Below are 230,686 nucleotides of genomic sequence, written 5' to 3'. Positions count from 1 at the left end.
GGTACATGACGATCACGACGAGGACGACGGCGAGGGCGCCGACGCTGCCGAACTGGCCGCGGCTCTGGATCATCTGCGGCACGCCGAGCTGCGGCCCCTGCGCCGAGTGCAGCGCCATAAGGAAGCCGCCGCCGAGGTGCCCCACGAGCAGGGCGGCCAGGCTCCAGTAGAAGGAGAGGCCGAAGGCGGTGGGGGCCAGCGCGCCGGTGACGACGGTGAGCGGGCCGAGGTTGGCGCTGAACCAGATGGTGAACAGGTCCCGGGTGCGCCCGTGGCGTTCGTCCACGGGGACGACGTCGATGGTGCGCCGCTCGATGCGCTGATGGTCCATGGCGTCTCCGTGAGGCGGTGGGGCGGATGGGGGCGGATCAGGGTGGACGAGAGAGACCTCGGGGCCCTCGACGCACCGGCTGCGCGGCGCAGAGGAAGAGGGGCCGTGACACCGGGTGCGGGATCCGTTCCGGTGCGGCGAGTTCTTTGAGTCTGGATTCAAACAATGCGCCAAGGACCCGTCAATGGGTTCCGCAGGATCAACTTGCTTTATTTGAACGGCGTAACAGAGAATTAACCGCATGGGTAAACCGGGGAGACCGAAGAACCAGACGGCGCGGCGCGAGGCGCTCGTGGACGCGGCCGGGCGGGCCATCACGGAGCGCGGCCTGGAGGGCCTGCGCATCAAGGACATCGCGGCGGAGGCCGGCATGTCCGCCGGATCGGTCCTCTACTACTACCCGGAGCTGGACGACCTGGTCCTGGAGGTGCACCGGGGCGCGGTCGAGCGGTTCCTCACGGCGCGGCACGCGGTCACCGACGAGGTGGCCGACCCGGTGGCGCGGCTGCGGGCGCTGATCGCCTCCGGGCTGCCGTCGGACCCCGACGACGCGACGCACGGCCTGCTGTACGAACTGCACGGCCGGGCCGACCGCAGCGCCGGGCACGCCGAGCTGATGGCCTCCCTGTTCGCCAGCGAGGTGGGGCTCTACACGACCGTGCTCGAAGTGGGCGCCGCGACCGGGGTGTTCACGCTGACGGGGCCCGTGGCCGATCTGGCCAGGAATCTGGTCGCGCTGGAGGACGGCTACGGGCTGCACATCGTCAGCCGCAACGCGGGCCTGACGCGGACCGAGGCACAGCGCCTGATCCGCGCCCACGCGCGGGCCGTGACGGGCTGCGCCGAGCTATAGCCGGGGGCGTCCGCCCGCGACGTCGCGCAGGACGTCCATGACCGCTCGCGCGCGGGCGGTGTGGTTCATGCCGCCCACGGACGCGATCTTGACCTCCAGCGGCGGGCCGCCGTCGCGCAGCGCGAGTTCGGCGACGTCGCCGCCGCCGTACGTCTGGCTGGTGGCGGGCCGCTGGTTGAGCACGGACCAGCCGAGTCCGCGGGCGACGAGGGAGCGCACGGTCTCGTAGCTCCGCGTGCGGTAGCGGACGTCGGGTGCGGTGCCGGTGGCGGCGACCAGGGAGTGGAAGTAGTCGCGGCTGTGCGGCAGGTCGAGCAGGACGAGGGGTTCGGCGGACAGCTCGGCCAGTGCGACGCTGTCGCGTCCGGCGAGCGGGTGGCCGGCGGCGACGATGACGTAGGCCGGAGCGCGGGCGATGGTCTCGCCGTGCAGGTCGGGCTCGGACGACAGGCCGAGCCCGTAGGTGAGGGCGAAATCGATGCGGCCCGTGGTCAGGGCGCGGACGAGCTGGTCGGTCTCGGCCTCCACCACGTCGATCTCGATGCCGGGGTGGCGCCGGGTGCACTCGCTGAACAGGGGCGGCAGGTAGTACGGCGCCAGCGTCACGAAGCAGCCGACGGTCACCGGCCCGGAGAGCGTCTCGCCGTCACCCCTGGCCTCCTGTTCCACCTCGCGGGCGCGGGCGAGCAGCTCCCGTGCCTGCTGCTGGAGCCGCTCCCCCGCGGGCGTCAGGGTCAGGCCGCGGCCCCGCCGCCGGATGAACAGCTGCACCTGGAGTTCCCGCTCCAGGTTGTGGACGGCGGCGGACACGGCGGACTGCGCGATGTGCAGCTCCGTGGACGCCTCCGTCATCGAGGCGCGTTCGGCGACGACGAGGAAGTAGCGCAGCTGTACGAGGGTGAAACCCAGCGGTGACGTCATGCGAGACCCTTGTGCGCGGTGGACCGTGTGCGCCCCGACCTTATGCGCCCCGCCCCTGTGCGGCACCGTCACCCGGCTGTGGCCCGGTCCACCCCCGTCCAGGCCAGCGCCACCGCCGCGTCCAGCAGCGCACGCTCCGCGGGTCCGCCCACGCAGTGCGCGGCGAACTCGGGCTGGTGGTTGGTGGCGGGCAAGGAGCCGATGCCGATGTAGGGGTGGATGGCCGGCACCACCTGGGAGACGTTGCCCATGTCGGTGGAGGCGCGGTTCATCCGGGCGGCCTGGCCCGGGGGCGCGAACTCCCGTCCCAGGGCGAGCGCGTTGGCCCGGTAGTGGCCGAGGGCGCGCTCGTCGGCGCGGAACTCCGCGTACGGCTGGCTCTCCGGTTCGATCTCCAGCCCGCAGCCGGTGGCGAGGGCGCCCGCCTCGAAGGCCCGCATGACGCGCGGTTCGAGCTCGGCGAGTTCGGCGAGGGTCTCGGCGCGGACGTACCAGCGTCCGGTGGCCCGCCCGGGGATGGCGTTCGGCGCGTCCCCGGCATGCGTGACGATGCCGTGCACGCGTGCGGAGGGCGGCAGTTGCTGGCGCAGCAGCCCGATGGCGACCTGCGCCACGGTGAACGCGTCGGCGGCGTTGGTCCCGGCCTCCGGGTAGGCGGCGGCGTGCGCCGACTTCCCGGTGTACGCGATCCTGGAGTGACTGACCGCGAACGGACGGGCCTCGGCGACGTCGACCGGCGCCGGGTGCGCCATCATCGCGAGGTCGACCCCGGCGAAGGCGCCGCGCTCCAGCATCTCGATCTTGCCGCCGCCCCCCTCCTCGGCCGGAGTGCCGTACACCTCGACCGTGATGCCGGCGTCGTCGGCGACGGCGGCGAGCCCGAGCGCGGCGCCGACGGAGCTCGCGGCGATGAGGTTGTGCCCGCAGGCGTGGCCGAGGCCGGGCAGGGCGTCGTACTCGGCGCACAGCGCGATCCGCACGGGACCGCTGCCGAACCGTGCGTGGAAGGCGGTGTCCAGGCCCAAGTAGGCGCTGGTGACGTCGAATCCGGCCCGGTCGAGCAGCTCGGGCACGGCGGCCGCGGCGCGATGCTCCTCCCAGGCGGTCTCCGGGTCGGCGTGCAACCGCTCGCAGAGCGCGACGAGTTGACCGGCGCGGGCGTCGACGGCCCGGCGGGCGGCGTTCTTCAGGGCGTTCATCGCTGGTCCCCCGGCACGCCGTACGAGGGCGAGGCGGCGGGGTCGAGAGCGCGTTGTACGTAGTCGTCGCGTTGCGGCAGCCAGACGTCGAGCAGGTCGCCGAGCCGGTCGACGGGATCGTCGGCCCAGTCGACGCGCAGGTCGCTCACGCGCCAGCCGACGTCGGCGACGACCGCGAGCCCCGCCGAGCGCACCGGCCCCTCCTCGCCGCCGGCCTCGACGGCGGCCTTCATCGCGGCGAGCAGCCGCTCCTCGACCTCGCCCGTCGCGGCGGCGTACGCGTCGAGGAGGACGCCGGGGATGTGCGGACCGCAGAGCATGTTCCCGGCCGCGACCGCACCGTCCGCGGTGGCCGACGCGTACGTGCCGAGGGTCTGCGGGCCACTGAAGACGGCGCCGGGACCGGTCCGGCCGAGGACGGTCAACTGCCGGTAGGCGAAGGTCCTTTCGTTGCGCGGCGCTCCGGTGACACCGGCGAGGGCGCGCTCCGGGTCGCCGTGCCCGGCCAGCCCGTCGAGGAGGTCCGGGCCGAGCGTGGGGTCGGTGATGTTCTGCGAGGTCGCGGCGCCGACGCCGGGCCGCAGATGGACGACGCGGGCGGCGACGGCCGGGCTCGACGAGGCGGCCGCCACCCCGAACCGCTCACCGTCACGGACCACCAGGGAGAACGTCATGCCCGCTCCTCCTTCGGGATCACCGCGACGGCGTCGATCTCGCAGAGCCACTCCGGGCGGGCGAGCGCCGACACCACCAGGCCCGTGGAGATGGGGTGGACGCCCTTCGTCCAGCGGCCCACGGCCCGGTACACGGCCTCGCGGTAGCGCGGGTCGATCAGATAGATCGTCAGTTTGACGAGGTGTTCCATCCGGCTGCCCGCCTCTTCGAGCAGCATCTTGATGTTGGCCATGGCCTGTTCGGCCTGCGCCGCGGCGTCACCGATGCCGACGGACGCGCTGGTGTCGAGGTCCTGGCCGATCTGTCCGCGTACGTAGACCGTGTCTCCCGCGACGACGGCCTGGCAGAGGTCGTTGTCGAGATTCTGCTCGGGATACGTGTCGCGGGTGTTGAAGGGCCGGATCCGGGTGTGCCCGCCGGCGACGACGGGGGCCTTCGGGGAGGTGGCCGGCTGCTCGGGGGAGTACGAAGACATGGACTGCTCCTCAGCTCGTGCCGTACGCGAGATAGCCGCGCCGGGTCGTGATGTGGTCGGCGACGTACCGGGCGTCGTGCCAGACGCCCCAGATGAAGCTGGAGCCGCGCCGGGACAGCCAGGGCAGGCCCAGGAAGTAGACGCCGGGCTCGCGCGACACACCACGGTGCTGGTCGGGGCGGCCGTCGTCGTCGAACGTGTCGACGTCGAGCCAGGTGTAGTCGGCGGCGAAGCCCGTCGCCCAGACGATCGAGGTGACGCCCTCCCCGGCCAGGTCGAGTGTGCGCCGCGGGTCGGTGACGCATTCCGGGTCCGGGCCGAGGACATGGGCTCCCGGCTCCTCGGGGAGGTCGAGCCCGTTGCGCTCGCAGTACGCGTCGGCCGCCCGCAGCAGGGCGAGGTACTTCTCGTCGCCCGCCGCGATGTTGGTGCCGAGGTCGGACGCGAAGTGCAGGACGCCGTCCTCGTCGCAGGAGGCGGTCATGCCGACGAGTTCGACGCCGGTGGCGGCGAGTTCCCTGAAGTCGACGGTGTGGCCGCCGCGTGCTCCGCTGACCGCGATGGTGACGTGCGCGGCGCCCTGCGGGGGCGTCGCCGCGTCCCAGAGTCCGAGCACGCCGAGCCACCAGCAGAAGTCGCGCCCGCGGTAGCTGCGCGGCGGGCGGTCGTGCGGCCCGACCGAGAGGAGGACGCGGCGCCCGGACCGGCGCAGCTCGTCGGCGATCTGCACCCCGGACGACCCGGCGCCGACCACCAGCACGGCGCCTTCAGGGAGTTGGCCTGGATTTCGGTACGCGCTGGAGTGGATCTGCACGGGGACGGCGCCGTCCGCCACGACCGGCGGGATCACCGGGCGCTGGAACGGTCCGGTGGCGGCCACGACGAACCGCGTGTCGATGACGCCCTCGGAGGTCTCGACGCGGAAGCCCGGCCGCCCCGCGTGCCGGCGCACCGAGGTGACCTCCACACCGCAGCGCACGGGGGCGCCGATCTTCTCCGCGTACGCGACGAAGTAGTCGGCCACCTGCTCCTTCGACGCGAAGGCGTCGGGGCCGACGTCGGTGAACTCCAGGCCGGGGAACCGGTCGTGCCACGCCGGTCCGTTGGCGACCAGCGAGTCCCAGCGCTCCGAGCGCCATCGCTCGGCGATCCGGCTGCGCTCCAGAACGATGTGCGGGACGCCCTGCGCCCCCAGGTGCTCACTCATCGCGATGCCGGCCTGCCCGGCCCCGACCACGACGACTTCGGTCTCTTCCGTGGGCATGTCTGCCTCCCCTCCGGCGGCAGGCACCCCGGTCCCGGGTCGGTGTCGCCCCTGTGGGGGGACCGTGCTGCCGCTGACGCCATCCTGGAGGCCCCGCCATCTCCTGTCGAACAGATGTTTCCGTTCAGGGTGATCTGATTTTCCGATACCTGACCACGACCGTGCGCCCGAAATGACGGAAAGGCGTGGATTGTTCGTTCATGCTCGACCGCATGGACTCCGTCGCCGACCAGCCGTCTTCCCCGTCCGCCGAGGCGGGCGCCCAGGAGCGCCATGCCTCCTGGATCGAACTCTTCTTCGACCTCGTCGTCGTGGCGGGCATCGGGGCGCTGTCCCATCTGCTGCACGACGCGGCGTCCGCCACGGACGTGTATCTGTACGCCGTGCTCTATCTGGCCTTCTGGACGGCCTGGGCGGCGTTCGCCATGTACGGCAACCTCGCCGGGGACAAGGCGCGGACGACGAGCATGCTGGCGGCGATGGCGCTGCTCGCCGTCATGGTCGCGGCCGTACCGGAGATCCGCGGACCGCACGCGGTCGCCTTCGCCCTCGCCTACGCAGGGCTGCGGGTGCTCGCGGACCGGATGTGGGGACGCGAACAGGTCGTGGTGGACTGGCCGTTGATGCAGCTCGGCTTCGGCATCACGCCGTGGGTGGTGTCGGTCTTCGTGGCCGGCTGGTGGCGCTACGGCCTGTGGGGCGTCGGCGTGGCCGTCGATCTCGCGGTCATGTTCACCATGTCCAGCGGCCGCATGGGCCGGGCGGCGCGGCAGCGCGCGGAGCACATCGAGCAGGCCCACCCGGAGGTGGCCGGGACGATCGAGATCTCCGAACTCCACTCGGACACCGCGCACTTGGCCGAGCGACTGGGCCTGTACGTCATCATCGTGCTGGGTGAGGGGCTGATCCAGGTGATCGACACCGCCTCGGAGACGGAGTGGGACCTCGCGCTGGTCGGGGTCGCGACCGGGGCCTTCGTCCTGCTGGTCGCGATCTGGACGCTGGCGGTGCGGTACGGGTACGCGGCGGTCCCGCATCTGTCGCCCACGCGGCTGCCCGTACGCATCGCGATGGCCCTGCACTGTTTCTCGACGGCCGCGCTCGCCGTCGTGGTGACCTCCCTGGGCTCCGCCGTCGCACATCCGCACGGTGAACTCCCGGCACATGTGCGGTGGTTGCTGTGTGCGGGGACGGCGCTCTACTTCGCCGTCGGCGCGCTGACCGGGGCGCTGCTGCGCATGGGGTGGCGCTGGCTGCTCGGCAGCGCGATGCAGTGCACGCTGGCACCGCTCGTCGTCGGCCTGGCCGGCGGTGGTCTCGGCGCCGCGTGGGTGGTGTGGCTGATGACGGCGGTGGCCGCCTGGCAGGTGCTGTGGCTGTTCCGCCCGGCCCTGGCGGCCCGGCGCCGCGAGCACCGGGGCGGGGATGCGTGACGGCGCCCCCGCACCGGTGCCGCCGCACCCCCCCTGTGCCCGATCCGCCTACCGGCGCCGGCGGACGTGCACGTGCCCGTCGCGCGGGTAGGCGGGCGGCCAGGCGGGCAGCAGCTTCTCGAAGGCGTACCCGCTCTTCTCCGCCACCCGGCACGAGGCGGTGTTGTCCTCCTGGTGGACGAGTTCCACACGCCGCAGTCCGTCGGCGCCGAAGGTGTCGAACGCCCAGAGGGTGAGCGCCTCCAGGGCGCGGGGCGCGACGCCGCGCCCGCGGGCGTGCGCGGCGGTCCAGTAGCCCACTTCGGCCGACGGCTTCCCGGACTCCACGCCTTTGAGCACGACGTGCCCGACCAACCCGCCTTCGGGGGCGCCGACTTGTTCCTCCAGGACGGCGAGGCCGAACCGGTCCCCCGCCGCCCACCCCTGTTCCTGGTTCCGCACCCACTGCGCGGCCTGGGCCTCGCTCTCCGGACCTGAACCCGTCCAGTGGCGCATGTCCGGATCCCGGTACGCCTCGACGAGCGCGGCCCCGTCCTGCGTCCGCCAGGGACGCAGGAGCAGGGCGGGAGCGGAGGCCGCGGCGGGCGCGTGCAGCTGGACCATGTCGTTCACCGGGTGATCGTAAGCCTCAGTAGTACTGCACCAAGCAGAATTCATGGCCCTCCGGATCGGCCATCACGACCACCACGCCCTCGTCGTAGTCATGTCGTTCGCCGGTGAACGTGCCGCCGAGTTCCATGACTTGGGCGATCCCCTGGTCGATGTCGTCGACGCCGACGTCGAGATGCAGGCGCACCTTGCCGTGGTGCGCTGCGGTCACGGGCTGGAAATTGAGGCGGGGTTGTGGGCTGTCGGGGCGGCCGAGGTAGACCCAGCCGGGCCTGGCCGGCAGGCGCGGGCAGTCGAGCAGTGCGCCCCAGAAGCCCGCGACCCGTTCCACGTCGACACAGTCGACGGTCAGGCCGATCCAGCGGTTCGTCATGGTGCCACCTCTCCTGAAAGGGACAAGACGCCTTCGCGGACGCGCCGCGCGGCGAGTTCGGCGGCCGCGCGGGCGGGCGTGCTCCCCTGGTCGCGGGCGATCCGGAAGACCTCCCGGAGGGTATCGGCGATGCCGGTGAGGCGCCCGGCGGTCTCCTCCTCCGGTTCGTGGCGCAGCTCGACCCCGGTGGCGTGGATGACTCCTCCCGCGCTGACGACCACGTCCGGTGCCCAGAGGATGCCGCGTGCGGCGAGGAGTTCCGCGGTGGCCGGTGTATCGAGCTGATTGTTGGCCGGGCCTGCGACGGCGGCGCAGCGCAGCCGCGGCACCGTGTGCGCGGTGAGCAGCCCGCCGAGCGCGGCCGGCACCAGGATGTCGACCTCTGCCGCGAGGGCGTCGTCCGGGTCCACCCAGGTCGCGCCCAGTTCGGCGGCGGCGCGGCGGGCGGCCGGGGCGGTGTCGGTCACGATGAGCCGGGCCCCGGCCCGCTCCAGCAGCCGGGCCAGCCGGCCGCCGACGGCGCCGAGGCCGATCACCCCCACGGTCAGCCCGCGCAACTCCGGTGACCCGAACGCCTCTTGAGCGACCGCGCCGAGCGCCGCGAGCGTGCCCCGCGCGGTGTGCAGGGAGGAGTCCCCGCTGCCGCCGTCCTCGACCGGCCGGCAGCACACGTGCGCGGTGCGTTCCCCGATCACGGTCATGTCGGCCGGGCCGCTTCCCACGTCGGGCCCGGTGACGTACCGCCCGCCGAGCGCCTGAATCGTGTCGCCGACGTCATGGAGCAACGCGGTGCGCTCCGCGCCGGACGGCCGCTCCGCCGCGGGCAGGGCGACGACCGTCTTCCCTCCCCCGTGCCGCAGACCGGCGAGCGCGTTCTTCTCAGTCATCGCCGCCGCCAGTCGCAGCGCGTCCGCGACCGCGGCGCCGGGGCCGGGGTAGTGCGCGATGCGGCATCCGCCGGCCGCGGGGCCGAGGGCGGTCGAGTGCAGGGCGACGATGATCGCGATTCCGCTGCGCCTGCCACGGACGACCTGCACCAACTCATGCGACGGAGAGAGTGTGTTGAGCGCCAGGGCTTCCTCGAATGTGACGAGTTCGGCTGTCATGGCAGGAAACTAACCGCGCCGTCGGCGCGCGCGGCCGCCACCCGAATTCAATTCGGCACGGCCCCCATAATCGCCGCATGGACGAACTTGATTCGGCGATCATCCGCCATCTCCAGCGCGATGCGCGGCAGACCAACCGCGACCTCGCCCGCTCCCTCGGCATCGCCCCGTCGACCTGTCTCGAACGCGTCCGCGCCCTGCGCGCCCGCGGCGTCATCACCGGCTACCACGCCGCCGTCGACCCGGTCGCCCTCAACCGCCATGTGCAGGCCCTCGTCCACTTCCAGATACGCCCCCTCAGCCGGGCCGTGATCGAGGCGTTCAAGAGCTACGCGGCCGGACTGCCGGAGGTGAGCACGGTCTACGTCGTCACGGGCGGCGACGACATGATCGTGCACGTGTCCGTGCCCGGCGTGGACTACCTCCACGGCTTCCTCATGGACAAGTTCACCGAACGCCGCGAGGTCGTCGGTTTCCGCACGTCCGTGATCTACCAGCACACGCACAATCAGGTACTCGAACCACTGACCCCGTGACACCCCGGTCCGGTCGGTGCGCGCCGCCCCCGGATCGGCTCGCCCGCCGTTCCGGGCCCTCGGTTCAGCGCCCGAACTTCGCCCGAGCCGCCTCCGTGACAGGCGTGAAGAAGTTGACGAGGTTACCGTCGGGGTCGCGGAAGAGCAGGGACCTGTTGCCCCAGGGCATCGTGGTCGGCCCGCTGACGACCTCGTCGACCACCCCGGACAGGTTCGCGTGCACGCGGTCCACGTCGTCGACGAGGAACTCGGTGATCACCGTGTCGTTGGCCGCCGGGCGGGCGGAGCCCGGCGCGAACAGGGGGACGGTGCGGGTGCCGGCGATCGCGAGGGTCGCGCCGGGCGTCCCGATTTCGGCGAAGTCCTCGGTGGCCCAGGTCGCCCGGGCCCCGGTGGCGCGTTCGTAGAAGGAGACGAGGCGTGCCACGTCGCCGGTGATGATGCGGATCGAGACGAAGTCCATGGGGTCTCCCTGGTCGTGATGACACCGGTTGTTCCTGTTCCGCAGACTAGGAGGAATAGAGGACGGAATCGGTCCGCTATCGATCGGCTTCCGCGTTAAATTGGGAGGATGTCCCGACCCACCGGCCGCGTGCTGACCCTCCTGGAGCTGCTGCAGTCGGGCGGCACCCGCACCGTGGCGGAACTCGCCGGCCGGCTCGGCGTCGAGGGGCGCACCGTGCGGCGGTACGTGGAGCAGCTGATCGAGCTGGACATCCCGGTGGAGTCGGTGCGCGGCCGCTACGGCGGATACCGGCTGGCTCCGGGGTACCGTCTGCCGCCGCTCATGTTCAGTGACGACGAGGCGCTGGCCGTGCTGCTCGGGCTGATCGCGGGCCGGCGGGCGGGGCTGACGGCGGCGGAGCACACGGCGGGCGAGACGGCGGCGGCGAAGATCCGGCGGGTGCTGCCCCGGCACCTGGCCGGTCGTCTCGACGCGCTCCTGGGCGCTCTGGCGTTCACGGACGGGCCCGGTGACTTCGACACCCCGGACGCCGGGGTCCTGCTGACCGTCGCGGACGCGGTGCGCCGGCGGCACCCGGTCCTGATCCGGTACGCCGACCGGGAGGGCCGGCGCAGCGAGCGCACGCTGCACGCGTACGGGATCGTCGCCCACTCGGGCCGGTGGTACGTCACGGGCCGGGACCCCGGGATCGACGAGGACCGCACCTTCCGCCTGGACCGCATCGCGGACGCGCGGCCCCTGCCCGGCTCGTTCGAGGCCCCGGAGGGGCCCGATCCCGCGCAGCGCGTCCTGTCGGCGCTCGCCACGGCCGCGTACCGGCACGAGGTGTCCCTGCGGATCCACGGAACGGCCGAGCAGATCCGTGCCCGCCTTCCGGCCGGCGTCGCGCGCCTGGCGGAGCACGAGCCGGCGCGGACGCGGGACGGAACGGGCGAGCGCTGGTGGCGGGTCGAGCTGAGGGTTGAGCGGCTGGACTGGCTGCCCCGTGAACTCGCCGCGCTCGACCGGCCGTTCGTCATCGAGCGTCCCGAGGCGCTGCGCGACCTCGTCGTCGCCCTCGCCGACCGTCTCGGTTCCCGCGCGCTCGGGGACTGACGCCGTCCCCGGACCCGCGGGCCCGCCCCGGACCCGCGGTCCGGGGCGGCCCCGCGTTTGCGCCGCTACTTCGTGTCGATCACCCGACGGGCCAGCCCGGCCGCCTCGTCGAGGCGGGAGACCGGCCGGAGCCAGTACGTGTACGCATAGTCGCGGTCGGCGAGGAGCTTGTACGCGTCGTGGGTCTGGGCGCCCCAGCTGTTGTCGCCGCCGACGCCCATCTGGCGGTGGTTGACGCGCAGGACGACCTCTTCGTGGAAGTCGAGCTGGTAGTCGTGGCGCCTGCCGACGGAGAGGTCCTCCGGGGTGAGGTGGGAGGCGTTGATCTCCAGAAGCGGGTGGTCGCCGAGCGGGTCGCCGCTGACGAGCAGGCCGCGGCCGCGCCGGTCGCCGAGTACCGCCCAGCGCACGTCCGTCTTGTTGCCGTTCTCCTGGGGACGGATGTACGAGGTCCACTGTTCGGCGACGGATCCGCTCCAACGGCCCACGTCCGTACCGTCGTTGCGGTCCCAGTGGTTCTCCTCGGGGCCGCGCCCGTAGTAGTGGATCCGGTCGAGCGCGGCGGGCAGCCGCAGGATCGTGCCGACCTCGGGGAGGTAGGGCAGGGACGCGGCCCCGGGGTGCAGGGCGTTGTCGACCTTGACGGCGCCGTCGCCGAAGACGGTGTAGGTGGTGGCGTAGGTGGAGACGGTGGAGGTCGGCAGGGTGCCCTTGACGGCGATCTCCACCGCCTTCACCCCGCCGGAAGCGCTGAGTTGACGTACCGTCACATCGGTCACGGTGCGGCGCGCTCCGGCGTCCCGCCAGGTCTGGTTGCGGGTGTGCTGGCCGTTGCCGTGGTCGTTGTCGGTGGGCCCGCGCCAGAAGTTGGGGACGGGTCCGGCCGTGACGAGCGGGGCGCCGTCGGCCTCGTACGACGTGATGACGCCCTTGTCCTTGCCGATGACGACCGTGAAGCCGCGTCCCGTGACGGTGACGGCCGTGTCCGTGTCCGCGCAGGACAGGTCCGGTACGTCGCCGAGGGCGACCGGGGTGATGTCGGGGCTGCCCGCGACGAGGGGCAGTTGGACGCGGGCCACCTCGAAGCCCTCGTCGGCCCACACGGTGTCCTCCTTCAGCCGGAACGAGAGCTGGAGGAAGTACTCGGCGCCGGGTGCGGGGTCGGCGGGCAGGGTCACGGGCACCGTGATCTCCTTGCTGGAGAGCGGTGCCACGTCGAGCTGGCTCCGGGTGAGGGCGCCGTGCCGGATCACCTCGCCGTCGCGCGCGAGTTCCCAACGGCCCTCGTAGGCACGGAGGTTGGTGAACAGGAACTCGTTGGTGAGGGTGACGTCCCCGGCTCCCCCGCCCTTGGTGGGCGCCACGTTGATCGCCTGGTAGATCCGCTTGATCTCGGCGGCCTTGCCGGTGAGCCCGCGGTCCGCGGTGATGATCCCGTCGGCGACGAAGTTGCCGTCGTTGGGGTTGTCGCCCCAGTCACCGCCGTACGCGAAGAAGGTCTTGTCGCGCGGCTTCTTCTCCTCGACCGCGACGGCCTCGGCGTCGAACCAGAAGCGCACGCCGTCGCCGTCCGGGCCGCGCCCGTCGTCGGCGAGTTCGGCTGCGCTCAGCGCACGGCCGTAGACCCGGGCGCGCCGGATCGCGCCGCTGAACTCCCGCGTCATGTTGTCGACGTCGATGCCGAGGGCCAGGGGCGCCGTGTTGCTCGACGGCTTGCGGGTGGTCGACACGGTGGCCTTCACGGCGCCGTCGACGTACAGCGTGAGCGATCCCGCGCTCGCGTCGAAGACCCCGGCGATGTGGTGCTCGGTGCCGGTCCAGCCGTCGGTGGGCGTGGTCCAGCTCGCGGTGATCCACTGCCCGGCGGAGCAGATGAAGAACTCCAGCTTCCTGTCGGACTGCTTGAGTGCGTACTGGGTGTCGCCCTTGGCGATGATCGGCTGGTGGTAGCCGGTCACGTGCGGGGTCGCCCAGGCTTCCAGGGTGAGCGATCCGGTCAGGTCGAGCCGGTCGTCGCGCGCGAAGACGGTGCCGCCGCTCACCCCGGTGTCCCGCCCGAACCTGCCCGCGGGGTCGATGAGTTCGCCGCGCAGAGCGGCCGGACCGCTCTCGGTGAACACCGTCCGCAGCGGAGTCGGCCAGCTCAGCGACTGGTCGACGAAGTCCCAGATCCAGCCGCCCTGCAACACGTCGTAGCGGCGGACCAGGTCCCAGTACTCCTTCACGTTGCCGTTGGAGTTTCCCATCGCGTGGCAGTACTCGATCATCACGTACGGGCGGGTGTCCGCGGTGTCCTTGGCGCGGGCCTCGACGCGGGCCGGCGTCTCGTACATCGCGGAGCGGATGTCGCTGACGCCCGGGCTGTCGTCGCCCTCGTACTGGATGACACGGGTCGGGTCGTACGAGCGGATCCAGTCGTGCATGGCGGTGAAGGTGGAGCCCGCGCCCGCCTCGTTGCCGAGCGACCAGATCACCACGGAGGCGTGGTTCTTGTCGCGGTGGACCATGTTCTGCGCGCGGGCCACACACGCCCTGGTCCAGTCGGCGTGGCTGGTCGGGTACCGGTCGCGGACGCCGTGCGTCTCCAGGTTGGTCTCGTCGACGAGGTACAGGCCGTACTCGTCGGCGAGTTCGAGCCAGATGGGGTTGTTGGGGTAGTGCGAGGTGCGGACCGTGTTCATGTTCATCCGCTTGATGATCGTGATGTCCTTGACCATGTCGGCGCGGGTGAGGGCGGTGCCCCGGTCCGGGTGCATCTCGTGGCGGTTGGTGCCGCGCAGCGAGATCGGCTGCCCGTTGATCCGCATGAGCCCGTCCTTGAGCGCGAACTCCCGCAGTCCGACCCGGTGCGAGAGCGTCTCGACGACCTTGCCCGACGGGTCGCGCAGTTGCAGGACGGCGGTGTAGAGGTAGGGGCTCTCCGCCGACCAGAGCCGGGGCGAGGGAACGGACTTGGCGTCCCGCACCGTCACTTCGGCGTCCGTCAGTGTCACGGACTGCGCGAAGGGCCTGCTCCACACGGTGTGCCCGTCCGCGTCGTACAGCTGCGTCTCGACGGTGTACGTGCCCGAGGGCGTCGCGTCCGTGCCGTAGTGACGGACGGTGGCGGTGACCGACAGCTCGGCGCTGGTGTGTCCGTCGCCGAGCGGGGTGTCGAGTTTGAAGTCGCGCAGGTGCACGGTGGGGGTGGAGTAGAGGTAGACCGAGCGGAAGATGCCGCTCAGCCGGATCATGTCCTGGTCCTCCATCCAGTCGCCGTCGGAGAACCGGTAGACCTCCACGGCGAGCTGGTTGGGCCCGCCGTCGGGGTCCAGATGGTCGGTGATGTCGTACTCGGCGGGGGTGTACGAGTCCTCGTGGTAGCCGACGAGCGTGCCGTTGACCCACACGTAGTGGGCCGACTTCACCCCCTCGAAGTGCAGGAACACCCGCCGTCCCGCCCAGCCGTCCGGCACGGTGAAGGTGCGTCTGTACTGGCCGACGGGGTTGTAGCGGGTCGGCGCGGCGGGCGGCTGGGCCTCTTCGCCGAGGCCGTTGGCGCCCCACCACGGGTAGGTGATGTTGGTGTAGATCGGGAAGTCGTGCCCGTGCAGCTGCCAGACGGACGGCACCGGGATGGTGCCCCACGCCCCGTCGTCGAGATCGGTCCGGTAGAAGTCCTCGTCCCGGTCCGACGGCCGGTCCGCATAGGCGAACTTCCAGGAGCCGTCGAGACTTTGACGGTACGCCGACCGCGTGCGGTCCGCCGCGAGGGCGCGGCGCACGCTCTCGTACGGCATGAGCGTGGTGTGCGGCGGCTCGGTGCCCATCCGGAAGACGTCGATGCGGCCGTTCCACTCGTCGCCGTCGGCGCTCACGCCGGCGCCGGCCGCGTGCGCCGAGGAGGCGGTTCCCACGGACGGCAGGGCGAGCGCCCCGAGAACGGCGGCGCCGCCCTCCAGGAGCCGGCGGCGGCTGAGGTACGGGGAGCGGGGGTGCGGGTGCGACATGGCTGTGCCCTTCTGCGGGTGCGGGCATGTGCAACTGGTGTGACGGAACAGGCCTGTCGAGCCCGACCACCCTAGGAACACAACACAATCCACACAATGCCACCGTCGGAATCTGTGGCTTCCTGAGCACACACGGGGCGGACAGTCCGCGCCGCACGCGCGGCGACTGCGCGACCGATTGCTCGAAGCTGCTCGAAGTCCCGGCCAAACGCGCAACATTGACAGTGCATCGCCAAGGTGGTCTAGTCCGCTAGAGCATGTGCCAACCGTGGAGGCTCGCCTATGTTCCGCACGAAGCACAGATCTCGCAGGACGTCGCGCATCGCTCTCATGGCCGCCGTCGCCGCGGCCGCGCTGACCGCCGCGCCGCTCTCCTTCGGCTCACCCATGACCGGGACCGGATCAGGTTCCGGTTCCGGTTCCGAAGCGAGCGCGCCGACCATCACTCCGACCCCGCGCTCCGAACAGCGGCGCACCGACCGGATCACGGTCACCCCGTCCGCCGTCCTCGTCGTCGGCGAGGACTCCGACCCGGCCGCCGTGAGACTCACCACCGCCGTACTGAAGGCGGCGGGCGCCCGAGACGTCACCCTGACCCGGCACGCCCCCGCCGGCAACGACCGCCTGACGGTCTTCGTCGGCGGCCCGGCCGAGAACCCGGCCTCGGCCGCGGCGCTCGACTCCCTGCACACCGTCGGCCCGTCCGGACTCGCCGCCGAGGGCTACGTCCTCGCGCTGGGCGGACCGGGCGCGGGCCGCATCGTCCTGTCCGGCGTCGACCCGACGGGCACGTACTACGCCGCGCAGTCGCTGCGCCAGGTGCTGCCGCACCGCAGGACCCCCGGCGCCGACGTGCGCGGCCTGACCGTGCGCGACTGGCCGTCGACACCGCTGCGCGGCGTCATCGAGGGCTTCTACGGGACGCCCTGGTCGCACGCGGCACGCCTGGACCAGCTCGACGACTACGGCGAGCACAAGATGAACATCTACGTGTACTCGCCGAAGGACGACCCGTATCTGCGGGCCAAATGGCGCGACGCCTACCCGGCCGAACAGCTCGCCCAGATCAAGGAGTTGGTGGACCGGGCGACCGCGCACCACGTCGAGTTCACCTACGCCCTCTCCCCCGGTCTCAGCGTCTGCTACAGCTCCGACGACGACCTCAAGGCGCTGACGGACAAGTTCCAGACGCTGTGGGACATCGGGGTGCGGCAGTTCGCCGTGCCGCTGGACGACATCAGCTACACCAACTGGAACTGCGACGCCGACAAGGTGAAGTGGGGCACCGGCGGCGGCGCGGCCGGTCAGGCCCAGGCATATCTCCTGAACCGGGTGAACCAGCAGTTCATCAAGACGCACGACGGCGCCCTGCCGTTGCAGATGGTGCCGACGGAGTACTACAACACCACGTCGTCGCCCTACAAGACGGCGCTCTCCGGGCAGCTCGACCCGGACGTCCTGGTCGAGTGGACGGGTGAGGGCGTGGTCGCCCCGACGATGACGGTGGACCAGGCGAAGCGGGCCAAGGACGTCTTCGGGCACCCGATCCTGACCTGGGACAACTACCCGGTCAACGACTACGCGACGGGACGTCTCTTCCTCGGTCCCTTCGTCGGCCGGGAGAAGGGGCTCGCCGAGCAGTTGGCCGGGATCACCGCCAACCCGATGATCCAGCCGTACGCCTCGAAGCTCGCCCTGCACACCGTCGCCGACTACACGTGGAACGACGAGGCGTACGACCCCGACCGGGCCTACGCCGCGGCGGTTCGGGAGGCCGCGGGCGGCAGCGCCCGGGTCGAGCGGGCGCTGCGGGCGTTCACGGACGTCAACCACAGCTCCCCGATCAACTCGGTGGAGGCGCCCGACCTCTCGAAGCTGATCAAGGGCTACTGGGACGGCTCGGTCTCCGCGTCCCGGCTCTCGGCGGCCTTCGCCGCGCTGCGGGACGCGCCGGCGACGATCCGCGACGGCGTCGAGCCGGGCTTCGTCGAGGACGCGGGCCCGTGGCTGGACTCCGCGCAGGCGTGGGGCGTGGCCGGGGTCGCGGCGCTGCGCATGCTGGACGAGCAGAAGGCGGGCCACACGGCCGCGGCCTGGACGCTGCGTCAGCAGCTGCCCGGGCTGATCGCGAAGGCCAAGTCGTTCCGGTACACCGATCTCAACGGCAACAAGGTTCCGGTAATCGTCGGGGAAGGCGTCCTCGACCCGTTCTTCGTGCAGGTCCGCAACGCGTCGAATGCCGCGCTGGGGCTGCCGCCGCAGCCGACCGCCACGACGGGCCTGCCCGTGTACAACGGCAACACGGCGGACCGCATGACCGACGGCGACGACTCCACGTACTTCTGGAGCAGCCGCGCGCCGCGGACCGGTGAGAGCGTCGTGCTCGATCTGGGGGCCGAGCAGCCCCTCGGCCCGGTGACGGTCGCCATGGCCAAGCCCGGCAGCGCCGACGACTATCTGCACCGCGGGGTCCTGGAGTACTCGGCGGACGGCACGACGTGGCACGCGCTCGGCTCCGAGTTCTCCGGCAAGGCGACGTGGACGGCTGACGCGCCGGCCGGCACGACGGCCCGCTACGTGCGCGCCCGCGCGACGGGCGACCAGGACAACTGGCTCGTGGTCAAGGAGTTCACCGTGGCGGGCGCCGACCACGCGACGGTGAGCGGCGGACCGGCCGCCGCGGAGGGCAGCAGTCTCGCCGCGGCCGCGGACGGCAGCCCCGAGAGCGCCTACCGCGCCGCCTCCGCACCGGCGGCGGGCGACGCCCTCACGGTGGCGTCGCCGGCGCCGCGCGCCGTGGCGTCCGTGACGGTGCTGCGCCCCGACACCGCGACGGCCTCCAAGGCGCAGGTCCAGCTCCGCGTCGACGGCGCGTGGCGCTCGCTCGGCGCCCTCGACGGGTCCGTCACGACGCTCGCGGTCCCGGCGGGGACGCGTGCGGACGCGGTACGGCTCGCGTGGGACGCGGGTTCGGACGCGCCCGTGGTGAGCGAGGTGGTCGTGCGCTAGCGCGCTCACCAAAAGCGCGGGCGGGCACGGGAAGCCGGAGTCGGTTTCCCGTGCCCGCCCGCCGTCGGGCTGTGCCGGTCGACGGCGCGGGCCGGGGCCAGGCGTTCGGCGTCGCGGCCCACGGTGACGAGCTGCGCTGAGCGCCATCAGGCGACCGCCGGTCCTTCGTGTCCCTCGCCGGTGCCGAACTCCCGCATGGCGTCGAGGAGCCAGCGGGCCAGGTGGTCGGCGAAGGAGGAGCGCGGCAGCAGTTCGTACGACGGGATGGCGTCGAGCTGCCGGAGGATCACCGCGACGGGTCCGACGGTGGGGGTGACCGCCCGGCGGGGGCCGAAGACGCGCGGGTGTGGGCGAAGGTCCAGCCGGCGGCCGGGGTCGGCTTGAAACCGCCGGTGCCCCAGCCGCAGTTGACGTACAGGTTCTCCACCTCGGTGGCGCTGATGATCGGCGACGCGTCCGGGGCGACGTCGACGATGCCGCCCCAGGCGCGAGTATGTGCGCTCTGTCGGACGGGTCAAGAGGGCATGACGCAGCGTGCGGCCGGACGGCGATGTGCCGTCCGGCCCCACGCACGGGCCGTTGCTCGCCCGCTCCTACGTGCGCATCAGCGCGAAGACTCCCCACCCCAGGTACTCACGCTGGTACCGCACATAGCGGGCGGGTTCGGTGTCGAGCTCCTCGCGCACCTCGGCGGCGAGTTCGTCGTCGGGGTGGGCGTCGAGCCAGCGGCGGAGGTTGAGCCACTGGGCCGCCCGGTACCGGTCCCAGCTGTCCTGGGACGCAAGCACCATCTCCACGACGTCGTACCCGAGCGCGCCGAACCGCTCGACGAGCTCGGGCAGCGGCAGGAAGTCGTCCTTGCCGCTCGCGTGGCAGGCCCGAGCGGTCTCCTCGTCCGGTACGTCACGACGCCAGTACGGCTCGCCGATGAGCATCAGGCCGCCGGGGCGCAGGCTGTCACTCAGCTGCGCGACGGTGCCGGCGAGGCCGCCGCCGATCCAGGTGGCGCCGACGCACGCGGCGAGGTCGACCGGTTCGTCCGCGACGAACCCGGAGGCGTCGCCGTGCACGAAGCCGACCCGGTCGGCGACGCCGAGTTCGACGGCGCGCGCCCGCGCCTTCTCGACGAACGCCGAGCTGATGTCCACTCCGGTCCCGGTGACGCCGTGGTCACGGGCCCAGGTGCAGAGCATCTCGCCGGAGCCGCTGGCGAGGTCGAGCATCCGCGTCCCCGGCGCCAGGCGCAGCGCCTGCCCCAGGACGGCGAGCTTGCCCGGGGTGAACGGGTTGTGGATGCGGTGGCTACGTTCGCGAATGGAGAAAATGCGGGGAAGATCCACGAGAGGTGTCCTTCGGGTTCGATGAGGTCATGGCCTGCGCGGAGGACGGCCGACCGGAGCCGGCCGCCGTTGCTCGAACCGTCATCAACACACCTCTTCACCTGCGTCCCGCTCTGGACGCCCGGATCTTGGACCCGGCAAATATAGAGCTTCCCGGCCGATGTCCCCACCGATTTGTTCGTCCCGGCAGGTGACCGCAGCGGGCCCTACTCGGCCGGAGCGTCCGCTCCGGCCCCGCGGACCGGCGGCGTCTCCCCGTGCCGTACCGAGCACACCAGCGCGTCGTCCCGCACGTCCGCGACGATCGTGTCGCCCTTGTCGGCCTCGCCGCTGAGCATCAACGAGGCGAGACGGTTGTCGAGTTCGGTCTGGATGGTGCGGCGCAGCGGGCGGGCGCCGAACTCCGGCTGGTGGCCGTGGGCGACGAGGAGCTTCTTCGCCGCGTCGGTGACCTCCAGGGTGAGGCCCTGGGCGTGGACGCGGCGCTTGCTGCGGTCGAGGAGGTGGTCGACGATCTCGCCGAGGTCGTCCTGGGTGAGTCCGTGGAACAGGATGATCTCGTCGATGCGGTTGAGGAACTCCGGCAGGAAGCGGCCGCGCAGGTCCTCCATCAGCTCGTCCTTGATCGTGGAGACGTCGCCCTGGTGGGCGAGGATCCGCTGGGCGCCGATGTTCGAGGTCATGATGACGACGCAGTTGCGGAAGTCGACGGTCCGGCCCTGGGAGTCGGTGAGCCGCCCGTCGTCGAGGACCTGGAGCAGCGTGTTGAAGACGTCCGGGTGGGCCTTTTCGACCTCGTCGAAGAGGAGCACGCTGTACGGCTGGCGGCGCACCTTCTCGGTGAGCTGCCCGGCCTCCTCGTGGCCGACGTATCCGGGCGGCGCCCCGACGAGCCGGGAGACGGTGTGCTTCTCCTGGAACTCGCTCATGTCGAAGCGGACCATGCGGTTCTCGTCGCCGAACAGCAACTCGGCGAGCGCCTTGGCCAGTTCGGTCTTGCCGACGCCGGTCGGGCCGAGGAAGAGGAAGGAGCCGACGGGCCGGTTCGGGTCGCCCATGCCCGCGCGGTTGCGGCGCACGGCCTCCGAGACGGCGGTGACCGCCTCCTCCTGGCCGACGACCCGTTCGTGCAGGGCCTCCTCCAGTTTGAGGAGCTTGTCCTTCTCGGTGGCGGTGAGCTGGGAGACGGGGATGCCGGTGCGGCGCGAGACGACGTCGGCGATGTCGGACGCGGTCACCTCGACCACTCCCTCGCGCCGCTCCTCGATCCCGGCGAGTTCGCCCTCCACCTCGCCGATCTGCTTCTTCAGCTCGGACGCCCGCTCGAAGTCCTCGGCGGCGACGGCCTGGTCCTTCTCCCGGCGCAGCTTGGCGATCCGGTCCTCGCGGCCGACGACCTCGGTGGAGCGTCCGGTGCTGCGCAGCCTGACCCGGGCACCGGCCTGGTCCATCACGTCGATGGCCTTGTCCGGCAGGAAGCGGTCACTGATATAGCGGTCCGAGAGTTCCGCCGCCGCCGTCAACGCGCCGTCGCCGAAACGGACTTGGTGGTGCGCCTCGTACGCGTCCCGCAGTCCCTCCAGGATCTGGACGGTCTCCTCGACGCTGGGCTCGGGGATGGTGACGGGCTGGAAGCGGCGTTCGAGCGCCGGGTCCTTCTCCACGTACTTGCGGTACTCGTCGATGGTGGTGGCGCCGACGACGTGCAACTCGCCGCGGGCCAGGGCCGGTTTGAGCATGTTGCCCGCGTCCATGGAGCCCTCGCCGCTCGCTCCCGCGCCGACGACGGTGTGCAGTTCGTCGATGAAGAGGATGACGTCGCCGCCCGCGTTCTGGACGTCCTCGATGACCTTCTTGAGGCGTTCCTCGAACTGGCCGCGGTACTGCGCTCCGGCCACCATCCCGGACAGGTCGAGCGAGACGACCCGCTTGTCCTTGAGGGTGTCGGGCACCTCGCCCGCCACGATGCGCTGGGCGAGACCCTCGACGATGGCGGTCTTGCCGACGCCCGGCTCGCCGATGAGCACCGGGTTGTTCTTGGAGCGCCGGGAGAGGATCTCCACGGTCTGCTCGATCTCCTCGGCCCGGCCGACGACGGGGTCGAGCTTCCCGGCCTTCGCCTCCTCGGTGAGGTCGCGGCCGAACTCGTCGAGCGTGGGGGTGCCGCTGCCCGCGCCGCCGGTGGCACCGGACGTGGCCGGCACCCCGTCCGCGCGGGCCGCCGTGTCCGCGACACCGCGCAGCCGCTCGACGTCCACGCCCTGCGCGCGCAGCAGCCGGGCGGCCCCGGCGTCGGGGTCGTCGAGCAGGGCACCCAGGATGTGCTCGGGTCCGATGTACGAGACTCCGGCCGCCTGGGAGCGGGCGTGCGCGGCGGCCAGGGTGCGCTTGGCGGCCGGGGTGAGGCCGGGCTCCGACGACGGTTCACCGCTCTCCCCCGGCAGGATCCTGGCGAGGGTCGCGGCGAGCGCGTCGGGCTCGGCGCCGGCCTGGGCGAGCAGCGTACGGGCCGGGTCGACCTGGGTCGCCGCCCACAGCAGGTGCTCGGTGTCGAGGTCCGAACTGCCGTCCTCCACCGCCTTGTTGGTGGCCCGGCCGATGAGTTCGCGCGCCGAGTCGGTCAGCAGGCGGCCGATCGGAACCCGCTGCACCTGGGGCGGCGCCGAGCCAGGTGACATGCCGAAGAACCTGTTGAGGAGTTCCCCGAACGGGTCGGGCGAGCCGAAGGGGGATCCGAAGGACATCGACATGGCGGGGTCTCCCGGTGGGACGTCACGGCAACTCCCTCCACTCAAGCAAAGCATTACAAGATAGGCAATGCGGAGTAAATGGGACCAGTGATTCGATAGCCGGATCCGGTCCGCGCCGTCGCGGCGGCGCGGACCGGCGAGCCGCGCGGCTCAGCGGGCCGTCTGTCCCGCGCCGCGCATCGCCGAGCGCCCCACCGCGGAGAGCAGGGATCCGACGGCGACCCCGATGACGAGGTAGACGGCGGCCGTGCCGAACTTCGCCGTCCAGGGCAGGTCCGTGGTGAACGGCATCAGCGTCATGGCCGCCGTCGCGAGGCCGATGATCCACTGGAAGAACCGGCCCGGCTGCGGTACGGCCAGGATCAGCAGGTGCAGGAGCAGGGTGGCGACGAGCGTCGCGACGAACGCCGCGCCCGCGAGCAGCCCGGTCGACGCGTCGCCGAAGGCGCCGTTCCCCTCGGGCGCGAAGACCGGCACGCCGAGGACACCGCGGACCAGCAGGACGCACACCACGGCGGCGAGCGCCGCCACCACCGCGGTCACGGCGCCGCCCGCCCACAGCCGCCCCGCGTCGACGCGGGGTCCCGGCCGCCCGGGGCCGTTGTCCTGGCGGTGGTCGGCCGGTTCCTCGTAGGTGGCGTAGGCGGGGGTTCCGTACGGATTCCGGTAGCCCGGTTCGTTTCCGTACGGATCCGGGGCGGGCGGTGTGCTCATGGGGCGCCTTCCTGACGGCCGGGGTGCGGGACGTGCGGTGATCTCGTCCGATCGGTACCCGGTGCCGTGGGCCCGTCGGCCCGCGTCACCCGACCGGCCCAGCCGCGCGGCCGCGACCGGCCCGCCGGAGGTGTGGCGAGTCCGCGTCATGGCGTGCTCTCGCCAGCCCCAACCGCCCCGCGCGGCGGCCGGGTTGGGGAGTCTGCTGCTGTCCCGCACCCTCAGCGACCTCCCGGAGCACACCTGTGAGAGACCCCCGACCCTGGTGGCGGACGGTGACGGCGGCGACCGCCGTGGCCGTGCTCGCCGCCATGGCACCCGCCGCGCACGCGGCCGGCGGACCGATGTCCGCGACCACCGCCGACCCCGCGAAACCCGTCCGCACGGTCGCCGTCACGCTGATCACCGGCGATGTGGTCGACGCCCGCGTCGACGCCGACGGCACCGTCGTCTCGGCGGCCCCGCGCCCCGTCGACGGCACCGACCACCCGGCCGCGACCTGGCAGGACGGCGGCCGGGTGTACGTCTTCCCGCAGGGCGTGGAGAAGCTGGTCGACGCCGGGCTCGTCGACCCGGCGCTCTTCGACATCGGCCGGCTCGTCGCCGACGGCTACGACGACGCGCACACCGACAGCCTGCCCGTCGTCGTCGAGTACACGGGCGGCCGTGCCGCGCGTTCCGCCGCGCCCGGCACCGAGGTCACGACGACCCTGGAGTCGATCGGCGGCGCGGGCCTCGACGTCGCCAAGAAGTCGGCCGCCGACGCGTGGGCGGACCTCGCACCGGGCGGCGCACGCTCCCGCGCCGCGGGCGGGATCCACAAGATCTGGCTGGACGCCAAGGTGCACGGCACCGCCGCCGCCCCGCTCGGCACCCCGACCGTCCCGCTCACCGGGGCCGGGCAGGCGCACCGCGCCGGGCTCGACGGCTCCGGCGTCAAGGTCGCGGTCCTGGACACGGGCGTGGACGCGGGGCATCCCGACCTCCAGGGCCGGATCGCCGCCACCAAGGTCTTCGTCAGCGGCGCCGACGCCGACGACCGCACCGGCCACGGCACCCACACCGCGTCCACGGTCGCCGGGACCGGCGCCGCGTCCGACGGCCGGTACGCGGGCATGGCGCCGGGGGCGCGACTGCTCGTCGGGAAGGTGCTCGGCGACGACGGCTCCGGCTCGATCAGCGGCATCGTCGCCGGCATGGAGTGGGCGGTCGACCAGGGCGCCCAGGTCGTCTCGATGTCGCTGGGCGCGGACGGCGCCACCAGCTGCTCGGGCCCGGACGTCGACGCCGTCCAACGCCTGGGTGACAAAGCGCTGTTCGTGATCGCGGCGGGCAACGCGTCGCTGCACGGCACCGTCTCCACGCCCGGCTGCGCGCCGAGCGCGCTCACCGTGGGCGCCGTCGACCGCAAGAACGCGACCGCGCCCTTCTCCAGCCGCGGCCCGTCCGTCGACGGTCTCTCCGCCAAGCCCGACATAGCCTCGCAGGGCGTCGACGTCGTGGCCGCGCGCGCCGGCGGCCGGGGCGACCAGGCGTACCAGGAGATGTCCGGCACCTCCATGGCGACCCCGCACGTCGCGGGCGGCGCGGCGCTGCTCCTGCAACAGCATCCCGGTCTCCCGCCGGCCCGGCTCAAGGCGCTGCTGACGTCGTCGGCCGCGGACAGCGACGCGCCCGTCCTCGAACAGGGCGCGGGTCCGCTGGACGTGGCGCGGGCCGTCACCCAGCCGGTGACCGCGCCGCCCGCGCCGCTGCTCGGCGACTTCGCGTACCCACAGTCCGGGCTCGACCCGGTCGACGAGCCGGTGACGCTGACCAACGGCACGGACCACGACGTCACGCTTCAGCTCGCGGTGCGCGATGTCCGTGGTGACGACGGGTCCAGGGTCTCCGGTTTCGCCCGGCCCGTGGACCGCTCGGTCACCGTGCCCGCCCACGGCACGGCGCAGGTGCCGGTCCACCTCGATCCGGCGGCCCGGCTCTCGGACGGCGCGTACGGAACGCTCACCGGACGTCTCGTCGGCACCGGCCCCTCGGGGGTCCGGGTCGTCGTCCCGTTCGGTGTGCACATGGAGGTGCCGTCCGCGGATCTGACGGTCAAGGGGGTCGACCGGCACGGTGATCCGGCAGCGTCGCCGTCGGCGTTCCAGCTCTTCGACGACCACCGCGACACGGCGACCCGCTACACGCTCGGCTACCCCGACGCGGGCAGCACCACGATCCGGGTGCCGCTCGGCACCTACGCGCTCAGCGGTGTGGTCATGACGCGTGACGAGCCGGGCAATGTCGGCAGCGTCGCCTCCGTCTCCCAGCTGTACCGACCGAAGCTGATCGTCTCCGGCGACACGACCGTCACCCTCGACGCCCGTGACGCCGAACGCGTCTCCTGGGACACCGATCGGGCGAGCAGCCCCGCCGGTTTCGCGCTCGGCCTGACGGTGGGACTCGACGACGCACAGCGCCTCAAGGCGGGTTACGTCGCCTCCGTCCCGTCCTACGTGAAGGACGTCTACGCCCAACCCGTGCACGGTGACGACCGGTTGACGTTCCTGGCCGCTGCCCGGCTGACCGCGCCGCGGGCCGCGCTCACCACGTCCGGCGGCCGTACCCTCGACAGCCTCCCGGTGCAGAAGGCCACGGAGTTCGACGGCAAGGGCTCGGCCGAGGTCGTCGCCGTCGGCAAGGGGACGGACGCCAACTTCGCCGCCCACGACCTCAAGGGGCGGATCGCCCTGGTCGACGCGGGCACCGGCGGCGGCAACGCCTACACGTGGGGCACCGCCGCGGCGAAGGCGGGCGCGGTCGGCGTGCTCGCCGCCGTCCCCGACAGCGCGGGCCGCTTCCAGGTCACGGGCCCCGAGGGCGTCGCGCAGGCCACGATCACCTGGGCCGACTCCCTGGCCCTGAAGGCGGAGGCCGAGCAGGGCCGGGCGACGGTGACCTGGTCTGGCACGGCCACCGCGAAGAGCCCGTACGTCTACAACCTGGCGACCTCCGCGCGGGGTGCGATCCGCGCCGGGACCCGGCGGGTCCGCGACCGCGACCTGGCCGCCTCCGACGCCCGCTACCACGTGCAGACCGCCACCGACACGACGTACTGGTCCGACGTCGAGGTCGGCCTGCCCGGGATCGCCTCGGTGTGGGCGGGCGGCACCACGCTGCCGCTGCAGGCACCGCAGACCCGCACGGAGTTCTTCACGCCGAGCGGCAGCGCGGGAGTGACGTGGACGACGCTGATGCGCCGCGATCTCGGCCCGTACGGCGGCACCGCGTACGACGGTCCGCACCTTCAGGAGAAGGGGCACACCACGGCCACCTGGTACAAGACGCCGTACGGTCCGGTGCGCACCACGTACGGCCGGGCCCTGATGACTCGCGACAGCAACCGGCTCAGCTATGTCATGCCGCCGGTCGGCGATGCGGGCGGCCACGACTCCACGCTCGCCCGCACCGACTACGGAACCCGTCAACTTCTGTTGAACGGCGAGCCGTTGGCGTCGACCGCGGGACAGTTCACGCTGCCGCAGGAGTCCGCGGACGTGACGTTCCACCAGGACTGGCGGCGCACCCCTTCGGCCGTCGACCGGACCGGGCTCGCCTACCGCACCACGTGGGACTTCCGTACGTCCGCCGCCGACCAGGGCGCGCAACGCCTCTTGGTCCCGGTCGTCGACGTCCCCTCAGACCTGCGCAACTCCCGGCCTGCCGGGGAGCCGACGACGGTCGGCCTGAGCGCGCTCGTCGACGGTTCGACGGCGCCGGTCGCGCTGGACGCCGTACGCCTGGAGTACGCGTACGGCGCGCAGAGCACCGTCGACGCGGTCACGGAGTGGCGGAAGGCGGAGGTGAAGCCGTCGCACGGCGGCTGGCTGGCGACGCTGCCGGGTGATGCTCCCGCGGGGGCGTTCGTACATCTGCGGGTCGTCCTGGACGACGGGGACGGGGCGCGCGTCGAGCAGACGATGGTCCGCGCCTACGAGGTGCGCTGACGCGGGGTCGGGGGTCGCCCGGGTGGTTCCCGGACGACCCCCACCGCTCAGGCCGGAGCCACGGCCCGGCCGGTCTGCGGGGAGATCATGCCCGCGCACAGGCCGCGGGCGGCGAGCCCCTGCGCGATGCGGGGGATCGCGGCGCGGGTGTTGGCGGGCCAGTCGTGCATCAGGATGATCTGGCCGTTGGTGAGCCGCGCCGCCGCCTGCACGATCGCGTCGGCGCTCGCACCGTTCCAGTCCTGCGAGTCGATGTCCCAGATGATCTGGGTCAGCCCGTACTTGGCGGCGACGGACTGCACCGTCGCGTTCGTCTCGCCGTACGGCGGCCGGAACAGCCGGGGTGTGCCGCCTCCTCCGGCGGCGACGGCCTGCTGGGTCCTGGCGATCTCGGAGTCGATCTGCGCCTGGCTCAGCTGGGTGAGGTGGGGGTGGGTGTAGCTGTGGTTGCCGACCCACATCCCCGCGGCCACCTGGGCACTGACCAGGGACGGGTTGGCGGCCGCGTACTGGCCCTCGTTGAACATGGTGGCGCGCAGGCCGTTCCGCCTGAGCACGTCGAGCAGGGCCGGTGTGCCGGCGGCCGACGGGCCGTCGTCGAAGGTCAGCGCGACATAGCCGCCGCAGGCCGCCGCGGGCCGCGCCGAGGCCGCGGGTCCGGCGGCGAGGGAGCAGGCGCCTACCGCGGTGACCGCGGCGAGGCGGGCGAGCCGGGAACGCGACGAGAGATCTGCTCTGGTTCTCATTCGGGGGGTCCTCCAGCTTGTGGGGGGCAGGGCCGGTTCAGCCGACGGTGATGCTGGAGCTTCCGCTGCTCTGGTAGCCCTCGGTCGCCATGATCATGTAGTAGCTGAAGCTGCCCAGGGGCATCCCGGCGTTCGCCCACGCGTTGAAGTGGTTGCCGGTGGTGATGCTGCCGCCGGTCCGCTTCGACTGCCGGACGCTCCAGTACTGGTTGAAGGTCTTGGTGCCCTCGACGGACGGGGCGTTGTACCGCGTCGTCTGGTAGATGTCGTACGTGCCGCCGTCGCTGGTGACGGTGCCCTTGTACGTGCCGGTGGGCCGGTACGTGCCCCAGTTGTCGACGATGTAGTACTCGACGAGCGGGTTCGAGGTCCAGCCGTACAGCGCCAGGTAGGCGTTGCCGGAGGGGTTGAAGGAACCCGAGTAGTTCACGGTCCTGCGGGAGCCGTTGGCCCAGCCCTTGCCTGCCACGAAGTTCCCGGTGTTCTGCCACGACGTGCGGTAACTGCCGCCGGAGGCCAGGGTCATGGAGACCGTGCCGGGCGCGTCGGTCCAGAACGAGTAGGAGTAGCCGTTGTTGGTGCCGGTCTGGTTCGTCGTGATCGTCGTGTCCGCGTGGGCGATGCCCGGCACGGTCAGGGCCGAGGCGCCCAGCGCCACGGCGCCTGCCGTGCCGAGGAACGCGCGGCGGCTCAGGGGTGGAACCGGGTTCTTGTCGTCCATGTTCATGCTTCCTCCTGGTGGGGCCTGCGAGAGGCTGCACAGCCACTGAGGTGCGTGTCGACGCCGTTAGGTTGGTCCTGGCCCTGTGCACTGTCAACTGTTTCGACACGAGCAACGAAACTTTTGTGACACGCCAAGTCGACCGGACGGCAGAAAACAGCAGCTCAAACACGCATTACGCATCCATGACAGAAGCAGGCCTTCCCCTGGTCCGGCATCAGGCGGGAAGTGGGCGTGCCGCTCGGGCGACATGCTCGAAACTGTTTCGACCGTCAGTCGCCGGCAGGCGGGGCGGTGCTCTGCCGTACGACCAACGACGTGGCGAGTTCGAGCCGGGTGGCCACCGCCTCCCGCGCCCGGAGCCGCAGCAGCATCTGGGCCGCGCCCTCGGCCATCTCCCGCAACGGCTGGTGAACCGTCGTCAGGGCGGGACTCGACCACTGCGCCAGCGGGACGTCGTCGTAGCCGACCACGGAGAGATCGTCGGGGACCCGCAGGTTCCGCAGCCGGGCCGCGTCCAGGACGCCGAGCGCCTGAAGGTCGCTGCCCGCGAAGATCGCGGTGGGCGGGTCCGCCAGTTCGAGCAGTTCGGTGGCCCGCTCACGGCCGCCCTCGACGTGGAAGTCCCCGTACCGGACGAGTTCGGGATCCGCCTCAAGGCCGGCCATGCTGAGCGCCGAGCGGTAGCCGTCGAGGCGGGCCAGCGAGCAGAGCACGTCCGCGGGCCCCGTGATGACACCGATGCGCCGGTGGCCGAGCTGGACGAGGTGCCGGGTGGCGGCCAGCCCGCCGTTCCAGTTCGCCGAGCCGACCGAGGGCACGTCCGGGTCGGGGTCGCCGGCCGGGTCGATGACGACGAACGGGATGGAGCGCGACCGCAACTGCCGCTTGACCTCGGCGGGCAACGTCGAGAAGACCAGGACCACACCGAGCGGCCTGCGCTGCAGCACCCCTTCGATCCACTCGGGCCCCGGCGCCTGCCGCGTGCCGCTCTCCGTGAGCACGACGCTCGCGCCGTTGGCCTTGGCCACCTTCTCCACGCCGCGGATGAGCTCCAACGCCCAGACGCTCTCCAGCTCGTGGAAGACGAGCTCGATCAGCGGCGCCTCGTGGGCGACCCGGGTGGTGCGCCGGTAGGCGTGCTCCTCCAGCAGGCGTTCCACCTTGACGCGGGTCGGCGCCGCCACGTCCTGCCGCCCGTTGAGCACCTTCGAAACTGTCGAAAGGGAGACCCCGGCCTGCTGGGCCACTTGCGCCAGGGTGATCCGGCCCGCATCCTCGTCGTCGCGCATGGGCAGGAGCATAAGGCAGGGCGAAACTTTTTCGCAGGGGGTGCCGCACCGGTCCCCGCGCCGAAGTCGCGACGCGTCGTCATGCGTGTGTCGGACTCTGCTGCGCTCGTGGCCGCGGGCGCGGGAGAATCGTCCGGTGCACAGCCTTCCCCAGCTCCCGCAGCGCTCCGTCGGTCGCGGTGTCGCGGCCCTCATCCCCCAGTCCGGCACCGAGGTGTCGGCCGCGGGCCAGGCGGCCGCGGCGCTCGCGGCCCTGCAGACCGTGCCCGTCCAACTCGCCGTGGTGCAGGCCGCGGTGCTGCTGCTCGACGAGCTCGCGGCGACCACGGCCGGCGAGGACGTACGGGCCACCGCGCAGGAGACGGCCCGTCTGCTGCGTTCCGCGATGGCGGCTCCCGGCTAGTTGGGCTCCGCCCCGGTCATGCGGCCCCGGAGGGCGGTGACCACCAGGACCGCCGCCAGCAGCGCGGCCGATCCGCACACGACGAACCCGATGCCGTAGCCGTGGCCGAGGGCATCGAGGGCGTAGCCGCGGGCGGCTCCGGGCGGGGAGTCGGCGGGGACGGAGTTGAGGGCGAGCGGGCCGCCCTCGGTCAGGACCTCGTGCGCCGCCGCCTTCGACTCCGCGTTCAGCGACGACGCGCCGGACACCGAGGACGTCACCCGGGACGCCGCCTGGCTGAGCGCGACGGCGCCGATGACCGCGGGCCCGAGGGTGAAACCGAAGTCGCGCAGGAGGTTGGTGGCCGCGCTGGCCATGCCCGCGAGCGGGGCCGGGACGGTGTTCACGGCGGTCGCGGTGATGGAGGAGACCGTGAAGGCGAAGCCGACACCGACCAGGCCGAGCGGCAGGATCAGCGAGGCGAGCGCCCGGTCGTCGACGTCGAGCCCCGCGGCCAGGAAGTCGCCCGCGGCGATCAGCACCAGGCCGCCGGTGAGCAGCCATCGCGGGGGCAGCCGGTGCAGCAGCCGGGAGGTCAGCGGCGTCAGGAGCGGAGTGATGCCGTTGAGCAGCAGGAACGCGAAGGCCGTGCGCATCGGGCTCTGGTGCTGGATCGGGCCGAGCCGGATGCTCGCGGAGTAGGCGGTACCCAGGAAGCTGAACATGCCGACGACCGCGACGACCGCCGCGACGGCGAAGGAGCGGTTGCGGAACAGGTCGAGGCGGAGCAGCGGCGAGCGGGCGCGGCTCTCCGCGTACACGAACAGGCCGACGAAGACCACCGCGATCACGAACGCGGCGACCACCGGTGCCGAGCCCCAGCCGTCCTCGGGCCCCTGGATGACGGCGTACAGCAGGGCGAACAGTCCGACGCCGATGGTGACCTGGCCGCCGATGTCCAGCGAACGGCCCTCTGGGGCACTGGAGTTGGTGGCGAGCCAGAGGCTGACGAGCGCACTGACGGCGGCCAGCGCGGCGACCACGACGAACGCCGCGCGCCAGGACCCGTAGGTGCCGGTGACGCCGCCGAGCAGCGGTGCGAGGAAGCCGCCCGCGGAGAGGCTGGACGCCCACAGGGCGATGGCCCGGGCGCGCCGGGCGGCGTCGTGCGTACCGGCCGCGATCATGGCGAGCGAGGTGGGGAAGAGCGCGGCGGCGCCGAGCCCGGCCAGCGCCTGTCCCACCCACAGTTGATGGATGCCGGACGAGCTCGCGGCGACGACCTCGCCGGCGCACAGCAGGACGGCGCCCGAGACGAGCAGCCGTTTGCGCCCGAAGAGGTCGCCGAGCACGCCGAAGGAGAGTTCCAGAACGGCGACGGGGAGCAGGAACGCGTCGGATATCCAGGTCAGTTGGGAGCCGACCGGGTGCAGATGCTCCTGGAACAGACCGTTGAGGGTGGCCGGGATCGCGAGGCCGATCTGGGCGAGGCAGACGGCGAGGCACCCGGCGACGAGCGTACCGATGGGCAGCGTCGTGCGCGGGGACGGTGGCGCTGCCGGGGCGAGGACGGGGGCGGACTTGGATGCGTCGGACATGGCGGGTCCCAACGTCAGGGGTGGGCGGGGTCAGGGACGGGTGGCGGGCGCCGGGCGGTCTCGGCCGACCGTCAGCGGCGCGGGCCGGTAGGTGATGTACGCCGCTGCGTCCAGGCCGAGCGCGGTGGCCGCGCGCTGGAGTGCGGCGGGGGTGGCGGCGTCGTCCCAGTGGCCGGTGCCGACGCGGTGTTCGAGCGCGTGGAGGGCGGCGACCGTCTCGGCGGTGGTGAACGCGCAGTGCCCCTGCCGCTCGACGTACGCCTGGCGCAGCAGTGCGCCGTCGCCGAAGTCGCGCACGCGGGCGGCGAAGCGGTTCTCCTGCTCGACCGGCACCAGGTTGTCCGCGGTGGTGTGGACGTCGAGCAGCGGCACGTCGAGCCCCTGGCCCGCGGACGAGGTCCGCTGTGCGGTGCGGACGGCGGCGGGATCGGCGGTGACGGCGGCGCCCTCGGTCAGCGTGCGCAGGTCGGCCCGCAGATCGAGACCTGCGGCCGTGTAGAGGGCGCGGACCCGGGGAGCGTGGGCGGAGCCGGCGAGCAAGGCGGCGTAATCCACGCCCTTGTTCCAGGAGTTGTTGCCGCCGACGGACTGTTCGACGGCGTACCGGCCGCCCTCGACGAACGCCAGGATGCCCTGGGCGAACCAGTCGTACTGCTGCTGTTCCTGGCCCGCCCAGTCGTCCGCGGCGGGCCGGTCCTTTCCGGGAGACCAGGCGGGCAGGTTGAGGAAGGCGGCGGCCAGCGCGACGCGGGCCCGTCCCCGCGGGGTCGCCTGGGCGGCCGTGACGGCGTCGGTGAGGCGCTGGGCGGTGGCGGCCGCCTCGGCGGAGGAGCCGAAGCGGACGAGCTTCGGCTCCTGCTCCGGCAGCAGCAGCCGGGCGATCGCGTACTCCGCGTCGAGCTGGTAGTTGTCCAGATCGGTGCCGCCCGCGACGAGGCCGCACAGGCCGAGCGCGCCGTCGACGCGTCCGCCGCCGTCGCGGGCGAGCTGCGCGTTGACGAGCCCGCCCATGGACTGGCCGACGGCGAGGGTGCGCCGGGGTTCGCCGATCTTCGCGGTGACGGCGTCGAGCGTGCCGAACTGGTCGCGTTCGGCGCTGTTCAGGGCCCACATCGAGCCATGGGGGTCGTACGAGGACCCGGCCAGGGCGTAGCCCTCGGCGAGCAGTTCGGTGCGTACGGCGTCGGACGGGGCGTCCTGGGCGACCGTCGGCCCGAAGCCGTGGCTGAACAGCAGCAGCGTGCCGTTCCAGTGCGCGGGCACGTCGGCGATCCAGGTGGCGCCGTCGGGCAGCGTGCCGGTGAGGCTGCGGGGGTCGGCTGTGCCCGCCTGGGCGGTCGGCAGCGGGAGCGCGGTGACCGCCGCGGACGTCAGCGCGGCCAGTGCGGCCAGGGCGATGCGCAGACGGGTGCGGCGGGTACGGGGGCGGGTGCTGGCAGGCATGGGAGAGCTCCCTGGGCAGGCGGCTGCGGAGCGGGTGCACCGGCGGATGCTCAGTGCACTGAACGAAGATGCCGAGGAATGTAGGGCTGATTTCTTACGGCAGTCAAGAGAGTGCACAACATGAGGCCGGGGGGCAGGGTGGAACGGCCCAACGGGGCGGTCGGCGGCGGGCGATGGGGCGGGACGGCGGCGGCTACGCCGGGATGGTCTCGATCAGTCGGCGCGCGGCCTCCCGGGCGGGCGCCTCCAGGCGGCCGTGCACGGCACGGAACGTCTCCTCCGCCTCGGCCGCGGGCCACCCGGACGGGAGATGCGCCACGGGCAGCCGGGGATCGGTGCGGATGACCTGGAGCCACTGGGCGGTCAGCCGCAGCCGCAGCGCGAGGCCGTTCTCCGCGCTCGGCTCGGCCCCCTTTGCGGCGTACGGCTGCCAGGACGTCACGAAGTCCCGGTAGCGGGCGGCCAGTTCGGCCAGGTCCCAGGCGTCGTCGATCATCTCGCCGATGTCCATGCCCGCGTCCGCGTGGGCGCGGAACACCTTCACGTGTGCGGCGAGGCCCAGTTCGGCGACGATCCCGGAGACGTCGACGTGGCCCGGCGCGATCCACAGCCCGCCGAAGAGTGCGCCGAAGCCCGCCCAGGTCAGCTGCGAGCGCAGGTCGTGCCGTTTGCGCTGCCACGACTCCGGGAGCGAGAACCCGAGGAGGGTCCAGGTGCCGTCCCAGTCCCGGTTGACGGCGCCGGCTTTCCAGATGCGCCGCTCGCCGTCGCGCAGGATCGCCTCGGAGCGGTCGGTGAGGCCGACGTACACCCGCCGCCCCTCGCGCTGCCGCCGCAGCAGCCCGCGGTCGACCATGCGCGTGAGCGTGGAGCGGGTGGCCTGCTCGCCGACCCCGGCGTGCCGGAACACCTCGATGACACTGCCGGTGTACACGCACTCGCCGCGCCCGAGCACCTCGTCACCGAGGAAGCTCAGCATGAGGGCCTGGGGGCGGGGCGCGGGTTCCGTCACACGGACACCCTAAGCGGCGGCCTCCGCGCCGCTCACGGGCAGGATGCCGTCACGGCACCCGTGCCACCACGCCGTACATCCCGCTCGGTTCGGGCTGCGGCGCGGGCGGCTCGCGGTACCACTCGGGGGCCGTCACGAGTCCGGGCTCGACGGGTTCGAGTCCCTCGACGAAGCGGGCCACCTCCGGTCGGGAGCGCAGGGCGAGGGTCATCCCGCTCCTGGCGTACTGCGCGGTGGCCTCCTCGGCGACCTCGGGGAAGATGTCGTTGGAGGCGTGCGAGAGCACCAGGTGACTGCCGGACGGCAGCGCGGAGACCAGGTGGGCGACGATGCCGTACGGGTCCTGCTCGTCCGCGACGAAGTGCATGAGCGCGATCAGCGAGAGCGCGATCGGCCGCTCGAAGTCCAGGACCGCGCGAGCGCGTTCGAGGATGGACTCCGGTTGCCGCACGTCGGCGTGGAAGTAGTCCGTCACGCCTTCGGGGCTGCTGACCAGCAGCGCCTCCGCGTGGCGCAGCACGATGGGGTCGTTGTCGGTGTAGACGACCTTGGCGGACGGCACGATGGCCTGCACGATCTGGTGAAGATTGGGCGCGGTGGGGATGCCGGTGCCGATGTCGAGGAACTGGTCGACGCCGAGCCGCGCGAGATGTGCCACGGCCCGGCCCATGAACGCGCGGTTCTGGAGGGCACCGACGCGCACCTCGGGCGGCAGCTTCTCCCCCATCGCCTCGTCGACGGGGTAGTTGTCCTTTCCTCCGAGCAGCCAGTCGTAGACCCGTGCGGGGTGTGCCCTGCCGGTGTCTGTCCGGGGTTGGGGGGAGGGTGCCGTCATGGGCGGACTCCATCGTCTCGGAGGTGGACGGGTGGCCGGGCTCCGTGCAGTCTGCCACGCCAACAGGCCCTGATCATCGGTTCGTTGACACTGATCGCCCGCGCACGGGACACCTCACGCGGATCGCCCCCGGCACACCGCGCGCTGCTCCACTAATCTGGCGGGTCGGCTCACCGGCATGACTTGGGAGGTTCCATGTCCGCGCTCTCGCGGCAGATTCCGGAGCGGGTCGACACCGAGCGGCTGACGCTGCGGCCGTTCACATCGGACGACGTCGACGACCGCCATGCGTACCAGTCCCTGCCGGAGGTGGCCCGCTACCTCTACCGCCCGCCGCTCACCCGGGAGAGCTGCGCCGAGTCGATCAGGGCACGGGCGGACGCGACCGGGTGGCAGGCCGACGGCGACTCACTCCTGCTGGCCGTGCGCCGCACCGGCGAGCCGGTGGTGGTCGGCGAGGTCGTGCTCACGCTGAGGAACGCACGGGCCCGGCAGGCCGAGATCGGCTGGGTCTTCCATCCCGCGCACGCCGGGCACGGTTACGCCACCGAAGCCGCTCGCGCCCTCGCCTCCCTGGCCTTCGCGCGGCTGGGCGTCCATCGGCTGTACGCCCGTCTCGACGCCCTCAACACCGGGTCGGTACGCGTCTGCGAGCGGCTGGGCATGCGGCGCGAAGCGCATCTGATCGACAGCGATCTGGACGGGGACCGCTGGGGCAGCGAGTACGTCTATGCGGTGCTCGCCCGCGAGTGGCGCGCGTAGGGGGCCCGGGCGGAACGGGTCCGCCCGGGCCGTCAGCACCTCGATCCGGCGCGTGCGCTCAGCGGTGAATCCTGGCGCACGGCTTTCCGGGGGCGTTGGTGAACTCGGCGCACAGCCAGGTGCCGTTCCTGAAGGACCGGTCGAGGTTCCACTGGGCCATGGAGAAATGCGTCATGCCCGCGTCCACGAACTGGACGTACTTCCACTTGGTGATGGTCTTGCGGTGCCCCTTGTAGGAGGTGAACAGGCGGGCCCGGGTGCCGTTCGCCTGCGTCCCGGTGGCCGCGGCCACGCTGTCGACGTGCAGCCCCTTCCCGTAGACGGACAGATCCACCTTCCCCGCGTGGACCTTCGCGTCGGCGGGCGCGCCCGCGGGGGCCGATGCCGAGACCGCGGGAGCGAGGAGCAGAACGGCGGAGACGGCGGGTACGAGAGCCGCTTTGTAGAGAGTTCGCATGGTGATCCCAACGGCCCTGTCGAACATGCGGGCACGGGGATCCTCCCCATGATCACTCCGCAGGGCGACAGACATGCCCCGGGCGGCCCTGCGGCGCCGCGCGCGGGGCCCTGCGTCAGGTCCGCGCCGCCGCGCCGAAGAGCGCCTGCTCGACGAGGCGCGGGACGATGTCCACGCCGAAGGGGACCCTGAGCACGAGGAGCCGGTGGTAGCAGGCGCCCCACAGCTGGTCCACGATGATCTCCAGGTCGGCGTCCGCGCGCAGTTGCCCCTTCTGCTGGGCCTCGCGCAGCCGTGCGCAGGCCAGTGCGCGCCGGGGGCGGCCGTACTTTTCGGCCCAGGCACGCGCGACGTCCGGGTCCGTCTGCGCGGCGCCTATCAGCTCGGAGACCGGGGTGGCGGCGCCGTCCTCGACGAGCAGCCGGACGAACGCGGTGAGCTGCGTGGTCAGGTCCGCGCGAATGTCTCCGGTGTCGGGGAACTCCAGTGTCGGCATGCTCCGCGCGAAGTACGCCTCCGCCGCCAGGGCGCCCGGGGACGGCCACCATTTGTAGAGGGTCATCTTGCTGCACCCGGCCTCGTCGGCGACCCGCGCGAACGTCACCGCCGCCAGTCCGTCACGCAGCAGGATCCCGCCCGCCGCGGCCAGCACCTCCGCCCTGACCTCGGCCGCGGGCCTGCGCCCGCGCCCGCGCCGGACCGCCGTCGCGTCCCCAGCACCGGCGCCTCCCGTGCTCGTCCGCTCCACAGCAGCCACCACCCCTTCTTCCGCGTCCCTGCTTCGGTCCGACGATACATGTGGACCTCTTGTACATTTAAGTCCACGCAAGTAATGTACTCAACGTCCACATAACTGCTGGAGGCCCTCATGAGCAGCACCACCGACCGAGTCGCGATCGTCACCGGCGGCTCCGGCGGTATCGGCCGGTCCGTCGCCCGGCGCCTGGCCGCCGACGGCGTCGCCGTGCTCGTGCACTACAACGGCAACAAGGACCGCGCCGACGAGACGGTCCGCGCCGTCACCGAGGCGGGCGGCCGCGCCGTCGCCTTCGGCGCGGACATCGCGGAGGAGCCGGAGGCGGCCGCGCTCTTCGACGCGGCCGAGCAGCGGTTCGGCGGCGTCGACGTGCTCGTGCACACCGCCGGCATCATGCCGCTGGCGCCGATCGCGGAGCTGGACCTGGACGTGTTCGACAAGGTCCAGCGGGTGAACGTGCGCGGGACCTTCGTCGTCGACAAGCTCGCCGCGCAGCGCCTGCGGGCCGGCGGGGCGATCATCAACTTCTCCACCTCGATGACCCGCCTCCAGGCCCCCGGCTACGGCGCCTACGCGGCGTCGAAGGGCGCGGTCGAGGCCATCACGCTGATCCTGGCCCGCGAGCTGCGCGGCAAGGACATCACCGTGAACACGGTGGCGCCAGGCCCGACGGCCACGCCGCTGTTCTTCGAGGGCAAGAGCCAGGAACTCGTCGACCAGATCGCCAACGGCAACCCGGCCCAGCGCCTGGGCACCCCCGACGACATCGCCGAGACGGTCGCCTTCCTGGCCGGACCCGCCCGGTGGGTCAACGGGCAGACGCTGTACGTGAACGGTGGCGCCGCCTAGCCGACGCCACCGGCTCCCCCGCCCCCTCAGAGCGTGACGTCCTGCGGCGAACCCGCCGCGAAGGCGAGGACGGTGGGCACCGCCTCACGCAGGCTCGCGAAGTGGCGATGCGCGCCGCCGACGGGGGCCGGGCTGTTGACCGCCCACACCGTCATACCGGCCCGCAGTCCCGACGCGACTCCCGACGGCGCGTCCTCGACGACCAGGCAGTCCCGCGGATCGGCGCCGAGCCGCTCGGCGGCCAACAGGTAGGGAGCCGGCGACGGCTTGCCCTCCGTGACCGCTGCGGCGTCCACGACCAGGCCGGGAACCGGCAGTCCGGTCCGGTCGAACCGTGCGCGCACCCGGTGCTCGTAGTTCGAGGTCACCAGCGCCCAGCGGCCCGAGGGCAGGCCGGACAGCAGCTCGGACGCCCCGTCGAAGGCGTCGTACACCCCGGTTCGGACGTCCTCGTCCTCCAGCGCGTGCAGCTCGGCCAGGCACGCGGCCGGGTCCCGCTCGGGAGCGACCTCCGCGAAGGTCTCCAGGGGGCGGGTCCGCAGCGCGACCCGGTGGACCATGACGGGATCGAGTCCATGGCGCGCCGCCCACGTCTCCCAGACACGGCGCTGGTTGGCGACCGCGTCGATCAACGTTCCGTCGACATCGAAGAGGACATACTTCGCGGAACCGGGCTGCGCGTGTTCGGTGGTCACGCCGAGATCATGTCATCAGCCCGCCGGCGGGACGCACGGCGGCCGACGGCTTCAGCGCAAGGACATCAGGCCCGCCGCCGTCCCCTTGAAGCCGCAGCCGTCGACGTAGAACGCGCGCAGGTGTTCCTCGAAGTCGACGTGCAGCCACGCACAGTGCGCGGCGCGGGCCTCGTGCGCCGCGGCCGCGACGAGGGCGCGGCGTAGTCCACCGTCACACCCCGATCGTACGGCTGTCACGGCCCGCTCAGTCACCTCACCGGTCCGGCATCCGGCTCCAGAAGTGGTCCAGGATGCGCTCCAGGTAGATGCGCCCCTGCTCACCGGACGCAGCCGCGCCGCCGGCCCGGCTGAGGGTCGCCGCCATGAGCCGCTGGTACTCCTGGTGCATCGTGCGCAGCGGCTCCTCCAGTGCGCGGCGCTCGATGCCGATGAGTTTCGCGATGGCGCGGGAGTGCGCCTGCCACCGGGTGGCGACCGCCTCGCCGAGCAGTTCCGCGAGGCGGGCGTCGTGCCCCATGACGGTGAGCCGGTCGCGGGGCGTGAGACCGAGGACGGAGGCGAGCGCGGCGGACTGCCGGGCGTCGCCCGACCACACACCGGTGCGCTCGGCGGTCTCGTACGTGGCGACGTCCATGCCGATCGTCCGGGCGACGTCGGCGGCCGCGTAACCGCGCACGAGGCGGTGTTCGCGCAATCCCCTGGGCGTACCGATGAGTTGAGTGGGCTCGCACCACAACACGGCAGCCAGCGCGGTGAGTTCGGGCGGGCTGGGTGCGGCGAGGCCGCGCTCCCAGGCGGTGACGGTGTCGGGGGTGATGTGCCCCATGCCGTAGGAGGCGCGCAGTCCGTGCGCGACATGGCCGGGGGCCATGCCGAGGGACTCGCGGATCCGGCGCGCGGCGACGGCGTCGAAAGGTGGCGGAGTGGACGCGGGAGAGGGGGGACCAGGCACGGGCCTGGATGATAGAGACAGAAGTTCGATTTGGCTACTGTGCGTTGCCCAAGGCATACGTTTCGTCGAAACCTCCCAGAGCGGACCCAACACCCGTACGTCCCAAATGCGCGGCCCGGATGCGGGATCTCCATAACATCCTTGCAACCATTGCCAGTTGGGTGAGCGGACGGCTCCGCTCCGCGAGGCACGGCCGTAAGATCCGCCGCATCGCATGTGCGTTCGTGCATCGCTCCGCCGACGACGGGGTCGGCAGATCGTCCAACTCCCCTGCCGCTCCGGTTGCGTATGCCCGCACGCCCCCCGTTCCGCCGCGCGCTCCGCGTTCCCCCTACGACGCGCACGATCATGGAGATTCAATGAAGTCCAGCGCGACCGGTGCGATGCACGACGCACCGCACCCCGCTCCCGGCCCGTCCGGCGCCCCCGGCATCCCCGGGGGCCCGCTCGACCGGTTCTTCCGCATCACCGAACGCGGATCGACGTACGGCCGTGAGATACGCGGCGGACTCGCCACGTTCTTCACCATGGCCTACATCCTCGTGCTCAACCCGATCATCCTCGGCAGCGCGAAGGACATGACCGGCGCCCGGCTCGACCCGGCCCAACTGGTCACCGCCACCGCCCTGGTGGCCGCCGTGATGACCATCATCATGGGGGTCGGCGGCAATCTGCCGCTGGCGCTCGCCGCGGGCCTCGGCCTGAACGCGGTCGTCGCCTTCCAGCTCGCGCCCATGATGACGTGGGACGACGCGATGGGTCTGATCGTCCTCGAAGGCGTCATCATCTGCGTGCTCGTGCTGACCGGTCTGCGCGAGGCGGTCATGCACGCGATCCCGCAGCCACTGAAGCAGGCGATCAGTGTCGGCATCGGTCTGTTCATCGCGTTCATCGGCTTCGTCGACGCCGGTTTCGTCACCCGCATCCCGGACGCCGCGAACACCACGGTGCCGGTGCAGCTCGGATCCGGGTCCCTGACCGGATGGCCGATGCTCGTCTTCTGCGTCGGCCTGGTGCTCACGATCGTGCTGCTGGCCCGCAAGGTGAAGGGCGCGATCCTGATCAGCATCGTCAGCATGACGATCGTCGCGGTCATCCTGGACAAGGCAGCCGACATCAAGACCTGGGGCCTGACCACGCCCTCGCTGCCCGACACCCTCGTGGACACCCCGGACTTCGGGCTCCTCGGCCACTTCGACATGTTCGGGGCCTTCGGGCAGGTCAGCGTCGTCACCGTGCTGCTGCTGGTCTTCACCCTGATCCTGTCCGACTTCTTCGACACGATGGGCACCGTCGTCGGTGTCACCGCGGAGGCCGGCCTGCTCGACGAGGACGGCCAGGTGCCGAACCTGGGCCGTGTGCTGCTCATCGACGGCCTGGCGGCGGTGGCGGGCGGCGCGGCCTCCGCGTCCTCCTCGACGACGTACATCGAGTCGGCCGCGGGTGTCGGCGAAGGCGCGCGCACCGGCTTCGCGAACCTGTTCACCGGCGGCCTGTTCGCGCTCGCGCTCTTCCTGGCCCCGGTGCTGACCATCGTGCCGCTGCAGGCCGCGGCGCCCGCGCTCGTCGCGGTCGGCTTCCTGATGATGACGCAGGTCAAGCACATCGACTGGGACCGCTACGACATCGCCATCCCGGCCTTCCTGACCATCGCCGTGATGCCGTTCACGTACTCCATCACCAACGGCATCGGCGCCGGCTTCCTCGCGTACGTCATCATCAAGACGGCGCTCGGCAAGGCCCGCGAGGTGCACTGGCTGCTGTGGGGCACCTCGGCGCTGTTCCTCGTGTACTTCGCGATCGACCCGGTGGAGCAGCTGCTCGGCGTCAAGTGACCGCTCCGGCCGGGGGCGGCACGCCCCCGGCCGGGCGCTGGGCACTCCAGCGCAGCCGCACGTCGAGATGGGTGCCGGCCTTGGCGCTGCTGATGATCGCGCCGACCTGGGTGTCGAGCGTGACACCGAAGGACACCTCGATCACGTCCGAGGCCGACGGGACCGCCACCGGTGCGCGGGGTGGGCGACACGTACCGCTCCCCCAAAGATGGGGGCCCGCGACAGCCGGGCCCGGATGCCGCAGTCCCGTGGCGCCTCCAGTTCCAGCAGCGCGACGTCGCCCCGGCCGGTCGCCCTCGTGTACACATGGGTGCCCGGCACCAGCCGGGCCTCGGCACGTACTTCTGCCCGAACAGCACGCCCGCGCCTCGTCGGCCGCCGGGCGCGCTCGCCCGGCGGCCGACGGGGTGTCAGCCGTCGTTCTCCGTGGACGGCAGGAACGCTCCCGGCACGTCATCGGGTGCGTAGATCTTGCTCTCGCCCGGGTACGGCTTCTTCCAGCCGTGGGTCTCGTACCAGGTGAAGTGGTTCATCTGGGCCGGGTTGGCGTAGTCCGGCACCGCGTGCGGGCCGGTCAGGCGCTGCTTGGACTTCCACCCGTGCCACGCGTCGGCGAGCCCCTGCTTGTCCGTCGGGACCGCGGTGGAAGGGACGGCCGCCGCCTTCGGGTTCTCGGCCGCGGGGGTGTCGGAGCCGCAGGACGGCGGGGTCGCCAGACCGTCCGTCAGCGAGGTGCGGTTGGGCAGCGCGGTGAACGGCGCGTAGTCCGGCCGGTGCGTGAAGGCCGCCGTCATCGGGGTGGCCGCGCTGTCCTTCTGGTTCATCGGGTGGATCCCGAGGATCTGCTCGATGGTGCGGATCATCGTGATCTGCGAGTAGTAGTGGCTGTCGACAGTGCCGTGCTGCGCCCAGGGGCTGATGATCTGGATCGGCGCACGGTGGCCGTCGACGTGGTCGAGGCCCGCCTGGGAGTCGTCCTCGACCACGAAGATCGCGGAGTCCTTCCAGTACTTGCTGTGCGAGATGGTGTCGACGATGCGGCCGGTGGCCAGGTCGTTGTCGGCGACCTGTGCCGGGGAGTTGGCGGGGCCGCCCGTGTGATCGCTGGACAGCCAGAACATGTTGAGGTTCGCCGGGCCGTTCTTCTCGAAGTCCTGCTTCCAGATCTCGGCCCGGTAGATGTCAGGGACGCTGGTGTCGAACTTCGCGAAGCCGGGCACCGACACGGAGTTGAGGGACGGGATCGGCGAGGACGAGACCAGGTTGTAGGCGGTGTTCTGCCCGGTGGCGCGCATGGTCTTCGCGTCGCAGTACAGGTTCTGCCAGCTGGCGCCGGCGGGCTTGGTCAGGAACTGGTGGAACTCGCCGAAGTCGCGCACCGACTTGCCGGCCGCCTGCGCCCCGGTCCACAGGAACCCGGACTTCTGGTGGCCGAGGGCGTCGTCCTCGGTGTCGTAACTGCGCGCGTACTCACCCGCCGACGACTCGGTGTACTCCGGGTTGTCGGCCTGCATCAGCCAGTTGTGGCCCTCGGCCGAGTTCGTGCCGATGTCGTACGTGTTGTCGTAGAGGCCGAACTGGTTCGCCAGGGCGTGCTGGTTCGGCGTGACGTTCTCGCCGAACTCGGCCAGGGCCGGATCGCCGTTGCCCTTGTCGATGTCGCCGTAGACCTGGTCGTAGGTCCGGTTCTCCTTGACGATCAGGAAGACGTGCTTGATCGTCGACGGGTCACCGAGTCGTGCGGGCACCGGAACCGCCCTGGCGCGGCTGTCGCTCGCGGCCTTCTTCACCGCGCCCGCGGTCCAGCCGTTCTGCTGGAAGACCTTGGCCGTCTGCGCTCGGACGGTCCGGTCGCTCGGCAGTGTGAAGTGCGTCAGGCTCGACGTCGTGTCGTGCGTGCCGTGGCCCGCCTTGGTGGTGGGGCGGCGGGCGTCGACGCCGCGGGTGTTGGAGACGACGATCTGGTCGCCGACCGTGGCGATCTCCGCGGGGAAGTAGTCGGTGGGCAGCAGGCCCACGTAACTCACCGGCTCCTGCGGGCTGTTGTAACGGTAGACCGCGACCGCGTCGGCGCGGCCGAGCGTCACCAGGAGGTGGCCGTCGTCGGTGAGTGTCACCGCGTCGGGCTCGTAGCCGACCGACGCCTCGGGCCACGGCTTGGTGGAGATCGTCTGGACGACCTTCTCCTTGTGCGTGTCGATGACGGAGACGTCGTTGGTCGCCGTGTTCGTCACGAACACCGCGCCGCCCTTGGCGTACAGCGCCGTCGGGTGCCGCCCCACGGAGAGGGAGGCGACGTCGGCGGACGGGTGCGCGGTGTCGATGACGCTGACGGTGCCGGTGGTGGTGGCCGCGGTCACCGGGTCGGCCGGGACCGGGGTGTTGTAGGAGTTGATGGTGGTGTCACCAGGGCGTGCGGTGCGTCCGCCCTCGTTGCTGACATACAGCTTGTCGCCGACGGCGACCATGTCCCGCGGGGCGTTGCCGACGGCCCAGCTCCGCTCGATCGCTCCGGTGGCGGCATCGAGGGCGACGACCCGGTTCTGGCCGTTCACGGCGGCGTACACGGTGGAGCCGTCGGGAGAGAACACCGGCTCGCCGACGAGGGCGTGCTTGGCGCCGTCCGCGGGGATCTTGACGGCCGTCGGATCGGCGAGGCTGCCGTCGTCGTGCACGGTGAACCTCGTGTAGCCGTCGGTCTGGCCGAGCCACAGCTGCTTGCCGTCGGGCGAGTACGTCGGCCCCTCCTGACCCACGTCGTTGCCGCTGATCCGCAGGTCGGCGGCGGCGCTGTTGCCGACGCGCTGCTGCACCTTCCAGGTCTTGAGGTCGACGACGGCCAGGGCGAGACCGCCGTCGGTGAGGGAGGCGGCGAGGTGACTGCCGTCCGGGCTCACCGACGACGACATGATCTTGCCGTTGTCGAGGATGAGCCGGTCGCCGTACGGGGCGAGGTACTGGTCGCTGGATATCACCTGGCCGTGCGCGGTGACCTGGCCGACCTGATCCTCGCCGAACTGTCGCGTCGAGGCGGCGGCCGTACCGGCCAGCGTGAACGCCAGCGCGGTGACACCCACCGCGGCGAGCGGTCTGCGACGGCCTATCCGTCGCGCGAAAGTGCCGGGACCGGCGCTCCCCACGCGCCGTCGGCGGCGTGCTACCTGCATGGAGTTTCCCTTCGAGGTTGCTTGGGGGGTGGCGTTCTGGGTGGTGTTCCGGGCGGTGCGCCGGGGGCTCTCCGGGCGGTGTTCCTGGCGGGCTCCAGGTGGCGCTCTAAGAGGCGGAGAGCAGGTCGACGTTTCCGTCGAACTGCCAGAGCGGGTTGGGCACGTCACCGTCCGGGGTGTGCACGAGGAAGTAGCCGTTGACCTCCTTCGGCCCGTCCCCGTCGGCGACGTACCGCCCGTCCGCGGTGACGTCGAGCTGGTAGACGGCCTGGCCCGTGCCGTCCGTGCCGGGGAGGTGCCAGGACACGACACAGCGCCAGTCGTTGCCCGCCCCCTCGGGGCCGTCGGCGACTCCGGCCTTGGTGCAGGCCGCGGTGGCGCGCAGCTGTGCCTCGGTGACGGCCGGGCGGTGCAGTTGCGCGGTCTGGGCGCGGTAGAGGTGGGCGAAGGCCGTGGCGACCGAGCGCTGCACCTTGGCCCGGGTGATGCCGGAGCCGTCGGCCGGGGTGGCCACGGCGAGCACCCCGACGGTCGAGGCGAACAGCGCGAGCAGCGGCAGCGCCCCGGTGACGAGGGCCCCGCGCCCGGCGGTGTCGTCGGTCGGGTTGGTGAAGTCACGCCGTACGAAGAGGAGTTGGGCCAGCACGGTCGCGGCGACGGCCCAGATCAGGCTCACGGCGACCCCGATCAGCAGGGGCGTCGTCTGGGCGGGACTGCTGAACAGGCCGTTCCAGGAGAGGAACGCGTACCCGGGCAGCGCGAGGCGCACGACGACCGGCAGCGGCAGCATCTGTCCGAGCTGCATCGCGAGGGCGACGAACGCGGGCAGCAGCAGCCCCATCGGCGAGCGGCCGAACGCCACGGAGCCGAGCAGCCCGATCGCGGACAGGGCCAGCGTCGGCGCGAGCGCGCAGACCCAGGCGAGCAGTACCTGCGCGGCGGCGTCGGAGGGCGCGAGCGGGTGTCCGTCGAGGCCGATCAGCGGATGGTCGCCGACCGCGAGCAGTCCGCCGACGGTGCTGGAGACGGCGAGCCCCGCCACCAGGACCAGGATGACGAGCAGGCTGGCCAGCGCCTTGGCGGCGAAGATCCGTCGCGGCGAGCGCACCGCCACCAGCAGATGCCGCCATGTGCCGAGCCGGTCCTCGGCGGCGAACACGTCCCCGGCCACCACCGACGTGACCAGCGGCAGCGCCCACGACCCGCCGAATCCGAGGACCACCAGCGGTCCGGCCCACGCGGTGGCGTGCATCCAGCGGCCGAAGAGGGTGTCGGTGGGGAGCGTGCTCTGCTGTGCCACCGCGATCACGAAGAGGGCGGGGGCGAGCCAGCACACCAGGACGAGGATGCGGACGCGCCACTGGGAGACGAGCTTGACCAGCTCGAACCGGAAGGCGCGGCGCACGGCCGGGGCGGTGACGGCAGGCGCGGTGGCGAGGGTGGTGAGGGTGGCGGTCATCGGCCGGCCACCACCAAAGCGCCCTGCCCCTGCCCCCGCTCCTGCTCCCGCCTTTGCCCTTGCCCTTGCTCTTGCTCGGTGAGCGCGAGGAAGGCCGCCTCCAGCGGTGACGCGACGGGCGCCAGCTCCCGCAGGGCGACTCCGGCGCGCACCAGCCGCGTGACGAGGTCGTCGAGGGCGGGCACCAGGGCCCGTACGACGAGAACGCCGTCGGTGGCACCGGGGGCGTCGCCGACGACGTGCACCCCGGGGGTGCCGTCGGCCAGGCCGCGCGCGGTCGAGGGGTCCGACACCCGTAGCCGGTAGTCGAGTTCCCGTTCGTCGGAGGCGAGTCGGTCGAGCGGACCGGAGAAGACGACGCGCCCGGTGGCGAGGATGGTGACCTCGGAGCAGAGGGCCTCGACGTCGTCCATACGGTGGCTGGAGAGCACGACGGCGGTGCCGTTCGCCGCGAGTCGGGTCAGGACGCGGTGCACGTGCCGGGTGCCCGCCGGGTCCAGGCCGTTGGAGGGTTCGTCGAGGACGAGCAGCCGCGGCTCGGTGAGCAGGGCGGCGGCGAGGCCGAGGCGTTGGCGCATCCCGAGGGAGAACCCGCGGACCCGGTCGTCGGCGACGTCGGTGAGCCCGACCTGGGCCAGCGCGTCGTCGATCCGGTCCGCTGCGGTGTCGTGCCCCTGCAGCGCGGCCAGCGCGGCGAGGTTCTGCCGTGCGGTGAGCGTGGGGTAGAGCCCGGGGCCGTCGACGAACCCGGCCACCCCGTCGGGCGCCGTGAGCGCCCGGCGCACCGGCGCGCCGAGGATCTCCAGGCTGCCGCTGTCGGCGACGGCGAGGCCGAGCAGCAGCCCGAGCAGCGTCGTCTTGCCTGCGCCGTTGGGCCCGATGAGCCCGTGGATCTGTCCTTGCGCGACATCGAGGTCGACGCCGTCCAGGGCGACGACGTCACCGAACGTCTTCGTCGTCCCGCGGATCTTTATGGCGAGTGGTCTGTCCATGAGGCCCTTCTTCCGGAACCTCATGGACCATAGAGACCTCACAAGTCCCGTGCAGGACACACGAATTGAACGCACAGGGAACGGAAAGCGACCGGATGCCGACATCCCGTCGGCACGCCCGGCGCGGCCCACCCCGGGTCACTTCAGTTCGATCTCCACGAAGGACAGCGGGGCGTCTCCGCTGTTGACGACCTCGTGCTCGCCGCCGGCCGGGCGGGCGTAGGACTCGCCCGCCCGCAACCGCGAGGGGGTGACCGTGCCGTCCGGAGTGATCACGTCGGTGGTGCCGTCGGTGACGGGCACGACGACGTAGTCGTAGGCGTGCACGTGCCGGCCGGTGCTCTCCTTGGGCTCGAAGTCCCAGCGTGTGACGCGCACCCGCTCGTCCTCGTGCTGCAAGGTGGCGCGGGCGGTGGTCGTCATGGCGGCTCTCCTCATCGTCGGTCGCCGCGTTCTTGCGGCGACATCCCAGGTGGCAGGCTATCTGCCGCCCTGATGCCCCCCGCCGGGCGCGTCGGTCCGGCCGCCGGGGCATGGCCGCACACCGACACGGCTTGCCTGTACGCTGACAACACGAGCGGTTCTCCTCCAGCCCCGGACGCTCCGCCAGAGATGCTCGGACCATCGCGCGCGTCGCCGCCGTGGTCCACCGCCGCGCTGTCCCGAATCACCCGATCCATACGCCCGATCACCCGCTGACCCGCGCTCGGCGGGTCGCGTGCGGCGTCGACCTGCGCGGCGTCGACGAGGACCGCCCCCCGAGCCCATGGCAGAGCTCCTGGACGAGATCGACGCGGTGCGGGCCTCCCTCGGCCTGCGGCGACGCGGAGGGGGTGAACGGTGCGCGTGGGCCTGGCGGGTGCACGCCCACGCGGCGCCTCAGCGGCTCGGTGTATCGCTCCCCCGGCTCTCGCCGCCCGCCCGCGCCCGCGCCCGCTCGATGTCGGGCACATGCCGCTCCGCCCATTCCCGTACGGCGCGCAGCGGGATCAGGAGGGAGCGGCCGAGGTCGGTGAGCGCGTACTCGACGTGTGGGGGACGTGCGGCGATCTCGGTGCGGGAGATCAGGCCGTCGTGCTCCATCGCGCGCAGTGTCTCCGTGAGCGCCTTGGGGGTGATCCCCCGGATGTGCGCCTTGAGTTCGGTGAACCGCATCGGTCCGGTGTCGAGCGCGTTGACGACGAACACCGTCCAGCGCGCGCCGATCCGGTGCAGGACGGTGCGGCTGGGGCAGGTCGCCGCCATGACGTTGTAGGCCTTGCTCATGCGCCACTCCCGGTAGCGTTGTAGATACCGATATAGAAACTATACCGTCCCGGGTGTGAATCCTTCCGAGATCGCGGTCCGTCCCTCCGTCACCCGCCACGGCCGTTTCCTCGCGGCCATCGTGATCGACTCGATCGGCAGCGGCGTCTTCATCCCCGTGTCGATGCTCTACTTCCTGGCCACGACCTCGCTGACGCTGGTGCAGGTGGGCGCGGCGCTGACGACGGCCGGACTGCTGGCGCTCCCCGCGGGGCCGCTCACCGGAGGGCTGGTGGACCGGTACGGCGCCAAGCCGGTGCTGCAGGCGGCCAACCTGGCCCAGGCGGCCGGCTTCGCCGGGTATCTCTTCGTGGGGCAGCCGTGGCAGATCGCTCTGTGCGCGTGGTTGAACAGCGCCGGACGGGCGGTGTTCTTCGGCTGCTACGGCGTGACCGTCACGGCGCTGGCCGAACCCGGCCGGCGCGAGCACTGGTTCGGGCTCCTCGGCTCCGTGCGCAACCTGGGGTACGCGGCCGGCGGCCTGCTCGCCTCCGTCGCCGTCGGGGTCGGAACGCGCGGCATGTACACCGCGATCGTGGCCGTCAACGCCCTGTCCTACGTCGCGGCCTTCGCCCTGATGCGGACCGTGCCGAACGCCCGCCCCGACGCGCACCACGACACCGCCGGAGGCTGGCGGCGCGTACTGCGGGACCGGCGGTTCCTACCCGTCGTCGCCCATCAACTGTGCTTCGCCGTCTCACTGTTCGTCCTGAACGTCGCGATACCCGTCTACGCCGTGGACGTGCTCGGGCTGCCGGGCTGGACGGCCGGGGCGGTCTTCACGCTCAACACCCTCATGGTCGGCTTCGGCCAGGGGTTCGTCGTCGGGCGGCTCGGCGGACGGGTCCGCAGCCGGGTCCTCGTCACGGGGCACGCCTGCTTCGCCGCCGGCTATCTCCTGTTCCTCGCCGCCGGCCATGTCGCCGCGCTCGCCCTCGCGATCGCCGCCCTGCTGTGCGGGGCGGGCCTGTACACGTTCGGGGAGATCCTGGGCGGCCCCCTCACCTCGACGATCGCCGCGGAGAGCGCCCCGGACGCGCTCCGCGGCCGCTACCTCGCCCTCAACCAACTCGCCGTGACGCTCGCGGGAACGGCCGCTCCGCTCGCGCTCTCCGGGTTGCTGTCCGCCGGGCCGGCCGCAATCTGGCTGACCCTGGTCGGCGTCAGCGCCCTCGGCGCGACGCTCGCCCTCACGATCGGCAGAACGGTGCCGGCGGCGCGGGGCCTGATCGGGAAGGCGTAGCGCAGCCCTCCACCGGCCCACGGAAACCCGAGTGCGTCCCCCTGCGCACCTCTGCCACCATGCCCGCATGGTCCACCGTCTCGAACACCTGGTCGTCCGACATGCCCTCCGTCTGCCTGCCCCCGAGGGGCCGGCAGGCGACGGTGGCGTCGCGGCGCGACAGTTCGACGCCACGCTGATGTCCGTGGGCTTCAAGCTGTCCGCGCCGCTCCTGGAACGACTGTCCGGTCTGGCCGAGGCCGCGGTGCTCGACATCGCCGTGCGAACGCTGGCCGTCGTACGGGAACTCGTCGGTGACCATGTGCGGCACAACACGTACTTCATCGACTTTCCGGCGAACGTGCCGGACACCCTGGACTTCTGGATGCGGTGCATCCGGGAGGCGCTCGCCGACGACGCCACCCGCGCGGACACTCTGGAGCAGCTGAGCTCCGGCGTGATGAATCTGCTGACGCTGCCCTCGTACGGCCGGTACCGGCACACGTACACGGAAATGCTCGGCCACCACGACGAGTTGATCGCGGCGGCCGGTGACCGGATGACGGTGCTGCATCTCGGCGGGGACGCGCGGGACGAGATCGGCGAGCTGTACCTGAAGCTCGCGGGCAGCCGCACGCCCCTGAGCGAGGACCACCTCCGTGACCTCGACGCGCTGGCGGCGCACTGTGTGGACGGCCGCCGGCCCGAGGAGATCCCGGTGCGCGAGAACCGTGCGGTGATCAACAGGGCCAGGCTGCGGGCGGATCCGGGTGCGGAGCTGCTGCTCGACACGGTCACCGACGTGCTGCGTCTGGCCTGCGCGCTGGCGGACGGCGACGTGTCGCTGCTCGAACCCACCCGGTTCGGGAAGCTGTCGCGGCCCACGCGCCGGGCGCTGCTCGCGGGGCTCGACGCGGTGGTCGCCGCGGTGCCCGCGAAGCTCGCCGACGTGCCCGCGCACCGGGAGGCGTGGAAGCGGCTCGGTGAGCGGCTGCACCCGCACGAGTACCCCCGGTGGCCGCATGCCGCCCAGGTGTTCGCGGTGGCGCGCGGTGAGCAGCGGGTGCGGTCCTTCGCGAGCCGGACCGAGGAGCTGCTCGGCCGGGGCGACGTGCCGGGTGCGGTGCACCTGCTGGGGTCCGCGCCGGGTGCGCTGATGCGGTCCGTGGACCGGCTGGCGCGCTCCGCCGGCACCGACGAGGAGTACGAGACGGTGCTCACCGGGGTCGAGAAGGCGCTCCCGCGGGTCTCCGGGCGCGTACTGCTCTCGGTGCGCCGGCACCTCCTGAACCGGGGCGACCGGCTCGAACAGCAGGGTGCGCGCCGGGTGTTCGTCAACCGGCGCGGGCGCGCCTGGGTCACCGACGACACCCGCCCCGCGCTGCCCGAGGCCGTCAAGGAGCGGCTGACCGCGCTGCTCGACGCGGAGATCGCCCGCCGCGCGCCGGTCTCGGGGCCGGTCCTCGTCGACCCGGACTTCCTCGATGTCGCGCTGCCGCTCAGCGACAAGGCGGTCTCGTCGGGGCTCGGGGTGCTGCCGCGCGGTTCGGTGTCGCCGGTCGAGGGCGAGCTGCTGCGGTTCTTCGTGTACTGGAAGCAGAAGCGGGAGAGGACGGACTTCGACCTGTCCGCGGTGATCCTGGACGAACACTACGAGCAGGTCAGCTGGCTGTCGTACACCCAGCTGACGGCTGTGGAGGGCCGGCACTCCGGGGACGTCGTGGAAGCGCCGCACGGCGCGTCGGAGTTCATCGAGCTGCGGCTCGGGGCGGTGCGCGGGAGCTTCGTCGTGCCGCAGGTCCTCGTCTTCTCCGGTGAGGGCTTCATGGACGTCGAGGAGTCGTTCTTCGGGTTCATGCTGCGTGAGCACGAGCAGAAGGGGCGGCCGTTCGAACCGCGGACCGTGCGCATGAAGTCGGATCTGCGCGGTCCCGGCCGGGTGGCGCTGCCGCTGGTCTTCCAGCGCGCCGACGACGGCTCGTGGCGGGCGCACTGGCTGCACCTGTGCCTGCGGGGCATGCCGTCGGCGAACCGTGTCGAGGAGACCCGGGTGACGGTGGAGGCGCTGGCGCGCGGCATCGTCGAGCGCGAGCAGCTGACCGTGCGCCGGCTGCTCGGCCTGCTGCCCGACGCGGAGGTGACCCTGTGGGACGGCGAGAGCGTTCCGGAGGGGCCGGTCACCTTCATGGGGATGCGCCGCCCCGAGGGGCTGCATCCCGGGTCGCGGGTGCTCACCCCGGAAAATCTGCGCGACGTGATCCCTGAGTGACTGGTAGCGTTCGGTGCGCGAGGCCATGAAGAGGCTTCCTTCTCACACCTCTCTGAAATAGCCTCTTCGCTTTCCTCGCACCCGACTTCGAGCCCCCGGCATTCCGTGCCGGGGGCTCTGTCGTGCGCGGTGCCGCGTCGCGGTACGCGTGTCAGCCGAGCCGGTGCCGGGCGCGCTCGTGCGTGGTGGTGTCGCGCAGGTCCCGCAGCATCGGTTCGCTGTCCCGGGCGGCGCGCAGTTGCCGCGGGTCGAGGTCGGCGGTGATCAGTTCCTGCCGGTCCGGGCCCGCCTCGGCAAGCGGCCGCCCTTCGGGGCCCCACACGGCACTGGAGCCGCAGGCGTCCCAGCCGCCCGTAGCGCCGATGTGGTTGGCCGGCACCGCGTAGCAGGTGTTGTCCAGGGCCCGCGCCGGGAACCACGTACGCGAGGCAGGCCCAACAGCCGGTCGATCTCGGTGTGACACCGGTCGCGGTCGGTGGCGAAGCGCTCGTCGGCGGCCGCGTACGCCTGGGACAAGTGCCCTCCCCGAAGCCGGACTTCTGGCATGCCCTCTACCATCAGGCGTGTTTCGCCGTGCGGCAGTGCCCGCCCGGCGACGAACAGCCGAGGAGAGGAACGTCATGCGTGTTCGGAACATCGGGGCGGCCGCCGCGACGGCGTTGGCGGTGGTGGCCGCTCGCGACCTCGTGCAGAAGAAGCACGCGTTGCTGAGGAACTTCCCGGTGGTCGGGCACGCCCGGTACCTGCTGGAGGCGATCGGTCCCGAGCTGCGGCAGTACATCGTCACGTCCAACGACGAGGAGCGTCCGTTCAGCCGCGACCAGCGCCGCTGGATCTACGCGTCGGCGAAGGAGGAGAACAGCTACTTCGGCTTCGGCACCGACAACGACGTCGAGCACATGCAGGGCCACGCGTACGTGAAGCAGCGCACGTTCGCCGGGCCGCTGCCCGATCTGCACGACCCGCAGGCCCCGCTGCCGTCGGCGAAGATACTGGGCGGTCCGCGCGGACGGGCCAAGGCGTTCCGTCCCGCGAGCGTCGTGAACATCTCGGCGATGAGTTTCGGTTCGCTGTCCGGTGCCGCCGTCACGGCCCTCAACAAGGGCGCGGCGCTGGCCGGCACGTTGCACAACACCGGTGAGGGCGGCCTCTCGCCCTACCACCGCAACGGCGGTGACCTCGTCCTGCAGATAGGCACCTCGTACTTCGGCTGCCGCAACGAGGACGGCACCTTCAGCCTCGACAAGCTGAAGGCCGTCGTCGCCGGCGCCCCCGTGAAGGCGATAGAGATCAAGCTCTCGCAGGGCGCCAAGCCGGGGCTCGGCGGGATGCTGCCGGGCGCGAAGGTGACGTCCGAGATCGCCGAGATCCGCGGTATCCCCGCGGGCAAGGACTGTGCGTCGCCCTCGCGGCACACCGCGTTCCACGACGTGGACTCGATGCTCGACTTCGTGGAGCTGATCGCCACGGAGACCGGTCTGCCGGTCGGCATCAAGAGCGCTGTCGGCGAGATGAGCTTCTGGGAGGAGCTGGCCACGCTGATGGCGCAGGGCGACCGCGGCGTCGACTTCGTGACCATCGACGGCGGCGAGGGCGGCACCGGCGCAGCGCCCCTGATCTTCAGCGACTCGGTGTCCCTGCCGTTCCGGATGGGGTTCTCGCGCGTCTACCGCGTGTTCGCCGAGCGGGGGCTGACCGACGACCTCACCTTCATCGGCTCCGGCAAGCTGGGGCTGCCCGAGAACGCCGCCGTCGCGTTCGCCCTGGGCGTCGACATGATCAACGTGGCTCGTGAGGCGATGCTCTCCATCGGCTGCATCCAGGCGCAGAAGTGCCACACCGACACCTGCCCCACCGGCATCGCCACCCAGGACTCCTGGCTGGTGCGGGGTGTGGACGCGCCCTCGAAGGCCACCCGGTCCGCCATGTATCTGCGCACGCTGCGCCGGGAGCTGCTGAAGGTGTCGGGAGCGGTCGGCGTCGCCCACCCCTCCCTCATCACGCCCGACGACATCGACATCATGAACGGTGACTACGAGGCCCGTACGCTGGCCGGCGTCTACGGCTACAAGGACGGCTGGGGCGAACTCGGGCCGGAACTGGCCCGGGAGATCACCGAACTGCTCACCGGGCCGTCCGACTGATCCGTCGGCCACCGCTGTTCCGTGGTCACCGCGCGAGCAACTCCTCCTTACGTGCGCGCAGGGTGAAGTCCGCGGTGACCGGAACACCTTGGCGTACGAGGATGCGCCGGGCCTCGGGGTGCCTGCCGGGGGCCGAGGCCACGAGGCTGAGGTGGTCATCGGGCAGCCCTGCCAGGGCGTGGCGGCCCTGCCCGTCGGTGAACGTGGAGATCAGCCGGCGTCCGTGGCCGTCCCGTAGGAGGACGGCCGGGCCACTCGGCTGTTCCTGTCGCGGGTCCGCGATCGTGCCGGTCAGGACGGGCAGCGGTTCGCCGACGTGGTGGTGCGTGGCGGGCAGCGCGGTGGGGACGGGCGTCCCCGCGTGTCGTCGACCGGGCGGCCTCCGTGGCGGCGCGGCGGTGCCGCAGGTGATCGAGGCCGAGCAGGGCGGCGCCGAGCAGCGGGCCCTGCATCCCGGCCCCGTCGAAATACAGCAGGCCGCGCAGTGCCTCGACGGCGTTGGCGAGCGGCATCACGGCGCGCACGTGCTGGTAGAACCTCCGGCAGCAGCGGGGCGGGCACCGCTCCCCCGCTCGTCGGGATCGACATCACGATGAAGAGCGCCCGGTGAGCGGGAAGGCGAGGCCGAGGACCGCGGGGTGGGGGTCGAAGCACCTGTCCCGCCCGGCCCGCCACGACCACCTTCACCTGGTGCGGCTGCGGGGTGTGCGGGGCCGGGGCGAAGCAGCCACGGATACCGGCCGCCCCGACGCGCACGCGCTCTTCGATCCCGTCGAGGACACCGAGGCGCTGCACCGCTCGGCCCGCACGCTGTGGCGGGCGATCACGGTCGGCGATCAGGCGGGGCCGATCCGGATGCTGCTCCAATTGCTCAGCCTGGCGGCCACCGATCCCGAGCAGTACGGCGAACACCCGCGTGAGACCGTCACGTTCATGGCCGATCCGCTCACGGACACCAAGGTCCGCCCCGGCCACCCGAGGCGCGCGGCACGCGAACGGGTCACGCCGCTCGTGTCCGGGCTGCGCGGGCTGTGCCAGGACCGGCTCGTCACCGGGGGCGCGGCCCGCACCGACGCGGCGGTGGAGGCCGGCCGACGGACGGCACGGGCCGCCGCACACCACGGCCGATCCTCAAGTCACCACTCGCTCGCCCGACTTGAGACCCCACTTGAATCCTCACCGTGCGACGCCCGTACATAGGTGCACCCCGGAGCGACCCGAGTACCATCCGGCATCAGCATCCCTGTCTCGGCCGAGACACCATGAAGGGCAGGCCACCATGACGGAGACAACAGCCCAGGAAGACCTCACCTCCCAGTACGCCGACAAGATCAGCAGTGATCTCGCGGAGAACGAACGGGCACGCCGGAGCATCAGCGACGACATCGCCGCCCTCCAGGAGCGACTGGCGGTCCTGGAGGGCAACCAGGCACTGCTCCTGCGGATGCGTGAGTCACTCGGCCCGGCCGGCGCCACCGCGCCGGAGGACACCGTGTCAACCCCCGCCGCCGCGGCCGAGGCACCGTCCGAGACGGCCAAACCCACCCGGGCCCGCCGGACCACCGGTGCCAAAGAGACATCGGCCAAGAAGAAGCCCGCGAGCAGCCGTGGTGACACGCGCCCGCAGGGGCCCTCCCTCGTCGACCTCCTCAAGCAGCAGCTGCGCGGGTACGACGAACCCCGCTCCGCCGCCGAGATCACCGACGACCTCGGCAAGGCACACCCCGAGCGCTCGTTCCAGACCAAGGTGGTGCGCAACACCCTGGAGGCCCTCGTCGCGAAGAGCGGCGCCGAACGCACACGGCAGAAGCGGTCCGTGTACTACTGCGCGCCCAAGGCCGAGCAGCCCGCGGCGTAGCGATCAACTCCCCCACGGCGCGGGCCAGTAAGGTCACAGCCATGAAGCATCGCCCCCTCGGCCGCAGCGGCCTGATGATCAGCGAGATCACCTACGGAAACTGGCTCACGCACGGCGAACTCGTCGGCCGCGAGCGGGCCCTGGAGTGTGTCAGGGCTGCGCTCGACGCCGGTATCACGACGTTCGACACCGCGGACGTGTACGCGCTGGGCGCCGCCGAGGAACTGCTCGGGGAGGCGTTGCAGGACAGCGGTGTGCGCCGGTCGTCCCTGGAGATCGCGACGAAGGTGTGTCTGCCGGTCGGTGACGGGCCCAACGACCGCGGCCTGTCCCGCAAGCACGTCATGGAGTCCTGCGAGGCGTCGCTGCGCCGGCTGCGCACGGACTACGTCGACGTGTACCAGGCGCACCGCTTCGACGACCGTACGCCGTTGGAGGAGACCCTGATCGCCTTCGACGACCTGGTGCGTCAGGGCAAGGTGCTGTACCTGGGTGTCTCCGAGTGGACCGCGCCGCAGATCGAGTCCGCCCTCGCGCTCGCCGACGAGCTCGGGCTGCGCAGCCGCATCGTCTCCAACCAGCCGCAGTACAACATGCTGTGGCGGGTGATCGAGCCCGAGGTGCTGCCGCTGTGCCGGGACCGTGGCATCGGCCAGCTCGCCTTCCAGCCGCTCGCCCAGGGGGTACTGACCGGCAAGTACCGGCCGGGGCAGCAGCCCCCGGAGGGTTCGCGCGCGGTCGCGGGCGGACGCGCCCCCGGCTTCATCGGCCGGGTGCTCGGCACCGAACTCCTCTCTCGCGTACAGGAGTTGCGGCCGCTCGCCGAGGAGTCCGGGCTGTCCATGGCGCAGTTCGCCATCGCCTGGGTGCTGCACCAGGAGGGCGTCTCGTCGACGGTGATCGGGGCGAGCCGCCCGGAGCAGGTCACCGAGAACGCCGCGGCCGCCGGCCGGCAGCTGGACGCCGCGGTCCTCAAGGCCGTCGACGAGATCCTGGCCCCGCTGATCGACCGCGACGCCACGAAGACGGCCAGGATGATGGCGGTGGAGCCCAGCTGGCGCGGCTAGTGACGGAGTCGACCGAGGGGGTCGTGCTCACTCCACGGGGACGTGGCGCAGCAGGTGCAGTTCCTCGGAGTCGAGCCGGCCCTGCAGCCGGCGCAGCACCGTGTCGTCGATGTCTCCCCGGTCGCGCAGCCGGACGACGACCGCACGGCGTTCGGCGAGCAGGGCGAGGCGCAGGGCCGTGGCGTCGTCGGCGAGGCGCTGGGGGTGCACCTCCAGGTCCGCGGGGGCGGCCTGGCAGCGCAGCGCGAGGGCGTCCGCCTCGGCCTGCCAGGCGACCCGGACGGCCTCGGTGATCTGCGGCGCGGTGTCCAGGCGCTCGGCCAGGGCGGGCAGCGCGGTGAGCGCCTCGTTGAGGGCGTCGGACTCGGCGCGCCACTCCTCGCGCGCCACGGCCCGGTCGACGGGGATCCGCGCCCAGCGCACCACCCCGGGGAGGATCACGGCCTGCGCCATCGTGACCACGATGACGAGACCGGTCACGAAGACGATCAACTCCCGGTCGGGGAAAGGCGATCCGCTGTGCAGGGTCGCCGGGACGCCGAGCGCGGCCGCGAGGGAGATCGCGCCGCGGAACCCGGACAGGGCGCTCACGGTCAGCCGGCGTGCCGAGTACGTGGTGCCCGAGGCGCGGGCCGTGCCCCGGCGGACGACGCGGAAGAACGCGGCGACCGCGAAGTAGTACGCGAACCGCACCGCGACCAGGGTCCCCGCCACCGCGAGGGCGGTGCCCAGCGCGCGCGGCAGCTGATCGCCCCTCAGGTGCAGTACGGAGTGGACGAGTTCGATGCCGACCAGGACGAACAGCGAGCCGTTGAGGAGGTAGGTCGCGACGGTCCAGAAGTTCTGGGCCTGCACCCGCACCTCGGCCCGTACGACGCGCGGTCCGCTCTGGCTGAGCATCAGCCCGCACACCACGACCGCGACCACTCCGGACGCATCGGCGTACTCGGCGACCAGGTACGCGCTGAACGGCGTCAGCAACAGCAGCACCTGCCCGCGCAGCGCGTCCCCGTCGGCGGTGCGGGCCCGCAGCCGCTGCACGAGCGCGCCGGCCGCGGCGCCGATCAGCGCGCCGCCGCCGTAGCCGAGGACGAACAGACCGCTCACGTGCACCGCGGTGACCTGCTCGGTGCCGACGGTGACACCGACCGCGATGCCGTACACCACCAGCGCCGTCCCGTCGTTGAGCAGGCTCTCCGCCCGCAGCAGCGTGATGTCGCGGCGCGGCAGCAGCCGGGCGACGACGCCGACGGCCGTCGCGTCGGTCGGCGCCACGGCCGCGCCGAGCACCCACGCGGGTCCCCAGTCGAGCCCCATCGCGTGGGCTACGCAGGCGACCGCGGCGGCCGAGGCGAGCACCAGCAGCGTCGCGGCGAGGCCGACGTCGGTGAGATGCCGGCGGATCTCGCGCAGCGAGGTGTTCATGCTCTCCCAGAACAGCAGCACGGGCAGGAAGAGCAGCAGGACGACCTCGGAGGGCAGTTCCACCGCCCGCAGCGCCGGGACGAGCCCGATCAGCACTCCGAGGGCGAGCAGCACCACCGGCGGCGCGATCCCCAGCCGCTCACCACCCGCCGAGCCGAGGAGCACAGCGATCCCCAGCAGCACCACCAGTACGAGGCCGAGCACGTGTTCCTCCCGTTTACGCCGAAGTCCGCGGTCACCGTACGACGCGCACGGGCGGCGACGGCCGAGCAGGTGGCCCGGAGACCGGGTGCGTCTGACCGGGGATCCCGCGGTCGGCTTCGGCAAGCCCTCGGTCGCGGCCGGCCGGCCGCGCACCTACACGTGCCGGATTCATGTGCCGGACCACGCCGTCCGGTCACCCGCGACCAGCGCGCCGAGTGCCGTCCGCAGGTGCGTGACCGAGCGGCCCGTGCGGGTCGTCGTCGCCATGCCGGCCGATCTGAGCGCCGCGGCGTGCGCCGAGGCCGTCGCGTTGCTGACGCGGAGGGCGCGGGCCAGGGACGTCGTGGTGTGCGGCTCGGCGAGCAGGCGCAGCGCGTCGAGGCGAGTGCGGCCCAGCACGGCGGCCAGGGCCTCGGCGGGGTCGTCCGGAGGCGTCGCGGTCGGCGGGAGGCCGGGACCGGCGGGATACGTCAGGACTGCGGGACGGCCCGGGGTGTCCTGGAGGAGCGGGCCCGCCGGGTGGTGGAACGTGGGCAGCAGCACCAAGCCGCGCCCTTCCAGGTCCAGTTCGCGGGCCGGGGCGACGCCGGGCCATTCCCACACGCCCTCGTGGAGTCGGCTGCCCGGGGCCAGTGCGGTCAGCGCGGCGGCCACGCCGTGTTCGGCGGCGGCGAGCGCGTAACGGGTGAACTCCTCGCGGTGCAGTTCCTGCACGACCGGCCAGACCGGGGCGAGGACCGTCTCATGGGCGACCCGGTGAGCGCGGTGCAGGACGCGCCAGGCCGTCTCGTCACCCGCGTGCAGCCCGCGGATCCAGGGCGGGGCGGGCGCCGTTCCGTAGACCCGTTCCAGTTCGGAGCGGACGATGTCGGGTCCCGTGGCGCGCAGCTGCGCGAAGCCGTCGTCGACGGTGTCACCGAGGACGTCGAGGAAGGCGGGCGCGCGGCCCGCGGGCACCAGGTCGGCGAGCGGCTCGGTGGCCGCGGGAAGGGCGCGCAGGACGCGTCCGCGCCACGGTGCGAACAGCGGCCCGCCGCGCCGGGTCACGGCTGTCGACAGTGCGGCGTGCAGTTCCTGGAGCGGTACGGGCCGGGGTGCGAAGCGCGTGCGGGCGAGGTCCTCGGCGGTGAAACGTATGCGCAGCATCGGCACGACTCCCCGTCCTGGTCGGGCCTTTCGGCCAGGGCCTGAACCCTCGCCGTGCGGCGGCCCCGCCCGAAGGATGTGCGCATGACGTCTCGACGCACTCTTCTCAAAGGCACCCTACTCGGCGGTGCGGCGGCCCTCCTGCCCACGGCTGCGTCCGCCGCCGGCGGCGGTCCTGTACTCCGGCTGCCGGCGCCCTCCGGCCCGCACCCCGTCGGCATGCGGACGGTCCATCTGACAGACCCGGACCGCTCCGACCCGTGGGTGGGCGGCGCACGGGAGGTGATGCTGACGGTTCTGTATCCGGCCCGGTCGGTCCGCGGCCTCGCCCGGGTCGCGCAGCTCACCCGGGCCGAGGCCGAGGTGTTCGCCGGGTTGGCGCCGCGCATCCACCCCGGGCTGCCGGAGCCGGGAACGGTGGACTGGGGCGCGGTCCTCACGCACGGGTACAGGGGTGCGCCGCCGCTGCCCGGCCGGCGTCCGGTGCTGGTGTACTCGCCCGGCGGCGGTGACTCCCGCACGCTCGGCACGACCCTCGCCGAGGACCTGGCGAGCCACGGCCGGGTCGTCGTCCTCGTCGACCACCCCGGTGACGCCTCCCAGGTCGAACTCCCCACCGGGATGCGCACGACCGCCCTGACCGGACCGCCGGACCCGGCGACCTTCGCCACGATGGTGGACACCCGGATCGCGGACCTCCGCCTGGTCCTGGACCGGCTCGGCACGCTGCCGCTCGCACCGGTCATGGACGCCTGCCGGATCGGACTGTACGGGCACTCGGCGGGCGGCACGGCGGTGGTCGGGACGGCTCAGGTCGACCGCCGGGTGGGCGCGGTGGCGAACTTGGAGGGGTATCTGGATCTGGCGCCGCGGCCGGTCGGCTTCGACCGGCCGCTCCTGCTGCTGCGTACCGACGGGTTCGAGGGGGCCGCACGGCTCGACTCGTCCTGGGCGGGCGTACCGAGCCGCCGTGCGATGTTCACCGACGCGAACCATTGGGCGTTCACCGACTACGGCTCGCTGGTGCCGCGGCTCCAGGCCGCCGGGCTCGTGACGGCGGCCACCCGCGCCGCTCTCGTCGGCACCGGTGACCCGGTGGTGACGCTCGCCGAGGTGCGACGCCGGGTGGGGACCTTCTTCGCGCGCAGCTTGGCGACCACCCGCGTCACGTCACCGTGAACACGATCGCCGGGGGTGGGTCGCGTAGCAATCGCACACCCATGCCTGTCGGCTGACGGGGGATCAAGTGGTGGCCGCCGAAGGGGCCCGGGCCATCGGCCGGGGCCCCGTTCGCAACTCCGCGGCCGAACATCCCCGTTGTGCCGCCCCGCTCGTACCGCATGGAGGGTTTGATGGATCGCCTGTCGTGACAGCACGCGCCCTAGGCATAATCCTCCTGTGTGATCTTCGTCTTCCCCCGGCGTGCCGCCTCGACTCCGTCGTCGGCGCGGCGCCCCGGGTCGGAGCCGAGTTCACCGACGAAGCACGCGAGCGCGCCCGAGCCCCAGGAGGGATCTGTGACCGAACGAACTCTGCTCCGGGCTTTATTGGAGGATCAGGGGCACGAGTCGTTCGCCGCGTTCGATGTCGCCTACAGCATGGCGGCGGAGCGGGCCGCCCAGGATCTGAGGCGGCCCAGCCTGGCGACCGTGACCTCGTCGAAGGCGTCCCTGAAGCGCTGGCTCGCGGGTGAGGTGGTGCCCCGCGGTGACAACGCGGTGGTGCTGGAGTACTGGCTGGGAGAGCCGGTCACCTCTCTGATGCAGCCCGCGCCGCACCGGGTGGTACTACCCCGGTTCCCGGCGGACGCGGGACGCGAGAGCGCCCGCGCGCTCAACGAGACGTACGCCGGCGCCACCCTGTGGCCGGCCGGTCCGATCGCGGGCAGCGGCGGTGTGTGGCTCTTCGGTGGCCGGCACCTGTTCGACCGGGCGGCCGTGAGCGTGCAGTTCTACGCCGCCGACCGCCGCCGCGACGCGCTGCTGGTGGGCCGGGACGACCTGCCGCATCTGCGGTCCTTCATCGAGCCCCGGCGGCGCGCCCTGGTGCTGGCCGTGCCCGGCTCCGCCGACGGCGAGGTCTATGTCCTGGACGCGGCGGAGGCACGCCGGCAGCTGGAGGTGACGGTGGACCGGCTTCCGGTCCCGGCCGCCTACCGGCTCGACGCGCTGACGTTCGCGCTGCTGTGGGCGCTGTGCAACCTAGACGGCAGTCTGCAGGACGACGACCACGTGATAGCCGGCGAGCAGGAGACGGTCGACGCGTTCTCGCACCTGGCCAGGTCCGCGCCCGGCCGCAGCGCCGTGCCCGCGCTGAGCCGGGTCGGCGCCGCCTGGATGGGCATGCGCCACTGCGCCCAGCACGTGCTGCGCCACCTGCGGCCTTCGGCCCGCTCGCCGCTGTTCTGGACCCGGGTGCGCGACGCCGAACACGCCGCGGGCTGGCTGTTCTTCGCGTCCTGGCCGGAGTACATCGCCACGCTGGGCGAGCGGTTCCGAGCGGGCTCCGCGGGGGCCCGGCGGGTGGTGGTCCTGCCGGACACGGCGGTGGAGGAGGCGGACACGCACGAGCGGATCCTGATGTTCCTGACGGTCGCCCTCATGGAGGCCCACTCCGTGCCGACGTGGGTCTGCGGCGACGCCGACCACTCCGGCCGGAGCGCCTTCGTCCTCCAGCCCGACGAGCAGGTCGTCGTCGCCGACTGGCAGGGCGAGGACCACCTGTGGCACACCGACGCCCTCCACGCGCGCGGCGATCTCCACGCCTACGCCGACGTCCTGCAGCGGGCCCACGACTCCGCCCTCACCGTGTCCGAATCACCCCGGGAGCGGCTCCTCGCGCTGGCGGACCATCTGGAACTGGACTGGACCTGGCTCACCAGCCGGTGCCGTGAACTGGCGGACTACGGTCTGTCAGGGCTGCTGCGCCCGCGCAGCCACCGGCTCTCGGTGGCCGCCGTTCACCAGGCGCTCGCCTTCGTGGGCACGCTGGTTCAGCAGCCGTCGCAGGCGCGGGAGTCCGTGACGCGCGACGTCCGGGAGCGCAGCCCGGCATAGGTGGCGTCGATGAGGTCCTGGTCGCTCGCCGCGACGGGCAGGTCGAGGCCGGCGTAGTGGAGCGCGATCTGCTCGGGCGAACCGAATCCGGGCAGCACGACGACGTCCGGCGAACGGTCCAGGCAGTGCCGCAGCGCGAGGCCGGGCAGCGCGGCGTCACCGAACCGTTCACGCAGCGGCCGCAGTTCCTCCCGCACGGCGGCCAGGATCTCGGGACGGAACCAGGGGTGGCCGGGGTCCGCGTCCGGCGGGCGCACCGGGCCGCGGGGCGCGGGCGGCGCCGCGAGCAGACCGTGGGCCAGCGGCGAGGTGACCAGAACCGGCAGTCCGCGCTCGGCGGCGTGGTCGAAGACGTCCGTGCCGTCGACGAGGACCGGCCCGGTCAGGGCGTTGTACTCGACCACGAGCACATCGGGGGCCAACGCCCGCTGCGCGTGCCGGAAGGCGCGGCGGGCATCGGCCGTGGCGCCGTCGCCCGGGACGCGCAGGCCCACGGAGCGGATGACGCCGCTGTCCCGCCAGGCCCGCAACGGGCGTACCGCGTCGGCCAGATGACGCTCGCCCGGGCCGAAGTCCGTGTGGTCCAGGACGTAGAGGTCCAGGTAGTCCGTGGCGAGGTTCTCCAGGGTCTGCTTCAACTGGTGGTGCAGGTGCGGGGCGGCGTAGGGGTGCGGGGCCGTGCCGCGGAAGTGACCGGCCGCGCACGCGATCTGCAGGGACTCCCTGGGGACCTCGTGCCACAGGCCGCTCAGCAGCCGCTCGGTGCGGCCCAGGCCGCAGATGTCGGCGAGGGCGATCAGGGTGGTCCCGTGCTTGAGGGCACTGCGCACCCCGTCCAGCCATCTCTCCTCGTCGTCCTCCGGGTGCTCGTGCGCGAGGGAGGCGGGCGGCCAGCAGGACACGCCGACGGGGTACACCCCCCTGCCCTCGTACAAGCGGCGCGCGGACAGCGTGGAGCTCACCCGGGCTCTCCTTCGGTCGGACGGAGCGGCACCGCCCTGGTCGGCGTCGGCCCGTCGGCGTTCGATCCGTCGGCGTTCGATCCGTCGGCGTTCGATCCGTCGGCGTTCGATCCGTCGGCGTTCGATCCGTCGGCGTTCGATCCGTCGGCGTTCGATCCGTCGGCGTTCGATCCGTCGGACGGGACGTATCAGGACCCTCCACACTGCCCCGCCGGCATGCGTGCTGCCCCCCGGAACACGGCTCAGATCCGGCTCATCGCGCCGCTGACCCAGTGCGCCGCCCGGCCCGGGTCGATGCCCTGCCGGCAAGGGCAGGAAGGCCGCCATGCCGCCGCATCGTGAATGAGCCCGAAACGGGCCCTCCACAAGTTGGATGAGCCGCCCGGCACCCAGCAAGGTTGCTGATGTCCCAGTGCACGGCAGGTACGTGTGGGAGCCGTGTGGCTGTACGGACCACGCGCCTTGTCCCCACGATGCCGCCCCGCCTTCGTGTTCGACGTCAGCGAGGACCCTCACCATGCGTGATCACGCTCCCGGCCAGCCCGCGGCGCCTCCGCCGGGCCCCCAACGGCCTCGGCCGAGCGGCGCGGGGGCGCGCGTCGGCCTGGTTCCGGCGGCGACGGCCACCGTGCTCGCGGCCTCCGGCTACGGCGTCGCGCTGGCCGGTTGGTCCCCCGCGGGGGTGCTCGGCGCGGGAATCTGCGCGGCCGTCGGCTGCACCGCGGCGCTCACCGGCGGCTGGGTCGGCGCGCGCCGCGCCCAGGCGCGGGAGCTCCTGGAGCGCAGCCGTGACCGCGAGCAACAGGACGCGGTGATACGGCAGTTGGCGCAGCGCCTCGACTCCGGGATCGGCGAGCTGACCGCTCTGGCCGAGCGGGTCCGCCGCGACGAGCAGGTCACCCAGGCCGCACCGCCGGCCGCCGTGCCGACCGGGCCGGAGCCGCTCGACCAGCTGGGCCGCGCCGTGCAGCAGACTCTGTACGCGGGGCACGCCGCCGTCGTCGCGGCGGGCACCCGGCAGCAGGTCGACGCGTTCGTCAGCATCGCCCGCAAGCTGCAGGCGCTGGTCACCCGCAGCCTGGAACGGCTGGACGGGGTCGAGCGCGAGGTGGAGGACCCCGAACTCCTCGACGCGCTCTTCCAGATCGACCACCTGATCACCCGGGTGCACCGGGCGGTGGAGAACATCGCCATCCTGGGCGGCGCCGTGCCCCGCCACATCAACTCCCCCGTGCCGCTGGCGACGTTGCTGCGCCAGGCGGTGGCCGAGACGGAGCACTTCGCGCGGGTGCGGGTGATCCGGCCGCCCGCCGGATACCTGGTGGTCGGCCATGCCGCGGCCGAGGCCATCCACCTCGTCGCCGAGCTCGCCGAGAACGCGACGCGCTACTCGCCGCCGGACACCCAGGTCTCCATCCGCCCGCAGGCCGTGGCGGCCGGCATCGCCGTCGAGATCGACGACCGCGGTCTCGGGCTGACCGGCGACCAGACCGCCCAGCTCAACCGGCTCCTCGCCGACCCCGAACACATCGATGTGAACCAGCAGTTGCGCGACGGGCGTACCGGCCTGCTCGTCGCCGCCCGGATCGCCCGGCGTCGCGGGCTGACGGTGCGGCTGCAGTCCAACGTGTACGGCGGCACCCAGGCCGTCGTCCTCTTCCCGCACGCGGTGCTCCACCAGGAGCAGCCCGCGCCGGCCGCGGAGCAACCTCGGCACCACCCCGCGCCCGCCCAGGCGGCCGAACCGCCGACGCCCATCGCCGCCCCGGCCGCCTGGGGTGCGGCCCCGGCGCCCTCGCCGGCGTACGCGCCGGAGCCGGGCCCCGTGCCCGTGCCCGTACCCGTGCCGGATCCCGCCCCCGCCCACGTGCCCGTTCCGCGGCCCCGCCAGGAGCTTCCGCAGCGTCCGAGTCGCGTCCGGCAGGTCCCGGCCGCCGCGCCGCTGCCCGCCCCCGCCGCGGACGAGCGTCCCCCGCTCGCCCAACGGGCCGCCCACGGCAGCTATCTGGCCCCCGAGCTGCGCGCCGCCACACCCGGCCAGCCCCTGCCCGCCGAGGACCCGGCCGCGCCCCACGGGCCCGTCACGGATCTGTGGCAGCGCTACAGCCAGGGTTACCGGCAGGCCACCGAACCGGCTGCCGCCACGAGCCGGCACGCGCTTCCGGCCGTCTCCCCCATGACGCCCCCCGCGTCCCCCACCTCCCAGGAGTCCTGATGTCGCACCCCGTTCCCGCTCAGACCCAGGACCTCGACTGGCTGCTGGCCGACTTCGCCGCCCGCGTCCCGGGCACCACCGGAGCGATCCTGGCCACCAGCGACGGCGTACTGCGCCACCGGCACAGCCTGGACGGCGTCCCCGCCGAGCGGCTCAGTGCCATCGTCACCGGCCTGTGCTCCATGGGCAGCGGTGTCTCCGCCAGCGTCCAGGCGGGTGTCGGCGACGTCGAGCAGATCATCGTCCAGTGCGCCGGCGGCCTGTTGTTCGTCGCCAAGGCCGGGGAGAACGGTGTGCTGGGCGTCCTGACCACGAAGAACGCCGACCCCGGCCTCATCGGCTACGAGATCGGGCTGCTGGTGCGCAGCGTGCACGGACACCTCGGCACGCCCGCCCGCACCCCGGGCCTGTGAGCCGCGGTGCGCCCCGATCACTCCGACGCGCAGCCCTGGGTGTCCCAGGAGGCGGCCACCGTGCGGATGTACGCCGTCACCGGTGGCCGCACCCGGGCCTCCCGGCCCCTGGACCTCACCACTCTGCTCCGCACGGCCGCACGGGCGCGGCTGTCCGGGCGGGTGGCGGAGCCCGGCCCGGAGGGCGCCGAAGTGCTCCGGCTGTGCGGCCCGCAGGCGCTGTCGGTGGCCGAACTCGCCGCCCGGCTCCGGCTGCCCGTCCCGGTCACGCAAGTGATCCTCTCCGACCTCATCGACTCCCGTGTCCTGATCCCCGTACCGGCCGCGCAGCCCGGACACGCGAGCAACCCGCGCACTTTGGAGGCCGTCCTTGAAGGACTCCGTGCCCTTTGACCCCGCTCCCGAGCCGGAGCCGCTGAAGATCCTCATCGCGGGCGGCTTCGGAGTCGGCAAGACCACCATGGTCGCCGCCGCCAGCGAGATCGAACCGCTCACCACCGAGGCGGCGCTCACCGAGGCGAGCCGCCCCACCGACCTGCTCACCGGCAGCGAGGACAAGACCACCACCACGGTGGCCATGGACTTCGGCCGGATCACGCTGCCCGGACGGCATCTGCAGCTGCTGCTGTTCGGCACCCCGGGCCAGGACCGGTTCTGGTTCATGTGGGACGACCTCGCCCTCGGCGCGATCGGCGCCGTCGTACTGGCCGACACCCGCCGCCTGGACGCCTGTTTCCCGGCCGTCGAGTACTGCGACGACCGCGGGCTGCCCTATGTGGTCGCGGTCAATCAGTTCGACAGCGCCCACCGCTACTCCGAGGACGAGATCCGGGGCGCCGCCCGGCTGCACCCCGCGATCCCTGTCGTGCAGTTCGACGCCCGCGACACGTCGTCCGCCCGGCGCACCCTGATCACGCTGACCGAGCACGCCCTGCACCTGGCGCTGACCCGGACCTCCGACCCCGAACGGACAGCTCACACCCATGCCTTTTGACATCGCCTCCGGGCTCCACCTGCCCGGCCAGGACCATGAACTCGCCCGCCGGGAAGAGCGGCTGGCGGATCTCGGGCTCGATCCGCACCAGGGCGACGCGCAGTTCGACGAGGCCGCGCGTCGCCTCGCGGAGGCCGCCGGAACCCCGTACGCCATGGTGAACCTGATCACCGACCAGCAGTACTTCGTCGGTCTGCACACGCCCGACGCGCCCAGCGACCCGACTGCGGAGGCCGCCGCGCCGGTCGGCCGGATCATGTCCCGGGAGCACGGTTACTGCCCCGCGGTCCTGGAGCGCCGCAAGCCGCTCGTGCTGCACGACGTGTACTCCGCGCCCCGGTTCTCCTCGAACCCGGTGGTCGACGAGCTCGGCATCCGCGTCTACTACGGAGCCCCGCTCATCGACCACCGTTCCGGGACCGTTCTCGGCACGGTCTGCGCGGTCGGGCCCGAGCCGCGCACCCTGGACACCTCGCGTGACGCCCTGGAGATGATCAAGCAGTTCCGGGACCAGGTCCTGGCCCAGATCTACCGGCGCGCGGGCGAGCCCCTGCCGTAGGAATCGCTACACCGCGACGGCCGCCGCCGTCTGACGCAGCGCGGCGGCCAGTCGCACCGACCACTGCTCGCCGCGCGCCGATCCCACCGCGACCTGCGCGAGCCGGTGCCACTGCACGTCGGAGGTGCCGGCCGGGGCGTAGATGTGGGCGGCGTCGCGGTACATGCGCTCCAGGCCGCGCTCGGCGGACAGGCCGATGGCGGCGTGCACCTCCATCGCGGTGCGCGCCGAGTCCATGGCCGACTCCACGTTGACCACCTTGGCGTTCATCAGCTCCGCGTCGCACGGCAGCCCGAGGTCGAGCAGGTGCACCGCGTGGTAGGCGAGGGTGCGGGCGGTCATCAGCCGGGACTGCATCTGTCCCACCTTCTGCTGCACGACGGGGAGTTCGGCCAGTGGCTTGCCGTAGCGCGTCTGCCCGGAGGCGTACGCGCAGGTCTCCTCGACGATCGCCTGGTGCAGGCCGAGCGACACGGCGGTGAGGTTGGCCCGCCCGTACAACACGCTGGAGGAATAGGCGACTTCGAGCCCCTGCCCCTCTTCGCCGAGGCGGTTCGCGACCGGCACCCGGCACTCGTCGAACCTCAGCTCGCCGAAGGAGAAGCCGTGCAGACCCATGGCCGGGGAGTGCGGCGCGAGCGAGAAGCCGGGCCGGTCGGCCTCGACCAGGAACGCGGACAGTCCCCGGGATCCTTCGCCGGTCCGCACGACGACGCCGTGCAGGTCGCCGACGTGGCTGTTGCCGACGAACACCTTGCGCCCGTTCAGCACGTACGAGTCGCCCTCGCGCCGCGCCGTGGACTCCATGCCGAGCACATGGCCGCCGGACTGGGGCTCGGTCACCGCGATCGTGGGCAGGCAGTCACCGGCGGCGATCGCCGGGAGCCACTGCCGCTGCTGTGCGGCGTTGCCGAAGTGCAGGATCTTCGCCACGCCCAGCTGCGACGCCTGGGCCATGGCGCCCATCGCGCCGCTGACCCGGGACAGTTCCTCCACGATGATCGTCTTCGCCCGGTGTCCCAGACCCATCCCGCCGAACTCGCGTCCGACGGTGACCCCGATCCAGCCCTGCCGGGCGATCTCCCGGGCCAGCTTCTCCTCCACCGTGCGCGCCGCCTCCATCCCGGCGACCTGGGGAGCCACCTCCGCCTCGGCGAACGCACGTACCTCCTGACGCAGTTCTTCGAGCCGGGCGTCGGTGAAATAGCCGTACCCCTCCATGAACCTTCCTCCGCATGACGGCACCCTGGCCCCGTGTCCGAGGGGCCGGGTGCATCCGGATCCAGGCGGCGCTGCCCGGAACAGAGCACAGCCACCCGGACACCACCTGTTCACGCGGCACCCGGGACGTCACCACAGTGGATGATCATCAGCGCGGCCCGCACCCTCGCACCGGGCTCATTTCAGGGTCACTCGCGTCACATTCAACGAGCCCGCAGCGCCGCCAGAGTCGCGTCGAGATCGGCCGGGCGGGGCCGGTTGTGCGGCAGCTTGCCGAGCACGGCCGCCATGCCGCAGGTGTGGGTGAGGGCGGAGAGGACGAGGCCGCCCGCGACGCCGGCCGAGATCAGCTGGAACGCGGGATGCACGAGCAGGCCCAGGGCGAGCCCGACGAGCACCAAGAGGCCCGCCGTGAACCGGACCTGGCGTTCCATGCTCCAGCCGGAGCGGGTGTCGCAGGCGGCCGGGGTCCGCAGCTCGTGCCCGTCGGCGGCCCAGGCGCTCGTGCCGCCGGCGAGGGTCGCCGTGGTGATGCCCTGATCGGCCAGCACCTTGCACGCGTTCTCGGAGCGGGCGCCCGAGGCGCACACGACGAGCACGTCACCCCGCTCGGCGGCGTGCCGGATCTCCGGCAGGGCCCGTCGGACGTGGTCGAGGGGGATGTTCAGGGCTCCGGGCAGGTGGCCCAGGGCGTACTCGGCGGGTGTGCGCACGTCGATGACGGTCAGTTCGTCCAGCCGCGTGCGGGCCTGTGCCGTACCGAGGACGACGGGGAGGGGAGAGGTCATGACTGGTGTGTTCCTTCATGGTCGACGCCGCCCCGAACCGGGACGTACAGTACCCCTAGGGGTATGTCTGGAGGAGTGATCGTGGAGCTGGAGCTAGAAGGTGCGGCCCTGAAGTCCGTGCTGAACCGGCTGCGCCGGGCGCAAGGTCAGATCTCCGGCGTGATCCGGATGATCGAGGAGGGGCGGGACTGCGAGGACGTGGTCACCCAACTCGCCGCCGCCTCGCGTGCGTTGGACCGGGCCGGTTTCGCGATCATCGCGACGGGTCTGCAACAGTGCGTGCTGGACATGGAGTCCGGGCGCGAGAACGGCGAGGATCCCGAGGCGATGCGCGCCAGGCTGGAGAAGCTGTTCCTCTCCCTGGCCTGAGGGCGCCCGCCGCGGCGCTCACCGCAGGGCGTCGATCAGCATGAAGGCCGCCACGGCAAGGAGCAGCACCGCGAAGATGCGCTGAAGCGTGTTCCCCGAGATCTTCTCGGAGAGCCGCTTGCCGTCCCAGGAGCCGAGCACGGCCGCCGCGACGAACGGTCCGACGACCGCCCAGTCCAGGTGCTGGACCGTACCGGCGCGTGTGGCCAGCGCGGCCAGCGAGTTGACGGTGATGACGAGCAGGCTGGTGCCCACGGCGTTGCGCATCCGCAGGCCGAGCACCCCCACAAGGGCCGGTACGGCGAGGAAGCCGCCGCCGACGCCGAGGACGCCGGTGACCGCGCCCAGGCCCGCGCCGACACTCGCCGCCCGCACCGGCCGCACCGCGACCGGGCCTTCCGCGGCCGGCCGCGAGCGCAGCATGCGTACGGCGGCCGCTCCCGCCACGAGCGCGAAGGCCGCCGTCAGTACGCCCGAGGGGATGCGCGCGGCGAGCGCGCCGCCCAGCATCGCGGGGCCGATCCCGGCCGCCGCGAACAGCAGGCCCGTACGCCACCGCACGTTGCCGTCGCGGCCGTGCGCGACGAGTGCGGTGACCGAGGTGAGCGTGACGATGACCAGACTCGCCGTCGTCGCGCCGACCGGGTCGAAGCCGAGCAGGTAGATCAGTGCGGGGACGGCCAGTACGCTGCCGCCACCGCCGAGCGCGCCCAGCGCCAGGCCGATCACGGCACCGGCGGCGAGGGCGAGGACCAGGGCACTCACGCGACGGTGCCGCTCTGTCCGCGCGCGTCCACCACCGGCAGACCCGCGGCGGCCCAGTCCCGCATCCCGCCGACCACGTCGACGGCTTCGCAGCCGCGCGCGGCGAGCAGTTCGGCGGCCTGTCGGGAGCGATGGCCGGAGCGACAGATCACGACCAGGGGCCGCGCCTGCGCGCGAGCGGGCAACGCCGCCCCGGCGGCCAGCGCGGTCAGGGACAGATGCACGGCTTGCGGGGCGTGGCCCGCCTGCCATTCGAAGGGTTCACGGACGTCCAGCAGCACGGCGTCGCCGCCAGCCTCGGCATGGTCGTGCCCGGTGCGTATCGCCGCCTCCTGCACGCTCACCCGGCCCGGACCGCCCCGGGCTCGTCGGAAGATGTTCATCTCGGCTGTTGCCTCCTGATCGGCACGCCGATGACGCGACCGGCGTCGTCGGCGAAGGTGCGGAAAGTTCGGTGGCCGCCGTCTCACGGCGTCCGCAGGGCGAGTCCCGCCGCGTCGGCCGCGGCGAAGGAGTCGTCGACGGCGACGACGTCCCGGCCCGCGGCGTCCAGCAGCGAGGCCGCGATCGCGGCGCGCATGCCGCCGGCGCAGTGCACCCACACCTGGCCGCCGGGCACCTCGTCGAGGCGCTGGTGCAGGGTGTGGACGGGGATGTGGACCGAGCCCTCGACGTATCCGCCGGCCCGCTCCGAGTCCCGGCGCACGTCGAGGACGACGACGTCGTCGCGGTTCCGCGCGGCGAGGTCGGCGAAGGTCGCCCGGGGGAAGGAGACCGGGGCCTCCCCCTCCCGCACCCAGTCGGCGGGGCGGCCCGTGGCCGCGGCGGCGGGCCGGTCGATGCCCACCCGGACCAGTTCGCGCTGGGCGGTGGCGATCTGCTCGGCGGACTCGCCGAGCAGCGTGACGGGCTTGCCCCACGGGATCAGCCAGGCCAGGTACGTGGCGAGCTGTCCCTCCGCCTCGAAGTTGAAGGAGCCCGCGAGGTGCCCTTCGGCGAAGGCGACCCGGTTGCGCAGATCGACCACCCACTCCCCCGCCTGAAGGCGCGCGGCGATCTCGTCGGCGTCCGCGACGGCGGGCGGGGTCAGATCCACGGGGGCGGGGCCCGCGGCGTTGGCCGGGCCCATGTGCGCGTAGTAGGCGGGTACGTCGTCCAGGCCGGCCAGCAGTTCGGCGACGAAGGTGTCGACGTCCCGGGTGAGGGCCTCGTTGGACGCCTTCTCCTTGCCGATGGTCGTGGCGTCGCCGCCGGCCTGGGCCGAGGAACAGAAGCTGCCGAAGCCGTGGGTGGGCAGAACGGCCGTGTCCTCGGGCAGTTCGTCCGCGAGGCGGTGCGCGGAGGCGTGCTGGGCGCGGGCCAGCTGCTCCGTCAGCCGGGGCTCGACCAGGTCGGGCCGGCCGACGGTGCCGATCAGCAGGGAGCCGCCGGTGAACACCACGACCGCCGCGCCCTGCTCCTCCAGCACGTACGACGTGTGGTGCGGGGTGTGTCCCGGGGTGGCCAGCGCGCGCAGCGCCAGGCCCGTGTCCAGGTCCGTGACGTCGCCGTCGCGCACGGGTATCCGCTCGAAGGAGACACGCGCCCCGGCCGGCACGAGGTAGTCCGCGCCCGTGATCCGGGCCAGCTCCAGACCTCCAGTGACGTAGTCGTTGTGCAGGTGCGTCTCGACCACGTGCGAGATCCGCACCCCGCGCCGCGCGGCCGCCGCGACGACCTGGTCGATGTCGCGGGGCGGGTCGACCACCACGGCCGTCCGCTCGCCGCCTGCCAGATACCAGCGGTTGCCGAGCCCCGCCATCTCGATCGTGTCGACGAAGAACACGTCCTGCTCCCTTCGCTGAGAAAATTACCCCCGGGGGTATGTCTTCGACCGTAGCACAGATACCCCGGGGGGTATTTTTCGAGACGAACGAGGGGCTGAATCCGGTGCGCCGCGGGCCTCGCCGACCAGCGACGCCCGCATGCCGAGACGGGCGTGTTCAGTATGTGAAACACCCCTTGGGGTGACCGCATCCTTCTGCCACGATCCCTATCAGTCCGGTAGGAAAACTAGGGATCGAGCGATCGCGGGAGGGGGGGAACCGTGGGTGCACTCAAGTGCGCGGTCCGCGCGTTGCCCGTGCTGACGTCGCGCCGCCACATCGACCTGAGCCGTACCGACAGTTCCCTGTGTCGGCCGGTCTGAGGCTCAGCACGCACTCCGCACCGCCTTGACCACACCTCCTTTTCCCGAGAGGACACCTCCGTGTCTGCCGCACGACCGCTCACCGCCCTGCGCGCCCTTGCCGTCACCGCCACGCTCCCCCTGCTGCTCACCGCCTGCGGCTACGGCTCGAACGCCGACGACAGCTCCAAGGAGAACGTCTCCGCCAAGGGCAAGGCCCTCTCCACCGACACCGTGAAGATCGGCTACTTCGGGAACCTGACCCATGGAACGGCTCTCGTCGGACGCCAACAGGGCATCTTCCAGAAGGAGTTGAAGGGCACCAAGGCGCAGTACGCCACCTTCAACGCCGGGCCCTCGGAGATCGAGGCGCTCAACGCCGGGTCCATAGACATCGGCTGGATCGGCCCGTCGCCCTCGATCAACGGCTACACCAAGTCGAAGGGCACGTCGCTGCGAATCATCGGGGGCAGCGCCTCCGGCGGTGTGAAGCTGGTCGTCGACCCGAAGAAGATCAAGTCCCTGGACGACGTCAAGGGCAAGAAGATCGCCACCCCGCAGCTCGGCAACACCCAGGACGTCGCGTTCCTGAACTGGATCGCGGAGCAGGGCTGGAAGGTCGACGCGAACTCCGGCAAGGGCGATGTCTCCGTCGTCCGCACCGACAACAAGATCACCCCGGACGCCTTCAAGTCCGGCTCGATCGACGGCGCCTGGGTGCCGGAGCCGACCGCGTCCAAGCTGGTGGCCGAGGGCGGCAAGGTGCTGCTCGACGAGTCCACGCTGTGGCCCGACAAGAAGTTCGTGATCACGAACATCATCGTGTCGCAGAAGTTCCTCAAGGCCCACCCGGACGTCGTCGAGGCCGTGCTGCGCGGCTCGGTGAAGACCAACCAGTGGATCGACGCCCACCCCGACGAGGCGAAGGCCGCCGCCAACAAGCAGCTGGAGAAGGACTCCGGCAAGGCGCTCCCGCCGAACGTTCTCGACCCCGCGTGGAAGTCCATCGAGTTCACCGACGACCCGCTCGCCTCGACCCTCGACAGCGAGGCCGCCCACGCGGTGAAGGCGGGCCTCCTCCAGAAGCCGGACCTCGCCGGCATCTACGACCTGAAGCCGCTGAACAAGGTGCTGAAGGCCGCGGGCGAGAGCCCGGTCGACGACGCCGGGCTCGGTGTCAAGTGACCACCCACGCACTCGAGTTCCCGGCCTCCCCGGCCCTCAGGAGGTGACGACCATGGCGACTGCTCTCACCAAGGCGGCCGACACCGGCACCGGCACGCGTGGCCGGGCGGCCCGCATCACGCACGTCTCGAAGTCCTTCGGCACACCCGCGGGCCCCCAGCTCGTCCTGGACGACATCAGTCTCGATGTCGCTCCGGGCGAGTTCGTGACCCTCCTGGGGGCCTCGGGGTGCGGCAAGTCGACGCTGCTCAATCTCGTGGCGGGGCTCGACGCCCCGTCGGCCGGCTCCATCACGACCGAGGGGCGCCCCGCCCTGATGTTCCAGGAGCACGCCCTCTTCCCGTGGCTGTCCGCGGGCAAGAACATCGAACTCGCCCTGAAACTCAGGGGAGTTCCCAAGCAGGACCGGCGCGACCGCGCCGAGGAGCTGCTCGAACTGGTCCGGCTGCAGGGCGCGTACGGCAAGCGCGTGCACGAGCTGTCGGGCGGCATGCGCCAGCGGGTGGCGCTCGCGCGGGCCCTCGCCCAGGACGCGACGCTGCTGCTGATGGACGAGCCGTTCGCCGCGCTCGACGCCATCACCCGCGACGTCCTGCACGGCGAACTGATGCGGATCTGGTCGGAGACGAACGTCTCCGTCCTGTTCGTCACGCACAACGTGCGCGAGGCGGTGCGGCTCGCGCAGCGTGTCGTGCTGCTGTCGTCGCGGCCCGGCCGGATCGCCCGCGAGTGGACCGTGGACCTCCCGCAGCAGCGCCGGATCGAGGACCCGGCCGTGGCGGAACTCTCCGTCGAGATCACCGAACAGCTCCGTGGGGAGATCCGTCGTCATGGCTGACACCGACAAGACCCCACCGTCCCCCGTATCGACCGCGATACCGGCGCCCGCACCGGCCCCGACCGCCGTCCTGGCCGAGCCGCCCGCGAAGGCGGACGACCTGGCCGGTCTCGAAGCCGGACTGGACGCCCTGGAGACGGTGCACCGGGGGCGTGCCCCCTTCTCCCGGACCTTCCGCGAGAAGATCCTGCCGCCGCTGACCGCCGTCCTCGTGGTCCTGGTGCTCTGGCAGGCACTGGTCTCGCTCAAGATCGTCGACGATCCGACCAAGCTGCCCGCCCCCGCCGACGTCTGGCACGAGGTCGAGGACGCCTGGCTCAAGGGCGAGTTGCTCGGCTACATCTGGACGAGCGTCTCGCGCGGCCTGCTCGGCTTCCTCTTCGCGCTAGCCATCGGCACCCCGCTGGGCCTGCTCGTGGCGCGCGTGAAGTTCGTGCGCGCGGCGATCGGCCCGATCCTGTCCGGTCTCCAGTCCCTGCCGTCGGTGGCCTGGGTGCCGCCCGCGGTGCTCTGGCTCGGTCTGGACAATTCGATGATGTACGCGGTGATCCTGCTCGGCGCGGTCCCCTCGATCGCCAACGGCCTGGTCTCCGGCGTCGATCAGGTGCCGCCGCTGTTCCTGCGGGCGGGCCGCACGCTCGGCGCGACCGGGGTGCGGGGCCTGTGGCACGTGGTGCTGCCGGCCGCGCTGCCCGGCTACCTCGCGGGGCTCAAGCAGGGCTGGGCGTTCTCCTGGCGTTCGCTGATGGCCGCGGAGATCATCGCGTCCTCGCCCGACCTCGGCGTGGGCCTGGGCCAACTCCTGGAGAACGGCCGCAACGCCTCGTCGATGCCGATGGTCTTCCTCGCCATCCTGCTGATCCTGATCGTCGGCATCGTCATCGACCTGATCATCTTCAGCCCGTTGGAGCGGCGCGTGCTGCGCGGTCGCGGCCTTCTCGTGAAGAACTGATGCCCTGAGCGCGTACCCGGGCACGCTCACGGGCGTGACCCGGCCTCCCGCACCCGCCGTTCACCCACCCCGCCGTCAGGCGGGAAGGGTGAACGGCGGGTGCGCGCCGTTGAGGTAGTAGTCCCCCACCTCGCGCAGCCTGTGGGCGGCCGGTTCGCGCAGCAGGGTGTGGGTCCGCGCGTTGCGCCAGAAGCGGTCGAAGCCGTGGCGCGCGGACGCCGCGTCGGCGCCGATGATGTCCAGGGCGCGGGCGGTGACCTCCTGGGCGGCCCGGGAGGCGGCGGACTCGGCCGCGCTCGCGAGGACGGCGATCTCCGCGCACTCCTCGTCGTCGAGTCCCTCGCCCCGTACGAGGCCGTGCAGCAGGGCGTCCACCGCCTGCCCGGCGAGGGCGGACGCGGCACGGACGACGACCGAGAGTTCCCCGTACGCGGTCAGCGCGTAGGGATCCTGCGGCGGGCCGTCCGGCCAGGGCTCGGCCGAGAAGGGCTGCCAGGGGGACCTCATGGCCCTGCCGTGCTCGCGCACTTCGGCCAGCAGGCCCTCGGCCGTGCCGAGGCTGAACTGGACGGAGACCAGACGTGCGGTCGGCGCGGCCAGCGCCGCGAAGGGTGACAGGACGCCCTCGTCGGAGGAGAGGGAGCCCAGCACGTCGTCGGCGCCGACCCGTACGGAGTCGAACTCCACGCCGCCGCCGGCCGCGAGCCGCTGGCCGAAGGTTTCCTCGCCGCCGCTCACGACTCCCTGTTGGGCGGGGTCGACGAGGACGGCCAGCGGTTCACCGGTGCCGTACCGGGCGGCTCGTACCACCAGCCGGTCGGCGATCCCGCTGCCCGCGGAGCATCTCTGATGACCGTTCAGCAGATAGCCGCCCGATGCCGGGGTGAGGATGAGCGGCGGCTCGTGCGAGGCGATCCCGCCGCCCCAGCACCAGCGCCCCGCCGCCGCGTCCCGCTCGATGCGGACGGCGCGCGCGGGCCCGGCGAAGAACCGGGCGCTGAAGGACAGGAAGTAGTGGTGGCCCAGGAGTTGGCCGACGGCTCCGTCGGCCGCCGCGACGGTACGGACGACCGCGTAGGCCGTACGCCAGTCGGCCCCGCCTCCGCCGTGCTCGGCGGACGCCAGCAGGGTGAGCAGCCCCGACTCGCGCAGCTGCGTCACCTCGTCGAGGGGAACCTGGCCGGCCTGCTCGCGCGCGACCGCGTCCGTGGCCAGGTCGTCCGCCACCTCACGGGCTATGTGCAGCCAGTCGACCTCGGCTCCGGTACCGGTCGCCGCGTCCGCCAGTACCGTCATGTCCGGTCCGGCTCACGGCGGTTACGGCTACAGCTCGTTGCTGTGGTGGTCATGGCGTCTTCCTTCAGGGGACCGGGGACGACGCGGCACGCGGTACGCAATGACGCGTCGGCTTCCTCATCCTCACCTCCCGCTCCGACCACCGTCAACGCTTTCCTAGTAATTCGATAGGAAAACTAGGGAAAGCGCTTCACGGCGGCCGGATCACGCTCCTGAGCGGCCGGTTCCCGATGCCGTTCCGCGGAAAGCGGCGGACCGTGCCGCCGCCGGGGCTTGCCCCTGACGCGCACGTCAAGAGTTAGCTTCCGGGCCTGCCCAGCCGCTTCGAATCCCGGAGGCTCCCCATGCCCGTATCGCCCGCCGGCCGCGAGATCCGCCTGGCCGTCAACCCCACCGGCCTGCCGGCACCGGAACACTTCACGGTCGCCGAGGCTCCGGTCCCGCACCCCGCGTCCGGCCAACTCCTGCTCCGGAACCGGCACTTCCTGGTCTTCCCCGGTCTGCGCACGCTGATCAGCGCCGAGGCGAAGGACTTCCCGTTCCCCCCGCTCAAGCCCGGCGAGCCCCTGTTCGGCCCGGCGCTGGGCGAGGTGGTCGCGACCGGGCCGGACGGCACGGACGTACCGGCCGGCACCTTGGTCACCCACATGCAGGGGTGGCGCGAGTACGCGGTGGTCGACGCGGACGCCGTACGCGCCGTGCCCGCCGGGCATCCGGACCCGGTGGCGCTGCTGTCCACGGCGTCGGCCGCGTACGGCGCGCTGACCCGGCTGGCCGCGCTGCGGCCCGGCGAGACGGTCCTGGTGACGGGCGCGGCCGGCGGGGTCGGCTCGCTCGCCGGGCAGATCGCGCGGCTGCTCGGCGCCGCGCGGGTCGTCGGCACCACCCGCAGCCCGGGCAAGGCCGCACGGCTGCGGGAGGAACTCGGCTACGACGCCGTGGTGGTGCCCGGCGACGACCTCGTCGGCGCCCTGGCCGGGGCCGCCCCGGACGGCTACGACGTGATCGTCGACAACGTGGGCGGCGCACAGCTCACCGCCGCCGTGGAGCTGACGCGCCCCGGCGCCCGGATCGCCGTGGTCGGCGCCCTGTCGGGGCAGTTCGACCCCGCGCTGCCGGGCGGCACCTCACCGGCCGTGATCGACACGTTCGCCCTGGTGAAGCGCTCGGTGTCGCTGCTCGGCTATCAGACCGTCGACCACCCGGGAGTGGAGGAGGAGTGGCGCGAGCGGTTCGACGGCTGGCTGCGGTCCGGCGAGATCGTCTTCCCGTACACGGTGGTGCGGGGCATGGAACACGCGCCTTCGGCGTTGCAGGAGCTGCAGCAGGGCCGCCACTTCGGGACCTTGGTGGTGGAGGTCTGACCGGCACGACACGACGAGGGAGACCCCGGATGCGGATCGGCGACGCGGCGGCAGCCGCCGGCACCACCCCGCGCGCGCTGCGCTTCTACGAGGAGCAGCGGCTGCTGCCGGCGCCACGGCGTACCGCTTCGGGCCAACGGGAGTACGCGGACCGGGACGTGGCCCGCGTCCGCGTGGTGCGCCGGCTGCTCTCGCTCGGCCTGACCGTGGCCGACGTCCGGGCGTGCTCCGACCGCATCGACCTGCTGCTGGCCCAGCCGGGTCGCCGCTGCTCCGCGACCGCGCCCGGCGCCGCCCAGGGTGTCGTGGACCAGCGGATCGCCGCGCTCGACGCGGAGATCGCCCGGCTCACCGCGCTGCGCGACCGCTTGGCCGCAGAGGTCGCGGCGCCCGCGCCGGCCGCGTGACGCAGCGGGTGCGGGCCGCTCGGACGGCGGCCCGCACGCGGCGGTTCAGCTCAGGGTCTTCAGCGCGGCGGCGTCGTACGGCTTCAGCTCGTCGAAGCGGTCGGCGAGGACCTTGGCCGCCCACTCGGGGTCCTGGAGCAGCGCACGGCCGACGGCGACCATGTCGAACTCCTCTGCCTCCAGCCGGTCGAGGAGGTTGTCGATGCCCTTGACCGGGGAGCCCTCGCCCTGGAAGGCCTTCACGAAGTCGCCGTCGAGGCCGACCGAGCCGACGCTGATGACCTGCTTGCCGGTGATCTTCTTGGTCCAGCCGGCCAGGTTGAGGTCCGAGCCCTCGAACTCGGGCAGCCAGTACCGGCGGGTGGAGGCATGGAAGACGTCGACACCGGCGGCGGCGAGCGGGGTCAGAATCGCCTCCAGCTCCTCGGGGGTCTCGGCGAGCCGCGCCTTGTAGTCCTGCTGCTTCCACTGCGAGTAGCGGAACAGGATCGGGAACTCCGGGGAGACCTTCTCGCGCACGGCCGCGACGATCTCCGCGGCGAACTTCGTCCGGGCGACCGGGTCGCCGCCGTAGGCGTCGGTGCGCCGGTTGGTGCCCTCCCACAGGAACTGGTCGAGCAGGTAGCCGTGGGCGCCGTGCAGCTCCACGCCGTCGAAGCCGACGCGCTCGGCGTCCGCGGCGGCCTGTGCGAACGCGGCGACGACGTCGTCGAGGTCCGCCTGCGTCATGGCCCTGCCGGTGACCTCGGCGCCCGCGGTGGCGACACCGGAGGGGCCGACGGCGGGGGCCTGCGGGTAGGGGGCGTCGCCCTCGTTGCGGACCATGCCGATGTGCCACAGCTGCGGCACGATCGTGCCGCCCGCCGCGTGGACGTCCTCGGCGACCTGCGCCCACCCGGCGAGCTGCTCCTCGCCGTGGAAGCGCGGCACCCGGTCGCTCTGCCCGGCCGAGTCGTGACCGACGTACGTGCCTTCGGTGATGATCAGGCCGACTCCGGCGGCGGCGCGGCGCGCGTAGTACGACCGCACCTCGGCGCCGGGGACACCGCCCGGGGAGAACATCCGGGTCATCGGGGCCATGGCGATCCGGTTGGGGACGGTCAGGCCGTTGAGGTGGATCGGCCGGGACAGTATCCGGGCAGCGCGGGAAGTGGGCGTGGTGCCGGTCACGTGGGGGCTCCTGGAAGTTCGTGAGGTACCGAGCAGTATGTGAGCATGCATTGTTACAGCTCATGAAGTAACCGTGGCAACGCGGGCCCCTATTCCGGGATTCGGCCCCGCGCCCCGCGTGGCACGGGATCTCGGCCGGGAAGCGGCGGAACGGCCTTGCCCTTCGGCCCGACGGCCTGCCGGCCCGAGCGGGTCGGTCCGGTCCTGGCGCCCTGGAGGCTCGATGCGTACAGGTGCCGTGGTCCCCGCCCGTCCCGGCGTGGCGCTCGTCGGCGCCCACGACGACCTCCGCAATCGGATCGCCGCCCTGGAACGGGCGGGCGGCGACGAGCTCCTCATCCAGCCGGTGGCCGACCCGGCCGCCGAGACGGCCCGGCTCTGTGAACTCCTCGTCCGAGAGGCGGCGGATGCATCGACGGCACGCGACGCTCCGGACCGGCCGGGCGGCGGCTCACTACTCGTAGCGGTACTTCAGCGACTCGAATTCCGCCTGCTCGATGTCGGCGATCGTCAGCTCCGGCATCCGCAGCTGGGCCAGGGTCACCTCGGCCGAGGTCGGCTGCGCGTCCGCGGGCAGCCACTGCTCCGGCTTCCAGGCCCCGCCCCGCAGCAGCGACTTGGGGCAGTGCGGATAGACCTCGTCGATCCCGATCACCAGCGCGCTGGCCGGCGGCTTGCCCACGGCGGTCAGCTGCGACAGCAGCTCCGGCCGGGTGGAGACGCAGGCCCGCCCGTTCACCCGGAGCGTCGTGGTGCGCCCCGGGACGAGGAAGAGCAGCCCGGCGCGTCCGGTGGCGATCACGTTCTGGAGCGTGTCGAGCCGCTTGTTCCCGGTCGCGTCCGGTATCGCCACCGTCCGCGCGTCCAGCACGGAGACGAAACCGGCGGGGCCGCCGCGCGGGGACACGTCACAGTTGCCCTCCGCGTCCGCGCTGGCGACCAGGACCAGCGAGGAGCAGCCGATCAACCTCCTTGTCTGATCCGTGAGTTCGGTCATCTGCTTGCGCCGCGCCGCGTCCTTGGGGAACTCGTAGACCTCACGCAGCTCCTCCTCGTCGCGCACGGCGTCGTGACGGAGCGAGTCGAAGGCACTGCCGGCGAGAGATGTCGTCATGCCCCTGACCCTAACGGGGGCCACCCGGACCTCGATCTTGCCCCGTCGAGGTGGCCCCGCACAGAGGTGCGATCCCCCATCGGGGCTACCGCGGCGACGCACGTCACCAACACGAGGGAATTCGTACACGCGACACCCCGAGCACGCCCCGATGCCGCAAGGATCACCCCGCGAGCGATCGAACTCGCGTACGCCATGTCGCTCGCCGCGGTCTCGTGTCGACGCCGTGATCAGCGGCGTTGTCCGATGTGCTGCCTCCACCCCATCGACCAAGGAGTTGCCGTGACTGCCGTGTTGGCCTTTCCCTACCTTCAGCCCGCGTTCGAAAACCCTCCCGCCGAGTCGGCGCCGACGGCCGCGCAGGCCCGTCTCGTCGACGTCCGCCGCGCCTTGTTCGCCGCCGCAGCGCACCCGTCATCGAGGTGGGGCGCATGAGTGTCCTCACCCAGCCGCCCGCGGCTCTGATGGCCTGGGCACGCTCCGAGATCGGCGACTGCGCGACACCGGTCGACGTGTCACATCCCCGGGCCGGTTCCCGGGTCTGGGGCCTGCCCCGCCCCGACGGCACCGTCCGGGCCTATCTGAAGGTCTCCCCCAGGCCCGTGCCGTACGAGCGTGAGGTCTTCGCCCTGCGCCATGCCGTACCCGCGCTCGGCGCGCTCCGCGCCCCGCAGTTGATCGCCTCCCTTCCCCAGGACCTCGCGCTGTTGCTGAGCCCGGTCGACGGACGCCCGCTCAGGCAGCTCACCCTGCGCCGCGCCGAGGAGGCCGCGGCGCACCGTCAGGCGGGACGGCTGCTCGCCCTGCTGCACGCGGCCGGTGAACCGACGGGCCCGCGCCGCCGCGAGGCCGAGGACGCCGTGGCGGTGGTGGCCGACGGCGCGGAGCGGCACATCGCCGCGGCCGGGGAGCGCCTCGGCCCGGCCGAACGGGACCTCGTGCGCACCTGCGCCGCGCGCCTGGCCCACCTCCCGCCGCTGCCCATGGCGTTCCTCCATGGCGACGCCTGGCCGCGCAACCTGTTGTGGAACGGAACCACCGCCGCCTGGATCGACTTCGAGCGCGCCCGCTGCGGCGCGGCCGTCCAGGACTTCGTACTGCTGGCCTGCTCGGTCTGGCCCACCCGCCCCGACCTGCGTACCGCGCTTCTCACCGGTTACGGGCGGCAGCTGACGCCCGACGAGGAGATCGCGCTGATGTGTCTCTCGGCTGTCGACGCGGCAGGCTGTCTGGCCTGGGGCCCCGATCACGACGACCCACAGGTGACGGCACGCGGCCGACGCACCCTGGACCGCATGCTGCGTGAGGGGCACCGGCGCCCGAGGGGGTGAACACCGCGTAGGACACCTGCCGCCACGGTGACCGGATCGCGGGTGACCGGATCGCGGGTGGTAGGTGCCGGGGGGAAGGTGCCGGGTGGCGGGTGCCGGGTATCAGGTGCCGGTGGCAGGTGGCAGGTCGTGGTGACGGCTCTTCGATGCGCTTCGACGGCGGGGGCACCTCGGTCGACAAAGGGCTGCTGCGAGCACGGAGTTCCTCGGTCATTCGCCTCAACATGCGGCATTTCACGTCCTGTTGGCGGGACAGGGCCACGTAGAGATCACCCTGCGCATCGCGCACACGACTCACGCCACAGAAGGCCTCTTTGCGTTCAACCCCTTGTTTCGTGAATAGCGAGTCGTTAACTTCCCACTCCAGGTGAAGCGCTTCGACACTGCGCGCGCGAGAGGCGCACCTCCCCGACGAAAGGCCCCCATGGTGTCCGTCCAACCCGTCGTCCCCGGTTTCCACCCCGACCCGAGCGTCTGTCGCGTGGGCGACGACTACTACCTCGTCTGCTCCAGCTTCGAGTACTTCCCCGGCATCCCGGTCTTCCACAGCCGCGACCTGCTGCACTGGACGCAGATCGGCAACGCTCTCGACCGCCCCGAGCAGTTGCGCCTGCCCGTCGACATGCCGTCCTCCGGCGGCATCTACGCACCGACACTGCGCCACCACGACGGCCGGTTCTGGCTCATCGTCACCAACTGCGCCGAGGGTGGCGGCAACATGCTCTTCACCGCCACCGACCCGGCAGGTCCGTGGTCCGATCCCGTGCGGCTCCCGGACGTCCCAGGCATCGATCCGGACCTCGCCTGGGACGAGGACGGCACCTGCTGGTGCACCGTCGCCGGGGTGAGCCAGGTCGCCATCGACCCGCGCTCCGGGCGCACGACCGGTGAGCGGCGCGCGCTGTGGTCCGGCGGTCCCGGTGCCAAGGCTCCCGAGGCCCCGCACCTCTACCGCATCGGTGACCACTGGTATCTGCTCATCGCGGAGGGCGGCACCGAGCGCGGGCACGCCATCTCCATCGCGCGCGGCCCTGGCCCGACGGGCCCCTTCGAACCGTGTCCGCACAACCCGGTCCTCACTCACCGCGGCACGGACCACCCCGTCCAGAACACCGGCCACGGCGATCTCGTACAGGCCGCGGACGGATCCTGGTGGATCGTCTTCCTGGGCGTGCGACCACAGGGCGGCACCCCCGGCTGGCACGTGCTGGGCCGCGAGACCTTCCTCGCACCGGTCACCTGGACCGAGGACGGCTGGCCCGTGGTGGGCGAGATCGCCTCCCCCGCCGAAGTCGTCGACGGCTCGTTCCGCGACGACTTCGACCTGCCCGCTCTCCACCTGTCCTGGATCTCCGTACGCGACCGCTCAGCCGAGCACTGCACCACCAAGGAACGCCCCGGCTCCCTGACCCTGCGCGCCCGCGGTGCCTCGCTCGACGATCCCGACGTCGTCTTCATCGGGCGCAGGCAGCAGCACCTCACGTGCGAGGCGCGGGCGTTGGTGGACGCGGCCGACGGTGTCGGCGGGCTCGCCGTCCGCCTGGACGAGCAGCACCACTACAGCGTCGAGACCGACGGCACGCAGATACGGGTGATCTCCCGGGTCGGCTCGGTGCGCGCCGTCGTCGCAACGCGGCCCGCGCCCACGGGCCCGGCCGTCCTCGCCGTACGGATCACGCGCCTGCCCCTGCCCCACCGCCCGCGCACCGGCCCCGACGTCGTCTCGCTCGGCGTCGAGCAGCCGGACGGCACCTTCAGCGAGCTCGCGACGCTCGACGGCCGTTACCTCTCGACCGAGGTGGCCGGCGGCTTCACCGGACGGGTCATCGGCCTGTACGCGGCCGAAGGCACCGTCCACGTCGACTGGTTCACCTACGAGCCGCTGGCCGCCTGAAGCACACGGGGCGCCTGAAACACCCTCCACGGAGACGCCGGCCGCTTCTGCGCGCGGCGGTACGCGCACATCGCCGAGCGGGCGACGGCCTCCGGCGACCGTCGCCCGTCCGGAAGACCGGGTGGACTTCCACCCGCGCAGGCCGAAACCCGAGCCGGAGTCCAGGCCATCGGCCTACGTCGCCGTCGACCTACGTCGCCATCGGGCGGTCAGGCAGTCGGGCAGTCGGGCAGTCGGGCCATCAGTCCATCAGGAAGCGGACGTCCTGTTGGACTGTTCCTGCACCACCCTGATCCACTTCCAGCCGTGCTCGACCCACACCGTCAGACCGGGCCGCTCGGGGTCCGAGCCCTTGAAGACCTGAGAGGGCTCTGCCCCCGCGGCCCCGTCCGCCGTCAGTCCGCACACGGTCAGGGAGTTGATCAGGTCGGAGAGGTCGGTCATACGGTCGTAGGGCGTCGTGTACTCCAGGTACACCTGGCGGGCCACCGCCCCACCGGACCCGGTGTAGTTCCAGCTGTCGCCCCGGTGCTCGCCGGGCGACGCCTTCTCCTTCGGCAGGATGTCGGGCCCGCAGGCGGCCGAGCCGAAGCCCACCCAGGCCAGCGGCCAGTCCTCTTCCGCCGCGCCCTTGTCCGTGCGGACCCAGTGCCGGCTGCCGTCCCGCGGAAGGCCCTTGGCGGGGCCGAGCACGATCGTGCCGTTCTTGCGGTACGGAGTCGATGCCGGGAACGTCGCGGCGCTCTCCGAGACCTGCTGCCCCGGCGCGTGCGCGGGGCCGGCCTCCTGGCGCTCCCCGCCGCCCGGCACCGCCCACACCACTCCTGCCAGCACCGCCGCCGCGGCACCGCCCGCCACCAGTACCCGCCGACGGCCCGTGCGGCGGGCACCGCGGGCGCGGAGGGTGGCGGCGTCGGGCAGGGACAGCGTCACGTCATCGAGCAGTTCGTCGACCTCAGGCATGGTGCGCGGCCTCCTTGGCGGCGGTGTTCAAGGGTGCGGCGTTCGCGGGGGCGATGCTCGCGGATGCGGTGTTCACGGACGCCGGGCTCACGGATACCGGGCTCACGGATGACGACGCGATGTCGCCCAGGCGCTCGCCGAGGAGCTTGCGGGCGCGGCTGAGGCGGGTGCGCACGGCACCGTTGGAGGCGCCCGTCTCGCGGGCCACCTGTTCCACCGGCAGATCGAGGAGGTGGTGCAGCACGATCACCTGGCGCTGCTGCGGTGTCAGTTCGCGCAGCGCCTCGATCAACGCGACCCGGTCGGCGGAGAGTTCGGGCAGGTCCGCCTGCGGGCCGTGCCTACGGTGCGCGAGCAGCCGACCGCGTGTTCTGCGCCACGTACTGATCGCCAGCCGGGAGGCCACGGTGCGTACCCACGGCAGCGGATCGCCCTCGCGCACCAGCCGGTCCCAGCGCTGCCAGGCCCTGACGTACGCCTCCTGCACGGCGTCCTCCGCCTCGGCCAGGTCGCCGGTCATGGCGTACACCGTGGAGACCAGGCGTTTGGCGGTGGCGGCGTAGAAGGCGTCGAAGCCGTCGGCTCCGCGCCGCGGTCCGGCCCGGCTGCCGGGGTCGTGCGCGTCGTCGGTCGTCATGCGTCCCCCATGGGCGTCTCGTCTGCGGGTCGGGCCGGTGTCACCCTCAACACGCGTGACGGGGCGCGGACGTTACACACGGATTCGGGAGCCGCGAGGCCCGGCCGATCCGACCGCTCGCCGCGTGCGCCTACGGGCGCGTGTCGTCGATCCGGCCGATGAGCGTCCGGGCTTCGACGGTGCGGCTGTGGTCGGGGCCGAAGGAGGCCAGGCAGACCTCGTGAGCGGCGGCGGCCCGCCGGCGGGCCTCGGGTGCGCGGCGCAGCCCCAACAGGGCGTTGGCGAGGACCAGTTCGACGGCGCCGCGGTCCGGGTGACGCTGGCTCTCCGGCAGGCCCCGGTACAGCTCGTCGGCTGCCTGCCCCTCGGTGAGGGCGTCCTCGTGGCGGCCCTGGCCGTTGAGACTGCGGGCCAGACCGAGCCGCAGAACCAGGGAGGCCCGGTCGGGTGCGCGGTGGGCGGCCAGCGCCTTGCGGGCCTCCGTCTCGGCCTCCTGGTGGCGGCCCTGCCCGTTGAGGGCGAACACCAGTCCGTTGCGGGCGGCCACCGCGAGCAGCGGTATGTCCCGACCGGCTCCACGGTCGGCGGCTTCGGCGACGGCCGCGCACTCCTCTTCGCACTCGGTGTACCGGCCGAGCGCAGCCAGCTGCTGGGCCCGGTCCGAACGCAGCTTCAGGACCAGCCCGTGAGTGGCGCCGAATATCCTGCCGTACGCCGCGAGCGCCTGGTCGTACATGCCGATCGACTCGGCATGGCGGCCTTGGGCGCCCGTCGAAATGGCAGCGATGAACAGCGCCACCGCCGCATACTGGTCGCTGCGCGGCCGCGACCGGGCCACGGCCCGCGCCTCGGCCTCCGCCGCTGCGTAACGCCCGGCCTCGTACAGCGCCTTGGCCCGATCCACCGGGGTGCCCGTCGTCCGTCTGGCGTTGTCGCGGTCGCGCGACCGGAAGAATCTCATGACGGGGAGCATACGGATCGCTGGCCCGGGGCCCGGGGGCAGCCCTGTCGCCCGCTCGCCCTGCGACCGCAGGAAGCTGCGCCTGACGGGCGACGCATCCGCCCTCCGGGAAGACCTCGGGACCGCGCTACGGCCGACGCATGAGAAGTCGTCGGATTCTGGCCGCCTCGTCAGGATGGTTCTGGGCGGCCAGCTGGTCCGCGAGAGAGGTGCCGATCTCGTGGTAGGTCATCCCGCGGTCCAGTGGCGCGTGGCCGCTGCTGATGAGATCCGTGGCGCGGTCGAAGAGTCCCACGGCGTCTTCGAGGAGGTCGGTGTCCATGATCCGGACGTACACGGCGAGGAGCAGCGCGGAGACGTGGTAGGCGAAGGCCGCCGGGTCGGTCGCCGTCAACTCGCCGTAGAGTGCGACGTTTTCATGGGTGGCGGCGACCGCCTCCGTGTGCCATTGCGCTGCCTCTTCCGACCTGCCGTCGTTGTTCGACGCGATGGCCAGACCGAGCAGAGTGGCGACCTTCATGCTCAGCGCCTCGCCCAGCGTGTACCGCTCGACGCCCGGCCGCTGGGCGGTGACGCGGCGGAGGATCGCCACTCCCTCCTGCACGGCCGTCAGGCTCTCCTCGGCGCGCCGGCGTACGACCAGTCGCCCGGCGAGTCCGATCAGGCCGTCCGCCAATGACCGTTCGTAGGCGGCCGGGTTGACCCGGACCAGTTCCCGGTACAGGTCGACGGCCTCCTGGGCGGTGGGCACCGCGTCGGGACTGCCCACGGCTTCGAGGGACCGTGCGAGTTGCTGCAGCTCGATGGCGAGCGTCTGAGCGTGGCCGGACGGGTCCTTGGCAGCGAGCCGGCGGCGCACCGCCACGCCCTCGCGGGCCAGCGCGAGCGACTCGTGGGAGCGTCCGGTGTGCTGGTAGCACATGCCCAGGGCGGCCAGCGACGCCGCCAGGTCGGATTCATGGGCGCGGGCGTCGGAGACCACGAGGCCCCGGTAGAGCCCCACGCACTCCTCCAGCGCTACCGCCGCGTCCGCCGCGTGTCCGGACTGGAGGAGATCCCGGCTGTGGCCGAGCAGACCACTGGCAAGGTCCGGCAGGAACATCCCGTCGGCGGCGGCCAGTTCGCGCTTCAGCGCCACCGCTTCCTCCGTCGCGGCTCGCGCCTCCGCCCGTCGGCCCGTCTCGTCCAGCCGCTTGGCGTAGGTGTTGAGCCCCATTGCGAGATTGGCCTCGACGATCCGGCGTTGCGGGGTGCGAGGCATCCTCAGCACCGCTTCCCTCAGCTCGCTGACGTTGGTCGTCGCCTCGGCCAGGGCCTCTTCGAACCGGCCTGCGTGGGTCAGCCGCACTCCGTGCTCGTGCCGGGTCACGGCCCGGTCGTTGAGGCTGCGCGCCCGCTCCAGCCGGTGCGGGAGCAGCCGGGTGCTGACCGCGGCGATACCGGGATCCAGGTCGGGGCTCGGCCGTTGGAACGGCGGGAAGAACATGGCGACGGCCTCGAGGAGGTCCGGGTCGATGTCCTCGAGTTCGGCCAGGGCGGCCAGGGTGGCGCTGCCTCCGATGACGGCGAGTTGCGGAACGCCGGAGAGCAGCGGGAAAAGGTGGGCCGGACCAACGTGCGGCCACCGCACCGCGGCGGCGGCCAGGAAGACCATCGCACGGGCCGTCCAGTCCGCCTCGAGGGGACCGCCGAAGACGTCGGCCTCGCGGAGCAGACCGTTGACGATCTCGCCGGCCCACTGCTGTTCCGGATAGTCGGCCTGGTGTCCGGGGAGGGTCAGGGCGAGGAAGTCCTCGCAGAGCCGGTCCGGGTAAAGGGGTTCCAGCACGGTTCCCTGGCCCGGCTCCGCGGCGGGATAGCAGACGGCGTGGTCGGTCAGGAGCTGCCCGGCCGGCGCGTGCACGGTGAGCGGCTCGATCGCCGCGCGGCCCGCGTCGGGGGCCACCGCTCCGGTGAGCGCCGCGGTGAAGACCGTACGGTTCATGACGTGGGGAGGGGTACGGAAGGCGGTCGCGTCCGGGGCGATCACGTGGTCGGCGTCCCCGTGCAGGCGCGCCCAGTGCAGCTGTTCACGGTCCAGGAGGTACGTGGAGAGTCCGGCGAGGTCCTCCGGTGGGCGTACGCCGTGCACCGCCGCGTCGACGGCGACGAGAGCGGCCATGTGCACGGCCAGCGTCAGGCCGAACTCGGCCTCGCCGAGCAGGGCTGGAGCGGTGATCCCGGCCGTGGTGATCCCGGCCGCGGCGGCATCGTAGCGGGCGGCGAAGCTGTCTCGGGCCACGGTGAACATCTGGGCGCGCGGGGAACCGGAGGCGCCTTCGTCGGCAGCGGGGCTCGCTCCGCCAGAGGCGTTCTCCTCGCCGGACAGCGGAGCCAGGCGCTGGGACGAGGTGCGCGCGCCCTGGTTGACCAGGGCGGCACGGACTCCGGGCCACAGATCGTCACCGCGGGCCAGCAGCAGCACACGAGCCGGTCGCCCGCTGTCGCCGTGCAACAGGGCGTTGCTGAAGAGCCACAGCAGGTGCGACAGCGGCCAGCGATCGGCGTAGTCGACGATCAGCAGCACGCCCGTCTCTCCCCCGTCGGCGAGGTCCTGGCTGCCGGGCGGCGGCAGCACGCTGCCCGGGCCGTGGGTCGCGGTCACGACCTGCCAGCCGTCGGCCAGGGACGCCTGCGCGAAGCGCTCGGCGAGCCGGGTCTTGCCCTGCCCTCCCGGCGCGTGGAGCCAGCGCACGGCGAGCGCGCCCGCTTCGTCGCGCCACGCCTGGAGCGAGGACAGTTCGGCGGCGCGCCCGGTGAACTCCACCACTCGGAAACGGGCGTTGAGCATACGACTGGGCACGTCCCGCAAGAACGCGTCGTCCGGCGTCGCGAGGGGCTGCCAGCGCTGGAGGAGGTAGACGGGGACGCCGTCCCCGAACACGTGGATGTCCGCGCCGACCACGCCGTAGGCGAACCCGTTCTCGGCATGTACCGACTGGTTCACGAGTCCGACTCGCCCCGCTCCCCGGGACGTCCCGCCGCGGGCGGTTCCGGCACGCCGTGGTAGTGAACGTGCACGCCGGCCCCCGGCCCCAGGGCCCCGAACGCCGAACCGCCGTCCCTGGCCACCACGCTCTGGTTCCAACGGGGTGAGGCGTCCCGGTGTCGTCGTCCGACCTCTTCGGTCAGCGCGCGCAGTTCCTCGACGGCGTCCGGGCTGGCCCGCAGCAGGGCTTCCAGCAGCCACTGCCATCGGCGCTGCAACTCCTGCCGGGCGGCCTCCGGGTCGGCGGCGTCCCGGAGTTGGGCGGCGCTCGCCTCCAACTCCAGGTAGACCTGGCTCCGTTCCGGGGCGCCCTGTTCCCCGGCTCCGCCGCTGTGCCGGCGGAAGACCGCAACGACCCGATCGCGCGCGGACTCCCACGCGGTGGTCGCCATGGCCGTCACGATCGTGCTTGCTCCGGTCAGGGCGAGCGAGGACAACGGATCCGACACGACCGACCTCCCCCGTGCGCGCCGACATGACGCGAACCTCCGATCGATCGTACGCATCACGCTTCCCACGCGCAGCGGATCGACGGGTACGCGGATCATTGCGACGGCGCGCAGACGGAACGGCCGGGGCCCTGGAGCCCAACTCGCCTTCGCCGCTCAGGGTTTGGCGTGTGCCGCCATGACGTGCTTGACCCTGGTGTAGTCGTCCAGTCCGTACCGGCTCAGATCCCGGCCGATCCCGGACTGCTTGAATCCGCCGTGGGGCATCTCGGCGGGGATGACCTGATGGCAGTTGAGCCAGACGCAGCCGAAGTCGAGTTCGGCACTGACGCGCATGGCACGGGCCAGGTCCGCGGTCCAGACACTGGAGGCGAGCCCGAGGTCGACGCCACACGCCAGGGCGAGCGCCTCGTCCTCCGTGTCGAAGGGCTGGACGGTGATCACGGGGCCGAAGATCTCTCCCTGGACCACGTCGTCGTCCTGGTGGACGCCGGAGATCACGGTGGGCGGGAAGAAGTAGCCGGGCCGGTCGAGGCGGGCGCCACCCGTCTCGACCTTGGCGTGCCCGGGGAGGCCCGCGATGACGGAGGCGACGCGGGCCGCGTGGGCCGCGCTGTTGAGCGGACCGTGGAAGACACCGTCCTCGTCCGGGCCTCCGGCCGACCTGGCGCGCGCCGCCTCCACCAGCGCCTTCAACACCGCGTCGTGGACTTCTCGTTGGACGAGGACGCGGGTGACCGCGGTGCAGTCCTGTCCTGCGTTGAAGAAGGCCGCGTCGGCGAGAGCCTCGGCCGTGCGGACCGGGTCGACGTCCGCGAAGACGATCGCCGGCGCCTTGCCGCCGAGTTCGAGGTGGACATTCTTGACGTCGCGCGCCGCCTGCGCCATCACCTCGGAGCCGGCCCGGGTGCTGCCGGTGATGGCGACCATGTCGACGTCCGGGTGGGCGACGAGGGCGCGGCCCGTGTCACGGTCGCCGCAGACGATGTTCACGACGCCGGGCGGAAAGGCCCGCTGGGCGAGTTCGCCGAGCAAGACCGTCGACCAGGGAGTGGTGTCGGACGGCTTGAGGACGACGGTGTTCCCGGCGGCGAGGGCGGGGCCGAGCTTCCACACCGCCATCATGAACGGGTAGTTCCATGGGGTGACTTGGGCGACGACGCCCACCGGCTCGCGGCGCACGTACGAGGTGTGTCCCTCCGCGTACTCCCCGGCCGCGACGCCTTCCAGAACGCGTGCCGCGCCCGCGAAGAACCTCAACTGGTCGGCTCCGCGCAGGATTTCGACTGTGCGAGTGGTCTCGCGCGGCTTGCCCGTGCCGCGGATCTCGGCGTCGAGGAGCGCGTCCGCGTGCTCGATCACGAGGTCGGCGAGGCGCAGCAGGGCCTCCTGCCGTCGGGCCGGGGTGCTCCGCCGCCAGGCGGGCAGGGCCCGGCGGGCGGCGTCGACCGCGGTGTCCACGTCGGCCGGCGCCGAGCGGGGCGCGGTGCCGTAGACCTCTTCGGTGGCCGGATCGGTCAGCTCCATGCGGTCGGCGACCTCGACGGTGCGGCCGTCGACGATGTTGTGCAGGGCGAGGTCAGACACCGGCGGTCTCCTTGCGCAGGTCGGCGACGGTGATGCCGGGGGCGAGCCGCCCGTCGGTCACCTTCAGTTCGATGAGGGCGGCCGTGCCGCAGGCCAGGGCGCGCTCCAGGGCGGGCCCGAACGCGTCGGTGGCGGTGACGGTCTCGCCGTGGGCACCGAAGGCGCGGGCGTAGGCGGCGAAGTCGGGGTTGCCGAGGGCGGTCCCACTGACCCGGCCGGGGTAGGCCTGCTCCTGGTGCTGGCGGATGGTGCCGTACTGCGCGTTGTTCAGTACGAGGATCAGCGGGGCGGCGCCCTCGGCGACCGCGGTGGCAAGTTCCTGACCGTTCATCAGAAAGCAGCCGTCGCCCGCGATCGAGACGACGCGGCGACCCGGGTGGGCGAGCGCGGCGGCCACGGCGGCGGGGATGCCGTAGCCCATCGAACCGTTGCGCGGGGCGAGTTGGCGTCCGCCGTCGCGGTACGTGAGGAACCGCTGGGCCCAGATGGCGTGGTTGCCCGCGCCGAAGGTGACGACGGCGTCGGCGGGCAGCGCGGCGTCGAGGGCGGCGAAGACCGCGCCGAGGTCGAGCGGGTCGGCATCGGGCGCCGGGGTACGGAAGGCGAGGTGCGCGGCCCGGTCCTGCTTGGTGCGCAGCGCCCAGGGCACGGGCCCGGCGGGGCGCAGGGTACGCACGGCCGTGCCGAACGCCTCGGGGGCGGCGAGCAGGGTCAGTGCGGCGGGGTGGAGGACGCCCGGGGGCTGGGCCTCGGGGAGCACCTGCACCAGGCGCGGCCCGGTGCCGTCGTGCGGCAGGAGCGTGAAGCCGTCGGTCGTCACGTCGCCGGGCGCGGCGCCGACGGTGATCAGCAGGTCGGCGGTGCGCAGGCGTGCGGCGAGCCGGTCGTCGCGGCCGTAGCCGAGGTGGCCGACGTACTGCTCGGCCTCGTTGTCGTAGAGGTCCTGGCAGCGGAAGTCGACGGCGACGGGCAGCGACCACGCCTCGGCCCAGGCCCGGAGGTCGGCGCGGGCGGCAGGCGTCCAGCGGCTGCCGCCGAGGACGACGAGCGGCCGTTCGGCATCCGCCAGCAGGCTCTCGAACCGGTCGAGTTCGGCGGGTGCGACCCCTCCGTCCGGAACCGGCAGGGGCCGCACATCGGCGACGTGCACGACATCCGTCAGCATGTCCTCGGGCAGGCCGATGACCACGGGTCCCGGGCGTCCGCTGCACGCGACGGCGAAGGCGCGGGCGACGTACTCGGGGATGCGGGCGGCGTCCTCGATGGTCTCGACGAGCTTGGCGCTGGCGCCGAACGTGCCGCGCAGGTCCAGCTCCTGGAAGGAGTGCCGGTCGGTGTGGTCGCGCGGGACGAGGCCGATGAAGAGGATCAGCGGGGTGGCGTCCTGGTGGGCGGTGTGCAGGGCGACCAGGGCGTTGGTGGCGCCGGGGCCCCGGGTGGTGAAGCAGATCCCGGGGCGCCCGGTGAGCTTGCCGTGCGCCTCGGCCATGTAGGCGGCGCCACCCTCGTGGCGGCACACCACCATGCGGACCGGGGCGTCGTGCAGGGCGTCGAGCGCGGCGAGGTAGCTCTCGCCGGGCACGCCGTAGACGGTGTCGGCGCCGTGCGCGGTGAGCTGGTCGATCAGGACCTGTCCGCCGGTACGGGCAGGGTGGTGCGGGTTCATGCGGGGACCTCGACGTTCTGGGACGGGGCGGAGAGGGCGGCGGCGTGGCGGCGCAGGACGGTGCCCGCGGCGAGGGAGCCCGCGACGGTGCAGGCCGCGATGACCATGAGCAGCAGCCCGGCGCCCCACGAAGCGCCGTCGGCGGCGCTGGTGAGCGAGGTGGCGATCAGCGGCACGAAGCCGGACAGGACCCCCGCGAGGTTGTAGGACATGGCGACGGCGCTGTAACGGAACTCCTCCGGGAACATGCCGGAGACGACGGCGCCGATCGGCGCATACGGGATGGACAGGGCGCCGATGCCGAGCGAGACGCCGAGGTAGACCAGGCCGGTCTCCTTGGTGTCGACGAGCCAGAAGGCGGGGAACGCCACGACCATGGTGACGAGGGCGCCGATGGCACAGACCCGCCAGGCGCCGATCCGGTCGGCGAGCCGGCCCGCGAGGACGAGGACGACGATCTCGACGACGGAGCCGATGACGGTGGAGTTGAGCATCGTCTGCTTGTCGATGCCGAGTTCGTCGGTCCCGTAGGAAATGATGAACGTGCTCATCAGGAAGAAGCCGCCCACGCCGAGGAACGCGGCGCCGACGCCGACGATCATGCGGCCCCAGGTGCGGCGGAAGGCCTCGACGAGTGGCGCGGGCTTCGGGCCGTTACGCTCGGCGTCCTCCAGCATCTTGCGGAAGACCGGGGACTCCTCGATGTGCATGCGCAGGAACAGTGCGAACGCCAGCAGCGGGAACGCGACGAGGAACGGCAGGCGCCAGCCCCAGGAGTAGAAGGAGCCGTCCGGCAGCAGGCCGACCAGCGCGAAGGCGCCGCTGGAGAGCAACGTGCCGACGGGCGAGCCGAGTTGGGGGATCGACGAGTAGCTGCCGTGCTTCTCCTTCGGCGTGTGCTCCAGGGTCAGCAGCATCGCGCCCGACCACTCGCCGCCGACGGAGATGCCCTGGAGGAAGCGGAGGGCCGCGAGCAGCGCGGGCGCCCACACGCCGATGGTGTCGTACGTGGGCAGCAGGCCGATGCAGCCCGTGGTGGCTCCCATCATCACGACGGTGATGATCAGTGAGACCTTGCGGCCGTAGCGGTCGCCTATGTGGCCGAAGATCGCGGCGCCGATGGGGCGGGCGACGAAGCCGACGGCGAACGTCACGAAGGAGGCGATGGTGCCGACCGTGGGGTCGAGCTCGGGGAAGAACAGCTTGTTGAAGACGAGGGCGGCCGCGGTGCCGTAGAGGAAGTAGTCGTACCACTCGAGCGCGGTGCCGCTGAAGGCCGCTGTGAGCAGCTTTCTGATGTCCTTCAGGTCGGGCTTGCTGGGGGTGCTCACGCGTTCTCCTGGGGAGGGGAGGCGGCCTCGGTGGCCGGCGGGGACGGTGGACCGGAGCGTGCGGGGGTGCGGGTGAGGCCGTGCGGGTCGTGGGCGGGTTCGCCGCCCACGACGGTGGCGAGGACCCTGATCGCGCCGATGCGGTCGGGGTCGGTGCGAACGGGGTCGCCGTCCAGGACGGTGAGGTCGGCGAGCTGCCCGGGAACGAGACGCCCCTTGCGCCCGCCGAAGCCGGTGGCGAGGGCCGATCCCTCGGTCCAGGCGTGCAGCGCAGCAAGAACCGGAACACTCTCGTCCGGACCGTACGGCACCCCGGTCTCGGTCAGTCGCGTGACCATGGACTGGATCGCGGGCAGCGGCGCGCCGGGCGCCACGGGCCGGTCGGAGCTGCCGGGGACGGGCAGCCCGAGGTCGGTGAAGGACTTCATGCGGTACGACCATGCGGTGCGCTCGGGGCCGAGCGCGGCGGCCATGGCATCGCCGAAGCTGTGCAGAAAGTTGTGCTGCGGCACGGGGACGACGTCCAGCTCGGCGAAGCGGGCCAGCTGGTCGGGGCGGACGACTCCGGCGTGCTCGATCCGGTGCCGGACGCTCTCGCGCGGTCGTTCCTTGCGGGCCCGCGCGAACGCGTCGAGGGCGAGGCCGACGGCCCGGTCGCCGATGGCGTGCGCGGCGACGGTCCACCCGGAGCGGTGGGCCGCGACGACCAGGTCCTGCATCGCGTCGGCGTCGCCCTGGAAGTAGCCCGTCGGCCGTTCTGTGTTCGTGTCGTGCCGCGGGCAGCCGCAGAAGGGCTCGGTGACGGCGGCCGTCCGCCCGAGCAGCGACCCGTCGAGGAAGATCTTCACCGGGCCGAGCGAGAGCCGGTCGTCGCCGAAGCCGGTGCGCAGACCGAGGTCGAGGCCGAGGGTGATGTCGTCGTCGGCGTGCGCGGTCAGCGGGTGCAGTACGTCGGACGCGGCCATGAGCTGGGCCCGGGTGTGCAGACGTCCGGTGTCGCGGGCGAGCTGGTAGGCGCCGAGCTCGACCGGCGTGTGCCCGATCCAGCCGCCGCCGATACCTGCTTCGGTGAAGCTGGTGATGCCTTCGGTGAGGTAGTGCCGGGTGGCCGCGTCGACGGCGTCGGCGACGGTCTCCACCGGGTACGGCAGCACCTGCCGCTGCACCAGCCGCTGGGCGGTCTCCTCCAACAGCCCGTCGGGGCGGCCCGGTTGATCCCGCGAGACGACACCGCCGTCCGGGTCGCGGAAGCCGTCGTCGAGCGCACCTGCGGCGGCGAGCACGGGGGTGTTGACGACGCAGGCGTGCCCGGAGGTGTGCTTGAGCCACACGGGCCTGCCGCCCGCGGCGCGGTCGAGGGCGTCGCGGTGCGGGTAGTGCCCGCCGAGCTTGTTGTGGTCGAGTCCGGCGCCGATCACCCAGGCGTCCGGGGCGAGTTCGGCGGCGTACGCGGCGACGGCGGCGTACACCTCGTCGACCGTACGGGCGGTGGAGACGTCGAGCTGGGTGAGGGTGAGCCCGAACCAGGCGGTGTGGCAGTGCGCGTCGTTGAAGCCGGGCAGCACGGTGGCGCCGCCGGCGTCGAGGACGCGCCGCGCGGACAGGCCCGCCACCTCGTCGTCGAGCCCGACGACACGGCCGTGCAGGATGCCGAGGGTGTGGGCGGTGGGCCGGTCCGGATCGAGGGTGCGGACACGGGCGTTGCGGACGAGTAGATCGAGTCGCATGAGGTGGCCGCCTCTCAGGCCAGATGGTGCAGTTGGGCGAGCGGCAGCTCGGTGGCGGGCGCGGTCCCGGTGGGCACGCCGTCGACGAGGACCGGGGCGGGCTCGCGGGGCACGATCACGCGCGGGGTCGCGGTGTTGTGCAGCATGTCGGCGCGGGTCAGTCCGCGGCTGCCGCGGATCGGCGCGTAGTTCAGGCCCGGGGGCAGGGCGGCGCGCGCGGCCCGGTCCTGGAGGGCGGCCTCGGCGACGAAGACCTTCGAGAGCCGTGCGGGAGCGCCGCCGAGCGCTCCGTAGTAGGGGCGGTAGACGCGCGGCTGGGTCAGCCGCGTGGAGCCCGATCCCGAGCCGGAGTTGCCCCAGGCCACGAACCCGGCCTTGATGACCAGTTCGGGCTTGCTGCCGAACCACTTGGGGTCCCACAGCACCAGGTCCGCCATCCGGCCGGCCTGCACGGTGCCGACCTCGTGGGCGAGGCCGTGCGCGACCGCCGGGTTCAGGGTGATCTTGGCGAGATAGCGCAACGCCCGTACGTTCTCCGGTCGTTCCACTCCCCCGCCGCCGTTGGCGAGTGCCTGCACGTGGGCGAGCTGCCAGGTGCGACGGACGGTCTCGGCGATCCGGCCCATGCCCATGGAGTCGGAGTTGACGATGGAGATGGCGCCCAGGTCGTGCAGGGCGTTCTCTGCGGCGATGGCGTGCCCGCGGATCCTCCCCTTGGAGATCTCGACGTCGCTCGCGGAGTGGTGGTTCTGCCGGTGCACGGTCATCGTCATCGGGAACAGCTCGCCGACCGTGTTCGGGGTGTACGGGACCGTGGGCGTCGTCGACGACGGCAGGATGTTCGGCTCGGAGAGGATCTCCAGCAGGTCAGGGTGCCCGCCGCCGCCCTCCACGTGGTACGCGTGCACGGTCCGCCCGCGGGTCGCGCCGATGGTGTCGCGCAGATAGCCGGACTCGTTCATGGAGTCGGTGTGCAGAGCCACCGGCAGGTCGGCCTGCTCGGCGGTGTCGAGACAGTTGTCGATGATGCGCGGGGTCGCCCCGAAGTCCTCGTGGATCTTGAAGCCGCCGGCGCCGGCGAGGGTGATCTCGTCGAGGAGCGCCCGCGAGCTGGACGACCCCCGGGCCAGGAACGCGATGTTGAGCGGGGTGCCCTGCCAGGCGCTCATCAGGGTGTGCAGGTTGTGGGCGGGGTTGCAGCCGATCTCCCACACACCGCCGAGGCCCATGCCGACCAGGGTCGTGACACCGGCGGAGAGGGCTGCGGGCGCGACCTCGGGCGAGGACAGGTGGACGTGGCTGTCGACGATGCCGGGCGTCGCGATCAGACCTTCGCCAGGCACGACCGAGGTGTGCGAGTCGATGGCGTACTCGACGTCCATGACATCGGGGTTGCCGACGCCGCCGACGGACACGATGCGGCCGTCCTTGATGCCGATGTCGGTCTTGCGGACGCCGAGCACGGGATCCATGAGCACCACGCCCGCGACGACCATGTCGAGCGCCGAGTCCCGGTCGGAACGGGGTGAGGCGAGGAGCCCGTCGCGGACCGTCTTGCCGCAGCCGCCGAGGAGTTCGTCGCCGGGCGTGCCGTCGTCGGCCTCGACCTCCACCCACAGACAGGTGTCGCCGAGCCGGATCCGGTCGCCGGTGGTCGGCCCGTACAGGGCGTGGTACGTGCGGCGGTCGACGCTGGTCATGCGCGCTCCTGGGTCTTGCGGCTGGCGGGGACGAGGACGACGTCGCGCTGTTCGCCGGGCGCGAAGGCGAGTGCGGTGCCGGCGGCGATGTCGAGGCGCAGGCCGCGGGCGGCCTCGCGGTCCAGGTCGAGGGCCTGGTTGACCTCGTGCAGCGGGTAGTGCGAGGAGACGTAGACGACGGTGTCTCCGGTGTTGCGGACGGTGAGGGTGGTGCGCGGGCGGCCCACGTTGATCTCGACGGGCTCGTCGGCGGTGCGCACCGCGCCGGGCGCCGTGGGGCTCGGGGGCCCGATGGGCCGGTCGACGGCGACGAGTGACGTGCCGCTCGGGAACAACGCCTCGACCTGCACGGTCGTGACGATGTCGGCGACGCCGTCCATCACGTCGTCCGCGGTCAGGACCCGGCCCGCCGCCTCGATGACCTCGTCGAGGCTCAGCCCGTCCCAGGCGGCCTCCAGGATCTCGTCGCAGATCAGGGCGATCGCCTCGGGGGCGTTGAGGCGGCGGCCCCGGGCGCGGCGGCGGCGCGCGAGTTCGGCGACGGTGAACAGCTGGAGCCGTTCCTGTTCGCGAGGGGTCAGATGCACGGTCGAGTGGCCCTCCTGTCCGGCGGGACCCGGGCGATGCGCCGCGGGACTGCCTCAGCTTCAGGGGCAGCGAGCACAAAGCCAACGTTGAAATATCGCCCGTGCACCCCTCAGGATTGGTCACATGCACAATCCGCCCCGCCGCGACACCGCGCTGCCCCCGCCCTCACCGCGCATCGCCGAGCTGGCGGGGCAGTGCCTGGACAACATCGACGGGCTCATCGGCGAGTGGCTGGAAATGGTGCGCCCCGTGCGCACGACGTACGCGGAACGGGTGCCGGACGCCCAGTTCCGGGACACGGCCTGGCACGCCTTCGAGCTGCTGCTGCGCACGGTGGCTCAGCTGCCGGTGCCGCCGCACATCGCCGGGGTCTCCCAGCGGGTCGGCGAGGACCGGGCCCGGCAAGGCGTGCCGCTCGACTCGCTGCTGCAGGCGGCCCGTCTGGACTTCCGGGTGGTGTGGGCGGCCCTGGTCAGGCGGGCGGACCCGGTGGACATGGCGGACCTGGTGGAATCCGCGTACCACGTGTGGGAGGCCGTCGAAGGGCACGTCACCGGGATCATGACGGCGTATCAGCGCACGGTCCTGGAGATGGGGCGGCGTGCGGAGGACGAGCGCCGCATGTGGTTCACCCGGCTCCTGGAGAGCGAGGGCCGCAACCCCACGGTCGTCCGCGACGCGGGGCTCGCCCTCGGTTTCGCGGCGACGGGCCGCTTCCTGTGCGCGGCGTCCTCGGCGGCGGCCGACCCCGGTCTGCGCCGGGCGGCGGTGACGCTGCGGGCGGCGGGCGCGCCGGTGCAGCACCAGATGGTGGGTGGCGACGCCGTCCTGGTCGTGCAGCTGGGCAAGCACACCACCCGCGCGTGCGTCCTGGACCACCTCGGCGACACGCCCTGCGGCGTGGCCCCGCAGGCGACCGGGCTCGCCGCGGTGCCGCGCACCACGGTCCTGGCCATGGCGACGGCCCAGGTCCTGCCGCCGGACGCCGCGGCGCCGCGCCTGCTGGAGGACAGCTGGCTCGACGTACTCGCGCACCAGGCCGGCGACTTCGCCCGCGATCTGGCGCTCGACGTCCTGGGCGGGCTCGACGACCCCGACGTGACCGGCGCGGAGGCGGACCGCCTGCTGGAGACGGTCCGCACCCACCTGTCGGGCAGCGGCTCCATCGCGGAGACGGCGGCCGCGCTCTACTGCCACCGCAACACGATCCAGCACCGCTTCGCCCGCTTCCACGAACTGACCGGCCGCGATGTGCGGAGGCCGGCTGACGCGGCGCTCGTGGCGGTGGCGCTGCGAGCGCGTTAGGCACTGGGGTAGCACGGCGCTCGGCTCGATCGCCGGCACCGTGTGCGGTGGTTCGCAGGATTCGGGTTCCGGGAGGTGGTCGTGGCGGGCCGGGCCCTCGGGGACGAGACACGTGACAGCGGCGGCCTGGGTAGCGTGGACCTCTGTGGCGCAGGGTGTCCCTGTGTCTGGTGGTGGCCCGTGCAAGGGGCCCATGAGGGAGAGCGATGAGGCGGCGATGAGTGAGCTGGCGAAGCCCGAGGTGCACGTTCCGGAGGGCGACGCCCCTACCGAGCTGACCGTGCGGGACCTGATCGTCGGGGACGGGCCCGAGGTGAAGCCCGGCATGGTGGTCCGGGTCCACTACGTCGGGGTGACCTTCAAGTCCGGCAAGGAGTTCGATGCCTCCTGGGACCGGGGCGAGCCGTACAAGTTCGCGCTGGGCGGCGGCAAGGTCATCAAGGGCTGGGACCGGGGCGTGCGGGGGATGAGGGTCGGCGGCCGGCGCGAGATCATCGTTCCTCCGCGCCTCGGCTACGGCCACCAGTCGCCCTCACCGTTGATTCCGGCGGGCTCGACCCTGGTCTTCGTGGTGGACCTGCTCGACTCGTACTCCAGCACCGCCGGGTGGAGCAGGAGTCGGTGACCCTGGCTCCTGCTTCTGTGCGATGTGTGAGCGCGGACCGGGGACCGCGGGTTGAGTGACGGTGTCAGTCATCCGACGGATGTGTGCGGTCGCCGTCTGAGGAACTCTCGGCCGGAAAGGACCTGAACCCGTCCGGGAGAGTTCATGCCCCACCGAACCCGGACGCAACGAACCACACATCGAGGAGCGAGTCGTGCCCGAGAACAATCAGCGGCCGTTGACCACGGTCGCCGGCGCGCCGGTACCCGGCAACCAGAACTCCCTGACCTCCGGCCCGCGGGGCCCGATGCTGCTCCAGGACGTCTGGTTCCTGGAGAAGCTCGCCCATTTCGACCGCGAGGTGATCCCCGAGCGCCGGATGCACGCCAAGGGCTCGGGCGCCTTCGGCACCTTCACGGTGACGCAGGACATCACGCGGTACACCAGCGCGAAGATCTTCTCCGAGGTCGGCAAGCAGACCTCGATGTTCGCCCGGTTCTCGACCGTCGCCGGTGAGCGCGGCGCGGCCGACGCGGAGCGGGACATCCGCGGCTTCGCCCTCAAGTTCTATACGGACGAGGGCAACTGGGACCTGGTCGGCAACAACACCCCGGTGTTCTTCTTCCGCGACCCGCTGAAGTTCCCCGACCTCAACCACGCCGTGAAGCGCGACCCGCGCACCAACCTGCGCGACGCAGAGAACAACTGGGACTTCTGGACCCACCTGCCCGAGGCCCTGCACCAGGTCACCATCGTCATGTCCGAGCGCGGCATCCCGGCCTCGTACCGGCACATGCACGGCTTCGGCTCGCACACCTACAGCCTGATCAACGCCGAGGGCGAGCGGTTCTGGGTCAAGTTCCACCACCGGACGCAGCAGGGCATCAAGAACCTCACGGACGCCGAGGCCGAGGCCCTCATCGGCAAGGACCGCGAATCGCACCAGCGCGACCTCTTCGACTCGATCGAGAACGGCGACTTCCCGAAGTGGAAGCTGTGCATCCAGGTCATGCCGGAGGCCGACGCGGACCACTACCGCTTCCACCCCTTCGACCTCACCAAGGTCTGGTCGAAGAAGGACTACCCGCTGATCGAGGTCGGCGAGTGGGAGCTCAACCGCAACCCCGACAACTACTTCGCGGACGTGGAGCAGGCCGCGTTCACCCCCGCCAACGTGGTGCCGGGCATCAGCTACTCCCCGGACAAGATGCTGCAGGGCCGGCTCTTCTCCTACGGTGACGCCCAGCGCTACCGCCTCGGTGTGAACCACCACCAGATCCCGGTCAACGCCCCGAGGAACCCGGTGAACTCCTACCACCGTGACGGCGCCATGCGCGTCGACGGCAACCAGGGCGCCACCCCGGGCATCGAGCCCAATTCCTACGGCCGCTGGCAGGAACAGCCCGCCTATCGCGAGCCCGAGCAGGCCGTGGGCGCCGTCGCCGACCGTTTCGACTTCCGTGAGGACGACGACAACTACTTCGAGCAGCCCGGCGACCTGTTCCGGCTGATGACCCCGGAGCAGCAGCAGGCCCTCTTCGAGAACACGGCGCGGGCCATCGACGGCGCGTCCCGGCAGACCGTGGAGCGGCACATCGCCAACTGCACGCAGGCCGACCCTGGTTACGGCGAGGGCGTGCGCAAGGCGATCGAGGCCCTGGCCGCCGGCACCCTCTGAGTCAGTCCGGGCCCGGGCCTGGACCATCGCGGCGCGTGTCTTCGGCGTCTTGGCGGAGGGCGAGCCCTCAGCCGCTCGTGGCGGAAGGCGAGCCCTCAGCCGCTCGTGGCGGAAGGCGGGCCCCGGCCGCTCATGGCGGGGCGCGTCCTCGGCCACTCGTGACGGAGGGCGGCCCCCGGCCGCTCGTGACGGAGGACCCGCCCCGGCCCACCCGGCGTGGAGCAATTGGCCCGGCCCACGCCGGGCACGGCATGCCGCCGTCACCCCGCAGGACTCCACGTACCGGAGCAGCACCGGGCCGCTCGACCAGGAAGGAACACACACATGAGCAGTGCGAGGCTGACCGCCGAGCAGACGGCTCGCGTCGTGGCCATCGCCATGGATCTCGCCCGGGAGGGAAGCACAGGTCAGCTGGTGGAGTTCGTCCGGCACGGGCTCCCGGTGGACACCGCCGACGCGGGCGGCGACACGCTCCTGATGCTTGCCGCCTACCACGGCCACGCCGACACGGTACGGGCCCTGCTCCGGCTCGGCGCCGACCCCGATCTGCGCAACGCGCGCGACCAGTCCCCCGTCGCCGGCGCACTGTTCAAGGGGGCCGACGACGTGGTGGCCGCTCTTCGAGGGGCGGGGGCCGATCTCGACTCGGGCACGCCGACCGCCCGCGCCGCTGCGGCCCTGTTCGGCCGCGAGCACCTGCTGACCGACTGACCGGAACCCGGGACGTCTGCACTTGTATACGTCCCTGGCTGGCAGTCGGCCCGCCCATCACCCGCCGTCGGCCCGCCCATCACCCACCACACGTCTACACCTGTATACTTAACTGCAGAGGCACACTCTTCCGGCCGTCACCTGGCGTCACGGCGGCACGGGAAACCCCAGAAAGGGACAGAGAACATGAACCTGAATCTGACCGGAAAGCGCGCGCTCGTCACGGGGTCCAGTCTCGGACTCGGCGAGGCCACCGCGAAGCTGCTCGCCGACGAGGGAGCCGAGGTCGTGGTCCACGGCCGGGACAAGGAGCGTACGGAGAAGGTCGCCCAGGACATCCGCGAGGCGGGCGGGAGCGCCGCCACGGTGGTGGGTGACCTGGCCGAGGACGCGGCGGCCGCCGAGGTGGCCCGGGCGGCCCTCGCGATCGGCCCCATCGACATCCTGGTCAACAACGCCGGCTTCTACCGCCACTTGTCGTGGACGGACGCGAGCCCCGACGAGTGGCGTAACACCTACAACGTCAACGTCGTCTCCGGCGTGCGGATGATCCAGCACCTGGTCCCCGCGATGCGCGAGCGCGGCTGGGGCCGCGTCATCACCATCGGCGGCGGACTCGCCTCCCAGCCGATGAACACCCATCCGCAGTACAACGCCACCCTGGCCGCCCGGCACAACCTCGCCGTGTCCCTCGCCCGCGAGCTGAAGGGCACCGGCGTCACCTCGAACGTGGTCTCCCCCGGGGCGATCCTCGTCGAGGCCACCCAGGAACTCGTCACCTCGATCGGCCCCGCCCGCGGATGGGGTGACACGTGGGAGGAGATCCGGCCCAACGCCGTCAACGCCCTGATCCCCAACGACCAGGAGCGCTTCGGCGAGCCGCACGAGATCGCCGGAGCGGTGGCATACCTGTGCAGCGACTACGCGCAGTACATCAGCGGCGCCACCATCCGCGTCGACGGTGGGCTCATCCGCTCCGCCTTCTGAACGCGACGGGGGCAAAAGGCCGCACCAGGCCGGGCCCCCACCGCCTCACATGCCGGTTCCGGTCTCCCCGGTGACGGGTGTGAGCATGCGTGTCAGAAGATCCGCGAGAGTGTCGCTGTCGGCCTCGGCGAGGGCGGTGGTGCCCACGACGGTGCGCAGCAGCCACGTCCCGGCCACCAGCGCAAGGCCGAGCTGGGCCCGCAGCTCTGTCTCGGGTCCCTCCAGCAGTCCCGCCAGCCGGGTACCCACATGTGTTTCGATGCCGCGCCGAAGAGCGTCCGTCGCCTCGGGATCCTGCGCCGAACGGAGCAGCAGCAGGAACGGGTCGAGGTCCTCGGCTCCGGACGCGGTGCGCTCGGCGAGCGAGTGCGCGATCGCGCCGGCCAGTCCCCGGCTCTCGTCGCCGACCACCGTCGGCGGGGCGAAGACCCGGTCCACCACCTGGGCGAACAGGCGTTCCTTCGACCCGAAGTAGCGGTTGATCATCATCGCCGTCACGCCGGCGCGCTCGGCGATCTGCCGGACCCCGGCCCGTGCGTAGCCGTGCCGGGTGAACTCCACCGCCGCCGCGGCGAGGATCGCCTCGCGCGTCGCGGCACCGTCACGCTTGCGGACAGGTTGCACAGCATTCATACGCAGGAGCATACGGGGGCCCGCTCACGGGCCCGCGGGCGTCGATCGCTCAAGGCTCGTGGTCAGACCGCTTCCGCGAGGGTGCGGTGGTAGAAGTCGGTGAGCTTGTCGACGGCCGGGTCGATGTGCTCCTTGCGGTCGTAGAGGTCGACGTGGCTGGCGCCCTCGATCCAGTGGAGCTCCTTCGGGCCGGTGGCGCGCTGGTGCACGTCCACGGCCATCCAGGACGTCACGGCGCGGCTGCCGACGATCTGCAGCAGGGGGCGCGGGCCGATCAGCGGAACGGCGTGGAACGCGTCGAAGAACGCCAGCTTGTCGACGCTCTGCCAGGCCAGGAACTTCGCCGAGCGCTCGTGCTCGCCGCGCGGGGTGCAGTAGTACTCGAAGCCCTCCACGCCGTGTTCGCCGCCCAGGGCCCCGGCCTGCTCCGCGGTCTCGGGGAACATCGTCATGACACCGGGGTCCTCGCCCCGGGCGGCCGCGGTGCGTGCCGCGGCCGCCGCGTCCAGGAGGGCCTGGAAGACGGACGGGTCCTGCGTGCCGTCGGCGCCCAGCCGGAACTGGCGGGCGACGTCGACGCCGCTGACCGTGGCCACCGCCTTCACCCGGTGATCGCCGCCGGCCGCCGCCAGGGAGTAGCCGCCCGAGGCGCAGATGCCGAGCAGGCCGATGCGGTCGCTGTCGACCTCGGCGCGGGTGGTGAGGTAGGAGACGGCCGCCTTGAAGTCCTCCACCCGCTGCGCGGGGTCCTCGAGACCGCGCGGCAGACCGCCGGACTCCCCCTGGTACGCGGCGTCGAAGGCGAGCGTGACGAATCCGCGCTCCGCCATCCGGCGCGCGTAGATGCCGGAGGTCTGTTCCTTCACACTCGTGCCGGGGTGGCCGACGACGAGAGCCGGGTGCGGGCCCACGCCGGGGGTGTCGGGGGTGTAGAGGTGTGCGGCGATCCGGAGGCCGGCGCTGTCGAAGGTGACCTTGGTCTGGACCATGGGAGGCTCCTTGATGAGGATGAGGTTCCAAAGGGGCGGGGTGTCCGCCCGTCTCGGCGACATGTCAAAGATCGCCCCAGATCAGCGAGGTGAGAAGAGACAGGTTTCTGCCCGGGAAAGAACCTTCCCTCCCTACGTGTCACGGCCCGGCGGCGGCCGTTCCGACGGGGGTCTCCACGCCCCGGCACGGGCCCCTGCCGGCAAGCTGCATGCGAACTGCCTGTTACCGCCGCCCCGCTTCCGGTGGGATACGGGTGGGGCATGAAGGATCGATGTCCCGGAACAGGGGGCACTCATGAACACGCAGATCGAGGCCTCCTTCTTCGCCGCCGTGAGGGCTGCGGAGAAGGACACGCACACGTCCTGGCCGTCGGTCCCCGCATCCAGCGGGGCCACGGCGGGCGGTCGGCTCGTCGGACGCGAGTCCGAGCTCCGGGATCTGCGGACGTTCGTGCGGGACGCGACGGCGCACGGCGCGACACGTGCCGTGCGCGGGGTCGCGGGATCGGGCAAGTCCGAACTGCTGGAAGCGGCCGTCGAGTCGGCGACGGCAGCCGGCCTGCGCGTGCTGCGCTGCTCGGGCAGCCGGATCGGCACCCCGCTCGACCTGTCCGGGCTGCTGCAGATCCTGTGGCCCCTGCTGGGCGGCGCACGACTTCCGCTGGCCAGCAGGGACCGCCAGGCCCTGGAGACGCTTCTGATGGACGGCGCCCCCGCCCGCGTGGACCGGGCGCGGCTGCCGTACACCGTCCTCAGGGTGCTGGAGGCGGCCGGCGCGCAATGCCCCCTGCTGATCGCCGTCGACGACTGGGACGCGCTGGATGCGCCCAGCGCCGACGTGCTCGCGTTCGTCGCCCGCCGGACCGCCGGTCACCGGATCGGCGTTCTGCTGACCTCCCGTACGCACCCTGCGCGCACGGCGTCCCTGACCGGGCTCCCGGAGGTGTCGCTGCGCCCTCTGACGCGGGCCGAGTCCGCCGCGCTGCTGGCGGCACGGCGTCCGGGCGGTGACCCGCGAGCCGTGCACGAGCTGCTGGCGACCGCGGCCGGCAACCCCCTCGCGCTCCTGGAACTGCCCACCGACACCGACGATCCCCTCCCCTACCTGCCCGCCTCGTCGGACCGTCTGACGTCCGCCATGGCGCCCGGCGTGCAGCAGTTGCCCGCCGCGACCCGGGATCTGCTGCTGGTGGCGGCGCTCCACCCGACGGCGGACATCCCCCTGCTGCTCTCGGCGGCGTCCCGGATCAGGGGCGGCACGCCGGACTTCGCGGCCGTGGAACCCGCCGAACGCCAGGGCATCGTCGACTTCGACGGCATGCGGATGGCCTTCAGCCACCCCGCGATGGCCGGCGCGGTGGTCCACGGCACGGACCCGAGCCGCTGCCGGGCCGCGCACGCGGCGCTCGCCGCCGAGCTCAAGCAGGACTCTCCGCGGCAGCTGTGGCACCTGTCCCAGTCGGTCGAGGGGACGGACCCGGATCTCGCCGGACGCCTCGAAGACATCCACCGCTTCGCCCTGCGGCAGAACGAACCAGTCATCGCCCTGCGCCTGTTGCGGCGCGCGGCCGCACTGTACGACCGGCCGCAGGACCGGGGGCGCTGCGTCCTGCGGGGCGCGCAACTCGCCCAGGACACCGGCTGGGAACGGCCGGCCCGGTCGCTCGCGCACCAAGCCCTGGAACACCCGCTGGGGCCGCTCGGCCGCCTGTACGCGCAGACCCTGACGCGGCGTGGTCCGGTCACCGAGGTCGCGGCGGACCCTGCGGCGTGGCCCGTGCCGGCCGGCGCCTTCGAGGTGGAATGCGCCCTGGAACTGGCGCAGTTGACGGCCCCCGACGTCACCGGTGACCCGGAACGCGCCGAGGCGCTGGTCGCGTATCTCGACGCCCTGCCGGCGGACGTGGCGCACGATCCGCGGCTGCTGCACGCCATGGCCACGGCGGCGCCGGTCCGCAGGGCCGCGACCCTGATCTCCAGGCTGTCCGTCGCGGGCCGCGATGACAACGTTGGCGTACGCGATCTCGAACGCCTGGGAGAGGCGGCGCTGCGGGCCGGTGCGCCGCTGCACGCACTGGAGCTGCACCGGCAGGCGGAGCGCCGCTGTCTCCTCCACGAGCTGTACGACCGGCTGCCCGCGACGCTGCTCTGGCAGGGACTGGCCCAGCTGGTCACCGGTGACTGGGGGCAGGCGGAAGCGGCGTTCCGGCGGTGCGCCGAGCAGGCCACGGAACGCGCTCTGCGCGGCGAGACGGCGGCGGCACACCTGCTCGAACAGCTCACACGTGGGCTGCGGACCGGTACGGTGCCGCCGCCGGCCGATCCGCGCGACCTCGACGACGCGCGCCCGTCGATGCCCGCGATCGGCGAGATCGTCGCCGTCGGCACCGGCTGGGCACAGGTGGAGAGCGGTGACGTGACCGCCGGGTACGCCACGCTCGCGCGTCTGCTCGCCGCGCCCGAGCGCTGCACCCCGGTCCTGTTCGCCCTGGTGCCGTTCGCGGAGGCGGCCGGTGCCGTGCACGCGGCCGCTTCGGCTCGCGCCCGGCTCCGGCTTCTCGAAGAGGAGCTGGGGCCGGAGTGCGCCCCGCTGGTGGCGGTCGAACTCGCCGTGGCCCGGGCCGTCCTGGCCGACGACGAGGACGCGGTGGCCCGCGTCGAACGCGCTTTCGCCACGGATCTGTCCCACCGCCCGTTCCTGGGGGCGGCGCTGCGCCTCACGCAGGGCCGGCGGCTCCGGCGCCGGTACGAGTTCACGGACTCCCGCGTTACCCTGCGCCAGGCGGCCGCCACCTTCACGATGATGGGCGCCGAGGCCCGCGTCGCACGCATCACCGAGGAACTGCGGGCCTCCGGCGAGCGGGCCGACGCCATCACCCCGGGCGTCCCGCGCCCGGCGACGGCCGCCGATCTGCTCAGCTCGCAGGAACTGCGGATCGCCCGGTTCGCCGCGCGCGGCCTGTCGAACCGTCAGATCGGTGCCGAGCTCGGCCTGTCGCCCCGCACGATCGGCGCCTATCTGTACCGGATCTTCCCGCGCCTGGGTGTGACGTCGCGGACGCAGCTGGCCGGTGCGCTCAGGGACGAGTCCGCTGTCTGACCCTGTCCGGGTCCGCGCTTCACTCCAAGTCCTTCCGGGCGGCGAGCTGCGCCCGTGAGGTGACGTCGAGCTTGGGGAAGATCTGGTACAGGTGTGAGGCCACCGTGCGGGCCGACAGGTGGAGCTGTTCCCCGATGGCCCGGTTCGTCAGACCCCGGGCGGCGAGACGGGCGATGGTGAGCTGCTGGGGCGAGAGCACGCGGGCCGCGGTGTCCTGCGCGGGTTCGGCGTCCGTCCCGCCGGCCGCCCTCAACTCCGAGGCGGCCAGCTCCGCACGGGACGTGGCCCCCAGGGCCCGGAAGAGCGCCTCGGCCGCGGCGAGCGGTGCGCGGGACTCGACAACCCGGCGTCGGCGCCGCAACCAGGCCCCGTGGCCCAGGTGCGTCATCGCGTTCAGCAGCGGCCAGCGTCCGGCGTCACCGTCGAGCGCGTCGCGGTAGCGGGTCTCCGCCTCATCGTCCGGGGCGAGCACGGCGCCGGCGTACGCCAGGATGCCGCGGAGCAGGGGTGCCCGCCCGCTGCGGGTACTGCGCGCGATGTGCTCGACGACGGCCCTCGCGTCGTCCGTCTCGCCCGCGGGCAGGGCGGCTTCGACGAGGAAGGGCAGGCCCCAGAACTGCTGGAACGAGTAGGGGGTGAGCAGTTCGGTGAACGACGAGCGCAGCTGCGTGTAGGCCTCGGCGTACCGTCCCGTGCCGGAGGCGGTCAGCAGCCGGATGAGGGTGGCGAGGTTCAGGTGCTGGCCCTGGCCGAGGTGCCGGGACGCCTCCTCGATCGCCGCGGCGCGTTCCAGCGCCTTGTCGTGCCGGCCCTGGAGCGCCTCGATGATGCCCTGCGCACCGACCGCTCTGGCCGCGTAGTTGTCGTGTGCGAGGCCGGCGCCGATCGCGTGGGCCTCCGTCGCCATGGCGTGCGCGGTGCGCCACTCGGCGCCCAGCCAGATCTCGCCCAGGGCTCTGGCCGAGAGGATGGACGGCAGCCGTCCTTGGCGGCCGTCGGCGCGCGCGGCCGTCTCGGCGTCCTGGAGAAAGTGCGCGGCCCGCTCGAAGTCGCCGGTCAGATGGGCGGCCTGGCCGAGGAAGAGCCGCTCGTCGGGGGCCGGCGGATCCTGCGGCTCCAGGGGGACGTGGCTGATGGAGAGGGGGTCGGTCAGCGCCTGCGTGGCGAGTTCCCGCGCGCTCCAGGGTGCGGATCGCAGGTCCTTGAGGGTGCGTACGACGACCTGGCGTGCGGCGGCGTCGGCCTGCTGCCACCAGCACCGGCCCGCGGCGGCGTGCAGCAGCTTCTCCGCGAGGGCGGGATGTCCGGTGGCGACGGCCCGCGCCGCTGAACAGAGTTGGTCGATGCGCTCGCGGCCCACCGGAGAGTTTCCCGGTACGAGGTCGTGCAGCCACAGGAGCATCGCGCGGCCGAGGTCGCCGAGCTCCGCGGGGTCGATGCCGCGTGCGTGCCGGCGGGCCTGCTCGCCCAGGCCGTGGTGGCAGGCCAGTTCGGCGGCGCGCAGCAGCCTGGCCGCCCGGCGCTCCGGGTCCGGGGAGACGCGGGCTGCGCATTCGAGTGCCGCCAGGGCGACCAGCAGGTCGGTGCCGGGCCAGGGGCCGTCGGCCAGTGACTCCAGGTGCCTGGCGAGGTCCTCGTCGGCGCCTGCCGCGTACTGGGCCGCGTGCCAGGCGGCCTGTGCGGGGTCCGTGACGCTCTGCCGGAGTGCCGCATGGACGGTCATGCGGCGTGCGGCCGGTTCCCGGTGCAGGATCGCCGCACGGACCAGGGGTTCGGGGAACCGTACGTGGCGGCCCTCCTCGGTGGCGAGGCCCTGGGCGACGGCCTCGTCCAGACCTTCGCGGGCGTCCTGCGCGCTGCCCGCCAGGTGTGTGCTCGCGGCCAGGATCTCCCCGGCGACCGGGGAGATGCTCAGCGCCGCGGTGAGCAGCACCCTGGTGGCGGATTCGGACAGGGCATCGAGGTCCTCGGCGTACGCCTCGGCCAGGCGGGATGTCGCCGGCAGCATGCCGAGGCCCGCCGCCTCCCCCAGCCCCTTGCCGCTCAGCGACAGTTCCGTGAGGGCGAGCGGGTTCCCCCGGGCCACGGCGAGAATCAGTTCCTCCTCCGTGGGCGACGTCGCCCGGCCGCTGCGCCGGACGATCTCACGGGCCGCCGGGGCGGGCAGCGGCCGCAGCACGACGGTCCGCGCGTCCGGCGGCAGCCACGGCGCGGCGGCGGTGCGCTCGGCGACGACGATGCCCACCCCGGCCGTCCCGCGCAGGTGGGCCATCGCGCGGATGGTGTCGCGGCTCGCGTCGTCGAGGCGGTCGAGGTCGTCGACGCAGACCAGGGTCGGCCCGGCGGAGGTCTCCAACAGGCGCAGGGCGGCCCGCGCCAGGTCCTGCGGATCGGGTTCGGCGTGGCCCGCACCGAAGGCGGCGTCGAGCGTCGCACGCTGCCGGGGCGGGAGATCGTCGGCGAGCGGCAGGAGCGGGTGCAGCAGGATGTGCAGCGCCGCATGCCGCAGGCCGCGCTCGGCCGGGGTCCAGGACGTCGAGAGGACGGGGATGTCCCGCCGTGCGGCCTCTTGTGCGGCGAACCGCAGTACAGCGGTCTTCCCCATGCCCGGGCCCGCACCGATGTGCAGCACCCGCACTCCGTCGGACAAGTCCGCGAGCAGCGCGGTGACCTGCGCGCGTTCCTGCTCACGACCGATCAGACCGCCGTCGTCGGACCGCAGGTGTGCACCCATCTCGTCCTCCCCCACCGGGCCCGGCACTGCGCTGACGGGCACCGGGCACGCTCACCCGGTCACACCCGCACCAAGCCCCGACCCACACATGTTCCGCCTCGATGTGGTGCATGCGGCGGTCGTGTGTCCGGTGTCGAGATGCGAGGGAACTTTAACATTCAGGTACAGCGGTCGTCCGCGCCGCTCCAGGTGTCCCGCGGTCGGCGGCGTCGTACAGGGAACGGATGCTGACGGCGGATCCGTGCTCAAGGCGGTCGAAGACCCAGTCCACCGGCCGGCACCGGCGCCCGTCGAGCAGCTCCACGGCGAGCGGGACGGTCTGCGTCTCGGCCGGGCAGTGCCGCCAGGCCCCGCCCACGTGACGGATCAGGATCTCGCCGACGTAGCAGCCGAAGGCGACGAGCGATTCGGCCATTTCGCCGCCGGTGGCTCCGTCGCTGCGGAAATCGTCGACGATCTCCTCCAGCAGCCCGATGCTGCCCGGGCTGTAGTCCAGGTCGGCGCCACTGATGTCGGAAGCGGTCGCGACGACGTCAGCCGCGAGCCGGGACGCACTGTCCGGCTCCAGCAGATACTTCAGGTGCAGCTGCATGTTCGTCCTCGGAACGTTTTCGTCGACTGCGTCGAGGCTAGCCGCACAATCGCCGTCGGACAGGCTCGTGAACATAAGTATTTGGTCACTCCATCACCCTGTCCGGCCGTCGACACCTCGCACCCGGACCCGTCGCACACGTCGCGGAACACCTGGACTGCGCCGCGGGCTTCGCGTGGGGTGGGATCCGCTGCTCGCGATCTCGGTGAACCCTCGCAGGGCCCGTCCGTCCCCGCGCCCTGCGCCGTAGGAACATGTCTGACGTACAAACTCGCCCGGATATTCTCGGCTGCCCCTTCTGCTCGGCGGTGGACACATTGCACACTCTTACCTGTCTCGTTCCCATCCATCGGCAGGCGGAGCATGCGCGCACGACAGGGGTACAGCGGTAGGCGACTGGGGCTGACGAGCCTCACGATCGCGGCGAGCGGCCTGCTCGCCCTGCTCATAGGTGTCGCTTTCGCCATCCTGCTCTGGGCGATCTCCGACGCGAACAGTTCCACTTCGGCCAGGCGGGCGTCCCGGACGGCTCTGGTCGAAGCGGGGACCATGGAGCAGTTGCTCCTCGATCTGGAGACCGGTCAGCGGGGCTTCGTCATCACCGAGCGCGAGGAGTTCCTGGAGCCGTGGCATGAGGCGCGGGGGGCTCTCGCGGCCGAGTCGCGGCGGTTCACCGACAGCGCCACCTCCGCACAACAGCGCCGTACCGCCCGGAAGATCGCGCGGGGTGTCGCGGCGTTCCTGGACGATTACTCGGTCCCCCTGATCGCGATGGTCCGCCGGGGCGATCCTGCCGCGTCCGGTCTGGCGCAGGCCACGGACGGCAAGCGGCGGGTCGACGCCCTGCGGGCCGACTTCCACGCGTACATGGAGGACGAGCGCGCGCAGCTCGCGGAGCGGACGGACGCCGCCGGGACCAACAGCCACCAGGCCGTTCTCGCCGCGGCGCTGGGGCTCGCGGCGTCGACCGCGCTCGTGGCCGTGTTCACGGTGCTCCAACACCGCGCCGTGGTACGGCCGGTGCGCGGGGCGGCGACCGCGGCGCAGGAGCTCGCGGGCGGTGACCTGGGGGTGCGGGTCGCACCGAGCAGGGTGGCGGAGATCGGGGCGCTCGGCACCTCCTTCAACACCATGGCGGCGTCGCTGCAGGACACTCGCCGGCGCATCATGGAGAGCACCGAAGCGGTGCACCGGCGTACGGCGCGGGACCTGCACGACGGGGCGCAGCAGCGGCTGGTGAGCCTGATGATCGGGCTCCGGCTGGCCCGGGAGCTGATACCCGGCACGGAGACGGCCGCGATCGATCTTCTGGACCAGTCCGCGGAGAACGCGCAGACGGCGATCAACGAACTGCGGGAACTGGCGTCGGGGATCTACCCGCTCGTGCTGACGGTGAAGGGCCTGGTGGCGGCCGTGCAGGAGCTGGCGGCCCGCTGTCCCGTGCCGGTCGTCGTCACGGCCACGGACGAGCGGCGGATCTCCTCCACCGTCGAGTCGAACGCGTACTTCGTCGTGGCCGAGGCCGTGACCAACGCGGTCAAGCACGCCCGGGCGTCCCGCATCGACGTCTCCCTGTCCTTCGGGGACATGCTGCGGATCGAGGTCGCGGACGACGGTGTCGGTGGCGTGGGCAGGGCCTCCGCGGGCAGCGGGATGACCGGGCTCGCGGACCGGGTGGCGGCCTTCGACGGCAAGCTGGCCATCGACTCACCGCCCGGCGCCGGCACCACCCTGCTGATCCAGATCCCGGCCGAACCGGCAGAGCCCGCCTGACACTTCACGCACCGGCAGTCCCTACCGCCCACGAGGTGCGGACGGCCCTCCGGCCCGCGACGCGGAGAGCGTCGACCGTCGCCGTCACACCCTGCCGTCCGCCGCGCTCGCCCGTGGCCGCGCCCGGTCGCGGCGCTCGTCGTACGACAGGCCGCCCCAGACGCCGTACGTCTCCCCGCGGGCCAGGGCCGTGGCCGCGCAGACGTCGGCGACGTCGCAGCGTCCGCAGATGCGCCGGGCGCCTTCCTCCCGTTCACGGCGGGCCCGGCCGCGCTCCCCCGTCGGGGAGAAGAAGGTGGCGCTGTTCATGCCGCGGCAGGCGGCACGCTCCTGCCACTGCCAGTCGCTCAACAGGGGACGCGGGTCTTCTCGCACGGTGGTCCTTCCTCTCCATGTCTTGCGCTGGTTGCCCTTGCGCCGGTTGTTCATGCGCAACCGGTTCCGCCTCGACGGGGTCCCTCACTCGACGGGCTGCACCAGCTCGTCCCAGTCGACGCCGTCCAGTTCCGTCCCGCGCGGCACCATGTCGTAGGTCCTGGCCAGCCAGGTCATGAACGGCTCGGCGTCCAGCTCGATCAGTGCGGTGTGGACGCTCCCCAGCCGGACGCAGACCGAGGTGAGGCCGCCCTCGTGATCGTGGACCGGCCAGAGCCGTATGTCGCCCTCGCCGACCTGGTCGACCAGCCCTCCGGCCAGCAGATCACGGGAGACGACCCAGCTCACCGACCGCTCGCTCGCGACGTCGAAGACCATGGTGACGACGAGCGGATCGGTGCTGTCGTAGGACACTTCACACGTCCGCGTCAGGGCGACGTCCGCGAACACCCAGTGCGTGACCTGCAGCGAGAGACAGCACTTCTTCATCAAGGACTCCTCAGGATCGGCCGGTCGACCGGCCTCGGAACGGGGTGGGTGGTGCTCCTGCGATCCCACGGCGGGATCACGTCAGTCGATGGCCCGGAGGGCTCCAGGGTTTCGCCGAGCGGCGGCGAACGCCTCCACCACCGCGGTGGCCGCGAGCACGGAGCCACCGACATCGGCCAGCTGCCCCAGGGACGCGAACGGAAAGGCCGTCATGAACAGACCGGCCGAGACGATCACCGCGTTCAACAGGTCGTCGTAGACGAAGACATGGCTGACCGAGGACGCCGTGACGGAGACGGCCATGGTGAATCCCCGCAGCAGCCAACCGCAGCCGGTCCACACGCCGAGCAGGGACAGCGTGTCCGCCCGGCCGTGGAAGAGGGCGACACCCAGCACCAGCAGGGCGAGGCCCCCGGCGGCCAGCAGTCTGCGGACCGTCGCGGACGCTCGTGAGTCGTGCACCGCCAGCAGTTGCAGCACACCCTGCACGGCCATGTGCACTCCGAGGAGCATTCCGGCCACGTCCACCGTCCGCACGGGCGTGACGATCATCAGGCATCCCACGACGGCCGACACCAGAGAACCGGCCAGCATCGTCGTACGGGTGAAGGCACCGCCGGGGCCGGCGACCGTCCGCTCGCCGGCGGGGCGCGCGGACACACGCATCTCGTCCCGGGGGATGTCCCACTCAGCCATGGTTCTGTTTCCGTTCTTCAGCCACATGTGTGAGGTGCAGCGCGACACGTCCGGCGCTGCCCCCACGACAGATCGTTGTTCCGTGTCTTGCTGCCAAGTCTGGTGTTCCGGGCACATCGGGGTCTGTCGTGCCCTCCCTCGCCGTTCCTGGGGGATACCCCGCGCGACTGTGGGGTCTACCCCACCCCGCGGCCGCCAGCGGGGCGTTCGACGTGGGTCGATCCGGTCGCCGCAAGGCCCGCCGTCGACATCGCCGGTCCTCCCGCAAGAGGAATCCGCCCTTCCAGCATCTGCACGACGGCCGGTGCGGGTGAGCCGGCGCGCGGGGCGCTCCGGATCACACGTCCCGTCATATGTTTGCGCGGAAGGCTCACGTTAGGATGCCGCCCATGAGCCAACCACTGCGGGCGGTGCTCGGCGAGGACCAGCCGATCGTGCGCGAAGGAATCGCTACCATCCTGCGCAAATCCGGCATCGACGTCGTCGCGGCGGTCGACAACGCGATGGATCTGATCGACGCCACCGACGAGCACCGGCCCGATGTGGTCATCACCGACATCCGGATGCCGCCGGGCCTGGAGGACGACGGGCTGCGCGCGGGGCAGAAGATCCGTGCGACGCGTCCCGGGACCGCCGTCATCGTCCTCTCCCAGTACCTCGACGCGTCGTACGCGCTCGACCTGGTCGGGGACGATCCGAGCGGGGTCGGTTATCTCCTGAAGGAGAAGGTCGCCAGTCCGCAGATCCTCATCGACGCCGTCGAGCGGGTCGTGGCCCGTGACTCGGCCCTCGACCCGGACGTGATAGCGGCGCTGCTCGGCCGCAAGCGTCCCGAGGACCCGCTGGCAGCGCTGACGCCCAAGGAGCGGGAGGTTCTGGCGCTGATGGCCGAGGGCCACTCCAACAAGGGCATCTCCGAGCAGCAGTTCGTGAGCGTCGCCGCCGTGGAACGCCATGTGACCGGCATCTTCCTGAAGCTGGGGCTCAGCCAGACCGCCACGGGCCAGCACCGGCGGGTACTGGCCGTGCTGCGCTATCTCGGGCAGCAGTGACGGCCCGTATCTGACGGAACGTCATCAGGGTTCAGGGCACATCCGGGCTGAACAGGCCGAGCAGATCCGCGTCGAACAGTCTGTCCTTGGCGACGAAGGACTCGATGCCCGCTTTCTGGAGTTCCTCGCGCGACCAGAACGACTGGTCGGTCGAGGTCAGCACGATCCGCGGCGGGGCGTCCTCCTCGGTGACCTGCCGGGCCACGGTCAGTCCGTCCGTGTCCGGCAGGTGGAGATCGAGCAGCAGCCCGTCGGGGCGGTGGGCCCGCACCGCGGCCAGGGCCGAGGCACCGTCCCGGGATTCCGCCACGACACGCAGGCCCCGTGCCGTCAGCAGCGTCGTGGCGATGCGGCGGAACCCGGGGTCGTCGTCGACGACGACGATGTTGATGCACATGCTCCCAGCATGCCGGGCGGCCAGGTGGGCGGACCATAGGGGGAGCCCTACGGTTTGTGTGTCCGTCAGGACGTCAGGACCTCAGGCCCTCAGGCCGTCAGCCCCTCAGGACGTACGGTCCGGCTTCTCCTCCGCGGCCTGCGCCAGACCGCTGGTGGCGCGCAGCGGGACTTCCTTGATGAACAGCGTGACGAGGAAGCCGAGCAGGGCGACCGGGGCGACGTACATGAAGATGTCACCGATGGCGTGCCCGTAGGAGCCCTCCAGCCAGGTACGGACGGCCCCGGGCAGCGCGGCGAGGTCGGGGATTCGGCCGCCGCCGGAGGCCTGCGCGGCCGCCGCCCGGTCCTGCGGGCCGAGTCGGGTGATGGTCTCGCGGGCGTAGTGGCCGATCCGGGTGGTGAGGACCGAGCCGAGCACCGAGACGCCCACCGCGCCGCCGAGCGAGCGGAAGAACGTCACCGTGGAGGACGCGGCGCCGAGGTCACCGGCGGACACCTGGTTCTGCGTGCACAGCACGAGGTTCTGCAGGGTCATGCCGACGCCGAGACCCATCAGCGCCATACAGAAGGCGATGTACAAGTACGAGGTGTCGTAGCGGAGCGTGCCGAGCAGGGCCAGGCCGGCCGTCAGCAGGACGCCGCCCGACAGCAGCCATCCCTTCCACTTGCCGGTCCGGGTGATGATCCGGCCGGAGACCGTGGAGGAGACGAACAGGCCCGCGATGAACGGGATCGTCATGATGCCCGACCTGGTCGGGGAGTCGCCGCGCGCCAGTTGGAAGTACTGGCTGAAGAAGACGGTGCCCGCGAACAGCGCGATGCCGACGAACAGCGAGGCGAGCGAGGCGAGGGTGATGGTGGGGTTGCGGAACAGCCGCAGCGGGATGATCGGCTCGCTGGCCTTCGTCTCGACGAACAGGAAGATCAGCGTCAGCACGATCGCCGCGCCGACCAGTGTGTACGTCTGCCAGGACAGCCAGTCGTACGTGGCATCGGCGAAGGTGACCCAGATCAGCAGGGTGCAGACGGCGGCGGTGACGAAGAAGGCGCCGGCCCAGTCGACCTTCACCCGGCGCTTGGCCACGGGCAGGTCGAGGGTTCGCTGGAGCACGATCAGCGCGACGATCGCGAACGGGATGCCGACGAACAGGCACCAGCGCCAGCCGAGCCACGACGTGTCGGTGATGACGCCGCCGAGCAGCGGGCCGCCGACCGTGGCGACGGCGAAGGTGGCGCCGAGGTATCCGGAGTAACGGCCGCGCTCCCGCGGGGAGATCATCGCGGCCAGCACGACCTGCGCGAGAGCGGACAGACCGCCGCCGCCCAGACCCTGGATGACGCGGGCGCCGATCAGCGTGGCGGGGTTCTGCGCGAGACCGGCCACCAGCGATCCGATGACGTAGATGACCAGCGACGACTGGACCAGGATCTTCTTGCTGAACTGGTCGGCGAGCTTGCCCCACAGCGGAGTTGACGCGGTGACCGCCAGCAGGGAGGAGGTGACGACCCAGGTGTAGGCGCTCTGGCCGCCGCCGAGGTCGCTGATGATCCGGGGCAGCGCGTTGGTGACGACGGTCGAGGAGAGGATCGCGCAGAACAGGCCGAGCAGCAGGCCCGACAGGGCGCGCATGATCTGCGCGTGTGTCATCGGTGCGTCGGCGGCCCCTCCGTCAGGGTGGGCGTGCGTGCGCACACCTGCGCTTGGGGTGGTGGTCATGAGGTGTGATTCCTTACCTGGTGACAGCGGGGTACGGGGGAAGGGGTGTGCCGGTCAGTACCTGGCGACAGCGGGGTACGGGGGGAAAGGGGTGTGCCGGTCAGTGCAGGATGCGGCGGGACACGTTGGTGGTGACCAGGTCGAGCAGTTCCTCGCCGCGACCGGACAGGATGGTGCGGATCGCGTAGAGCGTGAATCCCTTGGCCTGTTCGACGGTGACCGCGGGCGGCACGGACAGTTCCTGACGTGCCGTCATGACCTCGACGAGCGCCGGTCCGTCGTGGGTGAAGGCGCCCTTCAGCGCGTCCTCCAGGTCACCGGGCCGCTCGACCCGGCGCGACCACAGGCCGACCGCGGCTGCAACCTCGGCGAGCTGCGGATTGTCCAGCTCCGTCGCGTAGTTGACGATGCCGGCCGCCTTCATCTCCAGCTCGACGAAGTTCAGGGAGCCGTTGTTGAAGACGACGATCTTGGCGGGCAGCCGGTTCTGTCGCAGGGTGAACAGTTCGCCGAGCAGCATGGTGAGACCACCGTCACCGGACAGCGAGACCACCTGACGGCCCGGGTGCGCCGCCTGGGCGCCCACGGCGTGCGGCAGGGCGTTCGCCATGGTGCCGTGGTTGAACGAACCGAGCAGTCGCCGCCGCCCGTTGAACGTCAGATAGCGGGCCGCCCACACCACCGGGGAGCCGACGTCCACGGTGAAGACGGCGTCGTCGGCGGCGAGCCGGTCGATCGTGCTCGCCACGAACTGAGGGTGGATCGGGGTGCGTTCGTGGTCGTTGACGGCGAGCGAGTCCAGTGACTTACGGGTACGGGCGTAGTGCGCGAGGGCGTCGTCGAGGTGTCCTCGCCCGCTCTTGACCGTCAGCAGCGGCAGCAGCGCGGGCAGGGTGTCACGGACGCTGCCGACCAGCGGCAGGTCGACGTGGGTGCGGCGGCCGATCTGCTCGCCGCGGAGGTCGAGCTGGACGACCTTCGCGCCCCGCGGATAGAACTGCCGGTAGGGGAAGTCGGTGCCCAGCATCAGCAGGGTGTCGGCCTCCTCGATCGCCTTGTAGCCGGAGGCGAAGCCCAGCAGGCCGGTCATGCCGACGTCGTACGGGTTGTCGTACTCGACGTACTCCTTGCCGCGCAGGGCGTGCACGACGGGCGCCTTGAGGGTCTCGGCGAGCCGGACCAGGTCGTCGTGGGCCCCGGCCGCGCCGGCGCCGGCCAGGATCGTCACGCGCTTCGCTTCGTTCAGCAGCGCGGCGGCCTCGCGCAGGGCCTCGTCGTGCGGGCGGAGGACGCTGTGCGTCGGGCGCACCACCGCGGGGGCCGGGTCACGGGGGATCTTGCCGAGGAAGATCTCACCGGGGACCACGACGACCGCCGCTCCCCTGCGCTCGACGGCCGCCCGCATCGCCGTCCGCAGGATGCGGGGTCCGTGCTCGGGGCTGGTGACGACCTCCGCGTAGACGCTGCAGTCGGCGAACAGCTCCTGCGGGCGGGTCTCCTGGAAGTAGCCGGAGCCGATCTCGCTGCCCGGGATCTGGGCGGCGATGGCGAGCACGGGCACGCGGCTGCGCTGGGCGTCGAAGAGCCCGTTGATCAGGTGCAGGTTGCCGGGACCGCAGCTGCCGACACAGACGGCGAGCTCTCCGGTCAGGCCGGCTTCGGCCGCCGCGGCGAGGGCGGCGCTCTCCTCGTGCCGCACATGGACCCAGTCGACGTCGTCGTCCCTGCGGATGGCGTCCGTCAGACCGTTGAGCGAGTCTCCGGGCAGGCCGTACAGACGGCGCACGCCGGAGCCCTTGAGCGAGGCGATGACATATTCGGCGAAGGTGTGCATACGTGTGACCTTTCATCGGTCGCGGGGTATGCACAGTCTCGCCAGGAAGTCGTGGCGCACACATCCGTCGAATGACTGCGTGCCCGGCGCGGCGGTGCCCTCGTCCGCTGCGTCGGACGACGGCCGGGCGGCCTCCCGCGGCTGACCGTCGAACCCGGTTCCGCGCAGGCCGGCCGTCCGCATCGCCGCTGACCGGCGGAGATGCCCCGCGGTCAGCCGTAGGCCCTGCGCACCGTCATACGGATTCGCTGACGGCACGCCATTCGGCGTCCTGGGCGGCAAGCCGTTCGGCCATGCTCCCGGCGGCGGCCACGGCGTCCTTGCCCACAAGAAGGCGCAGCGGCGGCCGGTCGGTCTCCGCGATGTCGAGCAGGACCTGGGCGATGCGGGCGGGGTCGCCGGGCTGCTGACCGTGCGCGCCGCGAATCATTCCGACGGCTCCCCCGACGACGGCCTCATAAGGTGCGCTGACCGGCGGGGTGTCCATGGAGGAGCCGGCCCACTCGGTGCGCATGCCACCCGGCTCGACGACGGTGACCTTGATGCCGAGCGGGGCCACTTCCTGGGCCAGGACCTCGGAGAAGCCACCGACGGCCCACTTGGCCGCCTGGTAGGCGCCAAGACCCGGGACGCCGACGCGCCCGCCGACGGAGGAGATCTGCATGATGTGGCCGGAGCCCTGTTCCCGCAGGACGGGCAGGGCGGCCTTGGTGACGTTGACGACGCCGAAGAGGTTGGCCTCGATCTGGTCCCGGAAGGCCTGGTCGGACATGTCCTCGATGGCGGCCATGTCGGCGTAGCCCGCGTTGTTCACGATGACGTCCAGGCGACCGAAGGTGTCCACGGCCGCCCGCACGGCACGCCGCGCGGCCTCGGCGTCGGTCACGTCCAGGGTGACCGGCCGGATGTGGTCGCCGTACTTCTCGGCGAGATCGTTCAGGGACTCGGTACGACGGGCGGTGGCGACCACGTCGTGGCCGGCCTCCAGGACGGCCTCGGTGAGGGCGCGGCCCAGGCCGCGGGAGGAGCCGGTGATCAACCAGGTCTTGCTCATGACGTTTCCTCAGTTCTTTGTGTCGTGATGTCGGTTCGGGAGGTCGGCCGGGGGGTGTCGGTGCTCTTCCCGGTCCGGGTCCGGTGTTCCGTCCCGCTCACTGCGCCTGCAGGGGCCCGGCGAACGACTTGCGCAGGGACGCGGGAGCGACGAGCGGGAGGAGTGCGGCGAGCATCTTGCCCTTGAACGTGCCGGGCTGCCGGGTCAGTTCGACGTCGACCCGGGTGCCGGTGTCCTCCGGGGTCATCGTGAAGACCCAGCCGCCGCCGGCGCCGAAGAGCTTGGAGTCCAGCGTGCTGATGGTGACCTTGTCGCCGGTCGGCTGCCACTCGTAGCGCGCCCGCTCCCAGGCCGCGGCGGTGCCCTCGGTGACCTCGGCCCAGGTGTCGCCGAGGTCGTGGACCTCGAAGTGGTCGGCGTCGATGGTGGGCCAGACCTCGGCGCGCGCGGGGCTGAAATCGGTCAGCACCTCCAGCACACCCTTGGGGTCGAGCCGGGACCGGAGCTGAAAGCGGACGACTGCCATGGTTTCCCCACCTGATGCATAACTGCTCTGACTGGTGACGTAAGAGTGACACGCAATTACGTCACCGGTCAAGACGGTTACTTGATGGCTCGGGTGTCAGCCTCCGCGTTCCGCACGACACGGCGGGCGCGGCTCGCGACCACGGCCGGCGTCAGCGCGATTCGGGAGATTCCCCTGAGGTGTCCAGAGCTTCCGCCTTGGCCCGCATGTGGGCTGCGCGCGGGTCGTCGATCTCGCTCAGCAGATCGGCGGCCCGTAGCCAGCTCGCGCGCGCCGCCGTGTCATCGCCCTGTTCCCGCTGTGCGGTCGCGAGGTGGTCGAGGACCTCGGCCTGGTTGTGGTTGTCGAAGGCCTCGGCATAGACCCGCAGCGACTCCCGGTAGTTCGAGGCCGCGCCGTCGAGGTCGCCGAGGCGCTGCCGGGCGTAGCCCATGGTGTCCCAGGCGGCGGCCTCGATCCGGGGGTTGGCGTCCCGCTGGAGCAGAGGGATCGCCTCCGTGCACAGAGTGATCGTCTCCTCGTACCGGCCGAGCAGGGCCAGATACCAGCCCACCGCGTTCATCTCGCGGGCCATGGCCCGCTCCTCGCCGAGCGCGCGGTACATCTCCAGCGCCCGGCCTGCATGGTGCAGGGCCTCGTCGTAGCGCTTCTGCCGTCCGCGCACCCAGCCGACGTTCCGCTCGGTGAACGCCCGCTCCGACGGGCCGAGCCGGTGCAGCTGAGCGAGCATCAGCTCGACGTGCCGGTCGGCCTCGTCGAGCTCGCCCTTCTGCGCCAACGGACGGGCCAGATCCGCGGCGTTGAACACGATGACAGCCGGCTCGTCGAGCCGCAGTGCGGCGTCCAGGCCGATGCGCGCGGTCTGGATCTCCTCGTTCCAGCGCCCCCGGACCGAGTAGTAGCTCACCCATTCCCTGCTGAGCGTCATACCGATGCGCAGCAGTCGTGGCTCGTCGCCCATGGAGTGCAGCGCCGAAGCGGCCGTCCCCTGCTCCTGGCGGAACCAGTCCAGTACCTCCTCGCGCGTGTCGAGCGCGACACGCACCACTGCCTGCCCCGGGGACACGACCTCCCGATTCACGGCTTCCCCGAGGAGGCGGTTGGCCGTGTAGGCGTTGTGGCAGAGGTAGTCGAACAGTCGCACCCGGGCGCCGAGGCCGTCGTCCTTCTCCCGTTCGGCGAGTTCGACGCCATAGGCGCGCACGAGGTCGTGCAGCACATGGCGGCCCTCCGCGTCCCGCGCCAGCAGGTTCGCCGCGGTCAGCTGTCGCAGATGCCGCCGGGCCTCGCGCACACTCACCCCAGCGAGCGAGGCGGCCGCCTCCGCCGAGGCCGACGGTCCCGGGTGCAGCGCCAGATGCCGGAAGAAGGCGGCCGTGTCCGGCGGCAGGGCCCGGTACGACCACGAGAACACGACGCGGACGTCGCCGCGCCGGGCGTCGGCCGACAGCGCGTCCAGGAGCGGCCCGGTCCCGCGCAACTCGCGTACGGCCGTCCGCAGCGAAAGCCCCGGTGTCGCGCTCAGTTGGGCCGCGACGATCGCGACCGCAAGGGCCAGGTGGCCGCAGAGTTCCACCAGCGCCACGGCCGCCTCGGGTTCCGCCCGGACACGTTCCTCACCGATCCGCGCGGCCAGCGCGGACAGCGCCTCCTTGCGCGTCCACACGTCGAGAGCGACCGGCCGTGCCCCTTCCATGGCGACCAGGCCGACGAGTTGGCTGCGCGAGGTGACGACCGTCAGGCAGCGCGTCGAGGCCGGCAGCAGCGGCCGCACCTGCTCCTCGTCGCGCGCGTTGTCCAGCACGATGATCAGCCGCCGGGACGCCGCCAGCTCCCGGAACAGGGCGCTGCGGTCCTCGGTGGCGCGCGGCAGGTCGGCGTCGGCCACCCCGAGCGCGGTGAGGAACCCGCTCAGGGCCTCGGCCGGGTCCATGGGGTGCCCCGCGTCCTCGAAGCCACGCAGGTTCACATACAGCTGCCCGTCCGGGAACCGGTCCGCCACCTGGTGCGCCCAGTGCACGGCCAGGGTCGTCTTGCCCACCCCCGCCATCCCGCCGACGGCGGCGACGACGACGTGTCCGCCCGGCTCGGTGACCTGCGCGGTGAGCTCGTGGGCCGCGGCCAGCGCCGCCGTCCGGCCCCGGAACACCGCCAGATCGGGCGGCAGTTGCCGGGGCACCCGCCCGGAGTTCTGCCGCCTGCGCCGTGTGGCCGCCTCGGCGAGGCGGCGCCGCTCGCCCTCGTCCAGTTCCAGGGCGTCCAGCAGCTCGCTCAGCGTCGCCTGCCGCGGGAGGCTCTGCCCCCGCTCCATGTCGCTGATGGCACGGGCACTCACCCCGGACGCCGCCGCGAGACTCTCCAGCGTCAGCAGAGCGCGCTGCCGCGCCTCCCGCAGCAGTCCACCGAATCCCGCAGTGTCCACACCCGCCCCCTGGCGTACCCGTTCTGGAACGGTCATTAAAGCAAGGTGCGGCAGCGGGACGTCCCGGGAGGTGTGGTCGAGGAGCGCATCGTGCGAGGTGGAGGGCTTCCGTCCTCGACATCGCGCGGATCACCACCCCAGCCGATCGTCACCTGTTAGGGTGGTGACACGCAAACGGGGTCGCCCTCGTCGACCCGATGCGTATCCCGTCCACACGTATGCCACCAGGGCACTCGATGTCGACGCTTCGCCCCAGGCCGCACCGACGCGGCGGACCAGGAGGAACGACGTGAAGAGCAGCAACCCGATCCTTTCCCGCTGGGGTGCGGCCCGTGACACCGGCCGGGCCGTCAGCTTCGCGAAGCAGCCGGTGGGAGCGTCGCTCGGCGGCGCACGGCTCGACGACCACCTGGCCAACCCCTACGCCCCCGGCGCCGACCCCGCCGCGGCCACCACCACTTCCCCGGATGCCGTGACCATGGACGACGTGGTCGTCCGCACCGGGACGACGCTGGGCACCGTGGCCCTGGCGGCCGTGCTGTCCTGGCTCCTGCTTCCGGTCGACGCGGCCCACCTCGACATGTCCTACGGCCTCGCACTGGGCGCGGCGTTCGTCGCCTTCGCGCTTTCGATGGCCCAGTCGTTCAGGCGGACGCCGTCCCCGGCCCTGATCCTCGGTTACGCGGCGTTCGAGGGCGTGTTCCTGGGCGTGCTGTCCAGCACGGTCTCGACGTACATATCCCCCGGGGTGGTCGTGCAGGCGGTGCTCGGCACCTTCGCCGTCTCCGCCGGTGTGCTCATCGCGTACCGCAGGCGCTGGATCCGGGTCGACCGGCGGTTCGCCGGGTTCGTCACCGCCGCCGCGACCGGCTTTCTGATCCTGCTGGTCGCCGACTCCCTCTTCGCCCTCTTCGGCGCGGGTGACGGCCTCGGCTTCCAGAGCGGTGGGCTCGGCATCGCCTTCGGCATCGTCGGTGTCCTGCTCGGCGCGGCCTTCCTCGCCCTGGACTTCCGGCAGGTGGAGGACGCCGTCGCCCACGGCGCCCCGCGCGAGGAGGCCTGGCTCGCCGCTTTCGGGATCACCATGACGCTGGTGTGGATCTATCTGGAGGTGCTGCGCGTGCTGACCATCTTCAACAGCGACGACTGACGTCACCGACACCTCCGGTGCCTGAGGGGCACGCGCGACGCGCGTGCCCCTCAGGCACACCCGTGCGCCGGATCCGCCGCCTGAACCCGCGGCGGATTCCGCACGTTCTCAGGACGTCGGCAGGACGCCGCGAAAGGGAAGGACACATGTCATGAGCCCTCACCAGGAACACCCTTATCGGGACGGCCGCGTGGTCATCGATCCCGCGTTCAAGGCCGACGCTCCCGCGCGGTACGCCCGGCTGCGGGAGCTCGGGCCGATCCATCCGGCCGAGTTCCATCTCGGGCTGAAGGGCTGGGTGGTGGTCGGATACGACCTGGCCCGGGAGGCGCTGGCCCATCCCGCGCTGCTCAAGGACGCCACCCCCGCCGCCGAGGCACTGGCCGCCGCGGGCTACGTCCTGCACAAGCCCTCGGTCGGGCTCGGCGCGCAGATGATGGAGGCCGACCCGCCCGAGCACACCCGGCTGCGCCGCCTGGCCGCGGCCGCCTTCACCCCGCGCCGTACGGCCGAACTGGCCCCGCGCATCGAGCAGATCGCCCACTCTTTGATCGACGCGCTGCCGCCCGCGGGCGAGGCCGATCTCGTCGAGGCGTTCAACGCCCCGCTGCCGGCCACCGTGATCGCCGAACTCCTCGGCATCCCCGAGGAGCACCACCGCAACTTCCGCCGCTGGTCGGCACAGGCGCTCCAGGTGGCGTCGCCGGACCACCGCACGGCGCTGGCCGGACTGCACGCGATGCTGGCCGGCCTGGTCGCGGACAAGCGGCGCGATCCCCGGGACGACCTGCTGTCCGCGCTGGTCGCCGTGCGCGACGAGGAGGACGGCCGGCTCACCGAGGAGGAACTGGTGGGCACGGCCATGATGCTGGTCGTCGCGGGCCACGAGAGCACGGTGAACCTGCTGGGCAACGCGCTGCTGTCGCTGCTCCAACACCCCGACCAGTTGCGCCTGTTGCGCGAGCGGCCCGATCTGACGGCCGGAGCGGTCGAGGAGTTCCTGCGCCACGACACCTCCGTCGAGCGCTCCACGAGCCGTTACGCGGCCGAGGACATCCGGCTGGGCGGGGTGCCGGTCCCCCGGGGCAGCATGGTCGTCGTCGCGCTCGGCTCGGCGGGCCGCGACGCCCCGCAGGCCGAGACCGGTGACCCCGCGGTGCTCGACGTGTCCCGGCCGGGCGCCCGGCATCTGGCCTTCGGGCACGGCATCCACTACTGCCTGGGCGCTCCGCTGGCCCGTCTGGAGGCGGCGATCGCCCTGCGCGTCCTGCTCGCCCGTGTCCCCGAGCTCGAACTGGCCGTACCTGCGGACTCGTTGGAGTGGATCGGCTCCGGCATCATCCGCGGGGTGCTGTCCCTGCCGGTGCGCTACCGGGTGGGCTGACCCTCGGCACGAGTGACGCGGACACGCCGCGGCCCGCGCCTTTCGAAGGCGCGGGCCGCGGCGTTCTTGCGGGTCAGGGCGGTCAGGCGGTCCGCAGTTGGCGGGACCCCCAGCCCAGCAGCAGGGCCTGGAGGATGAACCACACGCCGCCGCCGGTGGCGTACACCGACAGCACGTCCAGCGACGGATGGTCGCCTGCGGCCTGGATGTTGTAGGTGATGCCGACGAGGAAGGACAGCCCGCCCGAGATCAGGGTCGGCCACTGCTTGCCGAACTCCGCGCCGCGCCGCCGCAGTCCGACGATCACCTGGGCGAGTCCGGAGACGACGGCCCAGACGCCGAACACATGGAGCACCGGCGCCTCGCCGCCGGCACCGGCGACGCCGAGCGCGATGGCGGCCAGCGTGCTGAGCACCCCGTTGAACGCGATGACCCGGCGCTCGGCGCCCTCGGGGGTGGCGCGGTGGTCGAGCAGCGAGGACACCGCGTCGATCAGCGGATAGACGACCAGCAGCGTGATCGCCACGGCGTCGACGTCCTCGTGGGCGCGGGCGAAGGCCAGGGCCCACGCCACGGCGAGGATGCCACGGCTCAGGTACAGCTTCAGCAAGGAGGCACGTTCGCCGGTGGCCGTCTGTCCGGCCGGTTTCGGGGTCGCGGTCTGGGTGCTCATGTCGGTCGGGCCTCTCAGGTCAGGGGGTGGTCCCGGTCAGTGCCGGGAGGGGGACACGCAACGGAAGCTGGCGGCGAGGGACGGGTCGCCGTGGCCCTTGTAGCGGGACACCTCGGGGTAGGCGCACAGGTCGCGGTCGACCTGCTCGCCCTGGGCGTTGATCAGCGTGGCCGGCAGGGTCTCGGGCGCCTTGCCGTGCTCGACCCAGTCGGTCAGCGCGGCGAGGCCGTCGGCCGAACCGTCCTGGCCGTTGAGGCCGCAGTGGTCGGTGTCCGGCGCGAGGAAGAGCCGGTAGAAGTCGTCGACCCGCTGGGAGCCGCCCATCTGCCGCTCGACCTGCTTGCGGTAGTCCACGGTGCCCTGAGTGGGGATGAACTGGTCGGCCTGGCCGTGCCAGGTGATGAGCTTGCCCCCGGACTTGCGGAAGCCCGACAGATCCGGGTCGCTCGTGCCGATGACGTCGTCGTACTCGGCCACGGACTGCTGGAACAGCTTCGTGAAGTCGCTGTAGGTGATCTTCGTGAGGTCGAAGGACGGATCCTTCTCGAGGAAGAGCTGGACCCAGGCGGCGGGGACCGGGAACGGAACGCCCTTGACGACGCCGGTGGCGGCGTCGGGCTGAGAGTGCGCCAGCCCCGTGAGGTCGGCGCCGATCGGGACGCCGGACCACAGCTTCTGGCCCGAGGTGGTGCGCGGACCGTCCCAGATCTTGCGGACGACGGTGGCGTCGGCCACCGTGATGGTCAGCTCCTTGCCGTCGCAGACGACCTTGGTGCCGATCAGCCGGCGGGGGTCGAAGTCGCAGCGGGACGCGTCGTTGACCACACCGTCGGTGACACCGTCGAGTTTGTCGCAGGCCTTGACGGCGGCGGCGGTGAAGGCCTTCAGCTCGCAGTCCGTCGGATAGGTCTTCTCGTTGTTCAGGACCACCTGCGGCCACAGGGTGGCGACCTCAAACTGGGTCCAGTTGATGCCGGGGGCGTCCGCGAGGATGCCGTCGTAGTCGTCGGGGTAGGCCTGGGCCTCCATGTAGCCCTGGCGTCCGCCGGTGGAGCAGCCGGTGAAGTAGGAGTAGGCGGCACGTTGGGCGTAGACGCCGTTCACGACTTCCTTGCCGACGACAGCGGCCTCGTGCTGGGAGCGGGAGGCGAAGTTCTTCAGCGCCGTGCGGTTGATCCGCCCCTGGCCGTCGAGGACCCAGCTGGTGTCCACGACGTCGCCGACGCCGGCGTCCGTGGTGGTCACCGCGTAGCCGTTCTTGACCGCGGTGCCGAGGCCGACCCCGTTGTCCCCGGCGGCGTAGGCGCTGCCACCGATCGCCTGGAAACGGCCGTTCCACTTCTCCAGCGGCAGCCAGGTCTGCACCGTGGCGTGGTCGTCCTGCCCCGGGTGGGTGAGGGTGACCGTCACCTTGCAGAAGGCCGGTACGTCGTAGACGTCGCCGCCGAGAACACCGCTGCCGTGGATGGCGCCGCCGGCGTCACGGACCGCCGTCACGGACTCCACCCGGGCACCGGCCGGGGCCTTCACGGAAGGTGCCGCGCAGGCGGCGGTGGTGGTGGCGGTGGTGGTGGCGGTGTTCCGGGTCTCGTCCGCCGACGCGGTCGGCAGACAGACCGCCGCCGCGACCAGCGGCACACCGGCCGCCATGACCGTCAGAGCCTTCTTCATCGATTTCCCATCCAAGAGGTAGGTGTGCGCCCGCCTGCGGCAGCACATGTACATGTCTCATGACATGTCGAGGACCGATCCAGACCGTATCACCGTTTAAAGCGGTGACGGAAGCGGTCTCACGAACATCCGGCGTTCGGATGGCCCCGACATCGCCCGGTATCACTCTGCCCGGGGCCGCACAGCGGAGCCACAGTCAATTGACTCTCGCTGCACAGGAGTTGGCGCTAGGTCATTCGACGGTCGTCGGCGACCGTCTCCGCCGCGCGCTCCTCGGGCAGCCACTTCGAGTGCTGCCGCCGCGCCCAGGACCTGCTGACATACCCGGTGCGCATACCCAGTAGCGCCTCCGGATCCTGCCGGGCCTTGCGCATGTGTCCCAGCACGACCAACGTGATCGCCCAGGCGAGCAGGTCGTGCACGAAGATCGCACTGGTACGGGAGATGAAGGGCAGCACCCCCATGACCCACATCAGCAGGCCGGTGAACATCATCACCAGCACGGCGCCGGCGATCCCGCCGGCGTAGAGCTTCTGTCCCGCGTTGAACTTGCCGGCCGGTCGCGCCGCGGGCGAGGTACGGCGCCTGCGGACGGCGCGCAGCCACTGCCGGTCGTACGCCGCGAAGCGGTTGATCCGGCGCAGGTCCGCACGGAAGGCGGCGGAGAACAGCCCCACCAGAAAGGGCACCGGCAGACTGATGCCGGACCACTCGTGGAGGGTGACCATCAGATGCCGCCGTCCGACGAGTTGGGCCAGCGGCCCGAGGTAGAGACAGGCCGCGGTGACCAGGCACACCAGCATCAGACAGCCGGTCGTCCGGTGGATCCAGCGCTCGGCGGTGCTGAACCGCCGTACCCGGCCGGGCGGTTCAGGCCGCGCCGCTGCGCCGGTCGGCGTCGTCGAGCCAGCCGTCGACGGCATATCCGCGCTCCTCCCAGTAGCCGGGAACGACCTTGTCGGTGACCGAGATGCCGGACAGCCACTTGGCCGACTTGTAGAAGTACATGGGCGCCACGTAGAGGCGGACGGGGCCGCCGTGCTCGTGACTGATGGGCTTGTCCTGCATGTTCAGCGCGACCAGGACGTCGGACCGGCGGGCCTGTTCCAGCGTGAGGCTCTCGCTGTAGGCGCCGTCGAAGCAGGTGAACCGGATCGCCGCACCCGGGGAGCGCACGCCGGCGTCGTCGAGGATGTCCGCGAGCCTCACCCCGTCGAAGGGTGTCTTCTCCACACGCCAGCCGTCGGTGCACACGACGTCATGCACGACCCGGGTCTGCGGCAACGCCCGCAACTGTTCGAGGGTGTAGCTCCTGGGCCGGTCCACCAGGCCCGTGATCCGCAGCTGATAGTTCGTCTCGCCCTTGTGCGGCACGGAGCCGACGACGCTGTAGTACCGGAAGCCGCCCGGGTTGGGCAGCAGCCCGGTCGCGCCGGTGGGGTCGAGCTGGGACGCGGCGCCGAGGAAGCCCTCCCAGCCGCGCTGGAGACAGGGGGCCGCGGCGAGCCCCGCGGCCCCGGCGGCGAGCACGCCGAGCATCGCGCGCCGCGCCACCGGTGCGCCTTCGCCGGCCTCCCGATGCGGTTTTTCTGCCATGGTCCGTACTCCTTCGAAGCGGTGGCTTCGCGCCACCTGTTCAACTGGTGATGAAAGCGGCATCGGCTCCTCGCCGGCCGCAGCCTCCGGTCTCGGCCGGGACCCAGGGCGCAGGGCGCAGGTGCCGCGCCGAACCGCCGACGGATCACTCCCTCCACACGTTCACCTTTCGCACACAGACGGAGGGGTCGACGACACACGTACTGGGCAGTATGTTCGAGAGCAATTTGTGCGGGTCACGCCGTCGGACCTCGGAAGGCTGAAGAAGAGCAGGCACTACCTGCGTCCCCAGGCACATCTGCGCTTATCGTGAAGAGCGAACATGCCGGACGAACCGTTTGGCGTCGACACTTGCCTGTGTGTGGTGCCCTGGCACGTGGGTACCATGCGCAACGTCATCCATAACGAGGGAGTGAACGGTTGTGACCAGCCAGTCAGCCGCCGCGCTCCGATCGCGGTACGTGGAACAAGCCGCATCGGATCTGGAGGAGAACCGCCGCCTGCAGCAGGAGCTGAAGGAACGGATCTCGATGTTGAAGCAGGAGGAGGCCCTCCTGGGAGACATCATCAGCCTCGCCGAGCGGTACGAGGGCTTCGCCGACGCGTCCCGGCTGCCGGAGCAGCTGCAGGACGAGCACGTCGCCGCGAAGCCGAAGCGGGCTGCGACCGGGACCACTTCGCGCCGCAAGGCGCCGGCGAAGAGCACGTCGGCGAGGACCACGGCGAAGACCGGCGCGGCGGCGAAGCCGCGTCAGCCCCTGCTGGGTGACCTGCTCACGAAGCTGCTCGCCAAGTACGACGAGCCGCGCCTGGCCAAGGAGCTGCGCGACGAGCTCCTGAAGAAGCACCCCGACCGCAATCCCACCCCTCAGGTGGTGCGGAACACTCTGGAGTCGCTCGTCGCCAAGGGACGTATCCAGCGGCACAAGCAGCAGCGCTCCGTGATGTACACCCTGGTCAAGCAGGGCGGGGCGGCCGACTCCGACTGACACCTCCCTCAGGGCCGCACGAGCCACACGTGCCACCCGGCAGAGATCACGGACCGTCCGGACGAGCCGTACACATGGGCCCGGCCGCGCCCCGCCCACGGGCCGCGGCCGCCCGGTACCCGGCTGCCGCGAGCGCGCGGCCCGCAGGGTGTCGTTCACGCGTCCCGTCGCGTCTCCAGCAGCCGCAGCCACACCTCGCTGATGGTCGGGAAGGCCGGTACCGCGTGCCACAGACGGTCGACGGGCACCTCGCCGGTGATGGCGACGGTGGCCGAGTACAGCAGTTCGGCGACGCCCGGCCCGACGAAGGTGGCCCCGACGACGACCTGCCGGTCCCGGTCGATCAGGATCCGGGCTCTCCCCTGGTAGTCGGTGCGGTACTGCAGAGCTCCCGCCAGACGTCCGATCTCGTAGTCGACGACCTCGACGTCGCGGCCGGTGCGCTCGGCGTCGGCGACGGTCAGTCCCACGGAGGCGACCTCGGGGTCGGTGAACACGACGCCCGGGACGGCCTCGACGTCGGCGGTGCTGCTGTGCGGGGCCCAGCGGCCGGTGTCCAGCGGCTCCCCCTCGGCGCGGGCGACGATCACGGCCCCGGCGACGCGTGCCTGGTACTTGCCCTGGTGGGTGAAGAGCGCCCGGCGATTGACGTCCCCGACGGCGTAGAGCCAGTTTCCCGGCACGGCGGTGACGGTGAGGCTGTCGTCGGTGGTGATCCAGTCCCCCGGTTCGAGGCCGACGGTGTCGAGCCCGATGTCCTGTGACCGCGGGACGCGTCCGGTGGCGAAGAGGATCTCGTCGGCGGTGATCAGGCCCCCGTCCGACAGCGTGACCCGCACCTCGTCCCCCGCCCGCTCCACACCGTCGACGCGGAGGTCGAAGCGCACGTCCGCACCGGCCTCCCGCAGGCGCTCGGTGACCAGTTCGCCCGCGAAGGGCTCCATTCCGGGCAGCAGCCGACCGCCCCGGGCCAGCAACGTGACCCGACTGCCGAGCGCCTGCCAGGCGGTGGCCATCTCGACGCCGACCACACCCGCGCCGACGACCACCAGGCGTCCCGGTGCCTGCCGGGCGCTGGTCGCCTCCCGGCTGGTCCAGGGCCGCGCCCGCTCGATGCCGGGCAGGGGAGGCAGGGCCGCGCCGCTGCCGGTGCACACGGCGACCGCGTGCCGGGCACGCAAAAGGACCGTCCCGCCGTCGGGTGTCCCCACCATCACCTCGCGTTCCCCGGTCAGGCGCCCGTGGCCGCGCAGCAGCTCGATGCCGGCCGACTTCAGCCAGGCGACCTGGCCGTCGTCCCGCCGGTCGGCGGACATCCGGTCGCGGTGCGCGAGGACGGCCTCGACGTCCAACGGCCCCCGCACGGCGGGGTGGAGACCCGGGACGTGCGCGGCGTCGGCGCGGAACAGAGCGGGACGCAGCAGGGCCTTGCTGGGTTCGCAGGCCCAGTACGAGCATTCACCGCCGACGAGTTCGCTCTCCACGACGAGGGTGCTCAGGCCCGCGGCCGCGGTGCGTTCGGCGACGTTCTCGCCGACCGGGCCTGCGCCGATCACGATGACGTCGTAGGTGCGGGTGTTGTCGGTCGCCATGGGATGGGTCCTCCGGGGACGGGCCGGTCGAATCGGGCGCGGTGGTCGTGCTGGTGGGGGCGGACGTACGTGGTGGTCCGTCCCGGGTGACGGTCCCGGCGCGGCGGCGTGGCCGGCCGCGCCGGGACCGGGTCTCGAGAGCTCAGCGGCCGGGGGCCCGCTCCGTGACTTCCTGGAGGAACCACTCGTTGCCGTCGGGGTCCTTGAAGGCGGCGAAGGTGCCATAGCTGGCCCGCTCAGGGTGCGGCCCGAGGACGCGGTGGGCGTCGCCGGCGTGGTGGAAGGCGCCGGTCTCGTCGCGGAACGGGCCGGAGACCTCCACACCGCAGGAGGTCAGCTCCTCCTGGGCCTTGATGATGTCGGTGACGGTCAGCTGCAGCCCGTGGAGCGTGCCCGGCTCCTGTCGGGTCAGGCCCTCGCCGAAGATGATCGAGCACTCCGAGCCGGGCGGGGTGACCTGCACGATCCGGTAGCCGTCGTGGATCGGGAAGTCGGCGTCCGGGCGCCAGCCGAGGTGCTCCACGTAGAAGTCCTTGGCGCGGTCCACGTCGGAGACGGGCAGGATGACGACTTCGAGCTTCATGTCCATGGTTGTGTTCTCGCTTTCGGTGATCCCGTGATGGGCCAAGTGTTGGGCGGGGGTGACATGTGCGGCATCAGTCACCTGACGGTGCGCATCGACGGCGGTGATGCATCCGTTACTGAAGCCGCGCCCCCGAAGGTCTTGCGATACGTGTGAATGTCGGGTGCTCTGCTTCTGGATGGGTCAGCGCCCATCGACCGATCGAGGAAGGACACATCTTGAGAAGACTTCTTCCCGTCTCCCGCGCCGGCCGCGCTCTGACCGCGGGTGTCGCGCTCTTCGCCACCGGGGCGGCCTTCGCTCCGGTCGGGGCGGCCGCGGCGAGCCCGGCTCCGAAGAGCCCGAACCGGCAGGCCAGGGACTACGTCGCACTCGGCGACTCGTACGCCTCGGCGCCGCTCGTGCCCACCCAGGTCGACGCGGTCTGCGCGCGCTCGGACCAGAACTACCCCTCGCTGGTGGCGCGTTCACGGTCCGCACGACTGACGGACGTGACCTGCTCGGGTGCCACCACCGAGGACATGACGGCTTCCCAGACCGACGGCGTCGCGCCGCAGCTCGATGCGCTGGACCGGGGCACCGACCTGGTCACGCTCACCATCGGCGGCAACGACATCGGTTTCTCGACAGTGCTCGGCACCTGTGCCCGGCTCACGTCCGGCGACCCCGCCGGCGCCCCGTGCCGGACGCACTTCACGGACACCGGAACGGACCGGATCACGGAGGCGATCGGCCTGACCGGGTCGAAGGTCGCGGGTGTGCTGCGCGGGATCCGTCAGCGGGCCCCGCACGCCCGGGTCGCGGTGGTCGGCTACCCCGACCTCTTCCCCGACGACGGCGTGGGCTGCACCAGCAGCTCCGTGCCGCTGGCCGCGGGTGACTTCCCCTGGTTGCGCGACAAGGAGAAGGAGCTGAACGCGATGCTGGCCCGCGAGGCCCGGCACGCCGGTGCGACCTATGTGAACACGTACGCCCCGACGGTCGGTCACGATCTGTGCAGGCCGGCCGGTGAGCGGTGGATCGAGACGTTCGCCCCGCAGACTCCGGCCGCGCCGCTGCATCCCAATGCCATGGGTGAGAGCGCGATGGCCGGCGCCGTCGAGACCGCGCTCACCCGGCACTGCCCGCACCGCTGAGCCGGCTCGCCTGAACTCCGAAACCTGAACTCCGAAGCCTGAACTCAGAAGCCTGAACTCAGGCATTATCAGAAGAAGTTCGAGGCGCTCGGGCCGTACCCGAACAGCGTTGCGCTCTCCGCCCAGTTCCACACCTGTACGTCCGTCGGCCAGGCGCGCCCCTCGGGGCCGGCCTCGTCCGGGAGCGGCGACCGGGCGGAGACAGCCTCCCGAGCGGGACGGAAGTGCCTGACGGTCCGTCCGTCCGTGTATGTCTGCATAGCCATGTCCTGTCCTCGCTCTTCGGGCCGTTCGGATGGGTGGGGTGGATCAGGCGGCGGCGTCGGCGTGGATGGCGACGGGGATGTTGCCGCGCAGCGCCTTGGAGTACGGGCAGATCTGGTGGGCGGCCTCGGCCAGCGCCTGAGCCGTGGCCCGGTCGACACCGCCGAGTACGGGACTGAGGACCGCGGAGAGGGAGAACTCGCCGTCGTCGCCGTGGGTGAGCGTGATCTCGGCGGTGATGGAGGTGCTCGTCAGCCGGATCCTGCGGGTGGTGGCGGCGCGGCGCAGGGCGCCGAGGAAGCAGGCGGCCCAGCCGGCGGCCAGGAGCTGCTCGGGGTTGGTCGCGCCGCCGGCGCCGCCGAGCTCCTCGGGAAGGGCGAGGCTCGTCGCCAGCAGGCCGTCGGAGGAGCGGACGCGACCGCCGTTGCGGCCTTCTCCGTCGACGTCGACAACGGCGGTGTAGCTGACTGCCATGGCTGATGCTCCCCATCTTGGTCCAGGAACCTGGAACCTGGATCGAAAAGTTGTGGTGCCCTAACCGGACGCCCATTGCGTCACCAGTTGAGGCGGTGACTAAAGAATGGCAACTCATCGCGTCACCCGTCAAGACGGTTACGGACGATTCTCGGAATCGCGACCGGATTCTCGGCCCGAGCCTTCCGCGGCCGAGCGTACGCATCGTCCGGCACTCTCACACGTCTGCAAGCACCAAGACACGTATCTGTGCTGAGTGACAGCCGCTCACGCTCCCGGCCGGATCAGTCCAATGACGTACGTGTCGCCGCCCACCCCGATCCGGCGCTCGACAACAGACAGCCAATCGACGCAGGACCGATGCGTCTCCGGTGGACAGAGTGAGAGACGACTCCCCCGCTCGCCCCGCTCCGTGGCGAGCGAACAAGACGGCAAGAGACGAGAAGGGCACTCTCATGGCTACGACATGGTTGATCACCGGCGCGTCCCGAGGTTTCGGGCGCGCCTTGGCGGAAGCGGTCCTCGCGGCCGGTGACCGGCTCGTGGCGACGGCCCGGCGTCCGGAGCAACTGGCCGACCTGGTCGCCCGCCACGGCGACCGAGTGCGAACGGTCGCACTGGACGTCACCGACCCGGCCGCCGCACAGGCGGCGGTGCGGGCGGGCGTCGACGCCTTCGGCCGCCTCGACGTGGTGGTGAACAACGCCGGGTACGCCAACAGCGGCCCCATCGAGGAGATGGCGGAAGCCGATTTCCGCGCCCAGTTCGAGGCGAACTTCTTCGGGGTCGTCAACGTCACCCGGGCCGCGCTTCCCGTCCTGCGCGGACAGCGTTCGGGGACGTTCGTGCAGTTCTCCTCGCTCGGCGGACGGGTCGGCGGCACCCCGGGCATGGGCGCCTACCAGAGCGCCAAGTTCGCGGTGGAGGGCTTCTCCGAGGTCCTGGCGGGCGAGGTCGCCCCGTTCGGGGTGAAGGTCGTCATCGTGGAGCCCGGTGCCTTCCGGACCGACTGGCAGGGCTCGTCGATGGAGCTGCACACCGTGGGCGCCGACTACGAGGAGACCGTCGGCGCCATGAACAAGTACCGGGCGCAGAACAACGGCCATCAGCCCGGCGACCCGGTCCGCGCGGCCAAGGTGCTGATCGACGTCGTGCGCGACGACGACCCGCCGCGCCGTCTCCTGCTCGGCGCCCAGGCGGTGACCGTGGCACTGGAGGCGGGCGAGGCACGGGCCGCGGAGACGCGGAAGTGGGCCGCGGCCAGCGGCGCCGCGGATTTCCCCGCCGGCGCGTAGCCCTCCGCCTCCCGCCGCATCCCCCTCCCGCCTGTCCTGTCTTTCCTGCGACACCTACGACACCTACGACACCTACGACACACCTCTCACCGTTCCGATCACGTTCCGAAGGAGATCACTCCATGTCTCGTAAGACCTGGCTCATCACCGGCGCTTCCAGCGGACTGGGCAAGGCCCTGGCCGAACACGTACTGGCCCTGGGCGACCAGGTGGTGGCGACGGCCAGCTCGACGCGCGCCACCACCGAACTGGCCGCGCGCTACCCGCAGACCGCGCTCGCGGTGAAGCTCGACGTCACCGACGCCGAGGACCGGCTGGCCGGTGTGCGCGCCGCCGAGGAGCGGTTCGGCGGCATCGACATCCTCGTCAACAACGCGGCCATCGACTTCGTCGGGGCCCTTGAGGAGCAGGAGGAGAGCGACTACCGCAGGCTGTTCGAGGTCAACTTCTTCGGCGCGGTCGCCCTCACCCGGGCGGTGCTGCCCGGGATGCGCGCGCGGCGCAGCGGCACCGTCGTCAACGTCTCCTCCATGGACGGTCTCGCGAGCCTGCCCGCGAACGGCTACTACTCAGCCGGCAAGTTCGCACTGGAGGGCTTCACCGAGGCCCTGTGGCAGGAGATCGAGCCGATCGGCCTGCACGCGATGATCATCCAGCCCGGTTCCTTCCGCACGGGTATCGAGAACCGGACGAAGGTCTCCGGTGCGGCCATCGAGGACTACGCCGCCACGGCCGGCGTGTTCCGCGCGATGATGGGCAACCTGACGCCGGAGATGTTCCCCGGTGACCCGGCGCGGGCCGCGGAGGCGATCGTGCAGGCCGTCCACGCGCCGAAGCCGGCGCACTGGGTCGTCCTGGGCAGCGACGCCCAGCGGCGCATCGGCGTCAAACTCGACCAGTTGCGGGCCGAGTTCGAAGCCGGCCGGGAGCTGGCGCTCAGCACCGACTTCCCCGGCGCCGCCGACAACGCGGTGCTCTGACCCGTACGAGGCGCAGGCGATCACCGCCTGACGACGCCCCTGGGAACCGCCGACGGCGGCAGACGGTCCGACCGTCTGCCGCCGTCGGCGGTTCTTCCGCGATCCGCTCGTGTCCCGCACACCGGTCAGACGGTGACGGTCTTGTACTCGGTGTAGGTGCCGAGGCCGACCGCGCCGTACTCGCGGCCGATACCGCTGGCCTTGAAGCCGCCGAAGGGACCGTCGAAGCCGACGGACGCGCCGTTGACGGTCACGGTGCCGGTGCGGATGCGGCGGGCGATCGCCAGCGCGTGCTCCTCGTCGGCCGACCAGATGCCGCCGGACAGGCCGTACTCGGAGTCGTTGGCGATCCGGACGGCGTCATCCTCGTCGTCGTAGGCGATGACCACCAGCACCGGGCCGAAGATCTCCTCCTGCGCGATCCGCATCGAGTTGTCCACGTCCGCGAAGACGGTCGGCGTCACGTAGTTGCCCTTTTCCAAGCCCTCGGGGATCTGCGGGCCGCCGACGACCAGTCGGGCGCCCTCCTCGATGCCGAGCTGGATGTAGTCGCGCACCCGCTGCTGCTGGTCGGGGCGGATCATCGGGCCGATGAACGTGTCGGGGTCGTTCGGGTCGCCGACCTTCAGCGAGCCGACCAGCTCCTTCAGCGCCGTCACGACCTCCTCGTACTTCTCGCGCGGGGCCAGGATGCGGGTCTGGGCGATGCAGGACTCGCCGTTGTTGAGCAGGGAACCGAACTTCAGGCCCGCGACAGCCCTCTGGATGTCGGCGTCGGGGAGGATGACGGCCGCCGACTTGCCGCCCAGTTCCAGACTGACCCGCTTGAGCTGCTCGCCCGCGATCGAGGCGATCCGGCGGCCGGCGCGCGTCGAGCCGGTGAAGGCGATCTTGTCGACGTCGGGGTGCGACACCAGGTGCTCACTGGTCTCGCGGTCCGCGGGCAGCACGCTGATCACACCCTCGGGAAGCCCCACCCGCTCAAGGAGCTCGGCCAGGAAACCCATGCTCAGCGAGTTCTCCGGGGAGACCTTCAGCACCACGGAGTTACCCGCGAGCAGCGCGGGGATGATCTTCGAAGTGGCCGAGGAGAAGGGCGAGTTCCACGGGATCACCGCGGCGACGACACCGACCGCTTCGCGGCGCACCACACTGCGCACCGGGGAGTCCGGGTCCGAGGGGACGAGCGTCTCCTCCCAGCCGAACTCCTCCGCCGCCTTCAGGTAGGCGTTCGCCTGCCGGGTCAGGCCGGGCTGCCCGGCCCGGGTGAACCAGCCGGCCGAGCCGTTCTCCAGGGAGATCAGGTGGGCGGCCTTCTCCGCGTTCTCCTCGCGCAGCGCGTTGAAGCGGCGCAGCAGCGCGATCCGCTCCGCCGGCGGGGTCAGCCGCCACTCCCCCCGGTCGAACGACGCGCGGGCCACGGCCACGGCCCGGTCGATGTCGGCGGGCCGGGCCTGGGCCACGCGGCCGATCCGCGACTGGTCGTGCGGGGAGACGATGTCGAGCAGCGCGGGGTTGCTCGGCTCGACCCAGGAACCACCGATGAACAGACGATCGTAGGTGATCATGCGCTTTCTCTCTCCCAGTGCGTGTGTCGGTCCGTTGCGGCACCATCTCTAACTGCCACTTCAATGTAGCACTTCTTTTTATTAGGTTCACATAGAAGTGGTTTACTCGCGGCCATCCGCCTCACTGTGGTTACGGTTGAGAGATGAGAGCCGACGCAGCACGCAATCTGGAAGCAGTCCTGACGACCGGGGCACGCATGCTCGCCGCCGACCCCGGCACGAGCATCGCGAGCATCGCCACCGAGGCAGGCGTGGACCGCCGCACCGTCTACCGCCGCTTCGTCTCCCGCGAGGAACTCCTCGCCGCGATCTACGCATCCCGCCTGGAAGCCATCGAGCGCGCCATCGAGGACGCCCGCCTGCGCGAAGCACCCGTCGCCGTCGCCCTGCACCGCTACGTCGAGAACATCATCGCCGTCAACCGCACCTGGCCCGTCGACCTCACCCGCATGCTCGCCGACGGGGCCGTTCGCCGGCGCCGGGACGCTTGCATCGCCGAGGTCGACGCCTTTCTGCACCGGGCCACCGAGGAGGGCTTGATCGGCCGGGAACAACCGGAGGGCTGGGCCAGGGTGTTGCTGCCCGAGCTGCTCTCCCTGGCCTCGACCCGGCAGGCACACCTGAGTCCCGGGAGAGCGGCCGACCTGGCGGTCGACACACTTCTGCACGGCATCGGAGCACGGCATCACCACTGACCGCACACCCTCGACAGCCCGAGCGGCGCACCGGGTGTCCCCAAGGGCCTCCCCCACACACGTTCTTCCCTCAGTCGGATGACTCTCCGCGCAACTCCCCGCGTCCTACCGTCAGATGACTGATGTAGCCGGTTACGTGACGGGCGAGAGTATGTGGCATCGGTCCCGATCCTGTGGGACAGGGCCCACACACCTGCCGTCCGCCTCCCGCGGACCGGCTCACCGTGAACGCACGAGAGGGTTTGACATGATCAACAGGCGTACCTTCAACAAGGCCGTCGGCCTGGGCACCGGCGCGGCCGCGGTCTCGCTGGCCGGCCTGCAGGGCACCTCGTCCGCGGCGACCGCCGCACAGCGGACCGGCGGTTCGACCGCCCCCACCGTGCCCACGATCACCCCCGGCACCCACACGGAGTTCGAGACGATCAAGCACGTCAGGGCGGGCGTCCTGGACATCGGTTACGCCGAACTCGGCCCGGCCCACGGCCCGGTCGTGCTGCTGCTGCACGGCTGGCCGTACGACATCCACAGCTTCGTCGACGTCGCCCCGCTCCTCGCCGACCAGGGTTACCGCGTCCTCGTTCCCTACCTGCGCGGCCACGGCAGCACCCGCTTCCTGTCCCGGCACACCCCGCGCACGGCCGAGCAGTCCGCGATCGCGCTCGACATCATCGCGTTCATGGACGCCCTGAAGATCCCGAAGGCGACCCTCGCCGGCTTCGACTGGGGCTCGCGCACCGCGGACATCATCGCCGCCCTGTGGCCCGAGCGCGTCAAGTCGCTGGTCTCCACCAGCGGTTACCTGATCACCGACGTCAAGGCGCAGATGAACCCCCTCCCTCCGGCCGCCGAGCACAACTGGTGGTACCAGTGGTACTTCGCCTCCGAGCGCGGCAAGAAGGCCATGGAGGACGAGACGAAGCGCATCGACCTGTGCCGTTACGTGTGGACGCTGGTCTCGCCGAACTGGAACTTCTCGGACGAGGTCTTCAACCGCACCGCCGAGGCCTTCAAGAACCCCGACTACGCGGCCATCGTGCTCTTCAACTACCGCTGGCGCATCGGCCTCATCGAGGGCGAGCCCCGCTACGACCGTTACGAGAAGCAGCTCGCGGCGCCGCAGCCCGCCATCCACGTGCCGACGGTCACCCTCGACGCGGCGCTCGACCCCTTCACCGCCGCGCCCGGCGACGGTTCCGGATACCGCAACCACTTCACCGGCCCGTACCTGCACCGCCTGATCACGAACATCGGGCACAACCTGCCGCAGGAGGCGCCCACCGCCTTCGCCCAGGCCGTGGTCGACGCCGACCACCTCTGAGTTCCCGCACCCGTCATCGGTCCGGTGCCTCACCCCCCGCGCCGGCGCTCGTCCAGGAGGAGTCCCAGATGACCGAAGTCCAGTGGAACCGGCTGACCGCCGCCGACCTGCGTGCCCTCGCGGCACGGGACGCGGTGGTGATGATCCCCATCGGGGCCACCGAGCAGCACGGGCCCCATCTGCCCACCGGCGTCGACGACTTCCTCGCCACGGAGGTGTGCCACCGGGCGGCGGTACTGGCCGCCGAGCACACCGGGGTGGTGGTCGCCCCCTCGATCCCCACCGGCCTGTCGGAGCACCACATGGCGTTCGGCGGCACCCTCACACTCAGCCTGCCGACCCTGCACGCGCTGCTGCGTGACATCTGCCGGTCCGTGATCCGGGCGGGCTTCTCCCGCATCCTCGTCGTCAACGGGCACGGCGGGAACATGACCGCCCTCAACGCCCTCACCACCGAACTGACCGTGGAGCTGTCGACGCCGATCGCGTTCGCCAGTTACTTCGGCGCCGGACGGGAGGTGGTGCGGGACACCCTGGAGGCCCAGGACGGCCTCATGCACGCCTGCGAGGGCGAGACGTCCATGATGATGGCGGCCCACCCCGGCCTGATCCGCGAGGAGCACCTGGCGCAGGCCCACGGGCCGCGGATCACGCTGCCCGCGGAGTCCACCGACCCGCTGTACATGGCCGTGCCCTTCGAACGGATCACGCAGACCGGGGTCGCGGGCGACGCCCGGGTGGCCGGCGCGGAGAAGGGCGAGCGGATGCTCGCGGGCTGCGCTGCGGCGCTGGCGGACATCATCGTGCGGGACCCCTGGGCGAAGCAGCACCTTCACACCACAGCTCCGCATTGAGTCACCGTCTTGACGAGTGACGAGCGGCGTGGAAAATTGAATCACCAGTTAGAGCGGTGACGAGCCGGCGTGACCGGCTCACCTCATGTACCGATACATCTGAGAGGGAATTGTCATGGTGACCATCAAGGGCGGCCGCAAGAGGCTGACCACGGGCGCCCTCGCGGCGGCCACGGCGGGGCTGGCGCTCGGCGCGTTCACCCTCAGCGGCACCGCCAACGGAGCGCCCGCAGCCGCCGGGGCCACCGACGCCGGCCGGCACGCCAAGCCGACCATCGTCCTGGAGCACGGCGCCTTCGCCGACGGCTCCAGCTGGAACGGCGTCATCACCGACCTGCGCGCCGACGGCTACCCGGTCGTCGCCGCCGCCAACCCGCTGCGCGGTCCGGCCTCCGACGCCGCCGCCCTGCGCACGGTCCTCGACCACGTCAAGGGCCCGAAGATCGTCGTGGGCCACTCCTACGGCGGCAACGTCATCAGCCAGGCCGTCACCGGCGACCCCGACGTCAAGGCCCTGGTCTACGTCGCGGCCTTCCTGCCCGCCCCCGGCGAGAGCGCCCTGGAACTGACCAACAAGTACCCGGGTTCGACGCTCCCCGACGCCCTGGACCCGGTCACCTACCAGCAGGCCGACGGCTCCACCGCCACCGACCTGTACATCCGGCAGGACAAGTTCCGCCACCAGTTCGCGGCCGACGTGCCCGCGGGGCAGGCCGCTCTGATGGCCGCCGAGCAGCGGCCGATCGCCCAGGCCGCCCTGGAGGAGAAGGCCACCACCGCGGCCTGGCGGACCAAGCCCAGCTGGGCCGTCGTCACCAAGGACGACCTCAACATCCCCGTCGCCGTGCAGCGCTTCATGACCGAGCGCGCCCACGCGCACACCACCGAGGTCGCCGCCTCCCACTCGGTCGCGGTCTCCCACCCCCGTCTGGTGGCCGACGTGATCGAGCGGGCCGCCCGCGCCACCGTTCGCTGAACCCCTCGCAGGGCGGCGGGACTTCCGGTCCCGCCGCCCTCGGGCGGCACCGAGCACCGCACCGGGCACACCTCACCGGTGTACGGATCACAGGAGATCGAACGCCATGAACGCCCACTCCGACGCCCGTACGCTCGGGGCCTTCCTCAAGGCCCGCCGGGCCGAGCTGGACCCGCGCGCGTGCGGACTGCCCGAGACGGACTCCGCCCGCCGCGTCGTCGGGCTGCGCCGCGAGGAGGTCGCCCTGCTCGCCGCGATCAGCGTCGACTACTACACCCGGCTCGAACAGGGCCGCGTGCGCGCCTCCGCGGCCGTCCTCGACACCCTGTCCCGCGCCCTGCGCCTCGACGAGGACCAGCAGAGCTATCTCTACGAGGTGGCCGGGCGGACGGACGACCTGCCGCGCCGTACGCGCCGCCCCGTCCAGCGGGTGCGGCCCGCCATGCGCCGACTGCTGGCCCAGCTCGGCGAGACGCCCGCGCTCGTCCTCGGCAAGCGCCTGGACGTCCTGGCGTGGAACCGTGCCGCCGTCGCGCTGTACACCGACTTCGCCGCGATCCCGACGGCCGAGCGCAACTACCTGCGCCTGATGTTCACCGACCCCGCGATCAGGGGCCTGCACCGGGAGTGGGCGCACGACGCACGCGACGCCGTCGCCGCGCTGCGCATGGAGGCGGGGGCAGACCCCGACAACCCCGAACTCGCACGCCTGGTCGGCGACTTGACCCTGCGGGACGCCGACTTCAGCGCCTGGTGGGCCGAACACCGCGTCAACAGTGCGACGTACGGCACCAAGCACTACCGCCACCCTCTGGTCGGCGACCTCACCCTGGACTGCGACACGTGGTCCGGTTCCGACGCCGACGGGCAGCGCCTGATGGTCCTGACCGCGGAGACCGGAAGCCCCTCCCACGACGCCCTGCGCATCCTCGCGTCCGCTACGGCACTGCGGGCGGACGCCGAACCGGCGGGCGTCGGCATCCTGTAGCGCCCCGGGAGCCGACCGCCCGCCTCGTCAGCCCCCTTGCCGGCCAACTTGCTGGACGTGACTCACTCGGACCGTGCACACGAACGGACCGGCCCTCTCCCCACGGGCCGGTCCGTTCGTGTATCCGCGGGCTGTCAGCTCATTCGGCCAACCGGTCGAGGACCGCGGTGGCCAGGCGGAGCGCGGCGTGCAGCTCCGTCACCTCCGCGACGGTGGGGTGCACCACACCGGACCACTCACCGCGCAGGCCCGGCCAGACCGCCAGCAGCGTCTGCGTGCCGGCGAGACCCAGCTGGGCCGTGACGTCCGTGCGGCCCTCGTCCGTGCACGTCCAGGACAGCAGGACACGGCCCTGCGGGACGCGGGACGGTCCGCGCAACGGCATCCAGGTCGCCATCAGCCGTCCGTGCACGGGCGTCACGATCGCGCCCCGCACGTCGGCGGGCATCGGTGCCTGTGTCAGCGCGGACAGCCCGACGGGCCCCTGCTCGGCCGCGGAGTCCGGAACCACGGTGAGAACGGGCCGATGCGCTGTGCCGTACCTCGTCATGTGTTCTCCCCTCCGTGCCGGTGTCCGCGTGGTGTGACACCGAGTCTTCCGGAGGCGGCGACCGGGAACATCCGTCATCTGACTGCCGACCGACCGGGAGCGCCGCGCCTCGGGGCACACATGTGCCGGTTCGGGGCAGCACGTCCAGCCATCCGGCACCACGCCCGAAGACGTACTCCTCCCGGCCGAGCCGGGTGGGTTGAGCCCGTTCCGGCCGACCTGCGATCAGTAGAGTTCGTCGGCCGGGTAGAGGGTCAGCAGCCGGACGGTCTCCACGTACAACCAGGTCAGGGTCAGGGTCAGGCCGAACGCGGCTGTCCAGGAGAGTTCTTGGGGAGCGCCGCACGCGATGCCGTCCGCGACCTTTCCGAAGTGCAGGGACAGGAAAGGCACCGTGAGGACGACACCCAGGACGCCCATCAGGACCGCGAGACCTGCGGGGCGCAGGCCCAGGCCCGCGGCGCCGATGAACGGGACCAGCGCCAGGTCGGCGAGCGCGAGGAACCCCAGTCCGAGCAGTCCGGCACCGACCGACGGCCACCAGCGGCGGCCCGCCCGCATCCAGTGGAGCGCGCGGGCGCAGAGGACTCCGGCACACGCGGCCATCGTCCCCAGCACCAGTTGGACGAAGACACCTGGTGAGAGGTGGCTGGACGCGGTGGCCGAGAGCACCGCGAGGAACACGCCCTGGACCGCGGCGAACGTGAGGGTCAGGGCGGACGACGACCGTTTGCGGTGGCGCTGGAGCACCACCAGTGCCGCGGCGGCCAGACCGGCCCCGGCGGCGATGGCGTACGCGGCGGACGTGCCGATCCCGGTGTGCGGCAGTGCCGTCCAGACGAGGATCGCCGCGAGGGTGCTCACCGCGAGCCCGGCCGCGGCGCGGGAGACGACGCCCTCGCTCGTCATCAGGTCGGCGACGGGGAAGGGCAGGGACGCGGGCTCGTCCGCGCGGAACGGGTCCTGTCCGGTCGTGGTCCGTCCCTGGGGGACTGCGGTCCCGGTCCGCGGATCCCGGGCCGCCGTCTTCGGTCCGCCGCGCCGCCCGAACTGCGGCCGGGAGAGTACGGGGTTGCTGCTGGTCAGCGAACGTTGCTGGACGACCGGTGTCACGCCGGATCCTCTTCTCGGTGTCGAAGGTGTCGGCCGTCCTCAGCCTGGCCGGACGGACAAACCGCGCGCATCAGTCACTTGACGGTGGGAGCCGAGGTTGCGTCGGGCCGGGCTGCCGCAGTTGCGGGGCGGGTGGAGGGGCAGCCCTGGAAACGCGCGACCGGCCGGCGCCCGGTGCGGGCGACGGCCGGTCGAGGTCGCGTGGTGCGGCGCGTCAGGCGGCCCGGACCGTTTCCTTGACGTCGGCGGCAGTGGCCTCGGAGGTCTCGGAGGTCTCGGTGGTCTCGGAGGTCTCGGAGGTCTCGGAGGTCTCGAGGGTGCCGACTTCGTCGTCAGTCCTGCGGGCCGGCTTCAGGAAGCGGGCGAGCACGATGCCGACGGCGAGGGTGGGCGCGATCCAGACGTATCCCATGGCCGTGGCGTGGGCGAAGGCGTCCAGTGCGGTGTCGCGCAGGGCGACGGGCAGCCGGCCGATGGTGTCGGGGCGGGCGGCGTCGAAGCCACCGGCGGTCGGCAGGGCGTGGGTGCGGCTCGCGAAGCCGCTGTTGAGCAGGGCGCCGAAGACGGCGACTCCGAAGGCGGCGCCGATGGAGCGGGAGAAGGTGACGACGGCGCTGGCGGCTCCGAGGTCGGCGGCGGGCACGCTGTTCTGGACGCTGGTCAGGACGACCATGGGGACCATGCCGATGCCGACGCCGGTGATGAGGAAGTAGACGCTCAGTACGAGGGTGTTGGTGGCCGCGCCGATCGTGCCCAGGAGGATCAGCCCGACGAGGTTGGCGGCGAGGCCGGCGAGCAGGATCGTCCGCAGTCGCTCTACGTGTACGGCCCAGCGTCCGGCCAGCGACTGGCTGACGACCAGGCCGGCGACCAGCGGCAGCATGTGGATGCCGGACAGCGTGGCCGAGACTCCGTGGACGATCTGCAGGTAGGTCGGAAGGTAGACCAGGACCGAGAACATCGCGGCGTTGGCGAAGAAGGCGATCAGCGAGGAGAAGACCACGGTCCGGGAGCCGAGCATGGCCGGCGGCAGGACCGGGGCGGCGGCGCGGCGCTCGACCGGGATCAGTGCGGCGCCGAGGGCGACGGTGCCGAGGATCAGACCGACGATGGCCGGCGACCCCCAGCCCCAGCGCTCGCCGAAGGACGTGACGAGGACCAGGCCGGTGGCGATGGCGGCCAGGAGGGTCGCGCCGAGGTAGTCGACGCGGGCCTTGGCGCCACGGGTGGCGGCGGGCAGCGCACGGCCGGCGATGGCCAGGGCGACGATGCCGACGGGCAGGTTGATCAGGAAGGCCCAGCGCCAGGACAACTGGTCGGTGAAAACGCCGCCCAGCAGGGGGCCGACGATGCTGGCGACGCCGTAGACCGAGCCGAACATGCCCTGGTAGCGGCCTCGTTCGCGCGGGGCGACGATGTCGCCGACGAGAGCGAAGGTCAGCACGATCATGCCGCCGCCGCCCACGCCCTGGAGGACCCTGGCGCCGATCAGCTCGGGCAGGTTCTGTGCCAGGCCGCAGGCGACCGAGGCGATCAGGAAGATCGAGGTCGACGCCAGGTAGAGCCGCTTGCGGCCGAACATGTCGCCGAGCTTGCCCCACAGCGGCGTGACGGCCGTGGAGGCGAGGAGGTAGGCGGCGCTGACCCAGGCGATGTCGTCGAACCCGTTCAGGTCCTGCGCTATCCGGGGCAGCGCGGTGGAGACGATCGTCTGGTCCAGGGCGGCCAGGAGGACCGCGAGGATCAGCGCGCTCATGGCCGCGGTCACGCCACCTGCCGCGGGTGCCGCGGACTTCTGTGCCTTCGACATCAGGACTTCCCTTTCCGGAAGCGGTGCACATGGGCGGCGTGCCGACCGCACCCCCACAATCAAGATGAGACCCATTTGGCTGGCACTAACCTTCTCATTTGTCACGTCACTGTAGCACTTATTGGGTATGGGTCTACTCGTGAGAGGCGCTAGAGGTCCTAGGCTGCACATTTCGCCACTAGACTCGGTGGGGTGAGAGCCGACGCAGCACGCAATCTGGAAGCAGTCCTGACGACCGGGGCACGCATGCTCGCCGCCGACCCCGGCACGAGCATCGCGAGCATCGCCACCGAGGCAGGCGTGGACCGCCGCACCGTCTACCGCCGCTTCGCCTCCCGCGAGGAACTCCTCGCCGCGATCTACGCATCCCGCCTGGAAGCCATCGAGCGCGCCATCGAGGACGCCCGCCTGCGCGAAGCACCCGTCGCCGTCGCCCTGCACCGCTACGTCGAGAACATCATCGCCGTCAACCGCACCTGGCCCGTCGACCTCACCCGCATGCTCGCCGAGGACAGCGTCCGCGCCCGTCGCGACGCGTCCGTGGACGAGGTCGACGCGTTCCTCCGGCGCGCCACGGACGAAGGGCTCCTGCGCCCCGGCCTGCCGGAGGGCTGGGCGAGCGCGCTGCTGCCGCAGCTGATGCACCTCGTGTCGCGGCAGCAGCCCGAGTTGAGCCCCGCGCGGGCGGCGGACATCGTCGTCGACACACTTCTGCACGGTCTCGGAGCGTCCTGACGCATGGACGGCCCTCGGGAACTCCGGTGTCCGGGTGTTCCCGAGGGCCGTCGAAGCGGCGGGAGGTTCAGGGTGCCCGCCGGCACCGCTCCGTCAGCCGCGCCGGGCCCCTTCGAGGAAGCGTCCCGCCAGGTCGATCCGTTCGGCCACGGTCGCGGGTGTTGTCGTAGGCACGCGGCATCGTGCCGTCGCTGTTCGGGTACGGCGCGCTCGGGGTGCGCGGGGCCGGCACGCGGTCGCCGGTCCACAGCGAGTCGTAGCCCAGCCCATGTCCTCGCCGGTACGGAAGATCGGGAGGATGCCGTCCGGGTGGGCGTCGGGGCCGAAGGCCGGCAGGGCCGGGCCAAGTCGCACCGGCTGTCTCCTCAGGAGGTGACCCGGTCCGGGTCCTCGTGGGTGAGCGGGAGGTCCAGCAGGGTTTCGAGCGCGGCGACCGTCGCGCCGGGTTCCACGGCGTGGACGGTGGCGAATCCCAGGGCCGCGGCGGGCGCCAGGTACTGCTCGGTGTCGTCGACGAACACGCATTCCTCGGCGCGCAGGCCGAGTTGGTCCAGCACGACGCGGAAGATCTCCGGGTCGGGCTTGCGCAGTCCGTGCTGCTCCGAGAGCACCACGGCGTCGTAGCGCTCCGCGATCTCGTAGCCGTCGTAGAGATCCCACGGGGAGAGGCCGACGGAGTTCGAGAGAATGCCGACCTTGCGACCGGCCCGGCGGGCGGCGGCCGCGGCGGCGAGCACGGCCGGCTCGGGGCGCAGGTCAGCGAAGATACGGCCCATCAGGTTGTCCGGCGCGATGCCGAGCAGCCTCGCGGCAGCTTCGTTCCACTGGGTCTGGGTGAGCGTGCCGCGCTCCAGTGCCTCGGTGATCCGGATCCCCTCGGGGTCGAGGTAGAGGCCGGTGAGCAGCGTCCCCTCCGCCAGTCCCGCGCGCTTTTCGAAGGCGAGCGCGGCGGGCACCAGCGGCGTGGTCAGCACACCACCGAAGTCGAGGACGAGGCCCTTGCGGTGCTGAGTCATACCCACACCTTAAGAGGCGCCCGGAACCGGCCCGGCACCAGGGTCCCATGTTTCTCGCTCTCGACGCACATGTGTTGCGGGTGGACCGGATCCCCGGGCCGGCGGCCCCCTCGGCTGTTCCTCGTGCGCAGCGGATGCGCGTATCCGCTGCCTCACCAGGGCCGTTGGGCGCGACCGGCGACTGTCGGCCGAAGCTTTTCGGCCGCACGAGATGACGAAACATCTGGGTGCATCTACTCTGCTGCGTGGTGTGAGGGTGTGCGAGGAGCACATATGAGCCCTGGCGGGGGCCGGTTCAGCGGAGAAGGGAGTGGGGGACCATGGAGTCGTTCCTGGGGACAATGGTCGGCCGCGAGAGCGAGCAGGAGGTGCTCTCGGCGTTCGTGGCCGATGCCGGAGGCCGGTCGCTCGTACTGCGCGGCGACACGGGTGTCGGCAAGAGCGCCCTGCTGGAACACGTGGCCGGACTCGCGGCGGCCCACGAGCACCGGGTCGTCCGCGCCGCCGGCGTCGAGGCGGAGTCGGAGCTGCCGTTCGCCGGCCTGCACCAGTTCCTGTACCCGCTGCTGTCCTTCATCGACCGGCTTGACGACACGCACCGCAGGTTGTTCGACGTCGTCTTCGGCCGGAGCGAAGGGGCACCCCCCTCGGTCATGACCCTCGGCATCGCCGTGCTCGACCTGCTCTCGCTCGCGGCGTCGCAGAAGCCCCTGATGCTCGTGCTGGACGACGGCCAATGGCTGGACGCCTCCAGCACCGAGGTGTGCGGTTTCGTGGGGCGCCGGCTGACCGGCAGTTCGGTGAAGCTCATCGTCGTGCTCCGCTCGGACCTGTCCTCGGGCTTCGACACCGCCGCGCTGCCGGAACTGCCGGTGACGACGCTGTCGGAGCAGGCCTCCGAGCAGCTCCTCGACCTGCGGCACCCGGGGCTCGATCCAAGGATCCGCCGCCTGGTCCTGGACGAGGCCCAGGGCAACGCGCTGGCGCTGCTCGAACTGCCGCCGTACGTACGTCGGTCGGGGCGCACGGTCGAGGAACTGCTCGGGTACTCCGGCATCCCGCTGCCCGTGCGTCTGCAGCAGGTGTACGGCTCCCGGATCGAGGCGCTCGGCGACGACGTACGCGCGGAGCTGCTGCGCGGCGCCCTCGACGGTGCCGGTGCGGCGGCGGGCAGCCCGCGCGGCACCCGCTACCGGATGGCCGGGGCCGACGAGGCGGCGGACTGCGGGCTGCTGGACATCGATCCGCTCACCGGCGACTTCGTCTTCCGGCATCCCCTGGTCCGCTCGACCGTGGTGCAGATGGCGACGCCCAACGAACGGCACGCGGCGCACGCCGTGCTGGCCCAGGTGCACCGTGACGATCTGGAACGGCGTGCCACGCACCTGGCGGCGTCGACGGTCGACCCCAGCGAGGAGGTCGCTGCCACGCTGGAGGCCGCCGCGGACTCCGCCACCCTGCGCGGCGGCGCGAAGGCCGCCGTGTCCTGGCTGACCCGCGCCGCGGAGCTCAGCGAGAGCCACGAGGAGCGCGCCAGGCGGCTGGGCAGCGCGGCCTTCATCGCCGGGCAGGCCGGCCAGCTGGACCGGGCCCAGCAGCTGGTCCGTTCGAACTCGGCCTCCGGCAGCGGCGGTTCCCCGGATTCGGTGGTCACGTCGGCGTACGTCGCGCTGTACGAGGACGGGGACGTGCGCTCCTCCCGTCACCAGGTCGTCACGGCGATCGAAACCATGCGGGAGACCCTGCGAGAGCCGAACGAGGTGCTGACGCGGCTGATCAACCTGCTGCTGGCCATCAACCAGTACGCGAGTGACGCGACAGCGTGGGAGCGGACGCATGAACTCCTCGACTCCCTGGGCGACTTGGTGCCGGCCGTCTCACGCGTCTACCAGAACACCTGGGGTGACGCCGTGCGCCATGGCGCGGGGATGTACGAGCGTGTGGAACGCGCCGTCGCCGACGTACAGAACCTGGATCCGTGGGACATCACGCGGCTGGGGACCACCGCCTATCACGTGGACGCCCTCAGCCTCTACCGGCGGCAGTTGCAGCGCAGCGTGGACCGCGAGGTCGAGACCGGGGCGATGGGCGTCGGCATCACCATGCTGCACCTGATCATGCTCGACCAGATCGCGGTCGGTGAGTGGACCGAGGCCGAGCGGACCGGACAGCGCAGCCTGGAGCTGGCGACCTCGAACCACAACGCGTTGTTCGCCCACCACACCCGCGCGTATCTCGCGCTGCTGGCCGCGCTGCGGGGCGAGGCCGAGCGCGCCCGTGAACTACAGGCGACGGTCGACACCTGGGCCCGCCCCCGGGGCGTCGGGTTCCTCACCCAGATCGCCGACGCCGTCGGCACCACCGCCGCCCTCGCCGAGGGCGACTACGAGGCCGCCTACCTGCACGCCATCGGCATCACACCCCCCGGTTCCTTCGCGCCGTACGCCCACCAGGCCTCGCGCACCCTCCTCGACCTCGTCGAAGCCGCTCTCCACACCGGCCGCGCCGATCAGGCCCGCACCCACGCCCTCGCCGCCCAGGAAGCGAACCTTCCCGGCGTCTCCCCCCGCCTCGCCCTCATCACCCATGGCGCCCTCGCCATGACCACCCCCGACCCCACCGAGGCCGAAACCCTCTTCAAACAGGCCGAAACCCACCCCCACAGCGCCCACTTCCCCTACGACCTCGCCCGCATCCACCTCGCCCACGGCATCCACCTCCGCCACACCCAGGGACGCAAGGCCGCCCGGATCCCCCTCACCCTCGCCGCGGAGACCTTCGAACGACTCGGCGCGCCCACGTGGGCCGAGCGCGCCGGCGCCGAACTCCGGGCCACCGGCGCCTCCTCCCTCACACCCTCCACCCACCTCACGGCCCTGACCTGGCAGGAGCGCCGGATCGCCGATCTCGCGGCGAGCGGACTGACCAACAAGGAGATCGGCCAGCGGATGCACCTGTCGCCCCGCACGGTCAGCTCACACCTCTACCGGGTCTTCCCCAAGCTCGGCATCACGTCCCGCGCCGCCCTGCGCGACGCGCTGGGCAGGGTCCCGGACGGGCAGAACACCTAGGGCCTGTCGCCCGGACCCCTCCTGCCCCGCGGCGCCTGGCACGCACTCTCGCCGCACCAGACGCCGGGGCCCCCTCCGGGCGACGGAGGGATCCGGGAGACAGGCTCTAACCCTCGTGCGCCCGGATGCCCTGCTCGTCGAGCCAGCCGAGCACGTAGTCGGCGACGAGGCGCCATCCGTCGTCCACGACGAGGGAGTGGGCGCGGTCCGCGAACTGCTTGAGGTCCGTCGTGGCCGTGGAGTCGCCGTACGCCTTGTACGCGGCCCTGGTGACGGAGTCCGGGACGAGCAGGTCCTCCTGACCGGAGATCAGCAGCAGCGGGCCCCGGCCGGTGTTGCCGACGTCCGCCACGGCGTGCGGGCTACGGACGGCGCCCGCGCAGCCCAGGTCCGTGAGGAGCCGGCGGGGGGCGGGCACCACGTACCTTTCGAAGAGGCACGCGGCCTCCGCCGCGTCGACGGTGTTCGCGAGGACCTCGCGGAACTGCTCAGGGGACAGCGACACCAGGGGGTCGACGCCGCCCTGATCCGGCATCCGGAGTCCGGGCGTGGCGTCGTGCATCAGGATGTCGTTGACGGGGGCGGGTGCGATGGCCACCGCGGCCCGGCCGATGTTGACGCCGATGAGGTGCTGCGCGATGAGCCCGCCGACGGAGTGCCCGATGATGACCGGCGCCCGGTCGAAGGAGCGCACGATGTCCGCGTAGTGCTCCATCAACGCGTCCAGGCCGATGTCGCCCCAGGACCCGGGCTTCTCGCGCAGGTCGCGGGCGGCGGCCGCCTCTCCCGGCCAGCCGGGCGTGAACGCGAGGAACCCCCGGTCGGCGAAGCGCTCGGCCCACGGCTCCCAGGACAGCGCGTGCAGCCACACACCATGGATGAAGACGACGGGAGTACGGTTCACGGTTGGCTCCTCCGAGCATGACGACCTTCGTCCGGCACCGGCACGCGGGCGACGGATCCAGGATCGTTCAGCGTCATGTCCAGGGGCGACAGTCGAATGACTTAATGTCGGCGGGCACCGGCCGGCACAAGGCGTGTCCTCGCGGTCAGCGGCCACCACTCCGAGTGGACAGAATCGGACAGAGATCCGCTTCTCGGACATCGATCCCCGTGCCCGCCGTCGAAATCGACGCAGCCGGACGGTCAACCTACTTATGTACGACGGTTGCTCGGGGACGAGAGTGGGCCGGGTCAGCTTCCGCCCCAGAGAAGGGTTCTCCCGTCATGAGCGGCAACCATCCCGGTGTACAGGCTCCCAGGACGGCGCCGTACGACAGCCTTGAGCTGGTCCTCGACATCGAGCGCGTGCTGGGCGTCTCGCTCCGGCAGGCCATCAGGGCGGAGTTCCGGTTCGACCCCGGGGCCCCGCTGGTCGTCAGCGTGGAGTTCCTCATCCAGGGCGGTGCCGGCGTCCTGTGGCGGATCGGCCGCGATCTGCTCCGGCAGGGGCTGTGCTCGGCCAGCGGTCTCGGTGACGTGCAGATCTGGCCGACGTGTCCGGAGGGAGACCGGCCCACCGCCCGGCTGCAACTGGCCTCCGGTGACATGGCGGCCCTGTTCGAGCTGCCCGTACCACCGCTCGCCGAGTGGCTGGAGCACACGTACGAGCTCGTGCCCGCCGGCCAGGAGCTCTCCGCCGCCGACTGGGACTTCGCGACGGCGCACCTGCTCCAGGACCCCGCGGCGCCGTCCGACTGATCAGCGGACCGCCGCCCGACGGACATGCATGTGCCGGTTCCGGGAAGGCAGGTACGCAGGCGGGCGACTTGTCGGCCCTGGCTCTGCTGAGCTGGTCGCCCTGAGCCACATCGTGGACGTGCACGACCCCGAGGCCGTCGGTCCTTGGCTGCCCCTGGTCGTACGCAACAACTGCCGTTCCCTGCTGCGCTCCGCGCGTCGTGTCGGGCCCATAAAGCCGGAGCCGTTCGCCGGCGCGGTCCGGGACTTCGTGCGGCGAACGGCCGCCCCGGGAACGCCGACGCACAACCGGCCGGGGCTCTGCGCACATGTGCGGCTCGCACCGGACCGGCACATGTACGCCCGCTCTGCTACAGCCCCAGGTCGAGGGCCAGGCACGAGTAGTACTGCCACTGACCCTCGGGGTTGTACGTGGCGGCCTGCCGGGACTCCGCCTCGGTGTCCACGCCCTCGGTCATCTCCTCGAAGCGAATCCGTTCGGGGAGCTTGCCGAACCGCGCGGCCCGCACCGCCGCGGCGGGGTCCGTGGTGATGGTGTGGTTCATGACCGTCCTCCACTTCGTGGATCACGTCCGTGTGTCATCCGGACAGTCACGAGTCTCCCCCTCATTCCGTCACCCGTCAAGACGGTTACATGTTGAGTTGTCGATCGAACCCGGCCCTCAGAGCATGTGCCGGACTCAGGCCCCGGCGGGACTTTTACGCGCCCGGTAGGCGGCGGCCTTGACCCGGTTGCCGCAGGTCCGCATGGCGCACCACTCACGCCGGTGGCCGCGCGACCGGTCGAGGTAGACCTGGGTGCACTCGGGGCGCGCGCACTCACGCAGCAGAGCCGCCTCGTCACCGCCGACGATCTCGATCGTGTGACGGGCGAGGGTCGCGAGCGCCTGGGAGACGGACGCCGTGTGCCGCACCTGGCCCTCGACGAGCTGCGTCTTCACCGGCAGGCCCGCGGCCTGCCGGTTCACCTCGGCGACATCGGCGCCGGGCAGACTCTCGCCCGCGAGCCGGGCCGCCACCAGCGAGTAGATCGCTTCACGCAGATCGATCGCGGTCTCCAGGTCGACCTCGTCGGCCCGGGGCGGTTCGTCGACCATCCCGGACTCCACGAACCAGTCATCGAGCAGATCGGGCGTGGCGAGCTTCTCCGTGGGCAGCTCATTGCGCCGCGCGCGCAGAGTACCGACGAAGTCCAGGGGAAGGGTCCCGCAAGGGAAGGCATGATTCACGTAACCATATTGAACAGTGACGGCCGAATGCGCAATGCCCGTCGCCCGGCGCAGGGTGCGCGGAGCCGCCGCAGCGCTCCGCCACGGAGGGGGCCGCACCTGCCCCTGGCGCGCCTTGCGCAGAAGAAGCCGCCGCGGGAGAGCGGGATCTTCCGGGTGTTTCATCACCCATAACCCCCTGAAAAACCACCCTCCGACAGTTCCGCGCATCAATACGGAATGTCGCTCAAACACCCTCTGATGGACGGATGTTGCCCTCTTGACGAGGCGCTTCCGCCGAAGTCTAATCTGCTGATCACCTGGGGAGGCTGTGCATGGGAGAGCAGCAGTCCGTCGTTCCGACGTGGCAGGCTTCCCTGTGTTCGCATCTACTGCCGCAAGGATGCGAGCACCGCGCCGGTTCGCAAGGGCCGATCGGGCCGCGACTCACGGCCGCACAGTTCGCTTCATTCCCACCCTGAATCGCCGCGACCGGAATCCCGCGCAATGCCGTCGGCACCCGGCGCCTCGCAGAGGCGACAGAACAGCGCATCGTTCCATCCTGACCAGCACGTATCGACCATGGGGCCGGGGGCAGCATTCTGCCCCGACCCGTCAGAGATATCGACCCGTCGAGAAGGAGCCAGAGATGAGCAAGGGATCCACGAGTCGTCGACAGTTCGTACGGCAACTGGGAGCCGGCCTTGCTGCCGGAGTAGGCGTCGCGCTTCTGCCCACCGGAATCGCCTCGGCATCGTCCAGGACCGGCGCACTGTCCGACTCCGGCCGAACGGGCAGCGGGCCGGCGTACCCGGAAGGCTGCGCCCAGTGTTCGTACCCGGGAGACCCCGGCTTTGTCGCCACGAGTCCGGCGGAGCTGGACGCCGCTAGAGCCAGTTGGGAAACCCCTGAATACGGCTACTACACCGGCCACAATCCGGCCACTTCTGGCACAGAGGTCAATTCCCCGTGGCAGCTCGTCGCGGTGAACGCGTCCACCGCCTACGCCCTGGGGTACTGCGGGCGCGGCGTCGCGCTGGGCATGATGGATTCGGGCTACAGAGTTACGCATGAATCATTTCAGACCGGGCGAATCATTCCGGTGCGAGCGGAGGGCGTCTACGGCACATCCGGCTTCGGATATCGAAACACGGCTACCCCGGCGAACCCGTTCACCGCCGGCGAGCCGTTCACCGTGGCCGGCGATCAGGCGAGAACCAGTGACTACGGGCACGGGACCGGAATGCTCGGAGTCACCTCCGGCATACGCGACGGAAAAGAGCAGCACGGGATCGCCTTCGGATCGAAGATGTACGTTGCCAAGACCAGCGGTTCCGACACCCAGTCCCACGGCCCTTTCCACGATTACGTGTACTGGTACACAGCCAACAAGGCCCTGGTCGACGCAGGAGCCCAGGTCATCAACAGCAGCTGGGGCTCTTACGTCCAGACTCTTGACAGAACCCGCTTCGACGGCTTGGGGAACGACCTTGGGGTGAGCGGCAATCTCGCCCATGCCTACCAACTGCCCGGCAAGGACAGCGCCGGCGCCACGGCAATGGCGACCATCATCCCCAACGAGGACTTGAAGGATCTGGAGTACCAGTACTTCTTCTTCAAGAAGAGCTATTCGGAAGGCGGCATTCAGTACAACCCCAGATATCCCGGACGTTCCTTCATGGACGCCATCTGGCACGCCATCAAGGACAGCGGCACCGTCAACGTGAGGTCGGCAGGCAACAACGACTGGAGCAACCCGTACTTCCGCCCGGCGTATCCCTTCTTCAACCCCTCGGCAGAAAACCAGTGGATAGCGGTGGGCGGGGTGCAACCGCCCACGGCGACCAACCCCGAATACACGAAGCAATTCGGGTACAACGAGGCGGGACTCGCCAAATGGTGGACCGTGTCCACCCCTTCCAACAGTGTGCGCACCACGAACAGCGGCGGTGACACCACCTATGCGAACTCGAGCGGCACATCGCCGGCGACGCCCGTCGCGACAGCCGTGATGGGAGTTCTGCTCTCCCGTTATCCGAACATGGACGCCAAGCAGGTCCGCGAGGTGATGTGTACCACGGCGAACAACAAGATGTCCGACGGCGTGACATTCCTCGGCGCCGGGCAGACCTCCCCCAGCGGGAAATCCATCGCCTGGACCGCGCCCGACGGCGTTCCGGACGAGCGCTGGGGCTGGGGGATCCCCGATCTGGCCAAGGGCATGTACGGCCCCGGTCAGCTCCTGGGCCCCATGACCTACACCATGGACAAAGCACCCTTGGACGTCTGGTCGAACGACATCAGCCAGATCGCGGTCAAGGAAAGGGAAAAGGAAGATCTTCAGTGGCTGACGCGTTACGAGGAGCAAGGCATCGCCTGCGCCGGTGAGTTCAGCCCCAACGTACTGAACCCGGACGGCACTCTTGACGAACATGCCTTCGTGCTGCAGGGCATTCTGGCCGATCCTCATGTCCAGGCCATCACCGACGGCCGACCCGAGATGTACGACAAGATCGCCTATGAGGACGCCGTCAAGTGGCGAAAGGAATGGATGGACGCACGCGCGGCCTACATCCGGAACCGGATCAACGAAGACCTCTACACGGCCTCTCTGACCAAGCGAGGCCCCGGAACGCTGATCATGGCGGGCGACGACTCCTACGAGGGTGGCACGACGGTGGCGGCCGGGAAGCTTTCGATCACCGGCTCGCACGCAAGCTCGATCACCGTCAAGGGCGGCACGCTCGGTGGGAGCGGTTCCGTGGCCGGCGACATCGATGTCCACCGAGGCGTCCTGCAGCCCGGTCTGTCGTCCAAGGAAGCGGCGTCCGCGCTGTCCGTCACCCTCACCGAGATCACCCCCGGCAACGTCCTGACCGTCGGCGGCGACGTGACCTTCGGCCATGCGGGACGCCTCGCCGTCACCGTCTCCGGCGACCACGACTGCACGAGCGTGCGGGCCGCGGGCGACCTGGTGCTGCGCGGCGAACTCACCCTGGACGTCCGCGCGTCCCTCACTCCGGGCACCGTTCTGACGATCATGAGCGGCGACTCGATCCGGGGCACGTTCCGCTCCCTGCCGGAACGGCGGATCCTCAACGCGGGCCACCACTTGTTCAGGGTGTCCTACCGGAACGGCGATGTGACACTGACCGTCGTACGGGCGGCGTCATAGCCTCGTAGCTGCCGGCGCACGCCGCGCGACAGCAGGCTCCGCCCCCAGCTGGTCCGGCGGCCCGGTCATCTGCTGAAACCGGCCGTCAGACCGCTGAGCAGTTGCCGACGGCCGAACGCGTACAGGATCAGGATCGGCAGCGTGGTGAGGACGACGGCAGCGAGGACGGCCGGGACGTTGACGCCGTACTGGCCCTGGAAGGTCCACAGCGCGAGCGGCAGGGTCCGCTTGTCGGGGCTCTGCGTGAGAATCAGCGGGAGCAGGAATCCGTTCCAGATGCTCAGCGCGTTGAAGATGGTCACGGTGAGGATGGCGGGGCGGGTGAGCGGGGCCGCGAGGCGCCACAGGGTGGCCCACTCGGTGGCCCCGTCGACCCGCATCGAGTCGAACAGCTCCTTGGGCACGTCGCGGATGAAGTTGGCGAGGACGAGGACGGACAGCGGGATGGCGAAGGCGATCGACGGGAGGACCAGCGCCAGCAGGCTGTCGTACAGGTGCAGCCTGATGATGATCAGGTACAGCGGGATCACCGTCGCCTGCAGCGGGATGGCCAGGCCCATCAGGAAGAGGCCGTTGACCGTGCGCAGGTAGCGTGTACGCCCGCCGCGCACGATCGCGTAGGCGGCCATGAAGGAGAACGCGACCGCCGGCACCACCGCGCCGACGGTGACCACGACGCTGTTGACGAAGTAGCCGACGAAGTCGGATTCGAGGACGAGGCGGTAGTTGTCGAGCGTGGGGTCGCCCGACGGGACCAGCGGGTTGCTCGCGTAGTAGGTGCTCTGCTGTTTGAAGCTGGTGATGAGCGTCCAGTACAGGGGCAGGGCGACCACGACGAGCCAGAGCCAGCCGGTCAGGCCGCCGAACCAGTTGCGGCGCCGGGCGGCGCGGCGCGGGCGACGCTCGCGGCGGGTGGTGTCCTCCTGGCGCCGCGCCTTGGTCAGAGTGGTCGTCACGTCAGGCCCCTTCGAGCTGGCTCGCGGCGGCGTCCTTGCCGCCGAGCCGGCGCAGCAGCAGGGCGAAGGCGAGACCCACCAGGACGAGGATGACCGCGATGGCGCTGGCCGGGCCCATCAGGTTGGCCTGGAAGCCCCGCTTGTACATGTCGAGCGCGAGGACCCGGGTGGCATCCCCGGGGCCGCCCTCGGTCAGGACGTAGATCAGGTCGAAGAAGGTCAGCGATCCGACCACCATCAACGTCGACGAGGTGATGATGGTGTATTTCAGCTGGGGCAGCGTGATGCTGAAGAACTGCCGGATCCGTCCGGCGCCGTCCAACTGCGCGGCCTCGTAGAGGGACTTGGGAATCTGCTGCACACCGCCCTGATAGATCAGCGAGTGGAACGGGACGAACTGCCAGGAGACGGCGAAGACGACGACGCCCAACGCGAGTCCCGGCCGTCCCAGCCAGTCCTTGCTGAGCCAATCGATCCCCAGGCCCGCGCCCAGCCCGAAGGTGGGATTGAGCAGCGCCTTGTACGCGACGGCGATCGCCGCGGAGCTGAGCAGCAGCGGGATGAAGTACACCACCCCCAGAAGCGCCCGGTAGCGCTGGCGGCCCGCCATGAACGTGCCGAGCAGAATGCTCACCGGGGTCTGGAACGCCCAGGAGGCGATCATGACCTCGAACGTCACCCACACCGCGTGCGGAAGACCGGGACTGGTCAGCACCGCCCGCCAGCTGGTGAACCCCGAAGGGTGGAGGGCGCCGATGCCGTCCCAGGTGGTGAAGCTGAGCGCGAGGACTCCGACGAGCGGGACGACGGCGAAACCGACGAAGAGCACGAGCGCCGGCACGGTCAGCCACGGCAGGATGCTGCGCTGACCGCGACGGGGCGGACGGGTGGCGAGCGAGGTCATGTCCCGATGACCTCGTTGAGGTTGGCGGCGAACTGCTTGGGAGAGATGGACAGTTGGAACAGCTTGACGATGTTGTCGAGCAGCGTCTCCGCCGCCGTCGGGCTGAGCGCCTGGTCCCAGGACTGGCTGAACGTCTTGGCCTTGGTGGCGATGTCGTAGGTGAACTGCAGGAAGGCGGCGTCCTTGGACGCGGCGAGCAGCTTCTCCGTGCCCAGCTTGACCGGTACGCCGCCGCCGTCGATCCACGCCTTGACCTCGGCGTCCTGCAGCATGCCCTGGGCGAAGAACTCCTTGGCGGTCTTCTGCTCCGCGGCGCTCGCCTTCGAAGAGATGGACAGGTACTCGCCGGGGTTGCCGACGGTGTTGCTCGGATCGCCCTTGCCGCCCGCGACGGGCGGGAAGTTCATGAAGCCCAGGCCGCCGCTGGAGACGAAGTCACCGCCGTCGTGCTTCTGGATGCCGTACGACCAGGAGCCGTGCAGCATCATCGCGGCCTTACCGGTGTACAGCAGTGCCTGGTCGGCGTTGGAGTCCGCGGTGATCGACGAGAAGCCCTTGATGAAACCCCTGGCCTTGACGAGGTCCTGCACCATGCCCAGGGCCTTGATGGCGGCGGGGTTGGACCAGGCGTTCTTCTCGCCGTCGAAGACGGCCTGGAACACCTCGGGCCCGCCGATGCGGTCGAAGAGGAACTCCAGCCACATCATGTTCGTCCACCGGGACTGACCGCCGAGGGAGAACGGGGCGATGCCCTTGGCATTGAACTTGGGCACCAGCGCCATGATGTCGTCCCACGACTGCGGCGGCTCCACACCGACCTTGTCGAAGACCTTTTTGTTGTAGTAAAGGATGATGGGCTGCACCCGCTCGACGGGCATCGCGTAGATCTTGCCGCTCACGGTCGCCGCGGCGAACGCGGTGGGGAAGATCTTGTTCTTGACCTCGGGGTGCTGCTCGAACCACGGGGTCAGATCCTCGACCTGGTCCGCCTCCACGTAGCTGCGCAGCGTCCCGCCGCCCCAGCTCTTGATGATGGTGGGCGCCTTCCCGGCACCGATCGCGGTCTTGATCTTCGTCTTGAACGCGTCGTTCTGGAAGGAGGTGCCGACGATCTGAGTCTTGGGGTGGACCTTGTTGAAGGCCTTCACCGCATTGGCTCTGACGTCCTCGTCGGGCTGACCGCTCAGGTACCAGTACGTGGCCCCTTTGCCGTCGGCACCGCTCTTGGTCGGCCCGGACGAGCCGCAGGCCGCGAGCGCCGCGGAGAGCGGGACGCCGGCGGCGACACCGAGGACGGTTCGTCTTGAGAGGGGACGTCGTGAGAGGGGGATTTCCATGTCTGTTCTCCGCACTCGAGAGCCACCGGCCACTCATGAGCCGCCGTGAAAACTTTTCGAAATCCAGCCAGCGTTCAGCTCGTGAGTGCAAATTAGGTAGCGGGTTGAGGGCTGTCAAGACATCCACAACAACCTTGTGGGGCAAGGCACTTCTGCATACCTTCAACCTGACACGACACTCCCGAAAGCCGCGGCAGACATCGAAAATGTTTCGAGATGATGCGGCCGCAGGCAGAGCCAGAGGAGGACACGGATGACTACGGCCGAATCACTTCCGTCGACGGGGCAGGTCGTGCCGCGCTGGCAGGACCCCTCCCTGCCCGTGTCCGAGCGGGTCGACGCGCTGCTGGCCGAGATGACGGTGGCGGAGAAGGTCGCGCAGCTCGGCAGCCGCTGGCTCGGCAACTTCATGGGGTCCGAAGCGGGCGACGACGAAGGTGGCGGGGAGGCCGAGCGGCCTCAAGTGGCGCCCCTGGAGGCCGTGTTCAAGGAGGCGGGACGCATTCCGCTCGAGGAGGCGGCGCGGGACGGGCTCGGCCATCTCACGCGGGTGTACGGCAGCCGTCCGGTGAACGCGGAGGAGGGCACCGCTCTCCTGGTCGCGCAGCAGCACACCGTCGTCAAGGGATCGCGGCTCGGCATCCCGGCCCTGGCCCACGAGGAGTGTCTCACCGGGTTCAACACCTACGGCGCCACCGTCTACCCCGCTCCGCTCGCGTGGGCGGCGGCCTTCGACCCGGACCTGGTGCGCCGCCTCGGCCGGGCGATCGGGCGGGACCTGCGTGCGTCCGGTGTGCACCAGGGGCTCGCACCGGTCCTGGACGTGGTGCGGGACTACCGATGGGGCCGGGTCGAGGAGACCATGGGCGAGGACCCCTACCTGGTGTCGACACTCGGTGCCGCGTACGTCGGCGGGGTGGAGGGCGCGGGCGTCATCGCCACCCTGAAGCACTTCGCCGGGTACTCGGCCGCGCGCGGTGCCCGCAACCACGGCCCCGTACCCATGGGCCGCCGCGAGCTGATGGATGTCATCCTGCCGCCGTTCGAGACGGCGATCGCGGTGGGCGGCGCCCGTTCCGTGATGAACTCCTACTCCGACATCGACGGCGTCCCGGCCGGCGCCGACCCCTGGCTGCTGACCCAACTCCTGCGCGACGATTGGGGGTTCACCGGAACCGTCGTCTCCGACTACGGATCGCTCGCGTTCCTCGCCGGCCTGCACGGGGTGGCGGCCGACTTCGACGAGGCGGGCGTCATGGCACTCGAAGCGGGCATCGACGTGGAGCTGCCGGACACGCTCACCTTCGGCCGGCACCTGGAGGACCGGGTCCGGCGGGGCGAACTTCCGGAGTCCCTGCTCGACCGGGCGGTACGCCGACTGCTCACGCAGAAGGTCGAGTTGGGCCTCCTCGACCCCGGCTGGACGCCCGAGGGTTCTCTCGCCCCGGCCGCGGCGAGAGACCTGAACTCGCCGGAGAACCGGAAGCTGGCCCGCGAACTGGCCGAGCGGTCCGTGATCCTGCTCGACGCGGGCAGCGCGCTGCCGCTCGTCGACCCCGACGCGGGGCGTACCGCGCCGGCCCGGGTCGCCGTGGTGGGGCCCTGCGCGGCCGATGCGCGCACTCTGATGGGCTGTTACGCCTTTCCGAACCACGTGCTGCCTCGCCACCCCGGCCTCCCGCTCGGCATCTCGGCGCCGACCGTCGTGGAGGCGCTGCGCGCCGAATTCCCGGACGCCGAGATCGTCTTCGAGCCGGGCTGCGACGTGCGCGAGGAGGACCGGTCCGGTTTCGCCGCGGCGGCGGCCGCGGCCCGCGGCGCGGAGCTGTGCATCGCGGTGGTGGGCGACCGCGCGGGCCTGTTCGGCAACGGCACGTCGGGCGAGGGATGCGACGTGGAGGACCTGCGACTACCCGGCGTCCAGGCTGAGTTGCTGGCGCAACTGTTCGCCACCGGGACGCCCGTGGTCGTGGTCGTGCTCTCCGGCCGCCCGTACGCGCTGGGCGAGGTGCATCCGCGGTCCGCCGGCCTCGTCCAGGCGTTCATGCCGGGGCAGGAGGGCGCCGCGGCGATCGCGGGTGTGCTGTCGGGACGCGTCCAGCCGGCAGGAAGGCTGCCGGTACAGATCCCGCGCCGCCCCGGCGGCCAGCCCGGTACGTACCTGCAACCGCCCCTCGGCGCGCACACGCAGGGCATCAGCAGCGTCGACCCGACACCGCTGTTCCCCTTCGGCCACGGCGGCTCGTACACCACGTTCGAGATCGACGACCTTCACGTCAGCGCGCACGACGTCCCCACCGACGGCGAGTTCACGGTGTCGGTACGGGTGCGCAACACCGGCGCCAGGCCAGGACGCGAGGTCGTCCAGCTGTACCTGCGCGACCCTGTCGCCCAAGTCAGCCGCCCTGTGCGGCAGTTGACCGGCTTCGCCCAGGTCGACCTGGCCCCGGGGGCGAGCGCGCGGGTGGCCTTCCGGGTGCACGCCGACCGGACCGCGTTCACCGGCCGCGCTCTCGCCCGGATCGTCGAACCCGGCGAGGTGGAGGTGCAGGTCGGCGACTCGTCGCAGAATCTGCCCTGCCGGGCTGCCGTACGATTGACGGGCCCCACCCGGGAGGTCGGCCACGACCGGCGGCTCACCACGCCGGTGGACGTAACCCTGGAAGAAGCAGATGCCACCGCAAGCTAGACGCACCACCCTGGCGACCATCGCCCGCGAGGCGGGGGTCTCCGTGGCGACCGTGTCCAAAGTGGTCAACGACCGCAGTGACGTGGCACCGCAAACCCGTGCACGGGTGCAGGAACTGCTGCGTGAACACGAATACCTGGCCCCTGTGTTCCGGCACACCGAGACCGCCCAGAGCCTGACGATCGAGGTGCAGTTCAACAACGACCTCAAGACGTATTCGGCCGAGGCGCTGGAGGGCATCATCGAGGCCGCCGCCGAACTGGGCGCGTCGGTCGTGATCAGCAAGGCGTCACCCGCCCCGCACTGGGCCCGGGACCTCGTGTCGGCCGGACGGCGCGCCCTGATCGCGGTCACCAGCATGTACACGGCCACGCATGTCAGGGAGTTGGCCAGGGCCGGGCTTCCGCTGGTCGTCCTGGACCCGCTCCATCTGCCGCACAGCCGGGTCCACAGCGTGGGGGCCACCAACTTCGCCGGCGGCCTGGCCGCGACCGAGCATCTGCTCCGTCTCGGCCACCGCCGCATCGGCTATCTCGGCGGACCGACCATGGCCGTGTGCAACCAGGCCCGCGTGCACGGCTACCGCGCCGCTCTGGAGGCGGCGGGCGCCCCGACGCCCGCCGCGTACGTCCGGCACGGCGAGTTCACCCACCGCACCGGCCTGCTCGGCGCCGCCGCGCTCCTCGACCTGGACGAACCGCCGACGGCCCTCTTCGCGGGCAACGACGAGATCGCCCTCGGCATCATCGAGGCGGCCCGGGTCCGCGGCCTGCGCATCCCCGAGGACCTGAGCGTGGTCGGCTTCGACGACACACACCTGGCCCGGATGACATCACCGCCCCTCACCACCGTGCGCCAGCCCCTGCGCGAGATGGGCGGCATCGCGCTGCGCACCGCGCTGCGCCTGGCGAACAGCGAGCGGGTCGAGTCCCACCACATCGAACTCGCCACGGAACTCGTCGTACGGGAGTCGACGGCGCCCCCTCCACAAGAGGCGTGGTCGGCGCGGCACAGGCCCGGTACCCGATAGCGAGCCCATGCCCGGGATCCACGAACTGCCGGTCGCCGGACGGTTCTGACGCCACAAGGGCTGCCGTCGAAGTGATCCCGAGCCCACGGATCGCGGCATGAAGGCCTTCCCGCGTACGGGAACGGACGGGGCTTCGGTCCGGGGTCACGGCTTGCCGCCACATCGACGGGCCCGAACTACCTTGTCCTGTCCTGGAATTCGGCGGCGACGGCCTCCCCCTTCATGTCTCCCAAAAGAGCCACGATCTGACTGCGGGAAGCGAAGCCGAGTTTGGCCAGGATGTGTTCGACATGTGCGTCCACGGTCCGCTTGGAGATGACCAGGTGCTCGGCAACCGTCCGGTTGGACATGCCCTGGTGGACCAGCGCGGCGACCTCGCGTTCGCGGCGCGTGAGGCGGTCGAGCGGGCACTCCACCGGTTCGGTGGGGGCCCGCTCCTCGGGCGGGCGGGACAAGGCGCGGGCCACGGCCGCCGGAAGCCCGAGGGCGCGGCCCTCCTCGTAATGGCGTGCGTACAGGTCGGAGCCTAGGGCGGCTTCGGCACGGGCCCGGCGGGGCCCGTACAGCTCGCGCATCCCGGGGCCCGCCTGCTCCCAGAGCCGGGTGGCGGTCCGCCGGCTCGCGTCGGCCGCGCCCTGCAGCACCGCCGCGTCCACGAACCGCTCCTGATCGATGGACACCAGGGCCAGCAGCATCAGCACCTCGCCGGTGGTCAGCCGGTCGCCGAGGCGGCCCAGGAGGCGCAGCGCGGTGCGGCCCTCGCGCAGGGCGACTTCGGGACGGCCCGCGCTGATTTCCGACTTCGTCACGTGCAAGCGGCACTGGACCGTCCACCACACTTCGCCGACGGGGAGCGCGGTGGCCGCCCGACGGTGTTCGGCGAGCGCCCCTTCGATGTCGTGTTCCTTTTCCAACCGGGCGGCGATCAGGCAGTGGCGCCGGAACCGCAGCCGAACATCGGCGCCGTCGTTGACCAGCCGGCCCAGTTCCGCCTCGGATTCCCGGGCGGCCGACGGGTCGCCTACGAGGCGCACGACCACCTCCGCCGCGAACGCGCGGATGTACGCGGCGTCTTCGGGGGCGTTCGCGTCCCCGTACAACACCGCGGCGTATCGGGCCAACTCGGCGGCGATGGTGATGTCGCCCCGCAGGAAACGCAGTCGGGCGAACTGATCGGCGAGCTTGGCACGGTCCGCAACGGGAGCCTCGGGGGCGGCCGCCGCCACCCGTTCGCTCCAGGTCGTGCCCTCATTGGCCCGGCCCGCACAGAACCACAGCAGGTCGAGCGCCCCGCACAGGCGTACGGCGGCAGCGGCCTCTCCCGGAGTGGTCAGCGACCACTCCAGGGCCGCCCGGAAGTTGTCACTGTCGCGGTCGAGCCGGTGCGTCCACTCCACCTGCCGGGCGCCGTGGAACTGGGGCGCGGACCGCAGGGCCAGCCGCAGGAAGTGATCGCGGTGCCGCAGAGCCAGTTCGTCCGCCGCGCCGGCTGCGGCGAGCCGTTCGGCGCCGTATTCACGGAGCGTGTCGAGCATGCGGTAGCGGTCGCCCGACTCCCCCGCGCCCGCCCCCTCGTCGGATTCCTCGCGGATCACGATCGACTTGTCCACCAGGCCGATCAGATGGTCCACCAGGTCGTACGGGTCGAGCGTCCCGTCCGCGCACACCGCCTCGGCGGTCGCCAGGTCGAAACCCCCGGCGAAGACGGACAGACGGGCCCACAACTCCTGCTCCTCGGGAGAGCACAGACCATGGGACCAGTCGATGGCGGTGCGCAGGGTCTGGTGCCGTGGATGCACGGTGCGCCCTCGGCCGAGCGCCCGGAAACGGTCCGCGAGACGGCGCTCGAGTTGCTCTAGGGCCAGCGCGCGCAGCTGCACCGCGGCCAGTTCCAGGGCGAGCGGCATGCCGTCCAGGCGGCGGCAGACGGACTCCACCAAGGGGCGGGTCGCCACGGTGATCGCAAAGCCGGGGCGGGAGGCGGCGCCCCGCTCCGCGAACAGGGCGACCGAGGCGGACAGCCCGAGCGGCTGCACGCTCAGCACGTGTTCGGCGGGCACGTCGAGCGCCTGCCGGCTGGTGAGCAGCAGCTTCAGTCCGGGGCAGGAGCTGAGCAGGATCTCGGCGAGCAGGGCGCAGGCGTCCACCTGATGCTCGCAGGTGTCGAGCACGAGCAGGGCGCGGGCCTCTGCGAAGTGCTCGACCAGCAGGTCGAGCGGGCCTCGGCCGTCGGTCTCCGACAGGCCCAGGGAAGCAGCGACGGCGTGCGGGACCATGGCCGCTCCGGAGACCCCGGACAGCTCGATGAGCTGGACGCCGTCCGGGAAGTCGGCGCCGAGGCCGGCGGCGGCGCGGATCGCGACCCGGGTCTTGCCGACCCCACCGGGGCCGAGCAAGGTGACCATACGGGCCTCGGCCAGCAGGGCGCGGACGGTGGCGACGTCGGCGTCCCGGCCGATCAACGAAGTGCTCTCCGCGGGGAGTTGGCTTCTCTGCCACTTCAAACCCGGTGTCGCCATGGCTCCATGGTAGGTGGCACCTGGCCGAGGCGGCCGACGCTCACGGACTTCGCCCCCGCCCCGGCCGGGGCGCACCGTGCGTGGCGCCGCGAGGGCGGACAGGACGCGCATGAGCAGGTGGTCTTCATCCTTCGAAAAGGGCACCTCGCACGGCGGGCGCCAGGACAATGCCCACCATGGCGCACCGCAAGGCAACCCCCGCCCGCCGTCCGCCCTGTTGGCCCCACTCGGCGGGCAACTGCACGCCCGCCAGGGGCCGTTCGGAGAGAGCTCCGTCGCCGGGCTCCTCTCCCGGCCGCGTCCGCCGCCCACCCGGTCCGCTTGGTCCACGCGGACACCGCGGCCCGGGGGCCATCTGATGCCCCGTAACGCTGTCCGTCCCTCCCTGCGGAGTCCACCGTGACCGCCCTCACCCCGGACCCGACGCACGGGGACACGCCCTCGCGTGCCCGCGCATGGTCGATGACCGTGTTCGTCTTCCTGTTCCTGTTCCTCGCCTTCGCCAACAAGGCCGCCCTCGGCCTGGTCGCGGATCCCCTCTCCCATGACCTCGGCCTGTCCTACGCCGAGTTCGGCCTGATCGTCGGCAGCTCGTACTTCCTGTTCGCTGCCGGCACGCTGGCCGCGGGGCTCGCCAGTACCCGTATCCCCGTCCGCCGGCTGCTGCTCGTCTGCGCGACAGCCTGGGCGGTCACCCAGGCGCCGATGACGCTGCCGCTCGGCATCGGCGGGCTGATGGCCTGCCGGATGCTGCTCGGCGCGTCCCTCGGCCCGGGCCCCGCACTGGCCGGCGGGCTCACGTACAGCTGGTTCCCGCCGCAGGGGCGCGCCTTCCCCGGGGGCATCGTCATGGCGGGGACGAGCCTGGGCGTCGCGGTGTCCAGTCCCGTACTCGCCTGGGCGACGGTGGCGCACGGCTGGCGCGCCGTGTTCACCCTCCTGTCCCTCGCCTCGGCCGGCTGGGCGTTGCTCTGGCTCATTGTCGGCCGGGAGGGCCCCTTCTCCGTGGCCGTGGACGCGGCCGCGCACGACCGGCGCGGCGCGAAGCCCGACTATCGGGCCATGTTCCGCTCGCGGACCTGGATCGCGTGCGTGCTCGGCCTGTTCGGCGCCACGTGGACGGCGGCCGTCGTCACCAACTGGCTGCCCACCTTGATCAGCCGGGTGCTGCACGTGAAGGGCACTGCGATGGGCTTCGTGAACGGTGCGGCCTGGACCACCGACCTGATCTGCACCCTCGCCTTCTGCTACCTGGCCGACCGAGGCTGTCGCGCAGGACGTTCGGTGCGGGCCACCCGCTCGCTGCCCGGGGGCCTGCTGCTCCTCGGCAGCGCCGTGTCCATGCTGGCACTGCCGCTGCTCGGCGACGGATACCTCGCGCTGGGGGTGGTCGTCCTCGGGTTCCCGCTCTACGGGGTGTTCATCCCCTTCGGCCTGGCCACCATCGCGGAGGTGGCGCCGGTTCGCCAGCGCGCGGCGGCACTGCTGACGGGCTTCGGACTCGGGCAGTTGTCCACGCTCGTGGGCCCGTGGCTCGTCGGCGTCCTCCTCGACGCCGCCCCCAACAGCAACACCGGCCTGAACGCGGCGTTCGCCCTCACCGGAGCGCTGCTCCTGGTCGGCGCCGCGGCCATGCTCTTCCTGGCCCGCCCGGAACGGGGAATCTGGGCGGGGAGCCGCCAATAGCACGTACGCCAAAGGCCGTTGAGTCGCACAGGGCACTGTTGACAGACGGGACGTGCCGCCTCGTGGCCGGACCGCGGGCGACAGCACCCTCGGCTCGCCCGGTACCGCCGACTCCGCCCTCACCGTCGGCGCGGTCGACTCGTACGACACCCTCGCGAACTTCTCCAGCCGCGGCCCGCGCCTCGGCGACATGGCGATCAAGCCCGACGTGACCGCCCCCGGCGTCGGCATCGTGGCCGCCCGAGCGGCGGGCACGACCATCGACGGTGCGGTGAACGTCGGCGCGTACTACACGACGCTCTCCGGTACGTCCATGGCCACCCCGCATGTCGCCGACGCCGCCGCGATCCTGGCCCAGCGTCACCCGGAGTGGAACGGGCAGCAGATCAAGAGCGCGCTCACCGCGCACGCCGCCGCCTCAAAGGACTCCACCGTCTACCAGCTTGGGGGCCGGCCGCATCGACATACCGGCGGCTCTGGACGCCACGCTCCAGGTCTCCGGCACCACCGACTTCGCCGACGTACCCTGGCAGAGCGGCACGCTCCCCACCCGGACCCGCACCCTCACCTTTCACAACAGCGACACGAGCGACGCGCACACCACCCTGGCCATGTCCGTGGCGGGTGCCGGCGACGCCCTCACGCTGTCCGGGGCCACCCTGGACGGCGACCGGCTGACCGTCCCCGCCGGCGGCACCGCCGAGGTCACGGTCACGCTCGACCCGAACGGCCTGACGCACGGCCGGTACGGCGGCTATCTCACGGCGAGCGCCGCGGACGGTTCCTCCGTCCGCACCTCGGTCGACTTTCGCATCGAGCCCACCCAGCACGACGTGACACTCAAGATCATCGACCGGTTCGGCAACGCCCCGCAGACGGCCACCATGACCGTGCGCGACCTGGGACAGCGACGACAGCAAGGCCGTGGTCACCGACCCGGCCGTCGTCGCCGCCCTCGCCCTGGACGGAATCGCCGCCGGCCGCCCCGAGATCGTCGCGGACGCGCCCTCCCGGCAGGTGAAAGAGAGCCTGACCACCACCCATGCCATGGCCTGAATGCCCCCCACGCGTCACCTGCGCAACTGACGCCCTACAGCGCTCCGTCCGCCAACTTGGCTGGTCAAGCGCCGTGCGCCCGCAGCCGGTCCGATATCCTGATGGCGTGGCGGAGAGAACCGGCGGCGAACCGCAGACCGACAGACGCTCCACCCGCTGGGACGGGCACAAGGCGCAGCGCCAGGTCGAGTTGGTGGACGCGGCGGTCGAGCTCATCGAGGAAGAGGGCACACGCTTCCGGGTGCAGCGGCTGGCCGAGCGCGTTGGTCTGCCGCGCTCCGTGCTCTACCGGCACTTCAAGGACCGCGCCACGCTGGACGAGTTGATCCGCCGACGCGTGGTGGAGTCGTTCATGCGTCGCATGGAGCCCACGCTGACCTTCGAGGGAACGATCGAGGACTCCGTACGTCGCGTCGTGGGCGCGCATCTCGACTGGGTTGCCCAACACCCGCGCCTGTACGCCTACATGGGCGTCGCGGAACACACGATGGGTGACGGCTCACTGGTGGCGGACACCAAGACGGCCATCGCGCTGATGCTGAGCGACCGCTTCGGGGACGTGCTCAGGGCACTTGGGGTGCAGGACGCGCCGATCCGTTCGGTCGCGGTCGGGATCGTGGGGTTCGTGGACACCGCGGTCAATCAGTGGGTCCACGATCCCGAGCGTGAGCAGTCCAAGGAGGAGTTGCACGCCATGCTGTGCCGCTCCGTGTGGGCGGTGCTCGACGCGACGCTGCGGGACCTGGGCATGGAGCTGTCGCCGCAGCAGCGCGTGGCGGATCTTGAGCAGCCTGATCGTGTTTCCTTGGACTGAGCCTGTTGTTCAGCCTTTGCCGGCTGCGGGGGCTGTGGGGGTTGTGGGAATTGTGGGGGCTGCGCGTTGTGCCGCCGCATGACGCAGTGAGTCCGTGTCCGTGAGTTTGACGCGGGGGCGGCCCGTGGCCTCTCCTGCCGTTCGTTCCACGTGGTCGATCGCCCGCCAGGCGTGCAGGTCGAGGGCGCCTGCCGCCACGGTGACGCCGGACAGCGGCCGCGTGAGGCGGCCGGCGACGAAGTCGTCCAGGAGGGACTGGACCGTCTCGTGGGCGCAGGTCTTGTTCGTCCCTATGAAGCCGGTCGGCCCGCGCTTGATCCAGCCCGCGACATAGACACCGGGCTCGACCCGGCCGGCCTCGTGCGGGACGGTCGCGTCGGCCTCGTCGAAGGGCAGGCCGGGCACGGGCCGGGCCCGGTAGCCGACGGAGCGCAGGACGAGGCCGGTCTCCAGGGTGTGGGTGTCACCGGTGGCCGGGACGGCGCGGACGGTCCCGTAGTCGTCCGTGCGCAGTTCCGTGCCGGTGATCTCCAGGGCTCGCACGCGGCCGTCCCCGATGAGGCGCACCGGGCTCGCCAGGAAGCGCAGCACGATACGGCGACGGCCCGCGACCGGTGCGCGCGCGGCCAGGTCCGCGAGCAGCCGGGTCTTCTCCGTGGCATCGGACGCCAGGCCGTCCGGCCAGCCCTCGACGCTGACGTCCACGTCCTCCAAGGCGCCGAGCGCGAGGAGTTCGGGCACGGTGAACGCCGCCTGGGCAGGTCCGCGACGGCCGAGGAGCACGACCTCACGGACCTTGCTGGTGCGCAGCCTTGCGAGCGCGCGGTCGGAGATGTCGGTGCGGGCGAGCGCTTCGGGGTCGGCGGTGAGGATGCGGGCGACGTCGAGGGCGACGTTGCCGTTGCCGATGACGACCGCGCGTGCGCAGTCGAGGGCGTAGTCGTCGTGGGCGCGGTCGGGGTGGCCGTTGTACCAGGCGACGAAGTCCGTGGCGGAGACGCTGCCGGGCAGGTCCTCGCCCTCGATGCCGAGGCGTCTGTCGGTCGCGGCGCCCACGGCGTAGATCACCGCGTGGTGTGCGCGCAGGAGGTCGGCGTGGGTGAGGTCGGTGCCGATCTCGACACCGAGGCGGTAGCTGAAACCGGGCTGCGACTCCATGGCGCGGAAGAGCTCGGTGACCTGCTTGGTGTCCTGGTGGTCCGGTGCGACGCCGGCGCGGACGAGTCCGTACGGGGTCGGGAGCCGGTCGTAGACGGTGACGCGCACGCCGGGATGGCGCAGAAGTTCGTCGGCGGCGAAGAGGCCGGCCGGTCCGGCTCCGATGACGGCCACGCTCAACTCACCGTCGGAAAGGTTGCGTTGTCGGGGCACGACGTACATCGGCGTGCGGTCGGCGTGCGGATTCTCCCTGTAATAAGCGGCGTTCAGCTCAAGGAAGGGCAACTCCCCGTCGGTGAGGGCCGTGTGGGGCTTGAGTGCGTCCACCGGGCAGGCCGTCGTGCAGGCACCGCAGTCCACGCAGGTACGCGGATCCACGTAGAGCATCTCGGCGGACCCGAAGCCTGGCTCGCCCGGCGCGGGGTGGATGCAGTTGACCGGGCAGGCCAGCACGCAGGAGGCGTCGGCGCAGCAGGATCGGGTGACGACGTACGGCACGGCGGGCTGGTCTCCGTTCGGGCGGTCAGTTCGGTTCAGTCGGTTGAGTCGGTTGAGTCGGTCCAGTCGGTTGAGTCGGTCCAGTCGGTCCAGCGGGCGGGGGTGCTCAGGGTGATCAGTCGGCGAGCGGGGCGGGCTCGCCGCGGAAGCGGGCCGGGCGGCCGTCGATGCGCAGCGCCTTCCACAGCGGGCGGGACACCTTGTTCATCAGGCCGATGTCCTGGGCGAGCATCCGCACGTCGGAGAAGAGCTCCTGGAGCATCTTCTGGCCGGCCTCGGACTTCCAGAAGACGTCCTTGATCACCGAGTCCGGGATGCCGACCAGCTCGGCGGACTTCCGGTCCGGGATCATGATGACGTCGCACAGGATGCGCATGATCAGCGGGAAGAGGACGGACAGGGCGCCGCGGCGGGCCTTGCCGAAGCGCGGGACGCGCAGCCGCAGGAACTCGTGGGCGAAGGAGATGTGCCGGGCTTCCTCGGCGATGTGGATCTGCATGATCCGCCGGGGCAGCGGGTGCACCGGCTCGCCGCTGCGCAGAGCGCCCTTCTGCAGGTGGTCGATGGGCTCCTCGCCGGCGAGGATGCCGGTGAAGAACGCCTCGGGGTAGATCGAGCCGAACAGCGGCAGGATGCGGCTGACCTGGCGGAACCAGCGCTTGCCGCCGGCGGTGTCCATGCCGGTGCGGTTGACCAGCTCCTGGAACATCTGGGTGTGGTGGGTCTCCTCGGTGATCTCGTGGGTGAGATACCTGAACTCCTGGTTCTGGTTGCCCAGGTGGTAGATGTAGTCGAGCGCCCCGCGCATGAGCAGGTTCTCGAACTGCATGCCCACCTTGGCGATCACCGCCCAGCGCCAGATCCCGATACGGATCTGCGTCTCCAGCGACTGCTTCTGGTACCAGGGGTGGGCGCCCAGGGCGTCCGCGGAGGTGAGCACCCAGCGTGGGTCGCTCGTGTCCACGGCGAACTCGGGGTCGTCCCACTTGATGTCGATGAAGGCGTTGAAGTTGACGTTGACGGAGCCCTCGGACAGGGTCCGCAGACGTTCGTCGTAGGCCTCCTTGGTCAGGAGGTTCGCGGTCGGCTTCTTCGCGGTCGACTTCTTCGCGGCCAGCTTGCTCGCGGTCAACGTCTTTGCGGTCAATTTCTTCGCGGTCAGGTCAGGGCTCATCTTCGTCCTCGCTGTGTCTGCTCGGTGGCGTTCAGGCGGCGCGGGTCGATTCCTGTGCGGGGGACGTGGCGTCCGCCTTCTCGAAACGCAGCGGGCCGTCGTCGATGGGGGCGTTCTGGAGCATGGCGCGGTCGCGGTAGTAGTTGTTCCACAGCCGCCACGGGTCGCGGGTGCCCTGGCGCGGCATGACCTGGTCGGCCCGGGCGATGTAGCCGGAGGTGAGGGCCTCGCCCATGACGGAGAACTCCGAGCGGTCGGCGTCGGAGGCCACCGGGGTGGCGATGTCGTGCCCGTGGTGCCGCATATGGGCCAGCAGGCGGGAGGTGTAGGCGGCCGCCAGGTCCGCCTTCAGGGTCCAGGAGGCGTTGGTGTAGCCGATGACGAGGGACATGTTGGGTACGCCCTCGACCAGGACGGCCTTGTAGAGGACGCGGTTGGTGATGTCCACCGGGGCGCCGTCGACGGCGACTTCCATGCCGCCGAACAGGCGGACGCTCAGCCCGGTGGCGGTGACGACGATGTCGGCCTTCAGCTCCTGGCCCGACGTGAGGCGGATGCCGTCGGCGGTGAAGGTGTCGATGTGATCGGTGGCGATGGCGGCCTTGCCGCTCTTGAGCACTTTGAACAGATCGCCGCCGGGAACGACGCACAACCGCTGGTCCCAGGGCTTGTACTTCGGACGGAAGTGCCGCATGTCGACGCCCTTGCCCACTTGGGCTCGTACGAGGCCGAGGAGGACCTTGCGGGCGAGGCGCGGGTACCTGCGACAGAAGGCGTAACTGCCGCGCTGGAGGGCGATGTTGCGGGTCCGCACGATCTTGTGGGTCAGCCGGGCCGGGGCACGCAGCTTCTGCAGCACCGAGCTCAGCGGGTCGACCTTGGGCAGGGCGAGCAGGTAGGTGGGCGAACGCTGCAGCAGGGTGACCTTCGCAGCGTCTTCGGCCATCGCGGGCAGCAGGGTGACAGCGGTGGCGCCGGACCCGATGACGACGACGCGCTTGCCCTCGTAATCGAGCCTCTCGGGCCACTGCTGAGGATGCACCAAGGTGCCCTGATAGTCCGCCTCGCCGGGGAACTCGGGCCGATAGGGCGCGTCGTAGTCGTAGTAACCGGTCGCGCCGACGACATAACCGGCGCTGTACGACTCGCGCTCACCACCCCCCTCGGCCTCACCACCGCCACCGCCACCGCCACCGCCTTCGCCCTCGCCCTCGCCCTCAACCTCGACTTCCACGGACCAACGCCCGGTACTGGTATCGAAGTTGGCGCTGACCGCACGACGTCCGAAGCGGATGCGCTCCAGCACCCCTCTGTCGGCCGCGGCATCCTCCACGTACTGACGGATCTCCGCGCCGTCGGCGAGAATGCGGGCGTCGCGCCAGGGGCGGAAGCCGAATCCGAAGGTGGGCATGTCGGAGTCGGAGCGGATCCCGGGATACCGGAAAAGGTCCCACGTGCCGCCGACCCGGGCGCGGCGCTCCAGCACGACGACAGAGGCGCCGGGGTTGTCCCGCAGGACATGACTCGCGGCGCTGATACCGGAGATCCCGGCGCCGATGACCAGGACGTCGACATGCTGCGGCTCCATCGCGGAGGTCCTCACTCTCGCTCGTGAGCACCCGGGCAGGGCAGGGACGAAGGTCGCTACCACCCGGGGCGCTGACGCTTGCTCAGACTCGTGGCTACACCCATGCGCGTAACCCGCAATTTACCTGCGACACAGCGTTCCAGATACCGCAGGTAACGTGACGTGAGTCACTTTCTGCCCGCTGTTGCCTTGGCGTAGCAAACACGATTGCGATGCTGCGGCTGCCGGTCCGGCGTTCGGTCGACACGCTCCCGGCGGGCTGACCGCCGGGGGCGCCGACAGCTGTCGACACCCGTCCGCGCCACCGGCTTCGGCCCCCGGGGGCCCGGTCACAGCGCGACGAGTCGCCACTGCTGGTGGGCGCCGGAGTCGGCCGGCTGGTACACGACGGGGGCCCCGCCGGCCGTCGACCCGCCGTCGACGCCCGCGCACCCGCCGTTGTGGACGTTGACGAGCCGGACGTGCTCGCTGTCCACCTCGACGAGCTTCCAGTGTTGGTCGTCGCGGTTGCCGTCCTGTTCCTGGGTGAGCTGGGCGCTCGGTCCGGAACTGTCGTGGCCGGTCAGGATCTTGCCGCTGTGGCGGGCGGCCAGGCGGAAGGAACCGTCCGCGTCGGGGAGGAGCCGCCACTGCTGATTCGCGCTCCCGGACCAGGCCCACTGAATGATCCCGGCGCCGTCCGCGGTGCTGCCGCTGCGGACGTCGAGCACCTTGCCGCTGCCCCGGTTGACGAGCCGGAAGTACCCGCTGAGCAGGGAGACGGCGATGTTCGTACGCCGCCCCGCGGTCAGCGACACCTTCCGCGCGTGGGTGCCCAGGGACGAAGGGGTGACCGTCGCGCTCGTGGTGACGGAGGCCATGCCGCGGCGGCTGATCAGTGTCACGTCCTGGGTGACGGCGGACGTGACGGAAAGCGTGACCGTCCGCGCGGCCAGATCCCAGGAGAGGCGGTGGACGCGGATCCGGCCGCGGGCCCGGAGGCCGGTGAGCGACCCCTTGGCAAACTGGTCCGGAAGGGCGGGAAGGAGCTCCAGCACTCCGGGCCGGCTGTAGCACAGCGCCTCGGCCAGGACACCGGGGATGGCATGGGCGGCGTCCGCGTTGTAGATGTCGAGGTTCGGGTTGTGGGAGGTCATCAGCGAGGTGAAGACCATGTTGTTGCCGAGGATCTTCCTCAGGTTGCCGTAGACCTGTCCGCCGTCCTTCAGCCGGGCTCCGGCGAGTGCGCGGTGCAGACTGCCGTGGGCGGAGATGTTCTGATCACCGCGCAGTTCGAGGGCTCGCTGCGCGGGGCGCACCAGGTCGGGCTCGTCCTCGGGGTTGATCTCGTGCAGCGGCCACGCACCGTACAAGTGCTGTACGTGCCGGTGGTTGTAGCGGTCGGTGAGACTCGGCCAGGACCATTCGGCCAGCGCGCCCTGCTCGTTGACACGGTAGGCGGGGATCTTCTTCAGCAGGGCCGTCCAGCGTGCCACGCCCTCGTCCTCACCCTGCTCCACCCCGAGGGCGTCGGCCGCGTCGATCGCCGCCCGCAGTGCGTGCTTGCCGGCCATGATGTCGCCGGTGGCGTTGGTCGCGAGGCAGACACCCGTGTTCCCCGGCGAGTTCTCCATGGAGAAGGACGGGACGAAGACCGTCTTGCCGTTCGCGTCGGTGCGGGTGAGGAAGTCCTCGTAGAACAGGGCGAGTTCCATCAGCGCGGGACCCAGCTTGTCCTTCAGGAATGCCCGGTCACCGGTGACCTCGTAGTACTCAAGGAGCGGATGGAGCAGCCAGTCGGCGCCGCCGGTCCAGGTGTGGCCGGGGAAGGATCCGTTGTTGAAGTGCAGCATGTGGCCGTACTCGCCGTCGGTGCGGGACGGGGCGAGGAAGCCGCGGGCTCCGTAGAGGTTCTTCGCGTTGGTGCGCCAGTGGTCGAGCTGGCCGAGGATCAGCTGGGTGTAGCCCTCCATCAGCTCGGTGGTGTCGAGGATGTTGCCGCCCGCGACCTGGAGGTTGACGTTGGCGTCCGTGGTGAAGTCGTCCGCCCAGGCGGCGCCCCAGGAACCCGCCCAGATACCGGTGAGACGGGGCGGCAGAACGCCGCTGGAGCTGATGAAGAGATAGCGGCCGGAGTCGTAGAGACGTTCCAGCAGAGCGGTGTCGATGACACTGCGGTCGGCGTTCTGACGGGCAATCAGGTCGCCCACAGGCAGCTGCCGGTCGGTGGGCGTCACGTTCAGATCGAGGCGGGACCGGTCGTAGAGGTCGGCGTGCCGGACGGTATGGCGCTGCCGCAGGGGGGCGTAGTGCGCGTCGAGCGCGGCCAGCTGGGCGTGCAACGGCTCCGCGTCCCAGCCGGTGGGCGACTCGTAGCGGGCCAGCTTCGTCAGGAGCAGCACCCTTTCCGCCTTGGCGACCACGATCGTGGGCCCGCCGGCGGTGAGTTCCGCGTCATCGCCCGAGACGACAACACGGGTGACTCCCTCGTACCCGAAAGCGCCCTTGCCGGAGGCGTAGGTGCCGCGCAGGTTGAGGTAGCCGGACGTGCCGGTGACGGTGGCACGTGTGGTGAAGCTCAGGTCGGCGGGCAGGCCGTCGAGGGCGGTGTGGACACCCAGCGTGGTGTCGACGGTGCGGCCCGGAGCGGGGATCAGTTCCTGGACGATCACCTTGTCGGCCCGGGAGACGAACGCCCGGCGGGTCCAGGTGCCGTACTGGTCCGTCCAGCTCGAACTCACCTCCCCGGAACGGAAGTCGGTGACCCTCACATAGTTGTCGACCGTGGTAGCCCCGGGGGTGGCGATACGCAGTTCGTACGCGGGGTGGTAGGCCTGTGTCCAGCGCAGCGACCATCCGGCGGCGAAGTCGCGGTTGGCCCCCGCGTAGTCACCGGCGAGAGCCTTGTCGCGTACGCCGTCGAGACGGCCGGAGATGACCGGTGGGGTGAGGTCGCGGGTGCCGTTGGGCAGGACCAGCCGGTGGTAGTTGAACACCACCTTCTCCAGGTCGGGCGCACCGTACAGCACGGCCCCGTATTCGCCGTTGCCGGTGAGGAAGCCGCCGGTCCAGGTGGCGGCGGGGGACGTGTCGTGGATGCCGCGGTCAGGGAGCGTGATCTGTGACGGCAGGGCCGCGGCCCTGCCGGAGAGCTGGCCGCCGGGCAGCGCGGCGGCTCCCGCGGTCAGTGCGGCGGCTGTGAGAAACCGTCTGCGATTGACGGAACGGTCCGGCATGGGTACTCCTCGATGGGATGGGGCGCGCTCGGTCGGTCACCGAACGGGCGGGCGGCACTCCTCGGCGGGCGGTCGCTCGGCACCCCGGTCGCGAGCGGGGTGTTGGGTGCAGCTCTCCTGCGCGTGTTTGTTGTGGACGGACGACCAGGGCGTCCGGGTGCACCATCCGCATGGCACGCCGGCACGTCGCCGCATCGGCCTGCGGGGCCGGCGAGTCTGCGCATGTCGACCTTCTGTCGAGGTGTGCCGCGGTCGCCCGCGCCGCTTCCTCGGAACGGCCGGACCGGATGGCCCGGTGCCTGAGCACAGGGATGCCGCGCCGTCCAGCGGTGCGGGCGCGGTGGTGGACAGCGCTTTGCCAGACACGCGGTGGCTGGATGAGAGGTCGACGGCAGAACCGGACGGCTGAGGCCGGCCCGCCCCGCGGGGACGGACCGGCCTGAGGTGGCTACGGGGTCATGGTCACGTCGGGCGCCATCCCGGCGGTCCCCTGGGTGAGCTTTCCGGAGCCGGCGGCGCCTTCGGAGCTGACGAAGCGCAGTTCGTGGTCGGTGCCGCCCGCGTTGCCGACGGCGAGCAGGAGTGAGGACCGACCGGCCGTGTAGGCGTCCTGGACGAAGGAGCTGATGTCGACGGTGATGTCGCGGCCGTCGATGGCGTTGTCCTGGTGCGTCCCGCCGCCCTCGGGGACGACGGTCGATCCGAGGGTGAAGGTGGTCGACTTGGCGACGGAGGAGTCCGTGGCGGTGAAGCTCGGCCGGTTCTGCCAGGTCATGGTGTTGACCGGGCAGGACGCGCCGCCGCCCGTGCAAGTGGTGTCGCTGACGGGTTGCACGAGGAGTTGGTCGGTGTCGGTCGCCGGAACCGACGCGGAGCGGTGGCCGACGTAGGTGAGATGGAGTGTCGCCTTGCTCGGCGCCTTGGTGAGGCCGGTGAGGGGGAACCGGACGTAGGAGAGCTTTCCGTCCCCGGATCCGGTGGTGTACTGCTCGCCCATCAGGCCGTCGCCGGTGTTGCGGGTGATGAGGGTCAGGTCCGAGGAGTTGTTCTTGGACTGGTCACCGGTCCACGCACCCACCCAGGTGTCGCCGTCGGCGAGGGCGCCGGGCTTGACGTTCTGGGTCTGGCCGTTCGCGTCCGTGTAGGTGTTGGTCAGCGTGCCGATCCCGCTCGTCGTCAGCGGGAACTGGCTGGTGTACTGGACGAGTTGGCGGGCGACGTGGAGGTCGTTCAGCGTCGCGCGCGTGATGCCGCTCAGCGAGCTGCTGGTCGTCCTCTGCTGCGAGAACCACACGTTGTCGAGCTTGAAGGTGCCGATCGGGGCCCTGGTGTACGTGTACGTGGTGCCCGACCCGTCGGGGTTGGGGGCGTACCCGTAGTTCGCCTGCTGGTCGGCGGTGATGGTATTGGTGGCGTTGCCGTTGGAGACCGCGATCGCCCCTTGGGCCAAGCGCGAGTTGTCGATCGAGCTGTTCTTCATCACGACGCTCAGGCCCGAGTACGGGTTGGGGGCGCCGCCCATGGTGATGCCACCGGCCCACGGCGACACGGAGTTGAAGTTGTCGAACGTGAAGCCGGTGCTCTTGAATCCGCGCGCGTTCCATCCGATCCGGATCGCGTTGCCCGCACCGACGGACCAGTTCAGGGTGTTGCTGACCGAGATGTCCTTCGTGTCCTCGTGGTCCCAGTGGTAGTTGTCGAACCCGAGCTCGTCGGCGACGGCGTCGTGGGCGCCTACCGCGTTGGCATAGCCCTGGATGTCCGGCGTGGCGGTGCCGAGCTTGAAGTTGTTCCACACACCGGAGGCCAGCGGGGTGAATCCGTCGCTGGGGTTGTAGTGGCCGGAGGCGAACGCGTCGTCGTTGCCGAGGGTGAAGACGCCGTCGGCCTTGATGTCCTGGCCGCTCGCGAAGTTCGTCCCGTCGATCCACGGCTGGCCGTACGGGGTGAGCGCCTTGATGTTGTTGAACCTCACGCGCTTGGCGCTGTGGGTCTCGTAGTTCCACTGCTTCGCGTCGCGCACGTAGGTGTCGTTGAACGTGACGTCCGACGAGTGCATGACCGTGACGCCGCCCTGGTGCTGGCTGCTGTTGGCGTCGTGCCGGTCACTGCGGTAGTTCGCCACGCCGTTGCCGTCGAAGACGCCGCGGCCGTCGACTTCGATGTTGCTGGAGTTGATGATCCCGACGGCCGGCTCGTACGCCTCCATGTATGCCTGGATGCGGTTCTTCAGCAGGGCGCCTTCGTCGGTGTAGATCCTCAGCTTGCCGCCCTTGAGCTTGCTGCCGTCCAGGCCGTTGACCATGAGACCGGACGACACGTATGTGCCGTTCGGGAAGTAGAGCGTGTTGAGCTCCGTGGGGTGTGCCTTGATGGTGTCGATCGCGGCCCTCAGGGCGTACGTGACGTCGTCCGCGGCCATCGCCCGCACGTTCGGGTACCGCACATTGACGTTGCCGGCGCTCACCAGGCTCCCGGCCGAGCTCTGCTGACCGGCAGGGATGGCAGTGCCGTTGACGGTCTTGCCGGCCATGGAACTCGTCGTCGCGGCGGGAGCCTTCTGAGCCTCGCTGTTCGGGTGCGCCGCGAGGTACTTCGCGGCGAACTCCTGGAAGTTGAGGACACCGGTCCGCAGGTTGACCCCGGATCCGTCCGGTGCGCTCGCGGTGTCCGGCCGCTGGGCCGTGTCCTCCAGCGGATCGTTGATGACCGCCAGGTAGGGCTGCCCGGTGGCGTTGGTCGAATCGCCGTTGACCATCACGATCGCCTGGTTCAACTTGGCGGCGGCCGACATCCGGAACGTCAGGGTGTGCTTGTCCGGGCTCACCTTGACGCTGCCGGACGGGTAATAGCGGGCCGGATAGACGTTCACCGTGTCGATCGTGGTGCCGGGCAGGGTGACCGTGATCGTCGGGTTCCGGGAGTCCGACGCGAAGCGCGCGATGTCGAAGTTGTTGCGGTTCGCGGTGTACTTGACCGCCTGGACGGGCGTACCGGCGACGTCCACCTGGTACTTGGTGGACGCCACGTCAGGGGACGCCGTCGTACCCCCGCCCACCCCCGTCGGCGCGTACGTGTGGACGGTGGTCGCGGCGTGGGCGGGGACGGTGCCTGCGAACAGGAGGCCCGCCGCCGCGAGGCCGGCGCTCGCGGCGGCCGCGATGAAGCGCCGCATGTGCGATCTGCGGTGCATCCGCGAACTGTGCGGCGCAGGGGCGGGGTTCGGGTCGGCGTCGCCGCCGGCCAGTCGATTCATGCCTGTCTCTCCATCCGGACGGGAGCTTTCCAGGTCTGTTCAGCCGCGCCCCACCTGCTGGAGACGGCGCGGAGCATGCGCGATACTGCGGCCGGACCGCGGCCGTTGGGCCGTCGCGGCCGAAAGGGCCACCTCCACGCGCCGAGCGCGAGGTGGGAAGCGACGTGGAGCGGTGGTGCGCGCGGTGGCCCAGGGTGACGGCACTGCGTTGACCGATCCACGTAATCGGGCGTGGCGGGGACGTTACTGCCGTATTTCCGAACCCGTCAATGCTCCGCACACGACAAGTCGCGGCAACCGTCACGACCCGCCGATGGCAACCTCGCCCTGTTCTGTAACGGCTGAATCACAGCCACGGTACGAAGCCTTGCCCCACCGTCGCGCCCGCCCTACGCTGACGCCACTTTCGTGGATCGATAAATCTTTCAGGGAGACCATGTGGTGACAATGGCGGACGTGGCCGCGAGGGCGGGGGTCACCAAGCAGACCGTCTCCAACGTGGTGTCGGGCAAGAAGGTACGGCCGGAGACCTTGGCGAAGGTGAACAAGGCGATCGCCGAACTCGGCTACAAGCCGAACCTGGTGGCGCGCTCACTGCGCACCGGCAGCACGTCGACGGTGGGCCTTTTCGTGCCGTCGGTGGCCAACGCGTTCTATTCGGAAGTGGTCGAGGAGGTGGAGAACGTCCTGGTCGGCCACGGATACAACCTGCTGCTGGCCACGACCCGCGACGACCCCGACTACACCCGGACCCACCTGGAGAACCTCACGGCCCGCTCGGTGGACGCGCTGCTGGTCGCCGGGGACAACGGCGCCGAACAGCAGCTACCGATGCTCGCCGCCGCCGACTTCCCGGTCGCGCTGTTCGCCTGGGAGGGCGACCCGCCCACCACCCTCCCGGTGGTGTCCATCGACTACCAGCACGCAGGCTTCCTGGCCGGATCCCACCTGCGGGACCTCGGGCACCGGAACGTCGCGGTGATCGCCGATCTTCCCGCGCACACTCCGCGCGTCATGGGGTTGCGCCGGGCGTTCGCCGCCGACGGGCTCGACGACCGCCAGGTGTTCGCCTGCACCAGCGACGATGCCGCCGGCGGTTTCACGGCGGCCTGCGCGGCCCTGGAGGCGGATCCGGAGCTGACGGCGATCTTCGCCACCCACGACGTCCTGGCCATCGGCGCCATAGAGGCGGTGGTCCGGTCCGGGCGGCGGGTCCCCGAGGACGTCAGCGTCGTCGGCTTCGACGACATCGCCCAAGTCGGGCGGATCCGGCCGGCCTTGACCACGGTCACCTTCCCCAAGCGCGAGATGGCCCAACAGGCCGTTGAACTACTGCTGCGCGCCATCGAGTCCGGCCGGCCGCCGACCAACGTCGTATCGCTGCTGCGCCCGACCCTGACGATCCGGGACAGCAGTGGCCCCGCCCGGGGCGACCGCTAGACGCCCACGCAGCCCGACCTGCCACGGCACACACCCCTATGGGCCGCCGGCGCAGTCCTTCCCCACCGTCTCCGGCCACCACGGGGCCTTTTGAGAGGAAACACGTCCACTGATGAACGGCCTCAATCCCCACGCCTACGTCGAGGACCGGTCGCCGGGCACCGGACGGCTGCGGCCACGCGCCGCGTTCGCCTCCGATCTGCCCACGATCACGCTCGACGGTGACTGGAGTTTCCGACTGGCGGCAGGACTGGACGACCTCACGGCGGACTTCGCCACGCCGGACTTCGACGACAGCGCCTGGGATCTGCTCGCTGTGCCGTCCTGCTGGCAGCTGACCGGCCTGCCCGGCGAGCCACGCCACGGCGCTCCCGCCTACACCAACATCGCGTACCCGTTCCCGGTCGACCCGCCGCGGGTGCCCCGGCAGAACCCGACCGGTGAGTACCGCCGCGCGTTCGACGTACCGGACGGGTTTCCGGCGTCGGCCGCCGTGCTCCGGTTCGAGGGCGTCGACTCCGCGTTCGCGGTGTGGCTCAACGGGATCCGGCTCGGTGACGGCAAGGGCAGCCGCGTGACCACCGAGTTCGACGTCTCCGCCGCGTTGCGGCCCGGCCGCAACGTCCTCGCGGTGCGCGTGCACCAGTGGTCGTCCGGCAGTTATCTGGAGGACCAGGACATGTGGTGGCTGTCCGGGATCTTCCGGTCGGTGTCCGTAGCCGCCAGCGGTATCGAGGACTTCTTCGTCCACGCCACCTTCGACCACACCACCGGGCAGGGCACCCTGGCTGTCGACGTCGCCGCCCCGTGCGGGGTGTCGCTGTCGGTGCCCGAACTCGGCATGTCCGGCGCCGATCCGGCCGGTCCCTACGTGATCGACGGCGTCGAGCCCTGGTCGGACGAGGAGCCGCGTCTGTACGCGGGGGAACTGGTCTCCGAGACCGGGGAGCGGATACCGCTGCGGATCGGCTTCCGGAGTGTGGCTGTCGTGGACGGCGTCCTGACCGTGAACGGCAGGCCGATCGCGCTGCGGGGGGTCAACCGCCACGAATGGCATCCGCTGACGGGGCGGACCCTGACCGAGGACACCATGCTCGACGACGTGCTGCTGATGAAGCGGCACAACATCAACGCGGTACGCACCGCCCACTACCCGCCCGACCACCGCTTCCTGGACCTGTGCGACGAGCACGGCCTGTGGGTGTTCTGCGAGGGCGACGTCGAGACGCACGGCTTCGAACCCGGCGGCTGGCACCGCAATCCCAGCGACGACCCCTCCTGGCGCGAGGCGTACCTGGACCGCACCGCGCGGCTGGTGGAGCGCGACAAGAACCACCCCTCGGTCATCGTCTGGTCACTGGGCAACGAGTCGGGCACCGGATCCAATCTGGCGGCCGCGGCCGCGTGGATCCGTCGGCGCGACGACAGCCGTCTGATCCACTACGAGGGAGACTGGGAGAGCTGCTCCTACGTCGACCTGTACTCCCGCATGTACATCGGCGTGAACGAACTGGCCGCCATCGGACGCGGCCAGGAGGCACCGACGGCCGATCCGGCCGACGACGCACACCGCCGCGCCCTGCCGTTCGTGCTGTGCGAGTACGGACACGCCATGGGCACCGGACCCGGCGGTCTTTCCGAGTACCAGCAGGTCATCGAGGCGCATCCGCGCCTGGCCGGTGGATTCGTCTGGGAGTGGATCGACCACGGGATCGCCCGGCTCACCGACCAGCAGGAGCCCCGCGCGTTCTACGCCTACGGCGGCGACTTCGGCGAGGAGGTCCACGACGGCAGTTTCGTCGCCGACGGGCTGCTCTTTCCCGACCGCACGCCGTCGCCGGGTCTGGTCGAGTACAAGAAGGTCGTCGAGCCGGTCCGGATCCGTATCGCCACGGCCACGCGGCAGTTCAGCGTGCACAACCTGCACCACGTCCGCGACACCGGGTACCTGGACTTCCGGTGGAGCGTCGAGGACGGCGGTGAGCCCGTGGGCTCCGGCGAACTGAAGGTGCCCTCGACCGCTCCGGGCGCGACGACCACCGGCGAATGGCCCGCGGAAGTCGCCGCCGCGCTCGACGCCGCACGCGAGAACGGCTCCGGCGGCGAGGTGTGGCTGACCGTGACCGCGGTGCTCGCCGCCGACGAGAGCTGGGCCCAGGCCGGTCACGAGATCGCCTGGGCACAGGGACGGATCGTGGCTCCCGCCGCCCCGCCCGTCCCCTCCGTGGCGGCGCCGGCACTCGCCCACGACCGGCGCATCACCCTGGGCCACGCGCAGTTCGACGCCGTCAGCGGTCAGTTGATCGCGCTCCGTGGCCTGGAGCTCGACGGGCCCAGGCTGGACATCTGGCGTGCCCCGATCGACAACGACCTGCTCAACGCGTTCGGCGAGCCGCAGATCACCGACTGGCTCGATGCCGGACTGCACCGGATGCGCCATGAGGTCCTGCGCGTCGAGCCCGACGCCCAAGGGCTCACGGTCACCGCCCGGCTCGCTGCCGCCGGATCCTCCTCGGCGCTCGGCATCGTCTACCGCTGGACGACCGGCGGCGGACCGGACGCGGGCCGGGGTCGGCTCCGGCTGGAGTGCACCGTCACCCCCCACGGGGCATGGTCGGTGCCGCTGCCCCGGCTGGGGATCGCGCTGTCGCTGCCGGGCACCGACGCCGAGGTCGACTGGTTCGGCCTGGGTCCTGGCGAGGCGTACCGCGACTCCCGTGCCGCCGCGCGCGTCGGCCGTTATCGGTCCACTGTGTCGGCGATGCAGACCCCGTATGTACGTCCGCAGGAGAACGGCAACCGCCACCGCGTCCGCCGCGCCGAGATCACCACCGCGGTCGGCACCCTGCGCATCACGGGCGACCCGGTCATCGACCTGACCGTACGTCCGTGGAGCACCGCGGCCCTGGCCGCCGCGACACACCAGCACGACCTGGTCGGCGACGGCCGACTCCATCTCCATCTCGACCACGCGCACCACGGCCTCGGCAGCGCGTCCTGCGGGCCGGGCCCGTCGGCATCGGACGTCCTGGCCGCGGTTCCGACGGTGTTCCACGTGGAGTTCAGCACGAGTCGGTAGGCAGGCCTGGCCGCCCGCCCACCGACAGTCCAGCAAAGTCAGTCCCCGTCACGAAGGGTTTCCCTCACATGGACCGCACCACCATACGCACACGCAGGCTCATGACGCTGGCCACCGCGGCCGTCATGGCATTCGGCGTCGGCGCGTGCAGCAGCGACAAGAACGACTCCGCCGAGGAATCGGGCCACAGCGGGCCGGTGAAGATGGAGTTCTGGGGGTGGGCCGGCTACGAGAAGATCGTCGATCAGTGGAACGCCGCCCACCCGGACGCCAAGGTCACCTTCAAGAAGATCCCGTCGGGCCCCAAGGGGGGCTACACCCAGATCAGCAACGCGATCACCGCCGGCAAGGGACCGTGTCTGGCCCAGATCGAGTATCAGAACCTCCCCTCGATGCTCGTGAAGAACTCGGTCATGGACATCACGAAGTACGCGAGCGACGGCATGGACAAGTACGTGCCGTCGGCCGTCTCGTCCTCCAGCGTCGGCGGCAAGATCTACGGGGTTCCGGTGGACGTCGGCCCGATGGTCCTCTACTACCGCAAGGACCTGTTCGCCAAGTACGACATCACCAAGCCGCCCGCCACCTGGGCCGCGTACAAGGCCGATGCCGAGAAGGTCAACGCGGCCGACTCCAGTGTGAAGTTCGGAACCGTGCTGGCCGACGCCGGCAGTTTGGCGTCCTTCACCCTGCAGACCGGTCAGTCCTGGTACTCGGCCAAGGGAGACAGCTGGACCGTCAGCATCGACAACTCCGGCACCCGCAAGGTCGCCTCCTACTGGCAGGACCTGAAGGACCAGGGTCTGGTGGCGAAGCACGGCAGCGCGTGGGACCCGCAGTTCAACAAGGCCTCCGAAGCCGGCAAGGTACTGACGTTCGTCGCCCCGGCCTGGGCCGCCGGCGGTCTGAAGTCGGACCTGAAGGGCGAGGCCGGCAAGTGGAGGGTCGCCCCGATGCCGACCTGGAAGGCGGGCGACGGCACGAGCGCCAGCGGCGGCGGCTCGGCCACCTCGGTGATGACCGGGTGCAAGACGCCGCGCGAAGCAGTGCAGTTCGCCGATTTTCTGTCCAGTGACCCGCAGGCCGTGAAGACGGGCATCGAAGGCGGTCTCTACCCGGCGTCGAAGGCCGGACAGGACGACCCGTCACTCACGGGCGGTGACCCGTACTTCGGCGGCCAGAAGGTCGGTGACGTGTACAAGACCTCCGCCGCGCAGGTGCCCAGCACCTGGACCAACGGCCCGACCTTCCAGCAGGTCGATACGGACTTCACCGGTGCCCTCGCCAAGGGCACGCTGCCGCAGGCGGTCACCAAGGTCCAGGCCTCGACGGTCACCGCGATCAAGAAGCTCGGACTGTCGGTCACCAACGGCTGAGGCAGCGGGACTCCCGCCGCCCTGATGGGTTCCCGCGGCCGCCCGTTTCGGACGCCGCGGGGCCGTTCCCTGACGACGAACCGCCCAGTGAGGTTTCCATGAGCAGTCCCAGCAGCACCCGGACCGCGTCACCGCCGCGGCCCGTGCCCGCGGTCACCCGCCGTGCCTCCCGCGCCGATCGGCCGCGGCGCGCCGGCCGGCGCAGCGCGTTGACCGCGTCCGGTTTCCTGGCACCGTTCGCGGTGCTCTTCCTGACCATGATGGTCGCGCCCATCGGGTACGCGATCTACCAGAGCTTCTTCACCGTCCACCGCGCCGGGCTGTTCGGCGGTGCACAGTCCACGAAGTTCGCGGGCCTGTCCAACTACGCCGACGCCCTCAGCGACCACGACTTCCTCGCGTCGATCGTCCGGGTCGTGGTGCTGGGCTGTGTCCAGGTCCCGTTCATGCTCGGCCTGGCCCTTCTGCTCGCGCTCCTGCTCGACTCCCGCTCGGCCCGGCTGCGCAAGTCCTTCCGGCTCACGTTCTTCCTGCCGTATGCGCTGCCGGGTGCGATCGCCGCGCTGATGTGGTCCTTCCTCCTGGTCAAGGACCTCTCACCGTTCACCGGACCACTGGCCCACCTCGGGGTCGACATCGACTTCCTGTCGGCGTCGTGGATTCCGGTCTCGATCGGGAACATGATCACGTGGGGCTGGACCGGCTACAACATGCTGATCATCTACTCCGCGCTCCAGACGATCCCGGCCGAGGTCCTGGAGGCCGCCGCGCTCGACGGCTGCACCGGATGGCGCCTGGCCCGGGCGGTGAAGATCCCGCTGGTGCGTCCCGCGCTGATGCTGACCACGGTCTTCTCCATCATCGGCACGGCGCAGCTGTACACCGAACCGGCCGTCCTGGTCGGCACGCGCGTCCCGGGCGCCGACCCGAAGTTCTCCCCGATCATGAACACGACCGTGACCATGGACATGGGCAGCCAGAATCTGGCCGCCGCCCAGTCCGTCGTGCTCGCGCTGATCACCCTCGTGCTCTCGTTCGGATTCCTCAAGTACAACCAGCGCAAGGGAGCGATGGCATGAGCGTGATCCCGGCCGACCGACCGACGCGACCGGCCCGACCGGCTCGCCGCGGCGCCGACATCGCCAGCAAGACCGTCGTCAACGGCCTGCTGGGCCTGATGGCCCTGTACACAGTGATCCCGCTGTGGTGGCTGTTCGTCTCCTCGACCAAGGCCTCGGGCTACCTCTACACCGGTGCACCCCTGTGGTTCTCCCACTTCGACCTGGTCACCAACATCAGGAACGTGTTCAGCTTCGAGGACGGCATCTTCCCCACCTGGCTCGCCAACAGCGCGCTGTACAGCCTCGCCGGCGCCACCGTCGGCACTCTGCTGTCCGCGATGGCCGGCTACGCGCTGTCCAAGTTCACCTTCCGCGGCCGCGAAAGCGTGTTCAACGTCATCCTCGCCTCGGTGCTCATCCCGGCGCCGATGTTCGCCCTGCCGCTGTTCCTGCTCATGGCCAAGCTCGACATCACCAACACCTACTGGTCGGTGCTGCTGCCCAGCTGCGTCAGCCCGTTCGGCGTCTATCTGTGCCGGATCTTCGCCGCGGCGTCCGTCCCGGACGAACTCCTCGAGGCCGCACGCCTCGACGGAGCGGGCGAACGCCGCACCTTCTTCCGGATCGCCCTGCCGCTGATGTCTCCGGCCCTGGTCACCGTCTTCCTGTTCCAGTTCGTCGGCATCTGGAACAACTACCTGCTGCCCTCCCTCATGCTCAACTCCCCCTCACTGCAGCCTGTCACGGTGGGCCTGGTGCAGTGGGGCTCGGAGAAGGCGAGCGGCGTGCCGACGCTGCTGCCGATCACCGGTGCGTTCCTGTCCCTGATCCCGCTGCTCGTCGCCTTCGTCTGTCTCCAGCGGTTCTGGCGCCAGGGCCTGACCGCAGGCGCCGTCAAGTAGCGCCACGTCCAGGAGGACTCGGTCGACCCTCGCGAGAAGCGCCCGGTGCGGCGTGACCTCGCCTGCCGTGCACGGGAGCCGAACCAGTTCGGCCTGAACCGCCGGCGCGATGAGAACGGCCGACACGGACCTCGAACTCGTCGTCCGCGGCTCCTCCAACTCCGGGCTGCCGACCTTCGGCACGGCACGCCACGGCGAGACGCCCGTCGTCGCTGCCGTCGCGACCGTCGACGAGGACCGGGCCGCGGTCTTCCTCCTCAACCGCGGGCTCACGCAGGTCCCTCAGGTCACGGTCGAGGTACGCCGCCGCCGGTGTCGTGGACTGCGATTGCGCCGGGACGGACCGGCCAGGAGGATCCTGCGGACGGGTGGCGCGGCGCCGGACGACTTGTCGTGGGCCAGGGGCAGAAGCCGTACGTCACCGCGCCGATTGGTCAGCGCAAGGCGCCGCGCGAGAGCGAGACCATGCCACGCGGCGACCATGGCCCGCGCCTCCTGGAACAGCGGGGGCCCACGATCGTCGGCGTCGCCCCGTTCTCCACCGACGGAGCGCCGGTGCTGAGCCACGTACAGGGAGTGGACCGACGCGTCTTCCACCGCCGGCTCATCGGTGACACCTGCGGCATCGTCGCGGCCGGGCCGGTGGTGGCCTGGGGCGCGGTCGCGCTGCCCCGGTCCTGACCGTCTGCGCCGGGGTCCGGCGGTGGGGCGGTACCTTCAGCGCGCGCCCCACCGCCGGGACCCTCACAAGGCGATGATCTGCCACTGCTGCCATGGCAGTGCCGCGTACGGCTGTTGTTCGATGGCCGCGCCGTCGGCGGTGCTCCCCTCGTCGACGGCGAGGCAGAGGCCGCTGTAGCGGTTGATGAGGAAGGAGAAGCCGTCGCCGGTGGGTCTGACGGCCCAGTGTTGTTGCGGTGCGTCCGCGTCCGACCAGATGCCGACCGTGCCGCCGTCGGCGCGGGAGAGCGCCGAGACCTCCATCAGCTTGCCGCTGCCCACGCCCTTGATCTCGTAGTAGCCGTCGCCGGTGGAGGCGAAGGTCCACTTCTGGTTGTTCGCGGCACGCCACGGCCACAGGATGACGCTGGTGTTGTTCGCGGTGCCCCCGGCCTTCACGTCGGCGACCTTGCCGCTGTGCCGGGCGGCGAGCCGGTAGACGGTGCCGTCGCCGGGCAGCGTGGTGGACACCAGGGCCGGCTTGGCCGTCCGGCCGCCGATGTGGACGCCGCCCATGTTGGCGTAGCCGCCGGCGGCGGCGTTCGCCTGGAACCGTACGAAGCCGGCGTCGCGGGCGGGCCATTCGGCCATCTTGGTGGCGCGGTCGGCGGTCCAGGTGCCGGTGGCGACCTGGGTGAAGTTCGTGCCGTCGGTGCTCGTGGAGACGGTGTACGAGGTGATGTCCCCGTCGGCGGTGTCGGTGCGGTTCCACTGCTTGGGCAGGTACTCCAGGGTGGAGATGTTGCTCCACACGCCGCCGAGATCGATCGTGATCGAGTGCGGCAGGGCCGGCGAGAGGCCCCAAGTGGACCAGCAGGTCTCGTAGGTGCGGTCGCTCAGGCCGTCGATGGCGTTCAGCGGGCCCTCGCCCGTGCGGAATCCGGTCGCGTACGCGCTGACGGGCGTCACCGGGTGTTCGGCGCGCGGCAGCTGCCGCGGCAGCGGTGGCCGGGAGAGGTCGGGGCTCCAGGCCGCCCCGACTTCGGCGAGCCGGTTGACGATGTTGGTGTCCAGCCTGCCGTCGCGGTTGGGCGGGCAGTTGAGGATGAACGAGGTGTACTTCGGCTCCAGATCCGCCAGGTGGGACAGGATCGCGTCCCTGCTCATCGGGTTGTCGGTCGCTGTCCTCGGATGCCAGAACCAGCCCCAGCTGATCGTCTGCCCCTGGGTGGCGGCATAGGTGTTCCCCGTCGGCGCGGAGACGCCCAACGGCTCCTCGAAGTAGATCGCGTCACCCAGGAAGGGAACCGACAGCGCGCCGTGGTCGATCATGACGATGTCCGGCTGGAGGGACTTCACGTGCTCGCGGATGCGCTGGTACGAGACGGCCTGCTGCCCCATCTGCCACCCGTAGCCGTCGGTGACGAGCACGTCGATGGTGCCGTAGTTGGTGAGCAGTTCGGTGAGCTGGCCGAGGATGAAGGTCATGTCGCTGGGCTGGACGGCATCGGTGACTTCGAGTCCGGACACCTTGTGCCGGCTCTCCCACGCCTCGACTCCGTAGGTGCGGTCCCATATCGAGTAGTAGAACCCGACCCTCAGCCCCTGCGCCCGGAACGCGTCACAGTACGCCTTCACCACGTCCTGCTTGTAGCCGCTGTTCGCGACGTTCTGGGTGCCATAGGCGCTCGGCCACAGGGCGAAGCCGTCGTGGTGCTTGGTCGTGAGGATGCCGTAGCTCATCTTCGCCGCCCTGGCGGCGGCCGCCCACTGGGCGCAATCCACGGCCGTGGGGGCGAACAGGGCGGGGTTCTGGTTCGGGGCGGCCCACTCCTGGTCGGTGAAGGTGCCCAGGCTGAAGTGGTTGAACATGCCGAACCGCATGTTCACCAACTTCTCCAGGTTGGTCTGGGGGTCTGCGGCGGCCGCCTGCGCCACAAAGGGCGTCAGCGCGGGGAGCGTCGGCAGAGCGGTCGCGGCCACGGCGGCGCTCGCGGCACCCAGCAGGGTGCGACGGGAGAGTCTTCCTGAGGACATGGGTGTACTCCGTTCAGTTCGGGTGAGGTCCGGCGAAGTCCTTGGTCTCTCAGTAGCCCAGGCAGAACGTGGCGTCGGCCCGGCCCACCGCGGTGGTGATCGGGTCGATGCGCAGCGCGTAGTCGTAGTGGCGGATGTAGCGGTCGGGGTGGCTGTGGGAGCGGAACGACGTCCAGGACGCGTCGGCGAGCCCGGCGGTCCGGTGGAAGGTGGCGTCCTGTGCGAAGCGCGGGGTGCCGTCGTTCACGTCAAGACGAAGCAGGTAGTACGAGTGCCGCAGGTAGCGGGTGGGGTGGCTGACAGACTGGAAGGAGACACCCGAGGCGTCCGCGAGGCCGGGCACCAGCTTCCATTGCGCGTCGGTGTACGGGTCGAACGGATAGGGGTCGATGCGGCCGAGGTAGTCGGCGTGCCGCCAGAACCGGTCCGGAAAGTTGTAGGACTTCAGCCGGTTCCAGTCGGGCCTGCCCCACCGGGCGACCAGGCCGTCGTACACCGCTGGGGAGATCGGCTGGACAGTGGCGTGCTTCGAGTTCAGCGGCTGGGTGTAGACGCGCCGGTCGGTCGCGGTCCAGGTGCCGGTGGACAGATCGTCGGTCTGCCAGGCGTAGAACAGTGCGTTGGCGTCTCCCCACAGGTACCAGGTGCCGTCGGCCTGGGCGAGGATCGGGGCCTCGATGCCTCCCTGGGGGGCCAGGCCCGGGGTGAACACGGTGAAGCTGCCGGGTTCGAGGGAGCTGGACCTCGCCCCGACGAGGCGGTTGCGGGCTTTGAAGTACAGGTAGTTGACGCCGCCGCTGTTCATGGCGAGGGAGCCGTCGATGACGTCGTACCCCGGATCGAAGAAGACCTGGGGCGGCGTGACCGTGCGGAAGTCCGTGGTGTAGTTCACCATGATCACGTTGTGGCCGCTGCTGTTGACGGCCGAGTAGATGATCGCGAACTGGCCGCGCGACGCGTCCCAGAACGCTTCGGGCGCCCAGCTGTGCGTGTCCATCTCGTGCAGCTTCAGCAGCCGGTAGTTGTCAAAGGAGCGCAGGTCGGCGGAGTCCCATACGTGGATGACCTGACTCTCCGTCCTGCTTGGGCAGGATGAACGGGTCGCGCAGCCCGCCGTCACCGCCGGTGGGGGTGACGACGGGCTTGTTCTGGTTCAGCGGCATCCACTGGAGTGCGTCGGTGCTGACGGCCAGGTGCAGGCCGTAGCTCGTGCCGAGACCTCTGGGTGATTCTGTGAAGTAGCCCATGACGTACGGGGAGCCGGCCGCGGCCCTCGACGGCCGGCCGGCGCTCAGCACGCCGGTCATGGCCAGGGGCACGGTTGCCGCCATGCCGAGGAACAGCCTGCGCGAGGGACGGGGGATGGTGCTCATCTCATGCCTTCCAGCCGAGGGAGGTGCCGGCTCGGTCATGAAGAACTCCTTCGTGTGTGGTGGGGGGGTGAACTGGACTGCGGGGGCGGGGGGGGGAGCGGGCCTCCCCTGCCGCCGTCGCCTGCGGGTCAGTTCGTCACGTGGAAGGTGGCGTCGCTGCGGCCGGTCGCCGTGGTGATCGGGTCGAGGCGCAGCTGGTACGCGTAGTGGCGGATGTACCGGTCGGGGTGGTTGTACGACTGGAAGGACGACCAGGACGCGTCGGCGAGGCCCGGGACCTGGCGGAAGGTGGCGTCCGCCGCGAACTGGGCGGTGCCGTCGTCGCGGACCAGTTGGAAGTCGTAGTTCGCGTGCCGCAGGAAGTAGCCGGGGAAGTTCACCGACTCGAAGGAGACCGTGCCGGTGCCCACGAGGCCTGGTCTGGGCCGGAACTGGGCGTCCTCGGCGGGGCTGACGGCGGGGTCGATGCGCACGTCGAAGTTGGCGTGCCGCACGTAGCGGTCCTGATAGTTGTACGACTGGAGCCGCTTGGCGGGTGTGTGGGGCCAGCGGGCGAGCACCCGGCTCTCCTCGGCGGCGGTGAGCGTCGTGATCGCGCCATGGCGCTTCGCGGTGCCGCCCATGTCGTAGCTCTCCGGTGGCAGGATCCGGTAGTCGGCGACCGTGAACGGGTCGGTCGTCAGGATCGGCCGGTACTCGCGTACGCCTTGCGGGCTGTTGTAGTCGATGTAGAGCGCCCACTCGTCGCGGTCCCTGAACTTCATCCACACCGGGCCTTCGACCACATTCCCGGTGAGGCCCAGGCTGGAAAGGGTGCCGAGGTCGGTCCAGGTCCCCAGGATCGAGTTGCTGCCCTCGACCGAGTTCCGGCCGTCGCCGGAGACCCGTATGTAGCGGTATTTCCCGGCTCCGGCGGGCACCTCGGTCATCTGGGTGTCGACGACCGGGGTGGTGCCGGGCGGGTCGATCCAGATCCGGGGGGTGGTGATCGTGCGGAAGTCCGTGGTGCGGGCGTAGTAGATGCGGTATTTGAGGACGCCGTTCACGGTGGCGTTCGTGGCCCAGTACAGGACGTAGTCGTTGGTCTCGGGGTTCCAGATCGCCTCCGGTGCCCAGGCGTTGCGCCCGTCGGGGATGGCGCCGGCGACGTTGAGCAGCCGCGGCTCGGACCAGGTGACCAGGTCTGTCGACTCCCACACCACGAGGCTGGGGCTGCCGTTCTCGTACGTGGAGCCGCAGCGGACGCACAGGTCCGTCGCGATGATCCAGTAGCGGCTTCCGTCGGGCGAGCGGATCAGTGCGGGGTCGCGCACCCCCTTCGTCCCGATCGTGGAGCGCAGGATCGGTGCTCCGCCGTTGAGGTCGTTCCAGTGCAGGCCGTCCGTGCTGTGCGCGAGGTACAGCTGCTGGCCGGTTGCCGAGTCGCCGGTGAAGTGCACCATGAGATAGCCGGGTTCGGCGGCCTCGGCTCGCTGGTGCGCGTCGAGGGCCGGTGTGGTGAAGAGCAGGCCGACGGCGACGAGGATCGCCGCCAGTCGGCGCAGGACCGCGGGCATGAGCATCTCCTGTGTTTCTGCGGGTGGGTGCGGAGCGCTGTGCAGGTCTGAAGGCCGTGCTGGGCGGGCCGGGGGGAAGTCGACGTGCGTTCCCGCGCCCGTCGCGGCGTGGGGATGTGCGCTCTACTTCTTCCGGCCCGCTCAGTTCCGTACGATGCGCCACCGGTTGTCGGCCGTGCCGTCGTCCGGGGTCTGCACCGCGAACGCGCCGACGGCGGTTCAGTCGTCCGCGATGGCGAGCAGCTTGCCGCTGTGCACGTGGCGGATCTTGTAGGTTCCGTCGCCCTGGTCGAGGAGCGTCCACCGGTGGTCGGCGGTGCCGTTGTCCGACCACGGCAGGACGGTCGCTCCGTCGGCCGTGTACATGTCCTGGATGCCGAGGACCCGACCGCTGCCGACGTTGGACATCGTGCACCTTTCGGAGACGAGCGGCTTGTCGTGACGCGGTGCTGGTCGGTGACGCGAGAGCGCCGCCCCGGGCATCGCTGGGCCGGGCCGCGGGGGTCGCCAGAGCTCGGGCCTAACTCCACAGGGCCCTTGGCGCGGGACCGGCGGATCAGGCAGGGGGCGCGGTGGCCTCGTACGCGCTAACCGGTGACGCGCTGAAACGTCCAGTGCTGGTTGGTGCTGCCCCGGTCGGAGTACTGGATCAGCGCGGCGCCGGCGGCCGTGCTGCCTCCGCTGACGTCGAGGACCTTGCCGCTGTTGCGGTTGACCACGACGAACGCGCCCCCGGTCAGCGGGCGCAGTTGCCATTGCTGGCTGGTGCGGCCGTCCGCGGTCGTCTGCACGATCCGCGCGCCGTCCGCCGTCGAGGAGCCCGCTACGTCCAGGACCTTCCCGCTGCGGACGCAGGTGATGGTGTGGTAGCCGTCCGCCGTGGCCTGGAAGGTCCACTGCTGGTTCGTTCCGCCGGTGTCGCGCCACTGGATCAGGCCGGCGCCGTGCGCGACCGACGCACCGGCGACGTCGGCGACTTTGCCGCTGCGCACGCTGACGCACTTGTAGGCCCGGGTGGGGGCGACGGTGTAGCACACCGAGTCGATGTCGACGTAGCCGGTGTTGTCGGGGTTGTAGGTGTACAGGCCGATCCGGTCGCCGCGGTAGCCGCCCCAGGTGAGCTGGTAGGTGGGGCCGACGTCGGTGAAGGTGCTCCCGTCGAGGCTGTAGGAGAAGCGGCTCATCCCGTTCACGTCCCAACTGGTGCGCAGCCAGACAGCGTTCTGGGTGATGTCCGGCCCGTAGGTCAGGGTGCCGCCGGCGTTGTGCGCGAGCGTGGTGGTGCTCCCGGTGCGCTTCACCCCCAGTCCGGCATACGTCGCTGCGTAGTGGCACAGCCCGGCGTGCTGACCGTCGGCGAGGCCGGCCAGTTCCAGGCGTACCGTCACGGTCGCGCCTCCGGCCGTGCGCAGTGCGCGCTGGGTGAGGGTGTTGCCCACCTTCATCAGATGGTCGGCCGCCAGAGGTGCGAAGGCTTTCAGGCGCAGATAGCCGGGACGCTCGGTCAACGACCAGTGATCCGCACGCGGTTGGTAGTACCACTCCCACTGCGGCTTGAGGCTGCTCGCGGTGAACAGGTCGCTCGTCACCACCGGCGGCAGTGCGTCGAGGGGCAGACCGGGTGTGCCGCCGGCGGGCACCTTGCCCGACCACGTCATGGTGCCGATGCCGTCCGTGCCCACGGTGCCCAGGATCGGCCAGCCGTCCACCCAGGTGACCGGCAGCAGCGACAGGACGCGGCCCTCCCAGTCACCATGGCCGTGATGGGTCACGAAGTACCACGCGCCGTCCGGTGCCTGCACCAGTCCGCCCTGGTTGGGCTCGCGGTCCACCGAAGAGCTGACGTGCAGCAACTGCCGCGTCTCGTACGGGCCGTAGAGGCTGCTGCCGCGGTGCATCATCAGCACCCGGCCCTCGGGCTTCACCTCGCTGTACAGGTGGTAGTACAGGCCGTTGATCTTGTACAGCTTGTTGGCTTCGCTGCCCGACGACTGGTGGATGACCGTGGGTGAGCCGACCAGCGACTTCCCGTCCTCGGACAGCTTGAAGAGATTGATCTTGTAGCCGTCCGAGTAGTGGCTGGTGACCAGGTAGCCCTGGCCGTCGTCGTCCCAGAACGGGCACGGGTCGTCCCAGCCCGAGGTGCGCCACACCGAGGTCAGCGGATCCCACGGTCCGGCCGGGGAGGGGGCCGATGTCATGAAGAAGCCTTCGTCGGGCGTGTTGAAGTACACCCAGTAGCGCCCCGCGTGGAAGCGGATGGCACCGGCCCACACGCCGCGGCCGTAGCGGTTCATGCGGTCCCAGTTCAGCTCCGGCCCGATCCGGGTCACGTCACCGACCGCGTTGCCGACCGTACGCCAGCTGACCAGGTCCTTCGAGTGCAGCACCGCGACACCGGGCGAGTACCCGAACGTGCTGGTGATTCCGTAGTAGTCGTCACCGACCCGGATGCAGTCCCAGTCGCTGAAATCGCCCGGGAGAATCGGGTTGGCGTAGGTGCCGTCGCCCTGATCGCCCCAGGTGCCGTCCCATGGCGCGGCCGCCGCTGCCCTGGCCGGGGGCAGCAGGCCCGGCAGCATGAGTGCCCCGGTACCGACCGCGGCGAGTCGGCCGAGGTGTCGTCTTGTGATGTCCACGGTTCGTCCTCCGTCAGACGTTTCTGCGCAGGTACGTGCGTCGGGAACGCGTGAGGTGGTGAGCATGGGGTTCCTGCGGGAAACGGAACCGACCTCACGCCCCATGTGTCCGGGATTTCGAATAACCGTCGAAGAGTCGGACACAACGGCGCCGAACGTAGGCGGCGCCCTGTGCGGAAGTCAACGCCCGTGACAGCTTTCGACCGAAGTCCCGTACCGCGAACGAGATATCGAACCGTTAACGCTGACCGAAAAGGCGCCACTGGATCTCGCGCCGGTAGTCCTCCAAGGTCCGGTCCAGGTGCACCGCGGTGGCCTGAGCGGCCTCCTCGGGCCGGCCGTCACGGATGGCCCGGTAGATCGCCTCGTGCTCCTCGACCGCCAACTCGGCGTTCTCGCCGAGCGTGTCATGGATGCCGATGGCACTGGACTGGCGCTGCAGCCGCCGCGCGTCGCGTACCGCGCTGACCAGGAACGCGTTGTGCGAGGCCACGGAGACGGCCGCGTGGAAGTCGTCGTCCGCCCGGTTGAACACGTCGACCGCGCCGTGGGCGAACCCGTGCCGGCACTGCTCCACGGCCACCTCGATGGTGCGCAGTTCGGCTGGGGTGGCACGGGTGGCCGCCAGGCTGCTGGCGGACATCTCCTGAACCCGGCGGAACTCGAACAGCATCAGCACATGGTCGATGTCGACGGGCCGGAAGAAGCCTCCCCAGCGGCTGGTGACGAGCATGCCTTCGTCGTCCGCGACGAACAGGCCCCTGCCCTTGTGGGCCCGGACGCGGCCCAGCGCCGAGAGAATCTTCACGGCCTCCCGCACCACCGCCCTGCTGGTGCCCAGCATCTGCGCCAGGTCCACCTCGGTCGGCAGCCGGTCGCCCGCCACCAGCCGCTGCGCGGCGATGTGTTCGAGGATCCGCTCCGCCACGATCTCGTATCCGGGCCGGTAGCCGCGCTCCTCGCCCACGCCGTTCTGGGCGAGCGCGGTCGGCAGGATCCCGGCCGGCGACGCCGCCTCGCGCTCTGGCATGTCGTCCATCTGTACGTCCTCCCGGATGGCTGCGGCGTACGCGGCTGACCACTGTGGAGCCGTCGGCATCGTAGCCCAACCCCGCAATGAGTCGTACTCATTCCGACACGGACCCTTCGCCATGAGCAGAGAACTCTCAAGGAACTGAGGGAACTTAACGGTCACAAAGCCGCACTGGTCCGCCATCATCGCCTCAACTCCCGGAAAACAGCCGTGCACACACCCTTGACGGCTCCCTGGATAAGGCGGCTAATTTCTTCCACGCCGCTAGCAGCACAGCCGCCCGCCCTGCCGACGTCCGTCCGGGACCCCGACGTCGACCCATCCAGGCGCCACCCCTGCCCGCTCGGGGCACCCCCGCAGACCCAGTGGAGTCACTGATGACCCTCAACAAGCTTTCGCCCGGCCCGAGAAGCGCACTCCGCAGGACGCGTGCGGCGCTGCCCGCCGGCTGCGCCGCACTGGTACTGACCCTGGCCGCCTGCGGCGGCGGCACCGGCGGCACGACCAACAAGGACGGCTTCGCGCAAGTCGCCCAGACGGACGGGGAGTTGACCGTCTGGGTGGATGCGACCCGCATGGACGCCGCGAAGCTGTACCAGAAGCAGCACCCGGACGTGAAGCTGAAGATCGTCAGCTACGACGGTGACGCCAATGGTTCGAACTACCTGCAGACCAAGGTCCAGTTGTTCAACCGCACCAGGAAGGGCTGGCCCGACGTCGTCTTCAGCTCCCAGAACAACGAGGCGAGCTGGGCGGTCGACGCGGGCTTCGCCGCGCCGCTGAACAAGGGTCTGATCCCGGACGCGACCCTCAGCAAGTTCGCCAAGGGCGCCAACGACGTCTGCACGGTCAACGGGACCCTGTACTGCCTGCGCAACGACCTCTCCCAGACGGTGCTCTGGTACAACGCCCCGCTGCTCAAGAAGTTCGGCTACACCGTCCCCGCGACCTGGGAGGAATACCAGGCACTCGGCGAGAAGGTCGCCAAAGAACATCCCGGGTACCTCGTCGGCGACGCGGGCGACTCCTTCACCCCCGAGATCTACCTGTGGGCGAGCAAGTGCGGCGCCAACCACATCACCGGCCCCAAGGCGGTGTCCGTGAACACCACCAGCGAGGCGTGCACCAAGATGGCCGAACTGCTGGACGTACTGATCAAGAACAAGTCGATCTCCATCACCGGGGTCTTCAGCACCGACTTCGCCAAGAAGAACAGGAAGGCCGAGAAGATCCTGCTCATGCCCGGCCCGGCCTGGTACGGCGGCGCGGTCTTCCAGAGCGGGCTCAAGACGCCGGCGAAGCAGATCGCGGTGGCGCCCATGCCGCAGTGGAAGGGCGAGACCGCACCGTCCACCGGCAACGTCGGCGGCGGCACCTGGCTGCTGTCGCAGCACTCCGCCCACATCAAGGCGGCCACCGACTTCCTGAAGTGGGTCACCACGGACAACGCCTACCAGGGCGAGAAGTCCCCCGGCTTCCCGGCCTATGCGCCCGTCGCCGAGAACTGGCTGAAGGCACAGGCCGACTCCGGGTACTACGCCAGTGACCTCACGGCCCTCACGGACGCCTCCTCGCAGGTGTGGTCCGACTGGGGCTCGGGCAAGTTCAGCCAGGAAGCGATCTGGGCCGCCACCGTCAAGCCGGGCCTCACCCAGGGCAAGACGATCGAATCCATGCTGCCCGCCTGGCAGGACGCGATCGTCAAGTACGCCCGGTCCAACGGTTACAAGGTCGCGCAGTGACCGCTGTGAACCACTCTGCGTCCGCTGCGTCCGCTCCGTCCCGCTCTGCCCGTCGGCGCCCTCGCGGCACCGCCCGGCAGAGCCGGGCCGGCGTCGCCTTCGTCGCCGGCTACGTACTGCTGCTGATCGCCTTCGGCATCCTGCCGACCGGCTACGCCGTCTACTTCGCCTTGACCAACGCGGGCGGCACGTTCACCGGCCTGTCCAACTTCATCGACACGGCGCACGACTTCCGGTTCATGGACGCCGTGGGCCACGTGGCCCTGTACCTGCTGTTCTGGATGCTCTCGCTCGTGGTGTTCGTGGTGACCCTCGCCCTGCTGCTGCACCGCCTCTCGTCCGGCACGCTCAGCAGGTCCCTGCGCTTCCTCTACTACATCCCGGGCGCCCTCGCGGGTGCCGCGAGCGTCCTGGTGTGGCTGTTCATGCTCGATCCGACGGTGAGTCCGGCCAGTTCACTGCTCGGTGCGCTGGGGTTCGACACGTTCGGCGAGGTGATCGCGCCGGGCCATCTGCCGCTCCTGTTCACGATCATCGCGTTCTGGACCGGCGCGGGCGGCTGGATCGTCGTCATGTACGGCGCGCTCAACAACATCCCCACGGATGTGATGGAAGCCGCGCGCATCGATGGGGCGAGCAGCTGGCAGACCGCCTGGCACGTACAGATCCCGATGCTCCGCAAGTGGATCGTGTACATGGTGATTCTGGCGTTCGCAGGCGGCACCCAGCTCTTCGTCGAGCCGCAGTTGCTGTCCCTGGCGAGTGTGGGGGTGGCGGGCCGCGACTACGCGCTGAACCAGCTGACGTACGACTTCGCCTTCGAGCTGAACAACATCAACGGTGCCGCCGCGGTCTCGGTCGAGCTGCTGGTCGTCAGCCTGTCGGCCGCCGCCGTCTTCGTCACACGATCGAGGTTCTTCGATGCCGACTGAGTCACCCGCCGCACCCCTGACGGATCGGGAACCAGGCGTCATGGACCCGGCCCGCCCGCAGGCCCACGCGGCCCGGCGCCTTCGCCCCCCGCGTCGTGTGGTGCCCCGTCTGCTGGCCGGCGCCCTGCTCGCCGTCTTCCTGGTGTTCTTCGTCCTGCCCGTGCTGTGGCTCCTGCTCGCCGCCACCAAGACGGACCAGCAACTCATCCACGACAGTCCGCTGTCCTTCGGCTCGTGGCACGCCCTCAAGGCCAACTGGCACGCACTCACCGCGTTCCAGGACAACGCCGTGATGCAGTGGCTGGGCAACTCCACGCTGTACGCGGCGATTTCGCTGGTCATCACTTTGTGCGTGGCCATTCCGGCGGGCTACGCCCTGGCCATGACCGAGTTCCGCGGCCGGCACGCCCTGCTGGTGTCGACGCTGGTCGTGATGCTGATGCCGACCGCCACCCTGGTGGTGCCGCTGTTCTTGGAGCTCAACGCGGTACGCCTGATCGGCACCATGTGGTCGATCATCCTGCCGTACGCCTTCTACCCGTTCGGCGTGTATCTGACGTACATCTACTTCACCACCGCCGTGCCGAAGGACCTGCTGGCCGCGGCTCGCATCGACGGCTGCTCGGAGTTCGGTGTCTTCCGGCACATCGCGCTGCCGCTGGCGACCCCGGTCATCGCGCTCGTGGGCTTCTTCAGCTTCGTCGCGAACTGGACCAACTACTTCCTGCCGTACGTGATGCTCCCCGAGTCCGACCAGATGCCGATCCAGGTCGGCGTCGGAAGCCTGCTCAGCAACGTGCCGTCCTTCAATCCGACCGTCGGCGAGCTGGCGATCGAGCGCCCCCAGCTGGCACTGGCCACCCTGCTCGCCATCACACCGGTGCTGGTCGTCTTCCTGTTCGCCCAGCGCTTCCTGGTCAGCGGGATGCTCGCCGGGGCCACCAAGGAGTAGGCCCGATCGCCGGTTGCCCCGTCACGGCGCCCTGATCAGCGACCTCGCCCGGCCGGCGCCGCGGGCGCGCACCCCGTACCCCTGAACGGAGATTCCCTTCCATGCCCTTCGACTTTCCAGACCCCGCCTCGGGTGAGGACACCGAGGCCGCGGGCCGGCCGACCCCGCCCCCCGCGATCGAGGCGACGGTCCCCCTGCTCGACGTACCGGGCTGGGCGGTGGCCCAGCGGTCCTTGTTCGACCTGCTGGATCACGCCTGGCGCCGCTTCGCCCGCGACTTCACCGGCCCGGACGGACGCCTGAACTACACCGGGCCGCTGACCACCCGCGACGGGGTGGACGACTTCTACGAGGTGTTCTTCAACTGGCCCCAGCTCTACCTCCTCGGCGGCGCCGACGACCTGCTGCCCGCCAGCGAGAAGCACTGGGAGGGCGTGACCCGTCAGCTCACCGAACGGGACATGCTGCGTGACGAGTACGAGCGCGGCTACGACTGGTTCCACCAGGGCGAGAGTCTGCTGCTGCTCTTCTTCCTGTGCATGGCCGACCCCGAGCGCTGGTCGGAACGCGCCCTGCGCTTCGCGGAGTTGTACGTCGATCCGGCCAAGGGCAACTACGACCCCGCCCACCGCATCATCACCCGCGCGCACAACGGCAGCGACCCCGACCGCACGGGTCTGTTCGACGGTGACGTCTACCCCTGGCTGCAGAAGGAGGCGGACACCTACGGGTACCCGCTGGAGTGGATACCCGAGGCGCGGGGCGGCCCGTTCCCGCTCTCCTCGGACCCGCGTCTCGGCGCGCAGATGCGCGAACGGATGGGCGCCGGAGACACCGCCATCAACCTCGGCGCCACCGGTCTGGTGCTCAACGCCTGGATCCTGACCGGCGACGAGCGCTACCGCGACTGGATCGTCGAGTACGTCGGTGCGTGGCGGGAGCGCACCGAGGCGAACGACGGTGTCATCCCTGACAACGTCAGCCCGGACGGCGTCGTCGGCGGCCTCCTCGAAGGCCGCTGGTACGGCGGCCACTACGGCTGGTCCTGGCCGCACGGCTGGCACAGCATCGGAGCCGCGGCCTGCGTGGCGGCGCTCGCGGCGGCGACGGTCACCGGGGACGACGACTTCCTCTCCATGGTCCGCACCACGCTCGACTCGCTCATCGCCCGCGGCAAGGTGATGCCCCACACCGAGGCGGACTCCAGCCTCCCCGCCAAGTGGGCGGTGGAACTCGGCCCGGACGCCGAGACCCCCACGCTGCACGTGCCGTTCCGGTACAACGACACCGGCTGGTTCGACTACAACCCGACCACCCCGCCCGTACCGGTGGCCCTGTGGCACCACTCGGCGTCGGACGCCGACCGCAAGCGGCTGGAGGACCTGCGCGAGGCCGAGGCCATCGACTGGCGCACCCTGCGGCCGTTCCGCGCCAAGGAGGAGTCCGGCCACGAGAAGGCATGGTTCGCCTTCCTCGCCGGCGACGACCCCGGCTACCCCGAGCGCATCCTCGCCACCGCCCAGGCTCAGATCCGGCACCGTCTGCGCCGTATCGACCGCTACCGTGACCTGGACGTGCCCGAGGCCGACATCCACGTCTGGCAGCAGTCGAACCCGGTGGTCACCGAGGCTCTCGTCCAGCTGACCTGGGGCGGCCCCCAGGTGCTGTACAACGGCGGCCTGCAGCAGGCCCGGCTGCGCTACCACGACGCCGACGCGCGCCGCGCCGGTCTGCCGCAGGACGTGGCCGCGCTGGTCAGCTCCATCGACCCCGAGGCAACGACCGTCGAACTGGTCAACCTCGCCCCCGAGACGGACCGCACCGTGATCGTCCAGGCCGGCGCCTTCGCCGAGCACACCATCGCCGCCGCCCGGTACACCACCTGCCTGGACGACGGCTGGATCGGCGACATGTACGACTACGGCCACACCGAGCCCGTCGTCACCGAGGAAGAACTGTCCTGCGACAGCCCCTTCCTGACCGTCCGGCTGCCCGCGTCCACCCGTATCAGGCTCGTCCTGCGACTGGACCTGCGCGCCCACACCCCCAGCTACCGCACCCCGTTCGGCACCGAGGCGGGCGGACCCGTCGCCGGCACGGAAGGGAGCACGGCGTGAAGCGCATCGCCCAGACCATCAGGCTCCGGCCCGAGCACCGGGAGAGGTATCTCGAACTGCACTCCGCCGTCTGGCCCGGGGTGGAGGCGGCCCTGCACCGGGCGAACATCCGCAACTTCGGCATCTTCCTCCACGGCGACGTGCTGTTCGGCTACCTCGAGTACCACGGCGACGACTTCGAGGCCGACATGGCTGTCCTCGAAGCCGACCCCGAGACGCAGGAGTGGTGGAAGCTGACCGACCCGTGCCAGGAGCCCTGGCCCGACCGGGGCGAGGCCCGCCAGTGGACGGAACTGACCGAGATCTGGCACCTCGGCCCGCCCGGCGAGGACGTCACCGTCTGACCCGGCCCGCGCCGGACCGACCCGACTTGGAACCGTCATGACCGACGCCCCCACCCCCGTTCTCATCGACGCGCACCACCATCTGTGGGACCTCGACCAGCGCCCGCAGCCCTGGCTCGACGACCCCGGCCTGACCCCGATCCGCCGCACCTTCACCCCCGACGAGCTGCGCTCCACCGCGACCCGGCCCGTCGCGGGCCGTCACCTGCACGGCACGGTGGCCGTGCAGTGCGTGCCGGAGGTGCCCGAGACGGCGGATCTGCTCGCCCTCGCGGAGCGGGAGCCGCTGATCGAGGCGGTGGTCGGCTGGGCGGACCTCACGTCGCCCGCGATCGGCGAGACGCTCGACCGGCTGCTCACCGGGCCGGGCGGTACGCGTCTGCGTTCCCTGCGCCACCTCGTGCAGGGCGAGGCGGATCCGGCCTGGCTGCAACGCCCCGATGTCGAAAGGGGGTTGGCGGCGGTGAGGGATCGAGGGCTCTCCTACGACGTCCTGATCCGCAGCCACCAGTTCGACCAGGCGATCCGGCTGGCCGAACGCTTCCCCGACCTGCCTCAGGTGCTGAACCACGCGGGCAAGCCGGACATCGCCAGGGGCGAACTCGCCGAGTGGCGGGAGCAGGTGCGCCGGCTGGCGGCGCACGAGCACGTGGTCTGCAAACTGTCAGGTCTCATCACCGAGGCCGACCACGGCAGTTGGACCACGTCCGACATCCGTCCGGTCTGGGACGAGCTGCTCACGTCCTTCGGCCCTGACCGGCTGATGTTCGGCTCCGACTGGCCGGTCGCCAACCTCGCGGGCGGCTGGAACCCCTGGGCCGCGACCGTGGAAGAACTGCTCACCGACTGCGCGGAGAGCGAGATCCACGCGCTCCTCGCCGGTACCGCGACCGCCTTCTACCGCCTCCCCGCCCGCGGCTGACGTACAGCGCTCACGCCGAGAGAAATGTGGAGAACACGATGACACTCGCCGTCCACTACACGGCTGCCCGTACCCTGAACACGGCTCCCGCATCGAGCGGGGAGCCGGGCCCCGGCGAGGTGCAGCTCGCCCCTGCCTACGTCGGCATCTGCGGCACCGACCTGCACATCTTCCACGGCGACATGGACGCCCGGGTCGGCACGCCCGCCGTGTTGGGCCACGAGATGTCCGGCCGGATCCTCCGGGTCGGTCCGGGCGTGGCGGACTGGGCGCCCGGTGACGCGGTGACCGTGATGCCGCTGCGCTGGGACGGCACCTGCCCCGCCTGCCGGGCCGGTCACCAACATGTCTGCCAGCACCTCGACTTCATCGGCATCGACTCCCCCGGCGCGATGCAGCAGCGCTGGACCGTACCCGCCTCCACCCTGGTCCGCCTGCCGGACTCACTTCCGCTGGACCGGGCGGCGCTCGTGGAGCCCACCGCTGTGGCCGTCCACGACGTCGGCCGGGCACAGGTTCGCGGCGACGAGAAGGTCGTGGTCGTCGGCGGCGGGCCGGTCGGCGTGCTGATCGCACTCGTCGCGCGGGCCGCCGGCGCCGACGTACGGGTGGTCGAGCTCAGCGCTCACCGACGGTTGCTGGCCGAGGAATTGGGGCTGACCACCTGGGACCCCACAGCCGACGACATCGGCGCCCTGGTCGGCGCGTGGACCGGCAACGCGGGCGCCGACGTCGCGTTCGAGGTGTCCGGTGCGGCCGGCGGGGTGGACACTGCCGTGGACGTGCTCGGGGTGCGGGGGCGGCTGTGCCTGGTCGCCATTCACCCCCGCCCGCGCGAGGTGAACCTGCACCGCTTCTTCTGGCGTGAACTCACCCTCGTCGGCGCCCGGTTGTACGACCGCTCCGACTTCGGGCGGGCGGTCGCCCTGGTCGCGGACGGCACGATCCCCGCTGACCGGCTGATCAGCAAGGTCGTCCCCCTCACCCAGGCGCCCGCCGCGTTCGAGGCCCTGGAGGGCGGCGGCGACGTGATGAAGATCCTCCTCGACTGCACCGACCACTCCGACGACACCCAGGGAGCCACCCTGTGAACGCCTTCGACCTCACCGGGAAACTCGCCGTCGTCACCGGAGCCCACCGCGGCATCGGCCGGGCCATGGCCCGCGCCCTCGCCGAAGCGGGCGCCGACATCATCGGAGTGAGCGCCTCCCTGGAGGGGTCCGGCAGCGACGTGGAAAAGGACGTCACCGCCCTGGGTCGTACCTTCGAAGCCATCCGTACCGACTTCGCCGACTCCGACGCCGTACGGGCCCTGGGCGCCGACCTCGCCGCACGCGAGCGACCCGTGGACATCCTCGTCAACAACGCCGGCACCATCCGCCGCACCCCGGCCGCCCAACACACCGACGACGACTGGGCATTGGTGCTCCAGGTCAACCTCAACGCCCAGTTCGCACTCACCCGCGCCGTCGGCGCGACCATGGTGGCCCGCGGCCACGGCAACATCATCTTCACCGCCTCGCTGCTCAGCTACCAGGGCGGCATCACCGTCCCCGGCTACACCGCCGCCAAGCACGGCATCGCAGGCCTGACCAAGGCGCTCGCCAACGAATGGGCACCGCATGGCGTCAACGTCAACGCGATCGCCCCCGGCTACATCGCCACCGACAACACCCGGGCACTCCAGGACGACCCCGTCCGCAGCAAGGCGATCCTGGACCGCATCCCCGCCGGACGCTGGGGCAGCGCCGACGACCTCGCCGGCGCCACCGTCTTCCTCGCCTCCGACGCCGCCGCCTACATCCACGGCACCATCCTGCCCGTCGACGGCGGATGGCTCGGCCGATGAGCAGCGGCACCGATCCGGTAGCAGTTGGACGGGACGTCATGCGACGCCGCAGGGTCGCCGGTACGTCCGTCGAGCTCACCGCCCTCGGATTCGGTGCGGCGGTGATCGGCAACCTGTACCGCACCACCTCGGCGGCCGACGCGTCCGCCGCCGTCGACGCGGCCTGGGACGCGGGCATCCGGTACTTCGACACCGCGCCGCACTACGGCCTCGGGCTGTCCGAACACCGCCTCGGGGCGGCTCTGCGACCGCGCCCCCGCTCCGAGTACGTCGTCTCCTCCAAGGTGGGCCGACTCCTCGTCCCCAACGAGCGTCCCCGGGGCATCGACAGGGAGGGCTTCGTCGTCCGGGACGATCTGCGCCGGCAGTGGGACTTCAGCCGCGACGGCGTACTCCGCTCCGTCGAGGACTCCCTGCGCCGCACCGGCCTCGACCGGCTCGACGTCGTCTACGTGCACGACCCCGACGACCACTGGCGCCAGGCCGCCGAGGAGGCGATGCCCGCTCTGGCGGAGCTGCGTGGCCAAGGGGTCGTGGGGGCCATCGGCGCCGGCATGAACCAGTCGGCCATGCTCGCCCGTTTCCTGCGGGACACCGCCGCCGACGTGGTCATGCTCGCCGGGCGCTACACCCTCCTCGACCAGTCGGCCCTCGACGACGTGCTGCCCGCGGCGCAGGAAACGGGCAAGAGCGTCGTCGCGGTCGGTGTCTTCAACTCCGGGCTGCTCTCGCGTCCGTGGCCCGTCGACGGCATGACGTACGACTACCAGGCCGCCTCGCCGGAACTGGTCGCCCGCGCACGGACGATCGCGCGCGTCTGCGAGCAGCACGGCACCAGCCTTCCCGCCGCCGCCATCGCCTTCCCCACCACCCATCCCAGCACCGTCAACGTCACGCTGGGCATGCGTGACCGCGCCCAGGTGGCGCAGAACGTGGCACTCCACCGAAGCGCGGTACCCCAGGCGCTCTGGGACGACCTCCGCGGCCGGGGACTGATCCGGCAGGACGTCCCCACCACCGCCGGTGGTGCCCCCTGAGGCCACGGCGGGGCCTGCGCGAAACCCATGGCCCAGCTGCCGCTGAAAGATCTCCCAGTTCACACAAGCGCACCGACAACCCAACCGGAGCCGCCGTATGCACAGCTTCATACCGGTCATGCCCAGGACGAGGAGCAGTCGATGAGACGTGTTCCCTCCGCCGTCCGCACCGTGTCCGCAGCGGTCGCGCTGGCGCTGTCCGCCGTACTGCTGACGTCCCTGGCGCTGCCGGCCCCGGCCTCGGCCGCACCGCAGGCGACGTACTATGTCGCGCCCAACGGCGATGACGCCGACGCCGGCACGATCACCGCCCCGTTCAAGACCCTGCAGCATGCGCGGGACGTCGTGCGCACGATCAACAAAGACATGACCGGAGACATCACCGTCTATCTGCGCGGCGGCACCTACCCGGTGACGGACACCATCGAGTTCACGTCGGCCGACTCCGGAACGAACGACCACCGTGTCGTGTATGCCGCCTACCCGGGCGAGAAGCCGGTGTTGAGCGGCGGTACCCAGGTGTCCGGCTGGTCCCGGCACAGCGGCAACATCTGGAAGGCCCCCCTCAACCGCGACAGCAAGCTCCGCGCGCTCTACGTCAACGGCAAGCGCGCCCAGATGGCCTCGAAGACGGTCACCTCGGCCGGCTGCTACGGCACCTACACCGTCACGGCCGGCCAGGCGCCCTGGGCCTGGGAGTCTGGTTCGCAGTGCGACGGAGCCAAGTACGGCCTGTCCGACCTGCCCGCCGTCGCGTCCAACCAGGACGATGTCGAGATCAAGTCGGCGACGACCTGGACCACGGCCATCGTGGGCGTCCGCCAGATCACGACCACCGCGGACGGCACCCAGCGCGCGGCCCTGTTCCAGCAGCCGGGTGCGGCCATCGCCCAGGCACCGCCGTACGGCCCGTTCAAAGCGGACGGCACCCACACCTTCATGAACGCGTACGAGTTCCTGGACCAGCCGGGGGAGTTCTACTACGACAAGGCCGAGCACACGGTCTACTACTACAAGGCCGACTCCGAGGACATGACCTCGGCGCGGGTCGTCGCGCCGAACGGCGTGCGCACCCTCATCAAGATCGCCGGTAGTTCCACCACCGATCACGCGCGCAACATCACGCTCTCCGGCCTGACCGTGGAGCACTCCGACTGGAACCTCGTCAATGTTGCCGGATCGGTCGTCCGGCAGGGCACCCAGGGCAACTCCAGCTCGACCGTGTACGCGAGGAAGAACTTCCACGCGTACTCCTACCGCAATGTCGACCTGCCGCCGGGGATCATCGAGATCGAGAACGCCGACTCCATCGCCTTGCGGGGCAACACCGTGCAGCACACCGGCGCGGACGGGATCCACATGGTCAACGACGTGCGCGACACGGAGGTGACCGGCAACACCACGAACGACATCGCCGGCTCCGCCATCACCGTGAGTCATCCCCAGCACGTCTACATCGGGGACTACACCGCGACCAACCACGAGAAGTACCCGGTGGACGTCGAGGGGGTCTGCAAGAACATCTCGATCGCGAACAACTACCTGTACGACAGCGGGGTGTTGTTCGAGGCGTCCAGCCCCGTCTCCGCGTACTTCCCCGAGTCCCTGTCGGTGCGGCACAACCGGATCGAGAAGTCCCCGTGGGCGGGGATCACGCTCGGCTGGGGATGGTGGAACTTCGACGGCTCGGAGAACTCGATCCGTCCCGGTGTCCCGACCACCACGGCGAAGAACAACACCATCAGCCACAACCAGATCGTCGACACGATGCAGGTCCTGGGCGACTCCGCGCCCATCTACACCCTGGGCAGCCAGCCGGGCACCGTGATCAGCGACAACTACATCCAGGGCGTGCCGTCCGGCCACAAGTACGGCCTGCACCCCGACGAGGGCTCCGCGTTCATCACCTACCGCGACAACGTGCTCGACGTCGACCCGAAAGTGGCCTACGCCATCAATTCCGGGACCTGGGGGCGCCAGCACGACCTGAGCATCACCCACACCTACGGCACCGTCAACACGATCGCCAACAAGAACGTCCCGAACAGCACCGTCGAGGACGTGCGCGCCTACCCGGACAACGTGTGGCCGTCCACGGCGTACGCCATCGCCGTGAACTCCGGCCCCGAGAGCGCCTACAAGGATCTCGTCCCGCAGAACCGGACAGCGCTCCAGGACTACGCCCTGCCCGCGAGCACGTTCGCCGGCAAGGGAACGTCGTCCGTTCCCGTGCGTGCCCTCGGCGACGCGAGCAGGACGCTGTGGCTGGCTCCCGCCGGTACGACGCGGTTCGCGGTCGGCCCCACCATGACCAAGGCCACCGGCACCGCGACGTCCATCGTCGTTCCGCCGACGGCCGGCGACTACCACTTGTACGTCGTGGACGCCGAGGGCAAGGCTTCCGCCGCGTCGAAGGCGCTCGTACGGCAGCGCTGGGTCCACGTGGACGACAAGGACTCCCGTCTCACCTACTCCCCCGGCTGGGCGACGTGGCACGACACCCGGGACTTCAACGGGTCCGAGCGCTACACGAACAAGGCGGGTGACTCCGTCCAGTACGCGTTCAGCGGCACGGGCGTTCGGTACCTCGGCATGACGCAGCCGAACATGGGCAAGGTCGACGTGTACCTCGACGGCGCCCTGGCACAGGCGGGCATCGACGCGTACGCGCCATCGGTGACCAAGCAGGTGCCTCTGTTCGAGAAGACAGATCTGTCCGCGGGCTCCCATACGATCAAGGTGGTCTGCACCGGCACCAAGAACGCGGCCTCCTCCAGTACGGTCTGCGCACTGGACGCGTTCGCCTCCATCGCCTTCCCCGCGCCGAGCGCGTTCTACAAGATCCTCAACGCGCACAGCGGAAAGGCGGCCGATGTCTCGGGCGGATCGACCACCGCCGGGGCGAACGTCATCCAGTGGAACGACACCGGGGCGTCGAACCAGCTGTGGCGGTGGGTCGCGGTGGGTGACGGCAGCTACGAGATCGTGAACCAGAAGAGCGGCCACCTCCTCACCGTCACCGACGCCTCCACCGCGGACGGCGCAACCGTCGTCCAACAGCCCGACACCAACACGGACAGCCAGCGCTGGACGCCGGTGGCCGCAGGAACCGGCGCCTACACACTCAAGAACGTGCACAGCGGCAAGCTGCTCGCGGTGTCCGGTGCGTCGACGTCGGCGGGCGCCCAGCTCGTCCAGACCACGGACACCGACTCCGACGATCAGCTGTGGCGGGTGATGAGCGTGGGCTGACACCGAGCGCGATCAGGCACGCCGGGATGGGGCCCGCGGTTCGACCTGGTAGCCGCACTGCGCGGTGGGTTCGGCGGTGAGCGTGCCGTCGAGGAACTCGGCCCGTTCGCGCAGGCCGATCAGGCCGTGGCGGGCACTGGGCAGGGCGACGGACGGACGCGTCGGAGCGGTGTGGGTGACCGTGACGCCGAAGCGCCGCGCGCCCTGCCACAGGCGGACGGTGGCGCGGGCGTGGGGAGCGGGAAGGCGGGCGCGGACCCGGCACGGTCACCCGGAACCGTTCCGGGTCCGATCGAGACTCCGGAACGATGCGGACAGCCTTTCAGCGCCCGTGCGGGCCACCTTCGTCGACGTTCTCCCGCGCAACGCCGACAAAGGCGTCCTTCGCCCTCCGCAGCTCGTCCGGGCTCCCGTGCCGGCGCAGCAGATCGACGACACCACGCGCCGCGTCGGCAACGGTGTCCGGCCCCTCCAGCACAACCTCGCTCAACGCCCGCTGCAGCACTACCTCGTCGTCTGCGGTGCCGCGCCCCGTCCGCGCCGCGAACACGCTGCTCTCCGCCGCCGCCAGAAAGTCCGCGTAGGTCTGACGCCGCAGCGCCCGGGCCCGCTGACCGGCCTCCGCGGCGAGCGTCGTCCGCACCGACGTGAGCAGTGCATCCGCCTGTCTGGCGCCCGCGTCGCGTGCTGCCTCGGCCTGCCGGATTCCCGCGGCCCGGCCGAACCAGCCCGTAACGACACTGCCCGCCAACGCCGACCCCGCGGCGATCAGCGCGGCGCCCCACTCACTCATCGACAGCTCCCTCGTCCACCGTGCGCCCTCGCTCGATCACCCTTCGGACCCCACCGGTACGATCGGATCATGTCGCCGGACGACGCACAAGAACCAGCCCCGATCTGGGAGAACACCCGCCCTGCCACAACTCCCCCACTAAAATGGACAGTTGAGGGCGACGGGCGACGGGCGACGGGCGACGGGCGACGGGCGACGAACGTACCGTTCTGCTGGCCGCGAGGTCCGCTGTCGCACTCCATCGGCTCCTCGACACCCTGCCCGCCCTTTCCGGTGACAGCCGTATCACTCGCTTGTTCACTCTGATCCCCGGCTCCGAGTTCGGCGCCGACACGTCGGCCGCCATCGAATCGGTCGGCGGCCGCACCGTGCCCTGGAGCGAAGCCCGCCAAGGTGTCTACGATCTGGTCGTCACCGCGAGCCCGAAGGGTGATCCGGGGCGGCTGCGTGGCCCGCACCTCCTGCTGCCGCACGGCGCCGGGTTCAACAAGTCACTCCCGCGGGAGGGCCGTGCCGACTCCGCCTCGGGCCTGGACCCGGCCTATCTGAGCAGATCCCGCGACGACGCGCCGATCACCCTGTACGCGCTCGCCCACCCCGACCAACTCGCCCGCCTCGCGGCCACGGTCCCCCACGCGGCAGACGGCGCGAAGGTCGTCGGCGATCCCACGCTCGACCGCATCCTCGCGTCCCGTGGACGCCGCGACCGCTACCGCGACGCCCTCGGGACAGGGGCACGCACCCTGATCGTCCTCACCTCGACCTGGGGCCCGCACTCCCTGCTGCGGCAACGCCCCGAACTCCCCGCCCGCCTCGCGGGGCATCTGCCCCACGACGAGTACCAGGTGGCGCTCATCGTGCACCCCAACGAGTGGAGCGAACTCGGCTCGTACGACCTGGCGCAGCGCCTCGAACCCGCACTGTCCGCCGGCCTGCTCCTGCCCCGCCCGCGCGACGAGTGGGCGTCCGTCCTGGTGGCCGCCGACGCCGTCGTCACCGACCACGGCTCGACAGCGCTGTACTTCACGGCTGCGAGCGACGGGCCCGTGGTGTCCGCCTGCCGGGGCGGCGGCGAACTGATCACCGGCAGCCCCATGGACGTACTCCTGCGCTCCGTACCGGAGTTGGGCGACCACGAGCGGATCGAGGATGCCCTCGACGCCTGCCGCCCGGGCCCCGGACGCACGGCCGCCCGAGCCGCGTTCGCGCACCAGGGTGAGACGCTGCGCCGGCTGCGCGCCGAGCTGTACGCCCTGCTCGACCTCGATCCGCCGCCCCTGTCACCTTCCGTCCCGCTGCTGCCGTCCCCCGCACCGGCGGCCCGGGTGCCGACAGGCTTCGACGTGACCGCGGATGTTCTCGACGACACCACGGTCCGTATCGCGCGCCACCCCGTGGGTCTCGGTGCGCCCGGGCACCACCTCGCCGTGGAGTACGGTGCCGCGAGCGAGCAACTCATGCGCAGCGCAGGCCTGTTGTACTGGTACGCGGGCGCGGCCACCGCCCTTGCCCCTCGCGCGCGCCTCTCGTGGACCTTCGAGGGGTGGGCCGACCACGTACTGACGGAGTACCCGGCCTGCCGGACCACCGCGGCGCTGCTTCCGGCGGGACGCTGCCTGGTGCGGGTACGCGGCCACGACCGGTCGTACGTCGCCCGGGTCGGCCCCTCCCGCGCAGGCGGCCGGGTTGCGCGCGTCGATCCGGCCGCCGCGGTCTCGGCCCTGCACGCGTGGCTGGGCGCGACCGGGGGCCGGCCACCCGCTGACGCCCGTCTCACCTGCGTGACCGGAGAGCGCAGCCACCCCGTCTCGCTCCGTGTGGCGACGGCCGAAGAGGTGCGCGAGGAGATCCTCGGCGCCTGAAGGGCTGCCCCGCTACTCCAGGCCGTTGCGCCGACGGATCTCGTGCGCGGCCCGCCGGTGCGTCTGTGCCTCCTCGGCCCGGCCGTCCCGCTCGGCCAGGTCGGCCATCGCCTCGTGCACGCGCGCCTGGTCGAATCCGGAGCCGCGGCCCTGCGCACCGGCCAGCGCCTCCTCGTACAGGGGCCGCGCTTCGGCACTGCGGCCCAGCCTCGCCAGGGCGCCCGCGAGCGCGAACCCGGTACGCCGCGTCATACGCTCGCGCCGCAGGTCGCGGGCCGCCTCGTGCGCCTCTACGAGCAGCGGGCGCGCCTCCTCGAACGCGCCGCGCCGCGCTCTGGCCTCGCCCATCCGGTACGTCTGCAGCATGGCGCCGTACGGGTTCGGGATGGCGAGGTGCAGGTCCCTGGAGCGGGCGAAGTCGCCTTCGGCCTCGGCCCATTCACCGCGGGCGCCCTTGAGCATCCCGTGGAACTCGACCACGGAGGCGGCAAGTTTGCGGTCCCGCGTCCCGTTCCCCAGCAGCCGTACCGCTGCCGCGGCGGCGGCCAGCTCGTCGTCCGCCGCCTCGAAGCGGTCCGACTCCCAGAGCGGGCGGGCGAGTTGGCAGCGGGTGCGCACGAGCCAGGCCGCGCTCGCACCGTGCCGGACCGCCGCGTCCACGGCGAGCCGGAAGACGTCGATGACCTCGGACTGGCCCGGATGGTCGAGCGCGTACGTCCACACCGCCTCCGACAGGGCCACCGTCTCCTCGTCCATCCCGAGACGGTGAGCGAGGCGGACACAGCCGAACAGGGCGTGCCGTTCGCCGAACAGCCACCGGGCGGCACGCTCCTCGGCCGCCGTACGGGAGTCGGCGTCCGGCGCGTGTCCCGGATCGGGCAGATCCGTGTCGGGCGCGCCGGGCACCGCGTCGACGCGGTCCGTGACCACCAGGCGGGGTCCCGCGGCGAACAGGTCGGCCCGCTGCGCCTGACGGACGTACCAGCGCACCACCCTGGCCTGCGCAGCCTGTACTTCGCCCGTACGTGCGGTGCGCTGCGCGACGCGCAGGGCGTGCGCGTGCAGCGGTCCGGGCAGTCGCATCCGCCGGTGACCGGGAACACCGGGTGCCGTGTGCAGGACAAGCATCCCGGCCCGGTCCAGCTCTTCGAGGGCCTCCTCGCAGCGGTCGGGCCCCAGACCCAGCAGGGCCGTCGCCGACTCCGGCGTGAAGGTGGTCGCGGGGTGGTACGGCAGTAAGCGGTAGAGCAGCGCCGCCGTGTCGGAGAGGGCGGCGCAGGACGCGTCCCAGATCCGCTCGACGTCCGGCACTCCCCTCTCCTCCCAGTCCCCTTGCAGTTGCGGTATCAGCCGGGACAGCGGGCGAAGCCGGTGCGAGCGGATCCAGCGGCCGGCGACGTGCAGCGCGGTGGGCAGGCCGTCGCACAGGCTCACCAGTGCCCGTACGGCGGCCGGGTCGGAGGCCAGCCGCTCGTCCCGGACGATCAGCCCGAGCAGTTCCGTCGCCGCGTGGTCCTCCAGCGGCGGCAGCGGCAGGCCCAACGCGGCGCCGTCCTCGAGGTCGTAGAGCGGACCGTGGCTCGCGACGATCACGAGACTGCCACCCGACGCCGGGAGCAGCGGGACGACCTCGGACGCGTACCGGGCGTTGTCGATGATCAGCACCATGCGCGCCTGTGCCGTTCTGCGCCAGTACTGTCGGCATCGCGCCTTGAACTGCCGTGCCACCAGGGCCGGTTCCACGTCGAGGGAGTCGAGCAGCTGGGCCAGTACGTCACCGGGATCGAGGACACCGTCGAGCCGGAAGTCGTCGAGGTCGACGCAGAGCACCGCGTCGGCGAACCGGTCCTGTACGGTCCGGGCGAGCAAGTACGCCAACTCCGACTTGCCCAGTCCGGCCGGACCGCTCAAGGACACCACCAAGGGCCGCGATCGGCTCCGCCACTCCTCCACCGCGCGCAGCACCCGCGCCCGCTCGTCGTGGCGGTTGACGAAATGCGCCGGCTCCGGCGGGAGTTCGACCCTCATCCACGTCCTCTCGCCTCGCGCCCTCAACTGCCTTTTCTGGCAGGCACTTTACAAGGATCCGCGCGAGGATCGCGCCGCGACGATGCCGTCGGCACGATATGGATTCCATGGCACACCGGCCCGTGCGCGGGCCCATGCAATGCCAGGGCATGCCGCTCGGCCCGTTCCCGGGCGGCGCGCAGGGGGATGAACGGGGGCCGGCCGAAGCCTGTGAGGACGGAGTGGCTGCGCTGGCTGGAGGAGACCGGGCTCGGGCTCGGGCTCGGTAAAGCTGCTGCGGCCAACCAGGCGTTTCAGTGTGGCGCGAGCGCCTTCGAGGCGCCGGGGTTCGGTTGCGGTGTCCGCAGCGGGGCAGACGTCCTTGGGTGCAGTCCGTCCGTGACGCTCTTGAAGAGGGTCGTCGGCCGGCGGATCCAGGACGCCGAACTGACGGGCAGGGTCCCGTGATCGCGGGCCAGGCGGCGGTGCTCGATGACGGCGGTCTGAAACCCGGCATCGCCCCACCTCTTGACCACGCCGGGGCTGTCGGCGGCCGCCTGGTCCGGCATCGCGATCCCGATGGCGTTGTCGTGCACGCTCGCGGCGACCACGATCACGGCGATGAGCGGACCCAGCACATCGGTGGCGATGCCGCGCTTGTGGCCCCGGGTCTTTTTGCCCGGAACCACGCTCCGGGAGCTGCCGTATGGAGCTGGCCGCGTGAACGTCTTCGAACTCCTGCGGCTGCTGCAGGCGGCACACGAGGAGACCGCCGGGCGGACCGACCACCTGCGCGGGCGGATCGGGCAACTCACCACCGCCCGGGACGACTCGTCCGCCAAGGACTCCTCGAACAGCCCGGACGCGGCCAGTACCGGAAACGGACTGATCACCCACTGACGGAGAGAACACCTGCGTTCGGGCAACGCGCTGCCGGAAGGCCGACCGGCCGGAAGTGCCTCGGGCGCGGGGCCCGCCCGCCGGACCGGTCGGCCCAGGTGGTGTCAGCCTGCCACGGGAACCGGGGCGTGGGTTGAAGCGGGCACCGCGTCAGGCGAAAGCACCGGTTTCGGAGCGGGCGCAGGCGTGTAGGGGATCTCTCCGCGCAGCACGGCCTTGGCGCGCTCCTCGTCGAGTTCGCCCTCCCAGCGGGCGACGGCCAACGTGGCGACGCCATTGCCGACCAGGCTGGTCAGGGCGCGGGCCTCGGACATGAACCGGTCGATGCCGAAGATCAGTGCAAGGGCGGCCACGGGGACGTGCGGGACGGCGCTGAGGGTGGCGGCCAGGGCGACGAAGCCGGAGCCGGTGACGCCCGCGGCGCCCTTGGAGGTGAGCAGCATGATGGCGAGCATGGTCACCTGCTGGGTGAGGCTCAGGTCGATGCCGAGGGCCTGGGCGAGGAAGACCGAGCCCATGGTCAGGTAGATGGCGGTGCCGTCGAGGTTGAAGGAGTAGCCGGCCGGGAGCGTGATGCCGACGACCGGTTTCGAGGCGCCTGCGTGTTGGAGCTTGGCCATCATGCGCGGCAGGACGGGCTCGGTGGAGGAGGTGCCCAGGACGATCAGCAGCTCTTCCTTGATGTAGCGCAGGAAGGGCAGCATCCGCAGTCCGTTCAGGCGCATCACTGCCCCGAGGACGATCAGCACGAAGAAGAGGGAAGTCAGCCAGAACGAGCCGACCAGCAGGGCCAGATGACGCAGGGTGCCCACACCGTAGTTGCCGATGGTGAAAGCCATCGAGCCGAAGGCGCCGATGGGGGCCAGGCGCATGATCCAGCGGATGAGCGTGAACAGGACCGTGGAGAATTTCTCGATGCCCCGGGCGATGCTGAGGCCGGCTTCTCCGCTGGCGTGCAGGCCGAAGCCGAACAGCACGGACACCAGCAGCACAGGAAGGATCTCGTTGCCGGTCAGGGCGCTGACCAGGGTGGCCGGGATGATGGCGAGGAGGAACTGGGCGAAGCCCTCGTGGGTCGTGGTCGCCTCCGGCGGCAGACCCTTGGCGGACAGGGTCGAGAGGTCGATGTGCAGACCGCTGCCCGGCTTGACGACGTTGACGACGACCAGGCCGATCACCATGGCCACGGAGGTCAGCACCTCGAAGTAGACCAGCGCCTTCAGGCTCACGCGGCCGACCGCGCGGGCGTTGCCCATCGAGGCGATGCCGTGGACGACCGTACAGAAGATGATCGGCGCGATGAGCATCTTCACCAGCGCGATGAAGCCGTCGCCGAGCGGCTTGAGGTCAGCCCCGGCGGAGGGCCAGAGCCCGCCCACAACGGCACCGAGGAGGACCGCGATCAGACACTGGACATACAGGTGGGACAGCATCTTGCGGATGCGGCCCGGTGGTGCGGTGACGGTACCCGGGGCGGCGTCATTGCGGCTCATGCGGGGCGTCCTTCCAGGACGGGAACGAGGAGTTCGGCTCGGGCGATACGCCGGGCGGCGCGGTGCAGAAGCACCGTGGGGGACGCGGCGTCCGGTGCGGGGACGGCCTGGGTGGTGATCACGCCGGCGGGGGTGCCCAGGCGCAGCGTGCCGTCGTCGGTCTGGCGCGCGACGCGGTGGGCGAGGGTGCCGGGGGTGGCGGCGGCCGTGGCCAGGGCCACGGCGGAGGTCAGGCCGATCGCCGGGTGCGGGGCGTGCATGGAGACCATGCGCACGGCCAGGTCGTACTCGTCCTGGTCGACGAGGACGCCTTGTGCCGTGCGGTAGGGCGCGGGCCGGGCGACGATGCCCACCTTCGGCACCGCATGGCTGACCGGATCCCCCTCGCGGACCAGGCCCATGGCCAGCGCCGCCTGGCGGCGCAGCACGGTCAGCGCGGGCACGGCGGCGGCGAACGCGGTGACTGATTCCGTGCCGTCGAGGCCGAACGCCTTGGCCTCGAACAGTGCGGCCGGCGCGCCGGCGTCCACGAGGGAGGCCTCGACGAGGCCGACCGGTCCGGTCAGTTCGTCCAGCGCCCGCCCGGTCGGCAGGGCGCGGCCGGTCGTCGTGCCTGCCGGGTCCTGGAACCCGAGCAGCACCGGTACGCCCGGCGCCGAGGTCCCCGGCACCAGGGCCGTGCCCTGCTCAGGGGCCACGCCTTGGGGGGTGGGGATGGTGCCGGTGAGGCGGGCCCCCGTGTTGACGTTGAGCATACGGACCGTGGTGGTGTCCGAGGCGATCGGCACGAGACCGTGGTGGACGGCGTACAGAGCCACGGCGGTGGCGCAGTTGCCGCAGTTGCTGGCCCACTCCACGCGCTCGTCTCCGATGCCGACCTGCGCGAACGCGTACTCGACATCCACACCGGGTCGGGTCGACGCCTGTACGACGGCGGCCTTGGAGGTGGTGGAGGAGGCGCCGCCCACACCGTCGATCTGACGGGGGTCGGCGGCGTTGAAGGCGGCGAGCAGCAGAGCGTCGACGTCCACGCCCGTGGCTGTCACATCGCGGTGGTCGAAGATCCAGCACTTGCTGGTACCTCCGCGGATCATCTCACCCTGCAGACGCAGCACAACTCACTCCTCAAAGCCATGGGGGGGAAGTCCACCGACGGTTTCGCCGTGCGTGGTGTCCTCCACGTTGGGTTACGGCTGCGTGAAGTACAATCTCGAAAATCTGCATGGCCATTAAGCTGAACTAAACGCAAAAGGGAGCGGCATGCTGGACGTCCGACGCATCCTGCTGTTCACGGAGGTCGCCCGGCGCGGCTCGGTGACCGCTACCGCCCGAGCCCTCAGCTACACACCGTCAGCGGTGTCGCAGCAGATCACCCGCCTGGAATCGGAGGCGGGCCAGCCCCTCCTCGAACGCCACGCCCGAGGTGTCACCCTCACCGACGCCGGACGGGCGCTGGCCGAACGAGGGCAGCGGATCGCGCGCGAGCTGCACGCCGCGCAGAATGAACTCGCCGATTTCGCCGGACTGCGCGCGGGCACTCTGCGTATCGGTACCTTCCCCACCGTGGGCGCCTCGCTCCTCCCGCAGGCCGTGATCGCCTTCCGGGACGCCCACCCTGATGTACGGCTGACCGTCCGCAGCGCCCGCATCGCCGGACTCTGGACCCTGCTGGAGAACCGGGAGGTCGAGATGTCGCTGATGTGGGACTACGACTGGAGCCGGATCGACCGGGAGGACATCGTCGTCACCCCTCTGCTCGACGACCCGCCGGCCCTTCTCGTCAGCGACGACCATCCCCTCGCCGGCCGCGGCGCCGCCTCACTCGCCGACTTCACGGACGACCCCTGGATCACCCGCGCCGACCATCACCCGGTGGCCGAAGCCCTCGTCCGCGGCTGCCGCGCCGTCGGCTTCGAACCCCACATCGCGTACGAGGCCCACGACTACCAGGAAGCCCAGGCCATGGTCGCCGCCGGCATCGGCGTCGCCCTCGCCCCCACTCTGGCCCTGGAGGGCATCCGGCCCGGCGTCAGGGTCCTGCCCCTCAAACCACCGGCCCCCGTCCGCCGCATCCTCCTGGTCCGCATGGCCGACCACTCGCTCACCCCGGCCGCCCAGACCTTCGCCGAGCTCCTGCGGGAGGCCACCGCGGCCCGGGCACTCTGACCGACACCGGCCCAGGGCGACGATGACGGGCTCCGGACCCGGCCGGCTCAGCCGCCCAGATCCGCGGTCTCCACGCTCATCCCTTTCGGAAGCGTGGCGGCGCCACCGGATCGAAGACCAGAGCCCGTCACACGGTCAACGTCCGCTTGCCCGCGCACGACCGTGGTGAGCAGTCGGCCGCGCCGGGCGGCGTATCGCTCCGGTCGGGGTGGGAGGTCCTCGAAGTCGAACGGCTTGAGGAGCCCACCGCGCCCCACCGCACGAACCCCCCCTCCCCTACGTGCGATCCCGCGAGAACGAAGTGCCGCATCGGGCCCCGTCCGCCCTGCGACACGACACGCTCCGACCTCGTGCTTCCATGGGCCCCGTGACTGACCAGGACAGGGCTCCCGCCCGTTTCAAGGACATCGCCCTCGATGCCAGGGATCACCACGCTCTGGCCGACTGGTGGTGTGCGGCGCTCGGCTATGTGCGGAAGGAACAGAGTGACGGTGCGGAGCGGCCACCCGAGTGGCCGGTCCCCATCGTCGATCCGTCCGGGACCGGCCCGTTGATCTGGATCAATCCGGTGCCCGAGGGCAAGACGGGCAAGAACCGCATGCACCTTGACGTGTGGGGCGCCCCCGACCGGCTCGTGGCCCTGGGAGCGACCGTGATCCGTAAGCGTGACCGCGAGATCGACTGGCACATTCTGGCCGACCCCGAGGGCAATGAGTTCTGCGTGTTCCCTTCCGAGGACGCTGTCGGCTGAGAGGGCACGTGGTCGTCTCTGCCGCTTCCACACGGTGTCGGGCGACGTCGACTCTGTCGCCGACGGAGCGAAGGATCCGGTCTTCGAAGTGGCGGTCGCTCCAGGCGCTGTTGGTTGAGGTGTGGGCGAACTCGCCGCTGCACGCCGCGGGGTTCCACCGGCTCGAACACCGGCACCCGGGGCCTGACACGCACCGGCCTCGTAGCGGGGCTCGGCCGTGGGCGTGGCCGTCGGCGCGCGGGCCGATGCGGGTCGCTACGGCGAGCGGCCGGCGCCCGCGTTCCCGACGAACCGACGGACGAGGCGGCGACGCCCAGGAGTCGGGTGTGCGTGGTCCTGGGGCGGGCCGGATCGCCGACCGCCCGTCCGTCCAGCGGCCTGCCACAGGCGACAGGATCCACCACAGCCGGTTCACGGTGCGTGTACGTCCCTGCGGCCGAAGGCAAGGAGCGCACACCCCATGAGCAGCGCGGCGAGTCCCAGCGGTGCCGTGCAGCGCCACCACTCGGCCGGGTCGGTCAGCGGGGAGCCACCAAGCGCCCGGTTCCAGGGGGCGATGTACTGCGCGTGCTTCCATCCCTCGCGCAGCGGGAACGGCGCCGAGACGACGTAACCCGCGACCGCGAGACCGATTCCCGCCCCCACGGTGGCCGCAGGACGTCCGCTCGCCCCGGCGACGGCGGCGGCAGCAGCAGCGGCAGCGGCCAGGGACACCAGGGCGGCATCCGCTGGCGCGCGCTCCGCCCCGGCCGCGGTGCCGGCCGCCTGCTGTGGAAGTGCGAGCGCTTGGCCCCCGCGCCACTCGCCCCCACCACCACCTCGTACTCCGCCTGTGGTGCGCAGCCCACGGCACACGGCACCGGACTGGCCGGGCCTGGCCGGGCATCACGGCGCCGGCCGACTGCACCCTCACCCCGCATCAGCGCCAGGCACTGCTCGCGGACCGGGCCACGACCGCCCTGCCCGCCGACGCACCCGGCGACACCGTCCTGGTGGCCGCGCCGGCCGACTCCACGGCCCGTGCCTGGTCGGGCTCGACCGCGACCCTTCATCACGGCGACGGCGATCCCACGCCCCTGCACCTTCCACGCGGTGCGGGCCCGGTGCCGCCGTGGGCACGCGGCGCGGCGATCAACTGGCCTGCTCACCTTTGGCTCGCAGTCGTCGCTGTTCCACGAGGGCCCGACCGGCCGTTCACACCTCAGCCGGATCCAGTGGTCCGAATCGGCCAAGCCCGCTGATTATCGCCGTATTGCCGTCTCGTAAAGGCACATGTGACGCGTGCACAGCAACACGTATGACGCTTGCGGGAGTTGACCGGCTTTCGGACATTGATCTCCGCAGTGGTGACAGCACCTCCCCCGTACTGCGACGATCTGTCCGCGCTCGCTGGGCGCCCTTCTCCTCTCCTCCCTTCCTCCCTTGCTCTCTTCCTCTCGACTCCGTCGGCGATGTGGCCCGCGGTGTCGCTTCCTCCTGTTCCCGACAGCTGTCCGCCGGACTCCGGCAAAGGAGCTGCTCTCATGCTGCACTCTCCCGCTCGCGGCCGTCTGCCACGCCGACGCCCCCGTTCCCAGACCGCCTCACGGCGCCGGTCCACCACCCTTGTCACGCTGGTCGCCGCGTTGATGGTCACCGCGGTGCCCGTCGGAGCCGCCGCGGAACCGGCGGACGCGGGGCCAGGCCCGCACAAGCCGGCTCCACGGCTCATCGACGCCCGGCCCAGACCCGGTGCACAGCCCGTCCGCCTGACTGCCGCTCAGCGCCGGCACCTGGTCGACCAGGCAACGGACGACCGTGCCGAGACCGCGCGCAAGCTCGGCCTCGGCACACGAGAGAAACTGGTCGTGAAGGACGTCGTCCAGGACACGGACGGCACCCGGCACATCCGCTACGAACGGACCTACAGCGGCCTGCCCGTGATCGGGGGCGATCTGGTCGTCCACGACGACGCGGGCCGGCTCACGGCGACCACGTCGTCGCAGGCCGAACTGTCCGTGCCCACCACCAAGGCCGCGGTGTCCGAAGGCGCGGCCCGGCAGAAGGCACTCACCGCCGCCAAGAAGGAGCAGAAGAGACAGCGGGCGGCGCGGGCCGGGGAGTCGGCGGTGACCTCGCGGCGCGTCATCTGGACGGTGGGAGCGGTCCCACAACTGGCTTGGGAAAACGTTGTCAGCGGGGAGCGCGCGGACGGCACCCCCAGCCGCCTGCACGTGGTCACGGACGCCACGAGCGGCAGGCTGCTCTCCTCCTACGACGACATCCAGGCCGGTGAGGGGCACAGCCAGTACAGCGGCACGGTGTCGGTCGCCTCGCGACTCAACGGCACCGTCTACGAACTCGCCGATCAGCAGCGTGGCAACCACCGGACCTACGACGTCCACGCGGGCCCGGCCACACTCCTGACGGACACCGACGACGTATGGGGCGACGGAACCAGCGCCGATCCGCAGACCGCGGCCGTGGACGCCGCCTACGGCGCGCAGCGCACCTGGGACTTCTACCACGACCGTTTCGGGCGCAACGGCATAGCGGACGACGGTGTGGGCGCCACCTCGCGCGTGCACTACGGCACCGGATACGCGAACGCCTTCTGGGACGACCTGTGCTTCTGCATGACCTACGGCGACGGCCTGGACGGCAACCGGCCGCTGACCGAACTCGACATCGCGGCGCATGAGATGACCCACGGAGTCACCTCCGCGACCGCCGGACTGATCTACACCGGCGAATCGGGCGGGCTGAACGAAGCCACCAGCGACATCATGGGCACCGCCGTCGAGTTCTTCGCCGACAACGCCAAGGACACCCCTGACTACCTGATCGGCGAACTGGCGAACGTCCGCGGCACGGGCAAGCCGCTGCGCTACATGGACCAGCCCTCCAAAGACGCCTCCGCCAAGGGCACGTCGCAGGACTCCTGGACGCCGGACACGAAGAAGCTGGACCCCCACTTCAGCTCGGGCGTCGCCAACCACTTCTTCTACCTGCTCGCCGAAGGCAGCGGCAGCAAGACCCTCCGGGGCGTCAGCTACGACAGCCCGACCGCGGACGGCCTGCCCGTCGCCGGTCTGGGCCTGCACAACGCCACCAACGTCTGGTATCGGGCGCTCACGCACTACATGACCAGCACCACCGACTACGCGGGTGCCCGGACCGCCACCCTGCAGGCCGCGGCCGATCTGTTCGGCACCACCAGCGACGCCTACGAAGCGGTCGGCAACGCCTGGGCCGCCGTCAATGTAGGCCCGCGCTACGTTCACCACATCGCCGCCGATGCCCCCTCCGGCCGGGACGCGGCGACCGGACAGCCGGTGAACCGCCAGATCACCGCAACCTCCACCAGGCCCGGCGCCCTCTCCTACGCGGCGACCGGCCTTCCGGACGGACTCGCCATCGCCCCGGAGACCGGCCGGATCACGGGCACCCCCACACGGGCCGGCGAGTTCGACGTGACGGTGCGCATCAAGAACTCCGCGGCGGAGACCCTGGACCTGCCCTTCACCTGGACCGTCCTGGCCTCCGGCGGTGATCACTTCGTCAACCCCGATCGCTTCGACATTCCCAACTGGCACACCATCGAGTCCCCCCTCACCGTCACCGGCCACCCTGGGCAGGGCCCCGCCGAGCTCAAGGTGAGCGTCGACCTGGTGCACGACTTCATCGGTGGTCAGGTCATCAACCTCGTCAGTGAGGACGGAACCGTGCTCCCGGTCAAGAACTTCGTCTGGGACACCGGAACCGAACTGCACGAGACGTTCACCGTCGACGCCTCCGCAGTGCCGGCCAACGGCACCTGGAAACTCCAGGTCATCGACAACACACCGGGGATCTTCCTCGTCGATCCCGGCTACCTCGATCGCTGGAGCATGACCTTCTAGGCCTGCTCCCGGCAGCCCCGTCAGCACGAAGCATCGCCGGCGGCCGCTTCACGGCCGCCGGCGATGGACTTCATGCCGGGGTCACCCGGCCATGCCCGCAGCGCGTGTGCCGGTGATGCCCGCAGCGCGTATGACGGTCTGCGTCACGGTATTGCAGCAGCTGTCCGCGGCCTGCACGCGCAGCGTGAGGTACTGGGCCGAGGCGGGGGGCGTGCAGGGCCACGCTCACCCTGCCGTTGCCCCGGCCGCCGAGCCGGGCCGTGGTCCAGGTCGCACCGTCGTCGTAGGACAGCTGGACCTTGGTGGTGCGCAGCGCCGCGTTCGGCGGCCCCGGCCAGGTGGGCCGGGGTGATGAACAGCGAGGCGTCGCGTGCCGCCTTGCCGTCGGAGAAGGGACGTACGTGCCGTCGGCCTTGCGCTCGGCGGCCAGGGCGGTCGTGGTGCCGACGACGCGACCGCTGAGGTGGGCGCACGGGCGGCCGGCCTCTACCCCTTCGACAGGCTGTAGGAGTACGTGGCGTTCTGGACGCCGTTCATCGCGATCCGCTCGCCGCGCGCGCCCCGCCCGCTCCGGGCGCGGTTGACCACGACAGTCGGAGTCCGCTTCACTGACGGCGCGAGCGGCGCACCATACTCATGCTTTTGCGGCATGTCGGCCCGCAGTCGCGTTCCGCACACGAGTGGCCGGGGGATCCGGGCTGCGGTGCACACGCCCTCGACGGGGCGAAACCCACGCCCAAGGCCGCGGTCTTCGTCCGCTGCCACTTCACACCCTTGCGAGCACCAGGAGTTCCCTCTTGCCTACGACCCCACCCCCAGACGCACTCCTCCCGGAGGTCGACGTGGCCGGCTGCGCACGCCCAGGCGCATCCGAGGACCAGACCCGGGCCGTCTGGTCAGTGATCACCACGATGTACGCGGCCTACTCCCGCCAGGACCGGCCCGCGATCGACGCGTGCCTGGCCCCGGACGCGACGATCTGGGACTCCGAGGCGGCCCCGCTCCTGTGCGGCAAGGCCGACCTGGACCGGATCCGCGAGGAGCGGCCGGCGGCGGGTGAGGGCCCGCAGGAGGCCGGACTCGACGCCTATGACCCGGTGGTCGACGTCTTCGGTGAACTGGCGCTGCTGCGCTACTGGCTGCGCGTCGACTTCGCCCCGGACGCCTCCGGGGCGCCCCTGCGGCCCGAGATCGTGCGCAACACCGCCGTGCTGCGCCGGTACGGGGACGGGGGCTGGCGGATCGTGCACCTGCACGAGGACGTACAGCAGGTCGGCGGCGTCCCGGAGCCGTAGGGGCTCAGGTGTGCGTGGTGCACGGTGCGGGCCGTTCAGCCGTGCGCCGCGCACGGGCCGGCTCCGCGGCGCCCGGTTAGCGTCCGTGCATTCCCCCAGAAAGCCGGGAGGCGGCATGACATACCGGGTGGCCATGGACATCGGTGGCACATTCACCGACGTCGTCGCGTACGACGAGACACGCGGCACATACGTGGCGGCGAAGGCCCCGACGACACCGGGCGATCTGGCGGAGGGTGTCTTCGCCTCGCTGGAGCGGGCCGTGTCCGACCCCGCCGCCATCTCCTTCTTCGTGCACGGCACCACGCAGGGCCTGAACGCTCTCCTTGAGCGCAAGGGCGCCAAGGTGCTGCTGCTCATGTCGGAGGGGATGCGGGACGTCTACCACATCGCCCGCGGCAACCGGGACCGGATGTTCGACCTGCACTACCGCAAGCCGGTCCCCCTGGTGAACCGGCACTCCACCACGGAGGTCGGGGGCCGACTCGACTGGCAGGGCGCCGAGTTGCGTCCGCTGGACGAGGACGCGGTGCGAGCGGTCGCCCGGCGGGCGCGCGCCGAGGGGTACACGGCGGTGGCCGTGTCGTTCCTGTTCAGCTATGTCGAGCCCCGGCACGAGCTGCGGGCGGGCGAGATCCTGCGCGAGGAGCTCGGCGACGACGTGATGGTGGTGCTCTCGCATGCCGTCGCTGGTGAGTGGCGCGAGTACGAACGGACCTCGTCCGCGGTCCTCGACGCCTACACCGGGCCGGTCGTGCGCCGCTATCTGGGCCGTATCGAGGAGCGGTTCGCCGAGCGCGGCCTGGGTGTTCCGGTGCAGGTGATGCAGTCGTCGGGCGGTGTCGTCAACGCCTCGTTCGCCCGCTCGCACCCGCTGCAGACCCTGCTGTCCGGGCCGGTCGGCGGCACCATGGGCGGCGTCGCGGCGGCGGCTCTGCTGGGCCGCGAGAACGCCATCTGTGTGGACATGGGCGGCACGTCCTTCGACGTCTCCCTGGTCCTCGACGGACGGCCGGACATCTCCAACGAAGGCACCGCGGACGGCTTTCCCGTGCTGACCCCGCTGGTCAACCTGCACACGATCGGCGCGGGCGGCGGTTCCCTCGCCTACGCCGAGGCGGGCGGGCTGCGGGTGGGACCCGAGTCGGCGGGCGCCGTGCCCGGACCCGCCTGCTACGGGCGCGGCGGCACCCGCCCCACCGTGACCGACGCCAACGCCGTTCTCGGCCGCGTCGACCCGGAGTGGTTCGCGGGCGGTCACATGACCCTGGACGTCGCGGCGGCCCGCTCCGCGGTCGGCGCCCTCGCCGACGAGCTCGGCCTCGACCCGCTCGCCCTCGCCGACGGCATCTGCGGCGTCGCCAACGCGAAGATGGCGCAGGCGATCCGCACGCTGACCGTGGAACACGGCCGTGAGCCAAGGGAGTTCACGCTCCTCGCGTTCGGCGGTGCGGGCCCGATGCATGCCGTGGAGATCGCCCGCGAACTGGGCGTGGAGGAGGTCGTGGTGCCGCTGTTCCCCGGCGCGTTCTCCGCGTGGGGCATGCTCGGCACCGCCGTGCGCCGCGACCTGACCCGGCAGTTCTTCACCCCGGGCGACGCACTCGACAACGCGGCTCTGGCCGCCGCGCTCAACGGCCTTGAGGCGCAGGCCCTTTCGGCGCTCACCGAGCAGGGCGTGCCCGCCGAGCGGCACAGC

The 230,686-nt window shown here is 71.3% G+C and carries 186 protein-coding genes and 6 pseudogenes (2 of these 192 cut by a window edge); 83 read left to right on the top strand and 109 right to left on the bottom strand.

The genetic code is table 11. The features are described from left to right. Positions 1 to 331, bottom strand: the 5' portion of a protein-coding gene (locus J3486_RS01700; protein ID WP_207818100.1) for a cytosine permease. Its footprint begins 1,067 nt before the window's first position; the window shows 331 of its 1,398 coding nt (coding positions 1-331); the start codon lies at positions 329 to 331; its stop codon lies beyond the left edge, outside the window. Positions 332 to 572: 241 nt separating this feature from the next. On the opposite strand from J3486_RS01700, the gene J3486_RS01695 reads away from it, so the two are divergent. Then, positions 573 to 1,184, top strand: a complete 612-nt coding sequence (locus tag J3486_RS01695; RefSeq protein WP_207818099.1) for a TetR/AcrR family transcriptional regulator — start codon at positions 573 to 575, stop codon at positions 1,182 to 1,184. Here the strand turns inward: J3486_RS01695 and J3486_RS01690 are convergent. The 5 genes from J3486_RS01690 to J3486_RS01670 form a co-directional block, all read right to left on the bottom strand. Further along, positions 1,179 to 2,105 carry a LysR family transcriptional regulator gene (locus J3486_RS01690; protein WP_207818098.1) on the bottom strand — a complete coding sequence of 309 codons (927 nt, stop codon included), beginning with the start codon at positions 2,103 to 2,105 and terminating at the stop codon, positions 1,179 to 1,181. The genes J3486_RS01695 and J3486_RS01690 overlap by 6 nt on opposite strands. Positions 2,106 to 2,173: 68 nt before the next feature. Beyond that, positions 2,174 to 3,304 (bottom strand): M20 family metallopeptidase, encoded by a 1,131-nt coding sequence (locus J3486_RS01685; protein ID WP_207818097.1) that lies wholly within the window; start codon positions 3,302 to 3,304, stop codon positions 2,174 to 2,176. Next, positions 3,301 to 3,978, bottom strand: a complete 678-nt coding sequence (locus tag J3486_RS01680) for a DUF1028 domain-containing protein (protein ID WP_207818096.1) — start codon at positions 3,976 to 3,978, stop codon at positions 3,301 to 3,303. The genes J3486_RS01685 and J3486_RS01680 overlap by 4 nt, the downstream gene beginning before the upstream one ends. After that, positions 3,975 to 4,454 (bottom strand): RidA family protein, encoded by a 480-nt coding sequence (locus J3486_RS01675; protein WP_229377328.1) that lies wholly within the window; start codon positions 4,452 to 4,454, stop codon positions 3,975 to 3,977. The genes J3486_RS01680 and J3486_RS01675 overlap by 4 nt, the downstream gene beginning before the upstream one ends. Before the next feature lie 10 nt (positions 4,455 to 4,464). Beyond that, complete coding sequence (locus tag J3486_RS01670) at positions 4,465 to 5,718, bottom strand: NAD(P)/FAD-dependent oxidoreductase (protein ID WP_207818095.1); 1,254 nt, start codon at positions 5,716 to 5,718, stop codon at positions 4,465 to 4,467. 200 nt (positions 5,719 to 5,918) lie between these two features. Here J3486_RS01670 and J3486_RS01665 point away from each other — a divergent pair, with 200 nt between their 5' ends. After that, entirely contained in the window at positions 5,919 to 7,151 is a 1,233-nt protein-coding gene (locus J3486_RS01665; RefSeq protein WP_207818094.1) for a low temperature requirement protein A, read from the top strand. Between the two features lie 48 nt (positions 7,152 to 7,199). On the opposite strand, the gene J3486_RS01660 is transcribed toward J3486_RS01665, so the two are convergent. Genes J3486_RS01660 through J3486_RS01650 form a run of 3 tightly spaced genes read right to left on the bottom strand, consistent with a single transcriptional unit; the run spans position 7,200 to position 9,239 of the window. Further along, on the bottom strand, positions 7,200 to 7,763 hold the full coding sequence (locus J3486_RS01660) for a GNAT family N-acetyltransferase (RefSeq protein ID WP_374194672.1): 564 nt from the start codon (positions 7,761 to 7,763) through the stop codon (positions 7,200 to 7,202). A 16-nt stretch (positions 7,764 to 7,779) separates the two neighbouring features. Next, entirely contained in the window at positions 7,780 to 8,133 is a 354-nt protein-coding gene (locus tag J3486_RS01655; RefSeq protein WP_207818093.1) for a VOC family protein, read from the bottom strand. Next, the gene (locus J3486_RS01650) at positions 8,130 to 9,239 is read right to left on the bottom strand and encodes a Glu/Leu/Phe/Val dehydrogenase dimerization domain-containing protein (protein WP_207818092.1); all 1,110 of its coding nucleotides are present in this window, start codon (positions 9,237 to 9,239) and stop codon (positions 8,130 to 8,132) included. Before J3486_RS01650 ends, J3486_RS01655 begins: the two co-directional genes overlap by 4 nt. Positions 9,240 to 9,316: 77 nt before the next feature. Between J3486_RS01650 and J3486_RS01645 the strand changes: the two genes are divergently transcribed. Continuing rightward, positions 9,317 to 9,775: an Lrp/AsnC family transcriptional regulator gene (locus tag J3486_RS01645; RefSeq protein WP_207818091.1), complete on the top strand. Its 459-nt coding sequence runs from the start codon at positions 9,317 to 9,319 to the stop codon at positions 9,773 to 9,775. Between the two features lie 64 nt (positions 9,776 to 9,839). Here J3486_RS01645 and J3486_RS01640 read toward each other — a convergent pair whose 3' ends face one another. Continuing rightward, positions 9,840 to 10,238 carry a VOC family protein gene (locus J3486_RS01640; protein ID WP_207818090.1) on the bottom strand — a complete coding sequence of 133 codons (399 nt, stop codon included), beginning with the start codon at positions 10,236 to 10,238 and terminating at the stop codon, positions 9,840 to 9,842. A gap of 108 nt (positions 10,239 to 10,346) precedes the next feature. On the opposite strand from J3486_RS01640, the gene J3486_RS01635 reads away from it, so the two are divergent. Then, complete coding sequence (locus tag J3486_RS01635) at positions 10,347 to 11,336, top strand: YafY family protein (protein WP_207818089.1); 990 nt, start codon at positions 10,347 to 10,349, stop codon at positions 11,334 to 11,336. Positions 11,337 to 11,401: 65 nt separating this feature from the next. Here J3486_RS01635 and J3486_RS01630 read toward each other — a convergent pair whose 3' ends face one another. Beyond that, positions 11,402 to 15,325 (bottom strand): glycoside hydrolase family 2 TIM barrel-domain containing protein, encoded by a 3,924-nt coding sequence (locus J3486_RS01630; RefSeq protein ID WP_207818088.1) that lies wholly within the window; start codon positions 15,323 to 15,325, stop codon positions 11,402 to 11,404. 282 nt (positions 15,326 to 15,607) lie between these two features. Between J3486_RS01630 and J3486_RS01625 the strand changes: the two genes are divergently transcribed. Further along, complete coding sequence (locus J3486_RS01625) at positions 15,608 to 18,334, top strand: beta-N-acetylglucosaminidase domain-containing protein (RefSeq protein WP_207818087.1); 2,727 nt, start codon at positions 15,608 to 15,610, stop codon at positions 18,332 to 18,334. A gap of 146 nt (positions 18,335 to 18,480) precedes the next feature. Here the strand turns inward: J3486_RS01625 and J3486_RS01620 are convergent, their stop codons facing one another. The 5 genes and pseudogenes from J3486_RS01620 to J3486_RS01600 all read right to left on the bottom strand — a co-directional run bounded on the left by J3486_RS01620 (position 18,481) and on the right by J3486_RS01600 (position 23,138). After that, positions 18,481 to 18,624 carry a hypothetical protein gene (locus tag J3486_RS01620; RefSeq protein ID WP_229377327.1) on the bottom strand — a complete coding sequence of 48 codons (144 nt, stop codon included), beginning with the start codon at positions 18,622 to 18,624 and terminating at the stop codon, positions 18,481 to 18,483. Positions 18,625 to 18,641: 17 nt separating this feature from the next. After that, positions 18,642 to 18,848 (bottom strand): annotated as a pseudogene (locus J3486_RS01615) (FAD-dependent oxidoreductase); the annotation flags it as partial. A 79-nt stretch (positions 18,849 to 18,927) separates the two neighbouring features. Continuing rightward, a complete protein-coding gene (locus J3486_RS01610) occupies positions 18,928 to 19,674 on the bottom strand; it encodes a cyclopropane-fatty-acyl-phospholipid synthase family protein (RefSeq protein WP_207818086.1) in 747 nt (248 codons plus the stop codon). 206 nt (positions 19,675 to 19,880) lie between these two features. After that, entirely contained in the window at positions 19,881 to 22,424 is a 2,544-nt protein-coding gene (locus tag J3486_RS01605; RefSeq protein ID WP_207818085.1) for an ATP-dependent Clp protease ATP-binding subunit, read from the bottom strand. 150 nt (positions 22,425 to 22,574) lie between these two features. Next, positions 22,575 to 23,138 carry a DUF6069 family protein gene (locus J3486_RS01600; protein WP_207818084.1) on the bottom strand — a complete coding sequence of 188 codons (564 nt, stop codon included), beginning with the start codon at positions 23,136 to 23,138 and terminating at the stop codon, positions 22,575 to 22,577. Between the two features lie 245 nt (positions 23,139 to 23,383). Between J3486_RS01600 and J3486_RS01595 the strand changes: the two genes are divergently transcribed. Continuing rightward, complete coding sequence (locus J3486_RS01595) at positions 23,384 to 27,127, top strand: S8 family serine peptidase (protein ID WP_207818083.1); 3,744 nt, start codon at positions 23,384 to 23,386, stop codon at positions 27,125 to 27,127. A gap of 47 nt (positions 27,128 to 27,174) precedes the next feature. Here the strand turns inward: J3486_RS01595 and J3486_RS01590 are convergent, their stop codons facing one another. The 3 genes from J3486_RS01590 to J3486_RS01580 form a co-directional block, all read right to left on the bottom strand. Next, complete coding sequence (locus J3486_RS01590) at positions 27,175 to 27,873, bottom strand: polysaccharide deacetylase family protein (protein ID WP_207818082.1); 699 nt, start codon at positions 27,871 to 27,873, stop codon at positions 27,175 to 27,177. A 37-nt stretch (positions 27,874 to 27,910) separates the two neighbouring features. Next, the gene (locus J3486_RS01585) at positions 27,911 to 28,594 is read right to left on the bottom strand and encodes a glycoside hydrolase family 11 protein (RefSeq protein WP_374194683.1); all 684 of its coding nucleotides are present in this window, start codon (positions 28,592 to 28,594) and stop codon (positions 27,911 to 27,913) included. A gap of 272 nt (positions 28,595 to 28,866) precedes the next feature. Further along, complete coding sequence (locus J3486_RS01580) at positions 28,867 to 29,898, bottom strand: LacI family DNA-binding transcriptional regulator (protein ID WP_207818081.1); 1,032 nt, start codon at positions 29,896 to 29,898, stop codon at positions 28,867 to 28,869. A 124-nt stretch (positions 29,899 to 30,022) separates the two neighbouring features. Between J3486_RS01580 and J3486_RS01575 the strand changes: the two genes are divergently transcribed. Further along, entirely contained in the window at positions 30,023 to 30,289 is a 267-nt protein-coding gene (locus J3486_RS01575) for a hypothetical protein (RefSeq protein ID WP_207818080.1), read from the top strand. Here J3486_RS01575 and J3486_RS01570 read toward each other — a convergent pair. The 4 genes from J3486_RS01570 to J3486_RS01555 all read right to left on the bottom strand — a co-directional run bounded on the left by J3486_RS01570 (position 30,286) and on the right by J3486_RS01555 (position 35,156). Further along, entirely contained in the window at positions 30,286 to 31,866 is a 1,581-nt protein-coding gene (locus tag J3486_RS01570; protein WP_207818079.1) for an MFS transporter, read from the bottom strand. The two genes, J3486_RS01575 and J3486_RS01570, sit on opposite strands and share 4 nt — an antisense overlap. A gap of 30 nt (positions 31,867 to 31,896) precedes the next feature. Further along, entirely contained in the window at positions 31,897 to 33,309 is a 1,413-nt protein-coding gene (locus J3486_RS01565; protein WP_207818078.1) for an alpha/beta fold hydrolase, read from the bottom strand. A 193-nt stretch (positions 33,310 to 33,502) separates the two neighbouring features. Beyond that, positions 33,503 to 34,288, bottom strand: coding sequence for a PaaX family transcriptional regulator C-terminal domain-containing protein (locus J3486_RS01560; RefSeq protein WP_207818895.1), 786 nt, complete (start codon positions 34,286 to 34,288; stop codon positions 33,503 to 33,505). Between the two features lie 82 nt (positions 34,289 to 34,370). Continuing rightward, a complete protein-coding gene (locus J3486_RS01555) occupies positions 34,371 to 35,156 on the bottom strand; it encodes an SAM-dependent methyltransferase (protein ID WP_207818077.1) in 786 nt (261 codons plus the stop codon). 195 nt (positions 35,157 to 35,351) lie between these two features. On the opposite strand from J3486_RS01555, the gene J3486_RS01550 reads away from it, so the two are divergent. Next, positions 35,352 to 35,918: a GNAT family N-acetyltransferase gene (locus J3486_RS01550; RefSeq protein ID WP_207818076.1), complete on the top strand. Its 567-nt coding sequence runs from the start codon at positions 35,352 to 35,354 to the stop codon at positions 35,916 to 35,918. A 58-nt stretch (positions 35,919 to 35,976) separates the two neighbouring features. On the opposite strand, the gene J3486_RS01545 is transcribed toward J3486_RS01550, so the two are convergent. Together J3486_RS01545 and J3486_RS01540 are read right to left on the bottom strand one after the other, a co-directional pair. Continuing rightward, positions 35,977 to 36,375: a hypothetical protein gene (locus J3486_RS01545; RefSeq protein WP_207818075.1), complete on the bottom strand. Its 399-nt coding sequence runs from the start codon at positions 36,373 to 36,375 to the stop codon at positions 35,977 to 35,979. A gap of 115 nt (positions 36,376 to 36,490) precedes the next feature. Then, positions 36,491 to 37,132 (bottom strand): TetR/AcrR family transcriptional regulator C-terminal ligand-binding domain-containing protein, encoded by a 642-nt coding sequence (locus J3486_RS01540; RefSeq protein ID WP_307804652.1) that lies wholly within the window; start codon positions 37,130 to 37,132, stop codon positions 36,491 to 36,493. Between the two features lie 111 nt (positions 37,133 to 37,243). Between J3486_RS01540 and J3486_RS01535 the strand changes: the two genes are divergently transcribed. Continuing rightward, the gene (locus J3486_RS01535; RefSeq protein WP_207818074.1) at positions 37,244 to 37,981 is read left to right on the top strand and encodes an SDR family oxidoreductase; all 738 of its coding nucleotides are present in this window, start codon (positions 37,244 to 37,246) and stop codon (positions 37,979 to 37,981) included. Positions 37,982 to 38,007: 26 nt separating this feature from the next. Here the strand turns inward: J3486_RS01535 and J3486_RS01530 are convergent, their stop codons facing one another. The 3 genes and pseudogenes from J3486_RS01530 to J3486_RS01520 all read right to left on the bottom strand — a co-directional run bounded on the left by J3486_RS01530 (position 38,008) and on the right by J3486_RS01520 (position 39,628). Next, complete coding sequence (locus tag J3486_RS01530) at positions 38,008 to 38,676, bottom strand: HAD family phosphatase (RefSeq protein WP_207818073.1); 669 nt, start codon at positions 38,674 to 38,676, stop codon at positions 38,008 to 38,010. 51 nt (positions 38,677 to 38,727) lie between these two features. Then, positions 38,728 to 38,883, bottom strand: a pseudogene (locus J3486_RS01525) (GNAT family N-acetyltransferase); the annotation flags it as partial. A 46-nt stretch (positions 38,884 to 38,929) separates the two neighbouring features. Continuing rightward, positions 38,930 to 39,628 (bottom strand): helix-turn-helix transcriptional regulator, encoded by a 699-nt coding sequence (locus J3486_RS01520; RefSeq protein WP_207818072.1) that lies wholly within the window; start codon positions 39,626 to 39,628, stop codon positions 38,930 to 38,932. Between the two features lie 383 nt (positions 39,629 to 40,011). Here J3486_RS01520 and J3486_RS01515 point away from each other — a divergent pair, with 383 nt between their 5' ends. Further along, positions 40,012 to 41,463, top strand: coding sequence for an NCS2 family permease (locus J3486_RS01515; protein WP_207818893.1), 1,452 nt, complete (start codon positions 40,012 to 40,014; stop codon positions 41,461 to 41,463). On the opposite strand, the gene J3486_RS44600 is transcribed toward J3486_RS01515, so the two are convergent. From J3486_RS44600 to J3486_RS01485, 6 genes are all read right to left on the bottom strand, one after another. Further along, complete coding sequence (locus tag J3486_RS44600; RefSeq protein WP_207818071.1) at positions 41,456 to 41,632, bottom strand: hypothetical protein; 177 nt, start codon at positions 41,630 to 41,632, stop codon at positions 41,456 to 41,458. The genes J3486_RS01515 and J3486_RS44600 overlap by 8 nt on opposite strands. A 241-nt stretch (positions 41,633 to 41,873) precedes the next feature. Next, positions 41,874 to 44,630 carry an alkaline phosphatase family protein gene (locus tag J3486_RS01505; protein WP_207818070.1) on the bottom strand — a complete coding sequence of 919 codons (2,757 nt, stop codon included), beginning with the start codon at positions 44,628 to 44,630 and terminating at the stop codon, positions 41,874 to 41,876. A gap of 106 nt (positions 44,631 to 44,736) precedes the next feature. Continuing rightward, positions 44,737 to 46,089, bottom strand: a complete 1,353-nt coding sequence (locus J3486_RS01500; protein WP_207818069.1) for an ABC transporter permease — start codon at positions 46,087 to 46,089, stop codon at positions 44,737 to 44,739. After that, positions 46,086 to 47,081 carry an ABC transporter ATP-binding protein gene (locus J3486_RS01495; protein WP_207818068.1) on the bottom strand — a complete coding sequence of 332 codons (996 nt, stop codon included), beginning with the start codon at positions 47,079 to 47,081 and terminating at the stop codon, positions 46,086 to 46,088. Before J3486_RS01495 ends, J3486_RS01500 begins: the two co-directional genes overlap by 4 nt. A gap of 138 nt (positions 47,082 to 47,219) precedes the next feature. Then, positions 47,220 to 47,504, bottom strand: coding sequence for a cupin domain-containing protein (locus J3486_RS01490; protein WP_207818067.1), 285 nt, complete (start codon positions 47,502 to 47,504; stop codon positions 47,220 to 47,222). Between the two features lie 456 nt (positions 47,505 to 47,960). Next, positions 47,961 to 48,347 (bottom strand): helix-turn-helix domain-containing protein, encoded by a 387-nt coding sequence (locus J3486_RS01485; RefSeq protein ID WP_207818066.1) that lies wholly within the window; start codon positions 48,345 to 48,347, stop codon positions 47,961 to 47,963. A gap of 55 nt (positions 48,348 to 48,402) precedes the next feature. Here J3486_RS01485 and J3486_RS01480 point away from each other — a divergent pair, with 55 nt between their 5' ends. Together J3486_RS01480 and J3486_RS01475 are read left to right on the top strand one after the other, a co-directional pair. Continuing rightward, positions 48,403 to 49,629, top strand: a complete 1,227-nt coding sequence (locus J3486_RS01480) for an MFS transporter (protein WP_307804651.1) — start codon at positions 48,403 to 48,405, stop codon at positions 49,627 to 49,629. A 67-nt stretch (positions 49,630 to 49,696) separates the two neighbouring features. Continuing rightward, positions 49,697 to 51,877 (top strand): hypothetical protein, encoded by a 2,181-nt coding sequence (locus tag J3486_RS01475; protein ID WP_207818065.1) that lies wholly within the window; start codon positions 49,697 to 49,699, stop codon positions 51,875 to 51,877. Between the two features lie 151 nt (positions 51,878 to 52,028). On the opposite strand, the gene J3486_RS01470 is transcribed toward J3486_RS01475, so the two are convergent. Further along, positions 52,029 to 52,499 carry a carbon-nitrogen hydrolase family protein gene (locus J3486_RS01470; protein ID WP_229377321.1) on the bottom strand — a complete coding sequence of 157 codons (471 nt, stop codon included), beginning with the start codon at positions 52,497 to 52,499 and terminating at the stop codon, positions 52,029 to 52,031. Here J3486_RS01470 and J3486_RS01465 point away from each other — a divergent pair. After that, on the top strand, positions 52,498 to 54,021 hold the full coding sequence (locus J3486_RS01465; RefSeq protein ID WP_207818063.1) for an FMN-binding glutamate synthase family protein: 1,524 nt from the start codon (positions 52,498 to 52,500) through the stop codon (positions 54,019 to 54,021). The genes J3486_RS01470 and J3486_RS01465 overlap by 2 nt on opposite strands. A 25-nt stretch (positions 54,022 to 54,046) precedes the next feature. Here J3486_RS01465 and J3486_RS45095 read toward each other — a convergent pair whose 3' ends face one another. After that, positions 54,047 to 54,304, bottom strand: a complete 258-nt coding sequence (locus tag J3486_RS45095) for a carboxypeptidase-like regulatory domain-containing protein (protein ID WP_374194682.1) — start codon at positions 54,302 to 54,304, stop codon at positions 54,047 to 54,049. A gap of 323 nt (positions 54,305 to 54,627) precedes the next feature. Between J3486_RS45095 and J3486_RS01455 the strand changes: the two genes are divergently transcribed. The 3 genes from J3486_RS01455 to J3486_RS01445 all read left to right on the top strand — a co-directional run bounded on the left by J3486_RS01455 (position 54,628) and on the right by J3486_RS01445 (position 56,946). Next, positions 54,628 to 55,221: a hypothetical protein gene (locus J3486_RS01455; protein WP_207818062.1), complete on the top strand. Its 594-nt coding sequence runs from the start codon at positions 54,628 to 54,630 to the stop codon at positions 55,219 to 55,221. 79 nt (positions 55,222 to 55,300) lie between these two features. After that, complete coding sequence (locus tag J3486_RS01450; protein WP_207818061.1) at positions 55,301 to 55,879, top strand: hypothetical protein; 579 nt, start codon at positions 55,301 to 55,303, stop codon at positions 55,877 to 55,879. A gap of 41 nt (positions 55,880 to 55,920) precedes the next feature. Next, positions 55,921 to 56,946 carry an aldo/keto reductase family protein gene (locus J3486_RS01445; protein ID WP_207818060.1) on the top strand — a complete coding sequence of 342 codons (1,026 nt, stop codon included), beginning with the start codon at positions 55,921 to 55,923 and terminating at the stop codon, positions 56,944 to 56,946. Between the two features lie 27 nt (positions 56,947 to 56,973). Here J3486_RS01445 and J3486_RS01440 read toward each other — a convergent pair whose 3' ends face one another. Both J3486_RS01440 and J3486_RS01435 read right to left on the bottom strand, forming a co-directional pair. Beyond that, the gene (locus tag J3486_RS01440; RefSeq protein ID WP_207818059.1) at positions 56,974 to 58,575 is read right to left on the bottom strand and encodes a Na+/H+ antiporter; all 1,602 of its coding nucleotides are present in this window, start codon (positions 58,573 to 58,575) and stop codon (positions 56,974 to 56,976) included. Between the two features lie 168 nt (positions 58,576 to 58,743). Continuing rightward, the gene (locus tag J3486_RS01435) at positions 58,744 to 59,721 is read right to left on the bottom strand and encodes a helix-turn-helix domain-containing protein (RefSeq protein ID WP_207818058.1); all 978 of its coding nucleotides are present in this window, start codon (positions 59,719 to 59,721) and stop codon (positions 58,744 to 58,746) included. Between the two features lie 84 nt (positions 59,722 to 59,805). On the opposite strand from J3486_RS01435, the gene J3486_RS01430 reads away from it, so the two are divergent. Together J3486_RS01430 and J3486_RS01425 are read left to right on the top strand one after the other, a co-directional pair. Continuing rightward, the gene (locus J3486_RS01430) at positions 59,806 to 60,900 is read left to right on the top strand and encodes an acetylhydrolase (protein WP_207818057.1); all 1,095 of its coding nucleotides are present in this window, start codon (positions 59,806 to 59,808) and stop codon (positions 60,898 to 60,900) included. A gap of 368 nt (positions 60,901 to 61,268) precedes the next feature. Continuing rightward, on the top strand, positions 61,269 to 62,777 hold the full coding sequence (locus J3486_RS01425) for a hypothetical protein (RefSeq protein ID WP_207818056.1): 1,509 nt from the start codon (positions 61,269 to 61,271) through the stop codon (positions 62,775 to 62,777). On the opposite strand, the gene J3486_RS01420 is transcribed toward J3486_RS01425, so the two are convergent. Continuing rightward, the gene (locus tag J3486_RS01420) at positions 62,714 to 63,739 is read right to left on the bottom strand and encodes an aldo/keto reductase (RefSeq protein ID WP_207818055.1); all 1,026 of its coding nucleotides are present in this window, start codon (positions 63,737 to 63,739) and stop codon (positions 62,714 to 62,716) included. The genes J3486_RS01425 and J3486_RS01420 overlap by 64 nt on opposite strands. A 517-nt stretch (positions 63,740 to 64,256) precedes the next feature. Here J3486_RS01420 and J3486_RS01415 point away from each other — a divergent pair. From J3486_RS01415 to J3486_RS01395, 5 genes are read left to right on the top strand one after another with little or no spacing between them, the layout of a single operon-like run. Next, a complete protein-coding gene (locus J3486_RS01415) occupies positions 64,257 to 65,954 on the top strand; it encodes a sensor histidine kinase KdpD (RefSeq protein WP_207818054.1) in 1,698 nt (565 codons plus the stop codon). After that, positions 65,954 to 66,367, top strand: a complete 414-nt coding sequence (locus J3486_RS01410; RefSeq protein ID WP_207818053.1) for a roadblock/LC7 domain-containing protein — start codon at positions 65,954 to 65,956, stop codon at positions 66,365 to 66,367. The genes J3486_RS01415 and J3486_RS01410 overlap by 1 nt, the downstream gene beginning before the upstream one ends. Positions 66,368 to 66,373: 6 nt before the next feature. Continuing rightward, a complete protein-coding gene (locus J3486_RS01405; protein ID WP_307804650.1) occupies positions 66,374 to 66,760 on the top strand; it encodes a DUF742 domain-containing protein in 387 nt (128 codons plus the stop codon). Then, on the top strand, positions 66,750 to 67,361 hold the full coding sequence (locus J3486_RS01400; RefSeq protein WP_307804649.1) for an ATP/GTP-binding protein: 612 nt from the start codon (positions 66,750 to 66,752) through the stop codon (positions 67,359 to 67,361). The genes J3486_RS01405 and J3486_RS01400 overlap by 11 nt, the downstream gene beginning before the upstream one ends. After that, the gene (locus J3486_RS01395) at positions 67,351 to 67,920 is read left to right on the top strand and encodes a GAF domain-containing protein (protein ID WP_207818052.1); all 570 of its coding nucleotides are present in this window, start codon (positions 67,351 to 67,353) and stop codon (positions 67,918 to 67,920) included. The genes J3486_RS01400 and J3486_RS01395 overlap by 11 nt, the downstream gene beginning before the upstream one ends. Before the next feature lie 6 nt (positions 67,921 to 67,926). Here J3486_RS01395 and J3486_RS01390 read toward each other — a convergent pair whose 3' ends face one another. Continuing rightward, on the bottom strand, positions 67,927 to 69,141 hold the full coding sequence (locus J3486_RS01390; RefSeq protein ID WP_207818051.1) for an acyl-CoA dehydrogenase family protein: 1,215 nt from the start codon (positions 69,139 to 69,141) through the stop codon (positions 67,927 to 67,929). 203 nt (positions 69,142 to 69,344) lie between these two features. Further along, positions 69,345 to 69,929, bottom strand: coding sequence for a rhodanese-like domain-containing protein (locus tag J3486_RS01385; RefSeq protein WP_207818050.1), 585 nt, complete (start codon positions 69,927 to 69,929; stop codon positions 69,345 to 69,347). 81 nt (positions 69,930 to 70,010) lie between these two features. Here J3486_RS01385 and J3486_RS01380 point away from each other — a divergent pair, with 81 nt between their 5' ends. Continuing rightward, the gene (locus J3486_RS01380) at positions 70,011 to 70,298 is read left to right on the top strand and encodes a metal-sensitive transcriptional regulator (protein WP_207818888.1); all 288 of its coding nucleotides are present in this window, start codon (positions 70,011 to 70,013) and stop codon (positions 70,296 to 70,298) included. Positions 70,299 to 70,316: 18 nt separating this feature from the next. On the opposite strand, the gene J3486_RS01375 is transcribed toward J3486_RS01380, so the two are convergent. The 3 genes from J3486_RS01375 to J3486_RS01365 form a co-directional block, all read right to left on the bottom strand. Next, on the bottom strand, positions 70,317 to 71,063 hold the full coding sequence (locus J3486_RS01375) for a sulfite exporter TauE/SafE family protein (protein ID WP_207818049.1): 747 nt from the start codon (positions 71,061 to 71,063) through the stop codon (positions 70,317 to 70,319). Beyond that, on the bottom strand, positions 71,060 to 71,446 hold the full coding sequence (locus J3486_RS01370; protein ID WP_207818048.1) for a rhodanese-like domain-containing protein: 387 nt from the start codon (positions 71,444 to 71,446) through the stop codon (positions 71,060 to 71,062). Before J3486_RS01370 ends, J3486_RS01375 begins: the two co-directional genes overlap by 4 nt. Positions 71,447 to 71,529: 83 nt before the next feature. Then, complete coding sequence (locus J3486_RS01365) at positions 71,530 to 72,888, bottom strand: rhodanese-like domain-containing protein (RefSeq protein WP_207818047.1); 1,359 nt, start codon at positions 72,886 to 72,888, stop codon at positions 71,530 to 71,532. A gap of 423 nt (positions 72,889 to 73,311) precedes the next feature. Here J3486_RS01365 and J3486_RS01360 point away from each other — a divergent pair, with 423 nt between their 5' ends. The 3 genes from J3486_RS01360 to J3486_RS01350 are packed head-to-tail and all read left to right on the top strand — an operon-like array spanning position 73,312 to position 76,205. Further along, positions 73,312 to 74,415: an aliphatic sulfonate ABC transporter substrate-binding protein gene (locus J3486_RS01360; RefSeq protein ID WP_207818046.1), complete on the top strand. Its 1,104-nt coding sequence runs from the start codon at positions 73,312 to 73,314 to the stop codon at positions 74,413 to 74,415. A gap of 52 nt (positions 74,416 to 74,467) precedes the next feature. Next, positions 74,468 to 75,253 (top strand): ABC transporter ATP-binding protein, encoded by a 786-nt coding sequence (locus J3486_RS01355; RefSeq protein ID WP_207818045.1) that lies wholly within the window; start codon positions 74,468 to 74,470, stop codon positions 75,251 to 75,253. Next, positions 75,246 to 76,205, top strand: coding sequence for an ABC transporter permease (locus J3486_RS01350; RefSeq protein ID WP_207818044.1), 960 nt, complete (start codon positions 75,246 to 75,248; stop codon positions 76,203 to 76,205). Before J3486_RS01355 ends, J3486_RS01350 begins: the two co-directional genes overlap by 8 nt. Before the next feature lie 75 nt (positions 76,206 to 76,280). Here J3486_RS01350 and J3486_RS01345 read toward each other — a convergent pair whose 3' ends face one another. Next, positions 76,281 to 77,501 carry an acyl-CoA dehydrogenase family protein gene (locus J3486_RS01345; RefSeq protein ID WP_207818043.1) on the bottom strand — a complete coding sequence of 407 codons (1,221 nt, stop codon included), beginning with the start codon at positions 77,499 to 77,501 and terminating at the stop codon, positions 76,281 to 76,283. Between the two features lie 344 nt (positions 77,502 to 77,845). Between J3486_RS01345 and J3486_RS01340 the strand changes: the two genes are divergently transcribed. Both J3486_RS01340 and J3486_RS01335 read left to right on the top strand, forming a co-directional pair. Next, a complete protein-coding gene (locus J3486_RS01340; RefSeq protein ID WP_207818042.1) occupies positions 77,846 to 78,865 on the top strand; it encodes an NADP-dependent oxidoreductase in 1,020 nt (339 codons plus the stop codon). Positions 78,866 to 78,894: 29 nt separating this feature from the next. After that, a complete protein-coding gene (locus tag J3486_RS01335; RefSeq protein WP_207818041.1) occupies positions 78,895 to 79,272 on the top strand; it encodes a MerR family transcriptional regulator in 378 nt (125 codons plus the stop codon). Positions 79,273 to 79,317: 45 nt separating this feature from the next. Here the strand turns inward: J3486_RS01335 and J3486_RS01330 are convergent, their stop codons facing one another. Beyond that, the gene (locus J3486_RS01330) at positions 79,318 to 80,442 is read right to left on the bottom strand and encodes an NADH:flavin oxidoreductase (protein WP_207818040.1); all 1,125 of its coding nucleotides are present in this window, start codon (positions 80,440 to 80,442) and stop codon (positions 79,318 to 79,320) included. 454 nt (positions 80,443 to 80,896) lie between these two features. Further along, positions 80,897 to 81,556 carry an MSMEG_1061 family FMN-dependent PPOX-type flavoprotein gene (locus tag J3486_RS01325; protein ID WP_207818039.1) on the bottom strand — a complete coding sequence of 220 codons (660 nt, stop codon included), beginning with the start codon at positions 81,554 to 81,556 and terminating at the stop codon, positions 80,897 to 80,899. Between the two features lie 431 nt (positions 81,557 to 81,987). Between J3486_RS01325 and J3486_RS01320 the strand changes: the two genes are divergently transcribed. Both J3486_RS01320 and J3486_RS01315 read left to right on the top strand, forming a co-directional pair. After that, a complete protein-coding gene (locus J3486_RS01320) occupies positions 81,988 to 82,887 on the top strand; it encodes a phosphotransferase enzyme family protein (protein WP_207818038.1) in 900 nt (299 codons plus the stop codon). Between the two features lie 424 nt (positions 82,888 to 83,311). Continuing rightward, positions 83,312 to 84,781: a glycoside hydrolase family 43 protein gene (locus tag J3486_RS01315; RefSeq protein ID WP_207818037.1), complete on the top strand. Its 1,470-nt coding sequence runs from the start codon at positions 83,312 to 83,314 to the stop codon at positions 84,779 to 84,781. Between the two features lie 249 nt (positions 84,782 to 85,030). Here the strand turns inward: J3486_RS01315 and J3486_RS01310 are convergent, their stop codons facing one another. The 11 genes from J3486_RS01310 to ureA form a co-directional block, all read right to left on the bottom strand. Further along, complete coding sequence (locus J3486_RS01310) at positions 85,031 to 85,744, bottom strand: hypothetical protein (protein ID WP_207818036.1); 714 nt, start codon at positions 85,742 to 85,744, stop codon at positions 85,031 to 85,033. Next, complete coding sequence (locus J3486_RS01305; protein WP_207818035.1) at positions 85,737 to 86,381, bottom strand: SigE family RNA polymerase sigma factor; 645 nt, start codon at positions 86,379 to 86,381, stop codon at positions 85,737 to 85,739. The genes J3486_RS01310 and J3486_RS01305 overlap by 8 nt, the downstream gene beginning before the upstream one ends. Positions 86,382 to 86,511: 130 nt before the next feature. Then, on the bottom strand, positions 86,512 to 87,342 hold the full coding sequence (locus J3486_RS01300) for a tetratricopeptide repeat protein (protein ID WP_207818034.1): 831 nt from the start codon (positions 87,340 to 87,342) through the stop codon (positions 86,512 to 86,514). Positions 87,343 to 87,469: 127 nt separating this feature from the next. After that, entirely contained in the window at positions 87,470 to 90,328 is a 2,859-nt protein-coding gene (locus J3486_RS01295; protein ID WP_207818033.1) for a tetratricopeptide repeat protein, read from the bottom strand. After that, positions 90,325 to 90,819 (bottom strand): hypothetical protein, encoded by a 495-nt coding sequence (locus J3486_RS01290; RefSeq protein ID WP_207818032.1) that lies wholly within the window; start codon positions 90,817 to 90,819, stop codon positions 90,325 to 90,327. Before J3486_RS01290 ends, J3486_RS01295 begins: the two co-directional genes overlap by 4 nt. A gap of 156 nt (positions 90,820 to 90,975) precedes the next feature. Beyond that, positions 90,976 to 92,406, bottom strand: a complete 1,431-nt coding sequence (locus J3486_RS01285; RefSeq protein WP_207818031.1) for a gamma-aminobutyraldehyde dehydrogenase — start codon at positions 92,404 to 92,406, stop codon at positions 90,976 to 90,978. Further along, positions 92,399 to 94,072 (bottom strand): thiamine pyrophosphate-dependent enzyme, encoded by a 1,674-nt coding sequence (locus J3486_RS01280; RefSeq protein WP_207818030.1) that lies wholly within the window; start codon positions 94,070 to 94,072, stop codon positions 92,399 to 92,401. The genes J3486_RS01285 and J3486_RS01280 overlap by 8 nt, the downstream gene beginning before the upstream one ends. Continuing rightward, entirely contained in the window at positions 94,069 to 95,403 is a 1,335-nt protein-coding gene (locus J3486_RS01275) for an MFS transporter (RefSeq protein WP_207818029.1), read from the bottom strand. The genes J3486_RS01280 and J3486_RS01275 overlap by 4 nt, the downstream gene beginning before the upstream one ends. After that, positions 95,400 to 97,130 (bottom strand): amidohydrolase, encoded by a 1,731-nt coding sequence (locus tag J3486_RS01270; protein WP_207818028.1) that lies wholly within the window; start codon positions 97,128 to 97,130, stop codon positions 95,400 to 95,402. The genes J3486_RS01275 and J3486_RS01270 overlap by 4 nt, the downstream gene beginning before the upstream one ends. A gap of 14 nt (positions 97,131 to 97,144) precedes the next feature. Beyond that, positions 97,145 to 98,830 (bottom strand): urease subunit alpha, encoded by a 1,686-nt coding sequence (locus tag J3486_RS01265; protein WP_207818027.1) that lies wholly within the window; start codon positions 98,828 to 98,830, stop codon positions 97,145 to 97,147. Beyond that, complete coding sequence (gene ureA, locus J3486_RS01260) at positions 98,827 to 99,417, bottom strand: urease subunit gamma (protein ID WP_207818026.1); 591 nt, start codon at positions 99,415 to 99,417, stop codon at positions 98,827 to 98,829. Before ureA ends, J3486_RS01265 begins: the two co-directional genes overlap by 4 nt. Before the next feature lie 124 nt (positions 99,418 to 99,541). On the opposite strand from ureA, the gene J3486_RS01255 reads away from it, so the two are divergent. The 5 genes from J3486_RS01255 to J3486_RS01235 all read left to right on the top strand — a co-directional run bounded on the left by J3486_RS01255 (position 99,542) and on the right by J3486_RS01235 (position 104,703). Then, a complete protein-coding gene (locus J3486_RS01255; RefSeq protein WP_207818025.1) occupies positions 99,542 to 100,723 on the top strand; it encodes a CdaR family transcriptional regulator in 1,182 nt (393 codons plus the stop codon). Positions 100,724 to 100,940: 217 nt separating this feature from the next. Continuing rightward, a complete protein-coding gene (locus tag J3486_RS01250) occupies positions 100,941 to 101,348 on the top strand; it encodes an FKBP-type peptidyl-prolyl cis-trans isomerase (RefSeq protein ID WP_307804703.1) in 408 nt (135 codons plus the stop codon). Between the two features lie 193 nt (positions 101,349 to 101,541). Next, entirely contained in the window at positions 101,542 to 103,005 is a 1,464-nt protein-coding gene (locus J3486_RS01245; RefSeq protein WP_207818024.1) for a catalase, read from the top strand. A gap of 324 nt (positions 103,006 to 103,329) precedes the next feature. Beyond that, positions 103,330 to 103,716 carry an ankyrin repeat domain-containing protein gene (locus J3486_RS01240; RefSeq protein ID WP_207818023.1) on the top strand — a complete coding sequence of 129 codons (387 nt, stop codon included), beginning with the start codon at positions 103,330 to 103,332 and terminating at the stop codon, positions 103,714 to 103,716. Between the two features lie 186 nt (positions 103,717 to 103,902). Beyond that, positions 103,903 to 104,703 (top strand): SDR family NAD(P)-dependent oxidoreductase, encoded by an 801-nt coding sequence (locus J3486_RS01235; protein WP_207818022.1) that lies wholly within the window; start codon positions 103,903 to 103,905, stop codon positions 104,701 to 104,703. A 45-nt stretch (positions 104,704 to 104,748) separates the two neighbouring features. Here the strand turns inward: J3486_RS01235 and J3486_RS01230 are convergent, their stop codons facing one another. Then, positions 104,749 to 105,336 carry a TetR/AcrR family transcriptional regulator gene (locus J3486_RS01230; protein WP_229377315.1) on the bottom strand — a complete coding sequence of 196 codons (588 nt, stop codon included), beginning with the start codon at positions 105,334 to 105,336 and terminating at the stop codon, positions 104,749 to 104,751. Between the two features lie 62 nt (positions 105,337 to 105,398). Next, entirely contained in the window at positions 105,399 to 106,325 is a 927-nt protein-coding gene (locus J3486_RS01225; protein ID WP_207818020.1) for an alpha/beta hydrolase, read from the bottom strand. Positions 106,326 to 106,620: 295 nt separating this feature from the next. Between J3486_RS01225 and J3486_RS01220 the strand changes: the two genes are divergently transcribed. Further along, positions 106,621 to 109,425, top strand: coding sequence for an AAA family ATPase (locus J3486_RS01220; protein ID WP_207818019.1), 2,805 nt, complete (start codon positions 106,621 to 106,623; stop codon positions 109,423 to 109,425). 19 nt (positions 109,426 to 109,444) lie between these two features. On the opposite strand, the gene J3486_RS01215 is transcribed toward J3486_RS01220, so the two are convergent. Both J3486_RS01215 and J3486_RS01210 read right to left on the bottom strand, forming a co-directional pair. Then, positions 109,445 to 112,159: a LuxR family transcriptional regulator gene (locus J3486_RS01215; protein WP_207818018.1), complete on the bottom strand. Its 2,715-nt coding sequence runs from the start codon at positions 112,157 to 112,159 to the stop codon at positions 109,445 to 109,447. A gap of 151 nt (positions 112,160 to 112,310) precedes the next feature. Further along, positions 112,311 to 112,751 carry a hypothetical protein gene (locus J3486_RS01210; RefSeq protein WP_207818017.1) on the bottom strand — a complete coding sequence of 147 codons (441 nt, stop codon included), beginning with the start codon at positions 112,749 to 112,751 and terminating at the stop codon, positions 112,311 to 112,313. Positions 112,752 to 113,114: 363 nt separating this feature from the next. On the opposite strand from J3486_RS01210, the gene J3486_RS01205 reads away from it, so the two are divergent. Then, complete coding sequence (locus tag J3486_RS01205; RefSeq protein ID WP_207818016.1) at positions 113,115 to 114,524, top strand: CHASE3 domain-containing protein; 1,410 nt, start codon at positions 113,115 to 113,117, stop codon at positions 114,522 to 114,524. 84 nt (positions 114,525 to 114,608) lie between these two features. Here the strand turns inward: J3486_RS01205 and J3486_RS01200 are convergent, their stop codons facing one another. From J3486_RS01200 to J3486_RS01190, 3 genes are all read right to left on the bottom strand, one after another. After that, complete coding sequence (locus J3486_RS01200; protein WP_307804648.1) at positions 114,609 to 114,899, bottom strand: WhiB family transcriptional regulator; 291 nt, start codon at positions 114,897 to 114,899, stop codon at positions 114,609 to 114,611. A gap of 84 nt (positions 114,900 to 114,983) precedes the next feature. Continuing rightward, positions 114,984 to 115,388, bottom strand: coding sequence for an SsgA family sporulation/cell division regulator (locus tag J3486_RS01195; protein ID WP_207818014.1), 405 nt, complete (start codon positions 115,386 to 115,388; stop codon positions 114,984 to 114,986). Between the two features lie 81 nt (positions 115,389 to 115,469). Beyond that, on the bottom strand, positions 115,470 to 116,084 hold the full coding sequence (locus J3486_RS01190) for a DUF308 domain-containing protein (protein WP_229377313.1): 615 nt from the start codon (positions 116,082 to 116,084) through the stop codon (positions 115,470 to 115,472). A 389-nt stretch (positions 116,085 to 116,473) separates the two neighbouring features. Between J3486_RS01190 and J3486_RS01185 the strand changes: the two genes are divergently transcribed. Then, complete coding sequence (locus J3486_RS01185; protein ID WP_207818013.1) at positions 116,474 to 117,136, top strand: response regulator transcription factor; 663 nt, start codon at positions 116,474 to 116,476, stop codon at positions 117,134 to 117,136. Positions 117,137 to 117,167: 31 nt separating this feature from the next. Here the strand turns inward: J3486_RS01185 and J3486_RS01180 are convergent, their stop codons facing one another. The 6 genes from J3486_RS01180 to J3486_RS01155 all read right to left on the bottom strand — a co-directional run bounded on the left by J3486_RS01180 (position 117,168) and on the right by J3486_RS01155 (position 125,088). After that, positions 117,168 to 117,533, bottom strand: a complete 366-nt coding sequence (locus J3486_RS01180) for a response regulator transcription factor (RefSeq protein ID WP_207818012.1) — start codon at positions 117,531 to 117,533, stop codon at positions 117,168 to 117,170. 105 nt (positions 117,534 to 117,638) lie between these two features. Further along, a complete protein-coding gene (locus tag J3486_RS01175; protein WP_307804647.1) occupies positions 117,639 to 119,252 on the bottom strand; it encodes an MDR family MFS transporter in 1,614 nt (537 codons plus the stop codon). Between the two features lie 100 nt (positions 119,253 to 119,352). Then, positions 119,353 to 121,086: a ubiquinone-dependent pyruvate dehydrogenase gene (gene poxB / locus J3486_RS01170; protein ID WP_207818011.1), complete on the bottom strand. Its 1,734-nt coding sequence runs from the start codon at positions 121,084 to 121,086 to the stop codon at positions 119,353 to 119,355. A gap of 235 nt (positions 121,087 to 121,321) precedes the next feature. Continuing rightward, entirely contained in the window at positions 121,322 to 122,140 is an 819-nt protein-coding gene (locus J3486_RS01165; RefSeq protein WP_207818010.1) for an oxidoreductase, read from the bottom strand. A gap of 97 nt (positions 122,141 to 122,237) precedes the next feature. Further along, positions 122,238 to 122,666: a hypothetical protein gene (locus J3486_RS01160; RefSeq protein ID WP_207818009.1), complete on the bottom strand. Its 429-nt coding sequence runs from the start codon at positions 122,664 to 122,666 to the stop codon at positions 122,238 to 122,240. A 151-nt stretch (positions 122,667 to 122,817) separates the two neighbouring features. Next, the gene (locus J3486_RS01155; protein WP_207818008.1) at positions 122,818 to 125,088 is read right to left on the bottom strand and encodes a helix-turn-helix domain-containing protein; all 2,271 of its coding nucleotides are present in this window, start codon (positions 125,086 to 125,088) and stop codon (positions 122,818 to 122,820) included. 289 nt (positions 125,089 to 125,377) lie between these two features. On the opposite strand from J3486_RS01155, the gene J3486_RS01150 reads away from it, so the two are divergent. Then, a complete protein-coding gene (locus tag J3486_RS01150) occupies positions 125,378 to 126,238 on the top strand; it encodes a Bax inhibitor-1/YccA family protein (protein WP_207818007.1) in 861 nt (286 codons plus the stop codon). A gap of 151 nt (positions 126,239 to 126,389) precedes the next feature. Continuing rightward, positions 126,390 to 127,622, top strand: coding sequence for a cytochrome P450 (locus J3486_RS01145; RefSeq protein WP_207818006.1), 1,233 nt, complete (start codon positions 126,390 to 126,392; stop codon positions 127,620 to 127,622). 82 nt (positions 127,623 to 127,704) lie between these two features. On the opposite strand, the gene J3486_RS01140 is transcribed toward J3486_RS01145, so the two are convergent. The 4 genes from J3486_RS01140 to J3486_RS01125 form a co-directional block, all read right to left on the bottom strand. Next, a complete protein-coding gene (locus tag J3486_RS01140; RefSeq protein ID WP_207818005.1) occupies positions 127,705 to 128,295 on the bottom strand; it encodes a DUF308 domain-containing protein in 591 nt (196 codons plus the stop codon). 36 nt (positions 128,296 to 128,331) lie between these two features. Next, on the bottom strand, positions 128,332 to 129,966 hold the full coding sequence (locus J3486_RS01135) for a tannase/feruloyl esterase family alpha/beta hydrolase (protein WP_207818004.1): 1,635 nt from the start codon (positions 129,964 to 129,966) through the stop codon (positions 128,332 to 128,334). 227 nt (positions 129,967 to 130,193) lie between these two features. After that, on the bottom strand, positions 130,194 to 130,889 hold the full coding sequence (locus J3486_RS01130; RefSeq protein WP_207818003.1) for a cytochrome b/b6 domain-containing protein: 696 nt from the start codon (positions 130,887 to 130,889) through the stop codon (positions 130,194 to 130,196). Then, positions 130,837 to 131,505 carry a molybdopterin-dependent oxidoreductase gene (locus tag J3486_RS01125; protein ID WP_307804702.1) on the bottom strand — a complete coding sequence of 223 codons (669 nt, stop codon included), beginning with the start codon at positions 131,503 to 131,505 and terminating at the stop codon, positions 130,837 to 130,839. Before J3486_RS01125 ends, J3486_RS01130 begins: the two co-directional genes overlap by 53 nt. A gap of 479 nt (positions 131,506 to 131,984) precedes the next feature. On the opposite strand from J3486_RS01125, the gene J3486_RS01120 reads away from it, so the two are divergent. After that, positions 131,985 to 132,551: a hypothetical protein gene (locus tag J3486_RS01120; RefSeq protein ID WP_207818001.1), complete on the top strand. Its 567-nt coding sequence runs from the start codon at positions 131,985 to 131,987 to the stop codon at positions 132,549 to 132,551. A 155-nt stretch (positions 132,552 to 132,706) separates the two neighbouring features. Here the strand turns inward: J3486_RS01120 and J3486_RS01115 are convergent, their stop codons facing one another. Beyond that, positions 132,707 to 134,143, bottom strand: a complete 1,437-nt coding sequence (locus tag J3486_RS01115; RefSeq protein WP_207818000.1) for an NAD(P)/FAD-dependent oxidoreductase — start codon at positions 134,141 to 134,143, stop codon at positions 132,707 to 132,709. Between the two features lie 142 nt (positions 134,144 to 134,285). After that, entirely contained in the window at positions 134,286 to 134,732 is a 447-nt protein-coding gene (locus J3486_RS01110) for a VOC family protein (protein WP_207817999.1), read from the bottom strand. A gap of 212 nt (positions 134,733 to 134,944) precedes the next feature. Between J3486_RS01110 and J3486_RS01105 the strand changes: the two genes are divergently transcribed. Then, positions 134,945 to 135,862 (top strand): SGNH/GDSL hydrolase family protein, encoded by a 918-nt coding sequence (locus J3486_RS01105; protein WP_207817998.1) that lies wholly within the window; start codon positions 134,945 to 134,947, stop codon positions 135,860 to 135,862. A 68-nt stretch (positions 135,863 to 135,930) separates the two neighbouring features. On the opposite strand, the gene J3486_RS01100 is transcribed toward J3486_RS01105, so the two are convergent. Next, on the bottom strand, positions 135,931 to 136,128 hold the full coding sequence (locus J3486_RS01100; protein ID WP_207818986.1) for a hypothetical protein: 198 nt from the start codon (positions 136,126 to 136,128) through the stop codon (positions 135,931 to 135,933). A 43-nt stretch (positions 136,129 to 136,171) separates the two neighbouring features. Continuing rightward, positions 136,172 to 136,600: an Ohr family peroxiredoxin gene (locus J3486_RS01095; RefSeq protein ID WP_207817997.1), complete on the bottom strand. Its 429-nt coding sequence runs from the start codon at positions 136,598 to 136,600 to the stop codon at positions 136,172 to 136,174. 455 nt (positions 136,601 to 137,055) lie between these two features. Between J3486_RS01095 and J3486_RS01090 the strand changes: the two genes are divergently transcribed. Beyond that, positions 137,056 to 137,895: an oxidoreductase gene (locus J3486_RS01090; protein ID WP_207817996.1), complete on the top strand. Its 840-nt coding sequence runs from the start codon at positions 137,056 to 137,058 to the stop codon at positions 137,893 to 137,895. A gap of 122 nt (positions 137,896 to 138,017) precedes the next feature. Continuing rightward, on the top strand, positions 138,018 to 138,875 hold the full coding sequence (locus J3486_RS01085) for an SDR family NAD(P)-dependent oxidoreductase (RefSeq protein ID WP_207817995.1): 858 nt from the start codon (positions 138,018 to 138,020) through the stop codon (positions 138,873 to 138,875). Positions 138,876 to 139,000: 125 nt separating this feature from the next. On the opposite strand, the gene J3486_RS01080 is transcribed toward J3486_RS01085, so the two are convergent. After that, entirely contained in the window at positions 139,001 to 140,443 is a 1,443-nt protein-coding gene (locus tag J3486_RS01080; RefSeq protein WP_207817994.1) for an aldehyde dehydrogenase, read from the bottom strand. A gap of 197 nt (positions 140,444 to 140,640) precedes the next feature. Here J3486_RS01080 and J3486_RS01075 point away from each other — a divergent pair, with 197 nt between their 5' ends. The 5 genes from J3486_RS01075 to J3486_RS01055 all read left to right on the top strand — a co-directional run bounded on the left by J3486_RS01075 (position 140,641) and on the right by J3486_RS01055 (position 145,277). Beyond that, on the top strand, positions 140,641 to 141,138 hold the full coding sequence (locus tag J3486_RS01075) for a TetR/AcrR family transcriptional regulator (RefSeq protein WP_207818884.1): 498 nt from the start codon (positions 140,641 to 140,643) through the stop codon (positions 141,136 to 141,138). 247 nt (positions 141,139 to 141,385) lie between these two features. Next, a complete protein-coding gene (locus J3486_RS01070) occupies positions 141,386 to 142,459 on the top strand; it encodes an alpha/beta fold hydrolase (RefSeq protein ID WP_207817993.1) in 1,074 nt (357 codons plus the stop codon). A gap of 68 nt (positions 142,460 to 142,527) precedes the next feature. After that, positions 142,528 to 143,313: a creatininase family protein gene (locus J3486_RS01065; protein WP_207817992.1), complete on the top strand. Its 786-nt coding sequence runs from the start codon at positions 142,528 to 142,530 to the stop codon at positions 143,311 to 143,313. Positions 143,314 to 143,428: 115 nt separating this feature from the next. Then, on the top strand, positions 143,429 to 144,289 hold the full coding sequence (locus J3486_RS01060) for an alpha/beta fold hydrolase (RefSeq protein WP_207817991.1): 861 nt from the start codon (positions 143,429 to 143,431) through the stop codon (positions 144,287 to 144,289). A 106-nt stretch (positions 144,290 to 144,395) separates the two neighbouring features. Next, the gene (locus tag J3486_RS01055) at positions 144,396 to 145,277 is read left to right on the top strand and encodes a helix-turn-helix domain-containing protein (protein ID WP_207817990.1); all 882 of its coding nucleotides are present in this window, start codon (positions 144,396 to 144,398) and stop codon (positions 145,275 to 145,277) included. A gap of 139 nt (positions 145,278 to 145,416) precedes the next feature. Here the strand turns inward: J3486_RS01055 and J3486_RS01050 are convergent, their stop codons facing one another. The 3 genes from J3486_RS01050 to J3486_RS01040 form a co-directional block, all read right to left on the bottom strand. Then, the gene (locus J3486_RS01050; protein ID WP_229377311.1) at positions 145,417 to 145,827 is read right to left on the bottom strand and encodes a hypothetical protein; all 411 of its coding nucleotides are present in this window, start codon (positions 145,825 to 145,827) and stop codon (positions 145,417 to 145,419) included. Positions 145,828 to 146,052: 225 nt separating this feature from the next. Continuing rightward, complete coding sequence (locus J3486_RS01045; RefSeq protein WP_207817989.1) at positions 146,053 to 146,940, bottom strand: Bax inhibitor-1/YccA family protein; 888 nt, start codon at positions 146,938 to 146,940, stop codon at positions 146,053 to 146,055. A gap of 214 nt (positions 146,941 to 147,154) precedes the next feature. Then, positions 147,155 to 148,750 (bottom strand): MDR family MFS transporter, encoded by a 1,596-nt coding sequence (locus tag J3486_RS01040; RefSeq protein WP_229377309.1) that lies wholly within the window; start codon positions 148,748 to 148,750, stop codon positions 147,155 to 147,157. Between the two features lie 246 nt (positions 148,751 to 148,996). Between J3486_RS01040 and J3486_RS01035 the strand changes: the two genes are divergently transcribed. Beyond that, positions 148,997 to 149,485, top strand: coding sequence for a TetR/AcrR family transcriptional regulator (locus J3486_RS01035; RefSeq protein ID WP_207818881.1), 489 nt, complete (start codon positions 148,997 to 148,999; stop codon positions 149,483 to 149,485). Between the two features lie 365 nt (positions 149,486 to 149,850). Here J3486_RS01035 and J3486_RS01030 read toward each other — a convergent pair whose 3' ends face one another. Next, positions 149,851 to 150,501, bottom strand: a complete 651-nt coding sequence (locus J3486_RS01030) for an HAD-IA family hydrolase (RefSeq protein WP_207817988.1) — start codon at positions 150,499 to 150,501, stop codon at positions 149,851 to 149,853. A gap of 320 nt (positions 150,502 to 150,821) precedes the next feature. Here J3486_RS01030 and J3486_RS01025 point away from each other — a divergent pair, with 320 nt between their 5' ends. After that, entirely contained in the window at positions 150,822 to 153,572 is a 2,751-nt protein-coding gene (locus tag J3486_RS01025; RefSeq protein WP_207817987.1) for a LuxR family transcriptional regulator, read from the top strand. 106 nt (positions 153,573 to 153,678) lie between these two features. On the opposite strand, the gene J3486_RS01020 is transcribed toward J3486_RS01025, so the two are convergent. Beyond that, positions 153,679 to 154,476 carry an alpha/beta hydrolase gene (locus J3486_RS01020; protein ID WP_207817986.1) on the bottom strand — a complete coding sequence of 266 codons (798 nt, stop codon included), beginning with the start codon at positions 154,474 to 154,476 and terminating at the stop codon, positions 153,679 to 153,681. Between the two features lie 323 nt (positions 154,477 to 154,799). Here J3486_RS01020 and J3486_RS01015 point away from each other — a divergent pair, with 323 nt between their 5' ends. Then, positions 154,800 to 155,273: an SsgA family sporulation/cell division regulator gene (locus J3486_RS01015; protein ID WP_207817985.1), complete on the top strand. Its 474-nt coding sequence runs from the start codon at positions 154,800 to 154,802 to the stop codon at positions 155,271 to 155,273. A gap of 350 nt (positions 155,274 to 155,623) precedes the next feature. Here J3486_RS01015 and J3486_RS01010 read toward each other — a convergent pair whose 3' ends face one another. Then, complete coding sequence (locus tag J3486_RS01010) at positions 155,624 to 155,818, bottom strand: hypothetical protein (RefSeq protein ID WP_207817984.1); 195 nt, start codon at positions 155,816 to 155,818, stop codon at positions 155,624 to 155,626. A 135-nt stretch (positions 155,819 to 155,953) separates the two neighbouring features. Next, the gene (locus J3486_RS01005) at positions 155,954 to 156,502 is read right to left on the bottom strand and encodes an ABATE domain-containing protein (RefSeq protein WP_207817983.1); all 549 of its coding nucleotides are present in this window, start codon (positions 156,500 to 156,502) and stop codon (positions 155,954 to 155,956) included. A 628-nt stretch (positions 156,503 to 157,130) separates the two neighbouring features. Here J3486_RS01005 and J3486_RS01000 point away from each other — a divergent pair. Beyond that, positions 157,131 to 159,656: a S8 family serine peptidase gene (locus J3486_RS01000; RefSeq protein WP_207817982.1), complete on the top strand. Its 2,526-nt coding sequence runs from the start codon at positions 157,131 to 157,133 to the stop codon at positions 159,654 to 159,656. Positions 159,657 to 159,721: 65 nt separating this feature from the next. Here the strand turns inward: J3486_RS01000 and J3486_RS00995 are convergent, their stop codons facing one another. From J3486_RS00995 to J3486_RS00985, 3 genes are read right to left on the bottom strand one after another with little or no spacing between them, the layout of a single operon-like run. Continuing rightward, positions 159,722 to 160,612 carry a carbohydrate ABC transporter permease gene (locus J3486_RS00995; protein WP_207817981.1) on the bottom strand — a complete coding sequence of 297 codons (891 nt, stop codon included), beginning with the start codon at positions 160,610 to 160,612 and terminating at the stop codon, positions 159,722 to 159,724. A 1-nt stretch (position 160,613) separates the two neighbouring features. Continuing rightward, complete coding sequence (locus J3486_RS00990; RefSeq protein WP_207817980.1) at positions 160,614 to 161,516, bottom strand: carbohydrate ABC transporter permease; 903 nt, start codon at positions 161,514 to 161,516, stop codon at positions 160,614 to 160,616. After that, the gene (locus J3486_RS00985; protein WP_207817979.1) at positions 161,513 to 162,853 is read right to left on the bottom strand and encodes an extracellular solute-binding protein; all 1,341 of its coding nucleotides are present in this window, start codon (positions 162,851 to 162,853) and stop codon (positions 161,513 to 161,515) included. Before J3486_RS00985 ends, J3486_RS00990 begins: the two co-directional genes overlap by 4 nt. Positions 162,854 to 163,106: 253 nt before the next feature. Between J3486_RS00985 and J3486_RS00980 the strand changes: the two genes are divergently transcribed. Continuing rightward, positions 163,107 to 165,542: a glycoside hydrolase family 3 N-terminal domain-containing protein gene (locus tag J3486_RS00980; RefSeq protein WP_207817978.1), complete on the top strand. Its 2,436-nt coding sequence runs from the start codon at positions 163,107 to 163,109 to the stop codon at positions 165,540 to 165,542. Further along, entirely contained in the window at positions 165,526 to 166,572 is a 1,047-nt protein-coding gene (locus tag J3486_RS00975; RefSeq protein ID WP_207817977.1) for a LacI family DNA-binding transcriptional regulator, read from the top strand. Before J3486_RS00980 ends, J3486_RS00975 begins: the two co-directional genes overlap by 17 nt. A 176-nt stretch (positions 166,573 to 166,748) precedes the next feature. On the opposite strand, the gene J3486_RS44595 is transcribed toward J3486_RS00975, so the two are convergent. After that, positions 166,749 to 169,091 (bottom strand): LuxR C-terminal-related transcriptional regulator, encoded by a 2,343-nt coding sequence (locus tag J3486_RS44595; RefSeq protein WP_207817976.1) that lies wholly within the window; start codon positions 169,089 to 169,091, stop codon positions 166,749 to 166,751. A gap of 399 nt (positions 169,092 to 169,490) precedes the next feature. Here J3486_RS44595 and J3486_RS00965 point away from each other — a divergent pair, with 399 nt between their 5' ends. The 4 genes and pseudogenes from J3486_RS00965 to J3486_RS00955 all read left to right on the top strand — a co-directional run bounded on the left by J3486_RS00965 (position 169,491) and on the right by J3486_RS00955 (position 172,647). Next, complete coding sequence (locus J3486_RS00965; protein ID WP_207817975.1) at positions 169,491 to 170,777, top strand: MFS transporter; 1,287 nt, start codon at positions 169,491 to 169,493, stop codon at positions 170,775 to 170,777. Positions 170,778 to 170,829: 52 nt separating this feature from the next. After that, positions 170,830 to 171,192: pseudogene (locus J3486_RS43780) on the top strand (S8 family serine peptidase); the annotation flags it as partial. A 509-nt stretch (positions 171,193 to 171,701) separates the two neighbouring features. Beyond that, a complete protein-coding gene (locus J3486_RS43775) occupies positions 171,702 to 171,833 on the top strand; it encodes a hypothetical protein (protein ID WP_307804705.1) in 132 nt (43 codons plus the stop codon). A gap of 106 nt (positions 171,834 to 171,939) precedes the next feature. Next, positions 171,940 to 172,647 (top strand): TetR/AcrR family transcriptional regulator, encoded by a 708-nt coding sequence (locus J3486_RS00955; protein WP_207817973.1) that lies wholly within the window; start codon positions 171,940 to 171,942, stop codon positions 172,645 to 172,647. 9 nt (positions 172,648 to 172,656) lie between these two features. On the opposite strand, the gene J3486_RS00950 is transcribed toward J3486_RS00955, so the two are convergent. The 5 genes from J3486_RS00950 to J3486_RS00930 all read right to left on the bottom strand — a co-directional run bounded on the left by J3486_RS00950 (position 172,657) and on the right by J3486_RS00930 (position 183,536). Further along, the gene (locus J3486_RS00950; RefSeq protein ID WP_207817972.1) at positions 172,657 to 174,303 is read right to left on the bottom strand and encodes an FAD-dependent oxidoreductase; all 1,647 of its coding nucleotides are present in this window, start codon (positions 174,301 to 174,303) and stop codon (positions 172,657 to 172,659) included. A gap of 115 nt (positions 174,304 to 174,418) precedes the next feature. Further along, positions 174,419 to 175,477, bottom strand: a complete 1,059-nt coding sequence (locus J3486_RS00945; protein ID WP_229377304.1) for a diiron oxygenase — start codon at positions 175,475 to 175,477, stop codon at positions 174,419 to 174,421. 31 nt (positions 175,478 to 175,508) lie between these two features. Beyond that, on the bottom strand, positions 175,509 to 177,065 hold the full coding sequence (locus tag J3486_RS00940; RefSeq protein WP_207817971.1) for an NAD(P)/FAD-dependent oxidoreductase: 1,557 nt from the start codon (positions 177,063 to 177,065) through the stop codon (positions 175,509 to 175,511). A 329-nt stretch (positions 177,066 to 177,394) separates the two neighbouring features. Next, complete coding sequence (locus J3486_RS00935) at positions 177,395 to 180,280, bottom strand: glycoside hydrolase N-terminal domain-containing protein (RefSeq protein ID WP_207817970.1); 2,886 nt, start codon at positions 180,278 to 180,280, stop codon at positions 177,395 to 177,397. Positions 180,281 to 180,728: 448 nt separating this feature from the next. Next, positions 180,729 to 183,536 (bottom strand): hypothetical protein, encoded by a 2,808-nt coding sequence (locus J3486_RS00930; protein WP_207817969.1) that lies wholly within the window; start codon positions 183,534 to 183,536, stop codon positions 180,729 to 180,731. 447 nt (positions 183,537 to 183,983) lie between these two features. Here J3486_RS00930 and J3486_RS00925 point away from each other — a divergent pair, with 447 nt between their 5' ends. The 6 genes from J3486_RS00925 (at position 183,984) to J3486_RS00900 (ending at position 192,075) form a co-directional block, all read left to right on the top strand. Then, positions 183,984 to 184,976: a LacI family DNA-binding transcriptional regulator gene (locus J3486_RS00925; protein WP_229377485.1), complete on the top strand. Its 993-nt coding sequence runs from the start codon at positions 183,984 to 183,986 to the stop codon at positions 184,974 to 184,976. A gap of 112 nt (positions 184,977 to 185,088) precedes the next feature. Then, positions 185,089 to 188,055, top strand: coding sequence for a glycoside hydrolase family 2 TIM barrel-domain containing protein (locus J3486_RS00920; protein ID WP_207817967.1), 2,967 nt, complete (start codon positions 185,089 to 185,091; stop codon positions 188,053 to 188,055). A gap of 68 nt (positions 188,056 to 188,123) precedes the next feature. Next, positions 188,124 to 189,431, top strand: a complete 1,308-nt coding sequence (locus J3486_RS00915; protein WP_207817966.1) for an ABC transporter substrate-binding protein — start codon at positions 188,124 to 188,126, stop codon at positions 189,429 to 189,431. Positions 189,432 to 189,529: 98 nt separating this feature from the next. Further along, complete coding sequence (locus tag J3486_RS00910; RefSeq protein ID WP_207817965.1) at positions 189,530 to 190,510, top strand: carbohydrate ABC transporter permease; 981 nt, start codon at positions 189,530 to 189,532, stop codon at positions 190,508 to 190,510. Then, complete coding sequence (locus J3486_RS00905) at positions 190,507 to 191,394, top strand: carbohydrate ABC transporter permease (protein WP_207817964.1); 888 nt, start codon at positions 190,507 to 190,509, stop codon at positions 191,392 to 191,394. The genes J3486_RS00910 and J3486_RS00905 overlap by 4 nt, the downstream gene beginning before the upstream one ends. A gap of 312 nt (positions 191,395 to 191,706) precedes the next feature. Next, entirely contained in the window at positions 191,707 to 192,075 is a 369-nt protein-coding gene (locus J3486_RS00900; protein ID WP_207817963.1) for a hypothetical protein, read from the top strand. A gap of 63 nt (positions 192,076 to 192,138) precedes the next feature. Here J3486_RS00900 and J3486_RS00895 read toward each other — a convergent pair whose 3' ends face one another. The 6 genes and pseudogenes from J3486_RS00895 to J3486_RS00870 all read right to left on the bottom strand — a co-directional run bounded on the left by J3486_RS00895 (position 192,139) and on the right by J3486_RS00870 (position 200,698). After that, positions 192,139 to 194,091: an alpha-L-fucosidase gene (locus tag J3486_RS00895; RefSeq protein WP_207817962.1), complete on the bottom strand. Its 1,953-nt coding sequence runs from the start codon at positions 194,089 to 194,091 to the stop codon at positions 192,139 to 192,141. Between the two features lie 49 nt (positions 194,092 to 194,140). Next, a pseudogene (locus J3486_RS00890) lies at positions 194,141 to 195,464 on the bottom strand (glycoside hydrolase family 43 protein). A 128-nt stretch (positions 195,465 to 195,592) separates the two neighbouring features. Then, on the bottom strand, positions 195,593 to 197,020 hold the full coding sequence (locus J3486_RS00885; protein ID WP_207817961.1) for a glycoside hydrolase family 43 protein: 1,428 nt from the start codon (positions 197,018 to 197,020) through the stop codon (positions 195,593 to 195,595). Between the two features lie 141 nt (positions 197,021 to 197,161). Further along, a pseudogene (locus J3486_RS00880) lies at positions 197,162 to 197,422 on the bottom strand (RICIN domain-containing protein); the annotation flags it as partial. Positions 197,423 to 197,607: 185 nt separating this feature from the next. Next, on the bottom strand, positions 197,608 to 199,659 hold the full coding sequence (locus tag J3486_RS00875; protein ID WP_207817960.1) for a family 43 glycosylhydrolase: 2,052 nt from the start codon (positions 199,657 to 199,659) through the stop codon (positions 197,608 to 197,610). A 238-nt stretch (positions 199,660 to 199,897) separates the two neighbouring features. After that, entirely contained in the window at positions 199,898 to 200,698 is an 801-nt protein-coding gene (locus tag J3486_RS00870; protein WP_374194671.1) for a FadR/GntR family transcriptional regulator, read from the bottom strand. 371 nt (positions 200,699 to 201,069) lie between these two features. On the opposite strand from J3486_RS00870, the gene J3486_RS00865 reads away from it, so the two are divergent. The 10 genes from J3486_RS00865 to J3486_RS00820 all read left to right on the top strand — a co-directional run bounded on the left by J3486_RS00865 (position 201,070) and on the right by J3486_RS00820 (position 213,839). Beyond that, positions 201,070 to 202,434, top strand: coding sequence for an ABC transporter substrate-binding protein (locus J3486_RS00865; RefSeq protein WP_207817959.1), 1,365 nt, complete (start codon positions 201,070 to 201,072; stop codon positions 202,432 to 202,434). Further along, the gene (locus tag J3486_RS00860; RefSeq protein WP_207817958.1) at positions 202,431 to 203,366 is read left to right on the top strand and encodes a carbohydrate ABC transporter permease; all 936 of its coding nucleotides are present in this window, start codon (positions 202,431 to 202,433) and stop codon (positions 203,364 to 203,366) included. The genes J3486_RS00865 and J3486_RS00860 overlap by 4 nt, the downstream gene beginning before the upstream one ends. 97 nt (positions 203,367 to 203,463) lie before the next feature. Continuing rightward, on the top strand, positions 203,464 to 204,318 hold the full coding sequence (locus J3486_RS00855; protein WP_207818878.1) for a carbohydrate ABC transporter permease: 855 nt from the start codon (positions 203,464 to 203,466) through the stop codon (positions 204,316 to 204,318). Between the two features lie 101 nt (positions 204,319 to 204,419). Continuing rightward, positions 204,420 to 206,435, top strand: a complete 2,016-nt coding sequence (locus J3486_RS00850) for a hypothetical protein (protein WP_207817957.1) — start codon at positions 204,420 to 204,422, stop codon at positions 206,433 to 206,435. Next, a complete protein-coding gene (locus J3486_RS00845; RefSeq protein WP_207817956.1) occupies positions 206,432 to 206,779 on the top strand; it encodes an L-rhamnose mutarotase in 348 nt (115 codons plus the stop codon). The genes J3486_RS00850 and J3486_RS00845 overlap by 4 nt, the downstream gene beginning before the upstream one ends. A gap of 37 nt (positions 206,780 to 206,816) precedes the next feature. Then, positions 206,817 to 207,701 carry an amidohydrolase gene (locus J3486_RS00840; protein ID WP_207817955.1) on the top strand — a complete coding sequence of 295 codons (885 nt, stop codon included), beginning with the start codon at positions 206,817 to 206,819 and terminating at the stop codon, positions 207,699 to 207,701. Between the two features lie 38 nt (positions 207,702 to 207,739). Then, positions 207,740 to 208,792 carry a zinc-binding dehydrogenase gene (locus J3486_RS00835; RefSeq protein WP_207817954.1) on the top strand — a complete coding sequence of 351 codons (1,053 nt, stop codon included), beginning with the start codon at positions 207,740 to 207,742 and terminating at the stop codon, positions 208,790 to 208,792. After that, positions 208,789 to 209,550 carry an SDR family oxidoreductase gene (locus J3486_RS00830; RefSeq protein WP_207817953.1) on the top strand — a complete coding sequence of 254 codons (762 nt, stop codon included), beginning with the start codon at positions 208,789 to 208,791 and terminating at the stop codon, positions 209,548 to 209,550. Before J3486_RS00835 ends, J3486_RS00830 begins: the two co-directional genes overlap by 4 nt. A 38-nt stretch (positions 209,551 to 209,588) precedes the next feature. Continuing rightward, positions 209,589 to 210,587 carry an aldo/keto reductase gene (locus J3486_RS00825; RefSeq protein WP_207817952.1) on the top strand — a complete coding sequence of 333 codons (999 nt, stop codon included), beginning with the start codon at positions 209,589 to 209,591 and terminating at the stop codon, positions 210,585 to 210,587. A gap of 141 nt (positions 210,588 to 210,728) precedes the next feature. Then, positions 210,729 to 213,839 (top strand): RICIN domain-containing protein, encoded by a 3,111-nt coding sequence (locus J3486_RS00820; protein WP_207817951.1) that lies wholly within the window; start codon positions 210,729 to 210,731, stop codon positions 213,837 to 213,839. Positions 213,840 to 213,851: 12 nt separating this feature from the next. Here the strand turns inward: J3486_RS00820 and J3486_RS43770 are convergent. Both J3486_RS43770 and J3486_RS00815 read right to left on the bottom strand, forming a co-directional pair. Continuing rightward, positions 213,852 to 214,088: pseudogene (locus J3486_RS43770) on the bottom strand (two-component sensor histidine kinase); the annotation flags it as partial. Between the two features lie 73 nt (positions 214,089 to 214,161). Continuing rightward, positions 214,162 to 214,632 (bottom strand): hypothetical protein, encoded by a 471-nt coding sequence (locus J3486_RS00815; protein WP_207817950.1) that lies wholly within the window; start codon positions 214,630 to 214,632, stop codon positions 214,162 to 214,164. Positions 214,633 to 214,925: 293 nt separating this feature from the next. On the opposite strand from J3486_RS00815, the gene J3486_RS00810 reads away from it, so the two are divergent. Further along, on the top strand, positions 214,926 to 216,494 hold the full coding sequence (locus J3486_RS00810; protein ID WP_229377301.1) for a translation initiation factor 2: 1,569 nt from the start codon (positions 214,926 to 214,928) through the stop codon (positions 216,492 to 216,494). Positions 216,495 to 216,506: 12 nt separating this feature from the next. Here the strand turns inward: J3486_RS00810 and J3486_RS00805 are convergent, their stop codons facing one another. Then, on the bottom strand, positions 216,507 to 218,522 hold the full coding sequence (locus J3486_RS00805; RefSeq protein ID WP_207817949.1) for a hypothetical protein: 2,016 nt from the start codon (positions 218,520 to 218,522) through the stop codon (positions 216,507 to 216,509). 293 nt (positions 218,523 to 218,815) lie between these two features. Continuing rightward, the gene (locus tag J3486_RS00800) at positions 218,816 to 219,190 is read right to left on the bottom strand and encodes a hypothetical protein (RefSeq protein WP_207817948.1); all 375 of its coding nucleotides are present in this window, start codon (positions 219,188 to 219,190) and stop codon (positions 218,816 to 218,818) included. Positions 219,191 to 219,221: 31 nt separating this feature from the next. Between J3486_RS00800 and J3486_RS00795 the strand changes: the two genes are divergently transcribed. Continuing rightward, positions 219,222 to 219,401, top strand: a complete 180-nt coding sequence (locus J3486_RS00795) for a hypothetical protein (protein ID WP_207817947.1) — start codon at positions 219,222 to 219,224, stop codon at positions 219,399 to 219,401. A 104-nt stretch (positions 219,402 to 219,505) separates the two neighbouring features. On the opposite strand, the gene dctA is transcribed toward J3486_RS00795, so the two are convergent. Then, positions 219,506 to 220,894 carry a C4-dicarboxylate transporter DctA gene (gene dctA, locus J3486_RS00790; RefSeq protein WP_207817946.1) on the bottom strand — a complete coding sequence of 463 codons (1,389 nt, stop codon included), beginning with the start codon at positions 220,892 to 220,894 and terminating at the stop codon, positions 219,506 to 219,508. Next, positions 220,891 to 222,009, bottom strand: a complete 1,119-nt coding sequence (locus J3486_RS00785) for a PrpF domain-containing protein (RefSeq protein WP_207817945.1) — start codon at positions 222,007 to 222,009, stop codon at positions 220,891 to 220,893. Before J3486_RS00785 ends, dctA begins: the two co-directional genes overlap by 4 nt. Positions 222,010 to 222,154: 145 nt before the next feature. Between J3486_RS00785 and J3486_RS00780 the strand changes: the two genes are divergently transcribed. Together J3486_RS00780 and J3486_RS00775 are read left to right on the top strand one after the other, a co-directional pair. Continuing rightward, positions 222,155 to 223,060 (top strand): LysR family transcriptional regulator, encoded by a 906-nt coding sequence (locus J3486_RS00780; RefSeq protein ID WP_207817944.1) that lies wholly within the window; start codon positions 222,155 to 222,157, stop codon positions 223,058 to 223,060. 367 nt (positions 223,061 to 223,427) lie between these two features. Beyond that, positions 223,428 to 223,811, top strand: a complete 384-nt coding sequence (locus tag J3486_RS00775; RefSeq protein ID WP_307804646.1) for a VOC family protein — start codon at positions 223,428 to 223,430, stop codon at positions 223,809 to 223,811. 411 nt (positions 223,812 to 224,222) lie between these two features. On the opposite strand, the gene J3486_RS00770 is transcribed toward J3486_RS00775, so the two are convergent. Then, positions 224,223 to 224,525: a hypothetical protein gene (locus tag J3486_RS00770; protein WP_207817942.1), complete on the bottom strand. Its 303-nt coding sequence runs from the start codon at positions 224,523 to 224,525 to the stop codon at positions 224,223 to 224,225. A gap of 809 nt (positions 224,526 to 225,334) precedes the next feature. On the opposite strand from J3486_RS00770, the gene J3486_RS00765 reads away from it, so the two are divergent. From J3486_RS00765 to J3486_RS00755, 3 genes are all read left to right on the top strand, one after another. Continuing rightward, complete coding sequence (locus tag J3486_RS00765) at positions 225,335 to 227,692, top strand: M4 family metallopeptidase (RefSeq protein WP_207817941.1); 2,358 nt, start codon at positions 225,335 to 225,337, stop codon at positions 227,690 to 227,692. Between the two features lie 899 nt (positions 227,693 to 228,591). Further along, the gene (locus J3486_RS00760; RefSeq protein WP_307804645.1) at positions 228,592 to 228,987 is read left to right on the top strand and encodes a nuclear transport factor 2 family protein; all 396 of its coding nucleotides are present in this window, start codon (positions 228,592 to 228,594) and stop codon (positions 228,985 to 228,987) included. Between the two features lie 115 nt (positions 228,988 to 229,102). After that, positions 229,103 to 230,686 carry the 5' portion of a hydantoinase/oxoprolinase family protein gene (locus J3486_RS00755; protein ID WP_229377300.1) on the top strand. Its footprint extends 462 nt past the window's final position, so only the first 1,584 of its 2,046 coding nucleotides appear in the window; its start codon is at positions 229,103 to 229,105; the stop codon falls past the right edge of the window.

The sequence above is a fragment of the Streptomyces sp. VRA16 Mangrove soil genome (genome assembly GCF_017377775.1).
GTDB lineage: Bacteria > Actinomycetota > Actinomycetes > Streptomycetales > Streptomycetaceae > Streptomyces.
This window is presented reverse-complemented; position numbering and strand designations above follow the sequence as displayed.

Excerpts from the sequence above, each read along its gene's own strand:
- J3486_RS01695 (WP_207818099.1), top strand. The coding sequence starts at position 573 with ATGGGTAAACCGGGGAGACCGAAGAACCAGACGGCGCGGCGCGAGGCG.
- J3486_RS01690 (WP_207818098.1), bottom strand. The coding sequence starts at position 2,105 with ATGACGTCACCGCTGGGTTTCACCCTCGTACAGCTGCGCTACTTCCTC.
- J3486_RS01685 (WP_207818097.1), bottom strand. The coding sequence starts at position 3,304 with ATGAACGCCCTGAAGAACGCCGCCCGCCGGGCCGTCGACGCCCGCGCC.
- J3486_RS01680 (WP_207818096.1), bottom strand. The coding sequence starts at position 3,978 with ATGACGTTCTCCCTGGTGGTCCGTGACGGTGAGCGGTTCGGGGTGGCG.
- J3486_RS01675 (WP_229377328.1), bottom strand. The coding sequence starts at position 4,454 with ATGTCTTCGTACTCCCCCGAGCAGCCGGCCACCTCCCCGAAGGCCCCC.
- J3486_RS01670 (WP_207818095.1), bottom strand. The coding sequence starts at position 5,718 with ATGCCCACGGAAGAGACCGAAGTCGTCGTGGTCGGGGCCGGGCAGGCC.
- J3486_RS01665 (WP_207818094.1), top strand. The coding sequence starts at position 5,919 with ATGCTCGACCGCATGGACTCCGTCGCCGACCAGCCGTCTTCCCCGTCC.
- J3486_RS01655 (WP_207818093.1), bottom strand. The coding sequence starts at position 8,133 with ATGACGAACCGCTGGATCGGCCTGACCGTCGACTGTGTCGACGTGGAA.
- J3486_RS01650 (WP_207818092.1), bottom strand. The coding sequence starts at position 9,239 with ATGACAGCCGAACTCGTCACATTCGAGGAAGCCCTGGCGCTCAACACA.
- J3486_RS01645 (WP_207818091.1), top strand. The coding sequence starts at position 9,317 with ATGGACGAACTTGATTCGGCGATCATCCGCCATCTCCAGCGCGATGCG.
- J3486_RS01640 (WP_207818090.1), bottom strand. The coding sequence starts at position 10,238 with ATGGACTTCGTCTCGATCCGCATCATCACCGGCGACGTGGCACGCCTC.
- J3486_RS01635 (WP_207818089.1), top strand. The coding sequence starts at position 10,347 with ATGTCCCGACCCACCGGCCGCGTGCTGACCCTCCTGGAGCTGCTGCAG.
- J3486_RS01630 (WP_207818088.1), bottom strand. The coding sequence starts at position 15,325 with ATGTCGCACCCGCACCCCCGCTCCCCGTACCTCAGCCGCCGCCGGCTC.
- J3486_RS01625 (WP_207818087.1), top strand. The coding sequence starts at position 15,608 with ATGTTCCGCACGAAGCACAGATCTCGCAGGACGTCGCGCATCGCTCTC.
- J3486_RS01605 (WP_207818085.1), bottom strand. The coding sequence starts at position 22,424 with ATGTCGATGTCCTTCGGATCCCCCTTCGGCTCGCCCGACCCGTTCGGG.
- J3486_RS01600 (WP_207818084.1), bottom strand. The coding sequence starts at position 23,138 with ATGAGCACACCGCCCGCCCCGGATCCGTACGGAAACGAACCGGGCTAC.
- J3486_RS01590 (WP_207818082.1), bottom strand. The coding sequence starts at position 27,873 with ATGAGAACCAGAGCAGATCTCTCGTCGCGTTCCCGGCTCGCCCGCCTC.
- J3486_RS01585 (WP_374194683.1), bottom strand. The coding sequence starts at position 28,594 with ATGGACGACAAGAACCCGGTTCCACCCCTGAGCCGCCGCGCGTTCCTC.
- J3486_RS01580 (WP_207818081.1), bottom strand. The coding sequence starts at position 29,898 with ATGCTCCTGCCCATGCGCGACGACGAGGATGCGGGCCGGATCACCCTG.
- J3486_RS01570 (WP_207818079.1), bottom strand. The coding sequence starts at position 31,866 with ATGTCCGACGCATCCAAGTCCGCCCCCGTCCTCGCCCCGGCAGCGCCA.
- J3486_RS01565 (WP_207818078.1), bottom strand. The coding sequence starts at position 33,309 with ATGCCTGCCAGCACCCGCCCCCGTACCCGCCGCACCCGTCTGCGCATC.
- J3486_RS01560 (WP_207818895.1), bottom strand. The coding sequence starts at position 34,288 with ATGCTGAGCTTCCTCGGTGACGAGGTGCTCGGGCGCGGCGAGTGCGTG.
- J3486_RS01555 (WP_207818077.1), bottom strand. The coding sequence starts at position 35,156 with ATGACGGCACCCTCCCCCCAACCCCGGACAGACACCGGCAGGGCACAC.
- J3486_RS01550 (WP_207818076.1), top strand. The coding sequence starts at position 35,352 with ATGTCCGCGCTCTCGCGGCAGATTCCGGAGCGGGTCGACACCGAGCGG.
- J3486_RS01545 (WP_207818075.1), bottom strand. The coding sequence starts at position 36,375 with ATGCGAACTCTCTACAAAGCGGCTCTCGTACCCGCCGTCTCCGCCGTT.
- J3486_RS01535 (WP_207818074.1), top strand. The coding sequence starts at position 37,244 with ATGAGCAGCACCACCGACCGAGTCGCGATCGTCACCGGCGGCTCCGGC.
- J3486_RS01515 (WP_207818893.1), top strand. The coding sequence starts at position 40,012 with ATGCACGACGCACCGCACCCCGCTCCCGGCCCGTCCGGCGCCCCCGGC.
- J3486_RS01505 (WP_207818070.1), bottom strand. The coding sequence starts at position 44,630 with ATGCAGGTAGCACGCCGCCGACGGCGCGTGGGGAGCGCCGGTCCCGGC.
- J3486_RS01500 (WP_207818069.1), bottom strand. The coding sequence starts at position 46,089 with ATGACCGCCACCCTCACCACCCTCGCCACCGCGCCTGCCGTCACCGCC.
- J3486_RS01495 (WP_207818068.1), bottom strand. The coding sequence starts at position 47,081 with ATGGACAGACCACTCGCCATAAAGATCCGCGGGACGACGAAGACGTTC.
- J3486_RS01490 (WP_207818067.1), bottom strand. The coding sequence starts at position 47,504 with ATGACGACCACCGCCCGCGCCACCTTGCAGCACGAGGACGAGCGGGTG.
- J3486_RS01485 (WP_207818066.1), bottom strand. The coding sequence starts at position 48,347 with ATGAGCAAGGCCTACAACGTCATGGCGGCGACCTGCCCCAGCCGCACC.
- J3486_RS01475 (WP_207818065.1), top strand. The coding sequence starts at position 49,697 with ATGGTCCACCGTCTCGAACACCTGGTCGTCCGACATGCCCTCCGTCTG.
- J3486_RS01465 (WP_207818063.1), top strand. The coding sequence starts at position 52,498 with ATGCGTGTTCGGAACATCGGGGCGGCCGCCGCGACGGCGTTGGCGGTG.
- J3486_RS01470 (WP_229377321.1), bottom strand. The coding sequence starts at position 52,499 with ATGACGTTCCTCTCCTCGGCTGTTCGTCGCCGGGCGGGCACTGCCGCA.
- J3486_RS01450 (WP_207818061.1), top strand. The coding sequence starts at position 55,301 with ATGACGGAGACAACAGCCCAGGAAGACCTCACCTCCCAGTACGCCGAC.
- J3486_RS01445 (WP_207818060.1), top strand. The coding sequence starts at position 55,921 with ATGAAGCATCGCCCCCTCGGCCGCAGCGGCCTGATGATCAGCGAGATC.
- J3486_RS01435 (WP_207818058.1), bottom strand. The coding sequence starts at position 59,721 with ATGCTGCGCATACGTTTCACCGCCGAGGACCTCGCCCGCACGCGCTTC.
- J3486_RS01430 (WP_207818057.1), top strand. The coding sequence starts at position 59,806 with ATGACGTCTCGACGCACTCTTCTCAAAGGCACCCTACTCGGCGGTGCG.
- J3486_RS01415 (WP_207818054.1), top strand. The coding sequence starts at position 64,257 with ATGCGTGATCACGCTCCCGGCCAGCCCGCGGCGCCTCCGCCGGGCCCC.
- J3486_RS01410 (WP_207818053.1), top strand. The coding sequence starts at position 65,954 with ATGTCGCACCCCGTTCCCGCTCAGACCCAGGACCTCGACTGGCTGCTG.
- J3486_RS01395 (WP_207818052.1), top strand. The coding sequence starts at position 67,351 with ATGCCTTTTGACATCGCCTCCGGGCTCCACCTGCCCGGCCAGGACCAT.
- J3486_RS01390 (WP_207818051.1), bottom strand. The coding sequence starts at position 69,141 with ATGGAGGGGTACGGCTATTTCACCGACGCCCGGCTCGAAGAACTGCGT.
- J3486_RS01385 (WP_207818050.1), bottom strand. The coding sequence starts at position 69,929 with ATGACCTCTCCCCTCCCCGTCGTCCTCGGTACGGCACAGGCCCGCACG.
- J3486_RS01370 (WP_207818048.1), bottom strand. The coding sequence starts at position 71,446 with ATGAACATCTTCCGACGAGCCCGGGGCGGTCCGGGCCGGGTGAGCGTG.
- J3486_RS01355 (WP_207818045.1), top strand. The coding sequence starts at position 74,468 with ATGGCGACTGCTCTCACCAAGGCGGCCGACACCGGCACCGGCACGCGT.
- J3486_RS01350 (WP_207818044.1), top strand. The coding sequence starts at position 75,246 with ATGGCTGACACCGACAAGACCCCACCGTCCCCCGTATCGACCGCGATA.
- J3486_RS01345 (WP_207818043.1), bottom strand. The coding sequence starts at position 77,501 with ATGACGGTACTGGCGGACGCGGCGACCGGTACCGGAGCCGAGGTCGAC.
- J3486_RS01340 (WP_207818042.1), top strand. The coding sequence starts at position 77,846 with ATGCCCGTATCGCCCGCCGGCCGCGAGATCCGCCTGGCCGTCAACCCC.
- J3486_RS01335 (WP_207818041.1), top strand. The coding sequence starts at position 78,895 with ATGCGGATCGGCGACGCGGCGGCAGCCGCCGGCACCACCCCGCGCGCG.
- J3486_RS01325 (WP_207818039.1), bottom strand. The coding sequence starts at position 81,556 with ATGACGACATCTCTCGCCGGCAGTGCCTTCGACTCGCTCCGTCACGAC.
- J3486_RS01320 (WP_207818038.1), top strand. The coding sequence starts at position 81,988 with ATGAGTGTCCTCACCCAGCCGCCCGCGGCTCTGATGGCCTGGGCACGC.
- J3486_RS01315 (WP_207818037.1), top strand. The coding sequence starts at position 83,312 with ATGGTGTCCGTCCAACCCGTCGTCCCCGGTTTCCACCCCGACCCGAGC.
- J3486_RS01310 (WP_207818036.1), bottom strand. The coding sequence starts at position 85,744 with ATGCCTGAGGTCGACGAACTGCTCGATGACGTGACGCTGTCCCTGCCC.
- J3486_RS01305 (WP_207818035.1), bottom strand. The coding sequence starts at position 86,381 with ATGACGACCGACGACGCGCACGACCCCGGCAGCCGGGCCGGACCGCGG.
- J3486_RS01300 (WP_207818034.1), bottom strand. The coding sequence starts at position 87,342 with ATGAGATTCTTCCGGTCGCGCGACCGCGACAACGCCAGACGGACGACG.
- J3486_RS01280 (WP_207818030.1), bottom strand. The coding sequence starts at position 94,072 with ATGAACCCGCACCACCCTGCCCGTACCGGCGGACAGGTCCTGATCGAC.
- J3486_RS01270 (WP_207818028.1), bottom strand. The coding sequence starts at position 97,130 with ATGCGACTCGATCTACTCGTCCGCAACGCCCGTGTCCGCACCCTCGAT.
- J3486_RS01265 (WP_207818027.1), bottom strand. The coding sequence starts at position 98,830 with ATGACCAGCGTCGACCGCCGCACGTACCACGCCCTGTACGGGCCGACC.
- J3486_RS01255 (WP_207818025.1), top strand. The coding sequence starts at position 99,542 with ATGCACAATCCGCCCCGCCGCGACACCGCGCTGCCCCCGCCCTCACCG.
- J3486_RS01250 (WP_307804703.1), top strand. The coding sequence starts at position 100,941 with ATGAGTGAGCTGGCGAAGCCCGAGGTGCACGTTCCGGAGGGCGACGCC.
- J3486_RS01240 (WP_207818023.1), top strand. The coding sequence starts at position 103,330 with ATGAGCAGTGCGAGGCTGACCGCCGAGCAGACGGCTCGCGTCGTGGCC.
- J3486_RS01235 (WP_207818022.1), top strand. The coding sequence starts at position 103,903 with ATGAACCTGAATCTGACCGGAAAGCGCGCGCTCGTCACGGGGTCCAGT.
- J3486_RS01230 (WP_229377315.1), bottom strand. The coding sequence starts at position 105,336 with ATGAATGCTGTGCAACCTGTCCGCAAGCGTGACGGTGCCGCGACGCGC.
- J3486_RS01225 (WP_207818020.1), bottom strand. The coding sequence starts at position 106,325 with ATGGTCCAGACCAAGGTCACCTTCGACAGCGCCGGCCTCCGGATCGCC.
- J3486_RS01220 (WP_207818019.1), top strand. The coding sequence starts at position 106,621 with ATGAACACGCAGATCGAGGCCTCCTTCTTCGCCGCCGTGAGGGCTGCG.
- J3486_RS01215 (WP_207818018.1), bottom strand. The coding sequence starts at position 112,159 with ATGGGTGCACACCTGCGGTCCGACGACGGCGGTCTGATCGGTCGTGAG.
- J3486_RS01210 (WP_207818017.1), bottom strand. The coding sequence starts at position 112,751 with ATGCAGCTGCACCTGAAGTATCTGCTGGAGCCGGACAGTGCGTCCCGG.
- J3486_RS01205 (WP_207818016.1), top strand. The coding sequence starts at position 113,115 with ATGCGCGCACGACAGGGGTACAGCGGTAGGCGACTGGGGCTGACGAGC.
- J3486_RS01195 (WP_207818014.1), bottom strand. The coding sequence starts at position 115,388 with ATGAAGAAGTGCTGTCTCTCGCTGCAGGTCACGCACTGGGTGTTCGCG.
- J3486_RS01190 (WP_229377313.1), bottom strand. The coding sequence starts at position 116,084 with ATGGCTGAGTGGGACATCCCCCGGGACGAGATGCGTGTGTCCGCGCGC.
- J3486_RS01185 (WP_207818013.1), top strand. The coding sequence starts at position 116,474 with ATGAGCCAACCACTGCGGGCGGTGCTCGGCGAGGACCAGCCGATCGTG.
- J3486_RS01180 (WP_207818012.1), bottom strand. The coding sequence starts at position 117,533 with ATGTGCATCAACATCGTCGTCGTCGACGACGACCCCGGGTTCCGCCGC.
- J3486_RS01175 (WP_307804647.1), bottom strand. The coding sequence starts at position 119,252 with ATGACCACCACCCCAAGCGCAGGTGTGCGCACGCACGCCCACCCTGAC.
- poxB (WP_207818011.1), bottom strand. The coding sequence starts at position 121,086 with ATGCACACCTTCGCCGAATATGTCATCGCCTCGCTCAAGGGCTCCGGC.
- J3486_RS01165 (WP_207818010.1), bottom strand. The coding sequence starts at position 122,140 with ATGAGCAAGACCTGGTTGATCACCGGCTCCTCCCGCGGCCTGGGCCGC.
- J3486_RS01160 (WP_207818009.1), bottom strand. The coding sequence starts at position 122,666 with ATGGCAGTCGTCCGCTTTCAGCTCCGGTCCCGGCTCGACCCCAAGGGT.
- J3486_RS01145 (WP_207818006.1), top strand. The coding sequence starts at position 126,390 with ATGAGCCCTCACCAGGAACACCCTTATCGGGACGGCCGCGTGGTCATC.
- J3486_RS01140 (WP_207818005.1), bottom strand. The coding sequence starts at position 128,295 with ATGAGCACCCAGACCGCGACCCCGAAACCGGCCGGACAGACGGCCACC.
- J3486_RS01135 (WP_207818004.1), bottom strand. The coding sequence starts at position 129,966 with ATGAAGAAGGCTCTGACGGTCATGGCGGCCGGTGTGCCGCTGGTCGCG.
- J3486_RS01130 (WP_207818003.1), bottom strand. The coding sequence starts at position 130,889 with ATGCCGTCGACGGCTGGCTCGACGACGCCGACCGGCGCAGCGGCGCGG.
- J3486_RS01125 (WP_307804702.1), bottom strand. The coding sequence starts at position 131,505 with ATGCTCGGCGTGCTCGCCGCCGGGGCCGCGGGGCTCGCCGCGGCCCCC.
- J3486_RS01115 (WP_207818000.1), bottom strand. The coding sequence starts at position 134,143 with ATGGCGACCGACAACACCCGCACCTACGACGTCATCGTGATCGGCGCA.
- J3486_RS01110 (WP_207817999.1), bottom strand. The coding sequence starts at position 134,732 with ATGGACATGAAGCTCGAAGTCGTCATCCTGCCCGTCTCCGACGTGGAC.
- J3486_RS01100 (WP_207818986.1), bottom strand. The coding sequence starts at position 136,128 with ATGGCTATGCAGACATACACGGACGGACGGACCGTCAGGCACTTCCGT.
- J3486_RS01095 (WP_207817997.1), bottom strand. The coding sequence starts at position 136,600 with ATGGCAGTCAGCTACACCGCCGTTGTCGACGTCGACGGAGAAGGCCGC.
- J3486_RS01090 (WP_207817996.1), top strand. The coding sequence starts at position 137,056 with ATGGCTACGACATGGTTGATCACCGGCGCGTCCCGAGGTTTCGGGCGC.
- J3486_RS01085 (WP_207817995.1), top strand. The coding sequence starts at position 138,018 with ATGTCTCGTAAGACCTGGCTCATCACCGGCGCTTCCAGCGGACTGGGC.
- J3486_RS01080 (WP_207817994.1), bottom strand. The coding sequence starts at position 140,443 with ATGATCACCTACGATCGTCTGTTCATCGGTGGTTCCTGGGTCGAGCCG.
- J3486_RS01075 (WP_207818884.1), top strand. The coding sequence starts at position 140,641 with ATGCTCGCCGCCGACCCCGGCACGAGCATCGCGAGCATCGCCACCGAG.
- J3486_RS01070 (WP_207817993.1), top strand. The coding sequence starts at position 141,386 with ATGATCAACAGGCGTACCTTCAACAAGGCCGTCGGCCTGGGCACCGGC.
- J3486_RS01065 (WP_207817992.1), top strand. The coding sequence starts at position 142,528 with ATGACCGAAGTCCAGTGGAACCGGCTGACCGCCGCCGACCTGCGTGCC.
- J3486_RS01060 (WP_207817991.1), top strand. The coding sequence starts at position 143,429 with ATGGTGACCATCAAGGGCGGCCGCAAGAGGCTGACCACGGGCGCCCTC.
- J3486_RS01055 (WP_207817990.1), top strand. The coding sequence starts at position 144,396 with ATGAACGCCCACTCCGACGCCCGTACGCTCGGGGCCTTCCTCAAGGCC.
- J3486_RS01050 (WP_229377311.1), bottom strand. The coding sequence starts at position 145,827 with ATGACGAGGTACGGCACAGCGCATCGGCCCGTTCTCACCGTGGTTCCG.
- J3486_RS01040 (WP_229377309.1), bottom strand. The coding sequence starts at position 148,750 with ATGTCGAAGGCACAGAAGTCCGCGGCACCCGCGGCAGGTGGCGTGACC.
- J3486_RS01035 (WP_207818881.1), top strand. The coding sequence starts at position 148,997 with ATGCTCGCCGCCGACCCCGGCACGAGCATCGCGAGCATCGCCACCGAG.
- J3486_RS01030 (WP_207817988.1), bottom strand. The coding sequence starts at position 150,501 with ATGACTCAGCACCGCAAGGGCCTCGTCCTCGACTTCGGTGGTGTGCTG.
- J3486_RS01025 (WP_207817987.1), top strand. The coding sequence starts at position 150,822 with ATGGAGTCGTTCCTGGGGACAATGGTCGGCCGCGAGAGCGAGCAGGAG.
- J3486_RS01015 (WP_207817985.1), top strand. The coding sequence starts at position 154,800 with ATGAGCGGCAACCATCCCGGTGTACAGGCTCCCAGGACGGCGCCGTAC.
- J3486_RS01010 (WP_207817984.1), bottom strand. The coding sequence starts at position 155,818 with ATGAACCACACCATCACCACGGACCCCGCCGCGGCGGTGCGGGCCGCG.
- J3486_RS01000 (WP_207817982.1), top strand. The coding sequence starts at position 157,131 with ATGAGCAAGGGATCCACGAGTCGTCGACAGTTCGTACGGCAACTGGGA.
- J3486_RS00990 (WP_207817980.1), bottom strand. The coding sequence starts at position 161,516 with ATGACCTCGCTCGCCACCCGTCCGCCCCGTCGCGGTCAGCGCAGCATC.
- J3486_RS00985 (WP_207817979.1), bottom strand. The coding sequence starts at position 162,853 with ATGGAAATCCCCCTCTCACGACGTCCCCTCTCAAGACGAACCGTCCTC.
- J3486_RS00980 (WP_207817978.1), top strand. The coding sequence starts at position 163,107 with ATGACTACGGCCGAATCACTTCCGTCGACGGGGCAGGTCGTGCCGCGC.
- J3486_RS00975 (WP_207817977.1), top strand. The coding sequence starts at position 165,526 with ATGCCACCGCAAGCTAGACGCACCACCCTGGCGACCATCGCCCGCGAG.
- J3486_RS44595 (WP_207817976.1), bottom strand. The coding sequence starts at position 169,091 with ATGGCGACACCGGGTTTGAAGTGGCAGAGAAGCCAACTCCCCGCGGAG.
- J3486_RS00945 (WP_229377304.1), bottom strand. The coding sequence starts at position 175,477 with ATGAGCCCTGACCTGACCGCGAAGAAATTGACCGCAAAGACGTTGACC.
- J3486_RS00940 (WP_207817971.1), bottom strand. The coding sequence starts at position 177,065 with ATGGAGCCGCAGCATGTCGACGTCCTGGTCATCGGCGCCGGGATCTCC.
- J3486_RS00935 (WP_207817970.1), bottom strand. The coding sequence starts at position 180,280 with ATGCCGGACCGTTCCGTCAATCGCAGACGGTTTCTCACAGCCGCCGCA.
- J3486_RS00930 (WP_207817969.1), bottom strand. The coding sequence starts at position 183,536 with ATGAATCGACTGGCCGGCGGCGACGCCGACCCGAACCCCGCCCCTGCG.
- J3486_RS00925 (WP_229377485.1), top strand. The coding sequence starts at position 183,984 with ATGGCGGACGTGGCCGCGAGGGCGGGGGTCACCAAGCAGACCGTCTCC.
- J3486_RS00920 (WP_207817967.1), top strand. The coding sequence starts at position 185,089 with ATGAACGGCCTCAATCCCCACGCCTACGTCGAGGACCGGTCGCCGGGC.
- J3486_RS00915 (WP_207817966.1), top strand. The coding sequence starts at position 188,124 with ATGGACCGCACCACCATACGCACACGCAGGCTCATGACGCTGGCCACC.
- J3486_RS00910 (WP_207817965.1), top strand. The coding sequence starts at position 189,530 with ATGAGCAGTCCCAGCAGCACCCGGACCGCGTCACCGCCGCGGCCCGTG.
- J3486_RS00905 (WP_207817964.1), top strand. The coding sequence starts at position 190,507 with ATGAGCGTGATCCCGGCCGACCGACCGACGCGACCGGCCCGACCGGCT.
- J3486_RS00895 (WP_207817962.1), bottom strand. The coding sequence starts at position 194,091 with ATGTCCTCAGGAAGACTCTCCCGTCGCACCCTGCTGGGTGCCGCGAGC.
- J3486_RS00885 (WP_207817961.1), bottom strand. The coding sequence starts at position 197,020 with ATGCCCGCGGTCCTGCGCCGACTGGCGGCGATCCTCGTCGCCGTCGGC.
- J3486_RS00870 (WP_374194671.1), bottom strand. The coding sequence starts at position 200,698 with ATGGACGACATGCCAGAGCGCGAGGCGGCGTCGCCGGCCGGGATCCTG.
- J3486_RS00865 (WP_207817959.1), top strand. The coding sequence starts at position 201,070 with ATGACCCTCAACAAGCTTTCGCCCGGCCCGAGAAGCGCACTCCGCAGG.
- J3486_RS00850 (WP_207817957.1), top strand. The coding sequence starts at position 204,420 with ATGCCCTTCGACTTTCCAGACCCCGCCTCGGGTGAGGACACCGAGGCC.
- J3486_RS00840 (WP_207817955.1), top strand. The coding sequence starts at position 206,817 with ATGACCGACGCCCCCACCCCCGTTCTCATCGACGCGCACCACCATCTG.
- J3486_RS00835 (WP_207817954.1), top strand. The coding sequence starts at position 207,740 with ATGACACTCGCCGTCCACTACACGGCTGCCCGTACCCTGAACACGGCT.
- J3486_RS00825 (WP_207817952.1), top strand. The coding sequence starts at position 209,589 with ATGCGACGCCGCAGGGTCGCCGGTACGTCCGTCGAGCTCACCGCCCTC.
- J3486_RS00820 (WP_207817951.1), top strand. The coding sequence starts at position 210,729 with ATGAGACGTGTTCCCTCCGCCGTCCGCACCGTGTCCGCAGCGGTCGCG.
- J3486_RS00815 (WP_207817950.1), bottom strand. The coding sequence starts at position 214,632 with ATGAGTGAGTGGGGCGCCGCGCTGATCGCCGCGGGGTCGGCGTTGGCG.
- J3486_RS00805 (WP_207817949.1), bottom strand. The coding sequence starts at position 218,522 with ATGAGGGTCGAACTCCCGCCGGAGCCGGCGCATTTCGTCAACCGCCAC.
- dctA (WP_207817946.1), bottom strand. The coding sequence starts at position 220,894 with ATGAGCCGCAATGACGCCGCCCCGGGTACCGTCACCGCACCACCGGGC.
- J3486_RS00780 (WP_207817944.1), top strand. The coding sequence starts at position 222,155 with ATGCTGGACGTCCGACGCATCCTGCTGTTCACGGAGGTCGCCCGGCGC.
- J3486_RS00765 (WP_207817941.1), top strand. The coding sequence starts at position 225,335 with ATGCTGCACTCTCCCGCTCGCGGCCGTCTGCCACGCCGACGCCCCCGT.